This window comes from Massilia hydrophila, from assembly GCF_020208145.1.
GTDB lineage: Bacteria > Pseudomonadota > Gammaproteobacteria > Burkholderiales > Burkholderiaceae_D > Telluria > Telluria hydrophila.
The window spans coordinates 114,167-342,090 of the sequence record NZ_JAHYBX010000001.1; the positions used below are offsets into that span (position 1 = coordinate 114,167).

200 protein-coding genes, 4 tRNA genes and 1 other RNA gene (2 of these 205 running past the window's edge) are annotated in these 227,924 nt (G+C 66.4%); 95 read left to right on the forward strand and 110 right to left on the reverse strand.

The features are described from left to right. Nucleotides 1-241: the end of an energy-coupling factor ABC transporter ATP-binding protein gene (locus LE190_RS00460; protein ID WP_225238021.1), read on the forward strand. Its footprint begins 386 nt before the window's first position; only the last 241 of its 627 coding nucleotides appear in the window; its start codon lies beyond the left edge, outside the window; the stop codon is at nt 239-241. A 108-nt stretch (nt 242-349) separates the two neighbouring features. Continuing rightward, a complete protein-coding gene (locus LE190_RS00465; protein WP_225236878.1) occupies nt 350-2,452 on the forward strand; it encodes a putative bifunctional diguanylate cyclase/phosphodiesterase in 2,103 nt (700 codons plus the stop codon). 21 nt (nt 2,453-2,473) lie between these two features. Here the strand turns inward: LE190_RS00465 and LE190_RS00470 are convergent, their stop codons facing one another. The 14 genes from LE190_RS00470 to ccmA form a co-directional block, all read right to left on the reverse strand. Continuing rightward, entirely contained in the window at nt 2,474-3,055 is a 582-nt protein-coding gene (locus LE190_RS00470; RefSeq protein ID WP_225236879.1) for a NapC/NirT family cytochrome c, read from the reverse strand. Between the two features lie 8 nt (nt 3,056-3,063). Then, nucleotides 3,064-3,540, reverse strand: coding sequence for a nitrate reductase cytochrome c-type subunit (locus LE190_RS00475; protein ID WP_225236880.1), 477 nt, complete (start codon nt 3,538-3,540; stop codon nt 3,064-3,066). Between the two features lie 10 nt (nt 3,541-3,550). After that, nucleotides 3,551-6,046 carry a nitrate reductase catalytic subunit NapA gene (gene napA, locus LE190_RS00480; RefSeq protein ID WP_225236881.1) on the reverse strand — a complete coding sequence of 832 codons (2,496 nt, stop codon included), beginning with the start codon at nt 6,044-6,046 and terminating at the stop codon, nt 3,551-3,553. Next, nucleotides 6,043-6,312, reverse strand: coding sequence for a chaperone NapD (locus LE190_RS00485; protein ID WP_225236882.1), 270 nt, complete (start codon nt 6,310-6,312; stop codon nt 6,043-6,045). Before LE190_RS00485 ends, napA begins: the two co-directional genes overlap by 4 nt. 21 nt (nt 6,313-6,333) lie before the next feature. Further along, the gene (locus LE190_RS00490) at nt 6,334-6,510 is read right to left on the reverse strand and encodes a periplasmic nitrate reductase, NapE protein (protein ID WP_225236883.1); all 177 of its coding nucleotides are present in this window, start codon (nt 6,508-6,510) and stop codon (nt 6,334-6,336) included. Between the two features lie 89 nt (nt 6,511-6,599). Further along, entirely contained in the window at nt 6,600-7,820 is a 1,221-nt protein-coding gene (gene ccmI, locus LE190_RS00495) for a c-type cytochrome biogenesis protein CcmI (RefSeq protein WP_225238022.1), read from the reverse strand. A gap of 2 nt (nt 7,821-7,822) precedes the next feature. Further along, on the reverse strand, nt 7,823-8,272 hold the full coding sequence (locus LE190_RS00500) for a cytochrome c-type biogenesis protein (protein ID WP_225236884.1): 450 nt from the start codon (nt 8,270-8,272) through the stop codon (nt 7,823-7,825). Next, complete coding sequence (locus tag LE190_RS00505; protein WP_225236885.1) at nt 8,262-8,795, reverse strand: DsbE family thiol:disulfide interchange protein; 534 nt, start codon at nt 8,793-8,795, stop codon at nt 8,262-8,264. Before LE190_RS00505 ends, LE190_RS00500 begins: the two co-directional genes overlap by 11 nt. Continuing rightward, nucleotides 8,792-10,777 carry a heme lyase CcmF/NrfE family subunit gene (locus LE190_RS00510; RefSeq protein WP_225236886.1) on the reverse strand — a complete coding sequence of 662 codons (1,986 nt, stop codon included), beginning with the start codon at nt 10,775-10,777 and terminating at the stop codon, nt 8,792-8,794. The genes LE190_RS00505 and LE190_RS00510 overlap by 4 nt, the downstream gene beginning before the upstream one ends. Beyond that, the gene (gene ccmE, locus LE190_RS00515; RefSeq protein ID WP_225236887.1) at nt 10,758-11,213 is read right to left on the reverse strand and encodes a cytochrome c maturation protein CcmE; all 456 of its coding nucleotides are present in this window, start codon (nt 11,211-11,213) and stop codon (nt 10,758-10,760) included. The genes LE190_RS00510 and ccmE overlap by 20 nt, the downstream gene beginning before the upstream one ends. Then, nucleotides 11,210-11,440, reverse strand: a complete 231-nt coding sequence (gene ccmD / locus LE190_RS21990; protein WP_369598411.1) for a heme exporter protein CcmD — start codon at nt 11,438-11,440, stop codon at nt 11,210-11,212. Before ccmD ends, ccmE begins: the two co-directional genes overlap by 4 nt. Continuing rightward, nucleotides 11,374-12,147, reverse strand: a complete 774-nt coding sequence (locus tag LE190_RS00525) for a heme ABC transporter permease (protein WP_225236889.1) — start codon at nt 12,145-12,147, stop codon at nt 11,374-11,376. Before LE190_RS00525 ends, ccmD begins: the two co-directional genes overlap by 67 nt. A gap of 22 nt (nt 12,148-12,169) precedes the next feature. Continuing rightward, nucleotides 12,170-12,838, reverse strand: coding sequence for a heme exporter protein CcmB (ccmB, locus tag LE190_RS00530; RefSeq protein ID WP_225236890.1), 669 nt, complete (start codon nt 12,836-12,838; stop codon nt 12,170-12,172). Then, nucleotides 12,838-13,506, reverse strand: coding sequence for a cytochrome c biogenesis heme-transporting ATPase CcmA (gene ccmA, locus LE190_RS00535; protein ID WP_225238023.1), 669 nt, complete (start codon nt 13,504-13,506; stop codon nt 12,838-12,840). Before ccmA ends, ccmB begins: the two co-directional genes overlap by 1 nt. A gap of 59 nt (nt 13,507-13,565) precedes the next feature. Between ccmA and LE190_RS00540 the strand changes: the two genes are divergently transcribed. Further along, the gene (locus LE190_RS00540) at nt 13,566-14,132 is read left to right on the forward strand and encodes a nitroreductase family protein (protein ID WP_225236891.1); all 567 of its coding nucleotides are present in this window, start codon (nt 13,566-13,568) and stop codon (nt 14,130-14,132) included. A 149-nt stretch (nt 14,133-14,281) separates the two neighbouring features. Here the strand turns inward: LE190_RS00540 and rng are convergent, their stop codons facing one another. From rng to LE190_RS00580, 8 genes are all read right to left on the reverse strand, one after another. Further along, on the reverse strand, nt 14,282-15,754 hold the full coding sequence (gene rng, locus LE190_RS00545) for a ribonuclease G (RefSeq protein WP_225236892.1): 1,473 nt from the start codon (nt 15,752-15,754) through the stop codon (nt 14,282-14,284). 170 nt (nt 15,755-15,924) lie between these two features. After that, complete coding sequence (locus tag LE190_RS00550) at nt 15,925-16,542, reverse strand: Maf family protein (protein WP_225236893.1); 618 nt, start codon at nt 16,540-16,542, stop codon at nt 15,925-15,927. A 10-nt stretch (nt 16,543-16,552) separates the two neighbouring features. Beyond that, complete coding sequence (rlmH, locus tag LE190_RS00555) at nt 16,553-17,023, reverse strand: 23S rRNA (pseudouridine(1915)-N(3))-methyltransferase RlmH (protein WP_225236894.1); 471 nt, start codon at nt 17,021-17,023, stop codon at nt 16,553-16,555. Between the two features lie 16 nt (nt 17,024-17,039). Further along, nucleotides 17,040-17,726 (reverse strand): ribosome silencing factor, encoded by a 687-nt coding sequence (gene rsfS, locus LE190_RS00560; RefSeq protein ID WP_225236895.1) that lies wholly within the window; start codon nt 17,724-17,726, stop codon nt 17,040-17,042. Continuing rightward, nucleotides 17,726-18,397, reverse strand: a complete 672-nt coding sequence (locus LE190_RS00565) for a nicotinate-nucleotide adenylyltransferase (protein WP_225236896.1) — start codon at nt 18,395-18,397, stop codon at nt 17,726-17,728. The genes rsfS and LE190_RS00565 overlap by 1 nt, the downstream gene beginning before the upstream one ends. Continuing rightward, nucleotides 18,394-19,305, reverse strand: a complete 912-nt coding sequence (hemF, locus tag LE190_RS00570) for an oxygen-dependent coproporphyrinogen oxidase (protein WP_225236897.1) — start codon at nt 19,303-19,305, stop codon at nt 18,394-18,396. The genes LE190_RS00565 and hemF overlap by 4 nt, the downstream gene beginning before the upstream one ends. A 90-nt stretch (nt 19,306-19,395) precedes the next feature. Beyond that, entirely contained in the window at nt 19,396-20,661 is a 1,266-nt protein-coding gene (gene purD, locus LE190_RS00575; protein ID WP_225236898.1) for a phosphoribosylamine--glycine ligase, read from the reverse strand. A 13-nt stretch (nt 20,662-20,674) separates the two neighbouring features. Next, nucleotides 20,675-21,400 carry a YebC/PmpR family DNA-binding transcriptional regulator gene (locus LE190_RS00580; protein ID WP_225236899.1) on the reverse strand — a complete coding sequence of 242 codons (726 nt, stop codon included), beginning with the start codon at nt 21,398-21,400 and terminating at the stop codon, nt 20,675-20,677. Between the two features lie 160 nt (nt 21,401-21,560). Between LE190_RS00580 and LE190_RS00585 the strand changes: the two genes are divergently transcribed. Genes LE190_RS00585 through LE190_RS21805 form a run of 4 tightly spaced genes read left to right on the forward strand, consistent with a single transcriptional unit; the run spans nt 21,561 to nt 23,984 of the window. After that, nucleotides 21,561-22,481, forward strand: a complete 921-nt coding sequence (locus LE190_RS00585) for a DMT family transporter (RefSeq protein ID WP_225236900.1) — start codon at nt 21,561-21,563, stop codon at nt 22,479-22,481. Continuing rightward, nucleotides 22,478-22,876 (forward strand): methylglyoxal synthase, encoded by a 399-nt coding sequence (locus LE190_RS00590; RefSeq protein ID WP_225236901.1) that lies wholly within the window; start codon nt 22,478-22,480, stop codon nt 22,874-22,876. Before LE190_RS00585 ends, LE190_RS00590 begins: the two co-directional genes overlap by 4 nt. Before the next feature lie 11 nt (nt 22,877-22,887). Beyond that, nucleotides 22,888-23,862 (forward strand): quinone oxidoreductase family protein, encoded by a 975-nt coding sequence (locus LE190_RS00595; RefSeq protein ID WP_225236902.1) that lies wholly within the window; start codon nt 22,888-22,890, stop codon nt 23,860-23,862. Further along, a complete protein-coding gene (locus LE190_RS21805; RefSeq protein WP_267875290.1) occupies nt 23,859-23,984 on the forward strand; it encodes a hypothetical protein in 126 nt (41 codons plus the stop codon). Before LE190_RS00595 ends, LE190_RS21805 begins: the two co-directional genes overlap by 4 nt. A 205-nt stretch (nt 23,985-24,189) precedes the next feature. Here the strand turns inward: LE190_RS21805 and LE190_RS00600 are convergent, their stop codons facing one another. Continuing rightward, on the reverse strand, nt 24,190-24,831 hold the full coding sequence (locus tag LE190_RS00600; RefSeq protein WP_225236903.1) for a DUF4136 domain-containing protein: 642 nt from the start codon (nt 24,829-24,831) through the stop codon (nt 24,190-24,192). A 193-nt stretch (nt 24,832-25,024) separates the two neighbouring features. Here LE190_RS00600 and pepN point away from each other — a divergent pair, with 193 nt between their 5' ends. The 3 genes from pepN (at nt 25,025) to LE190_RS00615 (ending at nt 29,024) form a co-directional block, all read left to right on the forward strand. Then, nucleotides 25,025-27,670 carry an aminopeptidase N gene (pepN, locus tag LE190_RS00605; protein WP_225236904.1) on the forward strand — a complete coding sequence of 882 codons (2,646 nt, stop codon included), beginning with the start codon at nt 25,025-25,027 and terminating at the stop codon, nt 27,668-27,670. A gap of 155 nt (nt 27,671-27,825) precedes the next feature. Continuing rightward, nucleotides 27,826-28,827, forward strand: coding sequence for a class 1 fructose-bisphosphatase (locus LE190_RS00610; RefSeq protein ID WP_225236905.1), 1,002 nt, complete (start codon nt 27,826-27,828; stop codon nt 28,825-28,827). Between the two features lie 121 nt (nt 28,828-28,948). Then, nucleotides 28,949-29,024, forward strand: a tRNA-Thr gene (locus LE190_RS00615). 1,024 nt (nt 29,025-30,048) lie between these two features. On the opposite strand, the gene cadR is transcribed toward LE190_RS00615, so the two are convergent. Continuing rightward, nucleotides 30,049-30,474: a Cd(II)/Pb(II)-responsive transcriptional regulator gene (gene cadR, locus LE190_RS00620; RefSeq protein WP_225236906.1), complete on the reverse strand. Its 426-nt coding sequence runs from the start codon at nt 30,472-30,474 to the stop codon at nt 30,049-30,051. Between the two features lie 92 nt (nt 30,475-30,566). On the opposite strand from cadR, the gene LE190_RS00625 reads away from it, so the two are divergent. The 5 genes from LE190_RS00625 (at nt 30,567) to LE190_RS00645 (ending at nt 39,111) form a co-directional block, all read left to right on the forward strand. Next, nucleotides 30,567-32,990, forward strand: a complete 2,424-nt coding sequence (locus LE190_RS00625) for a heavy metal translocating P-type ATPase (protein ID WP_225236907.1) — start codon at nt 30,567-30,569, stop codon at nt 32,988-32,990. After that, a complete protein-coding gene (czcI, locus tag LE190_RS00630) occupies nt 32,990-33,334 on the forward strand; it encodes a cation efflux protein, CzcI family (RefSeq protein ID WP_225236908.1) in 345 nt (114 codons plus the stop codon). The genes LE190_RS00625 and czcI overlap by 1 nt, the downstream gene beginning before the upstream one ends. A gap of 90 nt (nt 33,335-33,424) precedes the next feature. Then, nucleotides 33,425-34,708, forward strand: a complete 1,284-nt coding sequence (locus LE190_RS00635; protein ID WP_225236909.1) for a TolC family protein — start codon at nt 33,425-33,427, stop codon at nt 34,706-34,708. Then, nucleotides 34,708-35,952 carry an efflux RND transporter periplasmic adaptor subunit gene (locus LE190_RS00640; protein WP_225236910.1) on the forward strand — a complete coding sequence of 415 codons (1,245 nt, stop codon included), beginning with the start codon at nt 34,708-34,710 and terminating at the stop codon, nt 35,950-35,952. Before LE190_RS00635 ends, LE190_RS00640 begins: the two co-directional genes overlap by 1 nt. Nucleotides 35,953-35,967: 15 nt before the next feature. Continuing rightward, nucleotides 35,968-39,111, forward strand: coding sequence for an efflux RND transporter permease subunit (locus tag LE190_RS00645; RefSeq protein WP_225236911.1), 3,144 nt, complete (start codon nt 35,968-35,970; stop codon nt 39,109-39,111). Between the two features lie 169 nt (nt 39,112-39,280). On the opposite strand, the gene LE190_RS00650 is transcribed toward LE190_RS00645, so the two are convergent. Continuing rightward, complete coding sequence (locus LE190_RS00650; protein WP_225236912.1) at nt 39,281-40,159, reverse strand: PD-(D/E)XK nuclease domain-containing protein; 879 nt, start codon at nt 40,157-40,159, stop codon at nt 39,281-39,283. Between the two features lie 247 nt (nt 40,160-40,406). On the opposite strand from LE190_RS00650, the gene LE190_RS00655 reads away from it, so the two are divergent. Beyond that, nucleotides 40,407-40,631 (forward strand): hypothetical protein, encoded by a 225-nt coding sequence (locus LE190_RS00655; protein ID WP_439847452.1) that lies wholly within the window; start codon nt 40,407-40,409, stop codon nt 40,629-40,631. Beyond that, complete coding sequence (locus LE190_RS00660) at nt 40,631-42,940, forward strand: DUF3987 domain-containing protein (protein WP_225236913.1); 2,310 nt, start codon at nt 40,631-40,633, stop codon at nt 42,938-42,940. Before LE190_RS00655 ends, LE190_RS00660 begins: the two co-directional genes overlap by 1 nt. Nucleotides 42,941-42,981: 41 nt before the next feature. Here LE190_RS00660 and LE190_RS00665 read toward each other — a convergent pair whose 3' ends face one another. After that, nucleotides 42,982-44,277, reverse strand: coding sequence for a tyrosine-type recombinase/integrase (locus LE190_RS00665; protein ID WP_225236914.1), 1,296 nt, complete (start codon nt 44,275-44,277; stop codon nt 42,982-42,984). 371 nt (nt 44,278-44,648) lie between these two features. On the opposite strand from LE190_RS00665, the gene LE190_RS00670 reads away from it, so the two are divergent. Further along, entirely contained in the window at nt 44,649-45,248 is a 600-nt protein-coding gene (locus LE190_RS00670; RefSeq protein WP_225236915.1) for a DUF4124 domain-containing protein, read from the forward strand. 443 nt (nt 45,249-45,691) lie between these two features. Beyond that, on the forward strand, nt 45,692-46,597 hold the full coding sequence (locus LE190_RS00675) for an ElaB/YgaM/YqjD family protein (protein ID WP_225236916.1): 906 nt from the start codon (nt 45,692-45,694) through the stop codon (nt 46,595-46,597). A 177-nt stretch (nt 46,598-46,774) separates the two neighbouring features. Here the strand turns inward: LE190_RS00675 and LE190_RS00680 are convergent, their stop codons facing one another. From LE190_RS00680 to LE190_RS00720, 9 genes are all read right to left on the reverse strand, one after another. Beyond that, nucleotides 46,775-49,897, reverse strand: a complete 3,123-nt coding sequence (locus tag LE190_RS00680; protein WP_225236917.1) for an efflux RND transporter permease subunit — start codon at nt 49,895-49,897, stop codon at nt 46,775-46,777. Nucleotides 49,898-49,910: 13 nt separating this feature from the next. After that, entirely contained in the window at nt 49,911-51,083 is a 1,173-nt protein-coding gene (locus tag LE190_RS00685; RefSeq protein WP_225236918.1) for an efflux RND transporter periplasmic adaptor subunit, read from the reverse strand. 399 nt (nt 51,084-51,482) lie between these two features. Next, nucleotides 51,483-52,250: a 2OG-Fe dioxygenase family protein gene (locus tag LE190_RS00690; protein WP_225236919.1), complete on the reverse strand. Its 768-nt coding sequence runs from the start codon at nt 52,248-52,250 to the stop codon at nt 51,483-51,485. Nucleotides 52,251-52,290: 40 nt separating this feature from the next. Beyond that, entirely contained in the window at nt 52,291-54,351 is a 2,061-nt protein-coding gene (locus LE190_RS00695) for a TonB-dependent receptor (protein ID WP_225236920.1), read from the reverse strand. After that, nucleotides 54,351-54,851: a DUF6702 family protein gene (locus LE190_RS00700; RefSeq protein WP_225236921.1), complete on the reverse strand. Its 501-nt coding sequence runs from the start codon at nt 54,849-54,851 to the stop codon at nt 54,351-54,353. Before LE190_RS00700 ends, LE190_RS00695 begins: the two co-directional genes overlap by 1 nt. 5 nt (nt 54,852-54,856) lie before the next feature. After that, nucleotides 54,857-57,241 (reverse strand): M1 family metallopeptidase, encoded by a 2,385-nt coding sequence (locus LE190_RS00705; protein WP_225236922.1) that lies wholly within the window; start codon nt 57,239-57,241, stop codon nt 54,857-54,859. Between the two features lie 87 nt (nt 57,242-57,328). Next, a complete protein-coding gene (locus LE190_RS00710) occupies nt 57,329-59,704 on the reverse strand; it encodes a M1 family metallopeptidase (protein ID WP_225236923.1) in 2,376 nt (791 codons plus the stop codon). 130 nt (nt 59,705-59,834) lie between these two features. Then, nucleotides 59,835-60,683, reverse strand: a complete 849-nt coding sequence (locus LE190_RS00715) for a phytanoyl-CoA dioxygenase family protein (RefSeq protein WP_225236924.1) — start codon at nt 60,681-60,683, stop codon at nt 59,835-59,837. A gap of 145 nt (nt 60,684-60,828) precedes the next feature. Next, the gene (locus LE190_RS00720) at nt 60,829-61,893 is read right to left on the reverse strand and encodes a hypothetical protein (RefSeq protein ID WP_225236925.1); all 1,065 of its coding nucleotides are present in this window, start codon (nt 61,891-61,893) and stop codon (nt 60,829-60,831) included. Between the two features lie 250 nt (nt 61,894-62,143). Here LE190_RS00720 and LE190_RS00725 point away from each other — a divergent pair, with 250 nt between their 5' ends. The 6 genes from LE190_RS00725 to LE190_RS00750 all read left to right on the forward strand — a co-directional run bounded on the left by LE190_RS00725 (nt 62,144) and on the right by LE190_RS00750 (nt 70,580). Further along, nucleotides 62,144-63,637 (forward strand): hypothetical protein, encoded by a 1,494-nt coding sequence (locus LE190_RS00725; protein WP_225236926.1) that lies wholly within the window; start codon nt 62,144-62,146, stop codon nt 63,635-63,637. A gap of 8 nt (nt 63,638-63,645) precedes the next feature. Further along, the gene (locus LE190_RS00730; RefSeq protein WP_225236927.1) at nt 63,646-65,148 is read left to right on the forward strand and encodes a hypothetical protein; all 1,503 of its coding nucleotides are present in this window, start codon (nt 63,646-63,648) and stop codon (nt 65,146-65,148) included. A 23-nt stretch (nt 65,149-65,171) separates the two neighbouring features. Continuing rightward, complete coding sequence (locus tag LE190_RS00735) at nt 65,172-65,633, forward strand: hypothetical protein (RefSeq protein ID WP_225236928.1); 462 nt, start codon at nt 65,172-65,174, stop codon at nt 65,631-65,633. Between the two features lie 31 nt (nt 65,634-65,664). Next, nucleotides 65,665-69,321 carry a tubulin-like doman-containing protein gene (locus tag LE190_RS00740; protein WP_225236929.1) on the forward strand — a complete coding sequence of 1,219 codons (3,657 nt, stop codon included), beginning with the start codon at nt 65,665-65,667 and terminating at the stop codon, nt 69,319-69,321. Nucleotides 69,322-69,329: 8 nt separating this feature from the next. Further along, a complete protein-coding gene (locus LE190_RS00745) occupies nt 69,330-70,193 on the forward strand; it encodes a zinc ribbon domain-containing protein (protein WP_225236930.1) in 864 nt (287 codons plus the stop codon). Between the two features lie 102 nt (nt 70,194-70,295). Further along, on the forward strand, nt 70,296-70,580 hold the full coding sequence (locus tag LE190_RS00750; RefSeq protein WP_225236931.1) for a hypothetical protein: 285 nt from the start codon (nt 70,296-70,298) through the stop codon (nt 70,578-70,580). Nucleotides 70,581-70,598: 18 nt separating this feature from the next. Here the strand turns inward: LE190_RS00750 and LE190_RS00755 are convergent, their stop codons facing one another. Next, on the reverse strand, nt 70,599-72,614 hold the full coding sequence (locus LE190_RS00755) for a tetratricopeptide repeat-containing diguanylate cyclase (RefSeq protein ID WP_225236932.1): 2,016 nt from the start codon (nt 72,612-72,614) through the stop codon (nt 70,599-70,601). A 286-nt stretch (nt 72,615-72,900) separates the two neighbouring features. On the opposite strand from LE190_RS00755, the gene LE190_RS00760 reads away from it, so the two are divergent. The 3 genes from LE190_RS00760 (at nt 72,901) to LE190_RS00770 (ending at nt 76,159) form a co-directional block, all read left to right on the forward strand. Further along, a complete protein-coding gene (locus LE190_RS00760) occupies nt 72,901-73,770 on the forward strand; it encodes an ABC transporter ATP-binding protein (protein ID WP_225236933.1) in 870 nt (289 codons plus the stop codon). Continuing rightward, entirely contained in the window at nt 73,767-75,326 is a 1,560-nt protein-coding gene (locus LE190_RS00765; protein WP_225236934.1) for a hypothetical protein, read from the forward strand. Before LE190_RS00760 ends, LE190_RS00765 begins: the two co-directional genes overlap by 4 nt. An 80-nt stretch (nt 75,327-75,406) precedes the next feature. Further along, the gene (locus LE190_RS00770) at nt 75,407-76,159 is read left to right on the forward strand and encodes a DUF2243 domain-containing protein (protein WP_225236935.1); all 753 of its coding nucleotides are present in this window, start codon (nt 75,407-75,409) and stop codon (nt 76,157-76,159) included. 4 nt (nt 76,160-76,163) lie between these two features. Here LE190_RS00770 and LE190_RS00775 read toward each other — a convergent pair whose 3' ends face one another. The 3 genes from LE190_RS00775 to LE190_RS00785 all read right to left on the reverse strand — a co-directional run bounded on the left by LE190_RS00775 (nt 76,164) and on the right by LE190_RS00785 (nt 80,414). Further along, complete coding sequence (locus tag LE190_RS00775) at nt 76,164-77,921, reverse strand: ABC transporter ATP-binding protein (RefSeq protein ID WP_225238025.1); 1,758 nt, start codon at nt 77,919-77,921, stop codon at nt 76,164-76,166. Between the two features lie 22 nt (nt 77,922-77,943). Beyond that, nucleotides 77,944-79,695, reverse strand: a complete 1,752-nt coding sequence (locus tag LE190_RS00780; protein WP_225236936.1) for an ABC transporter ATP-binding protein — start codon at nt 79,693-79,695, stop codon at nt 77,944-77,946. A 158-nt stretch (nt 79,696-79,853) separates the two neighbouring features. Further along, on the reverse strand, nt 79,854-80,414 hold the full coding sequence (locus tag LE190_RS00785) for a hypothetical protein (RefSeq protein WP_225236937.1): 561 nt from the start codon (nt 80,412-80,414) through the stop codon (nt 79,854-79,856). Between the two features lie 192 nt (nt 80,415-80,606). On the opposite strand from LE190_RS00785, the gene LE190_RS00790 reads away from it, so the two are divergent. The 6 genes from LE190_RS00790 (at nt 80,607) to LE190_RS00815 (ending at nt 89,297) form a co-directional block, all read left to right on the forward strand. Further along, the gene (locus LE190_RS00790; protein WP_225236938.1) at nt 80,607-81,881 is read left to right on the forward strand and encodes an amidohydrolase family protein; all 1,275 of its coding nucleotides are present in this window, start codon (nt 80,607-80,609) and stop codon (nt 81,879-81,881) included. A 124-nt stretch (nt 81,882-82,005) separates the two neighbouring features. Further along, nucleotides 82,006-82,533, forward strand: coding sequence for a GNAT family N-acetyltransferase (locus LE190_RS00795; protein WP_225236939.1), 528 nt, complete (start codon nt 82,006-82,008; stop codon nt 82,531-82,533). Then, a complete protein-coding gene (locus LE190_RS00800; RefSeq protein ID WP_225236940.1) occupies nt 82,530-83,099 on the forward strand; it encodes a GNAT family N-acetyltransferase in 570 nt (189 codons plus the stop codon). The genes LE190_RS00795 and LE190_RS00800 overlap by 4 nt, the downstream gene beginning before the upstream one ends. Nucleotides 83,100-83,166: 67 nt before the next feature. Continuing rightward, nucleotides 83,167-84,159, forward strand: a complete 993-nt coding sequence (locus tag LE190_RS00805) for a diacylglycerol/lipid kinase family protein (RefSeq protein ID WP_225236941.1) — start codon at nt 83,167-83,169, stop codon at nt 84,157-84,159. Nucleotides 84,160-84,685: 526 nt separating this feature from the next. Further along, the gene (locus tag LE190_RS00810; RefSeq protein WP_225236942.1) at nt 84,686-87,358 is read left to right on the forward strand and encodes a TonB-dependent receptor; all 2,673 of its coding nucleotides are present in this window, start codon (nt 84,686-84,688) and stop codon (nt 87,356-87,358) included. Between the two features lie 166 nt (nt 87,359-87,524). Beyond that, entirely contained in the window at nt 87,525-89,297 is a 1,773-nt protein-coding gene (locus LE190_RS00815) for a DEAD/DEAH box helicase (protein WP_225236943.1), read from the forward strand. Between the two features lie 67 nt (nt 89,298-89,364). On the opposite strand, the gene LE190_RS00820 is transcribed toward LE190_RS00815, so the two are convergent. After that, nucleotides 89,365-90,234, reverse strand: coding sequence for an alpha/beta hydrolase (locus LE190_RS00820; protein ID WP_225236944.1), 870 nt, complete (start codon nt 90,232-90,234; stop codon nt 89,365-89,367). Between the two features lie 204 nt (nt 90,235-90,438). Here LE190_RS00820 and LE190_RS00825 point away from each other — a divergent pair, with 204 nt between their 5' ends. From LE190_RS00825 to LE190_RS00850, 6 genes are all read left to right on the forward strand, one after another. Further along, nucleotides 90,439-91,773 (forward strand): MFS transporter, encoded by a 1,335-nt coding sequence (locus LE190_RS00825; protein WP_225236945.1) that lies wholly within the window; start codon nt 90,439-90,441, stop codon nt 91,771-91,773. Nucleotides 91,774-91,875: 102 nt separating this feature from the next. Continuing rightward, the gene (locus LE190_RS00830; protein WP_225236946.1) at nt 91,876-93,507 is read left to right on the forward strand and encodes an alpha-D-glucose phosphate-specific phosphoglucomutase; all 1,632 of its coding nucleotides are present in this window, start codon (nt 91,876-91,878) and stop codon (nt 93,505-93,507) included. Nucleotides 93,508-93,535: 28 nt separating this feature from the next. Beyond that, nucleotides 93,536-95,245 (forward strand): alpha-amylase family glycosyl hydrolase, encoded by a 1,710-nt coding sequence (locus LE190_RS00835; protein WP_225236947.1) that lies wholly within the window; start codon nt 93,536-93,538, stop codon nt 95,243-95,245. Nucleotides 95,246-95,377: 132 nt separating this feature from the next. Next, on the forward strand, nt 95,378-97,243 hold the full coding sequence (locus LE190_RS00840; protein ID WP_225236948.1) for a glucokinase: 1,866 nt from the start codon (nt 95,378-95,380) through the stop codon (nt 97,241-97,243). A 93-nt stretch (nt 97,244-97,336) separates the two neighbouring features. Next, nucleotides 97,337-99,160 carry a TonB C-terminal domain-containing protein gene (locus LE190_RS00845; protein ID WP_225236949.1) on the forward strand — a complete coding sequence of 608 codons (1,824 nt, stop codon included), beginning with the start codon at nt 97,337-97,339 and terminating at the stop codon, nt 99,158-99,160. Nucleotides 99,161-99,231: 71 nt separating this feature from the next. Then, nucleotides 99,232-99,546, forward strand: a complete 315-nt coding sequence (locus LE190_RS00850; protein ID WP_225236950.1) for a YciI family protein — start codon at nt 99,232-99,234, stop codon at nt 99,544-99,546. Between the two features lie 15 nt (nt 99,547-99,561). On the opposite strand, the gene LE190_RS00855 is transcribed toward LE190_RS00850, so the two are convergent. Next, a complete protein-coding gene (locus LE190_RS00855) occupies nt 99,562-102,282 on the reverse strand; it encodes an alpha-1,6-glucosidase domain-containing protein (RefSeq protein WP_225236951.1) in 2,721 nt (906 codons plus the stop codon). A gap of 69 nt (nt 102,283-102,351) precedes the next feature. Further along, a complete protein-coding gene (locus tag LE190_RS00860; RefSeq protein ID WP_225236952.1) occupies nt 102,352-103,941 on the reverse strand; it encodes a POT-type proton-dependent oligopeptide transporter in 1,590 nt (529 codons plus the stop codon). A gap of 260 nt (nt 103,942-104,201) precedes the next feature. Here LE190_RS00860 and LE190_RS00865 point away from each other — a divergent pair, with 260 nt between their 5' ends. Continuing rightward, the gene (locus LE190_RS00865) at nt 104,202-105,863 is read left to right on the forward strand and encodes an alpha-glucosidase (RefSeq protein ID WP_225236953.1); all 1,662 of its coding nucleotides are present in this window, start codon (nt 104,202-104,204) and stop codon (nt 105,861-105,863) included. A gap of 12 nt (nt 105,864-105,875) precedes the next feature. Here LE190_RS00865 and LE190_RS00870 read toward each other — a convergent pair whose 3' ends face one another. Further along, nucleotides 105,876-106,415, reverse strand: coding sequence for a PEP-CTERM sorting domain-containing protein (locus tag LE190_RS00870; RefSeq protein WP_225236954.1), 540 nt, complete (start codon nt 106,413-106,415; stop codon nt 105,876-105,878). 222 nt (nt 106,416-106,637) lie between these two features. Here LE190_RS00870 and udk point away from each other — a divergent pair, with 222 nt between their 5' ends. Together udk and LE190_RS00880 are read left to right on the forward strand one after the other, a co-directional pair. Further along, nucleotides 106,638-107,279, forward strand: a complete 642-nt coding sequence (gene udk, locus LE190_RS00875) for a uridine kinase (RefSeq protein WP_224947242.1) — start codon at nt 106,638-106,640, stop codon at nt 107,277-107,279. Nucleotides 107,280-107,382: 103 nt separating this feature from the next. Further along, the gene (locus LE190_RS00880) at nt 107,383-107,547 is read left to right on the forward strand and encodes a hypothetical protein (RefSeq protein ID WP_225236955.1); all 165 of its coding nucleotides are present in this window, start codon (nt 107,383-107,385) and stop codon (nt 107,545-107,547) included. A 57-nt stretch (nt 107,548-107,604) separates the two neighbouring features. Here the strand turns inward: LE190_RS00880 and LE190_RS00885 are convergent, their stop codons facing one another. From LE190_RS00885 to LE190_RS00895, 3 genes are all read right to left on the reverse strand, one after another. Beyond that, nucleotides 107,605-108,468, reverse strand: coding sequence for an alpha/beta fold hydrolase (locus LE190_RS00885; protein WP_225236956.1), 864 nt, complete (start codon nt 108,466-108,468; stop codon nt 107,605-107,607). 91 nt (nt 108,469-108,559) lie between these two features. Continuing rightward, complete coding sequence (locus tag LE190_RS00890) at nt 108,560-109,024, reverse strand: hypothetical protein (RefSeq protein ID WP_225236957.1); 465 nt, start codon at nt 109,022-109,024, stop codon at nt 108,560-108,562. A 56-nt stretch (nt 109,025-109,080) separates the two neighbouring features. After that, nucleotides 109,081-109,587: an alpha/beta hydrolase family protein gene (locus tag LE190_RS00895; RefSeq protein ID WP_225238026.1), complete on the reverse strand. Its 507-nt coding sequence runs from the start codon at nt 109,585-109,587 to the stop codon at nt 109,081-109,083. Nucleotides 109,588-109,628: 41 nt separating this feature from the next. Here LE190_RS00895 and LE190_RS22135 point away from each other — a divergent pair, with 41 nt between their 5' ends. Then, nucleotides 109,629-110,129 carry a glycosyltransferase gene (locus LE190_RS22135; protein WP_439847453.1) on the forward strand — a complete coding sequence of 167 codons (501 nt, stop codon included), beginning with the start codon at nt 109,629-109,631 and terminating at the stop codon, nt 110,127-110,129. Nucleotides 110,130-110,168: 39 nt separating this feature from the next. On the opposite strand, the gene LE190_RS00905 is transcribed toward LE190_RS22135, so the two are convergent. Beyond that, nucleotides 110,169-111,065 (reverse strand): LysR family transcriptional regulator, encoded by an 897-nt coding sequence (locus tag LE190_RS00905; RefSeq protein ID WP_225236958.1) that lies wholly within the window; start codon nt 111,063-111,065, stop codon nt 110,169-110,171. Between the two features lie 88 nt (nt 111,066-111,153). On the opposite strand from LE190_RS00905, the gene gstA reads away from it, so the two are divergent. Next, nucleotides 111,154-111,765, forward strand: coding sequence for a glutathione transferase GstA (gstA, locus tag LE190_RS00910; RefSeq protein WP_225236959.1), 612 nt, complete (start codon nt 111,154-111,156; stop codon nt 111,763-111,765). Between the two features lie 16 nt (nt 111,766-111,781). Here the strand turns inward: gstA and LE190_RS00915 are convergent, their stop codons facing one another. The 3 genes from LE190_RS00915 to groES form a co-directional block, all read right to left on the reverse strand. Further along, nucleotides 111,782-112,198 (reverse strand): hypothetical protein, encoded by a 417-nt coding sequence (locus LE190_RS00915; RefSeq protein WP_225236960.1) that lies wholly within the window; start codon nt 112,196-112,198, stop codon nt 111,782-111,784. Between the two features lie 96 nt (nt 112,199-112,294). After that, nucleotides 112,295-113,941, reverse strand: a complete 1,647-nt coding sequence (groL, locus tag LE190_RS00920) for a chaperonin GroEL (protein ID WP_225236961.1) — start codon at nt 113,939-113,941, stop codon at nt 112,295-112,297. A 60-nt stretch (nt 113,942-114,001) separates the two neighbouring features. Next, on the reverse strand, nt 114,002-114,292 hold the full coding sequence (gene groES, locus LE190_RS00925; protein WP_225236962.1) for a co-chaperone GroES: 291 nt from the start codon (nt 114,290-114,292) through the stop codon (nt 114,002-114,004). A gap of 407 nt (nt 114,293-114,699) precedes the next feature. Between groES and LE190_RS00930 the strand changes: the two genes are divergently transcribed. From LE190_RS00930 to LE190_RS00955, 6 genes are all read left to right on the forward strand, one after another. Next, a complete protein-coding gene (locus LE190_RS00930; RefSeq protein WP_225236963.1) occupies nt 114,700-114,945 on the forward strand; it encodes a hypothetical protein in 246 nt (81 codons plus the stop codon). After that, nucleotides 114,942-115,253 (forward strand): cell division protein ZapA, encoded by a 312-nt coding sequence (locus tag LE190_RS00935; protein WP_224947233.1) that lies wholly within the window; start codon nt 114,942-114,944, stop codon nt 115,251-115,253. Before LE190_RS00930 ends, LE190_RS00935 begins: the two co-directional genes overlap by 4 nt. 45 nt (nt 115,254-115,298) lie before the next feature. Continuing rightward, a non-coding RNA gene (gene ssrS / locus LE190_RS00940) (6S RNA) lies at nt 115,299-115,479 on the forward strand. A 68-nt stretch (nt 115,480-115,547) separates the two neighbouring features. After that, the gene (locus LE190_RS00945; protein WP_225236964.1) at nt 115,548-116,018 is read left to right on the forward strand and encodes an EVE domain-containing protein; all 471 of its coding nucleotides are present in this window, start codon (nt 115,548-115,550) and stop codon (nt 116,016-116,018) included. Next, nucleotides 116,018-116,827 (forward strand): sulfite exporter TauE/SafE family protein, encoded by an 810-nt coding sequence (locus LE190_RS00950; RefSeq protein WP_225236965.1) that lies wholly within the window; start codon nt 116,018-116,020, stop codon nt 116,825-116,827. Before LE190_RS00945 ends, LE190_RS00950 begins: the two co-directional genes overlap by 1 nt. Before the next feature lie 114 nt (nt 116,828-116,941). After that, on the forward strand, nt 116,942-118,108 hold the full coding sequence (locus LE190_RS00955) for a hypothetical protein (RefSeq protein ID WP_225236966.1): 1,167 nt from the start codon (nt 116,942-116,944) through the stop codon (nt 118,106-118,108). 18 nt (nt 118,109-118,126) lie between these two features. On the opposite strand, the gene LE190_RS00960 is transcribed toward LE190_RS00955, so the two are convergent. The 3 genes from LE190_RS00960 to LE190_RS00970 are packed head-to-tail and all read right to left on the reverse strand — an operon-like array spanning nt 118,127 to nt 122,135. Beyond that, nucleotides 118,127-120,337 carry a molybdopterin cofactor-binding domain-containing protein gene (locus LE190_RS00960; protein WP_225236967.1) on the reverse strand — a complete coding sequence of 737 codons (2,211 nt, stop codon included), beginning with the start codon at nt 120,335-120,337 and terminating at the stop codon, nt 118,127-118,129. Next, entirely contained in the window at nt 120,337-120,825 is a 489-nt protein-coding gene (locus LE190_RS00965) for a (2Fe-2S)-binding protein (RefSeq protein WP_225236968.1), read from the reverse strand. The genes LE190_RS00960 and LE190_RS00965 overlap by 1 nt, the downstream gene beginning before the upstream one ends. Next, complete coding sequence (locus LE190_RS00970; RefSeq protein WP_225236969.1) at nt 120,822-122,135, reverse strand: c-type cytochrome; 1,314 nt, start codon at nt 122,133-122,135, stop codon at nt 120,822-120,824. The genes LE190_RS00965 and LE190_RS00970 overlap by 4 nt, the downstream gene beginning before the upstream one ends. Nucleotides 122,136-122,215: 80 nt before the next feature. On the opposite strand from LE190_RS00970, the gene LE190_RS00975 reads away from it, so the two are divergent. After that, nucleotides 122,216-122,560 carry a hypothetical protein gene (locus LE190_RS00975; protein ID WP_225236970.1) on the forward strand — a complete coding sequence of 115 codons (345 nt, stop codon included), beginning with the start codon at nt 122,216-122,218 and terminating at the stop codon, nt 122,558-122,560. 13 nt (nt 122,561-122,573) lie between these two features. Here the strand turns inward: LE190_RS00975 and lgt are convergent, their stop codons facing one another. The 3 genes from lgt to LE190_RS00990 all read right to left on the reverse strand — a co-directional run bounded on the left by lgt (nt 122,574) and on the right by LE190_RS00990 (nt 124,611). Further along, complete coding sequence (gene lgt / locus LE190_RS00980) at nt 122,574-123,383, reverse strand: prolipoprotein diacylglyceryl transferase (RefSeq protein WP_225236971.1); 810 nt, start codon at nt 123,381-123,383, stop codon at nt 122,574-122,576. A gap of 19 nt (nt 123,384-123,402) precedes the next feature. After that, the gene (locus tag LE190_RS00985; protein ID WP_225236972.1) at nt 123,403-124,293 is read right to left on the reverse strand and encodes a LysR family transcriptional regulator; all 891 of its coding nucleotides are present in this window, start codon (nt 124,291-124,293) and stop codon (nt 123,403-123,405) included. A gap of 87 nt (nt 124,294-124,380) precedes the next feature. After that, nucleotides 124,381-124,611 carry a hypothetical protein gene (locus tag LE190_RS00990; protein WP_225236973.1) on the reverse strand — a complete coding sequence of 77 codons (231 nt, stop codon included), beginning with the start codon at nt 124,609-124,611 and terminating at the stop codon, nt 124,381-124,383. A gap of 187 nt (nt 124,612-124,798) precedes the next feature. On the opposite strand from LE190_RS00990, the gene LE190_RS00995 reads away from it, so the two are divergent. Next, the gene (locus tag LE190_RS00995; RefSeq protein WP_225236974.1) at nt 124,799-125,107 is read left to right on the forward strand and encodes a c-type cytochrome; all 309 of its coding nucleotides are present in this window, start codon (nt 124,799-124,801) and stop codon (nt 125,105-125,107) included. Between the two features lie 92 nt (nt 125,108-125,199). Here the strand turns inward: LE190_RS00995 and LE190_RS01000 are convergent, their stop codons facing one another. From LE190_RS01000 to folD, 6 genes are all read right to left on the reverse strand, one after another. Further along, nucleotides 125,200-125,925 (reverse strand): SIMPL domain-containing protein, encoded by a 726-nt coding sequence (locus LE190_RS01000; protein ID WP_225236975.1) that lies wholly within the window; start codon nt 125,923-125,925, stop codon nt 125,200-125,202. 156 nt (nt 125,926-126,081) lie between these two features. Further along, the gene (locus tag LE190_RS01005) at nt 126,082-128,256 is read right to left on the reverse strand and encodes an NHL repeat-containing protein (RefSeq protein WP_225236976.1); all 2,175 of its coding nucleotides are present in this window, start codon (nt 128,254-128,256) and stop codon (nt 126,082-126,084) included. Nucleotides 128,257-128,342: 86 nt separating this feature from the next. Further along, nucleotides 128,343-128,726, reverse strand: a complete 384-nt coding sequence (locus tag LE190_RS01010; RefSeq protein WP_225236977.1) for a DUF2486 family protein — start codon at nt 128,724-128,726, stop codon at nt 128,343-128,345. Further along, the gene (locus tag LE190_RS01015) at nt 128,723-129,148 is read right to left on the reverse strand and encodes a DNA polymerase III subunit chi (protein WP_225236978.1); all 426 of its coding nucleotides are present in this window, start codon (nt 129,146-129,148) and stop codon (nt 128,723-128,725) included. Before LE190_RS01015 ends, LE190_RS01010 begins: the two co-directional genes overlap by 4 nt. After that, nucleotides 129,145-131,247 (reverse strand): M3 family metallopeptidase, encoded by a 2,103-nt coding sequence (locus tag LE190_RS01020; protein WP_225236979.1) that lies wholly within the window; start codon nt 131,245-131,247, stop codon nt 129,145-129,147. The genes LE190_RS01015 and LE190_RS01020 overlap by 4 nt, the downstream gene beginning before the upstream one ends. A 16-nt stretch (nt 131,248-131,263) precedes the next feature. After that, nucleotides 131,264-132,172 carry a bifunctional methylenetetrahydrofolate dehydrogenase/methenyltetrahydrofolate cyclohydrolase FolD gene (gene folD / locus LE190_RS01025; RefSeq protein ID WP_225236980.1) on the reverse strand — a complete coding sequence of 303 codons (909 nt, stop codon included), beginning with the start codon at nt 132,170-132,172 and terminating at the stop codon, nt 131,264-131,266. A 338-nt stretch (nt 132,173-132,510) separates the two neighbouring features. On the opposite strand from folD, the gene aceE reads away from it, so the two are divergent. The 4 genes from aceE (at nt 132,511) to LE190_RS01045 (ending at nt 139,427) form a co-directional block, all read left to right on the forward strand. Continuing rightward, the gene (gene aceE, locus LE190_RS01030; RefSeq protein WP_225236981.1) at nt 132,511-135,207 is read left to right on the forward strand and encodes a pyruvate dehydrogenase (acetyl-transferring), homodimeric type; all 2,697 of its coding nucleotides are present in this window, start codon (nt 132,511-132,513) and stop codon (nt 135,205-135,207) included. A 78-nt stretch (nt 135,208-135,285) separates the two neighbouring features. After that, entirely contained in the window at nt 135,286-136,959 is a 1,674-nt protein-coding gene (gene aceF, locus LE190_RS01035; protein ID WP_225236982.1) for a dihydrolipoyllysine-residue acetyltransferase, read from the forward strand. Nucleotides 136,960-136,971: 12 nt separating this feature from the next. Further along, complete coding sequence (gene lpdA / locus LE190_RS01040; protein ID WP_225236983.1) at nt 136,972-138,816, forward strand: dihydrolipoyl dehydrogenase; 1,845 nt, start codon at nt 136,972-136,974, stop codon at nt 138,814-138,816. 65 nt (nt 138,817-138,881) lie between these two features. Further along, complete coding sequence (locus LE190_RS01045; RefSeq protein ID WP_225236984.1) at nt 138,882-139,427, forward strand: hypothetical protein; 546 nt, start codon at nt 138,882-138,884, stop codon at nt 139,425-139,427. Nucleotides 139,428-139,547: 120 nt separating this feature from the next. On the opposite strand, the gene LE190_RS01050 is transcribed toward LE190_RS01045, so the two are convergent. The 4 genes from LE190_RS01050 to LE190_RS01065 are packed head-to-tail and all read right to left on the reverse strand — an operon-like array spanning nt 139,548 to nt 143,394. Beyond that, complete coding sequence (locus LE190_RS01050) at nt 139,548-140,264, reverse strand: LytR/AlgR family response regulator transcription factor (protein WP_229516837.1); 717 nt, start codon at nt 140,262-140,264, stop codon at nt 139,548-139,550. A 32-nt stretch (nt 140,265-140,296) separates the two neighbouring features. After that, nucleotides 140,297-141,481: a sensor histidine kinase gene (locus LE190_RS01055; protein ID WP_225236985.1), complete on the reverse strand. Its 1,185-nt coding sequence runs from the start codon at nt 141,479-141,481 to the stop codon at nt 140,297-140,299. Further along, a complete protein-coding gene (locus LE190_RS01060; RefSeq protein WP_225236986.1) occupies nt 141,478-142,962 on the reverse strand; it encodes a carotenoid oxygenase family protein in 1,485 nt (494 codons plus the stop codon). Before LE190_RS01060 ends, LE190_RS01055 begins: the two co-directional genes overlap by 4 nt. Nucleotides 142,963-142,971: 9 nt before the next feature. Continuing rightward, nucleotides 142,972-143,394 carry a DUF2141 domain-containing protein gene (locus LE190_RS01065; protein WP_225236987.1) on the reverse strand — a complete coding sequence of 141 codons (423 nt, stop codon included), beginning with the start codon at nt 143,392-143,394 and terminating at the stop codon, nt 142,972-142,974. A gap of 222 nt (nt 143,395-143,616) precedes the next feature. Here LE190_RS01065 and LE190_RS01070 point away from each other — a divergent pair, with 222 nt between their 5' ends. Further along, nucleotides 143,617-143,937 (forward strand): hypothetical protein, encoded by a 321-nt coding sequence (locus tag LE190_RS01070; RefSeq protein WP_225236988.1) that lies wholly within the window; start codon nt 143,617-143,619, stop codon nt 143,935-143,937. A 99-nt stretch (nt 143,938-144,036) separates the two neighbouring features. On the opposite strand, the gene LE190_RS01075 is transcribed toward LE190_RS01070, so the two are convergent. Together LE190_RS01075 and LE190_RS01080 are read right to left on the reverse strand one after the other, a co-directional pair. Continuing rightward, entirely contained in the window at nt 144,037-144,222 is a 186-nt protein-coding gene (locus tag LE190_RS01075; protein ID WP_224947208.1) for a hypothetical protein, read from the reverse strand. A gap of 134 nt (nt 144,223-144,356) precedes the next feature. Then, nucleotides 144,357-145,007 (reverse strand): TetR/AcrR family transcriptional regulator, encoded by a 651-nt coding sequence (locus LE190_RS01080; protein WP_225236989.1) that lies wholly within the window; start codon nt 145,005-145,007, stop codon nt 144,357-144,359. A 114-nt stretch (nt 145,008-145,121) separates the two neighbouring features. On the opposite strand from LE190_RS01080, the gene LE190_RS01085 reads away from it, so the two are divergent. From LE190_RS01085 to LE190_RS01125, 9 genes are all read left to right on the forward strand, one after another. Continuing rightward, the gene (locus tag LE190_RS01085) at nt 145,122-146,285 is read left to right on the forward strand and encodes an HlyD family secretion protein (protein ID WP_225236990.1); all 1,164 of its coding nucleotides are present in this window, start codon (nt 145,122-145,124) and stop codon (nt 146,283-146,285) included. 9 nt (nt 146,286-146,294) lie between these two features. Continuing rightward, on the forward strand, nt 146,295-147,899 hold the full coding sequence (locus tag LE190_RS01090; RefSeq protein WP_225236991.1) for a DHA2 family efflux MFS transporter permease subunit: 1,605 nt from the start codon (nt 146,295-146,297) through the stop codon (nt 147,897-147,899). A gap of 17 nt (nt 147,900-147,916) precedes the next feature. Then, nucleotides 147,917-149,392 (forward strand): efflux transporter outer membrane subunit, encoded by a 1,476-nt coding sequence (locus LE190_RS01095; RefSeq protein ID WP_225236992.1) that lies wholly within the window; start codon nt 147,917-147,919, stop codon nt 149,390-149,392. Between the two features lie 74 nt (nt 149,393-149,466). After that, nucleotides 149,467-150,522: a WD40/YVTN/BNR-like repeat-containing protein gene (locus LE190_RS01100; RefSeq protein WP_225236993.1), complete on the forward strand. Its 1,056-nt coding sequence runs from the start codon at nt 149,467-149,469 to the stop codon at nt 150,520-150,522. Between the two features lie 59 nt (nt 150,523-150,581). Next, nucleotides 150,582-152,315 carry a DUF8614 domain-containing protein gene (locus LE190_RS01105; protein ID WP_225236994.1) on the forward strand — a complete coding sequence of 578 codons (1,734 nt, stop codon included), beginning with the start codon at nt 150,582-150,584 and terminating at the stop codon, nt 152,313-152,315. Between the two features lie 210 nt (nt 152,316-152,525). Continuing rightward, nucleotides 152,526-153,716 (forward strand): methyl-accepting chemotaxis protein, encoded by a 1,191-nt coding sequence (locus LE190_RS01110; RefSeq protein WP_225236995.1) that lies wholly within the window; start codon nt 152,526-152,528, stop codon nt 153,714-153,716. Between the two features lie 113 nt (nt 153,717-153,829). Then, nucleotides 153,830-154,522: a hypothetical protein gene (locus LE190_RS01115; RefSeq protein WP_225236996.1), complete on the forward strand. Its 693-nt coding sequence runs from the start codon at nt 153,830-153,832 to the stop codon at nt 154,520-154,522. A gap of 105 nt (nt 154,523-154,627) precedes the next feature. After that, nucleotides 154,628-155,590 carry a BON domain-containing protein gene (locus LE190_RS01120; RefSeq protein WP_225236997.1) on the forward strand — a complete coding sequence of 321 codons (963 nt, stop codon included), beginning with the start codon at nt 154,628-154,630 and terminating at the stop codon, nt 155,588-155,590. A gap of 119 nt (nt 155,591-155,709) precedes the next feature. Further along, on the forward strand, nt 155,710-156,534 hold the full coding sequence (locus LE190_RS01125; protein ID WP_225236998.1) for an HDOD domain-containing protein: 825 nt from the start codon (nt 155,710-155,712) through the stop codon (nt 156,532-156,534). Here LE190_RS01125 and LE190_RS01130 read toward each other — a convergent pair whose 3' ends face one another. Beyond that, nucleotides 156,535-157,455 carry a LysR family transcriptional regulator gene (locus tag LE190_RS01130; protein ID WP_225236999.1) on the reverse strand — a complete coding sequence of 307 codons (921 nt, stop codon included), beginning with the start codon at nt 157,453-157,455 and terminating at the stop codon, nt 156,535-156,537. 107 nt (nt 157,456-157,562) lie between these two features. Here LE190_RS01130 and LE190_RS01135 point away from each other — a divergent pair, with 107 nt between their 5' ends. Further along, nucleotides 157,563-158,147 (forward strand): cysteine hydrolase family protein, encoded by a 585-nt coding sequence (locus LE190_RS01135; protein ID WP_225237000.1) that lies wholly within the window; start codon nt 157,563-157,565, stop codon nt 158,145-158,147. Here the strand turns inward: LE190_RS01135 and LE190_RS01140 are convergent. The 3 genes from LE190_RS01140 to LE190_RS01150 form a co-directional block, all read right to left on the reverse strand. Continuing rightward, entirely contained in the window at nt 158,126-159,292 is a 1,167-nt protein-coding gene (locus LE190_RS01140; protein WP_225237001.1) for an MFS transporter, read from the reverse strand. The two genes, LE190_RS01135 and LE190_RS01140, sit on opposite strands and share 22 nt — an antisense overlap. A 92-nt stretch (nt 159,293-159,384) precedes the next feature. Further along, nucleotides 159,385-159,987, reverse strand: a complete 603-nt coding sequence (locus LE190_RS01145) for an IMPACT family protein (RefSeq protein ID WP_225238028.1) — start codon at nt 159,985-159,987, stop codon at nt 159,385-159,387. A 67-nt stretch (nt 159,988-160,054) separates the two neighbouring features. Further along, nucleotides 160,055-160,130, reverse strand: a tRNA-Lys gene (locus tag LE190_RS01150). Between the two features lie 202 nt (nt 160,131-160,332). Here LE190_RS01150 and LE190_RS01155 point away from each other — a divergent pair. Beyond that, a complete protein-coding gene (locus LE190_RS01155; protein WP_225237002.1) occupies nt 160,333-161,616 on the forward strand; it encodes a hypothetical protein in 1,284 nt (427 codons plus the stop codon). 39 nt (nt 161,617-161,655) lie between these two features. Here the strand turns inward: LE190_RS01155 and LE190_RS01160 are convergent, their stop codons facing one another. The 5 genes from LE190_RS01160 to LE190_RS01180 form a co-directional block, all read right to left on the reverse strand. Next, nucleotides 161,656-162,171: a hypothetical protein gene (locus LE190_RS01160; protein WP_225237003.1), complete on the reverse strand. Its 516-nt coding sequence runs from the start codon at nt 162,169-162,171 to the stop codon at nt 161,656-161,658. Between the two features lie 380 nt (nt 162,172-162,551). After that, a tRNA-Lys gene (locus LE190_RS01165) sits at nt 162,552-162,627 on the reverse strand. A gap of 64 nt (nt 162,628-162,691) precedes the next feature. Beyond that, nucleotides 162,692-164,521, reverse strand: a complete 1,830-nt coding sequence (gene tfpB / locus LE190_RS01170; protein WP_225237004.1) for a type IV pilus assembly ATPase TfpB — start codon at nt 164,519-164,521, stop codon at nt 162,692-162,694. Between the two features lie 22 nt (nt 164,522-164,543). Beyond that, entirely contained in the window at nt 164,544-165,326 is a 783-nt protein-coding gene (locus LE190_RS01175) for a spermine/spermidine synthase domain-containing protein (protein WP_225237005.1), read from the reverse strand. Between the two features lie 96 nt (nt 165,327-165,422). Then, nucleotides 165,423-165,932 (reverse strand): glycine zipper 2TM domain-containing protein, encoded by a 510-nt coding sequence (locus LE190_RS01180; protein ID WP_225237006.1) that lies wholly within the window; start codon nt 165,930-165,932, stop codon nt 165,423-165,425. Nucleotides 165,933-166,325: 393 nt separating this feature from the next. On the opposite strand from LE190_RS01180, the gene LE190_RS01185 reads away from it, so the two are divergent. The 5 genes from LE190_RS01185 to LE190_RS01205 all read left to right on the forward strand — a co-directional run bounded on the left by LE190_RS01185 (nt 166,326) and on the right by LE190_RS01205 (nt 171,480). After that, entirely contained in the window at nt 166,326-166,733 is a 408-nt protein-coding gene (locus LE190_RS01185; RefSeq protein ID WP_439847464.1) for a barstar family protein, read from the forward strand. Between the two features lie 122 nt (nt 166,734-166,855). Further along, entirely contained in the window at nt 166,856-167,485 is a 630-nt protein-coding gene (purN, locus tag LE190_RS01190; RefSeq protein WP_225237008.1) for a phosphoribosylglycinamide formyltransferase, read from the forward strand. Between the two features lie 13 nt (nt 167,486-167,498). After that, the gene (locus tag LE190_RS01195) at nt 167,499-168,827 is read left to right on the forward strand and encodes an RsmB/NOP family class I SAM-dependent RNA methyltransferase (protein ID WP_225237009.1); all 1,329 of its coding nucleotides are present in this window, start codon (nt 167,499-167,501) and stop codon (nt 168,825-168,827) included. 6 nt (nt 168,828-168,833) lie between these two features. Then, nucleotides 168,834-170,153: a mechanosensitive ion channel family protein gene (locus tag LE190_RS01200; RefSeq protein WP_225237010.1), complete on the forward strand. Its 1,320-nt coding sequence runs from the start codon at nt 168,834-168,836 to the stop codon at nt 170,151-170,153. A gap of 112 nt (nt 170,154-170,265) precedes the next feature. Next, entirely contained in the window at nt 170,266-171,480 is a 1,215-nt protein-coding gene (locus LE190_RS01205; RefSeq protein WP_225237011.1) for a DesA family fatty acid desaturase, read from the forward strand. 64 nt (nt 171,481-171,544) lie between these two features. Here LE190_RS01205 and LE190_RS01210 read toward each other — a convergent pair whose 3' ends face one another. The 4 genes from LE190_RS01210 to radC all read right to left on the reverse strand — a co-directional run bounded on the left by LE190_RS01210 (nt 171,545) and on the right by radC (nt 173,687). Beyond that, nucleotides 171,545-172,285 (reverse strand): hypothetical protein, encoded by a 741-nt coding sequence (locus LE190_RS01210; protein WP_225237012.1) that lies wholly within the window; start codon nt 172,283-172,285, stop codon nt 171,545-171,547. Nucleotides 172,286-172,446: 161 nt separating this feature from the next. Further along, nucleotides 172,447-172,614, reverse strand: a complete 168-nt coding sequence (gene rpmG / locus LE190_RS01215) for a 50S ribosomal protein L33 (protein ID WP_005665735.1) — start codon at nt 172,612-172,614, stop codon at nt 172,447-172,449. 13 nt (nt 172,615-172,627) lie between these two features. Continuing rightward, nucleotides 172,628-172,864, reverse strand: a complete 237-nt coding sequence (gene rpmB / locus LE190_RS01220; protein WP_026354825.1) for a 50S ribosomal protein L28 — start codon at nt 172,862-172,864, stop codon at nt 172,628-172,630. 151 nt (nt 172,865-173,015) lie between these two features. Beyond that, entirely contained in the window at nt 173,016-173,687 is a 672-nt protein-coding gene (radC, locus tag LE190_RS01225; RefSeq protein WP_225237013.1) for a RadC family protein, read from the reverse strand. Between the two features lie 117 nt (nt 173,688-173,804). On the opposite strand from radC, the gene LE190_RS01230 reads away from it, so the two are divergent. The 6 genes from LE190_RS01230 (at nt 173,805) to LE190_RS01255 (ending at nt 179,030) form a co-directional block, all read left to right on the forward strand. Continuing rightward, nucleotides 173,805-174,248, forward strand: a complete 444-nt coding sequence (locus LE190_RS01230; protein WP_225237014.1) for an FKBP-type peptidyl-prolyl cis-trans isomerase — start codon at nt 173,805-173,807, stop codon at nt 174,246-174,248. Between the two features lie 13 nt (nt 174,249-174,261). Continuing rightward, nucleotides 174,262-175,203, forward strand: coding sequence for a 4-hydroxy-3-methylbut-2-enyl diphosphate reductase (gene ispH / locus LE190_RS01235; protein ID WP_225237015.1), 942 nt, complete (start codon nt 174,262-174,264; stop codon nt 175,201-175,203). Between the two features lie 171 nt (nt 175,204-175,374). Next, a complete protein-coding gene (locus tag LE190_RS01240) occupies nt 175,375-176,304 on the forward strand; it encodes a branched-chain amino acid ABC transporter permease (protein ID WP_225237016.1) in 930 nt (309 codons plus the stop codon). 16 nt (nt 176,305-176,320) lie between these two features. Beyond that, nucleotides 176,321-177,532 carry an ABC transporter permease subunit gene (locus LE190_RS01245; protein WP_225237017.1) on the forward strand — a complete coding sequence of 404 codons (1,212 nt, stop codon included), beginning with the start codon at nt 176,321-176,323 and terminating at the stop codon, nt 177,530-177,532. Next, on the forward strand, nt 177,529-178,299 hold the full coding sequence (locus LE190_RS01250; protein WP_225237018.1) for an ABC transporter ATP-binding protein: 771 nt from the start codon (nt 177,529-177,531) through the stop codon (nt 178,297-178,299). Before LE190_RS01245 ends, LE190_RS01250 begins: the two co-directional genes overlap by 4 nt. 8 nt (nt 178,300-178,307) lie before the next feature. Then, nucleotides 178,308-179,030 (forward strand): ABC transporter ATP-binding protein, encoded by a 723-nt coding sequence (locus tag LE190_RS01255; RefSeq protein WP_225237019.1) that lies wholly within the window; start codon nt 178,308-178,310, stop codon nt 179,028-179,030. A gap of 81 nt (nt 179,031-179,111) precedes the next feature. On the opposite strand, the gene phaP is transcribed toward LE190_RS01255, so the two are convergent. Continuing rightward, nucleotides 179,112-179,681: a TIGR01841 family phasin gene (gene phaP, locus LE190_RS01260; RefSeq protein ID WP_225237020.1), complete on the reverse strand. Its 570-nt coding sequence runs from the start codon at nt 179,679-179,681 to the stop codon at nt 179,112-179,114. Between the two features lie 307 nt (nt 179,682-179,988). Between phaP and LE190_RS01265 the strand changes: the two genes are divergently transcribed. Together LE190_RS01265 and LE190_RS01270 are read left to right on the forward strand one after the other, a co-directional pair. Continuing rightward, nucleotides 179,989-180,684 carry a nitroreductase gene (locus LE190_RS01265; protein ID WP_225237021.1) on the forward strand — a complete coding sequence of 232 codons (696 nt, stop codon included), beginning with the start codon at nt 179,989-179,991 and terminating at the stop codon, nt 180,682-180,684. A 140-nt stretch (nt 180,685-180,824) separates the two neighbouring features. Next, on the forward strand, nt 180,825-182,048 hold the full coding sequence (locus LE190_RS01270; protein WP_225237022.1) for a serine hydrolase: 1,224 nt from the start codon (nt 180,825-180,827) through the stop codon (nt 182,046-182,048). 15 nt (nt 182,049-182,063) lie between these two features. On the opposite strand, the gene LE190_RS01275 is transcribed toward LE190_RS01270, so the two are convergent. Continuing rightward, nucleotides 182,064-182,864, reverse strand: a complete 801-nt coding sequence (locus LE190_RS01275; RefSeq protein ID WP_225237023.1) for an IclR family transcriptional regulator — start codon at nt 182,862-182,864, stop codon at nt 182,064-182,066. Between the two features lie 132 nt (nt 182,865-182,996). Between LE190_RS01275 and LE190_RS01280 the strand changes: the two genes are divergently transcribed. The 7 genes from LE190_RS01280 to LE190_RS01310 all read left to right on the forward strand — a co-directional run bounded on the left by LE190_RS01280 (nt 182,997) and on the right by LE190_RS01310 (nt 188,927). Then, entirely contained in the window at nt 182,997-183,383 is a 387-nt protein-coding gene (locus LE190_RS01280; RefSeq protein WP_224947177.1) for a diacylglycerol kinase, read from the forward strand. A 111-nt stretch (nt 183,384-183,494) separates the two neighbouring features. Then, nucleotides 183,495-184,133 carry a peroxiredoxin gene (locus LE190_RS01285; RefSeq protein ID WP_225237024.1) on the forward strand — a complete coding sequence of 213 codons (639 nt, stop codon included), beginning with the start codon at nt 183,495-183,497 and terminating at the stop codon, nt 184,131-184,133. A 140-nt stretch (nt 184,134-184,273) separates the two neighbouring features. Further along, nucleotides 184,274-185,047, forward strand: coding sequence for a sulfite exporter TauE/SafE family protein (locus LE190_RS01290; protein ID WP_225237025.1), 774 nt, complete (start codon nt 184,274-184,276; stop codon nt 185,045-185,047). Nucleotides 185,048-185,162: 115 nt separating this feature from the next. Further along, nucleotides 185,163-186,005 carry a sulfate ABC transporter permease subunit CysT gene (gene cysT / locus LE190_RS01295; RefSeq protein WP_224947174.1) on the forward strand — a complete coding sequence of 281 codons (843 nt, stop codon included), beginning with the start codon at nt 185,163-185,165 and terminating at the stop codon, nt 186,003-186,005. Next, nucleotides 186,002-186,916, forward strand: coding sequence for a sulfate ABC transporter permease subunit CysW (gene cysW, locus LE190_RS01300; RefSeq protein ID WP_225237026.1), 915 nt, complete (start codon nt 186,002-186,004; stop codon nt 186,914-186,916). The genes cysT and cysW overlap by 4 nt, the downstream gene beginning before the upstream one ends. Before the next feature lie 2 nt (nt 186,917-186,918). Further along, the gene (locus tag LE190_RS01305; protein ID WP_225237027.1) at nt 186,919-188,001 is read left to right on the forward strand and encodes a sulfate/molybdate ABC transporter ATP-binding protein; all 1,083 of its coding nucleotides are present in this window, start codon (nt 186,919-186,921) and stop codon (nt 187,999-188,001) included. Further along, a complete protein-coding gene (locus tag LE190_RS01310) occupies nt 187,998-188,927 on the forward strand; it encodes a CysB family HTH-type transcriptional regulator (protein ID WP_225237028.1) in 930 nt (309 codons plus the stop codon). Before LE190_RS01305 ends, LE190_RS01310 begins: the two co-directional genes overlap by 4 nt. Before the next feature lie 7 nt (nt 188,928-188,934). Here the strand turns inward: LE190_RS01310 and LE190_RS01315 are convergent, their stop codons facing one another. The 5 genes from LE190_RS01315 to LE190_RS01335 all read right to left on the reverse strand — a co-directional run bounded on the left by LE190_RS01315 (nt 188,935) and on the right by LE190_RS01335 (nt 193,243). After that, nucleotides 188,935-189,981 (reverse strand): aldo/keto reductase, encoded by a 1,047-nt coding sequence (locus LE190_RS01315; protein WP_225237029.1) that lies wholly within the window; start codon nt 189,979-189,981, stop codon nt 188,935-188,937. 26 nt (nt 189,982-190,007) lie between these two features. Then, nucleotides 190,008-191,045, reverse strand: coding sequence for a quinone-dependent dihydroorotate dehydrogenase (locus LE190_RS01320; protein WP_225237030.1), 1,038 nt, complete (start codon nt 191,043-191,045; stop codon nt 190,008-190,010). Between the two features lie 77 nt (nt 191,046-191,122). Next, the gene (locus LE190_RS01325) at nt 191,123-191,851 is read right to left on the reverse strand and encodes an arginyltransferase (protein WP_224947168.1); all 729 of its coding nucleotides are present in this window, start codon (nt 191,849-191,851) and stop codon (nt 191,123-191,125) included. Nucleotides 191,852-191,928: 77 nt separating this feature from the next. Then, on the reverse strand, nt 191,929-192,648 hold the full coding sequence (gene aat / locus LE190_RS01330; RefSeq protein WP_224947167.1) for a leucyl/phenylalanyl-tRNA--protein transferase: 720 nt from the start codon (nt 192,646-192,648) through the stop codon (nt 191,929-191,931). A 13-nt stretch (nt 192,649-192,661) separates the two neighbouring features. After that, nucleotides 192,662-193,243, reverse strand: coding sequence for an NUDIX hydrolase (locus tag LE190_RS01335; RefSeq protein ID WP_225237031.1), 582 nt, complete (start codon nt 193,241-193,243; stop codon nt 192,662-192,664). Between the two features lie 174 nt (nt 193,244-193,417). On the opposite strand from LE190_RS01335, the gene LE190_RS01340 reads away from it, so the two are divergent. Both LE190_RS01340 and LE190_RS01345 read left to right on the forward strand, forming a co-directional pair. Beyond that, nucleotides 193,418-193,494, forward strand: a tRNA-Met gene (locus LE190_RS01340). A gap of 176 nt (nt 193,495-193,670) precedes the next feature. Next, nucleotides 193,671-194,084 carry a T6SS immunity protein Tdi1 domain-containing protein gene (locus LE190_RS01345; protein WP_225237032.1) on the forward strand — a complete coding sequence of 138 codons (414 nt, stop codon included), beginning with the start codon at nt 193,671-193,673 and terminating at the stop codon, nt 194,082-194,084. Between the two features lie 4 nt (nt 194,085-194,088). Here LE190_RS01345 and LE190_RS01350 read toward each other — a convergent pair whose 3' ends face one another. The 17 genes from LE190_RS01350 to LE190_RS01430 all read right to left on the reverse strand — a co-directional run bounded on the left by LE190_RS01350 (nt 194,089) and on the right by LE190_RS01430 (nt 214,521). Beyond that, complete coding sequence (locus LE190_RS01350) at nt 194,089-194,970, reverse strand: DNA-3-methyladenine glycosylase family protein (protein ID WP_225237033.1); 882 nt, start codon at nt 194,968-194,970, stop codon at nt 194,089-194,091. Further along, on the reverse strand, nt 194,971-195,885 hold the full coding sequence (locus LE190_RS01355; protein WP_225237034.1) for a DMT family transporter: 915 nt from the start codon (nt 195,883-195,885) through the stop codon (nt 194,971-194,973). Nucleotides 195,886-195,960: 75 nt separating this feature from the next. Further along, a complete protein-coding gene (locus LE190_RS01360) occupies nt 195,961-197,007 on the reverse strand; it encodes an XdhC family protein (protein WP_225237035.1) in 1,047 nt (348 codons plus the stop codon). A gap of 136 nt (nt 197,008-197,143) precedes the next feature. Further along, the gene (locus LE190_RS01365; RefSeq protein WP_225237036.1) at nt 197,144-198,241 is read right to left on the reverse strand and encodes a M48 family metallopeptidase; all 1,098 of its coding nucleotides are present in this window, start codon (nt 198,239-198,241) and stop codon (nt 197,144-197,146) included. A 15-nt stretch (nt 198,242-198,256) separates the two neighbouring features. After that, complete coding sequence (dut, locus tag LE190_RS01370) at nt 198,257-198,706, reverse strand: dUTP diphosphatase (protein ID WP_224947896.1); 450 nt, start codon at nt 198,704-198,706, stop codon at nt 198,257-198,259. Between the two features lie 34 nt (nt 198,707-198,740). After that, complete coding sequence (coaBC, locus tag LE190_RS01375) at nt 198,741-199,961, reverse strand: bifunctional phosphopantothenoylcysteine decarboxylase/phosphopantothenate--cysteine ligase CoaBC (protein ID WP_225238029.1); 1,221 nt, start codon at nt 199,959-199,961, stop codon at nt 198,741-198,743. A gap of 21 nt (nt 199,962-199,982) precedes the next feature. Next, entirely contained in the window at nt 199,983-200,510 is a 528-nt protein-coding gene (gene lspA / locus LE190_RS01380; RefSeq protein ID WP_225237037.1) for a signal peptidase II, read from the reverse strand. Nucleotides 200,511-200,580: 70 nt separating this feature from the next. Continuing rightward, on the reverse strand, nt 200,581-203,487 hold the full coding sequence (ileS, locus tag LE190_RS01385; protein ID WP_225237038.1) for an isoleucine--tRNA ligase: 2,907 nt from the start codon (nt 203,485-203,487) through the stop codon (nt 200,581-200,583). An 81-nt stretch (nt 203,488-203,568) separates the two neighbouring features. Beyond that, nucleotides 203,569-204,540, reverse strand: a complete 972-nt coding sequence (locus LE190_RS01390; RefSeq protein WP_224947893.1) for a bifunctional riboflavin kinase/FAD synthetase — start codon at nt 204,538-204,540, stop codon at nt 203,569-203,571. A gap of 272 nt (nt 204,541-204,812) precedes the next feature. Beyond that, nucleotides 204,813-206,042, reverse strand: a complete 1,230-nt coding sequence (locus tag LE190_RS01395) for a tetratricopeptide repeat protein (protein ID WP_225237039.1) — start codon at nt 206,040-206,042, stop codon at nt 204,813-204,815. Between the two features lie 68 nt (nt 206,043-206,110). Next, nucleotides 206,111-206,542, reverse strand: a complete 432-nt coding sequence (locus tag LE190_RS01400; protein ID WP_225237040.1) for an ExbD/TolR family protein — start codon at nt 206,540-206,542, stop codon at nt 206,111-206,113. An 81-nt stretch (nt 206,543-206,623) separates the two neighbouring features. Continuing rightward, complete coding sequence (locus tag LE190_RS01405) at nt 206,624-207,052, reverse strand: ExbD/TolR family protein (RefSeq protein ID WP_224947890.1); 429 nt, start codon at nt 207,050-207,052, stop codon at nt 206,624-206,626. 2 nt (nt 207,053-207,054) lie between these two features. Then, the gene (locus LE190_RS01410; protein WP_224947889.1) at nt 207,055-207,987 is read right to left on the reverse strand and encodes a MotA/TolQ/ExbB proton channel family protein; all 933 of its coding nucleotides are present in this window, start codon (nt 207,985-207,987) and stop codon (nt 207,055-207,057) included. An 86-nt stretch (nt 207,988-208,073) separates the two neighbouring features. After that, nucleotides 208,074-208,733 (reverse strand): energy transducer TonB, encoded by a 660-nt coding sequence (locus tag LE190_RS01415; protein ID WP_225237041.1) that lies wholly within the window; start codon nt 208,731-208,733, stop codon nt 208,074-208,076. Between the two features lie 869 nt (nt 208,734-209,602). Further along, on the reverse strand, nt 209,603-211,126 hold the full coding sequence (locus LE190_RS01420) for a SpoVR family protein (RefSeq protein WP_225237042.1): 1,524 nt from the start codon (nt 211,124-211,126) through the stop codon (nt 209,603-209,605). Nucleotides 211,127-211,144: 18 nt separating this feature from the next. Continuing rightward, nucleotides 211,145-212,416, reverse strand: a complete 1,272-nt coding sequence (locus tag LE190_RS01425; protein ID WP_225237043.1) for a YeaH/YhbH family protein — start codon at nt 212,414-212,416, stop codon at nt 211,145-211,147. A gap of 182 nt (nt 212,417-212,598) precedes the next feature. Continuing rightward, nucleotides 212,599-214,521 carry a PrkA family serine protein kinase gene (locus LE190_RS01430; RefSeq protein ID WP_225237044.1) on the reverse strand — a complete coding sequence of 641 codons (1,923 nt, stop codon included), beginning with the start codon at nt 214,519-214,521 and terminating at the stop codon, nt 212,599-212,601. 703 nt (nt 214,522-215,224) lie between these two features. Here LE190_RS01430 and LE190_RS01435 point away from each other — a divergent pair. The 4 genes from LE190_RS01435 to LE190_RS01450 all read left to right on the forward strand — a co-directional run bounded on the left by LE190_RS01435 (nt 215,225) and on the right by LE190_RS01450 (nt 220,584). Beyond that, complete coding sequence (locus LE190_RS01435; RefSeq protein ID WP_225237045.1) at nt 215,225-216,241, forward strand: adenosine deaminase; 1,017 nt, start codon at nt 215,225-215,227, stop codon at nt 216,239-216,241. Between the two features lie 9 nt (nt 216,242-216,250). Further along, nucleotides 216,251-218,794, forward strand: a complete 2,544-nt coding sequence (locus LE190_RS01440; protein WP_225237046.1) for an ABC transporter permease — start codon at nt 216,251-216,253, stop codon at nt 218,792-218,794. A 65-nt stretch (nt 218,795-218,859) separates the two neighbouring features. Then, nucleotides 218,860-219,264 carry a group II truncated hemoglobin gene (locus LE190_RS01445; RefSeq protein WP_225237047.1) on the forward strand — a complete coding sequence of 135 codons (405 nt, stop codon included), beginning with the start codon at nt 218,860-218,862 and terminating at the stop codon, nt 219,262-219,264. A gap of 3 nt (nt 219,265-219,267) precedes the next feature. Then, entirely contained in the window at nt 219,268-220,584 is a 1,317-nt protein-coding gene (locus LE190_RS01450; protein ID WP_439847454.1) for a DNA recombination protein RmuC, read from the forward strand. A 53-nt stretch (nt 220,585-220,637) separates the two neighbouring features. Here LE190_RS01450 and LE190_RS01455 read toward each other — a convergent pair whose 3' ends face one another. The 5 genes from LE190_RS01455 to LE190_RS01475 all read right to left on the reverse strand — a co-directional run. After that, nucleotides 220,638-221,171 carry an REP-associated tyrosine transposase gene (locus tag LE190_RS01455; RefSeq protein ID WP_225237049.1) on the reverse strand — a complete coding sequence of 178 codons (534 nt, stop codon included), beginning with the start codon at nt 221,169-221,171 and terminating at the stop codon, nt 220,638-220,640. 84 nt (nt 221,172-221,255) lie between these two features. Next, a complete protein-coding gene (moeA, locus tag LE190_RS01460; RefSeq protein WP_225237050.1) occupies nt 221,256-223,127 on the reverse strand; it encodes a molybdopterin molybdotransferase MoeA in 1,872 nt (623 codons plus the stop codon). Nucleotides 223,128-223,133: 6 nt separating this feature from the next. Beyond that, nucleotides 223,134-224,243, reverse strand: coding sequence for a GTP 3',8-cyclase MoaA (gene moaA / locus LE190_RS01465; protein WP_307734643.1), 1,110 nt, complete (start codon nt 224,241-224,243; stop codon nt 223,134-223,136). Further along, nucleotides 224,236-225,555 carry a chromate efflux transporter gene (chrA, locus tag LE190_RS01470; protein ID WP_225237051.1) on the reverse strand — a complete coding sequence of 440 codons (1,320 nt, stop codon included), beginning with the start codon at nt 225,553-225,555 and terminating at the stop codon, nt 224,236-224,238. The genes moaA and chrA overlap by 8 nt, the downstream gene beginning before the upstream one ends. Nucleotides 225,556-225,685: 130 nt before the next feature. Then, nucleotides 225,686-227,924: the 3' portion of an Rne/Rng family ribonuclease gene (locus LE190_RS01475; RefSeq protein ID WP_225237052.1), read on the reverse strand. Its footprint extends 803 nt past the window's final position; the window shows 2,239 of its 3,042 coding nt (coding positions 804-3,042); the start codon falls outside the window, past its right edge; it ends in the stop codon at nt 225,686-225,688.

Here is a 227,924-nt window from a genome sequence, read left to right on the forward strand (position 1 = left end):
CGGCGGCGAGAAGCAGCGCGTGGCGCTGGCACGCGCCCGCGTACTGCAGCCGCGCCTGCTCCTGCTGGACGAGCCCACGGCCAACCTGGACGGCCCGGCGCGCGAGCAGGTGATCGCCCTGATTCCCACCTTGCTCGAGCGCGGCGGCAGCGTGGTGATGGCCTGCCACGACCGCGACCTGATCGGCCTGCCCGGCATCCAGCGCCTGAAGCTGCGCGAGGGCCGGCTGGAAGTGCGCTGAAAGCGCGCCGAGGCTGTGCCGGCGCGCATGCCTGCGCCGCGCGTTCCGCTGGCTTGCTAGAGTGATCCCGTGACGTATTGACGACCCTATGATAGGCTGAAGCTTGCTATGGGATTTCACCTCGATAAAAATCTGATCGACAAGGTACCGGCGGGCATCGTCATCCACGACTCCCAGTCGGCGGTGATCGCCGCCAATGCCATGGCCCAGCGCCTGCTCGGCGAGGACCTGCCCGACATCCGGGGGCGCCTGGCGGACCATCCCGGCTGGTCCTTTGTCTCGCCGGATGGCGGCGCGATCGACGTCGACGACCTGCCGGCCAGCCGGGTATTGCTCGAGAAGCTTCCGGTCACCGACGTGGTGGTGGGGGTGCGGCGTCCGGGCGCGCACGTCATCTGGTTGATCTGCAACGCCTATCCGGTCTTCGACAGCGGCGGTCAGATCGCATCGGCGGTGGTCTGCTTCACCGATTGCAGCGAACTGGTGGCCACCCAGCAGGCGCTGGAGCACTCGCAGCAGCGCCTGCAGCTTGTCCTGCGCGCGCTGAACGAGGGTTACTGGGACTGGGACCTGGACCAGCAGACGCTGTTCTATTCCGAGCGCTGGTGGGACATGCTCGGTTATGCGCCCGGGACCCATCCGACCGACATCGAGGCCTGGCAGCGGCTGCTGCATCCGGAAGACCGCGAGCGCGTCAACCGCTTCCTGGCCGAGCTGCTGGCCGGACCGGAGGTGAGCTATGCGATCGAATTCCGGCTCTGGCACCGCGATGGCCATGCGGTCCCGGTGCTCAGCCGCGGCTTCGTGCTGCGCGAGGCCACCGGACGCGCGGTGCGCATCTCCGGCGCCAACACCGACCTCACCGAGCGCAAGCAGCTGGAACGCCAGCTGCAGCTGAGCGCCGACCATGACTACCTCACCGGCCTGCCGAACCGGCGCTACCTGCTGCGCGAACTCGAGCGCCGGCGCATGTGCGCCGCGGCGGACGGCCAGGCCAGCACGGTCCTGCTGATCGACCTCGACAACTTCAAGCTGCTCAACGACACCGAGGGACACCCCTTCGGCGACCGCCTGCTGCAGGAAGTTGGCCGGCGCCTGCTGGGAGCACTGGAGCAGGGTGATTTCGTGGGCAGGCTCGGTGGCGACGAATTCGTCGTGCTGCTCGACTGTGGAGTGCACACCGAGGTCTCATGCGCCGTGCTGGCGCAGCAGCGCGCCCGCGACCTGTGCCATCTGCTGGGCCGTCCGTTTCCGATCGGCGAGCGTCACTTCTCGATCACTCCCAGCATCGGCGCCGTGCTGGTCGAGCGCGGCGAGGGCAGCGCCGACCTGCTGCTGCAGCAGGCCGACATCGCCCTGTATGCGGCCAAGTCGGCCGGGCGCAACGCCATCCGCTTCTTCGATCCCGCCATGCAGCGCATGATCGACGAGCGCGCCCGGCTCCAGGACGAGCTGTCGCACGCGGTGGAGCGCGGCGAATTCGTTCTGTACTACCAGCCCCAGTTCGATGTCGAACAGAAGATCGTGGGCGCCGAAGCGCTGCTGCGCTGGCAGCATCCGCTGCGCGGCCTCCTGGCGCCGGGAAGTTTCATCCCGCTGGCGGAAACCTCGGACCTGATCGTCAGGCTGGGCGACATCGTGCTGCGCCAGGCGAGCGAGCGCCTCGCGGCCTGGTCCAGGATGCCGGCGCTGGCCAGGCTCGGCATCGCGGTCAACGTCAGCGCGCGCCAGATGCACGACGAGGATTTCGTCGCGCGCTCACTGGGGATCATTCGCGCCGCAGGTGCCGATCCGTCCCGGCTGTCGATGGAACTGACCGAATCCCTGCTGGCCACCGACATCGAGGCTACCATCGAGAAGATGCACAGCCTGCGGCGGGAAGGGGTGTGCTTCTCGGTCGACGATTTCGGCACCGGGTTTTCCTCGCTCAGCTACATCCAGCGCTTCCCCCTGAGCAGCCTGAAGATCGACCAGTCCTTTGTCGCGACCTGCGTGGACAACCCGCGCTCGGCTGGCATCGTCGAGATCGTCATCGGCCTGGCGGACAGGCTGGGGCTCGGGCACATCGCGGAAGGGGTGGAGACGGCCGTGCAGCTGGAACAGCTGAAGGCGCTCGGCTGCCGCGCCTTCCAGGGCTACCTGCTCGGCTGGCCGATGCCGGTGGAAGAGTTCGAGGCCATGGCGCTGGCGCGGGTGGCTACTTCAGGCTAGCTGGCTGTCCGCTGAACACGATCAGTGTCCTGCCATATCCGGGAGGGTATGAGCAATCCCTTTATGGCAATCGATACAGGTTTTTTCGCCTCTGGCAAGCTGCGTGGAATGTGCTTGCACAGCTCGGGGGCTTTGACGGGTAAAGTCCATCGACTCGAACTGGTGGCAGTTCCTGCACTCGAGGGAGTTATTTGCCTTCAGACGATCCCATTCGTGCTGAGCCAGGGTCAGGCGCATGGCCTCGAACTTTTCGCGCGTGTTGATTGTGCCGAAAATCTTGCCCCACACTTCTTTTGACGCCTGCATCTTGCGTGCCATCTTGTCTGTCCAGTTATGTGGTACATGACAGTCCGAGCACTTCGCGCGCACCCCGCTGCGATTCGTAAAGTGAATGGTCCGCTGCAGCTCAACGTACACGTTGTCGTTCATTTCATGGCAACCGGTGCAAAACTGTTCGGTGTTCGTTGCTTCCATGGCAGTATTGAATCCACCCCAGAACAGGATTCCGGCAATAAAGGAAGCAATGATCAGGAACCCAAGGCTGAGGTGAACGCTTGGACGGGTCAAAAAGCGCCAATAGCGCAGGAAAATATTCTTGATCATCACTCCCCCTATTTTTTCTTCGATTGGCCGGCTGTCGGCGCCTGATTCAACAGGGTGTCGACGTCCTTGAAGTTATTGGGGACCAGGGGTGGAAGTTCTGCCTGCGGGACATGGCACTGGAGACAGAAATAGCGCCGTGGCGACAGCTCTGCCAGGAAGTTTCCATCGCGATTCTGGAAGTGCGTCACACTGATCATGGGCGCCTGGCTTTCCTGGGTACGCGTCCGTGCATGACACATCATGCAACGGTTCGCGTTCTTGTCGACCTGGTACGACTCGATCTTGTGGGGAATCACCGGTGGCTGCATGGCGTAGTTGCGAACCCGTCGCACGTCGCTGTTATCCGGATTGACCATGGGGGCCGGCTTGACGGTTTCCGCCAAGGGCGTGGGGCCACGCATCCTGTCGAGGGCCTGCTGCGCCGTGACGTAAGGAGAAGCGGCGAACAAGAACAGGGCGATCAGGCCCGAGCGCAAGTTTTTCATGTCCTCCTCCCTAGATTTTTCGAATGGCAACCGCACACTTCTTATAGTCGGTCTGGAAAGAAATGGGGTCGGTGGCGTCCAGCGTGACTTTGTTGACCAGCTGGCTGGCATCAAAGAACGGAATGAATACCAGTCCGCGTGGCGGCCGGTTGCGTCCACGCGTCTCGACGCGCGAATGGATCAGGCCACGCCGCGACTTGACTTCGATCAAGTCGCCGCGCCGGGCGCCGAGCGCCTTGGCGTCGTCCGGATGCATGAAGCAGACCGCGTTCGGCACGGCGCGATACAGTTCCGGCACCCTTCTCGTCATCGTGCCGGTATGCCAGTGTTCGAGAACACGACCGGTCGACAGCCAGAACGGATACTGCTTGTCCGGCTCCTCTGCCGCTTTCTCGTAGGGCAGGGCGAAGATCACGGCTTTGCCGTCGGACATGCCATAAAAACGAACGCCTTCGCCCTTCTTGACGTAGGGATCGAATCCTTCGCGATAGCGCCAGCGCGTTTCCTTGCCGTTCACCACCGGCCAACGCAGTCCACGGACCTTGTGATAGGTATCGAAAGGCGCCAGGTCGTGGCCATGGCCGCGGCCAAACTGCGCGTACTCCTCGAACAGGCCCTTCTGCGCGTAGAAGCCGAAGGCCGCCGCCTCGTCGTTCATGTAGCCCGCTTCCATTTGCGTCGTCGGGAACTGGTTGACCTGCCCGTTACGGAACAGGACGTCGTACAGCGTCTTGCCGCGGTACTGGGGCGCGGCCGCCAGCAGCGGCGCCGGCCACACCTCTTCGATCTTGAAGCGCTTGGAAAACTCCATCAATTGCCACAGGTCCGAGCGGGCCTGGCCTGGCGCTTTCACCAGCTGATGCCAGAACTGCGTGCGCCGTTCCGCGTTTCCGTAGGCGCCTTCTTTCTCGACCCACATCGCGGTCGGCAGGATGAGATCCGCGGCTGTCGTGCTGGCGGTAGGGTAGACATCGGAGACAACGACAAAGGCATTGGGGTTGCGGAAGCCTGGCAGGATTTCGCCCATGATGTTCGGGCCGGCCTGCATGTTGTTGTTACACATCGACCAGTACACGTTGAGCTTGCCGTCCTTCAGTGCGCGGCTCTGCTCGACAGCGTGGAATCCCGGCTTGTCGGGTACTGTGCCAGGCGGCAGCTTCCAGATTTTTTCCGCGATTTCGCGGTGCTTCGGATTGGTCACCAACATGTCCGCGGGCAGCCGGTGCGAGAAGGTGCCGACTTCGCGCGCGGTGCCGCAGGCCGAGGGCTGCCCGGTGAGCGAAAAAGGCCCATTGCCTGGCGAAGATATCTTCCCGGTCAGGAGGTGCAGGTTGTACAGCAGGTTGCTGCACCAGGTGCCGCGCGTATGCTGGTTGAAGCCCATCGTGAAGAAGGACATGACCTTGATCTTGGGATCGGCATAGAGTTCCGCCAGGCGCTCGAGCCGTTCGCGCGGCACGCCGGTCAACTTGGATACGGTCTCGACGTCGTAGGCACTGACGAACTTCGCGTACTCCTCGAAGCTCATGGGCTTGCTGCCGCCGGCATTGGCCGCGTTGGCGGCGGCCAGCTGGAGCGCGTGCTCCTTGCGCAGGCCATAGCCAATATTGGCGTTGCCCAGCACGAAACGGGTGTGCCGGTTGATGAAATTTCGGTTGACCCGATTCGTCTTGATGATGTGATGCGCGATGTAGTTGAGGATTGCCAGGTCGGTCTGCGGCCGGAAGATGATGGACAGGTCCGACAGCTCGAAGCTGCGATGTTCGTACACGGAGAGCACCGCGACCTTGGTGCTCGGCTTCGACAGGCGGCGGTCGGTCACGCGGGTCCAGAGAATCGGGTGCATTTCTGCCATGTTCGAGCCCCACAGGACGAAGGCGTCGGCATTCTCGATGTCGTCATAGCAGCCCATCGGCTCATCCATGCCGAAGGTCCGCATGAAGCCGGCCACCGCCGACGCCATGCAGTGCCGCGCGTTCGGATCCAGGTTGTTGCTGCGGAATCCGGCCTTCATCAGTTTGGCGGCCGCGTAACCCTCCCAGATGGTCCACTGGCCCGAGCCGAACATGCCGACTGCCGTCGGCCCTTTCTGCTGGATCGCCTTCTTGAACTGCGCCGCCATCAGGTCGAAGGCGGCATCCCAGGACACAGGCGTGAATTCGCCATTCTTGTCGTAGCGTCCGTTCTTCATCCGCAACAGGGGCTGTGTCAGGCGGTCCGATCCGTACATGATCTTGGACAGGAAGTAGCCCTTGACGCAGTTGACCCCGCGGTTGACTTCCGCATTGATGTCTCCGTGGGTGGCGACCACGCGCCCATCCTTCACGCCGACGTTGACGCCGCAGCCCACGCCGCAGAACCGGCAGGGAGCCTTGTTCCAGGTCAGCTGGGTTTTGGACGCGTCGGTCACGACGTTGGTAGCGGATGCCTCGAACGGAATGCCGGCAGTGGCCGCCGCGGTCATTGCCGCGGTCTGCGTGATGAATTCTCGTCGCGTATGGGTCATGGGATCATCTCCTCCATTGCTGTCGCCGGTTCGGCATGTTGATACACGAGCGCCACATTCAGGACGCCGGGAAGCGCGCGTATCGCGTCCATGCGGTCAAGCGTGGCCTGGGTCGACGTTGTCTCGAGCGTGACGACCATGCGGCCGTCTTCCGCTGCCACATGTATGATTGTCTTGGGTAACAGCGCGAGGTTCGCGCGTACCTTGGCGGCGTGGACGCGTGTTGCGGCAACGATGATGCCAGCGATATGGATTTCTTCAGACATGAACGCTCCGATATGCGGCGCTCAGGCGCCAGGCAGGCGGCCAGTGACCAGCTGGTACATCCAGACCAGGAAACCGTAACCGATGACGCCGGTGAAAGTCAGGAAGGGCGCGAGTACGCACGTAATGAAGAAAAACGCTTTCAATTCCTGGGCCCTTGTTGGCGGGACGCGGCGATCAGGTGATGGCTCTGCTTCCATGATCAACTCCTATAACGCTAACCGTGAGTGCATTATCGGAAAGTTTCACAAAGGGCCGCGCACGCTTGCCACACTTTTGACCCGCATGCTCAGATACGGCTGTCGATGCGGACCGTGAGCGACTGCGCATCGGGCCGCACAGCAGCGCTACGACCTTCGAGATCGCCTTTGACGGGCGTGGCACTGCCGGAGCGGGAGACGCGCGCCGTGACCACTACCTCGCTCGCAGAAGAAAGTGTCAGTGAGGGCGCCATGGCCTGCGAATCGTCCAGTGCGAACGTGTATGGCAGCTGCGCCACGGTGATGCGCTTGACCGCCAGCGGCGCGCGCGGCCCCTTGGCTGCCCGCGCGAAAATGAAAACGGTGTCGCCCGGCGCGGCTTCCGACGCCAGTTCCGGAGCGAGCGTCACGGTTCCCGTCAGCGCGCGCGTGGCATCGCGGGGGGCGGGTGCGTCGTTCACGGCTGCCTTGCCGGCCGGGGACGCCCTGCCTTTCAGACTCGCCAGGCTGGCAAGCGTCCCCTGGTGGATGGCCGAGTCGCCCGGGGTCAGGTGCAGCAGCTGCTCCCAGTGCCGGCGCGCGTTGGCGGCGTCGCCCTTTTGATAGGCCGCGTTGCCGGCCAGCGCCAGCGCCTTGACATCCTTGGGGTTGAGCGCCAGTGCCTGCAGCACCAGCTGTTCCGGCTTGCCTTCGAGGCTGCCGCCCTTGAGGGTGGCCAGGACGTCGGCATAGTCGGCCAGCACCGCGGAGTCGTCTGGCACCAGTACCAGCAGGCGCTCGTAGGCGAGCACCGCGTCCTGGTAGCGGCCGATCGCGGTGTACGAACGCGCCAGCATATACCAGCCATCGGCGTTGGCAGGCTCGCGCCGCATGCGATCGGAAAGTCCCTGCACCAGGGTGCTGACGTCGGCTGCCGAGATCTGGTGCTGGGGTCCACCGAAGTCCCGCTCCTGGCTCGCTACGGCCAGCGCGGCAGGACTGCCGAGGTGGTAATACAGGCCCGCGGCCACGACCGGAATGAACAGCGCCAGGATGCCGGCCAGCAGCCGCTGCTGCCGGTCCGGATGCGCCTTCGGCGGGGCCGCGAGTTCTTCGCTGACACGGCGCCGCAATTCGTCGCGTGCTTCCGCATGGACCGGCGCCGTCAGGCTTCCCTCCTTGAGCGCCAGGTCCAGCTCGCGTGCCTGCTCGCGCAGCACCTGCAGGCTGTCGGTCGTGGCCGAACCCGACGCCAGGGAGGAGCGCAGCAGGGGATACAGCAGGCATCCGAGCGCCAGCGCGGTCATCGCGACCGCCACGAACAGGAACATTGTCACTGCGTGTCCTCCTTGCCAGGCCTGAGCAGCCGTTCGGCGCGCTCGTATTCGGCCTGCTGCAGCGGAGCGGCCGGACGCATGCGCCGGATACGCCACGCCAGGCCGAGGGCGCCCCCCACAAGCAGTAGTGCCGGACCGAACCATAGCAGCATGGTGCTGCTCCTGAGCGGCGGCCGATAGACCACGAAGTCGCCATAGCGCTCTGTCATGAAGGCAAGGATCTGTTCCTCGCTCTTGCCTTCGGCGAGGAGTTCACGTACCTGCCGGCGCAGGTCGACGGCCAGCTCGGCGTTCGACTCCGCGATCGTCTGGTTCTGGCACACGAGGCAGCGCAGTTGATGCGACACAGCTTCGGCACGCTCGTCGGTGGTCGGTGCGGACGCGCGCGCAGTGTGAGCCGCCGTGGCCAGCAACAGGCACAGGGCGAACAGGAGTTCACGTGGCATTCAGGCTCCTTATCAACGGGATGATGCGGGACTCCAGGAGTTCCTGGGTGAGCGGGCCGGTGTGGCGGTAGCGGACGATGCCGCGGGCGTCGATGACAAAGGTTTCCGGCACGCCATAAACCCCGTAATCGATGCCGATCCTGCCCTCCGGATCGGCGATCGACAGGACATAGGGATTCCCATGCAACTGGAGCCAGCGCAAGCCGGCATCCTCCTGGTCCTTGTGGTTCAGGCCCACGACCGGCGCCAGGCCCTGCTGCGCGAAACGGGTCAGCACGGGGTGCTCATGGCGGCAGGAGACGCACCAGGAGGCCCAGACGTTCAGCAACCATACCTTGCCCGCCATGTGGCGCGGCGAGAAGGTGTCACCGGCTGTTCCGAGCCGGCGGGCTTCGAAGGCCGGCGCCGGCTTGCCGACCAGGGGCGAGGGCAGTTCACGCGGGTTGCGCTTCAATCCGATCGCCAGGAAGGCGGCAATCGTCAGGAATACCAGCAGCGGCAGCAGGAAATGGATCTTCTTCATGTGTGCAACGCCGCGTTGCTTGCGCTGCTGCGTGCCGCAGCCGTCGGCGCCAGGGTGGCGCGGTAGCGCTTGTCGGCCGCGGCGGCGAGTCCGCCCGCCGCCATCAGGAGGGCGCCCGCCCAGATCCATCCGATGAAGGGCTTGTGCTGCACGCGCACCAGCCAGCGTCCTGGTTCGGTCTCCTCGCCGAGCGAGACGTAGAGGTCGCGCAGCGGGCTGCGATCAATGGCGGCTTCCGTCATGGCCATGCCCTGCACCGTATACATTCTTTTTTCCGGCCTGAGCGTGGCAAGATGGCGACCGCCGCTGCTCACGGCGAACAGGCCTTGCACGCCACGGTAGTTGGGGCCCTCGACCCGGCGCAGGGCGGTCAGCCTGAATGTATGCTCGCCAAGCGTGACGGTGTCCCCGGCGCGCATGCTCGCATCGCGCGCGCTGTCGAATCCATTGGCTACCGTGACCCCCGCAACGAAGATGCCGAGGCCGGCGTGCGCGACCAGCATGGCCCACCAGCTGAGCGGTTCGCGCGCCAGGCGCGTGCTCAAGGGCATGGCGGGTGGCGCGCGCCGCACCCGGTAGACAAGCTGCCATACGGTGCCGAGCACGATCCACAGGGCCATGATCAGCCCCAGGGCGACCAGCGGCGTTGCCCTGGCTGCCAGCGCCGCGGCGCCGGCGAACAGTAGCGACGCTGCGGCGACGCCACCGAGCTGGCGCAGCACCGCCCGCGGCTGGGACGACTTCCAGGCCACGAAGGGCCCGACCGCCACCAGCAGCAGGGCCGGCACCATCAATGCCACGAAGACGGTCTCGAAGTAGGGCGGGCCCACCGAGATCTTGCCCAGGCCGAGTGCGTCCAGGAACAGCGGATAGAGGGTGCCGAGCAGGACCGCCGCAGCCGCTGCCAGCAGGACTACATTGTTTGCAAGCAGGAGCGCTTCGCGCGAAAACAGGGCGAAGCGGCCGCCATGGCCGACCCGGCCCATGCGCCAGCCATACAGGAGCAGCGAGCCGCCCACGACCAGCGTCAGGAACACCAGGATGAACGTACCGCGCGTCGGGTCGGTCGCGAAGGCGTGCACCGAGGTCAGCACACCCGAGCGCACCAGGAAGGTGCCGAGCAGGGAGAGCGAGAATGCCAGGATCGCCAGTAGCACGGTCCAGCTGCGGAAGCTGCCGCGCTTTTCGCTGACGATCAGCGAATGGATCAGGGCGGTTCCGACCAGCCAGGGCATGAAGGAAGCATTCTCCACCGGGTCCCAGAACCACCAGCCGCCCCAGCCGAGTTCATAGTAGGCCCAGAAGCTCCCCATGAAGATGCCGAGCGTCAGGAAACCCCAGGCGAGCAGTGTCCAGGGCCGCGACCAGCGCGCCCAGGCCGCGTCGAGCCGGCCCGCGAGCAGCGCCGCGATGGCAAACGCGAACGCCACTGAAAAGCCGACATAGCCCATGTAGAGCAGCGGTGGGTGGATGATCATTCCCGCATCCTGGAGCAGCGGGTTCAGGTCCTGTCCATCGAGCGCGGACGGCACCAGCCGGGCGAACGGGTTGGAGGTCAGCAGCATGAACAGCAGGAAGCCGGTGCTGATCATGCCCAGCACGGCCAGCACCCGCGCAACCATGTCCTGCGGCAGGCGCTTGCTGAAGACGGCGACCGCGAGCGACCAGCATCCCAGCAGCCAGGTCCAGAGCAGGAGCGAGCCTTCGTGGCTTCCCCACGTGGCCGTCACCCGGTAGAACCATGGCAGCAGTGAATTCGAGTTCTGGGCCACGTAGAGGACCGAGAAGTCGTTTTGCAGGAACGCAGCAACCAGGCAGGCCAGTGCGACCGTGGTCAGGGCGACCTGGCCCGAGGTGGCGGGGCGCGCCACCGCCATCCAGCGCCCGTTGGCGCGGTGTGCGCCGGCAAGAGGAACAAGGGACTGGACCACGGCCAGGGCCAGGGCCAGCATCAGGGCATAATTACCGATTTCCGGCAGCATTCGATTCCTTTGCTTTGGCTTCCTGTTGCGCCAGTGCGTATGCGGCTTCCGGCGGCATGTAGTTTTCGTCGTGCTTGGCCAGGACTTCTTGCGCGGTGAAGCGCCCGTCCTGCAGGCGCCCCTGCGCGACCACCCCCTTGCCCTCCTTGAACAGGTCGGGCAGGGCGCCCTGGTAGACCACGGGGACGGTCCGGTGCATGTCGGTGACGGCAAAGGACACGGTCAGGCCGTCCGGATGGCGCCGCACGCTGCCCTCCTCGACCATCCCGCCCATGCGGAACAGTCCGGCAGAGGGCGCCTCGCCTTTGGCAATCTGGGTGGGCGTGTAGAAAAACACGAGGTTTTCCCTGAAGGCGGACAGGACGAGCCATGCTGCCAGTCCGAGCAGGAGAACGGCACCCAATACAAGGGCCAGCCGCTGTTGGCGTGCTTTCATTGGTCCTCCCCGCGTCGGTCGATTGCCAGGGCGGCCCGGCGCATCCGCCTATGGACCAGCCAGGTCTCGCAGGCAAGCGCAGCGAAGCTCACCAGGCATGCTCCCCAGACGAAGGCGCCATGGCCTCCCATCGATACGAATTCCTGCAAGCTATTCCAGTTCATGAGATGTGTTTCTCCCAACTGCGCGTCCAGTCGGCGGCGTACTCGCGTTCGAGCACGATGCATCTGGCACGTTTCAAGGTGATCGCGGCCGCATAGGCCCAGAATGACACGGTCATCAACAACAGGCCGGCCAGCATCGGCGTGGCCATCGAAGGCGCTTCGGTCAGCCGGATCGAAGCGCCCTGATGCAGCGTGTTCCACCATTTCACGGAAAAGTAAATGATCGGAACGTTGACGATGCCGACGATGGCGAGGATAGCCGCAGCGCGGTCGGCCCGGCGCACATCATCGAAGGACGCATGCAGTGCCATGAAGCCGACATACAGGAACAGCAGAATGAGCTCCGAGGTAAGACGGGCATCCCATACCCACCAGGTACCCCAGGTCGGCTTGCCCCATAGCGCACCCGTCCACAGCGCGAGGAAAGTGAACAGGGCGCCGGTGGGGGCCAGTGCGCACGCCATGATCGAGGATACGCGGGTGTTGTAGATGAAGCCGATTGCCGCCCACAAGGCCATGGCGACGTAGATCAGCATGGAGAGCCATGCAGCGGGCACGTGCACATAGATGATGCGGTAGGCCTCGCCCTGCTGCGCATCGGTGGGTGCGATGAGAAATCCCACCGCCAGGCCCGCCACGCCGGTGACCGCCGCCAGGACGGCAAGCCATGGCGCGAGCCGCGCTGCGAGCACGACGAAGTTCGGCGGCGCCGCAAACCGGAACAGCCGGGTGCGCGGCCGGGTACGGACGGGGGGCTGGGCGATGCTCATGGACTCTCCTGAATCTGTTCGACTATTCCTGTGACAGGCGCAATGCCGCGGCCGTAGCCCAGGGGGCCAGCGCGAGTGCGACGCAGGCCAGCGCACCCAACAACATCAGGTAGGGGGCCGGCGTCATGCCCGTCAAACTTGCTGTCAGCGCCCCCGAGCCAAGGATCACGACCGGTATCTGAAGCGGCATCACCAGCAGTGCAATGAGCAGGCTGCCGCCGCGGCTTCCGAGTCCGAGCGCGGCGCCGATCGAGCCGATGGTGCTGAAGACCAGCGTTCCGAGCAGTGCGCTGAGCAGGAGGGTGCCGAGTGCCGGGCCGTCCAGTCCATACTGCAGTGCGACCACGGGCGCCACGATGGCCAGGGGAACGCCGGATGTCATCCAGTGGGCAGTGATCTTCCCGGCAGCCAGCACGACGAGGGGCTCGGGCGACAACAGCATCTGTTCGAGTGTACCGTCTGCCAGGTCCGGCTCGAACAGGCGTTGCAAGGCCAGCAGCGAGGCCAGCAGCGCCCCTGCCCAGATGATTCCTGGCGCAATACGCAGCAGGAGTGCCTTTTCGGGTCCTATGCCCAGTGGGAAGAGACTGGTCACCATCACGAAGAAAACCAGCGGTGACGATACATCGACAGGCTGGCGCAGTGAGCAAAGCAGACCGCAACGGACCGCATGTAGGTACGCCGGCAGCATCAGTTGGCGCCGGGCAGCCGGAGCGAACGGACATCTGGTGGGCCGGCATCCTGGTGCGAGGTGTAGACGATGATGCCGCCATTGCTGCGATGGGCTTGCATGGCAATGCACAGCGCATCGACCGCAGCGCCGTCAAGGCCAACGAAAGGCTCGTCGAGAATCCACAGTGTACGAACGCGCGGCAAGTGGAGGCGGGCCAGCGCAACACGCCTGCGCTGGCCCTGCGACAATGCTTTGCCAAAGGTGCAGGCATGCGCACCGAGGCCGGCCTTGGCAAGTGCGTCGAGCGCAAGCGTCTTGCCGGCTTGCCCGATGAGGAGCTCTGTGAACACGAGATTTTCCCACGCCATCAAGTTATCCTTTACAGCCGCCGCATGGCCGATATAGAGAAGATCCTGGCGCACATGCCCGTCCGGATTACGCACGCCGGTTCCTTGCCACGATACGTGGCCGGTATCTGCCTGGCGCAGGCCTGCGAGAATCCGCAGCAGGCTTGTCTTGCCGCTGCCATTCTCCCCATCGATCCGCAAGACGTCTCCTGCACCAAGCGCGAATTCAAGGCAGGTGAAGAGGATACGGTTGCCTCGCCGGCACCCTAGCTTATGGCAGACTAAAGACAAATAGCGCCTTTCATGCTCATGAATTGTTCGAATATTACCTCTTTGCATGAATGAGGAGTGTACGATTGCGAGCGGCACGGAGCCATACGAGAAGGAGGAGTGCACTGATGATCAATGAAGCTTCGGCGATTCTGGCAGCGCGTCGCCACGTCTCACTGCGGCGTCTGGTAGCTCCGGGACCGGATGCTGCTGCGCTCGAGCAGATCTTTCGAGCGGCTGCGCAGGCGCCGGACCATGGACTCTTGCTGCCTTGGCGCTTCATTCTGATCCAAGAGGAACGGCGCCGGGAGTTGGCCGATGTCTTCGTCGAGGCGCTGGTAGAGCGCGATCCGCTTGCCGGGAAAGAAGCCTGCGAGGCGGCAGCGAAAAAGGCTTTTCATGCGCCTTGCGTGATAGCTGCAGTCCTCGTCGACGAGACCGGTAACCGGATTCCAGTGGCCGAGAAACTGGTATCGCTCGGTTGCGCGATTCAGAATATGCTCATCCTTGCGCAAGCGCTGGGTTTCGGTAGCGGACTGGCCAGCGGAGCAGCAATGAACGTGGCCGGCATGCGGCGCCTGCTGCGCCTGGCGCCATACGAACAGGCGGTTTGCTTTATCGGTTTTGGCACCGGGAGCCCGGCCCGTGCGCCACGCGAACGGCCAGCCGCTGAGCGTTTTGTTTCATACCTTTGACTACTGGCGGGTAGGAAGCGGCTTGACCTTATGTAGTTACTCGTGTCGCTGTAGTACACCCTGTGGCCAGCGCAAGCTGTCAGCCATCAGCCATCAGCCATCAGCCATCAGCCATCAGCCATCAGCCATCCATTGTGACAGCACTATTCCTACATCAAAATCACGTCGTACTGTTCCTGGTGGTAGCCCTTTTCCACCTGCAGCGAAATGCGCTTGCCGATGAAGTCGCCCAGCATCGCCAGGTGCTGCGATTCCTCCTCCAGGAACAGGTCGATCACCTCTTGCGAGGCGACGATGCGGAACTCGCGCGGATTGAACTGCTTGGCTTCGCGCAGCAGTTCGCGCAGGATCTCGTAGCAGATCGTGCGCGAGGTTTTCACCTGCCCCTTGCCGGAGCAGGCGGGGCAGGGCTCGCACAGGATGTGGGCCAGCGATTCGCGCGTGCGCTTGCGGGTCATCTCGACCAGGCCGAGCGCCGAGAAGCCGCTCACCGAGACCTTGGTGCGGTCGCGCGCCAGGGTCTTTTTCAGTTCCGCGAGCACGGCGTTGCGGTGCTCGTTGTTCTCCATGTCGATGAAGTCGAGGATGATGATGCCGCCCAGGTTGCGCAGGCGCAGCTGGCGCGCGATGGCATGCGCCGCTTCCAGGTTGGTCTTGAAGATGGTATCGGCGAAGTTGCGCCCGCCGACATAGCCGCCGGTGTTGACGTCGATGGTGGTCATCGCCTCGGTCTGGTCGACGATCAGGTAGCCGCCGCTTTTCAGGTCCACGCGCCGGCCCAGCGCGCGCAGGATCTCTTCCTCGACGCCGTACAGGTCGAACAGCGGCCGCTCGCCGGTGTAGTGGGTCAGGCGCGCCAGCACGCTCGGGGTATAGACCTGCGCGAACTCGACCAGCATGTTGTAGTTCTCGCGCGAGTCGACCTGGATGGTTGCGGTCTCCTCGTGCACGAAGTCGCGCAGCACGCGCTGGGCCAGGTTCAGGTCTTGGTAGAGCAGGGTGGTGGGCGGCTTGGTGCGCGCGCCCTGGACGATGGTGTTCCAGGTCTTGCGCAGGTAGTCGACGTCGGCGGCGAGGTCGGAATCAAGGGCTTCCTCGGCCTGGGTGCGCACGATGTAGCCGCCTTTTTCTTCCTTCGGCAGCAGGTTTTGCAGGCGCGCGCGCAGGTGCTCGCGGTCGGCCTCCTTTTCGATTTTTTGCGAAATGCCGATGTGCTGGTCCTGCGGCAGGTAGACCAGCATGCGGCCGGCGATCGAGATCTGGGTCGACAGGCGCGCACCCTTGGTGCCGATCGGGTCCTTGATGACCTGCACGGTCAGTACCTGGCCGTCGAACAGCAGCTTTTCGATGGGCGTGGGCGCCGCCAGCGCGCCGTTGGCGCCCTCGTGGTTGCGCGCTTCCCAGATGTCGGCCACGTGCAGGAACGCGGCGCGCTCCAGGCCGATGTCGATGAAGGCCGACTGCATGCCCGGCAGCACGCGCACGACCTTGCCGAGATAGATGTTCCCCGCCAACCCGCGCGTGAGGGTGCGCTCGATGTGCAGCTCCTGCACAGCGCCCTGCAGGATCAGCGCCACGCGCGTTTCCTGCGGGGTGATGTTGATGAGGATGTCTTCGTTCATGGCCGGCCGTGCAGTATTGTTCAGAGCGACATGATACACGGTGCTCGCATGGCGAGGCTGGCGTAGGGTGGGCGAGTTCCTCGCCCACGCGGTGATTGCTACCCGCTCCGCGTTCTTGCCGGATGATCTTGCCGCAAACGATCACCGCGTGGGCGGGATACCCGCCCACCCTACACAGGGTAACCGGCCTTGCGCAGGAGCCGGGCCGTCTCGAACAGCGGCAGGCCCATGATGCCCGAATGGCTGCCTTCGATATGCTCGACGAACAGGGCGGCCAGGCCCTGGATGCCGTAGCCGCCCGCCTTGTCGTAGGGTTCGGTGGTGGCGCAATAGGCCTGGATCTGGGCCGGGCTCAGGGCCGCGAAGCGCACGTCCGACACCTGGGTCACCTGCTCGGCCACCCGTTCGGCATGCACGGCCACCGAGGTCAGCACCTGGTGGGTGCGGCCGGACAGGCGCCCGAGCATGGCGAGCGCCTCCTCGCGGTCGGCTGGCTTGCCGAGGATCTCGCCGTCGATGGTGACGGTGGTGTCGGCGGTCAGCACCGGGCGCAGCGGCTGGCGCCGCATCTGCAGCACCTTCCACGCGAACGCGCCCTTTTCGCGCGCCACCCGCGCCACGTAGGCCTGCGGGTCTTCGCCCGGCAGCACCGCTTCGCTGACGTCGATCCCGCGTGCCGGGTCGCTGCGTAGCATCAGCAACTCGAATTCCACACCCACCTGGCGCAGCAGTTCGCGCCTGCGCGGGCTCTTCGAGGCGAGGTAGATCTTCTTGTCAGTGTATTTCATGGGGCAGGCGTCAGACGCGGTGGTACGGATGGTTCTGGGTGATCGACCAGGCACGGTACAGCTGTTCCGCCAGCATCACGCGCACGATTCCGTGCGGCAGGGTCATGCTGGAGATGCGGATCAAACCTTCGGCGCGCCCCTTGAGTTCAGGGTCGAGCCCGTCGGCGCCGCCGATCAGGAAGGCGGTGTCGCGCCCGTCCTGCTGCCATTGTTCCAGCATGCGCGACAATCCGACGCTGGTCAGGTCCTTGCCGCGCTCGTCGAGCGCGATGATGCGCACGCCTTTCGGCAGCACGGCTTCGATGCGCTCGCGTTCGAGCGCCATCGCGGTGGCGGCGGTCTTGCTGCCGGAGCGCTCGACCGGCTTGATTTCCTTGAGCACGATGCGCAGCTCGGGCGGCATGCGCTTCGTGTATTCGCCGAACCCGGATTCGATCCAGGCCGGCATCTTGTGCCCGACTGCGGCAATGATCAGCTGCATACAATCAGGACGACGCTTACTCGGCGGCCTTCTTCACGCGGCGGATGACTTTTTTCACCGGCTCGGCATCGGCCGCTGCCGCCTTCGGCGTGCGCTTCGGCGGCTTGGCCTTGGTCGCTTCGACGGCGGCGATCTCGGTCTTGCTCGGGCCGACCTTCACGGTCTTGCCGGTCGGGACCTTCTTGGCGGCCGGCTTCTTCGCGGCAGCGGTGCCGGTGGCGGTCTTGGCGGCGGGCTTGCGCGCGGCCGGCTTGCGTTCCTTGACCGGCTGGGCTTCCGGCTCGTCCTTGTTGGCGGCCAGGTGCTTCGACTTGACCTTCGACTCGGCAGCCTCCGCCGCTTCCGGCGTCGACTTGCGCTTGGCCGCGCCCAGCTTCACCGGCTTCTCGCCCCAGATCTCTTCCAGGCGGTAGTACTGGCGGATGGCCGGCTGCATGATGTGCACGATCATGTCGCCCAGGTCGACCAGCACCCATTCGCCGGTATCCTCGCCTTCCATGCCGACCACGTCGCCGCCGGCGGCCTTGACCTTGTCGCGCACCGAGGCGGCCAGCGCCTTGGTCTGGCGGTTCGAGGTGCCCGAGACGACGGCGATGCGGTCGAACAGGCTGGTCAGGTGCGTCGTGTCGAACAGGACGATTTCCTGGCCCTTGACGTCTTCGAGGGCGTCCACGACGAGGGTCTGCAGTTTCTTGATATCCATTAGTTTTTGTATAAGTTGTGTTGTTGAATATAGTCTAGCACTTGCTGCGGAACGAGCGCGCCTAGGTCAAGCCCGGTATCGGCAGCGCTGCCGGCACTTGCATGCAAGGCATTTCTAATTTGAGTGGCGGAAATATCCACCGCCAGTGTATGCGCCAGGCATACTTTGCCAGACGGCGTGGCACGCACCTGCGCGGGCGTCGCCAGCCGTCCCGCGAGTGCCTGCGCCACGGCCGGCGGCAGTCCGTCCTCGGACAGCGTGTAGCCCGGGCGCGCCGCCACGCCCAGGTTGGCGAGCGCGAACAGGTCCTGCCAGTCGCGCCAGCTGTCGAGCTTCATGAGCTGGTCGGCGCCCATCAGGAACACGATCGAGGCGGCCTCGCCCAGCTCGGCGCGCAGCCCGCGCAGGGTCTCGACGGTATAGGTCGGGCTGGCCCGTTCGATTTCGCGCGGGTCGATCGCCACCGGGAAGGTCTGCTCGGCGAAGGCCAGTTCCAGCATCGCGATGCGCTGCGCGTCGCTGGCCTGCAGGGCGCTCTTCTGCCACGGCCGGGCCGGCAAGATACGCAGCTGGTCGGGCTGGAGCAGGTCGGCAAACAGGGCGGCCAGCGCGACGTGGCCGTGGTGCACCGGGTCGAAGCTGCCACCCAGCAGGGCAACGCAGGCTGTCACGGGGCCAGCCAGTCCCGGTGCGGGAGGAAATCGGTGTACAGCGCCGCTTCAGGCGAACCCGGTTCCGGGTGCCAGTCGTAGCGCCATGTCACGATCGGCGGCATCGACATCAGGATCGCCTCGGTGCGTCCGCCCGACTGCAGGCCGAACAGGGTGCCGCGGTCCCACACCAGGTTGAATTCGACATAGCGTCCGCGCCGGTAGGCCTGGAAGCCGCGTTCGCGCTCGCCGTAGGGCGTGTCCATGCGCGCCTTCACGATCGGCAGGTAGGCATCGAGGAAGCCGTCGCCCACCTCGCGCACCATGGCGAAGGCGGCGTCGAAGCCGGTCTCGTTGAAGTCGTCGAAGAAGATGCCGCCCACGCCGCGCGCTTCCTTGCGGTGCTTCAGGTAGAAGTAGTCGTCGCACCACTTCTTGAAGCGCGGGTGCAGGTCGTCTCCATATGGCGCCAGCGCGTCGTGGCAGACCTGGTGGAAGTGGCGCGCATCCTCGGCATTGCCATAGTAGGGCGTCAGGTCCATGCCGCCACCGAACCACCACACCGGATCTTTTCCTTCGGCTGTCGCTTCGAAGAAGCGCACGTTCATGTGCACCGTCGGCACGTAGGGGTTACGGGGGTGCAGCACCAGCGACACGCCCATCGCTTCCCACGCGCGGCCCGCCAGTTCCGGACGCGCGGCCATGGCCGAAGGCGGCAGGCTCGAACCGGTCACGTGCGAGAAGTTCACGCCGCCGCGCTCGAACACATTGCCTTCCTCGATCAGGCGCGAGATGCCGCCGCCGCCTTCCGGACGCTCCCAGCTGTCGGCCAGGAAGGGCTTGCCGTCGATGTCTTCCAGGGCCGCGACGATGCGCGACTGCAGGGCGAGCAGCCAGGTTTTGATGGCGGATGGGTCGGGGCTGGACATGTAGGCTGGACGTACTGGGCGGGATGGCTGAAAGTGGGCAGATTGTACACCTGCCCAGGTGGCGGTCTGGTACTCGTATGCTTGCGCGGTTTACTTCAGGCCGCGCCAGCCGATGTCGCGGCGGTACTGGGCGCCGTTGAAGTGGATGCGCTCCACCGTCTCGTAGGCCTGCTTCTGGGCCATCTTGACGCTGTCGCCCAGGCCGACCACGCACAGCACGCGTCCGCCGCTGGTCTGCAGGCTGCCGCCCACCAGCTGGGTGCCGGCATGGAAGGTGACGCATTCGGGCGTCTCGGCGGGGATGCCGTCGATGACATCGCCCTTGCGCGGGCTGTCCGGGTAGCCGGCGGCCGCCATCACGACGCCGACCGCGGTGCGGCGGTCCCATTCCAGCTCGACCGCGTCCAGCGTGCCGTTGCAGGCGTGGTCCAGCACGTTCAGGAAGTCGCTCTTCAGGCGCGCCATGATCGGCTGGGTTTCCGGGTCGCCCATGCGGCAGTTGAATTCCAGCGTGCGCGGATTGCCTTCGCTATCGATCATCAGGCCGGCGTACAGGAAGCCGGTGAACACGATGCCGTCCCTGGCCATGCCCTGGATGGTCGGGTTGATGATCTCGCGCATCACGCGCGCATGCATCGACGGGGTCACGATCGGGGCCGGGGAGTAGGCGCCCATGCCGCCGGTGTTCGGGCCTTCGTCCTTGTCCTTCAGGCGCTTGTGGTCCTGGCTGGTGGCCAGCGGCAGCACGTTCCTGCCGTCGCACATGACGATGAAGCTGGCTTCCTCCCCTAGCAGGAATTCCTCGACCACGATGCGGGCGCCGGCGTCGCCGAAGGCGTTATCGGACAGCATGTGGTCGACCGCGGTGTGCGCCTCGTCCAGTGTCATGGCGACCACCACGCCCTTGCCGGCCGCCAGGCCGTCGGCCTTGATGACGATCGGGGCGCCGTTGGCGTCCACGTAGGCGTGGGCCGAGGCCGCATCCGAGAAGCTCTGGTACTTCGCGGTCGGGATGCCGTGGCGCTGCATGAAGGCCTTGGCGAAGTCCTTCGAGCTCTCCAGCTGCGCCGCTTCCTTCGTGGGGCCGAAGATCTTCAGGCCGCGCGCGCGGAACAGGTTGACGATGCCGGCGGCCAGCGGGGCCTCCGGGCCCACCAGGGTCAGGGCGATGTTTTCGGCCACCACGAAGTCGGCCAGCGCCGCCGGATCGGTGATCTCGACGTTCACCAGGCGCGCGTCGCGCGCGGTGCCGCCGTTGCCCGGGGCAACGAAGACAGCCTGGACGCGCTCGGACTGCGCCAGTTTCCAGGACAGGGCATGTTCACGGCCACCGGAGCCGACGACGAGGATTTTCATACGATGTCTTTCGTTACTCTTCGATGACCGCGTTGGTGTAGACATCCTGGACGTCGTCCAGGTTCTCCAGCGCGTCGAGGATCTTCTGCATCCTGGCGGCGTCGTCGCCAGTCAGCACGGTCTCGTTGTCCGGCTTCATGATTACTTCCGACACCTCGGCCTTGAAGCCGGCCTTTTCCAGCGCTTCCTTCACGCCGGCGTAGGAGAACGGGGCGCACAGCACTTCGAAGCCGCCTTCCTCGTCCTGCACCACGTCGTCGGCGCCGGCTTCGAGCGCGGCTTCCATCAGCCTGTCTTCATCGACGCCCGGCGCGAACTGGAACTGGCCGACGTGCTTGAACATGAAGGCCACCGAACCCTCGGTGCCCATGTTGCCGCCGTACTTGTTGAAGGCGTGGCGCACTTCGGCCACGGTCCGCACGCGGTTGTCGGTCAGGCAGTCGACGATGATCGCCGCGCCGCCGATACCGTAGCCTTCGTAGCGGATCTCTTCGTAGTTCACGCCTTCGAGTTCGCCGGCGCCGCGCTGGATCGCGCGCGTGACGTTATCCTTCGGCATGTTCGCGTCGGCCGCCTTCTCGACCGCCAGGCGCAGGCGCGGATTCGAATTGATGTCGCTACCGCCCATGCGCGCGGCCACGGTGATCTCCTTGATCAGGCGCGTCCAGATCTTGCCGCGCTTGGCGTCGGTGGCGGCTTTCTTATGCTTGATGTTGGCCCATTTGCTGTGTCCAGCCATGTCGAGAATTCCTTAGACGGTATGCAAGAGTGGGCGACATTCTAGCATAGGCCCTACCCGCCAAATCGGCGCCAGCAGTCGCGGAAACAACAGCAGGGCGGCCGGATGCGAAGCCGGCCCGGTGCCAGCGAAGCCGGCCGATCGCCCGTACAATCCGTGGATGAAGCGAAGCACTCCCGTCAATACCGGCGCGCCCCTGCCGCGCGCTGCCCTGGTGTCCGGCCTGGCGATCGCCGTCGCCGGCGCCGTCCTGTTTTCCACCAAGGCCATCGTGGCCAAGCTGCTGTACCGCTACCAGATCGATGCGGTGACCCTGATCGCGTTCCGGATGCTGTTTTCGCTGCCGGTGTTTGCCGCCGTGGCGCTGTGGAAGATGCGCACTCAGCCGCCGCTGGCCGTGCGCGACCGCTGGCGCATCGTCGGGCTGGGCCTGCTCGGCTACTACCTGTCGAGCTACCTGGACTTCCTCGGCCTGCAGCACATCTCGGTCGGGCTGGAGCGCCTGATCCTGTTCCTGACCCCGACCTTCGTCCTGCTGGCCAACATGCTGGTCTTCAAGCGCCGCATTGGCGCGGCCGCCTGGGCGGCGCTGGGCCTGGCCTATGCCGGCATCGTGCTGGTGTTCGTGCACGACCTGGCGGGTGGCGCCGGCAATACGGCGCTGGGCGCGCTGCTGGTGCTGGGCTCGGCCCTGGCCTATGCCGTCTACCTGATCGGCACCGGCGAGATGGTGCGCCGCATCGGCTCGCTGCGCCTGGTGGCGTATGCCATGTGCGTCTCGAGCGTGGCCTGCATCGGCCAGTTCTTCCTTCTGCGTCCGGCGGGCATGCTGGTGCAGCCGGCCGGCGTTTACTGGCTGTCGCTGGTGAATGGGGTATTCTGTACGATCTTCCCCGTGTTCATGACCATGGCCGCGGTACAGCGCATCGGCGCCGCCACCGCCTCGCAGGCCGGGATGATCGGGCCGGTGTCCACGCTCTTCCTCGGCGCGCTGATCCTGGGCGAACCGGTCACCGGCGTGCAGCTGGCCGGCACCGGCCTGGTCCTGCTGGGTATTTATACGCTCTCGATAAAACAATGACCATGACTGCCAGACCAAGGATCGCGCTGATCGCGCACGACAAGAAAAAAGACGAGATGATCGCCCTGGCCCGCGAATACCTCGGCTTCCTGCAGGAGTGCAGCCTGTGCGCCACCGGCACCACCGGCGGGCGCCTGGCGAAGGAATTGGGGCTGGCGGTCGAACGCATGCATTCCGGCCCGGTGGGCGGCGACCTGCAGATCGGCGCCCGCCTGGTCAGTGGCGGGATCGATTGCGTGGTGTTCCTGCGCGACCCGATGACCCCGCAGCCCCATGAACCCGACATCAACGCGCTGGTGCGCGCCTGCGACGTGCACGACATCGCCTGCGCCACCAACGTCTCGACCGCGCGCCTGGTACTGTCGCAGCTGATGCGCAGTGGCGCCCAAGCCTGAAGGAGGACCGCATGGTCAAAGCCATCCGCATCGCCGCCACCGGCGGCCCCGAGGTACTCGACTACGTGGACACCGAGCCCGGCACGCCCGGGCCCGGCGAGGCGCGCGTGCGCCACCACGCGATCGGCGTCAACTACATCGACACCTATTTCCGCAGCGGCCTGTACAAGCTGGACCTGCCCTCCGGTTTGGGCCAGGAAGGCGCGGGCGTGGTGGAAGCGGTGGGCGAGGGCGTGACCCACGTCGCACCGGGCGACCGCGTCGCCTATGCCGGCGGCCCGTCCGGCGCCTACAGCGAGGCGCGCGTGATGCCGGCCCATTTCCTGGTGCGCCTGCCGGAATCGGTTTCCTTCGAAACCGGGGCCGCGATGATGCTGCAGGGCCTGACGGTGCAGTATCTGTTCCGCCAGACCTATGCCCTGCAACCCGGCCAGACCATCCTGTTCCATGCGGCCGCGGGCGGCGTCGGGCTGATCGCCTGCCAATGGGCCAGGGCGCTGGGTGTGAACCTGATCGGCACGGTCGGCTCGGAAGAAAAGGCGGCACTGGCGCGGGCGCACGGCGCGGCCCACGTCATCAACTACAACACCGAAGACGTGGTCCAGCGCGTGCTGGAGATCACGGGTGGCGCCAAGGTGCCGGTGGTCTACGACTCGGTCGGCAAGGACACCTTCATCCGCTCGCTCGACTGCCTGCAGCCACGCGGGCTGATGGTCAGCTTCGGCAATGCCTCCGGCGCGGTGCCGCCGTTCGCGCTGAGCGAGCTGGCATCGCGCGGCTCGCTCTACATCACGCGGCCGACCCTGTTCTCGTACGCGGCCACGCGCCCGGCGCTCGAAGCGATGGCGGCCGAGCTGTTCGAGATGGTCGAAAGCGGCAAGGTGAAGATCGAGGTCAAGCAACGCTTCGCCCTGCGCGACGCCGCCGAAGCGCACCGCGCACTCGAAGGCCGCCGCACCACCGGTTCGACGGTGCTGCTGCCATGAGCGAGCCGCCGAAAAAAGACGATGGCGCGCCGAAGTTCGGGCGCCTGCTGGTGGTGCTGGCCTTCGCGCTGGTGCTGATCGTGGCGATCACCTTGGGGTCGGAGGCGTATTTCACGCCGTGACCTGATACCTTTCAGTAAAGATGATCGTAGGGTGGGCAAGTCTCTTGCCCACGCGGTGATAGCCAGGATTTGAGCAGCGGCACGGGCTGCATCACCGTGATGTGAACGCGTGGGCAAGGAACTTGCCCACCCTACAACTGCCAAGATCCCCGCTTGACTGAACAGTATCAAGCCTTGCGGCCCCATTCTGCTTGCTGGCGGGCGCTCAGCCCTGGGTTTGCTTCAGCTCCACCCGGCGCGCCACGCCGGAGGGGCCGGGGAAGCCTTCGAAGGCGCTCCGCACCAGGGCCGGCATCACGGCCGGGGTGGACAGCTGGCGGCTGGTGTTGTGCACCGTGACGTCGAACAGGCGCTTGCCGTCGGCGGCCGACTTGATCCCGACCTGCAGCTCGCGCCGGTACTGGTGCTCCACCGAGACCTGGTAGGCCGGGCTCCAGAACGGATCGTAGAACGGGCTCGCATACCAGCCGCCCCAGTAGCGGCGCGGGAAGCCGCGGTAGCCGAAGCGCGGCACCGGATGCCATAGCGGCTGGTAGAAGGGCGAGACCGGTTCGATGACGCGCACCGGTACGTCGGTGGTGGTGAAGCGCATCGACACCGTCAGCGCCGGCTTGCCGGCGCCGGCATCGCGAAAGCCCAGCCGCGCCAGCTGGGTGCGCACCAGGTCCTGGTAGGCACGGTACTCGAGCGTATCGTCCTGCGCGGGCGGCGCCTCGAACGCATAGCTCTTGTCCTCGACCTGCGCCGGCCACTGGTGGAAGGTGGTGACATCGCTGCGGATCGTGGTGGCGCACCCCGTCAGCAGCATGGTAAGCGCCGCTCCGGCGGCGACCATGAGGCGTTTCATTCTGTTCTCCCTTGTCGAGACGGATTTTTCCTAGGCTGTAGATTAGCTTCTGTTCAGAAACTATTGAAACACATTTACACCCGGTTACCGCCAGCACATTCCGATACATGCACAAACGTGGCGGACGCGCGAAATCTTGTTGGTAAAATAAGCACCTCATCACGCATCCCAACTGCCTTTTTGCGGACTTCCTATGCGCACCGACACGCCCCAGACGATTTACCGGAGTGACTACACCCCGCCGACCTACCTGGTGGATACCGTGGAGCTCGGCTTCGACCTCGACCCCGCCCGCACCGTGGTTGCCAACCGCATGACGCTGCGCCGCAATGGCGGCAGCGCGCGCAACGAGATCACGCTGCATGGCGAAGACATCGAGCTGGTGGCGCTGCGCCTGAATGGCCGCGTGCTGGGCGCGGGCGAATACGCGCTGCGCGACAACCTGCTGCGCATCCCGGACGCGCCGGACGAAGCCACCCTCGAGATCGAGACCGTGTGCGTGCCGGAACAGAACACGACCCTGAGCGGCCTGTACACATCGAACGGCAATTTCTTCACCCAGTGCGAGGCCGAAGGCTTCCGCCGCATCACCTATTTCCCGGACCGTCCGGACGTGATGGCGGTGTATACGGTGATGCTGCGTGCCGACAAGGAGCGCTATCCGGTCCTGCTCTCGAACGGCAACCTGGTGGAGGAGGGCGAGCTGGGCGATGGGCGCCACTATGCCAAATGGGAAGACCCGTTCAGGAAGCCTTCCTACCTGTTCGCCCTGGTCGCCGCACGCCTGGTATGCCAGGAGGAAACCTTCCGCCTGGCGGATGGCCGCGACGCCCTGCTGCAGGTGTGGGTCGAAGAGGGCAACCTCGACAAGACCGACTACGCCATGCAGTCGCTCAAGCACAGCATCCGCTGGGACGAGGAGCGCTACGGGCTGGAACTCGACCTGGACCGCTTCATGATCGTCGCCACCGGCGACTTCAACATGGGCGCGATGGAGAACAAGGGCCTGAACATCTTCAACACCAAGTACGTGCTGGCCAATCCGCGGGTGGCGACCGACATCGACTTCCAGGGCATCGAGGCGGTGGTGGCGCACGAATACTTCCACAACTGGACCGGCAACCGCGTCACCTGCCGCGACTGGTTCCAGCTGTCGCTGAAGGAAGGCCTGACGGTGTTCCGCGACCAGGAATTCACGGCCGACATGATCGGCACCGCGACCGGCCGCGCCGTGACCCGCATCGACCAGGTGCGCACCCTGCGCCAGGCCCAGTTCCCGGAAGACGCCGGCCCGATGGCGCACCCGGTGCGCCCCGACTCCTTCGTGGAGATCAACAACTTCTACACCGTGACCGTGTACGAGAAGGGCGCCGAAGTGGTGCGCATGTACCAGACCCTGCTGGGACGCGAGGGCTTCCGCAAGGGCATGGACCTGTATTTCGAGCGCCACGACGGCCAGGCCGTCACCTGCGACGACTTCCGCCGGGCGATGGCCGACGCGAATGGCCGCGACCTCGCGCAGTTCGAGCGCTGGTACGACCAGGCTGGCACCCCGGTGCTGCGCTTCGAGACCCGCTACGACGAAGGCGCGCAGACCTATGGCATCACCCTGTACCAGTCCTGCCCGCCGACGCCGGGCCAGCCCGACAAGCGCCCCTTCCACATCCCGGTGGCCATCGGCCTGCTCGACCGCGAGGGCAATGACATGCCCCTGGTCCTGGACGGCAAGGAACTGGGCAGCACCACCGTGCTCGAACTGACCCAGGCCGAGCAGACCTTCGTGTTCAGCAATGTGAAGGAACAGCCGGTGCCGTCGGTGCTGCGCGATTTCTCGGCCCCGGTGATCCTGCAGCACGGCTATGGCGACAGCGAGCTGCTGCACCTGTTCCGCTTCGATACCGACCCGGTCAACCGCTGGGAAGCGGGGCAGCGCCTGGCCATGGGCCGCCTGCTCAAGCTCACCGGCGAGGCGCCGGTGTCGTCGCGCCTGAGCCTGGACGACACCTTCATCGAGGCGATGCGCAAGATGCTGACCGACGAGGCGCTCGACCCGGCCTTCCGCGAGCAGGCGCTGCTGCTGCCGACCGAGACCATGGTCGCCGAACAGCTCGAGGTGGTCGATCCGCTGGCGGTGCACATGGCGCGCCAGTTCATGCGCGCCAACATCGGAGCGCGCTTGCGCGCCGAGTTGCTGGCCCAGTACGACGCCAACCAGACCCCCGGCCCCTACAGCCCGGATGCGGCATCCGCTGGCCGTCGCGCGCTGAAGAACCTGGCGCTGTCCTACCTGAACGCGGCGCCGGACGAAGAAACGGTGGCGCTGGCGCTGCGCCAGTGCCAGGACGCGGACAACATGACCGACCGCGCCGCCGCCCTGAACGCCCTGATCCACGCTAGAGCCCCGCAAGCCGAAGCTGAGCTGGCGCGCTTCTACGAGGAGTTCCAGCACGAGGCGCTGGTGGTCGACAAGTGGTTCGCGATGCAGGCTTCGGCGCCGACCACCGACATCGCCAGGGTGCGCGAACTGATGCGCCATCCGGCCTTCAACCTGCGCAACCCGAACCGCGCGCGCAGCCTGGTCGCCACCTACTGCATGAACAACCCGGTCGAGTTCCACGCGCCCAATGGCAGCGGCTACCTGTTCTGGGCCGAGCACGTGGTGCTGCTCGACGCCCTCAACCCGCAGGTCGCCGCGCGCCTGGCGCGCGCCATGGACCGCTGGCGCCGCTACACGCCGGCCCTGCAGCAGCACATGAAGACGGCGCTGCAGCAGGTGGCGGGGCAGCAGCGCCTGTCGAACGACGTGCGCGAGATCGTGACGAAAGCACTTGCCAATTGACTTTCGTAGGGTGGGCGGGTCCCCGCCCACGCGTTCAAATTACCGTCGCGGACCGTGAGCATGTATCACTGCGCATACGCTTGATGAACGCGTGGCAGGAACCAGCCCGCCCTACAAATACAAGAACCGATTCGAAACCAAACCAAAGGAAGTCCATGAAACGCGTCAGTCTTACGCAATACCTGGTCGAGGAACAGCGCCTCCACCAGACCATCAACGCCGAGCTGCGCCTCCTGATCGAGGTCGTGGCGCGCGCCTGCAAGCGCATCAGCTATTCGGTCAGCAAGGGCGCGCTCGGCGAAGTGCTGGGCAGTGCCGAAACCGAGAACATCCAGGGCGAAGTGCAGAAGAAGCTGGACGTGATCTCCAACGAGATCCTGCTGGAAGCGAACGAGTGGGGCGGCCACCTGGCCGCGATGGCATCGGAAGAGATGGAAACCATCCGCCTGATCCCGAGCCGCTATCCGAAGGGCGAGTTCCTGCTGCTGTTCGACCCGCTCGACGGCTCTTCGAACATCGACGTCAACGTGTCGATCGGTACCATCTTCTCGGTGCTGAAGGCGCCGGAAGGCATGGTCGAACCGAGCGAGCAGGACTTCCTGCAGCCGGGCGCCCAGCAGGTGGCTGCCGGTTATGCGGTGTACGGCCCGCAGACCATGCTGGTGCTCACGACCGGCAACGGCGTGCACTGCTTCACGCTCGACCGCGAGATGGGTTCCTGGGTGCAGACCCAGAGCGACATGAAGATCCCGGAAACCACGAAGGAATTCGCGATCAACATGTCCAATAAACGCCACTGGCACCCGCCGGTGCAGCGCTACGTGGACGAGATGCTGGCTGGCAGTACCGGCCCGCGCGGCAAGGACTTCAACATGCGCTGGATCGCTTCGATGGTGGCCGACGTGCACCGCATCCTGAACCGCGGCGGCATCTTCATGTATCCGGCCGACCTGCGCGATCCGTCCTCGCCGGGCAAGCTGCGCCTGATGTACGAGGCCAATCCGATGGCCATGATCGTCGAGCAGGCCGGCGGCATGGCCACCGACGGCCGCAACCGCATCATGGACATCCAGCCGACCAAGCTGCACCAGCGCGTGCCGGTGTTCCTGGGATCGAAGAGCGAAGTGCAACTGGTGACCGGCTACCACCAGCAATAGGTCCAGACCTAGGCAGCGCGCGGCGTTGCACGATACACACTAGCTAAGTTGTCGAGTTGTTTGCTAGAATACGGTGCTTCGCCGGTCGGCCTTCAGCCTTTCCGCGCGTGGTACAGGTTTCGCCGCTGTAGCTCAGTCGGTAGAGCAGCGCATTCGTAATGCGAAGGTCACCAGTTCGATTCCGGTCAGCGGCACCAAAATTCAGTAATAATATCAAGGGGTTACAAGCGATCAGCGTGTAACCCCTTTTTATTTTTCCGGCTCATAGTACACCGTGTAACCGCTGTGTAACCCGGCTCTACGGTTCCTACATGCCCCCGACCCTATATACAGGCATCCTGGTGTAAGAATTATCCTACAAGTTAATTTGCGATCTAAATGCATCCCTGAAGATGGAATGCATAGGAAGGTCGTGAGGGCGTCGCGACGCGTGCTATTCAGCGCGTATGAAGAACTACTCCGGTTGTTGGGCCGTTTCGATGAAGCTGTCGTAAAGCTGCGAGCTGTACCGGCAGACGGGCACAGCGAAGTGAGAGCCGCCAAAATCGAAAAGCTCGCGAAGTGTGGCGACACTGCGGTGCGAATGTTGACTCCCCCAACTTGGTAAGAGTTGGGTAACCGAGAAGACCTGTTGATAGATCGACCACAGCACCTTACCCACCCTGCCAGCAGACCTACTAACACACCTAGTCAGTGATTTTTTCGCCAAGCTACATCTCGGGCCGTCGCGCGCGTGCATGTGATCAAGGCTAGGAACGAAGGGTTGAGACAGGGTCATTTTGTAAGTAAGTACTAACTTGTAAAGCCGGCTTTTTTTTCAGCTTTCTCCATGCCTTCTCTTAAAAGAGGAGAAGGCTGAAACCCGCATGGATACTAGGTTCTAAGAGATTTATATATATATCTTCTACCTTTCTCCACCCCCCACCTTTCTTTCGGCTATTCCGGAGCTATGACCGTTCAGATGCCTGTTGTTGGATTGATGTGGATATTCATCCCCGAAACTCCTAAGAGTCACTATGCATGCGGGTTCCAGCAGTTTCGCGTATGTGGATGTTGCGTGGATATTTGTGGATGTTGTCGACGGCAACGTGGCGGTCAGGTCCGCAGATAGGCGATGCTCTAGGAGATCACCTGCCACGAGCGGCCAAAGGTTTTTCCGGCTACGTGCCGGCTAAGTTGAAGTAGCTTGAGGCGTCAGTCTCTTAGCCCAAGTTTGGCAGTTCAACGGTGAACCCGACGCACTACAACCTCACACGCTTCAGTCCCAAGCGCATGCAAGATTGCGCATGAGCTTGCTGTATCAGCCACTACACAGCGGCCTCTTAGCTCACGTAGCTGCACCTCCAAAGCTGTCAGCGATTGAATCCGCTCGACGACGTGGCCGATATGTTTATCGAGAAGCTCGTTCACTCCTGCACATTCACCCTGTGGATCGTCCCGGAAGTCCAGCAAGGTCCGAATTTCGTCCAGGGTCATGTCCAGTGCCCGGCAATGACGTATGAATAACAGGCGTTCGCTGTGCCGCTCGTTGTACGTCCGGTAGTTATTCATCGCGCGCTCAGGCGGCATGAGTAGACCAACCCGCTCGTAATACCTAATGGTCTCCACTTGGCACCCGGATCGCTCCGCGAGTTCGCCGATTTTCATAAGGATTGCCCTGTTTCGTTCATCAACGCTTGACCCTACACCAGCTACAGGGTTTCAAATGGAGACTATACACAGTTTGCAGAGGAAACGTCATGTCGGAATGCCAGAGCAAGGCCTGTTGCGCGAAGTCGCCGGCGAGCACGCCCGCAGCTGCGAAGCCAGGTGTCGACGCAAGCGCACTCGAACTGAGTATTGCGCAGATGGACTGTCCGACCGAAGAAGGACTGCTGCGCCAGGCGCTGGGCCGGGTGGCGGGCGTCACCCAGCTGGACTTCAATCTCGTCCAGCGGAAATTGCGGGTGTCGCACAGTCTTCCCGACCCAGCTCCGATCATTACCGCCATTCGGTCCGTCGGCATGGAGCCGGTCGTCGAAGGGGGCAGTGACGCCGGGGAAGATGCGGCACATATCGTGTTCAGCATCGAGAACATGTGCTGCCCAACCGAAGAGGCACTCATTCGCAGCAAGCTCGCGAGCGTATCCCAGGTCGACAAGCTGGAGTTCAATTTGATGCAGCGGCGCCTGGCCGTCTGGCACAGCGGTCCTGTCTCCCAGATCGAAGAAGCACTAAGGTCGATCGGCATGGAGGGGACGGCAGTCGCAAACGTGCCGGGCCAGCACGCCGCGCAGGTGTCGGCGCCGACCCAGAAAAAGCAGTACATCGGCCTTCTGCTCGGTTTGGCCGCGGCGGTCGCCGCCGAGGTCATCGCATGGAGCACCGGGGTGGAGAATTCGGTGCCAGTCATTCTCCTGGCAGTGGCCGCCATCGCCGTTTCGGGCCTGGGGGTCTATAAAAAGGGCTGGATAGCCATTAAGAACCGCAACCTCAACATCAATGCCTTGATGTCGATTGCGGTGACCGGCGCGGTGCTGATCGGCCAATGGCCGGAAGCCGCGATGGTCATGGTCCTGTTCGCGCTCGCCGAGCTGATCGAGGCGCGCTCGCTCGACAGGGCACGAAATGCGATCCAGGGCCTGGTTGCCCTGACACCGGATACCGTGGAGGTACGCCTAGAAGGCGGCTCGTGGGCGGAACGTGAAGCGGCAAGCGTTGCGATCGGCGCTATCGCACGCGTCGGACCTGGTGAAAGGATCGCCTTGGACGGTGCGCTGACGGCCGGGCAGTCTGCCGTGAACCAGGCCTCGATCACAGGTGAAAGCATCCCGGTGTCGAAATCGGTAGGGGACATGGTGTTCGCCGGCACGGTCAACGAAACCGGGTCCTTTGAATACCGTGTCACAGCCGTCCACAGCAATTCGACGCTCTCGCGCATCATCCGCGCCGTCGAAGAGGCCCAAGGTAGCCGCGCACCTACCCAGCGTTTCGTCGACAAGTTCTCCAAGGTCTATACGCCGATCGTGTTCGCATTGGCACTTGCGGTCGCCATCTTTCCGCCGCTAGTGTTGGGAGCGCAGTGGATGCCATGGATTTACAAGGCGCTTGTACTGCTCGTGATTGCCTGTCCCTGCGCGCTCGTGATCTCCACGCCGGTGACGGTTGTCAGTGGCCTCGCCGCCGCAGCCAGGATGGGAATCCTGATCAAGGGAGGCGTCTATCTTGAGCAGGGTGGCAAAGTGCGCTCGCTGGCTCTGGACAAGACCGGCACCATCACCCAGGGCAAGCCGGTTGTGACCGATGTATCACCGTTGCGAGGAGATGCAGGCAGCCTGCTGCAACTGGCCGCATCGCTTGCAGACCGCTCGGACCATCCAGTATCGACCGCGGTGAGCCGCCATTGGTCGGGCCAGGCAGGCGCCACATCGGTGTCGGCGGTGACGGACTTTGAGGCGCTGACCGGCCGGGGCACGAAAGGAAAAATCGACGGGAAGTGGTACTACCTGGGTAACCATCGGCTAGTGGAGGAGCTAGGCATCTGCAATGACGCAACCGAGGCGGTGCTCGCGAAACTCGAAGGCGAAGGCAAGACCGCAGTGGTGTTATGTGACGAGACAGCGCCGCTGTTGATCATTGGTGTGGCCGATACCATTCGTGAAACAAGCCGCGAGGCGATCACCCAGCTTCACAGGCTTGGCGTTCGCACCGTCATGCTCACGGGCGACAACGCAGTGACCGCGTCGGCCATTGCACGCCAGGTTGGCATCGACGACGCGCGCGGCAACATGCTACCGGAGGACAAGCTCGCAGCGGTCGACGAAGAGATCGCCCGGCATGGGGTCGTCGGCATGGTCGGGGACGGGATCAACGATGCCCCTGCACTGGCCAAGGCGAATATCGGCTTCGCGATGGGCGCGGCAGGTACCGGTACCGCCATCGAGACGGCCGACGTCGCACTGATGGATGACGACTTGCGCAAGATCCCTCAATTCATCCGCCTCAGCAAGCAGGTGAGCAGCATCCTCAAGCAGAACATTTTTGCTGCGCTGGCGATCAAGGTGGTGTTCCTCCTGCTGGCTATTGCGGGATCGGCTACACTGTGGATGGCTGTGTTTGCCGACATGGGCGCGAGCCTGCTTGTCGTCTTCAATGGCCTGCGGCTGCTGCGTCAAAAAAACTAATGAAACGCTTATTCCTGATTTTCCTGCTCGTGCTCCTGCCGCTCCAGTTTTCCTGGGCGATTGCGGGAGCCTACTGCGCGCATGAGGAAGCGGCTGCCCCTCACTTCGGCCATCACGTGCACAAGCACGACGAAACCAAGGACGACGGCAAACATAAGGCAAAGAAAATCCAGGTCGACACCGACTGCGACTATTGCCATCACGTCCCGACCAGCGCGATTTTCGCCGCCAATTCCACGTTAGCGCAGCCCGGCTTGACCGTCCATCCCCGGTATGACGGTCCCCGCTATGCCTCTTATATCCCCGACTTGATTCCCCGGCCCGACTGGCAGGTACTCGCCTGAGACGGCGGATTCGCCCACACCCGTAACGACCGACATCAAGGGCGGTACGGGGGCGTGGCCGCCGAATAGAGACCTTGTTCGGAGAGCCAAATGAAGAGAGCAATTCTATCGCTTGCGATAGCGGGGGCGGTCTGCACGCCGATCCTCGCGCAAGCCCAGCTGCGACCTGCTGTTACGGCTGAATCGCAGCAAAACACGACAATAGCACTGACTGTAGATGCAGCCGTGGAGCGTGCGATGCGGGTGCATCCCGAGATCCGTGCCGCACTTAACGAAGTGGCCGCCCAGGCCGGAGCAGTGAAGCAGGCAGGCTCGTTTCCCAATCCGGAACTTGAACTGCTGCGCGAGGGTTTTGATGAGCCGGGTCGTACATCAACGGTGCAGCTGAACATTCCACTCGAACTCGGCGGCAAACGTGCCGCACGCATACGTGCGGCTGAGCGCGAGCAGCATGTAGCCTCCCAGGACGTCAGCGCCATACGCGCGCGCGTGCGAGGCGAAACTATCGCAGCCTTCTACGAAGTGGTCGCAGCCATGGAGCGCAGCCGCCTGGCCGGCGAGATCGCGTCCATCGCCGCGAAGGCAACCGACGTGGCGGGTAAGCGTGTCCTCGCAGGCAAGGTGTCGCCGGTCGAGGAGACGCGGGCCAGGGTGGCGCAGGCAAGCGTGCGCATTGAGGCAGTGCAGGCCAAGCGAGAACTGGTACGCGCCAAGGGCAAGCTCGCAGCAATGGTGGGTGCAGATCCGCGCAACATCGACATTGCCAACCCGGACCCCATCGCGCTGCCGCGTCTGACGGCGTTGCCTGAATTGCTCGCTCAGCTGGAGCGAGCGCCAGGCCTATCGCGTGCGCGTGCACTGGTCGAGCAACGCCAGGCCGCGGTCGACGTCGAGCGTTCCCGACGCATGCCGGATGTAACAGTCGCCCTGGGCACCAAACGGGAGGATGGCCGCAGGCAGACTGTGGTCGGGTTGTCGGTCCCCTTGCCATTGTTCAACCGTAACCAGGGAAGCCTGCTCGAATCCTTGCGCCGGACCGACAAGGCCCGCAACGAGCTGGACGCCGAATCACTGCGCCTTCGCGCCGAGCTGTATGACGCCCATGCCCGTATGTCCGCAGCTCTCGAGGAAGTGGCCTTGATCGCAACGGACGTGCTGCCCGGGGCCGAGAGTACCTATCAGGCCGCCAGCCGCGGATTCGAGCTTGGCAAATTCAGCTTCCTTGAAGTGCTTGACGCGCAGCGCACCCTGTTCCAATCGAAAAACCAATATCTGCTGGCGGTGGCGGAGAGCTACCGGGCATCCGCCGAGATCGATCGACTCGTCGGCGCGACAGGCCCGCTCACCGGAACCACCCAGGCACAGGAGCAATAATGAAGAAGAATCAGTTGCAGGTCATCGCGATCATGGTGGCCCTGGCCATTGTGTTCGGCGGGTTCGTCCTGTTCAAGAGCCGCAGTGGCGGCGCGGAACAGGCCGGGCAGAGCGAAGCCGCCGAGCATGGCGAAAAGGACGATCACAACGAAACCAAAGGCGCTGCCGAAGAGGGCAAGGGCGACGAACATGCCGCCGAAAAGCACGAAGCCGAAGGCGTCATCCGTTTCACCGACGACCAGATCAAGCTCGCCGGCATCACGATGCAGACCGCGGCCGCGGCGCATCTCGACACCTTCATCCGGATGCCCGGCCAGATTGCGCTGAACGAGGATCGCACCGCCCACGTCACCGCGCGTGCACCTGGCGCGGTGGAGCAAGTTGCCGCGACGCTGGGCCAGAACGTCAGGAAAGGCGATGTCCTTGTTGTCATCGCCAGTGCCGAGATCGCCGACCAGCGTGCGGACCTGGCTACGGCCGAAAAGCGCGTCGCCTACGCGCGTAGCGTGTACGCATCGGAAAAGTCGCTTTGGGAGGAGAAGATTTCCGCTCGCCAGGACTACCTTAAGGCGGAAAGCGACCTGCGCGAAGCCGAGATCGCCCTGCAGGGCGCTCGCCAGAAGCTGGCCGCACTCGGCAGCCAAGGCGGTAGCTCGGGGACAAGCAACCGCCTGCAGGTACGCGCACCGTTCAGCGGGACGATCGTGGAAAAGCACGTAGCCTTAGGCGAAGTTGCTGGCGCCGACACGCGCATCTTCACCATTTCGGACCTGTCGACCGTATGGGCTGATGTCGTCGTGCCGGCCAAGGACCTGGAAATCGTTCGTGTAGGTACCGAAGCGGTCATCCGCTCGGTAGCCTCGGACACCACGGCGCCAGGCAAGGTGAGTTTCGTCAGCAGCCTGATCGGCCAAGAGTCGCGTTCGGCCAAGGCCCGGGTCATTCTGGACAATCCGAAAACCGCCTGGCGGCCGGGACTCTTCGTGAACGTGGATATCGTCACGGGTTCAGCGGAGGTACCCGTGGCCGTTACCAGAGAGGCGCTTCAGACGGTCGAGGGTCGCCAGGTCGTGTTCAAACGCGTGGGGGAGGGTTTCATGGCCCAGCCCGTGTCGGTCGGACGCTCGGACGGGCGCCTGGTCGAGATCGTCAGCGGCATGAAACCCGGCGAGCAGTACGCCGGCGCCGGCAGCTTCGCCATCAAGGCCGAGCAAGCCAAGGGCGACGCCGAGCACGAGCATTAACAGGGAGACACGACCATGTTTGACCGAATTATTCGTGCTTCCATCGCCCACCGCTGGCTTGTGATGTTCCTCGTCCTGGCCATGGCGGTGGCCGGTATCTACAACTACCAGCGGCTACCCATCGATGCCGTGCCGGACGTGACCAACGTCCAGGTACAGATCAATACGGCCGCGCCGGGGTTTTCTCCGCTCGAGACGGAGCAGCGCATCACCTTCCCGATCGAGTCGCTAATGTCCGGATTGCCGCAACTCGAGTCGTTCCGCTCGCTGTCGCGCTATGGCCTGTCGCAGGTGACCGTCGTCTTCAAGGACGGCACCGACATCCATTTCGCCCGCCAGCTGGTCAGCCAGCGGCTGCAGGACGCGCGCGAAGACCTTCCAAGCGGCGCCGTGCCGGAAATGGGGCCGATTGCCACGGGCTTGAGCGAAATCTATTCCTGGACTGTCGAGACGGTCCCAGGAGCGAAGAAGCCGGATGGCTCGCCCTATACGCCGACCGACCTGCGCGAAGTCCAGGACTGGATCATCAAACCGCAGCTGCGCAATGTGCCCGGTGTCACGGAGATCAATTCCATCGGGGGCTTCAACAAGGAGTTTCTGGTCGCGCCCAATCCTAACATCCTGTCGTCGTACGGCTTGAGCCTTGCGAATGTCGTCACTGCGCTGGAACGCAACAACAGCAACGTCGGCGCCGGCTATATCGAGCGGGCAGGGGAACAGTACCTGATCCGCGCGCCTGGTCAGGTGGGATCGATTGCCGACATCGGAAACATCGTCGTGTCGAATATCAAAGGCACACCGGTACGGGTGCGCGACGTGGCAGAGGTGTCGATTGGCCGCGAGCTGCGCACGGGTGCAGCCACCGAGAACGGGCAGGAAGTCGTACTCGGGACAGTCTTCATGCTGATTGGCGAGAACAGCCGGGCGGTTTCTACCGCGGTCGACAAGAAGATGGCCGAGATCAATCGGACGCTGCCGCCCGGGGTCAAGGCGGTTACGGTGTACGACCGTACCGTGCTGGTCGAAAAGGCGATCAACACGGTCAAGAAGAACCTGCTTGAAGGGGCCGTGCTGGTGATTGCGGTGCTGTTCCTGTTCCTAGGGAATATACGTGCGGCGCTCCTGACCGCGATGGTCATTCCGCTCTCGATGCTGTTCACGTTTTCCGGCATGGTAAGCAACAACGTCAGCGCAAACCTGCTCAGCCTGGGTGCGCTCGACTTTGGCATCATCGTAGACGGCGCGGTCGTCATCGTCGAGAACTGCGTCCGGCGCCTCGCCCACGCGCAGGCGCACCACGGCCGCACCCTGACCCTGCAGGAACGTCTCGAGGAGGTCTTCCTCGCCGCGCAGGAAGCCAAGCGTCCGCTGCTGTTTGGCCAGCTGATCATCATGATCGTCTATCTCCCGATCTTTGTTCTCACCGGGGTAGAGGGGAAGATGTTCCATCCAATGGCGTTCACGGTGGTCATCGCCCTGCTGGGCGCAATGATCATGTCAGTCACCTTCGTTCCGGCAGCCGTCGCCCTGTTCATGAACAAACACGTCGAGGAGAAGGAAAGCCGCCTGATGCACACGGCCCGGCGCTATTACGAGCCAGCCCTTCGCTACGTCATGGCGAACAAGCCGGTTGCCCTGGCCTTTGCAGGCATCATGCTCGCCCTTTCGGCACTGCTTGCGACCAGGCTGGGAACGGAATTCGTGCCCAACATGAACGAGGGCGACTTCGCAGTCCTGACGGTGCGGGTGCCCGGGACGAGCCTGACGCAGTCTGTCAAGATGCAGCAGCAGATCGAGACTACCTTGATCAAGAAGTTCCCGGAAATCGCGCGAGTATTCGCTAGGATCGGTACGGCGGAGGTCGCGTCCGATCCCATGCCGCCGAACGTCGCGGACGGCTACATCATGCTCAAGCCCGAAAGCGAATGGCCAAAGCCGAAAAGAACACGCGACGAGCTGCTTGCTGCAATTCAGGAGACCGTCGAAACCTTGCCGGGCAACAGCTACGAGTTCAGCCAGCCGATCCAGCTCAGGGTCAACGAACTCATCTCCGGCGTGCGCAGTGACGTTGCAGTGAAGGTGTTTGGGGATGATCTCGCTACACTCAACGAAACCGCTGCCCGCATTGGCGAGGTGCTCGAAAAGGTGCCGGGTGCCAGCGAAGTCGCGGTCGAGCAGACCACCGGTCTGCCGATGCTCCAGATCCAGGTTGACCGGGAACGGGCAGCGCGGATGGGCCTGAACATTGCCGACGTCCAGGAAACGATTGCGACGGCAACGGCCGGCCGTGAGGCAGGCACGCTGTTCGAGGGAGATCGGCGTTTTGACATTGTGGTCCGACTGCCCGAGGCAGTGCGCAGCGATATCGACGCCCTGAAGCGGCTACCCGTTCCACTGCCGGCCCCGGCGGGGGAGGGGGCGCAGCACTTCATCACGCTCGGTGAAATCGCGTCATTCGAGATGGCGCCTGGTCCTAACCAGATGAGCCGCGAGCAGGGCAAGCGTCGCGTTGTCGTCACGGCCAACGTCCGTGGCCGTGACATCGGTTCGTTCGTAGCCGAAGCGCAGCAGCGTATCCAGGCCGATGTGAAAGTGCCGACCGGTTACTGGACGACCTGGGGCGGGCAGTTCGAGAATTTGCAGGCGGCGGCCAAGCGGCTGCAGGTTGTTATACCGGCGTCGCTGATCCTGGTCTTTGCCCTGCTGTTCGTCATGTTTAACAATGTGAAGGACGGTCTGCTGGTCTTCACGGGCATACCGTTTGCGCTTACTGGCGGCATCTTCGCCCTTTGGCTGCGCGACATACCGATGTCGATTTCTGCAGCCGTCGGCTTTATTGCGCTATCAGGCGTTGCGGTGTTGAATGGCCTGGTGATGATTGCCTTCATTCGCAATCTGCGGGATGAAGGACGTACGCTGATCGAGGCGGTGTTTGAAGGGGCAGTAACTAGGCTGCGCCCGGTCTTGATGACGGCACTCGTTGCATCTCTTGGATTCGTACCGATGGCCATCGCGACTGGAACTGGCGCTGAGGTACAGCGGCCCTTGGCAACTGTAGTTATTGGCGGCGTGCTGTCCTCGACGGTCTTGACCCTGCTCTTGTTGCCGTTGATGTACTCGTGGGCGCACCGTGGTGCTGCGAAAGTTGAGGCCACTTAGCTGCTTCACTGAGGAGGTTCTATGCAGCCGTAGAACCTCTTTCGCAACTGCCAGCTCTCCTGTACAACGTGGGCGGAAGAGAATAAATGCCCGACCATCTGAGGAAGACTTGTCTGGACGCTTAGTCATGTTGCACGGCTCAGGAAGCGATAGCTAACATACTACGTCTTTACTTATGAACGACGAAGACGCGCACGTCGATACCCCGATTGCCCTTTTTGTGTTTCCCTTCTAGGTCCTTCAGACTCTCGGGATTCATAAAAAGGTGTTCCGGGTCATAGACTACACACCACAGCTTTTTACAGGTGGGATGCGCCGCGTAGTGGGCGATGTCGAGTATAAGCTCATCGCCAACACCTTTTGCATGCTGCCTGTCGCGCACGCATTTTGTCTCAATCACCAGCTCATGGGCGGGCAAAAGGAAGTCCATTCGGGTGCTCTTGCCGGCGTAGCTTGGAGTGTATTCTTCAGGTCTAACGTCTTGAACCCAAGGTCGCAGCAAGGCATGCAGCAAATCTTGTACGTCATATTCGTTGGCAAAGCGAAGTTGTTCTGCGCCTTTCCGCCGGTAGGTCAATGGATGCATGGCGCGACGCAGCCCCTGAATAACCACCAAAATAACTTCATCTACGCTGTCAGGCTTGGCAGGAACAAGTCGAGCAGCGATCTGACCATCGTCTTGGGTACTGGTGGCCTGGCCTACCGGGAGCACCCTGCCAAGCCGAAAGTAGCGCAGCCCATCCTCCGCCAACGCAGCTTCAATTCGTAGCTTATTCTCGTTCCACTGCGCTTGGTCGGCTGCATCGGTAGGCCGGGTGTCCATATATTCTTCAAGCACATTACCGAGGACTTGCAGGCTATCGACTGCCGGGTCTTGACCGGTCCTGAAAAGCCATTCCTTCCATTTTGAATGATGGGCCAATGCAGGCGGTTCACCAGGTGCGCCTGAAGATGCGAAAAGAGCATCCAAAGCTGGATGACCCCCAGTGGTCTGGATCACGTCGCCAACGATCTTGCAGAGCGCCCGAGATAGTCTTGTGTTTTTCATGTTGCAAATACTATACATGAGTGTCGGTACATGAACAGCAGACTACAAATTGTTAAATTTTTGAAATATCGGCGCAAAAAAATTTAGGGATCGACCTATTAGAGAGTGCGACAGGGGGGGGCGGCCTTGGCCTCCCCCCCCACCCCCCCCACCCCCCCGTGGTCGACGGCAAACAACGAAAATAAACGAAGTCGAATTATTTTTGGCAGACAAATAATTGGTTTCCTTGAACAACACGGACCTAAACATGTCTGCAATGACCAAACCGGCAGCGCACTACCCCGCGCTTGTCAGCGAAACCCGCACCCACGTCCCGACCGCGTGCGCAGCGTTCTGGCTGAACCGCGCCCCGCAAACGCTCCGCTCGTGGGCGTGCTTCGAGAACGGGCCGATTCGCCCTATCCGCGTCCAGGGCCGCCTGGCCTGGCCGGTCGACGGCATCCTGCGCCTGCTGAAAATGGAGTGCGCCTAATGAGCCTGCTGATCGCCTACAGCCCGCTGGCCGAACCGCAAGGTAGCGAGGTGGCAGAAAACGGCGTGATGATTGATCACGGCACGATGACCAACACTTCGGAAGGTGACCCCGCAGCCTCGACCGTCAGCAACTTGGCGCGCACCGCGGCGGAGGCAACGGCCCGAATTAACCGCACCCGGCAATTTGCAAAGCAGTACATGGAGGAGTGCGGCTTCAGTCTGTGCCCCATTGCCAAGGGGAGCAAAGGCCCGAAGTCAAAAGGGTGGCAGAACAAGCCCCTGACACAGAACATGATCGGTGACCACGGACTTGGGCTGATCCACACCCTCTCGGGTACGTGCGCAATCGACCTCGACGACCTCCAGGCGGCGGAGGCTTGGTTCGGTGCACGCGGTATCGAGTTGCGCGACTTGCTCGCCGATGATGACGCGGTACAGATCATTTCGGGGCGCCCGAATCGCACCAAATTGTTGTACCGCCTGCCGGAAGGTGTGAAGCCGCTCGTCACCAAGCAAATCAAAAGCAATGGCGCCATGATCATCGAGTTCCGTTGCGCCCCCAGCGACGGTGACGGATGCCAGGATGTGCTGCCGCCCACGATCCATCCGAAGACGGGCGCGGAATATAAGTGGGGCGGCGCAGGCGACTTCACCAAGTTGCCGGTCTTGCCGGATGCGCTGCTCAACGCCTGGGTGAACGATGCCGCGCCGGTCGCCATCTTGAATTCCTCGACGAGCGAATCCTCCCTCGTGATCGTCGAAGGCGGGCGCAACCTGACCTTGTTCAAGCTCGCTGGCGATCTGGTCGCCGCCGGGATGGCAGAAGAGAGCATCCGCGCGGCTCTGATCAAGGAAAACGAAATCAAATGCGTTGACCCGTTGCCGCTGAGCGAAGTGGAGACGATCGTGCGTAGCGCACTGAAGTCCAGCCAAGGTGCCCTGCGACTGGCACAACAGGAGGCTCTCGAAAAAGCGCGGCTTGCGGCAGTCGACGCCCGGCTCAAGGTCCAGGCCAAACAGAACCGGGTGACTGACTTCCTCGCGAGGCTCCCATCCGTCATGCAGCAGATCGGAGCTTGGTATCAGAATCGTGCCTTCTACTACCAGGAGACGTTCGTGCTGCCGATTGCCCTGGCGGCATGCGGCGCGGTCCTGGCCCGCGATTTCACGAGCCAGGGCCAGGCTTCCACGAATATGTACTGGGTGCTGATTGCGCCGACCGCCACTGGTAAGGAAGCTGCGCTGCGCTGCGTTAATGACATTGTCACTGTCTATGGCGATCAGCGACGTGCTGGTGCCCCGACTAGCCAAGGGGGCGTGCTGGCTGCATTGGAACGTAATCCGGCAAGCTGCCTCGTCATCGATGAACTGGGCGAGTACCTCAAGGGTGTGTTCGACCTCAAGGCTGCGGGCTTCAAAGCGGCGATCGGACCCATCCTCATGGATCTGTACACCAAAGGCGGAACTGAATTCTTGGGACAGGAATACGCCAAGCAGACAGGCCCCGACGCCCGCAAACGAGCCGACATCAAAAGCCCGTGCCCTTCGATCTTCGGCGCGACGACTCCGTCGACCTTCTATGCCGCACTGAGTGCTGCCACGGTCGACAACGGCTTCTTGCCACGTCTGTTGCCATTCCGTGCGCCCGACAGGGTGCCGACTCCGAACTTCGTGCAGAAAGAGGAGCCGGTGCCGGCTGTAGTCATTGAATGGCTGGAGACCATCAAATCGCGCGTGGCACTGCGCCAGAAGGAGCTGGGTGTCGGCGGGGATCTGCGCGGTGTCCAGTCATATTGCCCGGTGCACGTGCCGTTCTCGGCTGAGGCACTTGAGCTGCGCAATGCGCACATGCTGGCTATCTGCGAACGGAGGAATTCAGGCGTTGATGGCCTGGCAAGCAACATGATGTCGCGCACCGTCGAGAATGCGGGGCGCGTCGCGTTGACCTTGGCCTTGGCTGACAATCCGCATGCAACCGAAGTCGGCGTTGAGCACTTGCAGCTCGCCCTGGACATCGTCAGCTACGCTGCCGACGTGTTCTTGAATGACATGCGCAAGAATGTCTTCGACAGCAAATTCGCCGAGCTGGAGACGAAGGTGCTGGAGTACATCAAGAAATACTACATCGACGAGAAATGCGGCGTGGCGGAGGGGACCTTGAGTGATCGCTGCCGTTCGTACAAGAATGCGACCCAGAGCCAGCGCAAAGCCGTCATCGAGGCGTTGGAGGGGCAGGGCAGGATCACGCGAGACAAAACACAAAAAGATTCCTGGCGCTTCACCCCCACCCTCGAAGCCCTGCAATAAGACGAGAAAGTACCGCCGGGGCCGGCGGGAATCTCTTCCAATCAGGCACTCAGCCGAGCATTAATCACCGGCACTTCAACCCCCGCCTGAGCAAGCATCCACACTTCAATCTTCGTGTGCCACATCCGCAGCAGGTCGATCGGGCGGCGGATGTAATGCTTCTCCGCGATGGCGCTAGGCTTGTGGCCCATGATCTGTGCCACCACACCCGCGGGGCACTCCACCCATTCGCTCAACGTGCCAAACGAGCGGCGCAGGCCGTGGATTGACACATGCGGCAGCTCGGCCGCTTCCAGTGCATTGTTATGGGCCTTGCGCGGCTCCTGGATGCGTCCGCTGGCAGCGGAGCGGCTGCTGAATACCCACTCATTGGTGCGCGGCAGTGCATCCAACAGCGCGGACACGTAGGGCGTCAACGGAATCGTCCGGTTGGCCTCCACCTTGTCCTGCAAGACCATCGTGCCCCACTTGAAGTCCACGTCCGTCCAGCGCAGTCCAGCCATTTCCTCACGACGCGCGCCCGTCAGCAGGAGGGCTTGCAGGTAGGCGCTGGCGACAGGGTTCTGAATTTCCCGGACTTGTTTGAACCAGGGGGCCAATTGTTCGCGCTGGAGGCAATCCGACTTCGCCGCGGGCTTGGGGAGTTCGTCCTTGGCCACGCATGAAGCGCACGCGTTGGCGCTGACTTCGGTTTTGTACTCGGCCCGCATGGCGCACCAGTTCAGGAACCCGCGCAAGCGCACGAAAGCGTTCATCGCCACGGTAGACCTGTGCGTCTCACCATTCAGCCATTTCCGCACATATTCGGCGTCGATGTCACGCAGAGGGCGGGCGAGCACGGAGACCAGCACGCCGGGCAGGGTGGTCTCTCCCTCCCCCTTTTTGCGCCCACGCGTCTTTTGACGGCCACCCGGATCGACCAGCCTCTGGTGGTCCAGCAGGGTGCGGGCGCTCCACCGGGTCTTCCGGGCCGTCATATAGGCGTCCCACGCTTCGCGCGCGGGCGTCTCAGCACGGCGGCTGGCGTCGCGCTTCGCTGCCTGCTCAGCGACAAGCTCGGCTTTCTGCACCCTAGGGTCGTGTCCGCTGTCGACCAGCACCTTGAGGCGGCGCGCCTCTGCTTGCGCACTGGCGATGTCCCATGTCGACGGGGAGCCGATCGTGGTGCGGATGGTTTGATTGTTGAGCTTGGCTTGGAAGACGTAAGCCTTGGCCCCGCTGGATACCACGCGGAGGCCAAGGCATGGCGCGGTGGCGTCCCACATGAATGCTTGTTTGCTGTTGGGCGGGCAAGTGAAGCCGTCGACGCGCGCAGCAGTGAATTTGATTTTGGCCATATAGCTGAGTGTAATCCCTGTGTAACCGCTGTGTAACCCAGCTATGAGTATATTTGCCAACCGTCATCAACACAAGGGCGGACGAAAAATACTGTAAGCTACTGAAAAATAAAGAGTTTCATGGCCATGATGGATACTGTTGAATAGGTCGATATACATGGAACTTCTCATTCGTAATGCGAAGGTCACCAGTTCGATTCCGGTCAGCGGCACCAGACAAAAGGGTCACATGTCTTGCATGTGGCCCTTTTTCTTTGGCTGGGCCGGGCGCGATCCGTGGTGCATAAAATGGCGCATCCAGTTTTCATTTGGCAATTTTTTTCTTGAAGCGTGGTGTAATGCGAAGACGCATTCCCCTTTTCTGAAGAACCATGGCCCATCGGACTCTCGGCTTTGCAGCGCTCTTCCTGGCGGGCCTGTGCCAGGCCCAGACCGTCTACAAGGTCGTCGGACCAGACGGGAAAATCGGCTACACCGACCGGCCGCCGCCGCCGTCGGCCCATACGGTCGTCACGACGCTCGGCCGCGCGGCGCCCCAGGAGGACGGACCCGCCAGGGCCGCCACCCAGTGGGCGGTAGACGCATCGCTGCGTGTCTATTACAAGCAGATCATCGTGCACTCGGCCAAGCGCTTGTGCGGCATGCTGGCAAGCGACAACTTCACTGGCGCGAAGGATGCCGCGGCCGCCGCCACGCGCGCGGCATCGACCTGGGAAGAACGCCACGCCGCACTGACCCGGAAGAAGATCGTCGTGGTCCAGGATGCGCTCTCGGACGCGAAGCTCAACGCCATCGCCGACGACGCCAAGCGCCAGAACGAACCGTATGTGATGAGGCTGAGCGTTGCACCGATCGCGGAGCGGGTGGCATGGTGCAAGGCGATGCCGACCACGCTGACGATGCCGGAGTTCGACCTGGCCGGCGACGCGCGAGTGGTGCGCGCCATCATGGACTACGTGCCCAGGAAATAAGGCCCGCGCCAGGCGGCTGCCTCCATCCGGTCGGCCTCCACAGCCGCCTTCCGCACGCACAGCGGCAGGGGCGGCATCCTCGATTCGTCCTGTGCCGGAGACGGATGCCCCGGCTCTGTTAGTCAGCGCACGGTCCAGCGGGCAGGGCTATTGTATTTTTTGTATCGCGACGCAGTGTCTGCTACTGCGCGTATTTTCCGGACCGCCACAGGCGACCGCTCACGCAGCGACGACACAAGGCCCCGCGCTACGTTGAACTTTTTGTGCTGGCTATAGGTCACATCCTAGAGAAGGTGATCCTGGCAGGAAACAAAATTCAATCTTGAGATAGCGCAGGCAACTCTCGTCTCCTCGCGCCGTGCACAGCGGATTCGAGGAAGAATGTGGTGATAGTCGGGTAACGGTCTAATCGCGTTGGTCTACATTTTTACGAGGGATACATCATGGATAATCAGAAATCTACCGAGGGAAAAGGCAGCGACGCAAGCCGCGAGGGCGCGGGTTCGAGCATCGGCAAGAGCCAGAATTCCGGCATGAGCCAGGGTAGCGGTGTCTCGGGCAATAGCCAGAGCAGCTCGTCGAGCAGCAGCCTCGGCAGCGCCAACGCCTCGCCAAGCAGCGCCAAGCCGGCCACCGCCAGCAGCACCGGCGCGACCGGCGGCACCAGCAACTCCAGCAACTCCGGCAGCATGCAGAGCGGCGCACAAAGCTCGGGCAACCTGGGCAGCAGCACGAACAAGCAGAGCGGCTCGTCGGCATCGAGCGGCGCCGGCAGCAGCGGCAGCCTGAGCGGCTCGTCCGGCAGCAGCGGCAACAGCGCCCTCGGTTCGAGCGGCAGCGGCAGCAGCGGCATGGGCAGCAGCGGCATGAGCGGCAGCAGCACCGGCGGCAGCTCCGGCACCACCGCCAGCAGCAGCGGCAGCATGGGCGGCGCCAGCGCGCAGTCGGACTCGTCCTCGTCCTCTTCCTCGTCCAGCGGCGACCACTCGATGTCCTCGGGCGGCGGCATGAAGGGCGCCATGGCCAACATGTCCCCGGACAAGGCACACGAGAAAATCGACCAGCTTGCGCAGGGTGCGCAGCCGCTGGTGGACCGCCTCGTCAGCACCGCGCACGCCGGTGTCGACCGCCTCAGCGGCATGCTGAGCGGCGCATCGGAAAGCCTGGGCCAGCGCAAGGGCCAGCTGGGCGAAACCTACCAGAACTACTCGGCCAAGAGCACCGAGTACGTCAAGACCAACCCGGGCACCGCCCTGCTGGTCGCGGCGGGCGTCGGCTTCCTGCTGGCCAAGCTGATGGGTGGTTCGAGCAGCTCGGAGCGCCGCGAGTATCGCTACTACCGCGACTGATCCAGCTGCGGCAGCAAATTAAAAAACCCGGCGGGCTTCGGCCCGGCCGGGTTTTTTCATGCCCAGGGCGGCGTGTGCGCAGGCGCGCCAGTCGTTCAAACGCGATCGGCCGCCCTTCTGCCCACGCAGCAGCGCAACGCGCGGCCGGCGCAGCGTGGTCCAGTCACCGGGCCACGCCTATTTGACAGGGTCGGAGGCTGGCGCCTTGGCCGCTGCCTGCGGGCCCTTGCGGCGCAGGCGCCCCGCCTGGCGCTTCATGAAGTGCTCGAAGTCGTCCACGTAGGTGAACACGGCCGGCACTACCAGCAGGCTCAGCAGCGTCGAGGTGATCAGGCCGCCGATCACGGCGATCGCCATCGGCGAGCGGAAGGCCGGATCGCCCGACAGGCCAAGCGCCAGCGGCAGCATGCCGGCACCCATGGCGATGGTCGTCATCACGATCGGGCGCGAACGCTTGTGGCAGGCGTCGACCAGGGCGTCGAAGCGGTTCATGCCGGCCTGGCGTGCCAGGATCGCGTAGTCCACCAGCAGGATCGAGTTCTTGGTCACGATCCCCATCAGCATGATCAGGCCGATCATGGTCGGCATCGACAGCGAGCTTTTTGTCAGCAGCAGGGCCACGAAGGCGCCGCCGATCGACAGCGGCAGCGCGGCCAGGATCGTGGCCGGCTGCATGAAGTCGTTGAACAGCAGCACCAGCACGCCATAGATGCACAGCACGCCGATGGTCATGGCGATGCCGAAGCTGGCGAACAGGGTCTGCATCTCCTGGGCGTCGCCCAGTTCCGCGATCTGCACTGTCGGCGGCAGGTTCTTGAAGACCGGCAGGGCGCGCGCCTCGTCGTTGACTTCGCCCAGCGAGCGGCCCTGCAGCTCGACGTCGAGCGTCACCTGGCGGCTGCGGTTGAGGCGGTCGATCTGGGCCGGGCCGCTTTCCATCGTGATGGTCGCCACATTGGCCAGCATGACCGGGCCGCGCGCGCCCGGCACGGTGAGCCGGCCGATGGCGTCGAGGTCGGAGCGCACGGCGTCCGGCAGCTTGACGCGGATCGGCACCTGGCGTTCGGCCAGGTTCATCTTGGCCAGCGAGATATCGTAGTCGCCGGCGGTGGCCACCCGCACCGTCTCGCCGATCGCGGCGGCGGTCACGCCCAGGTCGGCCGCGCGCGCGAAGTCTGGGCGCACGATGATTTCCGGGCGCACCAGCGAGGCGCTGGAGCTGACGTTGCCGATGTTTTTCAGCGTGCGCAGCTCGCGCTCGGCCTGGCGCGCGGTGGCGCTCAGGGCCTGCGGGTCTTCGCTGCGCAGCACCAGCTGCATCTTGGTGCCGGTGTCGTTGGCGCCGACGTTGAAGCGCGCACCGGGGATCTGCGCCATTTTGGCGCGCAGCTCGCGCTCGATGCTCGACAAACCGAAGTCTCGCTCGCTACGCTCGATCGTGGTCACGGTCAGGACGGCGCGCCGCGCCTCGGCAGCGGCGCCCGGGGCGAAGGCGTCGCCGCTGGAGCCGCCGCCGATCGAACTGAACACGTGCTCGACGCCGGCCACGCGCATGGCCGCGATCCTGGCCTGTTCCGCCACCGCATGCGTTTCGGCCAGCGTGGAGCCCGGCGGCAGCTCGACCGTGACCTGGGTCTGCGAACGGTCGCCCGGCGGCACGAAGCCGGTCGGCAGCAAGGGCACCAGCGCGATCGAGCCCACGAAGAACAGCGCCGAGGCGATGGCCGTGACCATGCGGTGGCGCAGGCACCACTGCATCGCGCGCATGTAGCGGCGCATCAGCGGGCCGTCCTTTTCCTCGCCGAGGTGCTTGGCCGGCTTGAGCAGGTAGGCCGCCATCATCGGTGTCAGCAGGCGTGCCACCACCAGCGAGGCCAGGATGGCCAGCACCGCGGTCCAGCCGAACTGCTTGAAGAACTTGCCGGCAATGCCGCTCATGAAGGCGGTCGGCAGGAACACGGCCACCAGCGAGAAGGTGGTGGCGATCACCGCCATCCCGATCTCGTCGGCCGCCTCCAGCGCCGCCTGCATTGGGGTCTTGCCCATGCGCAGGTGGCGCGAGATGTTCTCGATCTCGACGATGGCATCGTCCACCAGCACCCCGATCACCAGCGCCAGCGACAGCAGGGTCACCATGTTCAGGGTGTAGCCGAAGAAGTACATGCCGAGGAAGGCGGGGATCACCGACAGCGGCAGCGCGGCGGCGGCGACCAGCGTGGCGCGCCAGTCGCGCAGGAACCACCACACCACCAGCACCGCCAGTACCGCGCCTTCGTACAGCATCTCCATCGAGGCGTCGAAGTTTTCCTCGACCGGCGCCGAATTGTCGACCACCTGGCGCAGCACCACGTTCGGGTGTTCCTTCTGCAGTTCGGCGACGGCCGCGCGCGCGCCCTCGGCCACGTCCACCTCACCTGCGCCGCGGGTGCGGAACACCTCGAAGCCGACCACCTTGCGGCCATCGTACTCGGCCAGCGCGCGCGGTTCGGACACGGTATCGGTGACGGTGGCCACCTGTGCCAGCTTCACGTGGCGGCCGTCGGGCAAGGGGATGTCCATCTGCGCCAGTTCCTGGGCCGACTGCACGGTGGCGATGGTGCGCACCGACTGCTCCGCGCCGCCGACGTCGCCACGGCCGCCGGCCGCTTCGCGCTGCACCTGGCGCAGCTGGCGCGACACGTCCAGCGCCGATACCTGCAGCGCGGCCATGCGCTGGTCGTCCAGTTCGACCCGCACTTCGCGGGTCACGCCGCCCACCCGCTTGACCGCGCCCAGGCCCGGTACGCTCAGCAGGCGCTTGGAAACGTCGTCGTCGATGAACCAGCTCAGCGCCTGCTCGTCCATGGCGCTGCCGGCGCCAGGCGCCGGGCTGGCGATGAAGGTCGCCACCACGCGGCCGGCGGTGGCGGCCTTGGTCACGCTCGGGTCGCGCAGCTCGGCCGGCAGGTCGGCGCGCACCCGCGCCACGGCGTCGCGCACGTCGTTCACCGCTTCGGCCAGGTCCTTCTCGAGGATGAACTCGACGGTAATGGTGGCCACCCCGTCCAGCACATTGGTGTAGATGTTCTTGACCCCTTGCAGGGTCGCGACCGAATCCTCGATCTTGCGCGCCACCTCGGTTTCGAGCTGGGCGGGTGCCGCGCCTTCCAGCGTGGCCGTGACGGTAACAATAGGCAGTTCGATGTCCGGGAAATCCTGGACCTTGTTGGCATTGAAGGCCAGCAGCCCTGCAAAGGTCAGCAGGACGAACAGCATGATCGCAGGGATCGGGTTGCGGATCGACAGGGCGGAAAAGTTCATGAAGGCTCTCCGCTCAGCGCGCCGCCTGGCGCGGCGCCGCCGGTGCCGCAGGCGCTGCCGGCGGCGGAACATTGCGCACCAGATCCCCGTCGTTCAGGAAGCCCGCGCCGCTGACCACGATCGGGGTGCCGGCCGCCAGCCCGGCGGTGATCTCGACCCGGTCGCCGAGGCGGCGGCCGGTCGTGACCTTCAGCTGGCTCACGCGGCTGTCGCGGTTGAGGCGGAATACGTAGCTGAAGCCGTCGCGCACGGCGATCGCTCCCTGCGGCACGGTGAGGGCGTTGGTCGCGCCCAGGTCGAAGCGGCCGCTGGCGAACATGCCGGCCTTGAGCGGCGCGTTGGCCGACAGGGAAGGCGGCAGGTCGACGTAGACCAGGGCCAGGCGGGTCTGCGGGTCGACGGTCGGCGCCACCGTGCGCACCTTGCCGGCGATCTCGCCTCCGCTGGCGGCGCGCACGGTCGCGCGCATGCCCGGCTTGATGCGTCCCAGGTCGTTCGAGGTGACTTCGGCGCGCCACTCCAGGCGGCCCTGGCGGATCATGCGGAACAGCTCGGTGCCCGGTCCGGTGACCGCGCCGACGGTGGCGCTGCGCGCCGAAATGATGCCGCTGTCCGGCGCCACCACGGTGGCCTGGCGCAGCCGCAGCTGCTGCTGGGACAGGGTGGCCTGGGCCGCGCTGACGCGTGCCTGGGCGGTGCGCTCGGCGGTCAGGAGCTGGGTGACCTGCTGCTCGCTCAGCGCGCCGGAACTGCGCAGCGCACGCGCGCGGCCGGCGTCGGCACGGGCCGCGCCCAGGTTGGCCTGCGCCTCGGCCAGTGCCGCCTTGGCCTGTTCGACATCGGCGCGCACGGTCTCGCTGGCGAATACGGCCAGGGTTTGTCCCTTCTTGACGACGTCGCCCACGTTCACCCGCACCTCGCTCAGGCGCAGGCCATTCGATTCGCTGCCGATGACGGCTTCCTGCCAGGCGGCCACGCTGCCGTTGGCGCCCAGGCCGAGCGGCAGGGTGGTGGTCGAAGGCTGGCCGGTGGAGACGGTCAGCGCCGGGGTCGGCGCGGCCGCCTTCTCGTCCTTCGCGGTGGCGCGCGTGGGCAGGGCCAGGGCGATGGCGAAGCAGAGCGTTGCGCCGGCGGCGGCGGCCAGTGGAAGGGGAATCGTCAGGGGGAGGCGGCGCAGGGTAGGCATGGTCGTCGTTAAGCTCCGGATCAAGCTGTTAAGTGTAGCAAAGATGCAATGCATGCACGATTCATGTGTTTGCCTGGCCGCTGTCTCGTTCGCTTGGATAATGCGATGGTGATTGCGCGGTGCAACAATCCCTGCCGAAGCAGCGCCTGATCGCTATTCGTAGGGTGGGCGGGTCTCCCGCCCACGCGGCGATCTTTGGAAGATGAATGGCCGAGCGGGCTGCAGTACCGTGGTTTGTTCGCGTGGGCGGGGAACCCGCCCACCCTACATGCGGTGTTGCAGCGCACAAAAAATCGCGCTATATTGGAGGCGTCTCCTCCAGTTTTCTCCGAAAATTGGATTATCGCCCGCCAGCCGCAAGCTGCGCGGGCGCTTTTTTGGGGAAACGCGCCTGCGCGTTCAGGGAGGCAGGGTCCAGGCGACGTCGGCGCCCTGGAAGGCGCCCGCGCGCCAGGTCAGCACCAGCGTGTCGCGGTAGCCGTGTTCGCCGAGCGGCTGGATCGGCGTCGATTCGTGGATGACGGCGGCATCGTCGAGCAGCAGCAGGGTCCACGGCTCCTCCATCGTGAAGCGCTTGCCGGCCGGGCCGCCGGCCTCGAACACGCGGGTCTCGCCGCCCTTGATGTCGTGGCGCCCGACCAGGATCACGGCGACGAAATCGACGCCGTCGCGGTGCGCGCCTTCCGGCGTCGGGCGGCCGATACCGTCTGCGGTGTCGATGCGGAACTGGTGCGCTTCCACGTACCAGGTATGGCGCCCGCGCACGTGCGAGCAGACGTCGCCCAGCGCGCGCAGCAGGCGTGCCCAGGCCGGGTTGGCAGCCGTCTGCGGCTCGACCGGCGCGAACAGGCGCTGCATGCCGCCGTGCAGGGCGTTGTACTCGACCGGCTGCCAGTGCGGCCGGTGCGGCACCTGCACCAGGGCATCGCCGCCCTCGTCGCTTTCGTGGATGAAGCAGGAATGGCGGCGCCGCCGGTAGCGGCCGCCGTCCTTCAGGTAATTGTCGAGCTCGAGCCGGTCCCAGCTCGGCGCCAGCGACTGCAGCTCGTCGAGCGTGCAGCCGGCCAGGCGCGCCAGGTCGGCGGGACGCAGCAGGGCATAGCCCTCGCTGCATATGGCCTGCGCCAGCTGCGAGGGATCGGTGTAGGGAAGTTCAGGTGTCGTCATCCGGCTAGCGTAGCATTTTTCCACGCCGCCGGCCCGGGCCCTACCAGTTCTTGCTGAAGCTGAGGCGGAAGGAGCGTGGCTCGATCGGGTGGAAATGGATGTCTTCGACGGCCTGCGCCTCGTTCGCCAGGCGCGATTCGTAATAGTAGTCGATCGCCGAATCGCGCCGGTTGGTCAGGTTGAAGCCTTCCAGTTCGATGCGCATGTCCTTGCCGATCCGGTAGCCGATGCGGCCGTTGAGCGTCAGGCTGGCGCGCGAGCGCACGCTATTGTCCTCGACGAGCGGTCGCGGACCGAAATAGCGCAGGCGCAGTGCGCCCGACCACGGGCCCATGCGCTCCACCGTCAGCCCGGCCTGGGCCACACCCTCGACCGCGCCGGGGATGCGCTGGCCACCGGCTTCGCCGCCGCGCGAACGGGCGCGCGCGTAGGCCGCGTCGAAGTTCAGCGTCAGCCATTTGTTGGCGCGCACGCTGTTCGACAGCTCGACGCCGTAGCGCCGGCTCGGATCGCCCGCTTCCGTGTTGCCGGCGTCGCCGATATAGGTCAGCTCCGAATCGAAGTCGAGGCGGTAGACCGATACCGTGGTTTCCGTCTTCGGGATCGCCACCGTGCGCAGGCCCAGCTCCAGGCCACGCGAGCGCACCAGGCCCGGGGTGCGCTCGACCGCATCGCCGGACTTTGGATCGATGCCCGCCACGGTGCCGCGCGCATCGTTGCTGTGGAAGCCGTGGCCATAGTTGAAGTACAGCTCGGTGTGCTGCCATGGGCCATAGGCCACGCTCAGCGAAGGCGTCAGCAGGGAATCGCGCGCGCGGCCGGTATTTTCCGCGCGGTCGCTGTCGACATCGAAGCGGTAGCCATTGGCGCGCACGCCCACCACCGTGCGCAGGGCCGGGCTCCACATGGTGGCGTTTTCCAGGTAAACGGCGGCGCTGCCTTCGACGATGTGGTCTTCGCGCGTGGTCGCCAGGCGCCGGCGCGCGCGCGTGTCGTGCAAAGCGTTGAAGATGTTGTCGTTCTGGAGCTGGAAGCCGACCGTCATGTCCGAGGCCATGGCGCCGTCCGCGCTCTTGTAGGCGTGCCAGGTATGGCTGCCGTCCAGTCCCGCCGTCACGCGCCGGTCCGGCTGGGCGAACTGGTCGCCGTTGACCGGGTCGTTCAGGAAGTAGGTGAAGTTCGAGTACAGGTCGAGCTGGTTGCGGATCAGGTAGGCGCTCAAGCTGCTCGCCGTGTCCTCGGTGGTGCGGCGCCAGCTGCCCGACAGGCTGCTGCGCTCGGCCTCGCCGCCGTCGCTGGTGTCGAGGGCGTCGAAGCGTCCCAGCTGGCCGCTTGCCACCGCGCGCAGCGGGATCTGGTCGGTGGCGTTCCAGTGGCCGCGGTAGTGCATGGCGGTCACGGTCCAGCCATTGTTGGCGTAGCCGCGGCTGTAGCGCAGCACGGCGTTGATCTTGCGGTAGCCATCGGGGCGGGTCCAGGGCCCGTCGTTCTTCATCAGTTCCAGCGCGTACAGCAGGTGGCCACCGGCCAGTTCCGGCGAACCGGCCAGCACGCTGCGCGCATACCGGTCCTGGCCCAGCGTGACGGCAGCGAGCGGCGCCACCAGCCGGTTGGCGTAGGCGAGCGAGGCCTTGCCGGCCGAAGAGAAATCGCCGTCCGTGGCCGAGTAAGGTCCTTTGCGGTAGTCGAGGCGGGTGACGATTTCCGGGATCAGGAAGTTCAGGTCGGTCCAGCCCTGGCCGTGCGCATGGCTGCGCTGGTTGACCGGCATGCCGTCGACCCAGGTGGCGAGGTCGGTGCCGTGGTCCAGGTTGAAGCCGCGCAGGTAGAACTGGTTGGCCTTGCCTTCGCCGCTATGCTGGCTGGCGATCAGGCCGGGTGTCGCTTCCAGCAGTTCGCCGGGGCGGTAGACGGTGCGGTTGGCCAGGTCCTTGCTGCCGACGCTGCCGGAGCTGGCCGAATCGGTCATGCCGATCTGGCTGCTGCGCGAGCCTTCGACCAGCACGCGTTGCAAGACGAAATCGTCGGCCAGCGCCGGCAGGTGGACGAACAGTGCGCAAACCGCGCAGGCGATGGGGGTACGGGTGGAGCGAAGCGGCATCAGGGTGTGTCTTGTTGCGCCGGCTGTTCGACAGCGGCCTGGGTGAAAGTCAGCGAGCGGATCGCGCCCGCGTTGTTGAGGTTGACGGTGTTGACCTGGTCCGGCAGGAAGTCGACCAGCACGCCCTGGTGGATCGCGGCTGTCTTCGACAGCGGCGTGTTCTCCAGCTCCTGGTAGATCACGACGCTTTGCGAATCGGCCGTCATGCCGACCCAGCGCACCGGCAGGCGCGCCCCGTCCGGGCCCTTGAGCCAGAAGCGTCCCTCGACGTACTTGCGCAGCACGGCCTGGTCTTCCGGATCGGTCAGGTCGAACTGGCGCCCGTAGGTGTTCATCAGGAGCGCTTCGATGTCGTGCGCCATGTAGGTGTGGACGATCTCCGTGCTGCGGGTGCGTTCGTTGAACGCGAGCTCGGTGATCCCCATGTGGAAGCGGTGCGCGCCCGCCGCCGCGCTCACGCACAGCAGCGCGGCGGCGAACAGGGTTTTCAGACGCAGCATGAACATCATTCGGCCTTCGTGGCGGTGGCCGGCGCTTTCGGCGGCGCCAGCTTGGTGTTGAAGTCGCGCATCAGGTTCTCGCCCGCGTCACGGTTGGTCTTGAACAGCTCCAGGCGCGACGGGGTCGGCTTGGCCGGCCAGGAGTTGTTGCTGACGTCGATGTCGGCGGTTTCCCAGTACGGGTCCTGGGTCAGGCCGACGACCGGCTCGTCGGTGATGAAGAGCTTGGTGATCTTCTTCGGCGAATAGCGCCACACTTCGGCCGGAATGCGCTCGATGACTTTCTTGCCGCTCTTCAGTTCGAGTTCGACGATCAAGGGAGTGACCAGGCCACCCTTGTTGCTGAAGTCGACCAGGTAGAAGTGCTTGCCTTCCTTGAGCAGGTTCTTTTCCCAGTCTTCCAGGCCGGCCACGGTTTCATTGAACTTGTTGCGGTCCTTGTTGGTGACCGTGAAGTCGTCGTGCTCGTTATAGAAATCCTTCAGCTCCGGATAACGGTCGACGCGGCGCTGCATGCCCTTGTTGCGCTGGTCGATGATCGACATCGCTTCTTCCTGCTTGCGGGCACGCTGCCAGGCCTTTTCGACTTCCGGGTCCTTGCTGCTCATCGTGTATTCGGTGATGCCGTCCACGCTCACGTCCACCGCGTCGGTGGTATAGAACCAGCCGCGCCAGAACCAGTCGAGGTCCGTGCCGGAAGCGTCTTCCATCGTGCGGAAGAAGTCGGCCGGGGTCGGGCGCTTGAACTTCCAGCGCTCGGCGTATTCCTTGAAGGCGAAGTCGAACAGCTCGCGGCCGAGGATGGTCTCGCGCAGGATGTTCAGGGCGGTAGCCGGCTTGGCGTAGGCGTTGTTGCCGCGCTGGAGGGTGGACTCGGCATTGGTCATCACCGGCACCTGGTTGGTGCTGCGCATGTAGTCGACGATGTTGCGCGCCTCGCCGCGGCGCGACGGGTAGTTGTCTTCCCAGGCTTCCTCGGCCAGGAACTGCAGGAAGCTGTTCAGGCCCTCGTCCATCCAGGTCCACTGGCGCTCGTCCGAGTTGACGATCATCGGGAAGTAGTTGTGGCCGACCTCGTGGATGATCACGCTGATCAGGCCATACTTGGTGCCCTTCGAATAGGTGATCTCGCCGGTCTTCTTGTCCTTCACCGGGCGCCCGGCGTTGAACGAGATCATCGGGTATTCCATGCCGCCGATCGAGCCGTTCACCGAGATCGCGGTCGGGTAGGGGTAGTCGAAGGAATACTTGTTGTACTGCTCGATGGTGTGGATCACGGCCGCCGTCGAGTAGCGCTCCCACAGCGGGTTGCCCTCTTTCGGGTAATAGGACATGGCCAGCACGTCCTTGTCGCCGCTCTTGATGGCCTGGGCATCCCAGATGAACTTGCGGCTCGATGCAAAAGCGAAGTCGCGCACGTCCCTGGCCTTGAAGTGCCAGGTCTTGGTTGCCTTGTTTTTGGCAGCTGAGCGATTCTTCTCGGCGGCTTCCGCCTCTGCCTGGGTGACGATGATCACCGGCTTCCTGGCGGTCCTGGCCTGCTGCAGGCGCTCGCGCTGGGCCGCGCTCAGGACCGCACTCGCATTCTGCAGCTCGCCGGTGGAGGCGACGATATGGTCGGCCGGGACGGTCAGCTGCACGTCGTAGTCGCCGAACTCCAGCGTGAATTCGCCGTCGCCCATGTACTGCTTGTGCTGCCAGCCCTTGACGTCGTAGTAGGCCGCCATGCGCGGGAACCACTGGGCCGACAGGTAGATGTCGTTGCCATCGTCGAATTTTTCGAATCCGGTGCGGCGGCCAACCACGTTCGCCTCGGGGACCTTGAAGGTCCAGGCCAGGTTGAAGGTGGTGCGCGCGCCCGGCTTCAGCGGCTGCGGCAGGTCGATCCGCATCATGGTCTTGTTGACCGTGTGGCGCAGCGCGCGGCCGTCGCTGCCCGTCACGCTGCTGACCTGGATGCCGCCTTCGAAGCGCTGCTGGCTGAGGGTGGCCTTCAGGCTGTCGAACTTGACGCCGTCGCCGCCGCGCGCCTGCCAGGCGTCGCGCGAGGGCAAGGTCGAAATGCGGCGGTTGTCCGAATCGGCGCGGAACATGTTCTGGTCCAGCTGCACCCACAGGTAGTTCAGGGCGTCCGGGGAATTGTTGGTGTAGGTGACGCTGCCCGATCCCGTGATGACGCGCTTGTCCTCATCGAGGCTGGCACGCAGCCGGTAGTCGGCGCGCTGCTGCCAGTAGCGGTGGCCCGGCGCGCCGGAAGCGGTGCGGGTCTCGTTCGGGGTCGGCAGCAGCTCGTCGAGCTGGCGGAACTTGTCGTCGAAGGCGGGCGCGGCGTGCGCGCTGCCGGCCAGGAAAAGGACAGCCAGGGCGGCCTGCAGTGGTTTGAGTGTCATGCTGATCGGTCGTCGTCGATAAAGAAACGGCAGGGCACGTGGCCCTGCCGGTGATGGGCGGTGGTCCGCCCGGGTGTCGAAGATGGCTTACTCGGCCTTCGGCGCCTCGTCCTTCTGGCCGGCCGCTTTCGGCGGCGCCAGCTTGGTGTTGAAGTCGCGCATCAGGTTGCCGCCCGCGTCACGGTTGGTCTTGAACAGCTCCAGGCGCGACGGGGTCGGCTTGGCCGGCCAGGCGTTGTTGCTGACGTCGATGTCGGCGGTTTCCCAGTACGGGTCCTGGGTCAGGCCGACGACCGGCTCGTCGGTGATGAAGAGCTTGGTGACCTTCTTCGGCGAATAGCGCCACACTTCGGCCGGGATGCGCTCGATGACCTTCTTGCCGCTCTTGAGTTCGAGTTCGACGATCAGCGGCGTGACCAGGCCACCCTTGTTGCTGAAGTCGACCAGGTAGAAGTGCTTGCCTTCCTTGAGCAGGTTCTTTTCCCAGTCTTCCAGGCCGGCGACGGTTTCGTTGAACTTGTTGCGGTCCTTGTTGGTGACCGTGAAGTCGTCATGCTCGTTGTAGAAGTCCTTCAGTTCCGGGAAGCGGTCGACGCGGCGTTCCATGCCCTTGTTGCGCTGGTCGGTGACCGAGATCGGCTCTTCCTGCTTGCGCGCGCGCTGCCAGGCCTTCTCGACTTCCGGGTCCTTGCTGCTCATCGTGTACTCGGTGATGCCGTCCACGCTCACGTCCACCGCGTCGGTGGTGTAGAACCAGCCGCGCCAGAACCAGTCGAGGTCCGTGCCGGAGGCGTCTTCCATCGTGCGGAAGAAGTCGGCCGGGGTCGGGCGCTTGAACTTCCAGCGCTCGGCGTATTCCTTGAAGGCGAAGTCGAACAGTTCGCGGCCGAGGATGGTTTCGCGCAGCACGTTCAGCGCGGCGGCCGGCTTGGCGTAGGCGTTGTTACCGAACTGCAGCAGCGACTCGGAGTTGGTCATGATCGGCACCTGGTTCTGGGTGCGCATGTAGGGCACGATCGAACGCGGGTGGCCGCGCATCTCGTCCCAGTCTTCTTCCCAGGCTTCCTGGGCCAGCGACTGCACGAAGGAGTTGATGCCCTCGTCCATCCAGGTCCACTGGCGCTCGTCGGAGTTGACGATCATCGGGAAGTAGTTGTGGCCCACTTCGTGGATGATCACGCCGATCAGGCCGTACTTGGTACGCTTCGAGTAGGTCAGTTCGCCGGTTTTCTTGTCCTTCACGGGACGCGGGCCGTTGAACGAGATCATGGGGTATTCCATGCCGCCCACCGGGCCGTTCACCGAAATCGCGGTGGGGTACGGATAGTCGAAGGAGTACTTGCTGTACTGTTCGATGGTGTGGATGATCGCGTGGGTCGAGTAGCGTTCCCACAGCGGGTTACCCTCTTTCGGGTAGTAGGACATGGCCATCACTTCGTTCGGGCCCGACTTGATCCCCTGGGCGTCCCAGATGAACTTGCGGCTCGAGGCGAAAGCGAAGTCACGCACGTTCCTGGCCTTGAAGTGCCAGGTCTTGGTGCTGGTGGCGCGGCCTTTCTCGGCGGCTTCGGCCTCGGCCTGGGTCACGATCAGGACCGGCTTCTTGGCCGTGCGCGCCTGGCGCAGGCGTTCGCGCTGGGTGGCGGTGAGCACCTGGCCCGGATTCTGCAGTTCGCCGGTGGAAGCCACGATGTGGTCCGAGGGCACGGTGATCTGGACGTCGTAGTCGCCGAATTCCAGCGTGAATTCGCCAGCGCCCAGGAACTGCTTGTGCTGCCAGCCATACACGTCGTAGTAGGCCGCCATGCGCGGGAACCACAGGGCGATCTCGAACAGGTCGTTCTTGTCGTCGAACTTCTCGTAGCCCGAGCGGCCGCCGAGGATCTTCTGCTCGTTGATGTTGTAGTGCCAGTCGAGGCTGAACGAGACCTTCGCGCCCGATTTCAGCGGCTGCGGCAGGTCGATGCGCATCATGGTGCCATTGATGGTGTACTTCAGCGGACGGCCGCCACTGTCGCGCACGTTGCGGATGTTGAAGCCGCCTTCGAAGTTGTTCCCCTCGAACAGGTTGCGCATGGCGTCGAACTTCACGCCATCGCCGCCGCGCGCCTGCCAGGCATCGCGCGAAGGCAGGGTGGCGGTCTTGCGGGCCGCCGAATCCGGCTTGTAGATGTTCTCGTCCAGTTGCAGCCAGAGGTACTTCAGCGTGTCGGGGGAATTGTTGTGGTACGTGATGCTGCCCGACCCGGTGAGCGAACGCTTGTTCTCGTCCAGCGTGGCGCGCATCTGGTAGTCGGCGCGCTGCTGCCAGTAGGCGTGGCCCGGGGCACCCGAGGCGGTGCGCACGGCACCCGGCGTCGGCAGCAGCTCATCGAGCTGACGGAATTTGTCATCGAAAGGCGGAGCGGCCAAAACGGAGGCGCTGAGGCACAGCGCGGCCAGCCCGATGGGCAGACGTATCATATTTCCCCTGGAATTTTAATTGGAATAGGAAAAAGTATTCTAGCTTTACCCATTCGGCAATTGTTTGCTGGAATTGTAAAAAAGCTGATACATGATGCATATGTATCCGCGTCCAGCAGCGCAGCCGGGCTCAGGCATCTGGATCGAAACCGCGCACCGGGAAGCCGGCGTCGCGCTGGATCCAGTTGCGCGGCGAGTAGGCTGCACGTGCATCGGTGGCGTGCAGCGTGAACGCATGGCGCGAGACCGTTGACCGGTTCGGCGCGCTGTAGTGGGGCAGCAGGCCGTGAAAACAGACCAGGGTGCCGGCCGCGGCTTCGAGCGGCACTGCCGTACTGTCGTCGGGCCAGGGCGTGCTGTCCAGCTTTTCCATGCTGATGGTGTCGCCGTCGCGCAGGAAGCATTCACGCAAGGGGCCGCGGTGGCCGCCCGGCTCGGCCCACAGGCAGCCATTGTCCCTGGTCGCGTCTTCCAGCGCGAACCAGAAGGTGGTGACGGTAATCGGGTCGCTGTCGAAGAAGGTGGCGTCCTGGTGCCAGCGTACTTCGCCGCCGATGCCGGGCTGCTTGAAGATGTACATCGATTGCCAGACCTGCGGCTGCTCCAGGCCGAGATCGCGCGCCACTGCGGCCAGTGTCGGATCACGCGTGAACGCCTCGAACACGGGATCGAGGTCGTGCATCGCATGCCCGATCTTGTTGATCGACAGGGCCTTGGGCTGGCGCAGCTGGCCGTCAGGGCCGAAGGCTTCTTCCTCGAAGAAGCAGCGCACCGTGTTGTCCGAGCCGAGGAACCAGGCGTCGCTGGCGCGTTCCTGGTCGCGGGTAGTAAAGATGGCGCGCGATTCTTCCGGGTCGAAGGCCTCAACGATTTCCTCGGCGCGCCGGCGCAATGCCGCGATCTCATCGGGTCCCTTGAAGCCGGGGAGGACAAGGAAGCCGTCACGCCGGTACTGTTCGCGTTGTTCGGTGGTCAGCATGGATGCAGGTCCGGGCAAAAAATGCCATTGTAGCGCCGCGTTCAGGCATGGGCCGGCGTCGTGAAGGTGAGGCGGTGGCGCCAGCGTGTGAGTCGATCGCGATCGCGTCGCCATCGCCGCGCGCGTCTTGTGACATGCCGGGTGATCAGCGATTACAAATCCACGCACCCTCGGCGTAAACCCGTTCCTTGCCCAGGTACACGGCGTCGGTCACCGCGAACACGTCGATGTGGTAGCGCGCATCCTTGCGCTTGAAGCCGGGCTTCGGATACACGCCGTGCTTGGCGCCGAGCGACAGGTGAATGCCGCACATGCGCTCGTAGGTACCGATGTCGTCCACGCGCCGCTCGCGCGTAAAGGCGCGGTTCAGGCCGAAGCCCAGTTCGCGCACCCAGACTTCGCCTTCGTCGGCGCTGATCCTGTCCAGCACTTCCTGGAAGGCCGGGGTCGCGTTCTCGGTGCCGACCACGCGTCCGCGCTCGACGACCAGGGTCACCGGCAGGTCGGGGTGGTTGGAGCGGTAGCTGGTATCGCCGAACACGTGCACCTGCACCCGTCCGTGCACCGCTTCCAGGTCGAGCGCTTCGGTAAACACTTCGCCGATCGGGAACTGGCCACCGACGTTGTGCATGTCGCTGTAGTCGCCCACGTTCAACCTGGCCGGCTCGAAGGGCGAACTGAAATACAGGGTCTCGCCGCCGCCCACCACGCGCGCATGCGGCGCCGCGTCGATGCGGGCCTTGAGCGCGCGTCCGGTGCCGCGGAAGTAGGCGGGATCGTAGGCCAGGGCTTCGATGTAGTGCTCGGACTGCGCACCGGGCATGCGTGACAGGTGCACGTGCTCGATCACCTTCAATCCCAGCTTGAACAGCTCGACCCGGATGCGAAAGCCATCGAGGCGGAAGTTGGTGGACTGCACCAGCACCACCAGGTCGCGCGGCGCCATGCCGTGAAAGGCGGCCAGCACCGCCTCGGGCGTAGAGGCGTCGAAGTCGAGGAAGCGCGCCTGCGGCAGCTTGCGGCGGTAGCCTGCCAGCAGCGCGCGCGCCAGGGCGGTGCGTTCGTCGTAGACCACCAGTGCCTCCTGCGCCGGACCGTGCTCGAGCGCGATCGCAAGGATGTCGCCCAGATGGCTGGCGGCGGCATCGACGGCGTGGGCAGGAAGCTCGGCCTGGGCCGGCAGGACGGTGGGGGCGGGCGTGTCAGGCATATGCATGTTCGGCGGAATTGAGCGGAAATCGGCGCCATTATACGTACGTTGGCCAGAAGTTCCCGGGCCAGGGCCGATTTCGGCTCTGCTATTGAGCCTGGCGGGGTCAGGACGCGCTACCTTGTGTACGGCGCGCCGCGCTGCAGTGGCCGGCGCTATGATTTGAGCAACAACAATAGCCATCCAGGCTGCATCCGCAGGCTGCATTCACATCACATTCCGACGAACGGCGCACGGTGCAAGGCGACGCATGACATATCGATGGGAAACCCCTGCCAGTGTCTGGCAGGAAGACGAGCGCAGCGGGGAGTTCGCGCTGCTGGCCAGCGAAGGCCTGGGCCAGGTCGACTGGCAGGCCGGGGCCCGTGGCCGCCTGCCCGACGTGGCGCGCCTGCTCGGCGCCTCGCTGCCCACCGCCTGTGGCTGCGCGCCCATCTATCCGGAAGGCTTCGCGTTCTGCCCGAACTGCGGCAAGCCGCTGCGGCGCCTGCCGGGCACGCCCGCGCGCCAGCCGGGCTGGTGGGGGCCGGGCGGGGAATCGCTGTTGCCGCGCCACGTCCCGCACGGCCTGCCGGTGACGTCGCTGCCGCTCGGCGACAGCCTGGAAGAACGCCCGGCCGCGCCGCATCCCGGCCGCCCCGACCTGGCCATGCCGGCGCCGCCGAATGCGCTGTGCGTGTTCGCCGCCGCCCATTACGGCTTTCCCGAACAGCGCCTGCTGGCACTGGCCCATACCCGCGGCGTGCTGCAGTACTGGGACCCGGCGGCCGCCCTGTGGCACGTGCTGGCGCCCGACGAAGGCGCGGCCAGCCTGGCCTTCACCGCATCCTGCTATGCCTGGCTGCCGGTGGCGGAGCCGCGCCGCGGCGAGGTCGCGATCGTGCCGACCAGCGCCGGCCTGCAACGCCTCTGGATCAATCCGGTGAGCGAAAGCTACCGCACCGAAACGGTGCTGGACGCGCCGCTGGTGGCCGCACCCGGCACCATGCGTCGCCATATCGCCTGCCTGGCGCTGTTCGAGGGCAGGGTGCGCCTGTGGAGCGCGCGTCCGGATACCGGGGCGGTCGAGGAATTCGCCTGTCCCGACGTGCCGGAGGGAGGCTGGTCGCGCCCGATCGGCTACGACGGCCGCCTGTTCTGGCTGCACGAAGGCGGCGAGCTGGCCTGGCGCCCGGGTGCGGCGCCGCTGTTCACGCCCTGGCCGCCCGGCTGGCAGCCGCGCCTGGACTTCGGTGGCCCGACCCAGAGCAGGGACGGGCGCCTGTGGCACATCGGGCACGACGGCCAGGGCTATTCCTTCCTTGAACTGGGCAGCGAGGCGCCGCAGCGCATGCCGATCGACGGCGCGCGCCTGGGCTTCGCGAATTTCCTGTTCCGGCGCGGCCATCCGGTGCTCGACGAGCCCTGGTCCGGCGAGCACGTTGAAGACCAGAACCAGGACGATACCCTGGTGCTGCCGCTGCTGCGCGCCTTCAACAACAACCGCAGCCAGCCGAGCGGCCTGGTGCTCCGGCTGCACAAGTACACCGGCCGCGCCGAGGAGGCGCTGGAAGCGCGCGGCCAGGGCCGCGTCATCGCGCGCGGCACGGTCGAATGGATCGGCCGCCGCAACGTGATCCTCGACGAAGTGATCCGCCTCTCGCATCCCCTGGCTTGCCAGCCTGTCGTGTATGACGGCTGCCTGTGGCTGCACCATCCGGACTGGAACCTGATGCGCGGCTGGCGCCTGGAAGAAGCGCAATGAAGGGCGCCATGATGCCGATCCTGCGCCCCGTCCTGGTCCGCGTTCTCGCCGCCCTGGCGCTGCTGTGCGCGGCCGCCGGCGCGCACGCCACGCCGCATGTGATCCTGGTGCAGAACTCGGGCTGGATGGAACCCTTCTACAGCGATCCGCAGTCGCCGTTCAAGCCGCTGGTGGGCGCCCTGGCGGGCGCCGTGGTGCAGCCGGGCGAGGCCCTGGTACTGGCTTCCTTCAACCAGTCGCTGCCCGGCGCGCCCTCGCCCAAGGCACTGCTCTCGCTCAAGGCCGAGGGCGACACGGTGCGCCGCCGCGTGAACGCGGCCCTGGCCGGGCTCGACATGGCGCGCAAGCCGAACAGCACGGCGCTGGCCGATACCGACCTGGGCGAAGCGGTGCAGGCGGCGATGAACGTCGCGCTGGCCGGCAAGCCGGGCATCGTCTGGCTTGTTACCAACAACCGCAACAGCCCGAACAACGACCAGGCCACCGCGGCGCGCAACCGCGAATTCTATGCACTGATCCACCGCGGCGCCGCGATCGACCGGGTGGTCGCGTTCCCGCTGCGCATGCCGGTGCAGGGCCGGCACTACCGGGCCAACGGCCTGATGGTGTATGCCTTCGCGGTCGGCGCCGAAGGAGGCAGGGCGCTCGACGCCCTGCTGGCCTCGGGCCGCATCGCGCGCGTGATCACCGAGCGCCCGGCGCGCCTGAAGCCGCTCGACCGCGACACCGTGCGCCTGGCGCCGGTGCAGGTGGAAGCCGCGCCCGGCGTGGCCTTCTCCCAGGCGCCGGGCGGCGCGCTGCGCGCGGACGTCGATCCGGATGCGCGCACCCCGCGCGCCAGCGTGCGCTGGAACCTGGAAAACACGATCTACCCCTACACCATCGCCTCGGCCACGCTGGGTGCGCGCTCGGTGCTGGCGGGCGAGACGCGCGCCATCGCTCTGGCCAGCAGCCGCGTGAACGGCCTGGCGCCGGGCCAGCCGCTGCCGCTCGGCTCGACGATGCAGTTGCCGGTGGCGCAGCTGCCCGACAAATGGTCGCTGGCGGCGCTCAAGTCGGCCGGATCGGCCTATGTGCTGCCGGGACGCATCGAGCTTCACCTGGCGCAGCAGCGGCTGGTGCTGTCGCAGGCCTTCCGCGAACGCATGGCGGCCCTGTTCCCGGGCGATCCGCTGCCCGAGATCTTCACGCCGCCCGCCACGATCCAGGCCTCGAACGCGGTGCTGCCGCTCGAAGTGCGGGTGCACTACGGCATGGGTCCGCTGGCGGCCCTGGGCGGCCTCGCGGCGGCCCTGCTGGCGGCGGCCGCCGCGGGCGCCTGGGCCTATGGCCGTCCGCGCGTGGCCCAGGTCACGGTCGAGGATGAGCTGCGCACCATGCGCGGCCGGCCCGGCACCGTGCAGCCGGTCTACGACAAGGCCGGCACCCAGGTGGCGCTGCTGAAGACGACCCTGTTCGGCCACCAGTTGCTCGACCTGCGCGAAGGCGCGCAAGTGCGGCTCGGCCGCTGACAATAAAAAAGAAAGGAAACCCCATGCAAGCAGACCAGACCGCCACCGCGCCCGCACCTGCACCCGCCGACCCCGGCTTCAAGCTGCCCGAGGAATCGCCCTCGCCCCAGGAGTCGCTGCCGAAGAACCAGTCCGACACGGCCACCCGCCCGGTCGAGGTGGTGCCAGGGGCAGACGCGCCGGTACCGGCCACCGACACCTCGAGCCGCGACCTGGCGATCGGCGCCGCCGTGTTCGTGGTGCTGCTGGTAGTGTATTTCTTCGTGCGGAACGCCTACGTGCACCACCTGGTGGTGCGGCGCGTGGCGCCCTCGTCGGCGGGTAGCGCCGGCTGGCTGCTGTTCCTGGGCCTGGCTTTTCTCTCGGCCGCCGCGGTGCTGGCGATCATCAACGCCAGCAAGTTCCTCACCTTCGCCGTGACCGGACCGCTGGTGGCGGTGGGCCTGGTGGCACTGGGCGCGGCCCTGTTCGTCGGCCGCCGCTGACCCTGACAACGAGAACACAAAAGAGAACACCATGGCAGATTTCCCCAACCCTGCAGCCGTCAACGCCAAGTCGGAGCTGAAGGTCGACCTGCGCCCGACCCTGTTCATCGGCGCCGGCGGCACCGGCATGGAAGTGATGATGCGCATCCGCCGGCGCATCCTGTCGGCGGTCTGGAACCGCCACCAGCCGACCCGCGTGGAATCGATCGGCGACTTCCCGGTGGCGCGCTTCCTGCACTTCGACCTCGATAACAATGCCGTGATCGACGAGGGCAAGTCGCAGCGCACCGACCCCTGGTACGAACTGGTCAAGCTGAGCGACGAGGAGCGCCTGGTCGAACCGCTCGACCTGCCGCAATACCACGAGTCCGACGACAGCCTGGCGCGCTTTCCGCTGATCGAAAGCTGGATGCCGCTGCGCCCCAAGAAGCTGCGCTCGCTCGGCATCGACCCGTCGAAGGGGGCAGGGCAGATCCGCGCGCTGGCCCGGCTCTACCTGTACGACAAATACCCCAAGCTGCGCGGGCGCATCAAGGGTGCGCTCAACGGCCTGGCCAGCAATGCCGGCATCGAGCGCAAGGAAAACTACCAGCGCCTGGGCCTGCAGGTCGATACCTCGAAGTTCCGCATCGTCGTGATCGCCTCCTGCGCCGGCGGGACCGGCGCCGGCAGCGTGCTGGACCTGGGCTGGCTATCCAAGGCCATCGCGCGCCAGGAAGTCTCGGACAGCCAGGTCGACCTGGTGCTCCTGATGCCGGGCGGCTTCGCCAAGGCCAACAAGGAGCGCACCGAGGCCAATGCCTACGCCACCCTGATGGAGCTGGAAACGGCGATGCGCGACATGAACGCGCAAGTCCACTGGATGGACCCGGACAGCATCCAGGGCCGTGGCGCGCCCTACGACGACGTGTACTTCGTCGACACCGCGAACCTCGCCAACAAGGCCACGGCCGACATCAAGGACGTGTACCAGATGGTGGCCGATACCCTGTTCGAGGATTTCGCCTCGGCCGATTTCGCCAACCGCAAGCGCTCGGTGGCGGTCAACCAGCAGCAGCACAAACTCGGGCCTTACAATCCGCGGGTGCCGGAGCAGCGCTTCGGCGACATGCGGCTGTCCTATTCCAAGGCGTATTCCGCCTTTGGCCAGGCGGTGCTGGATACCCAGCAGAGCCTGCGCGACGACATCCGCGCCTACGAGCTGGCCGGATTGATGGTCAAGGCCTTCTTTGGCCTCGTCAGTACCGACGGGCGGGGGGAGGGCGGCCTGGCACGCCGCGCCGCCGACGCCGAGCGCGACAGCTTCATGCGCGAGCAGATGGAAATGGCCGAACGCCCCTTCGACGCCTTTCCGGACTTCCGCAAGGGCACCGTGGACGTGACCCCGTTCACCGAGTATGCGCTGACCAATACGCTGCTGCTGGACAAGGACGGCCGCTCGCTGCTCGAGCGCGTCGAGAGCAAGGTGCAGCTCGAGGTCGACCGCATCATGGCCTCCTATGACATCAAGCTGTGGCGCGAAAAAGTGGCCGAGCTGCTGCCGCAGCTGGAGCGCGACGCGATCCGCGAGGCCGGCGCCACCGCCGAGACCAGCGAGGACCGCATCAAGCGCCACACGGGCGAACTCACCGGGCAGCTGAAGACCCGCGTGCGCGATCGCCTGTACGCGCTGCTGGACGACCGCAAGCAGGGCGGCCTGGAATTCGTGCTGTCGCTGCTGGAACAGGTCAAGGCGCGCCTGTCGCAGCGCGACCTCGGCAATGCCGAGCGCAACAGCCGCCGCTACCGCGACATCCGCGACGCCCTGCGCACGCGCCAGGTCGAGGAATCGCTGAACAACCTGTCGCAGGCCGCCGGCCGCCTGTTCGGCAAGGAGCCGCAGGCGCGCGAAGTCATGAACCACCTCAAGCGCGATATCGCCGACTACCTGCGCTTCCACCTGCTGGCGGTGGCGGCCGGCCAGTCGATCGAGGTGATGCGCAACATGTCGTCCTGGCTGGGCGAGCCGCAGTCCACCGACGAATACGGCAATGCCCAGTGGAGCGGCATCGCCGGCGAATTCCAGGAAGGACGGCGGATGGTGGCGGCCATGCTGGCCGCCGCCGACCAGCGCATCAGCCAGCTGCGCGCGGACGCGCGCCAGGAGCATGCCACCTACATCAAGCTGGCCGGCGACACGCTGCCGCCGCCCGTGCGCCTGACTGGCGACGTCGGCGCCTGGAGCGAGGAAGTGCTGCTGGAGTTCGGCGGTTCGGCGCGCCTGTTCCCGCAGCTTGGCGACGAGCGCCTGCGCGCCGACCTGCTGCTGAAACTGTTCCGGCGCGCCCAGCTGCAGCTGTCCAGCCAGGAGCTGGAGCAGCCGGAGCCAGTCGATCCGCTGCTCGAACGCTTGTCAGGCATGACGCCCCAGGAGCGCCAGCGCGTATTCGCCGAATGGATCCGCAGCGCCATGCCCTGGGTGAATGCGCGCTTCTCGGCCGAGTTCACGCCGAACGCCGACCAGTTCAAGTGCTTCATCGGCGTCGGCGACGTCGGCGCCTGGCGCCGGATGGAGCTGGAACTGCGGGCCGCGGTGCCCACCGGGTACTTCCATGGCGACCTGGTCTCCATTGTCAACACCGGCATCCCGGGCAAGGCGGTGTGCTACATCGAGCTGTCGGGCTTCCCGATGACGGTGCTGCGCGGCCTGCCGACCTGGCGCGCCTCGTACCAGATCGAGAACCCGAAGATCCCGACCCACCTGCACTTCGACGCCACGCGTTTCCGTCACCCGCTGTCGCCCTCGATGGACGAACTGAACCGGCTGGCGGACGACTACGAGTGGTTCCTGCAGGCGATCGCGCTGGGCGTCATCCGCCGCAAGCCCGACCTGGGCGACCGCGAGGCCAGCTTCCAGCCGCGCGGCCAGTACCTGTTCGAGGTCGAGCCGGGTTCGGGTGAATGGCTCCAGATCGGCAACGAATACGCGATCCGCTCGAACGGCCTGCCGCCGTACTACCGCGACGGCGTGGTCCAGGCCGTGCGCCACCGCCTGGCCAATGCGGGCCCGCACCAGCTGCTGTTGCTGGCGGCCCTGATGCGCCACTACCAGCTGCGCGTGTACGAGCCGCGCCTGGAAGTGGACGAGACCGGGGCCCAGCTGCCGTCTCCTTCGCTGCCGAACATCACCGCGCGGCGCCTGTACGACGCCTGGATCCGGCGCGCCGCCGCGCTCGACCCGGGCCTGTCGCCGGCCCAGATCGAGACCGCGCTGGCCGGCATCGCCACCTGGACCGAGACGGTGCCGGATTCCGCCAGCGACGCCTACAGCTGGGAAGTCGAGCGGCCGGTGGACAAGCGCGTGATCCTGCCCGAGTACCTGGCCAGCGACGAGCAAGCGGCGGTGCTGCTGCAGCGGCGCGCGGCGCCCGCGCAGCGGCTTGACGCGCCGCTGGACCTGGCGAAGGTCCCGGCGCGCTACAAGCTGTTCGTGCAGGGTGCCCAGCGCGGTCCGTTCACGCTCGAGGACATCGCACGCCAGGCCGCGCGCGGCGAGATCGACGCTGGCACGCGCGCCTGGAACATGGCCTGGAACCCGCGGCTGGACAAGTGGAGCACGGTCGGCGCACTGCCGGAACTGGCCGCGCTGCTCGATGACCCGGTACCCGATCCCGAGGATGCCGGCGACGGCGTTCCCGATCCGGAATGAAGGACGGCATGGCGCACCAGGACACGCTCTACCGCTGCATCGCCCCGCACTGCGGGCGCCTGATGCCGAGACGGGTGAACTTCTGCCCGTGGTGCGGCACGGCCCAGCAGGCCGCGCTGCCTGCCGCGGACGCGCCGGTGCTGGCCAAGGCAGCGGCACAGGCACAGGCGCAGGCGCAGGCGCCGGCCCAGCCCGTCCCGGCCCAGGCGCCACCGGCCGCGGCAGGGGCGGCAGCGGCGCAGGCACCCGTGCCCACTCCTGCAGCCGGCCCGGCAGCGGCGGCCGGCGCCACGCCTTCCCCGGCGCCGGCACCGGCGGCCTCCACGCAGTCGCCGCCGGCGTCGCGCCATGCGCCAGGCATACCGCCGCCGCCCGGCGTCGGCCGCCAGGCGCGCGCGGAGCCCACCGCCGCGCCGCCGCCGAGGCGCGCCCCAATCCGCCTGCGCTGGTGGATCCTGGCGCTCGCCGCGCTCTGGATCATCTGGCTCAGCGTGCGTCCGGAAGGCACGCGCATCGAGCGGCGCATGGAGCGGGCAGTGGCGCTGGCGGTGGAATGCAAGGCGCGCGACGCCCAGGACGAGCTGATCACGCTGCGCCGTACACGCGCCACGCCCGAGCAGCTGCGCCAAGTGCAGCAGTCGCTGAACAAGGCCGCCGCCGACTGCACCCGCGCCGAACAGCGCGCCCGGGCCTGGAGCGATACCAGCGCCGCGGTCGACAAGCTGCGGCGCGCGCGTTCCTACGACAAGGCGCTGGCGCGGCTGGCAACATTCACGAAGCGCTGGGGCGAGGATGCGCAGAGCCGCGCGCTGCGGCAGGACATCGTCGATGCGCGCGACCACCCGCTGGCCGATCCCGCGCGCGGGGAGTGAAGCGGCTGGCCCGAAACGTCAGCCGCGTTTGCGGCGGGCGGTGTATCCTTTCTGGCAAGCAGACAGGCGGGGTTCCATATGAAAACACGCACGAAGACAGGCATGTTGGGCACGCTCCTAATAGTGGCGTCTCTAGCAGGCTGCAGCCGCGAGGAAGAAGCGGTCGGTCCGGCCCAGCGCGCCGGCAAGGCGCTCGACGACGCGGGCGCGAAGGTCACGCGCCAGCTGGACAATGAACTGGCCAGGGCCGACCGCGCCACGCGCGAGGCGCGCGAAAAGATCAAGGATGCCACCCAGGACGCCAAGGGCGGCTTGAAACGGGCCACCGAGGAAGTCGGCAGGAAGGTCGAGGACGTCGGCGAAAAAATCCAGGATGCGGCCGACTAGCGGCCGCCCGCGTACCGCTCAGGCGGCCTGCACGGCGCTCGCCTGGTTGCCCAGCACCACCGACATCTTGACCTTGCCGGCGCGCCAGGCGCCTTCGAGGTTCTGCTCGATGTCTTCCATGCATACCTGGCCCGCGTCGGCGAAACCCTGCACGCCGTAGGCGCGGTTGCGGCCGTGTGACTTGGCCATGTACAGGGCCATGTCCACCATGTTGACCGCGCGTTCCCATGGCAGCACCAGGCCGCCGCAGGACAGGGGGAAGGGCGCGAAGCCGATCGACACGTTCACCGCCAGCCGGTGTTCGCCATGCACCACCGCGACCGCCGAGATGCCGCTCAGGATGCGCTGCGCCACCTCGTCCAGGCCGGAGCGCGGAATGCTCGGCAGGAAGGCCAGGAATTCCTCGCCGCCCCAGCGCACGATCATGTCGGTCTCGCGCAGGATCTCGCCCAGGCTGTTGGAGATCGCGGTCAGCACGGCGTCGCCCGCGGCATGGCCAAAGGTATCGTTGATGTGCTTGAAGTGGTCGACGTCGAGCAGGAACAGCGCGCCGCACTGGTCGGGGCCGGCCTGGACCGGCGCCTGGGGCGTGGTGCGCATGTAGTCGAGGAAGTGGCGACGGTTGTACAGCCCGGTCAGGGGGTCGCGCACGCTCTGCTGCTTGAGTTCCTTGTTCTTTTCGTGCAGCTGGGCGTTGGTATGGCGCACCTTGCGGTACAGCAGGCCGACCACCACCGAGGCCAGCGCGAACACGGCCACCAGCAACCACCAGATGCGCTGCTGCAGGCTGTTGACTTCGTTCTCGCTGCGCAGCAGCTCGATCTGGCGCTGCTTCTTCTCGGTCTCGTATTTTTCCTGCAGGTCGAGCACGGCGCGCTGGCGGCGCCGCTCGAACAGCTCGTTCGAGATCTTGCGTTCGCGGTGGTAGGCGCGCAGGGCGCCCGGCAGGTCGCCGGCGCGCTCGAGCGCCTGGCCGTACTCGACCAGCACCGACTGCAGCTCGGGCTGGTCGCCCAGGTTCTCGTAGGCCGACATGCCGGCCTCGATGTGGCGCTTGCCGTCGACCAGGCGGCCGGTGGCCAGGTAGGCCTGGCCCAGGTTCAGGCGCCCGGTCGCTTCCAGCCCGGCGTCGTTGAGGGCGCGCGCCGCCACGATCGACTGTTCCGCGTAGGCGGCCGCGTTGACGTAGTCGCGCAGTTTCAGGTAGCAGTCCGACAGGTTTACCAGCGTGTAGGCCACCATCGAGTCGGCCCCGATCGAGCGTTCGATCGCCAGGCTGTCCAGCAACGCCTTCAGGCCGCGCTGGTATTGGCCGGTGGCCGCCGCCAGCGAGTATTCGGCGTGCTTGAGGGTCGACATGCGGCCGGGGGAATGGGCTTTCTCCGCCGCCGCCACCGCCTCGGCCAGGGTCTCGAAGCCCTTGTCGTATTCGCGCATCTGGCCGTACAGCTCGATCAGCGCATTGAGCGACATGACGATCTGGGTCGGGTCGCCATGCTTGCGCGCCAGCGCCGCGGCCGACTGCAGGCGCTCCAGCGCTTTCGGAAAATTGCCTTGCTCGGTGAAGGCGTCGCCGGCCGCGATCGTGGCGCGCACCTTCAGCTCGACGTCGTCGGTGAGGTTGGCCAGGCGCTCGGCTTCCCAGGTCAGCTGGTGCGAATCGAGCAGTTCGGCATGGCGGTAGGCCATGTAGGCCTTGCGCAGCAGGCCCTTGGCCATCGCGCCGTTGTGGCCGTGCCTGCGTCCCAGGGCCACCAGTTCCTCGGCCACCGCCAGCGCCTCGTCCAGCTTGCCGAGGCCGTCGTAGCCACCCGACAGCTGGTTCAGGAATTCGATCCGCAGCTCGAGCGGCGCGGCGCGGCCTTCCTGCTCGATGGCGAGCAGCATCGGCATGGCGCGTTCCGGCACGAAGCGGTTGACCTCGCGGATCTGCTCCAGCCGCTGGGCCAGCGGCCGCGTGTCTGCGCCTGCGGCCGCGGAGGACGCAATGGACAGCGCCAGCGCGAGCGCAAGGCACCGCTGGCGTGACGACATGCGGGATGGAAGGCGAAGCATGAACTGGTCTCGGAACGCAGGCTGATAGACATCCGGGTTTGTATCGAAAACCATTATATGCCTGTTGCAGTAAAGAAATACGATTTCGAACTGCTTGTCACAAAAATGATACATATGAGTCTGGCAAGGGATGGCCAACCCGTCCGGCGCGAGCTTCGCCCCCTGTTTTCGACTCCCTGTCGCAAATCCCTTGAGCGGCCCGCGACCGGTTTCCTATAGTCGCTTCAGCAACACACCATCATCGATACGGAGACGGGAGAACGGCATGCTGGAACTGCGGGCGGTGACGAAACGCTATGGCAAGGACCTGAAGGCGGTGGACGGGGTGACGCTTTCCCTTGGCCGGGGCGTGGTCGGCCTGATCGGCCACAACGGCGCCGGCAAGTCGACCCTGATGGCCATGATCGCCACCCTGGCCCGGCCCAGCAGCGGCCAGATCCTGTTCGAGGGCGCCGACATCGTGCGCCGGCCGGAGGCGATCCGGGGCCGCCTCGGCTACCTGCCGCAGGACTTCGGCGTCTATCCGAACCTGAGCGCGCTCGAATTCATGCAGTACTTCGCGGCCCTCAAGGGCGTGCGCGACGGCGCCCGCATCCGCCGCCTGCTGGAACTGGTCAACCTGCACGAACAGGCGCAGCGCCCGGCCGCCTCGTTCTCGGGCGGCATGCGGCGCCGCCTCGGCATCGCCCAGGCGCTGCTGAACGACCCCGACATCCTGGTGGTCGACGAACCCACCGCCGGGCTCGACCCGGAAGAGCGGCTGCGCTTTCGCAACCTGCTGGGCGAACTGGGGCTGGGCAAGCTGGTGATCCTGTCCACCCACATCGTGTCGGACGTCGAGAGCATCGCGACCGAGCTGGCCGTCATGCGTTCCGGGCGCCTGGTGGCGCACGAGACGCCGGACGCGATCCTGGCGCGCGCACGCGGCCAGGTGTGGAGCGCCAGCGTGGCAGAGGCCGACTATGGCGCGCTGCGCGAGCGGGTGCGGGTGCTGCAGGCACAGCGCCAGGACGGACGCATGCTGCTGCGCATCGCGCATCCGGAACTGCCCTGCCTGGGTGCGCGCGCCGCCGAGCCGAGCCTGGAAGAAGCGCTGATGGCGCAGCGCTATGCGCTGCAGGCGGAGGCGGCATGAGCGCGGGCCAGGTGTACGTGCTGGCGGCGAACGAAGTCAGGCTGCGCCTGCGCCGCCTGTCCACCCTGGCCGCGCTGCTGGCGGTGGTGGCGGTGAGCTGGGCGATGATCACCGATACCGGCAGCGGCCGCGCCCTGATGGTGCTGAAGGATGCGCGCGTGCTGTACACCAGTTCCGCGCTGGCGATGGGCAGCGCCACCATGGCCAGCCTGCTGTTCAGCCTGGCGGGCTTCTACCTGGCGCGCGGGCGCACCGGCGAAGACCTGCGCAGCGGGATCGGCGGCGTGATCGGCGCCAGCGCGGCCGGCAACAGCCTGCTGGTGGCCAGCCGCTGGCTCGGCGCCCTCGCTTTCCTGGTGCTGCTGCTGGGCGGCTTCATGCTGACCACCTTCGCCTGCCACCTGCTGCGTGGCGACGGCCCGCTGCAGCCGCTGGTCTACCTGCAGACCTATGTCCTGATGCTGCTGCCGATGGCCATGTTCGCCGCCAGCTGCGCCGTGCTCTGCGACAGCTGGAGTCCGCTCATGGGCAAGGCCGGCGACCTGCTGTATTTCGTGCTGTGGATGGCCCAGCTCTCGATCGGCGCCGCGGTGGAGAAGGGCGGCGCCGACCCGCTGCTGGCGCTGGGCGATTTCACCGGCATGTCGGCGGCCCTGGCCAGCTTGCGCGGCCACGCGGACACCGCCGCCCTCGGCATCGGCATGATGCCTTTCCAGGCCGCGCTGGCGCCGGTGGAGCTGCCGCAATGGATGTGGAGTGCAGGCGCGGTGCGCGAGCGGCTGCTGTCCGGCCTGCTGGCCCTGCTGCCGCTGCTGCCGGCGGTGCTGCTGTTCCACCGTTTTTCGCCGGACCGGGTCAAGGCCGGCAAGGCGCGCCGGCGGCGCTCGCCGCTGGCCGTGCTGGACGGCTGGCTGCGCCCGCTGGCGCGCGCCGTGCAGCCCCTGCTGCGCCTGGCCGCGCGCCTGCCCGGCCTGCCCGGCCAGGTGCTGGCCGAAGCCTGCCTGGTGCTGGCCAGCGCGCCCAGCGCCATCGCCATGCTCGGTGCCTGCCTGGCCGGCGGCCTGCTGTTGCCGGCATCCGTGCTGCCGGGCTTGCTGGCGGGCGCCGTCGCCTACTGGGGCATCCTGTGCAGCGACTGCAGTACGCGCGACGCCACCTGCGGCTGCGCGGCCCTGGGCGCTGCCGTGCCGGGCGGGGAAGGGCGCCGCTTCCTGCGCCAGTGGGGCGCCGCGCTGCTGCTGGGCACGCTGTTCGTCGCGCCGGTGCTGCTGCGCTGGAGCGTGGCCGAACCGGTGCGCGCCGGCGCCGCCCTGGCCGGCCTGGTGGCGCTGGCCGGCTGCGCCGCGCTGTTCGGCCAGCTGAGCCGCACGCCGCGCCTGTTCCTCGGCCTGTTCCTGTTCGGCCTGTACGTCATGGTGAATGCCAAGGGCATGCCGATGCTCGACGTCGTCGGCTTCCACGGCGACGCCACCGCGCGTTCGGCGCTCGCCTTTTTCGCGGCCGGGCTGGCGGCGCTGGCGGCCGGGATCGGCTGGAGCCGGCGCGCCCGGGGGTGACCCCCAGCCCGTGGCGTGCAGGGCGCCCCGGCGCAGCGGGCTATACTCTCCGGGTCCTGGGTCGATCCGAGGGGATGACGATGTGGAAAACACCGTGGTTTCGCTGGGCCGCCGTGCTCGGCTTCGCGCTGGGCGGCTTCTTCGACGGCATCCTGCTGCACCAGATCCTGCAATGGCACCATTTGCTCAGTTTGGTTCCCGGCGTCGATGACTTGCGCCTGCAGGTGCTGTGGGATGGCTGGTTCCATGCGCTGATGTACCTGGTCGCGCTGGCCGGCCTGGCCGGACTGTGGCGCCAGCACGGGGCCGGCGCCGCCAGCCACGGCTGGCCGCTGCTCGGGGCGCTGCTGGTGGGCTTCGGGCTGTGGCACGTGGCCGATACGCTGCTCTCGCACTGGCTGCTGCAGATCCACCGGATCCGGGTCGACAGCGACGATCCGCTGCCGTGGGACCTGCTGTGGCTGGCCCTGTTCGGCATCGCGCCGCTGCTGCTCGGCTGGCGCCTGCGCCATCGCGCTGGCGGGCCAGGCCTGCCCGGTGCGAGCGCGCTGCTGGCGCTGGCGGCCGTGAGCGCGGGTGCCGGGGCCTGGGCCTTGCTGCCGCCGGCGCAGACCGGTTTCGCCACGGTCGCTTTTGCCCCCGGCACCACGCCGCGTGCGGTGTACGCGGCGCTCGACGCGCTCGACGCGCGCCTGGTCTGGAGCGACCGTGCGCTGGGCGTGGTCGTGGTGGCGGTGGCGCCGGAGCGGCGCTGGGACTTCTACCGGCACGGCGCCTGGCTGGTGAGCGGGGCCGGCGTGCCGGCCGGCTGCTTCAACTGGAGCCGCGCCTAGGAGGCTAGAGCGCGATCTGCTGCAGCAGGTAGAGGCGCTGGTACAGGCCGCCCTCGATGCGCATCAGCTCCTCGTGCGAGCCCGCCTCGGTCAGGCGGCCGTGGTTCAGCACCACGATGCGGTCGGCCGCGCGGATGGTCGACAGGCGGTGCGCGATCGCGATGATGGTGACCTTGCCGCGCAGTTCTTCCAGCGCTTCCTGCACGATCTGCTCGGTGGCGCTGTCGATGCGCGAGGTGGCTTCGTCCAGCAGCAGGATGCGCGGCTGGCCGGCCAGCGCGCGCGCGATCGCCAGCAGCTGCTTCTGGCCGGCGGACAGGCGCGAGCCGCCTTCGCCCAGCTGGGTGTCGTAGCCCTGTTCGAGCGCCGCGATGAAGCCGTGCGCGTGCGCCGCGCGCGCCGCCGCCTCGATCGCCGCCTGTGGCAGGCCGCGTCCCATGTCGATGTTCTCGCGCGCCGTCGCGGCCAGGATGAACGGGTCCTGCGGCACCAGGCCCACTTCGTTGCGGAAGCGCTCGTTGCCGATCGCGGCCAGCGGCATGCCGGCGATCTCGATGAAGCCTTCGTCCGGTGTGTAGTAGCGCAGCAGCAGCGACAGCAGGGTCGACTTGCCGCTGCCGGTATGGCCGACGATGCCGAAGAAGGCGCCCTGCGCAATCTCGAGCGAGAGATCGTGCAGCACGCGCTGGCCCGGCACGTAGGCGAAGTTCAGGCCGCGCACCTGCACCGCCGGCGCGCGCGGGTCGAACTCGGCATCGTCCTGGATGCGGCCGGCGGCGTGCTCCGCGGCGCCGCTTTCGTCGAGCAGGCTGGCCACGCGCGCGGTCGCCACCACCGCTTGCTGCAGGCCGCTGAACTGCATGGTGATCTGGATCAGCGGCTCGACCACGCGTGCGATGTAGCTGATGAAGGCGTACAGCACCCCGACTTCCACCGCGCCCAGTTCGCGCTGGCCGAAGCCGAAGATCACGATGGTGAGCAGCACCACGTTGAGCAGGTCGAGCGCGGGCCGCAGCAGCAGGGCGTTGGCGCGCAGCTCGGCCAGGCGCGCCGTATAGTGGGCGCGGTTGGTGGCCAGGAAGCGCTCGCCGAAACGCAGCTGCGCATTGCTGGCCTGCAGCACGCTCATGCCGCCGATCGACTCGGCGATCTGGCCATTGATGTCACTGCGCAGGGCGCGCGCGCGGGTCACGGCCGGCGCCGACAGGCGCTGGTAGAGCCAGACGATGCCGACCACCGCCGGCACCAGGGCCAGCACCACCAGCATCAGGCGCCAGTCGAGCCAGGCCATCGCGGCCAGGGTCCCGACCAGCACGATGCTGGAGTCGAGCATCACGAACAGCACCTGGATGTAGAGGGTCTTGACGGCCTCGGTGTCGTTGGTCACCCGGCTTACCAGCTGGCCGGTGATGGCGCGGTCGAAGAAGGCCATCGGCAGGCGCAGCACGTGGCCGTACACCCATTCGCGCAGGCGGCGCACCGAGCGCATCGCCAGGCCCGACAGCCGGATCAGCTGCAGATAGCGGATCCAGGACGAGGCCCAGCCGGTGACGACCAAGCCGCCGAGCAGCAGCGCCATGCGCGGCCAGTCCATCTGGCGGGTCAGGAAGTGGTCGTCGATCAGGGCCTTGCCCAGCAGCGGGCCGAGCACCTCCAGTGCGGCGGCGATCGCCAGCCAGAAGGTGGCCCAGCCCAGGTGGCGCCGGTCGGGCGCGGCGGCGCGGCGCAGCAGGCCGGCCGCCTGCCCGGCCTGGGCCCGCATCTGCTGCGTTTCGGTGTGTGCGTCAGTCGGCGTCAATGCTGGCCTCCAGTTGTTGGTAGCGCCACTGGCTGGCATACCAGCCGTCCAGCGCCAGCAGTTCCTCGTGGGTGCCGGTCTCAAGGATGCGGCCCTCGCGCAGCACCACGATGCGGTCGGCCCCGGCCACCGCCGACAGGCGGTGGCTGGCGATCACGGCCGCGCGTTCCGGCCGCGCCAGGCGCAGCTCCTCGAGGTGTTCCAGGATGCGGGTCTCGGTGCCGGTGTCCACCGCCGACAGCGCGTCGTCCAGCAGCAGCAGGGCGCTGTCGGCCAGCAGCGCGCGCGCGATCGCCACGCGCTGGCGCTGGCCGCCCGACAGGGTGATGCCCTTTTCGCCCACCGGGGTGTCGTAGCCCTGGGGGAAGCGCAGGATGTCGTCGTGGATCGAGGCCATCCTGGCCGCTTCTTCTACCTGCGCGCGCGAGGCGCCCGGGCGCGCCAGCGCGATGTTCTCCGCGATGGTGGCCGAGAACAGGAAGGATTCCTGCGGCACCCAGCTCATGGCGGCGCGCAGTGCGGCCAGGCGGTAGGCATGCAACGGCTGGCCGGCCCAGGATACCGTGCCGGACTGCGGTGTGGCCTGGCGCAGCAGCACCCGCAGCAGGGTCGACTTGCCGGCGCCGGTGGGGCCGACCAGGCCCAGCGTCTGTCCCGGCTCGATGCGCAGCGAGACATCGTCCAGCGCCGGCAGCTGCGCGTCGTGGTAGGCGAAGCGGACCCGGTCCAGCGCCAGCGGGCCGTATCCCACCTGTTCCAGCGTGCCGTGGTCCTCGACGGTGAGCGGCATGTCGAGCAGCGGCTGCAGGCGCGCCAGGCCGGCGCGGCCGCGCTCGATCAGCGAGAGCACCCAGCCGGCCGCGAACATCGGCCAGATCAGCTGGCCCAGGTACATCGAGAAGCTGGTGAGCGCGCCCACCGTCAGCTCGTTGTGCCATACCAGGTAGCCGCCCAGGCCCAGGGTCAGGCCGGTGGCGGCGGTGAGGGTCAGGCCCACGGCCGGCTCGTAGGCCGCTTCCCAGCGCTGGGCAGCCAGGCTGGCGTCGGCCGCCTGGCCCGCCAGTTCGCCGAACTGCGCGCTGCTGCGCGCTTCCAGGCCGATCGCGCGCAGGGTGCGCACGCCGGTGAGCGATTCCTGCACATGGTCGTTCAGGGCCGAGAAGCGCTTGAGCGCGTCGGCTTCGGCGGTATGGACCTGGCGCGAGATGCGCCAGAAGGCATACGCCATCAGGGGGAAGGGCAGCAGGGCCACGGCGGCCAGGCGCGGGTCGACCCCGAGCGTCATGATCCCCAGCACCATCACCAGGGTCAGGCTACCGTCGAAGCCGGCCAGCATGGCTTCGCCGGCCGCCATCTCGATGGCGTCGATGTCGTTGGTGGCCAGGGCCATCAGGTCGCCCGTGCGCTGGCGCTGGTAGAAGCCCGGGCCCTGGCTGGCCAGGCGCGCATACAGGCGCGTGCGCAGCTCGACGCCGAGGTTGTAGGCGGCGGAATACAGGCGGATGCGCCAGCCGACCCGCAGCACGTAGATGGCCAGGCCCAGCCCGAGCAGCTGGGCCAGTCCGAGCAGCAGCGCGTCCTGGTCGAGGCGATGCGCGGCCAGGCCGTCGATCAGGGCGCCGACCTTGCGTGGGATGAGGACCGTGCACACGGCCACGCCGGCCAACATGAAGGCCGACGAGACGTAGGCGGGCCAGTGGCGGCGGACGAAACCGCTGATCAGGCGTGCGAGGCTCATGGAGCCGCACCTGGGCGAGGGCACATGGCGTTTCCTTGAAAAGTGTGGGCCCGGCTTGCCACGTCCGGAAACGCCAAGCGGGCCGAAGCCCGCTAGTGTAGTCGCTTTGCCAATCCCGCGCAGGCGCCGCCTGGCGTGACGTGCCCGCCAGGCGGCGCTTATTTCTTGCGCTTGGGTGCGGCCGGCGCGAGCGTGGCTTTCGGCGCCGCGCCAGGCGCCGGCGCGAGCGGGGCGGCGGCCGGGTGCGCGGCCATGGCGGCATGCGCCTCTCCCTTGCCGGCGGCCGTGGCGATGGCTTTCGGCTCGGCCACCGGAACCGGCGCGGGGATGGCGGCCAGGACTTCAGGCGCCGCAGCCGGTTCGGCCACGACCAGGGGTTCGGTCACCTGGGCGTCCACCTGTGCGGTCTCGGCCTTGGCTGGCAACGCGGAAGTGGCGGCCGCATCGGCCACCGGTTCGGGCCGCGGGGCCAGGGCGGCTGCTGGGGCGACCGCGGTGTCGGCAGGCTGCACGCCGGCGCCGGACAGCGCGCGGCCCTGGGCGAGGGCGAAACCGGCGCCGAGCGCACGCGTGGCCGCTTCGCGCGATGCGGCCAGTTGCAGGGCGGCGAGCCGGCTGGCGCTCTCCAGTGCCTGGGTGCTGAAAAATTGGAAGAAATCGAGCTGCGCTTCGAACTGGGCCTTGCCTACTGCGGAAAACTGGTCGCGGATCTGGGTCATGGAGGTTTCCTTGTCGGTCATTTATGGCGCACTGCAATATCGGCTAGTGTATCCATGATTCGGCAAGCTTGCAAAGTCTTGTTGGCCGGAATGGCAATTAATTATTGCATTGCAGCATGGTGCTTGCCCGCCCGCCTCGGCGTCCAGCCCGCCCGGATGGGCTTACAATCGGGACAACAAGGAGGAGCACGCATGGATCTCGTGATTCGCAATGCCACCCTGCCGGATGGCAGCCGGGACATCGACATCGGCATCAACGGCGAGCGCATCGCCGCCGTGGAAAAGCGCCTGGCGGCCCAGGGCGCGCGCGAGATCGACGCCGACGGCGGCCTGGTCAGCCCGCCCTTCGTGGACGCGCATTTCCACATGGACTCGACCCTGAGCTACGGCCTGCCGCGGGTGAACCGCAGTGGCACCCTGCTGGAAGGGATCCGCCTGTGGGGGGAGCTCAAGCCCCAGCTGGCCCAGGAGGCGATCGTCGAGCGCGCGCTGCGCTATTGCGACTGGGCGGTGGCGCGCGGCCTGCTGGCGATCCGCACCCATGTCGATATCTGCGATGACCGCCTGCTGGCGGTGGAAGCGCTGCTGGAAGTGCGCAAGCAGGTCGCGCCCTACCTCGACCTGCAGCTGGTGGCCTTTCCGCAGGACGGCCTGCTGCGCAGTCCCGGCGCCTTCGGCAACCTGAAGCGCGCGATTGCCATGGGCGTCGACGTGGTTGGCGGCATCCCGCACTTCGAACGCACCATGGCGGACGGCGCCGAATCGATCCGCCTGCTGTGCGAGTACGCGGCCCAGCACGACCGGCGCGTGGACATGCATTGCGACGAGACCGACGACCCGATGTCGCGCCATATCGAGACCCTGGCCTACCACACGCAGCGCCTCGGCATGCACGGCCTGGTGGCCGGCTCGCACCTGACCTCGATGCACTCGATGGACAACTATTACGTCAGCAAGCTGCTGCCCCTGATCGCGGAAAGCGGCGTCGCCGCCATCGCCAACCCACTGATCAACATCACCCTGCAGGGCCGCCACGACACCTACCCGAAGCGGCGCGGCATGACGCGCGTGCCGGAACTGCTGGAGGCGGGCGTGGACGTGGCCTTCGGTCACGACTGCGTGCTCGATCCCTGGTACGGCATGGGTTCCGGTGACATGCTGGAAGTGGCCCACATGGGCCTGCACGTGGCCCAGATGACGGGGGTGGAGGCGATGCACCAGTGCTTCCTGGCGGTGACCGAAACCCCGGCACGCATCCTCGGCCTGGAAGGCTACGGCCTGGCGCCCGGATGCCAGGCCGACCTGGTGCTGCTGGACGCCGGCTCCACGGTGGAGGCGATTCGCCTGCGCGCGCCACGCCGGCTGGTGCTGCGGCGCGGCGCCGTGGTGGCCGAGGCGCCGCCGGCCCAGGCCACCCTGCACCTGCCGGGACGCCCCGCCAGCACGGATTTCCGGATGCCGCAATAGGACCGAAGTGGTGGCTGGACGGATCGCAACAGAGGCCGCACGATACGACCAGCGCGCCGTGAAGCAGGCCCGGTTTGGTCTAGAATAGAACGCTTTCCAGTTCAGTAACGCGTTTCGACAGCCCGTGAAAGACATCCAGATCCGTCCCGCCGGCGAGCACGATTTCGATGCGATGTGGAGCATCTTCTGCGCCCACGTCGCCGCCGGCGAAACCTATCCCTTCACCAGCGCGACCTCGCGCGAGACCGGCCATGCCTACTGGCTCGGACCCGACGTGGCGAGCTTCGTCGCGACCAGCGGCGGCGAGCGCCTGCTCGGCATGTACCGACTGGTGCCGAACCAGGTGGGGCGCGGCCACCACGTGGCGAACGCTTCCTACATGGTCAGTCCCTCGGCCCAGGGCGCGGGAGTCGGGCGCCTGCTCGGCGCGCATAGCCTGGAGGAGGCGCGCAGGCGCGGCTACCTGGCGATGCAATTCAACTATGTGGTGAGCACCAACGGCAGCGCCATCCGGCTCTGGAAGAAACTCGGCTTCTCGATCGTGGGCACGCTGCCCAAGGCCTACCGCCACAAGCGCCTCGGCTACGTCGATGCCTACGTGATGTACCAACTGCTGCGCGACCCTGACCACTGGCCGACGGCGGACGCATGAGCGGCCAGCCCGGCGCCGAGATCCTGCTCACCGAACGCCTGCGCCTGCGCCTGCTGACGCCGGGCGACGCGGCGCACTACCTGGAAGTATTGAACGATCCTGCCTTCATCGCGCATATCGGCGACCGCGGCGTGCGCACGCTGGAAGCGGCCGTGAAGTCGATCGAGGACGGTCCGGTGGCGATGCAGCGCGCGCTCGGCCATTCGATGTATATGGTGGAACTGCGGGTGGAACTGCGGGTGGAACTGCGTGGGAACGGCAGGGAGGGCGGGGTGCCGGTCGGGATGTCGGGCCTGATCAAGCGCGACGGGCTCGAGGACGTCGACATCGGCTACGCCTTCCTGCCGCGCTACCGCGGACGCGGGTATGCCTTCGAGGCGGCGCAGGGCGTGGTGGCGCATGCGCGCGCGCTCGGCATCCCGCGGCTGGCCGCCATTACCACCCCGGGGAATGCGGCCTCGATCGCGCTGCTGCTCAGGCTTGGCATGCGCTTCGAGGGCACGCGCACGCTGGCCGAGGGCGCGCCGGCGCTGAACCTGTACCGCATGGCGCTGTCGGAGCGCTAGCGCACCGTGGCGTGTGGGCGCCGGGTGTAGGATGCCTGCAGGTCCACTCACCGAAACACGAACCACGATGCCCAGCACCGCGCCGCGTCCCGACGCCACGTATTTCATCGTCATGAATGCGGGATCGGGCCATTCCGAGACCGAACTGCGCCGCTCCACCATCCAGCAGGTGTTCGATGGGGCCGGACGGCGCTGCCACCTGGAGCTGGTCGAGGATCCGGCCGGGCTGGAAGAGCAGGCGCGCGCGCTGGCGGCGCGCGCCATGGCCGAGGAGGGCATCCTGGTGGCGGCCGGCGGCGACGGCACCATCAACACGGTGGCGCACCAGGCGGTGCTGGCCGGCTGTCCCTTCGGCGTCCTGCCGCAGGGCACCTTCAATTACTTCGGCCGTACCCACGGCATTCCCGAAGACCTGGCCGAGGCCGTGTATGCGCTGCTGCGCGCCAAGCTACGGACGGTACAGGTCGGCTTGCTCAACAACAAGATATTCCTGGTCAACGCCAGCGTCGGCCTGTATCCGAAGCTGCTCGAAGAGCGCGAGCTGGACAAGCGCCACTATGGACGCAGCCGGCTGGTTGCCTTCTTTTCGGCAATCAAGATCGCGCTGCGGCCGCACCGGCACTTGCGCATCACCCTCGAACTCGACGGCAAGGAGCGCCGCCTGCGCACGACAACCTTGTTTGTCGGTAACAACCGCCTGCAACTGGAGCAGGTCGGCATGCGCGACGGCCTGATCGAAGCCGTGGAGGACGGCCAGCTGGTCGGCATCGCGCCGCGCCCGATGGGCAAGCTCGGCCTGTTGCGCCTGCTCATCCAGGGGCTGCGCGGGCGGCTCGGGCAGGACGAGGAAGTCGAGGCCTTCGCCTTCAAGCGCCTTACCGTGCGCACGCCAGCCGTGTACGGGCGCAAGCGCATGAAGGTCGCGGCCGACGGCGAGGTGAGCAGGATGACGATGCCGCTCGAATTCCGGGTGCTGGAAGGACGCCTGCACCTGCTGGCCCAGGGCCCCTCGCGCAAGGAGGCGCGGCCGGTATCGGGCGAAGCCGAGGCCTTGTCCTGAGCGTGAATTTCGTGGATTGGTCCCCCCGTGTGTGTCCGTAGTCGCACTACAGCAACGCCCCCAACGCATCCCTGATTCGTCCTCCCGGCCCGGCGTGGCCACGCGTTCGGCAAGCGCATCCGGCTGCTGATCGACATCATAGCTTTCTAGTCAAAGTACACTTTTCCAAGCACAGTTCTTCTGGCCAGGCCAGCCATCCCGCAACGATCAATCCTGCTGCGACAGCTCGCACCAACTTGGTGCAATTACCAAGGATTAAGTGGCAAATTTCCCCATTTGTAGTGCGACTACAGAAACAGATGCACTGTTTTGTAGCTCAAATACAACGAGAAACCGGTCTCCGTCTGCCGTTTTCGGGAAAAACATGCCATTATCGTAGTAACAAGCAACTCTCGTTGACAGTGCATCTAGTTTTAGTACATCATCCGTGATGGAACGTACAAAACCGTTTGCTTGAGGCTGCCGTGCCGCTGCCTGTCGCGCTGTAGTTTCGGGAAAAAACTATTCGTCTTTATTGAGGGGACAAATGAATATCTTCGCAACCAAGCGCGCCGCCCAGCCGGTTCGCCACGTATTTCAGCTGAGCCCGGTTGCTACCGGCTGCGCCATCTTCGTTGCGGCCATGGCCGGCAACGTCCATGCGCAAACCACGGACGCCAGCGCCACGCCGGCCGTCGACGGTGCGGTCCAGACCGTGACCGTGACCGGCATCCGCCGCGCCATCGAAGACGCGATCGCCGTCAAGCGCGAGTCGACCGGTATCGTGGAAGCCATTTCCGCCGAAGACATCGGCAAGCTGCCGGACATGTCGATCGCCGAATCGCTGGCGCGCCTGCCGGGCCTGTCGGCCCAGCGCACCAACGGCCAGGCCCAGACCATCAGCATCCGCGGCACCTCGGGCGACCTGTCGACCGCGCTGCTCAACGGCCGCGAGCAGGTCACGACCAGCTCGGACCGTACCGTCGAATACGACCAGTACCCGTCGGAACTGATCAATGCCGTCACCGTCTACAAGACCTCGGACGCCGGCGTGATCGGCCAGGGCCTGTCGGGCACGGTCGACCTGCAGACCATCAAGCCGCTGTCGCTGCGCGAGCGCACCATCAGCGTCAACGTGCGCGGTGAAAAGAACTCCAAGGGTTCGGTCAGCGCCGGCTCGCCGGACACCGGAAGCCGCGTCAGCGCATCCTACATCGACCAGTTCGCCAACCGCACGGTCGGTATCGCCATCGGCTATGCACGCCAGGACAAGCCGAACGTGCACGAGCAGTTCGAGACCTGGGACTGGGTCGATTCGGGCGGCACGCCGAACGTCAAGGTGCCGAAGGGCATCAAGGCCCTGGCCGTCACCGGCGACCAGGTGCGCGACGGCCTGATGGGCGTGCTCGAGTTCCGTCCGAACCGCAATTTCAGCTCGACCTTCGACGTGTACCACTCGCGCTTCGACCAGGAAGAGATCCGCCGCGGCATGGAAATCCCGCTCAAGGACGACGGCAGCGTCACCTTCACCAACGGCCGCACCGTCAACGGCGTGATGGTCGAGGGCGTCGCCAACAACGTCAACCCGGTGGTGCGCAACAACCGCATGAAGCGCGACGACAAGCTGACCGCCTTCGGCTGGAACAACCGCTTCACCTCGGGCGACTGGGTCGGCGTGCTCGACATCAGCCGTTCCAAGGCCGACCACCGTGAAGAGCTGGTCGAGATCAACGCCGGCCGCCAGGCCCGCCAGAGCCTGAACTTCGCCTACAACGGCGCCCGCGTGCCGACCCTGAGCCTGAGCGGCGTCTATGACGATCCGGCCCAGCTGCGCATCGGCGGCCAGTTCGGCGAAGGCTACGTCAACGCGCCCTACATGACCGACGAGATGACCTCGGCGCGCGCCAGCATCGAGCGCAAGTTCGACCACAACGTGTTCAGCAGCCTGGAACTGGGCTTCAACGTGTCCAAGCGCGAAAAGGAAAAGCAGCACCTGGAAACCGGCTTCTCGAAGATCGGCGACGGCAGCTTCGCGGCCAACGTCATCAACGGCTCGCAAGACCTGTACGGCCTGCCGAATACCCTGAGCTGGGACATCCAGGGCGTGCTGAACCAGAACTTCGGTCCATTCACCCCGGCCATCCTGGTGCCATGGGGCGCGACCAAGAACTGGTTCATCGAAGAGAAGGTCAAGACCGGCTACGCCAAGCTGAACATCGATACCGACCTGATGGCGATGCCGCTGCGCGGCAACATCGGCATCCAGGTGGTCGAGACCGACCAGAGCTCGACCGCGAACACCCTGCGCGCCTGGCCGTTCGCCGACCTGGTGCCGCTGACCGACGGCAAGAAGTACACCGACTACCTGCCGAGCATCAACCTGGCCTGGAGCCTGCCTGACCAGCAGTTCATCCGCTTTGGCGCCGGCAAGACCCTGGCACGCGCCAAGCTGAACCAGCTGAACGCGGCGCTGGAAGTCGGCCTGACCGCCCAGAGCACCGGTACTCCATGGGGCAACGGCGGCAACGCCCAGCTCGACCCGTGGCGCGCCAAGCAGGTCGACCTGTCATGGGAAAAATACTTCGGCAACAAGGGCTACGTGTCGGCAGCAGGCTTCTACAAGGACCTGACTTCCTACATCTACACCGTGACCACGCCGCGTGATTTCTCGGAATACCGCCTGGTCGGCGCAACCACCAACATCGGTACCATGACCCAGCCGCGCAACGGCAAGGGTGGTTCGATCGAGGGCCTGGAGTTCGCCGCCTCGGTGCCGCTGGAAATGGTCAGCCCGATGCTGAACGGCTTCGGCATCACCGCCAACGCCTCGTTCACCAACAGCGAGATCACGATCCTGGACCAGCGCTTCGCCGGTATGAACATTCCGCTGCCTGGCCTGTCCAAGCGCGTGTTCAACGTCACCGCCTACTATGAGAACGATGGCTTCTCGGCCCGTGTGAGCCAGCGCTACCGCAGCGACTTCGTCGGCGAGATCGGCGGCATCGGCGGCGCCACCGAGCTGACCTACGTGAAGGCCGACAAGGTCGTCGACCTGCAGCTGGGCTACGACATCAAGCAAGTGCCGGGCCTGTCGCTGCTGTTCCAGGTGAACAACCTGACCGACACCGCCTTCCGCAGCTACGCCGGCAGCGAAGACCGTCCGCGCGGCTACAGCAAGTACGGCCGCCAGATGCTGTTCGGCCTGAACTACAAGCTGTAAGCAGTGCCAGCCGCCCCTTCCGGGGCGCAGCGCAACCCTTGCAGGCAGCGATGCCTGCAAGGGCTTTTTCTTTTTTACCGCATGACAATGTCCGGCAGTTTGCGCCGGGCTTCCGGGCGACAGTGTAAACTGGCGCCTTCGCACCTACTTTATGAGCATCTCCCCCATGTCTGACACCCCTATCCCGTCGTTCGCCGACCTCGACATTTCCGCGCCCGTCCTCAAGGCGCTGAAGGAAGTCGGTTATGAAACGCCGTCGCCGATCCAGGCCGCGACCATTCCGCTGCTGCTGGCCAACCGCGACGTGCTCGGGCAGGCCCAGACCGGCACCGGCAAGACCGCCGCTTTTGCCTTGCCGATCCTGTCGCGCATCGACATCAAGCAGGCCACGCCGCAGGCGCTGGTGCTGGCGCCGACGCGCGAACTGGCGATCCAGGTGGCGGAAGCCTTCCAGAGCTACGCGGCCCACATCAAGGGCTTCCACGTGCTGCCGATCTACGGCGGCCAGAGCTACGGACCGCAGCTGTCGGCGCTGCGCCGCGGCGTGCACGTGGTGGTGGCGACCCCGGGCCGCGTGATCGACCACATTGAAAAAGGCTCGCTCGACCTCTCGATGCTCAAGACGCTCGTTCTGGACGAAGCGGACGAGATGCTGCGCATGGGCTTCATCGAGGACGTCGAGCACATCCTGCAGCAGACCCCGCCGGAGCGCCAGACCACGCTGTTCTCGGCCACCATGCCGCCGGCCATCAAGCGCATCGCCAAGACCTACCTGCGCGACCCGCAGGAAATCACGGTCGCCGCGAAGACCGGCACCGCTGCCAACATCACCCAGCGCTACTGGCTGGTGGCGGGCATGCAGAAGCTCGACGCGCTGACCCGCATCCTGGAAGCCGAGCCCTTCGACGGCATGATCATCTTCGCGCGCACCAAGCTGGGGACAGAGGAACTGGCGACCAAGCTGCAGGCGCGCGGCTTCGCGGCCGTCGCCATCAACGGCGACATGGCCCAGCAGGCACGCGAGCGCACCATCGAGCAGCTCAAGAGCGGCAAGATCGACATCCTGGTGGCGACCGATGTCGCCGCCCGCGGCCTGGACGTGGACCGCATCAGCCATGTGATCAACTACGACGTGCCGTCCGACCCGGAAAGCTATACCCACCGTATCGGCCGCACCGGCCGCGCCGGCCGCAGCGGCGAAGCGATCCTGTTCATCACCCCGCGCGAACGCGGTTTGCTGAAGGCGATCGAGCGTGCCACGCGCCAGCCGGTGGCGCCGCTGCAGCTGCCGACCGTGAAGGCGGTGAACGAAGTGCGCATCGCCCGCTTCAAGGAACAGATCGCGGCCACCCTGGCCGAAGGCGGCCTGGAGATGTTCCGTTCGCTGGTGGAAGAGTACGAGCGCGAGCAGAACGTGCCGGCGGTGGACATCGCCGCCGCCCTGGCCAAGCTGGCGCGCGGCGACCAGCCGCTGCTGCTGGAAAAGCCGGACCGCGAGGCCAGGCCCGAGCGTGCCGACTTCGTGCCGCGCGTGCAGGACGCCTGGGAAGAGCGGGCGCCGCGGGCACCCCGTGAGCCACGTGAACCGGCCTTCAAGAAGGAGCGCGTGGTGCGCGAAGCGGAACCGGGCATGGCCACGTTCCGCATCGAGGTCGGCCACCAGCATGGCGTCAAGCCGGGCAACATCGTCGGTGCGATCGCCAACGAAGCCGACATGCCGGCCAAGTACATGGGCCGCATCGAGATCTACGACGACTACAGCACCATCGACCTGCCGGACGACATGACGCCGGAACTGATCGACCACCTGCGCACGGTGTGGGTCGCGGGCCAGCAGCTGAACATGACGCGCGACGGCGTGGAAGCGCCGATCGTCACGGCGCCGAAGAAGAAGAGCTTCACGAAGGCGGGCACCAAGAAGCCGCACCGTAAAGGCTGAGGCAATTCGTCGCGCGGGCGGGTCTTCCCGCCCACGCGTTCAGCTCCCGGATGGGCGGACGCTCCGCCTACCTGGCCCTGTCGGGCGCGAACATCCACAGCAGGGCTTCCCGCAATTCGCCCGCCCAGAACGCCTCGTTGTGCTCCGCCCCCGGCACGGTCTTGAGCACTGTATTCCCGGCCGGATGTCCGGTCTGCTTGAGCACCTGCGCCATGCGCTGGACGTCCGCATTCATCTGCGCGCCTTCCTTCCCGCCCATCAAGAGGTACAGGCGCGCGTCCTTCGGTACCGGCTTGCCGCTCACGAAGCCGAACACCGGCTGCGCCGTCCAGTAGGCCGGAGAAAACACGCCCGCCTTGCCGAATACTTCCGGGTACTGCGCCAGCGCGTAATGCGAGGCCAGCCCGCCCATCGAGCTGCCCATGATCGCCGTATGCGCGCGGCCGGGCAGGGTACGGTACTGGCGGTCGATCATCGGCTTGACGGTGTTGACGATGAAGTCGGTATAGGCCGGGCCTTCGCCCTTGCCGAACTTTTCGTGGTCCCAGGCGTTCAGCTCCGTCAGGCGCTTGTCGCCGCCATTGTCGATGCCGACCACGATCAGTTCCAGCCTGCCTTCGCGCGCCAGCGCGTCGATTGTCTCGTCCACCCGCCATTCGCCGGAGAAGGCGCTCGCCACGTCGAACAGGTTCTGGCCGTCGTGCATGTACAGTACGGGGTAGCGCTTGCCGGAAGTCGCGTAGCCGGGCGGCAGGTAGAGGCGCAGCTGGCGCTTGCGTTCCAGCCCCGGCATCGGCACCGGCTCGCCCAGCAGGCTGACGCCGGGCAGGGCGGTCGAGGCTTTGGCGGCGATGGCCGGCGCGTCGGCGGCAAGGGCGGGCGCGCACAGCATCGTGCCCAGCAGGATGGAAAGGGCGGCGCGGCGAAGGGCAGGCATCGGTGTCTCCTGGAGTTTCCTGTGTTGTTTAACTACAGCGCCCCATGGTGGGACGGGTTTGTTGTGGGGATTCTACTATGGCAGTGCTGTGATTGACACCCAGAAATCGCCATGTTATTTTGCTACAGCTACGGTGGGCTAGCCGCAGTCGCGCTGCCCGCATCACACGAGAGCCCGCCAGGTCCGGGCCATTTTGGGGACATCATGGATATGCAAACTGGCGTGCTCAAGCCGCGCCTGTCGTTCTGGCAGCTCTGGAACATGAGCTTTGGCTTCTTCGGCATCCAGTTCGGCTTCGCACTGCAGAACGCCAACACCAGCCGGATCTTCTCGACGCTGGGCGCCGATCCCGACAACCTGGCCCTGTTCTGGCTCGCCGCGCCCGTCACGGGCCTGCTGGTGCAGCCGGTGATTGGCTACCTGAGCGACAATACCTGGCACCCGAAATGGGGCCGCCGGCGTCCGTTCTTCTTCATCGGCGCCGTGCTGGCGGCGATCGCCCTGTTCCTGATGCCGAACTCCGCCGCCCTGTGGATGGCGGTGGCCGTGCTGTGGCTGATGGACGCCGCCATCAACGTATCGATGGAGCCGTTCCGCGCCTTCGTGGGCGACAAGCTGGACGCCTCGCAGCAGACCGCGGGCTATGCGATGCAGACCTTCTTCATCGGCTGCGGCGCCGTGATCGCTTCGCTGCTGCCGACCTTCTTCGAAGCGATGGGCGTGTCCAACGAAGCGGTGGGCGGGATGGTGCCGGACACCGTGCGCTATTCCTTCTACGCCGGCGGCGCGATCTTCTTCCTGGCCGTGCTCTGGACCGTCATCAGCGCCGACGAACTGCCGCCGCCCGACATGGAAGCCTTCAAGGCCGAGCGCCAGCACGCGCGCAGCCTGGGCGTGGCCCTGCGTGAGATCCTCGGCGGCTTCGGCAAGATGCCCAAGACCATGGTGCAGCTGGCCTTCGTCCAGTTCTTCACCTGGATCGCGCTGTTCGCGATGTGGATCTATACCGGGTCGGCGATCGCCGACAATGTCTACGGCACGGTCGACGCCCAGTCGTCGGAGTTCCAGGCCGCCGGCAGCTTCGTCGGCATCATGTTCGCCGTGTACAGCGGCGTATCGGCGCTGGCCGCCTTCATCCTGCCGGTATTCGCCCGTGCGACTTCCCGCAAGACCGTGCATGCGACCTGCCTCGCGATCGGCGGCCTGAGCCTGGCCAGCATCTACTTCATCACCGAGCGCAACATGCTGATGCTGCCGATGATCGGCGTCGGCCTGGCCTGGGCCTCGATCCTGACCATGCCCTACGCGATCCTGGCCGGTTCGCTGCCGGCCAAGCGCATGGGCTACTTCATGGGCCTGTTCAACTTCTTCGTCGTGATTCCGCAGATCTGCAGCGGCCTGCTGCTGGGCGGCGTGACCCGCCACTTCTTCGGCGGCCACACCGTGCTCACCCTGGTGCTGGGCGGAGCCTCGATGCTGCTGGCGGCGGCGCTGACCCTGTTCGTCAGCGACCGCGCCGCGCCGGTGAAGTCGGCCTGATTTCCTGGCCAGAGCGCGCGCGCCAGTGATTACGCGCCTGTCGTATCGTGACGTTTTACCAACATCGCACGGTGTTGCAACACGTCACGACAGGAGCGAAGCATGAGTATCCAGACCGTCCCCACCACGCCGTTCGCCGGACAGCGGCCCGGCACCTCGGGCCTGCGCAAGAAAGTCACCGAATTCCAGCGGCCCGGCTACCTCGAGAATTTTGTCGAAGCGATTTTCCTGATCGTCGGTAGCGGGGGCGGCTGCGGCCTGGTGGTCGGCGGCGACGGCCGCTATTTCAACCGTGAAGCGATCCAGACCATCCTGCGCATGGCCGCCGCCCACGGCGTGGCCAGGTGCCTGGTGGGGCGCGGCGGCATCCTGTCGACGCCGGCGGTCAGCTGCGTGATCCGCAAGCGCGCCGCCTTCGGCGGCATCGTGCTGTCGGCCAGCCACAACCCGGGCGGTCCGGACGGCGACTTCGGCATCAAGTACAACATCGAGAACGGCGGCCCGGCGCCGGAGAAGATCACCGAGGCGATCCATGCCGCTACCCGGACGCTGAACTGCTACCACATCAGCGATTGCCCTCCGGTGGATCTCGACCGGCCCGGCAGCACGCGCATCGAAGGCATGACGGTGGAGGTGATCGACCCGGTCGCCGACTATGCCGAACTGATGGCGCGCCTGTTCGACTTCGACGCCATCCGCGCCCTGTTCGCGCGCGGTTTCCGGATGCGCTTCGACGCCATGCACGCGGTCTCGGGACCGTACGCGCAGGCCATCATCGAAGGCATGCTGGGCGCTCCGGGCGGCACCGTGGTCAACTGCACACCGCTGGAAGACTTCGGCGGCGGCCACCCGGACCCGAATCCGGTCAACGCGGCCGAGCTGGTGGCCCACATGAACGGGCCCGATGCGCCCGACCTGGGCGCCGCCTCGGACGGCGACGGCGACCGCAACATGATCGTCGGCCGCGGCCTGGCGGTCACGCCTTCGGACAGCCTGGCCATCATCGCCGCCAACGCCGCCGTGGCGCCCGGCTACGCGAAGGGCATCACCGGCATCGCGCGCTCGATGCCGACGTCCCGGGCGGCCGACCGCGTCGCGGACAGCCTGGGCATCACCTGCTTCGAGACCCCGACCGGCTGGAAATACTTCGGCAACCTGATGGACGCCAACCTCGCCACCCTGTGCGGTGAAGAGAGCTACGGCACCGGCTCGCACCACATCCGCGAGAAGGACGGCCTGTGGGCCGTGCTGTTCTGGCTGAACCTGCTGGCCGTGCGCGGCCAGTCGGTGGAAGAGATCGTGCGCGGGCACTGGGCCCGCTTCGGCCGCAATTACTATTCGCGCCACGACTACGAGGCGGTCGATGCCGGCGCCGCCGACGCCCTGATGGAAGCGCTGCGCGCGCGCCTGCCGGAGCTGGCCGGCCGCACGCTGGGGAGCTTCCGCGTGGCCGAGGCCGACGATTTCGTCTACCACGACCCGGTCGACGGTTCGGTGGCCACCCACCAGGGCATCCGCATCATCATGGCGGACGGCTCGCGCATCGTGTTCCGGCTGTCCGGCACCGGCACCGAAGGCGCCACCATCCGCCTCTACCTCGAACGCTACGAAGCCGATCCGGCGCGCCACGGGCTCGATACGCAGGCGGCGCTGGCCGACCTGGCTGCCATCGCCGACGACATCGCCGGGCTGCGCCAGCGCACCGGCCGCGCGCAGCCTTCCGTGATCACCTAGACCCCCCAACGCCACCACAGGAACCCGCATGAAACCATCCGTCCTTGCCGCCTCCCTGCTGCTTGCCCTCGGCGCCACTGCCGGCGCTGCCGCGCAGACCCCCAGCCAGCCCGCATCCAGCGCGGCCGGCCAGGCCAGCCGGCAAGCCGCCAAGCCCTTCCTGTGGGAGAACGCCGTCGTGTATTTCCTGCTCACGGACCGCTTCCACAACGGCGACCGCGGCAACGACCTGGCCTACGGGCGCAAGGCGGATGCGGCCACGCTGCGCGGCTTCATGGGCGGCGACCTGAAAGGCGTCACCGCGAAGATCCGCGAGGGCTACTTCAAGGAACTCGGCGTCGACGCGATCTGGCTCACGCCGCCGGTCGAGCAGATCCATGGCTCGACCGACGAGGGCACCGGCAAGTCGTATGGCTTCCATGGCTACTGGGCGCGCGACTTCACGGCGGTGGACGCCAACCTGGGCAGCGAACAGGACTACCGCGAGCTGGTCTACACCGCCCACGCACACGGCATCCGCGTGATCCTCGACGTGGTGATGAACCACACCGGACCGGTCACCGGGCAGGACCCGGTGTGGCCGTCGGACTGGGTGCGTACCGGCCCGACCTGCAACTACAAGGATGCCCCGACCACGGTCGACTGCACCCTGGTGGACAACCTGCCGGACTTCCTCACCGCCAGCCGCGCCAACGTGGCGCTGCCGCCGCAACTGGTGGCGAAGTGGAAGCGCGAAGGGCGCTACGAGCGCGAGGTGAAGGAGCTGGACGCGTTCTTCACGCGCACCGGTTACCCGCGCGCGCCGCGCTACTACCTGATCAAGTGGCATACCGACTGGATCCGCAAGTACGGCGTGGACGGCTTCCGTGCCGACACCGTCAAGCACACCGAGCCTGGCCTGTGGAAGGAACTCAAGCAGGAGGCCAGCCTGGCCTACGAGGAGTGGAAGCGCGCCAATCCGGACAAGCGCCTCGGCGACCTGCCTTTCTACATGGTGTCGGAAGTCTATAACTATTCGATCCGGCACGGCCACCGCTTCGACATGGGCGGCGGCGTCGAGGTGGACTGGCTGGCGCAGGGCTTCGACAGCATGATCAACTTCAGCATGAAGTCGGATGCGGCCCAGGGCTACGAGGCGCTGTTCTCGAGCTATGCGGCAGCGCTGCACGGCCCGCTGAAGGGCTATTCGGTACTCAACTACATCAGCTCGCACGACGACGGCGGCCCCTACGACCCGTTGCGCCAGCGTCCGTTCGAGTCGGCCAACAAGCTGATGCTGGCGCCGGGTGCGGCCCAGATCTACTACGGCGACGAGACCGCGCGCCTGCTCAACGTAAAAGGCGCGCAAGGCGACGCCACGCTGCGCTCCTACATGAACTGGGACGAACTGGCGGCCAATGCGTCGCGCGGCAGCTACCGGGTGGGCGAGGTGCGCGAGCACTGGGCCAGGCTGGGCCGTTTTCGCGCCGCCCATCCGGCGGTAGGGGCGGGCACGCACCAGATGCTGGCGGCGAACCCCTACACCTTCAAGCGCAGCTGGCACAAGGATGGCGCCAGCGACCGCGTGGTGGTCGCGCTCGACCTGCCGCGCGAGCGGGCGGTGCCGGTGACGGTGGCCGGCGTGTTCCACGACGGCCAGACCGTGCGCGACTGGTACACGGGCGGCACGGCGGTGGTCAAGGACGGCAAGGTGCAGTTCCCCGAGGCCGCGCCGGTGGCCCTGATCGCCCAGGATTGAACCCGACTGGAACACGACTGACCCTCGACTGAAAGACGCGCCGGAAGACCGGGTCGCAGGCATTTTTTTGCCATTCGTTCAATGGTATGCTTGTGCGATCCGGGACGGCAGTCCCACCCGAATTGGACCGCGATGACCGTTGAACCCGATACCGACCTGAAACCCACCCGCGCCGCCTTTGCCGACGGCCCGCGCCTGCTTGCCGACATCGGCGCCACCCATGCGCGCTTCGGCCTGGAAACCGCGCCCGGCGTGCTGCGCCAGGTGGCGGTGCTGCTGTGCGACGACTACACCGGCATCGTGCCGCTGCTGCACGCCTACCTGGCCCAGGTCGGCAACGTACGGATCAACCACGCGGCCTTCGCGCTGGCCAATCCGATCAGCGGCGACACCATCCGCATGACCAACCGCGACTGGACCTTCTCCACCGACGAGCTGCGCCGCACGCTCGGCCTGTCCACGCTGCTGATGGTGAACGACTTCACGGCGCTGGCGATGGCGCTGCCGGGCTTCGCGCCGAAGGACCTGTTGCAGGTGGGCGGCGGCGCCCCGCAGAGCCATGCGGTGGCCGGCGTGCTCGGCCCGGGCACGGGTCTGGGCGTGTCGGGCGTGATCCCGACCATCGACGGCTTCGTCACGCTGGGCAGCGAAGGCGGCCACGTGAACTTCGCGCCGGCCGACGAGCGCGAGTTCGCGATCCTGCAGTACGCCTGGAAGGAATGGCCGCACGTGTCGAACGAGCGCCTGATCTCCGGCCCCGGCATCGAACTGATGTACCGCGCGCTGGCGCACGGCAAAGGGGTGCAGGTGGCGCCGCGCAGCGCGGCCGACATCGTGAGCGGCGCGCTGGACGAGCACGACGCGCTCTGCCTCGAGACCCTGGAAACCTTCGCCGGCATGCTGGGCGGCGCGGCCGCCAACCTGGCGGTGACGCTGGGCGCCTTTGGGGGCATCTTCATCGGCGGCGGCATCGTGCCGCGCATCGCCGAATGGTTCGCCACCTCGCCGTTCCGCGCGCGCTTCGAAGCCAAGGGCCGCTTTACCGAATACATCGCGCAGATTCCCACCTACGTGATCATGACGCCGAATCCGGCCCTGTACGGCGTCGCCCGCATCCTGTCCGAGCACCTGCGCGGGCGCAGCGGCGCGAATACCCTGATGGACCGGGTGCAGCAGCTGCGCCACGAACTGTCGCCGGCCGAGCAGCGCGTGGCCGCCCTGGTGCTGGAGCATCCGCGCAAGGTGCTGTCCGAGCCGATCGCGGAAATCGCGCGCCTGGCCGACGTCAGCCAGCCGACCGTGATCCGCTTCTGCCGCTCGCTCGGCTTCCAGGGCCTGGCCGAATTCAAGCTGAAGTTCGCCGGCAGCCTGACCGGCGCGATTCCGGTGCGCCACAGCCAGGTGCGCATGAGCGACAGCACCCACGACCTGTCGGCCAAGGTGATCGACAACACGGTGTCAGCGATCCTGAAGTTCCGCGACCAGCTCGACGTGCATGCGATCGACCGCGCCATCGAACTGCTGCGGCGCGCGCGCCGCGTCGAGTTCTACGCGATGGGCAATGCGCGCGCGGTGGCGCTGGACGGGCAGCACAAGTTCTTCCGCTTCCGCATCCCGGCCGCCCTGTACGGCGACTCGCACCTGTTCACGCTGGCCGCCGGCCTGCTGGGACCGGGCGACGTGGTGATCGCGATCTCCACCGCCGGCCAGCTGCCGGACCTGCTGGCCGCGGTGGACACCGCGCGCGCGGCCGGCGCCGACGTCATCGCCATCACCACCAGCAAGTCGCAGCTGGCGAGGAAGGCGACGGTCTGCCTGGCGGTCGATCATAGCGAAGACAGCACCACCTTCCTGTCGATGATTTCGCGCATCCTGCAGCTGCTGCTGATCGACATCATGTCGGTCGGGATCTCGCTCGGCACCCAGGTCCAGGATGGGGCACAGGAGCAGGCGGGCGATGCCCAGGGCCGGCTCCTGATCTCGCACCTGGACAGCTAGGCCGGGAGCGTTCCGCAGGCGCGGCCGCTCCTGCGGGTGTTGTGTTAGCATCGGTAAATTCCTTGCCTTAAGGATAATTTTCGTCGCCGCCACATGCCCGATCCGATCCTGTCTTCTTCCGCAGCCAGCAGCGCGGCGTGGTCCGCGCCGGGCCTGCGCGCGGGTGGCGATGGCGCATGGGCGGCGTCTGCCGTGGCGCGCGTGCCGTGGCGCATGCGCATTGCGCTGCTGGTGTCGCTGCTGCTGCATGCCCTGCTGCTCAGCCTCAGCATCGGGGGCGATGCGCTCGGCTTGCCCGGCCTGCGCCTTCCCTGGGAAGAACGGCGGCTGGCGGCGCATGAACTGCGGGTCGTGATCGCGGGCGAGCCGGTGGCCGTGCCGGCACGGGCCGTGCCGCCGCCTCCGCCGTCAGTATCCCCGTCGTCGCCCGCTCCCGCGGTCCCGTTGGCGCCACCCTTGCCGGCACCGCTTTCCCTTCCGCCACCTCCTGCGCCGGTTCCAGCTCCGGCTGCGGCGCCGCCAGACAGCCAGGCCGGCCCGGTGGCCAGCGTGACCGAACCAGTATCCCGTGCCGACTCCGGGCCGCAGCGCGCCGTCGAACGCCCCGTGGAGAAAAAGGCCGAAGCGCCGCCAGCCCCGGTCGTGGCGGAGGTGAACGCGGGCACGCAGGCCGAAGCGAAACGCGCGAGCGAGGCGGAACAGGCGGAACAGGCGGCACGGGAAGCGCAACAGGTGGCGGCGCGCGAGCAGCGGATCCTGGACAGCTTGCGTGCCGAACAGGCCGCGCGCACCGAGGCCGCACGTGTGGACGCCCAGCGCCAGGAACAGGCAAGACAGGAAACGCTGCGCCAGGAGGCCATGCGGCAGGAGCAGGCAAAGCTGGCCGAGGCAACGGCGCAGGAGCAGGCCCGGCAGGAGCAGATGCGGCAGGAACTGGCACGGCAAGAGCAGGGACGCCAGGAGCAAGCCCGCCAGGAAGCGCTACGAGAGGAACAAGCGCGCCAGGAGCAGGCGAGGCAGGAACAGGCGCGCCAGGAGCACGCTAGGCAAGAGCAAGTCCGCCAGGAACATGCACGCCAAGAGCAGGCTCGGCAGGACCAGGCACGACAAGAGCGGGCACGACAAGAGCAAGCCCGACAGGAACAGGCTCGGCAGGAGCAAGCACGACAAGAGCAAGCCCGACAGGAACAGGCACGACAGGAGCAGGCACGCCAAGAGCAGGCTCGGCAGGAGCAAGCGAGGGCGGAGCAGGCAAGGGCGGAGCAGGCAAGGGCGGAGCAGGCTCGGCAGGAGCAAGCTCGGCAGGAGCAAGCAAGGGCAGAGCAGGCAAGGGCAGAGCAGGCAAGGGCAGAGCAGGCAAGGGCGGAGCAGGCAAGGGCGGAGCAGGCAAGGGCGGAGCAGGCAAGGGCGGAGCAGGCACGGCAGGAGCAGGCGCGCCTGGAGCAGGCCGGCCGCGAGCGCGCCGAGCAGGAGGCCCGGCGCGAGGAGCGCCTGCGCGCGATCGGCCAGCAGCTCGACCGCGAAGCCGCCCAGCGGGCGCAGGCGAACCAGCCCACGGTCAGCGGCCTGCGCCGCGGCTGGCTGTTCGGCCGCGCCGACGCCAACGCCGAACTGGTCCAGTACGCGCAGGCGATGGGCCGCAAGATCGAGCTGAACATGGCCTTCGACCTCGTGCGTGACGTGGTGAAGCAGCCGCACGTCGCGCCGGTGGTGACGGTGGCGGTGCGCGCCGACGGCAGCGTCGAGAAGGTCACCTTCGTGACCTCCAGCGGCGTGCCGGCAATCGACGAGGCGGTGCGCAAGGTGATCGCCAGCCAGGCACCCTACGGTCCCTTCCCGCCGGCCCTGGCGCGCCAGTACGACGTGGTCGAGATCCGCCGTACCTGGAAATTCGACGTCGCCATCCGCCTCGAGTGAGGCCGAGCGGTGCGTCGCCGCCGCCGCGCTTCTGCTAAGGTTCGATCGACCATTACTGCAGAGGAGCCGGCATGGAGCGATACCTGATCGTTTACCGCGGATCGACCATCGACGAGTCGGAAGGTCCGCAACACGACCCGCAGCGCTGGAGCGCGTGGTTCGACGCCCTCGGCGGCGCGCTGGTGGACCGCGGCGCGCTGACGCACAGCGGCGTCGAGGTGCCGAGCCGGCTGCGCGGCCCGAAACTCAGCAGCAGCGCCTTGTCGGGCTACTCCGTGATCCATGCGGCCGACTTCAACGAGGCGGTGCGCCTGGCCGAAGACTGTCCCATCTTCGACGAGAAGGGCTCGCTGGAGATCGCCCGCCTGGCCGGGCCGGATGCCTGAAGGGCGGCGAGAACCTCAGTCGGCGACGAACACCACCGCCGTGCGCGGTGGCAGCGTAAAGCTGCCGCTGGCGCTGTCGAAGCGCGCCTCCTGCGCGCGCGCGTCCGCGGCGCCCGGTGCGGCGTGCACCGGATGCAGGCGCAGGCGCTTGCCGCGCAATGCCGCGTCGCCCACGGTGCGCGCCACCTTGTCCACGTTCACCAGGTAGGCCAGGCCGGCAAAGTTGGCGCCGGCGTAGCCCTTGCCGTCGATCCAGCCCGCCAGCACGGTTGCCTGCTGCTGCGGTCCGGTATTGAAGAAGCGCAGGCGCCGCACGATGTCGTCGGTCGTGCGCAGGCGCAGCAGGGTCGAGCTGGCGCGGATCTTCAGCAGGTCGCGGAAGGCGTCGCGCGCGAACGCGATGTCGGCCGGCGCGGGCTTCAGCGCGGCATTGGCCAGGTAGGGTTTCAGCAGCGGCCAGTCCTTGCCGTTGTCGTCCTGCTGCGGCAGGCCGGTGCCGAAATAGTTGTCCTGGTAGGTCCAGTCGATGCGGTTGAACCAGTCGCCGGAGTTGAAGCTGTTCTTGTCCAGCGACTTCGAGCGCAGCGTGTCGATCCCCGCATGGAAGTAGGCCACACCCTGGCTGAAGGCATTGATCGCCATGCCCAGCACCTGCACCCGGGCCCGCTCGGCGCTGCTGGTGGCGACCGGCAGTTTGAGCACGTTGATGTCGTACAGGGTCTGGTTGTCGTGGTTCTCCACGTAGTTCACCACCTCGCCCGGCTGGCTCGCGAAGCCGGCCGGCTGGTCGCCATAGGCGATGTCTTCCAGCCTGCGCTTCCTGCCGTCGAAGGTCGGGAAGGCATACGGGCGCACCGAGCCGGCCAGGCCGACGCGCACCATGTCGGCCGCGCGCAGCAGGTCGACCTCCTGGTGCCCGCCGCCGAGCGCGTTCGGGTCGTACACCAGGCCGTTGATGTAGCCCTGGCGCCGGACCATCGCTTCGCCCGCGTCGCCCGCTCCGCCGCCGCGCACGGCATCACGCGCGCGGTCGCTGAAGCTGCCGATGCCGGAGCCGTTCAGCGACAGCTGCGAGGCCTGCACGAAGCGGGCGCCATTGGCCACCTCGCCGAAGTTCCAGCCTTCGCCGATCAGCTGCACATGGCGGCCCGCGGCGGCGTTCACGCGCTGCTGCAGGCGCTCCATTGCCGCGCGCGGCTGGTGGCCCATCAGGTCGAAGCGGAAGGAATCGATCTTGTAATGGCGCGTCCACAGCACGCTCGAATCGATCATGAGCCTGGCCATCATGCGGTTCTCGGTGGCCGTGTTGTCGCAGCAGGTCGAGCGCTCGATGGCGCCCGCCGCATCCAGGCGGTGGTAGTAGCCGGGCACTACCCGGTCCAGCACCGATTTCTCGTTCTGGCCGGCGATGAAGGTGTGGTTGTAGACCACATCGAGACCGACGCGCAGGCCGGCGCGGTGCAGGTCCATCACCATCTGGCGGAACTCCAGGATGCGGCGTGCGCCGTCGGAGGGGTCGCTCGCGTAGCTGCCTTCCGGCGCATTGTAGTGGTAGGGGTCGTAGCCCCAGTTGAAGCAGTCCTCGTGCGCGGTCTTGCGGATGAGGGCTTGCTGGTTCTCGCTGTCCGGCGCGCCGGCGGGCTGGGGCACGGCGCAATCCTTTTCCGGCACGCTGCCCAGGTCGTACACCGGCAGCAGGTGGATGTCGGTCATGCCCGCCTTCGCCAGCGCCTTCAGGTGGCGCATGCCGTTCGAATGCATCTCGCCGAAGGCCGTGTACTTGCCGCGCTTCTCCAGTGGCACGCTCGGGTCGTTGATCGAGAAGTCGCGCACGTGCAGCTCGTAGATGACCATGTCGGTCTGGGCCTTGACGGTGTCCGGCGCCCGGGTCGCGTCCCAGCCCTTCGGCTTGAGGTGTGCGGCGCCAAGGTCGGCGATGTAGCTGCGCTTCGAATCGGTATTCAGGCTGACGGAATACGGATCGGTGACGAGGTTGCGCACCAGGCCCATGCCGTCGACCGCGACATCCACCGCGTAGCGGTAATACCCGCCGGACAGGTCGCGCGGCACGGCCGCTTCCCAGGCACCGGTGCGCCCATCGAAGGTCATCGCATGCACGGCCCTGGCCTTGCCGCTTGCGCTGTCGTAGGTGCACACGGCCGCCGTGCGCGCGGTCGGCGCCCACAGGCGAAACGCTGTCCGGCCTTTCTTCGGCGTGGCCCCGAGGTCCGGGATGCTGCCTGCGGCCGCATACAAGTCGTCGAGCGCACCGGCCACCTGGACGCGGGTGGCGGCGCGCACCGTGCCGTCGGGTCCTTCCTGCACCAGCACCAGCTGGCCGCGGTGCAGCGCCGGCATGCGCGGCAAGTCGGACGCGCGCACCGACAGCAGCGGCCCGGCAGCGACGTATTTGAAGCGTACCGGCAGCTCGGCTTCCGTTGCCTCGAGCAGCAGGCTGCCGTCGGCGCCTTCGATCTTCATGCCGGGCTTGGCCACGATCGATGCCTTGCCTGAATGGTAGAGGCGGAAGCTGCCGTCGGCCTCGGCGCCCGGCCAGGTGAGCAGGCGGCGGTCGAGCCAGACGGCGCGCGCGTCGAGGGTGGTGCTCGAAGCGTGCAGGACCTGCTGGAAGCCAGGATCGTTGCAGGTTTCCAGGGGAACCGCGGCGTGGGCGGACGAGGCGAGGGCGGCGGCCGCCAGTGCGGCCGCTGCTGGTGCATTCTGAAGTCGGGTCATCGTGGCGAGGAAGTGGAGGAAGCAGGGCGGGCGCAGATAAACCGCGCCCGCCGTGGGAACGCGCCCGTATCAGGCGCGGTAGTGGTCGACCATCTTGTAGCGCTTGGCGTACAGGCCGAAGGCCAGCGCGGCCAGCATGGCGAAACCGGCGAAGAAATACATCTGGAAGGCGATGACGCCCACCCCCGAGTTCTCGATGCGCGCGATCACGGTCTCGTTCTTCACGCCCTGGTTCACGATCAGCACCCACAGGTTGCCGACGGTGACGGCCAGGTACCAGAGCGCCATGATCACGCCTTTCATCGAGCTTGGGGCCTGGCTGTAGGCGAATTCGAGGCCGGTCGCCGAGACCAGCACCTCGCCCAGGGTCAGCAGCGCGTAGGGCAGGATCTGCCAGGCAATCGACACCGCGTCGCCGCCATCGAGCTGCACCTGCAGGTGGCCCACCACGATCCAGGCCAGTGCCGAGAAGGCAATGCCGGCCGTCATGCGGCGCAGGGCGGTCGGCACCAAACCGATTTTGTTCAGCAGCGGGAACAGCACCAGGTTGTTGAACGGGATGAGCAGCATCACCAGCAGCGGATTCAGCGCCTGCATCTGGGCCGGAAGAACCTCGAACGTCCAGCCGAACAGGTCGACTTCGGTAGACATGGTATTGGCCTGCACGATCCAGGTCGAGGCCTTCTGGTCGAACAGCGACCAGAACGGCGTCACCAGGCCGAACACGATCAGGAGGCGCAGAACGGAACGTACGCCGTCGACGGCGACATCCGGGTGCACGCCGCGGGCGCGTTCGAGTTGCATCGAGGCGCCGATGCCGACGCAGGCCAGCAGCAGTACCAGGCCGGTACAGATGGCAATGAGGTAGCCCCATTCGGGGGCCTTGACCACCGACGCAAGCACGCCAAGCACGCCCGCAGCGGCGATGAACAGGCCGGGACGGCCTGCGCCCGGCTGTTTCGCGAACAGGGCGGTGCGTACCACGCGCAGGAAGGAGTGCGGATCGGCGGGGGCGGGTGGGACGTGCACGTATTTCTTCTTGCCGCTCCACAGGATGATGGTGGCGATGAACATCAGGATGCCCGGCACGCCGAAGGCGACCGAAGGACCGTAGTCGCGCAGCAGGATCGGCATGGAGACCGAGGCAAAGAAGGAGCCGAAGTTGATGATCCAGTAGAAGGCATCGAACACCACCTTGGCCTTGCTCTTGTTGGTCTTGTCGAACTGGTCGCCGACAAACGAAGCCACCAGCGGCTTGATGCCGCCCGACCCGAAAGCGATCAGGAACAGGCCGAAGTAGAAGCCCTGGACGCTGTGCTCGAAGATCGCCAGGCAGGCATGCCCGGCGCAGTAGATCAGGCTGAACCAGAAGATGGTGTTGTATTTGCCGAAGTAGCGGTCGGCCAGCCAGCCGCCCAGCAGCGGGAAAAAGTACACGCCCATCATGAAGGCGTGGAACACGTGCTTCGCTTCGCTTGCGCGCTGGTCCTGGGCAACGAATACCAGCAGGGACGAGATCAGGAAGGGCGTGAGGATGTTGCGCATCCCGTAGAAGCTGAACCGCTCGCAGCCCTCGTTGGCGATGATGTAGGGGATCTGGCGCGGCATGCGGCCGCCGCTCGTTGGTTCGCTCTTTGCTTCGGTGGCTGTGGAGGTCATGGCTTCCTCGAAAAATCGCAACAGACGCGATCCTATGACGAGGCCGAGTTACTTTGCAATAAAAATATCGCTGCGAAACAAAGCAGATACATATCCGGCGTAGTTTTGCTACTTATCGCCGGGAGGCTGAAGCGAGAGATTTTTATAAGCCTTTGAAATCAAAGAAATAAGTGTTCTTTCGTGCAAAGATTGGCCGATTGTAAAGTCTCAAATGATCCTGTATATTGCCTAGAATTCCGATCATCTTCCACGGACCAGCCATGACCCAGACTCCCAGGACCGACAAGCCCGACTGGTGGAAAGAAGCCATCATCTACCAGGTCTATCCGCGCAGCTACCTCGACACGAATGGCGACGGCGTGGGCGACCTGCCTGGCATCACGGCAAAGCTCGACTACATCGCGAGCCTGGGCGTGGACATCGTCTGGCTGTCGCCCTTCTTCACTTCGCCGATGAAGGACTTCGGCTATGACATCGCCGACTACTGCGACGTCGATCCGCTGTTCGGGACCCTGGCCGACTTCGACCGTCTGATCGACAAGGCGCACAGCCTGGGCTTGAAGATCATGATCGACCAGGTGATGTCGCACACCGCCGACACCCATCCCTGGTTCGTCGAGAGCCGCAAGAGCCGCGACAATCCGAAGTCGGACTGGTACGTGTGGGCCGACCCGCTGCCGGACGGCTGCCCGCCCAACAACTGGCTGTCGGTGTTCGGCGGCTCGGCCTGGCAGTGGGATACCCGGCGCAAGCAGTACTACATGCATAACTTCCTCGTCAGCCAGCCGCAGCTGAACTTCCACAACCCGGAGGTGCAGCAGGCCCACCTGGACGCGCAGCGCTTCTGGCTCGCGCGCGGCGTGGACGGGGTGCGCATGGATGCCTGCGTGTTCCACTTCCACGACCGCCAGCTGCGCAGCAACCCGCCGGCCCTGGTGCGCGACACCGCGACCGTGACGGATGTAAACCCGTACGGCATGCAGGCCCACCTCTACGACAAGACCCAGCCCGAGAACATCGCGTTCCTGCGCAGGGTACGCGCCCAGCTGGACGAATTCGGCGCGGTCTCGATCGGCGAAGTCAGTTCGGACGACGCGCTGGCGCAGATGGCCGAGTACACCGAAGGCGGCGACAAGCTGCACATGGCCTACAGCTTCAACCTGCTCACGCCGCAGTTCACGGCAAGCCACGTCCGCCAGCAGGTCGAGGACTTCCGGGAGCGCGTGAAGGATGGCTGGGCTTCCTGGTCGGTGGGCAACCACGATGCGATCCGGGTCGTGACCCGCTGGGGCAATGCGCCCGGCCAGCGTCCCACGCCGGCGCTGGCCAAGCTGGTGCTGGCGATGCAGCTGTCGCTGCGGGGCACGCCCTGCCTGTACCAGGGCGACGAGCTGGCCCTGCCTGAGGCCGACGTGCCGTTCGAGCTGCTGCAGGACCCGTACGGGATCACCTTCTGGCCCGAGTTCAAGGGCCGCGACGGCTGCCGCACGCCGATGCCCTGGACGGCCGAGGCGCCGCATGCCGGCTTCACCACGGGCAGTCCGTGGCTGCCGGTGGCCGGACCGCACCTGGCCGCCAGCGTCGCGTCGCAGGACGCCGACCCGGATTCGATGCTGAACTTCCAGCGCCGCTTCATCGCCTGGCGCAAGACCATGCCGCAGCTGACCCGCGGCGACATCGGCTTCTTCGATGCGCCGGAACCGGTGCTGGCGCTGCGCCGCTCGGTGGAGGGGATGGACGAGGTACTGGCCGCGTTCAACCTGTCGGATAGCGAGGTGAGCTTCGAGTGGCCGGAGACCGCCGGCGCGCAGGCGCTCAACGTGCACGGCCTGCCGGGACGGGCGGATGGCGGCAGGCTGACCCTGCCGCCCTACGGCGCCTGGTTCGGCAGCGTTGCGGCCGGCGCCACGCGCCCGGCCTGAACGCGCAGCAGCCTAGCGCGACTGCTTGCGTCGCGCGGCGGCGATGCCGGCCATGCCAAGGCCCAGCAGGGCCAGGCTGGCCGGTTCCGGCACGTCTCCCGGAGGCGGGGTTTGCGTGACGCGCACCAGGAAGGTTTCGGAGGCGGCATCATTGCGATGAGACTCGGAAGGCGCCAGCGGCGAATGCCAGACGTAGCCCGCCGTCATGTCGCCAAGGTCGCAATGGTCATACACAGTATTGAAGTAGGTGGACGCGCACAGCGTCTGTCCATTGGAAGTGAATGCCGTACGCAAGGCTTCCAGGCTGGTAAAGCTGGCATTCCACTGTTCTTCGCTTGCGAAGGCAAAATCATGGTGCAAGACCACGGCGCCGCAGGTGTTTCCCGTGCCGGCACAGGGGCCTGCGTAGACCCATTCGAAGCCGCCGGCCTTGACGATCAGCGACGGGTCCGGCGCCTGGCCGAGCATGGTCTTGGCGCTGGCGGTTCCGGCCATGGTGGTGGCAACGGCGAACAGCGAGGCGCCGAGCAGTTTAAAGAGTGTTTTATTCATGGAAATCCCCTTGTGATTAGTGTAAGTACGACTGCTACTTGCTATAAGCAAACACCATGCCAAAGAATATTTCCTATTGAATACAATAACTTGAATATCGAGAACGACTTACTACAGTCATTGCTGTAAAAAAAATCGTCTCTTACCAAAGAAAGAGGAATGCCGCCTTCCGATGCGCATCGGCCCCTGTCGGTTCGTGCGCCGCTCCGGTATCATGACGGGATGAGTGAGATTTCCTACCTTCCGTTTGTCATTGGTGTTGCCGGCGGCAGCGGCAGCGGCAAGTCAACGGTAACCCAGCAGGTGCTGGCTTCGTTCGGCGCCGACATGGTGTCGGTGGTAATGCAGGACGATTACTACCGCGACCAGTCCGACCTGAGCCCCGAAGTACGCCGCAAGCAGAACTACGACCATCCGCAAGCCTTCGACTGGCCCCTGCTGGTGCAGCACGTGCGCGCGCTGCGCAACGGCGAAACGATCCAGATGCCGGAGTACGACTTCACGATCGACAACCGTTCCAACAAGACCATTCCCGTCAAGCCGGCGCCGGTGATCGTGATCGAGGGCCTGTTCGCCCTGTACGACGCCGACCTGCGCAAGATGATGTCGCTGAAGATCTTCGTCGACACGGCGCCCGACGTGCGCTTCATCCGCCGCATGCAGCGCGACATTGCCGAGCGTGGCCGCACGATGGAAAGCATCGTCAGCCAGTACCTGGAAACCGTGCGTCCGATGCACAAGCAGTTCATCGAGCCGACCAAGCGCCACGCCGACGTCATCCTGCCGCACGGCGCGAACGGTCCGGCGGTCGACGTCATCACCACCAAGGTGGCGAGCGTCATCGGCCAGCTCAAGCGTCCCTGATCCGCAGCCGCCCTGCCGGAACAGGCCTGAAAAACGGCCGTGCTATGCTTGGCCCGGACCGGCGCAAGGTGCCGGCGGGATCAACCATGCATCAGGACAGACGATGAAAGACGTAAAAGTGGATGTGCGCGTCAATGTCACGGTAGACCCGGCAAGCGTGTTCCTCGTGCTTGCCACCGCGGCGATGGGCGTGTTCCTGTATCGGCAGAACAAGCAGCCTGACCTGGTCTCTGGCGCAATGCAGGAGAGCGCGCAAGGCGCGCAGTAAGCCTGCGCACGGCGGACAGTCCCGCTGAGCGGGGCGCCTTTCGTCACAACGCTTGCGTCAATCCTGGCCGGCGCGCCTGTCGGCCGCCGCAATCACCCGCCCGATGGCGGCCACCACCAGTTCCGGTTCCTCGAGCTGGATATTGTGGCCGCTCTTCGTCGTCAGCACCTGCTGGCCGTCGCCGAACTGGCGCAAGAAGTCCGCATGCAGGTCCTTCTTGATCGCCACCGCGGCCTCGGTCTCCAGGAAGAACATTGGCTTGTCCGCCTGCTGCACCGAGCTCAGTACCACCACCGGCACGTCGGGCAGCTTGCCGTCCAGCGGCAGGCTGCCGCTGTCGAGCACTGGCTGCAGCAGCTGGAGCTCGGGCTGGAATTTGGCCGGCACGAAGCCGGCGAACTTGCGGTCGTCCTCCGCCGCGCGCGCCGCGTCGAGCTTGCGCAGGGCCGGGTTGAAGCGTTCGTCGCTGGGGTCGACCAGCACCATCCCGGCCACCTGTCGCGGATGGCGCGCTGCGAACGAGCGCACCAGCAGGCCGCCATACGAGTGGCCGACCAGGATGAAGGGCGGCGCCAGCTTCGCCGCTGCGATCAGCTGTTCCAGTTCCAGCGTGTTCTGGGCGATGGTGCGCGGCTCGGGACGCGGATCGGAGCCGCCATGGCCGGCGCGCGAATAGGCAAGCACGCGGGCGCTCTTCGCCACCTCGGGTGCGACCTTGCGCCAGGCGCGCAGGTCGGTGCCGAAACCGGATTCGAAGATCACGGTATAGCGGCCGGCGCCGGCGGTGGCGTACTGCACCTGATAGGGCGCTGCGCCGACAGCGATACGGGTGGGAGCAAGTTCGGCCGGAACCGGTTGCGCATGGGTGCCGGCGCAGGCAAGTACGAGGACGAGGGAAAGGCTGTGGACGAGGGGTCTCATGGCGCTAGGGTCGGGTGGGCAATCGACACAGCATAGCCGACCACCGGCGCCGAAAATGCGCGCATCGTCACCAAGGCGCCGGATGCGCGATTCAGTCCGCGCTCTTGAGCTCGACGCGCCGGATGTTGCGCCGCCATTCCTGCAGCGTGAGCAGGGTATCGGTCGCCGTGTCTTCCACCAGGATCTCGTCGCCCTGCTGGGCCACCAGGAAGCTCTCGCGGCGGTGCACGCTGTCGGCGCGGTTCTCGACAAAACTCAGCTGGTAATACTTGCGCCCGTTGACCTCGCGCGGAACCGGATCATCCTCGATCACGGCCCCATGCGCCTTGCCCTGCGAGCGCCGCTCGATCTGTTCCGAGCGCGCCTTCAGTTCCGGCACGGCGAGCAGGACTTCCATCGCCTGTTCCCTGGTGCGCAGCGGTGCTTCCTTGACGACGGCGGGCGCCGGCTTGGGCGCTTCGCGCTCGGCGCGCTGGCAGCCGGCGGCCACGAGCGCGAGCGCGAAAGCGGCAGCCAGCAGGGGCAAGGTGGGACGGGCAGCGGCGCGGATCGACATGGGAGCCTCACAAGGTGAGGGCGCAGTCTATACCTTGGGTGTTTCGGCAGCAACAATCACCGTCCCAGGGCGCCGTTGGCGCGCAAGTTGCGGGCCAGGTAGTGCGCCAGCTCGGCGTCTGGTGGTGGAGCAGGCGGGCCGCCGAGGTGGCGGTGCAGCATCTGCAGCAGCAGCTGCAGCTGTGCCTTGCGGGCCAGCGGATTGCGCGCATTGTGACCCTCGTCCGGATCAACCAGCAGGCTCACCGGCTTGCCCATCGCCTGCAGGCGCGCGACGTAGTCGGTGACCCCTTCGACGTCGACTTTGTCGTCCTTGCCGCCGGCGACCAGCAGCAGCGGCGCCTGCACGCGCCCGGCGAGTCCGTGGGGCGCATCGCGGGCGATGGCGGACAGTTGCGCTGCCTGGGACGGATCGATGCCCACCTCGGCCAGCACCTGGCGGATGGAAGGTTCGCCCGGCCGCGCCGGCTCGGCCGCCGACAAGCGCAGCGTGCGTGCAAAGTCGGTGGGCGGCTGGGTCGCCATCCCGAAGCGGAACATGGTGGGCGTATGGGTCAGCGCCAGCGCCCGCGCTGCAGCGCTTCCTCGACGAGGGCGAGGCGCCGGTGTATGTCGGCTTCGGCAGCATGGCCGGCTTCGACCGCGCCGCCCTGCTGCGTGCGGTGAAAGAGGCGGTCGGACCGAGGCGGGCGCTGTTCTATCCCGGCTGGAGCGGGATCGACGCCGCCAGCCTGCCATCGAACTTTTTCGTGCTGGGCGACACCCCGCACGACTGGCTGTTCCCGCGCTGTGCGCTCATCGTCCACCACGGCGGGGCCGGGACCGCCCATGCGGCGGCGCGCTCGGGCACACCTTCGGTGGTGATTCCCTTCGCGGGCGACCAGTTCTTCTGGGCGCGGCGCATGGAAGCGCTGGGCATCGGCGCCGCTTGCACGGACGCGGCGCGGCTCAATGGCGCGCGGCTGGGTGCCCTCTTCGAGCGTGCAGCGGCGCCTGCGGTGCGCGGCCATGTGCTGGCAGTGGCCGCGCACATGCGCAGCGAGGATGGCGTGGCCGCCGCCTGCACCCGCCTGGCGGGCGGGGTGGCGGCACGCCTCCGGTCCTGACTGCCCGGGAGCGAGAAGGCCATCCGGCGGACGGCAGCCTCACATGAACGGGCCGAGCGAGGTGCGCAGGAATTCGAACATCACCCGCATGCGCTGCAGGTGGCGGGTGTCCGGATGCGCCAGCGCCCACAGCTCCGTTTCCAGTTCGGCGATCGGCCCGTCGACGATCTGGACCAGCGGATTGTCCTTGAACACCGCCAGCGGCACCACGCCCACGCCCATGCCGTGGACCACCGCGCCGGCCACCGACAGCACGCTGTTCATCCGGTAGCGCGGCACGACCTTCGGCAGGTGCTGGCGGCGCCAGCGCTGCGACGGGTGGTCCGGCAGGGTGGCGTCGAGCGCGATCCAGTCCATGTCGCGGTAGTCCGGGACGTGCCGGTGCGCTTCAAGGTAGGCGCGGCTGGCGTACACCGCCGCCTGCAGCGTGCCGAGGCGCACGCCGACCAGGTGTTCGGGCGGCTGCCTGGTGGCGCGGATGGCGATGTCGGCATCGCGCTGGCTCAGGCTGGCCAGGGTGTTGGAAGCCACCAGTTCCAGTTCGATCTCCGGATAGAGCAGGGCGAACTTCGCCATGGCAGGCAGCAGAACGCTCTGCATGACCGAGTCGGTGGTGGTGATGCGCAGGGTGCCGGAAGGACTGCTCCCCGTATGCAGGACCGCTTCCCTGGCCTGCTCGAGCTGGGACTCGATGCGCTCGGCGTAGCCGGCCAGCTCCAGCCCCAGTTCGGTCGCGGCATAGCCCTGGCGGCTGCGCTCGAACAGCAGTTCTCCCAGCTCTTTTTCAATGCGCTTGATCGAGCGGAACACCGTCGAGGTATCGACGCCTAGCCGCTCCGCGGCGCCGGCCAGGTTGCGGCCACGGTGCAGGGCCAGCACCAGTTCGAGGTCGGGCAGGTCGAGCTTCGATTGCGTTCTTGCATACGGAGGTTTCATGACTGCCTATTTTAATTGCGTTTGCGCATAGATAGAGTAGCACCCATCCCAGCCGGGACGCTCAACCATCACCCATACGAGGCTCTCCATGAAACTGTACTACTCCCCTGGCGCATGCTCGCTGGCTCCCCACATCGTCCTGCGCGAAGCAGGCCTGGCCTTCACGCTCGACAAAGTCGACATCGCCACCAGGCGTACGGCAGGCGGCGCGGACTTCCTGGCCGTCAGCCCGAACGGCTACGTGCCGGCGCTGGAAATCGAAGCCGGCTTGGTGCTGACCGAAGGCCCGGCCATCATGCAGCTATTGGCCGACAAGGCGCCAGGCGCGCACCTGGCGCCCGCCAACGGCACGCTTGAACGCTACCAGCTGCAGTCATGGCTGAACTTCATCACCTCCGAGATCCACAAGGGCTTCTCGCCGCTGTTCAAGCCCGTCATGCCGCAGGAGGCGAAGACGCTGTTCGTCGAGCAGCTGGGCCAGCGCTTCGACGTGGTCGAGCGCCGGCTGGCGCAGGGCGACTACCTGATGGGCGAGCGTTTCACGATCGCCGACGCCTACCTGTTCGTGACCACCAACTGGGCGGGCTACCTCGGCATCTCGCTGGAACGCTGGCCGGCCATCAATGCCTTCCGCGACCGCGTGGCCGCCCGCCCGGCAGTGCAGGCGGCGATGGCGGCGGAAGGGCTGAAGGCGGCATGACGCCCTCGGCAAGCAGTCACGCGCGCAGCACCAGGCCGTTTTCCTCGCACCAGGCGCGCAATGCGGCCGCCGTGCGCTCCTGACGGAAGGCATGCCAGCTTGCCAGCAGGCCGCGTGCCTGCGCCAGTTTCGCAAAACGTTCGAAGCCGCCCGGCCCGCGCAGCAGGGCGCGCACCTCCGCTTCGTCGCCGGGCATGTGCCGGCGCACGAAGTCGAACACCAGGGCCCGGCCCAGGCCGAGGCGGGCGGCGCCCGGCACCGGGATGTACCTGCCCGCTTCGTGGATGTCGTCCGGCAGCGCCTCATGGCTGCCGACCATGTCGGCGCGCAGGTGGATGGCGCCGGTGGCGGGGCAGACCCAGGCCCTGCCGGCGTGCGGCGGGTCGGCCAGGATCATCGCGTTCTCGAGTGCGTCCGCGTCCACGCTTGCCATGCTCGCCTCCAAAAGAAAAAGCCTGCAAGGCGTTAACCTTACAGGCTTTTCGGCAGGACGGCGCCGGAACCAACCGGCGCCAGGGGCCTTGGACGATTACATCATGCCGTCCATGCCGCCCATGCCACCCATGCCGCCCATGCCGCCCATGCCGCCGGCCGGCTTGTCCTCGACGACTTCCGAGACCATGCAGTCGGTGGTCAGCATCAGGCCGGCGATCGACGCTGCGTTCTGCAGGGCCGAACGGGTGACCTTGGCCGGATCCAGCACGCCCATTTCGACCATGTCGCCATAGGTGCCGTTGGCGGCGTTGTAGCCGTAGTTGCCCGAACCTGCGATCACGGCAGCGACCACGACCGACGGCTCGTCGCCGGCGTTCTGGACGATCATGCGCAGCGGCTCTTCCATGGCGCGCAGGACAATCTTGATGCCTGCGTCCTGGTCAGGGTTGTCGCCCTTGATGTCCAGGTTCGAACGTGCGCGCAGCAGGGCCACGCCGCCGCCCGGGACGATGCCTTCTTCGACGGCAGCGCGGGTAGCGTGCAGCGCGTCTTCCACGCGTGCCTTCTTCTCTTTCATCTCGACTTCGGTGGCTGCACCGACGCGGATCACGGCAACGCCGCCGGCCAGCTTGGCCACGCGTTCCTGCAGCTTTTCGCGGTCGTAGTCCGAGGTCGCTTCTTCGATCTGGACGCGGACCATCTTGACGCGCGCCTCGATCGATTCAGCCGAACCGGCGCCGTCGATGATGATGGTGTTTTCCTTGCCGACTTCGACGCGCTTGGCCTGGCCCAGTTCGTTCAGCGTGACCTTTTCCAGGGTCATGCCGACTTCCTCGGCGATCACCTGGCCGCCGGTCAGGATGGCGATGTCTTCCAGCATGGCCTTGCGGCGGTCGCCGAAGCCCGGGGCCTTGACGGCGACGGTCTTCAGGATGCCACGGATGTTGTTGACCACCAGGGTCGCCAGCGCTTCGCCTTCGATGTCTTCGGCGATGATCACCAGCGGACGGCCGGCCTTGGCGACTTGCTCGAGCACCGGCAGCAAGTCACGGATGTTCGAGATCTTCTTGTCGCACAGCAGGATGAACGGGTTCTCGTGAACGGCGACCTGCTTGTCCGGGTTGTTGATGAAGTACGGCGACAGGTAGCCGCGGTCGAACTGCATGCCTTCCACGATGTCCAGCTCGTCGTTCAGCGACTTGCCGTCTTCGACGGTGATGACGCCTTCCTTGCCGACTTTTTCCATCGCTTCAGCGATACGCTCGCCGATCGAGGTTTCCGAGTTGGCCGAGATGGCGCCGACTTGCGCGATCTCTTTCGAGGTGGTGGTCGGCTTGGCGATCTTCTTCAGTTCTTCGACGGTGGCGGCAACAGCCTTGTCGATGCCGCGCTTCAGGTCCATCGGGTTCATGCCGGCGGCAACGAACTTCATGCCTTCGCGGACGATGGCTTGCGCCAGCACGGTCGCGGTGGTGGTGCCGTCACCGGCGTTGTCGCTGGTCTTCGAGGCGACTTCCTTCACCATCTGCGCGCCCATGTTCATGAGCTTGTCCTTCAGTTCGATCTCTTTCGCGACCGAGACGCCGTCCTTGGTGACGGTCGGGGCGCCGAACGAGCGCTCCAGCACGACGTTGCGGCCTTTCGGGCCCAGGGTGACTTTGACTGCGTTGGCGAGGATGTTGACGCCTTCAACCATCTTGGCGCGCGCTGCGTCGCCGAAAATTACTTCTTTAGCTGCCATTTCTAGTTTCTCCGAAAGAATTCGTGAATGTGCGGTACGGGGAGGCTTGGTGCGCGCCGATTACAGGGCCACGACGGCCATGATGTCTTCTTCGCGCATGACCAGCAGTTCCTGGCCATCGACCTTGACGGCCTGGCCCGAGTATTTGCCGAACAGGACGCGGTCGCCGACCTTCACTTCCAGCGGACGAACCTGGCCATTGTCCTGCACCTTGCCGTTGCCGATGGCCAGGACTTCACCCTGGTCCGGCTTCTCGGCGGCCGCATCGGGGATGATCAGGCCGGATGCAGTCTTGGTCTCCTGGTCGAGACGCTTCACGATGACGCGATCGTGGAGAGGACGAAGGTTCATGCAAAACTCCTTATTTATAGTGGTTGACTAGCTATTCAGGGCCGCCGCCAACAAGGCGCCGGCTTGGAATGTGGTGGATACCGGTTGTTAGCACTCTCAACTAACGAGTGCTAACGCATCGTGATTATAGGGACGATAACACCCCTTTTCAAGCGGGAATGTGTGGGAGCTAACCGACATTTTTGCGCGAGCACAAGCGATTGGACGGGTTGTACACTATCGCTTGTGGCATCCACGACAATAGCCGGGCAGGGTACACCGGAACCGGCAGGGACGGCCACACGGCAGGCCGCTGCCCGTGCCCGCCTTGCGCTTGCCCTGTTTCAGCCGCGGTCCGCGCCGCATCCCACGCCTTCGGGGGATGCGATTCGGTTGACGAAAAAACCATCTCAGTCCTATAGTGTCGAATGATTTCTGAATTTCAAGACCTCTCCGACAAAATCGACCGGCTTGCCCAGTTGGCCCAGTCGCTGCGCGCCGAGAACTACCTGCTGCGCCAGGCCAATACCCTGCTGAGCGCCGAGAATCTCGCGTTCAAGGAACGCCTGATCCAGGCCCAGCACCGGGTCGAGGCGCTGCTCGAACAGTTCCCCGCGCCGGAAGCCCCGCCAACCGAAGACGGTACCGACGAAGCCAGCGAGGCCACCCAATGATCTACCTGGATTGCAGCATCATGGGCCAGTCCTACCGCCTGGCCTGCCGCGAAGGCGAGGAGCGCACCCTGCGCGAAGCGGTCAGCTACCTCGATGGCAAGATGTGCGCGCTGCGCGACTCGGGCAAGGTGAAGGGCACCGACCGCATCGCGGTGATGGCGGCACTGAGCGTGGCGGCCGAATTCCTGTCGGTGAAATCGCCCCAGGGCCCGCTGTCGGACATGTCGATCCTGGAGGTCAAGCAGAAGCTGGAAGCGATGCACACCGTCCTCGACAAGGCGCTCTCGCCCCAGGAAAATCTGTCTTGAAGGTCAAATTCGTTTGACATGACGGGCCAAGCGAGTAAACTGCGCACTACCCTGCGGTGTTCGAGATTTGCCATATATTCCTTGAACCATTTTCGTGCATAGGTTGCGGGACATGTTCGGTGGGCGTGAGCGTCGCTAGTCCGACGAACCCGAAATTGAACTGACTGCGACCACCTGGAACCGTTTGGTTCGGGATGCCGGCAAAAACGGCACAGGCGGGGCTACACACACGAGCGGTTGCGCACTCCGGTACGCAGCCGCTTTTTTTTATGGATCGCTGGTGATGGAGAGGGAATGGCGTACTGGTTGATGAAGTCCGAGCCGGATGAAACGAGTTTCGACGACGTGCTGGCCGCGCCAGGCCGGACGGTGTCGTGGTTCGGCGTGCGCAACTACCAGGCGCGCAATTTCATGCGCGACGCCATGTCCGTCGGCGACGGCGTCCTGTTCTACCACTCCAGCTGCGCGGTGCCCGGCGTGGCCGGCATCGCCGAAGTGGCAAGCGGCCCCTATCCGGATGCGACCCAGTTCGACCCTTCTTCTCCTTATCACGACCCCAAGGCCACCTCGGCGCACCCGCGCTGGATCTCGGTCGACGTGCGCGCCGTGGAAGGAGGGCGCTACCTGACCCTGGCCGAGATGCGCAGCGTCCCGGCGCTTGGCGACATGGTGCTGCTGCAGAAGGGCAGCCGGCTGTCGGTGTCGCCTGTGACGGCGGGGCAGTGGAACGCCATCGTGGCCCTGCTGCGCGAAGGGCAGCGCTGATGGACTTCACCCTGATCCTGGCGCTGCTGGCGATGGGCACCTTCGGCGGCTTCGCGGCCGGCCTGCTCGGCATCGGCGGCGGCATGGTGCTGGTGCCCTTCATCACGATGATCTTCACCGCGCGCGGCTTCCCGCCCGAACTCACCATCCACATGGCGATCGCCACCTCGCTCGCCACCATCCTGTTTACCTCGCTGTCCTCGGTGCGCGCGCACCACAAGCACGGTGCCGTGCTGTGGCCGGTGGTGAAGCTGCTCGCGCCCGGCATCCTGCTCGGCTCCTGGATCGGGCCCTGGATCGGCAAGCAGATGAACGCCACCGTGCTGGCGGCCTTCTTCGGCGTGTTCGTTGCCTTCTCGGCCACCCAAATGCTGGTCGGGAAGAAGCCGGCCGCCGCGCGCACGCTGCCGGCGGCGCCGGGCATGTTCGCGGCCGGCGGCTTCATCGGCACCCTGTCGGGCATCGTCGGCGCCGGCGGCGGCTTCGTTTCGGTGCCTTTCATGACCTGGTGCGGGGTACGCATCCACAACGCGGTGGCCACCAGCGCGGCGCTGGGTTTTCCGATCGCGCTCGCCGGTACGCTCTCGAACATCTGGTTCGGCTGGGGCGAGCCGGGACTGCCATCGTATTCGCTCGGCTTCATCTACGTGCCGGCGCTGGCCATCATCGCGCTGGCCAGCGTCAGCATGGCCCCGCTCGGCGCGCGCACCGCGCACCGCATGCCGGTGCGCCAGCTGCAGAAGGTGTTCTCCGTGATCCTGTATGCGCTGGCTGCCTACATGTTCTGGAAGGCTGCCCATCCGGCATGAAACGGGCGGGCGGCTGCGCCGGCAGGTGACGAAATGGCGCGGGGCGGCTACAATCCGCCGCCAGTTGCGCTGCGGCAGTTGACGCCATGGCGAGGCTTGAATAAGGTCCACAGCATGCCAGCCGACACCGTCCATCTCTCGCCATCGAACACCGCCACCACCGGGCGCGGCATGTCGCGCGCCGCCAGCGCCTTCCTGCTGTTCGCCTTCTTCTGGATCGTGGCCGCCGCCGCGTTTTCCGGCTTTGCCGGCAAATGGGGCCTGCGCGATGGCGACCCGCGCTTCGGCGTGGCGGCCATGCTGGAGAACGCCGCGCACAAACCCTTTGTCTACCGCCAGCTGGTGCCCGACCTGGCGCGCCGCCTCGATGCCGCGGCCTCCGAGCGCCTCAAGGAGCGCGTCGCCAAGCGCTTCCGGCCCGACGAAGTGTTCGCGAAAAGCCAGCCGGGCGACACGCCGGGCGAGCGCTTCCGCTACGCGATCGTGTACTACCTGAGCTTCCTGTCGCTGCTGGGGAGCCTGTTCGTGCTGCGCCGGATCCTGTTGCACTTCAACGTCTCGCCGCTGGCGGCGATACTGGCGCCAACCGCGTTCGCCCTCAGCTTCCCCTACCTGCAGACGGTGGGCGGCTACTTCTACGATACGGTGGAACTGCTGTTCGCCAGCCTGGCCTTCCTGCTGGCGCTGCGCGGGCGCCTGCTGGTGCTGGCCGCGCTGGTGCTGGTGGCGACCCTGAACAAGGAGACCTTCTTCTTCGTGCTGCCGGCCCTGTATCCGCTGCTGCGCCAGCGCTTCACGCGCCGCATGGCCTGGTGCGCGGTGGGACTGCTGGTGGCGCTGGCGGGCCTGATGAACGTGGCGCTCAAGTTCGCCTACCTGGACGCGGTCGGCGGCGCGCTCGAATTCCACCTCATGACCAATATCGAGGCCTACTTCTCGGGCAACCCGTACTTCCGGGTCGAGACCACGTATGGCCTGGTCGGTCCGTCGCGCGCCTTTGTCGGCACCCTGGTGCTGCTCGGGATCGTGCTGTGGCGCGCCTGGCCGCTGGCGCCGCGCCTGGTGCGCCGCCACCTGGCGATCTGCGCGATCGTCAACCTGCCGCTGTTCCTGGCCTTCTGCGCCACCGGCGAACTGCGCAACCTGAGCACCACGTTTACCGGCCTGGTGCTGCTGGTGGCCTTCCTGATCGACCGCGAAGCCAGCTTGCGCACCGGCCTGCGCGCGCCTGTGCCGGAGACACAGGCCAGCCCGGTACTGAAGGAAACCAGGCAGGCGTAGCGGGGGCGCGCCGCTCGCCTAGGTAGCGAGGCGGCGCATGCGCGCCCGGTCGAGCGGCAGGTCGCGCACCCGCAGCCCGCAGGCGTCGGCTACCGCGTTCGCCAGCGCCGCCGCCGCCGGCCCCTGGGCCGCTTCGCCGGTGCCGAGGAAGGGCTGGCCGGGCTGGTCCACCAGGTGCACGCTGACGCGTTCCGGCACCCCGTCGAAGCGCAGGATCGGATAGCCGCCCCAGTCCAGGCTGGCCACCCGGCCGGCCTCGAAACGCACGCTTTCCAGCAGGGTCCAGCTGGCCGATTGCAGGATGCCGCCCTCGATCTGGTTGTGCACCCCGTCCGGGCTGACGACCTCGCCGCAGTCGACGGCGGCGTCGGCGCGCAGGATGCGCACGAAGCCGGTTTCCAGCGCCACCTCGACTTCCAGCGCCACGGCGCAGTAGGCGGCCGAATTCTTGTAGCGGGCAAAGGCGAAGCCGCGCCCGCGGCGCGGGTTGCGCCCGGTGCCGCGCCGGTAGCCGTTCCAGCCGAATTTGGCCGCCGCCAGCCGCACCACGGCGGCGGCGCGCGGGTCGTCCAGGTGGCGCAGGCGGAAGGCGACCGGATCGGCGTTCGCCGCGCGCGCCAGCTCGTCCATGAAGCTCTCGATCGCGAACACGTTGCAATAGGCGCCCAGCGAACGCAGCGCCGAGGTGCGCAGCGGGCCAGCCGGCTGGAAGCGGTGCGTCACGCGCGCGTTCGGCAGCGCGTAATACGGAATCGCGTTGCGGTCGCCGCCGCCGTCGGGCTGCGGGATCGGTTTCGGCAGGGGCGGGGCGAAGGGGCGCGCCAGCAGGGTGGCGGGGAGCAGGTTGCCGGCGCGGCCGGGGCGGGTGGCATGGGCCTGGCTCCAGACCTCGTACTGCCAGTCGGCGATCCTGCCGTCCGCCCCCAGCGTGGCGGCGACATCGGCCACCATCGCCGGGCCGCAGGGTTCCCAGCCATGTTCGTCCTCGCGCATCCACTGCACCCGCACCGGCACGTCCGGGAAGACGCGCGCCAGCAGGGCCGCGTCGGCCGCGGCGTCGTCGGCGCCGTTGTGGCCATAGCAGCCGGCACCCTCGGCATGGATGCAGCGGATCGACGCCTCGGCGGTGTCGAGCAGCTCGGCCAGGGCGCGCCGCAGCGGAAACACGCCCTGGGCATGGGTCCAGACCGTATAGCGGCCGCCCTCGCGCAGGGCGATCGCGCACGAGGGGCCGAGCGAGGCGTGCAGCTGGTAGGGACGGGTGTAGGTGGCGCGCAGGGTGCGGCCGGGCGCGCCCGCGGCGCCACGCGCCAGCACCTGCCGTGGCTGGGCGGGCAGGCTGCGTACCAGCGCCGCGATGTCGCCGGGCTGCGCGGCCGGCGCCGGCAGTTCCCAGCGCGCCGCCTGCGCCAGCGCTTTCGCCGCCTTCACCGCGCGGTATTCCTCGTCGGCGATCACGGCCAGGAAGCGGCCGTCGCGCACCACCTCTAGCACACCCGTCATGCGCGCCACCGCACCGGTGTCGACGCCGAGCAGGCGTGCGCCGGGCGCGGGCGGCCGCACCACGCGGCCATGCACCATGGCCGGCATGCGGATGTCCTGGATATACGCCAGCTGGCCTTTCAGCTTGCCCGGCAGGTCGACCCGCGGCAGCGTGGCGCCGATCCAGCGCCGTGCGTTCGCCATGCGCGGCGGCAGGGCGGCGCTGGCGCGCAGGTGCTGGTCGCCCCCCGCCACCAGTTCGCCGAAACTCACGCGCCGGCCATCGGGTGCGCGGAACACGCTGTTGTCCTGCGCCAGCGCGGCGGCGCCCACCTGCAGGCGCGCCGCCGCCCGCTCGTGCAGCAGGGCGCGCAGCTGGGCGCAGGCGTGGCGCAGCGCGGTGGCGCTGTCCTGCATCGAGTGGCTGCCGGCGGTATAGCCTTCGTCCGGCGTGCGTTCGGTGTCGGCCGTGATCAGGACCAGGCGCCCGGGATCGATCTGCAGCTCGTGCGCCGCCACCTGCAGCAGCGCGGTCTTGATGCCCTGGCCAAGTTCCGCTTTTCCAGTGAAGACGGTGACGCGGTTGTCGGCGCCCACCCGCACCCAGGCGTCGAGCAAGGGGGTGTCGGCCAGGCTGCCCGGCGCGCCCGGCGCGGCCTGCAGGGGAATGACGAAGGACAGGGTCAGCCCGCCGCCGGCGGCCAGGAAGCGGCGCCGTCCCGGATGCGCAGTAGAGGACGCGCGCATCAGTAGTTCCGGATCGGCTGGGCCGCCAGCACGTCTGCGGCGCGGCGCACGGCGCGCAGGATGCGCAGGTGGCTGCCGCAGCGGCACAGGTTCGGCTGCATCCAGCTGCGGATCTGGGCATCGGTGGGCGAAGCGACCTGCTCGAACAGGGCGGTGGCGCGCATGACCATGCCGGCGATGCAGTAGCCGCACTGGCCCGCCTGCTCGTCGAGGAAGGCCTGCTGCAGCACCGAACTCGGTACCCAGCGCGTGCCGCCCGATTCCACCGTGCGCACGGCGCGGCTGCCCACCAGCGCCACCGGCACCAGGCAGGACATGACCGCCTCCTTGTCGAGCATGACGGTGCAGGCGCCGCACTGGCCCAGGCCGCAGCCGAACTTGGCGCCATTGAGTTTCAGGTCGTTGCGCAGCACGTACAGCAGGGGTGTGTCGGGATCGACCTCGACGCTGTGCGGCTTGCCGTTGACCTGCAGCTGGAACCTGCTCATGGCGTTCTCCTGTTCTTGACCGCATCCTCGAGCCCGGGCCAGGGTTCGGCGCCGGCACCGTAGCGCCGCAGGTAGGCGGCCAGCGCGGTCAGCTGGGCGTCGCCGAGCACCGTGGCGAAGCCCGGCATGACGCGTCCCGCTTCGCCGGCCGGCGGCGCGATGCCGCCGTGGACGATGTGCAGCAGGCTGCGCGGGTCCGGGTCGTACAGCGCCACCGCCTGCTGCAGCCGGAGCGCCGCGCCCGAGCTGGCGCCGCGGCTCCCGTCGTGTGTCGCTTCGTGGCAGCTGGCGCAGGCCATGGTGTAGGTAGTGTAGCCGAGCCGCATACGCGCCAGGTCGGGGTCGTCGTCCCTGGGCGGGGGCAGGCTGGCGGCCTGCCGCGCCGGGGTGGCGCGCGCCGGCGCCTGCGCCAGGTAGCCGTGGATGTAGGTGGCGATGGCGGCGACGTCCTGCGGCGGCGCCTCGGCCAGTTCGCGTACCACGGCCTGCATCGGGCCGCCCGCGATGGCGTGCCCCGTTGCGCTGCCGCTGCGCAGGTAATCCAGCAGCTGGGCGCGGGTCCAGGGCATGGGCGAAGGCGAGCGCGCATTCAGCGCCGGCGCATACCAGTCGCCGCTCTCGCCGCCATCGAGGTGGCGGCCGAGGTCGAGGGCGCCGAGCGCGCCGCGCGGCGTGTGGCAGGCGCCGCAATGGGAGAGGGCATTGGCAAGGTAGGCGCCGCGCTGCCAGTCGGCCGGCTTGCTCGTGTCGGCCGCCCAGGGCGAGGTGTCGAGGTAGAGCAGATTCCAGAATGTGAGCAGCGGGCGGTAGCCGAAGGGAAAGCGCAGCCGGTTCTCGCGCGCGGGCGCCGCCACGGCCGGACGGGTCATCAGGTAGGCGTACAGGGCCTGCATGTCGTCCTGGGCCAGGCGGGTGTAGTGCGGATAGGGAAAGGCCGGATACAGCAGGTGGCCGTCGCGCGCCACGCCCTCGCGCATCGCGCGTTCGAAGGCGGCGTAGCTCCAGGTGCCGATGCCGGTGCCTGCATCGGGCGTGATGTTGGCGCCGTGGATGGTGCCGAAGGGCGTCTGCAGGGCCACGCCGCCGGCCAGCGGGCGGGCCGGATCGCGCGTGTGGCACGAGGCGCACATGCCGAGCCGCGCCAGCGCGGCGCCGCGCGCGACCAGCGCGGTGTCGAAACGGGCAGGCGCGACCGGAACCGGTTGCAGCGCCGGGCGCCACATGAGGAAACCGGCCGCCAGCGCCAGCAGCAGCGGAACCAGCGCCGCCAGCCACCATCGGTACCGCCGCCTGCGTGCCGGCTGCTTCATGTGTTCCGCTTTCCTCGCTTGCTGACGACGCCCGGAGCATACCATGCGCTGCCCCCGTGGCGCGGTGGTATGCTGGCGCCATGACTACCGATTCCGACATCATGCTGTCCGGCCCGTTCCAGGCCACCGATGGCAAGGGCCGTACGCTCGACGTGAAGGCGATCCGCATCTTCGACGAGGGCTACGGGATCATCGACGTGTACGCCGATTTCAAGGACCGGCTGGAGCCAGGCGCCTACAAGGACACGGCCCTGCTGCGCCAGCTGGTCGAGCGCCTGCGCGCCCTCGGCTACAAGGGCCCGGACTTCGGCCACGGCGACCCCGGCCTGCAGGAAAGCCGCACCATCGTGCTCGAGGCGCCGGAGGAATTCACCGCGTTTGCCAAGAGCCGCGGCTGGAAGAACCTGGCCGAGGATTTCGACTAGGCTCGGCCAGGAGTCAGGCGTGGGCCGGGCGTCCGTCCGGCTGGCGGTAAGACCAGGCCAGCATGACGAGGGCGCCGACGATCATCGGCAGCGACAGCATCTGGCCCGACGTGATGGGCAGGCCGAGCACGCACACTTCCCAGTCCGGCACCCGGAAGTACTCGGTGATGAAGCGCGCGCAGCCGTACAGCAGGGTGAACATGGCGCCCACCGCCAGCCGCGGGCGTTGCTTGCGCGCGTACGGCCACAGGATCAGGAAGACGACGATCCCGTCCAGCAGCATCTGGTACAGGGGCGAGGGATGGCGCGGTCCTTCCACGCCCGGCCACAGCATGGCCCAGGGCAGGCCGGGGTCGGCCAGGCGGCCCGGCAGTTCGGCATTGATGAAGTTGCCCAGGCGCCCGGCGGCATAGCCGAGCGGCACCATGGGGGCGATGAAGTCGTACACGTCGAGCAGGTTGCGCTTCGACTTGCGCGCCCATAGCGCCATCGCCACCAGCACGCCCAGGAAGCCGCCGTGGAAGGACATGCCGCCGCGCCAGACCATGAAGATCTCGAGCGGATGCTGGAGGAAGTAGAGCGGCTGGTAGAACAGCACTTCGCCCAGGCGGCCGCCCAGGATCACGCCCAGCATGCCGTAGAACAGCATGTCGTCCAGGTCTTCGGCCTTCCAGCCCTGGGCCGCGATGTGCGGCTGGCGCAGGCGCACGCGGCCCAGGATCAGGAACAGGGCGAAGGCCACCACGTACATCAGGCCATACCAGTGGATCTGCACCGGCCCGATGGCGAAGGCGATGGGGTCCGGTTGCGGATGAATCAGCATAGGAATCGGTCTTTCGAGTTCAGTCTGTCGTCAGGAGGTCGAGGAAACCCTGGAGCACGGGCGAGGCGTTGTCGCGGCGCCAGGCCAGGCCGGTCTCGGCCAGCGGCGTGGGGTCGGACAGGGCGCGGTATTCCACGCCGGCGCGCATCAGGTTCGACACGGATTGTGGCACAAGTGCCAATCCCATGCCGCCGGAGACCAGGCTGACGATGGTCTGCATCTGCAGCGCTTCCTGGCCGATGACCGGGGTGATGCCGGCGGCGCGGAAGCAGCCGAGGATGGCGTCGTGCAGTGCCGGCGCGGCGGCGCGCGGGAAAATCACCAGCGGCAGCGGCGGCAGGTCGCGCAGCGCCACCGGGCCGGCGCGGCGCAGGGCAGGCAGGCCGGCCGGGGCGCACAGGATCAGCGGCTCTTCGAGCAGCTTGCGGTAGGCCAGCGCGCCGTCCAGCCCCGCCAGCGGCGGGATCACGAAACCGGCGTCGATGCGGCCCTGCAGCAGGTCGGCGGCCTGCACGTCGGAAGTCGCTTCGCGCAGCACCAGCTGCACCGCCGGACAAGCGCCGCGGTAGCGCTGCAGGATCGCGGGCAGCACGCTGTAGTCGGCGGTGGAGACGAAGGACAGGGTCAGGCGGCCCGCCCTGCCGTCGGCGGCGCGGCGCACCAGGTCGGGCAGGGCGCCGGCGTCGTCCAGGATGCGGCGCGCTTCCGGCAGCAGCGCGTTGCCGGCCGCGGTGAGCGCCACCTGGCGCCGGCTGCGCAGGAACAGCGGCGCGCCCAGCAGCTCTTCCAGGCCGGCGATGCTTTGCGAAAGCGGCGGCTGGGTCATGTGCAGGCGCTCGGCGGCGCGGCCGAAATGCAGTTCCTCGGCCACCGTGACGAAATGGCGCAGCTGGCGAAGTTCGAGTTTCATCGATACGCCTGGCGTATTAAATAACATGGAATGATATGCGAAACATATCACATTCGGCATTGAACATGCCGACGGGGCGCGCTTGCCTCAGCCGCGGCGGCGCTTGACGAAGGCCTGCTTGACCCGGGCCGCGCGGTGGCGCTGGAGCACTTCATGGGCCTTCTTCTTGTCCAGCCCGAGCAACTTCTCGATGAACTCGAACCAGACGAAGGCGAACACCATGAGCCCGCCGATCACCCACCAGGACAGGTCGGCAAAGCGCCATACCTCGAACAGGCGCAGGCCGCACAGGGCGGCAATCAACAGGATCAGCGGCATGAAAGGAGTCCTCCAGACGCCATCTTACAAAGAAAACGGTTTCCATGTGGAAAAATCCGTTATGCTGTGTGGATTCGTCAACATCTTGAAACCTGCATGAAGCTGTTAGCGGCGTTACAGAGTGTATCCCCGCTGGAACCTGCGGAAATTCGCGGTAGAATGAATTCGTTATAAATTGGAGAAACAAATGAAACGGTCTTTGTTGTTGTGTGTGGTGATGTCGGCCTTTGCGTCCACCAGCGCGTTTGCACAAGCCGACCTGGCGAAAGCCAAGAACTGCATGGCTTGCCATACGGTAGCCACCAAGCTCGTCGGTCCTTCCTATAAGGACGTCGCTGCCAAGTATGCCGGCCAGAAAGGCGCCGAAGACAAACTGGTGCAGAAGGTCATGAAGGGCGGCGCAGGCGCCTGGGGCCCAGTGCCGATGCCGGCCAACCCGCAGGTGAGCGAGGCCGAAGCCCGCAGCCTGGTGAAATGGGTACTGGTGCAGAAATAATTTCGCGTTCGCTGAACAAGGCGCGCCTGCGTGAGCATGCGCGCTTTTTTTTGGCCGGACGCAGCGCACCACGGCACCAGGCAGGGGCGGTATTACTTGCCTGCGCCGATCCGGTAGATCACGTCGACGTTTTGCGCCAGCCGCATCGCCTGGACCAGCGCCATCTCCCCGTGCGGCTTGTTGCGCCGGCCGGCGGGAATGCGCGCATTGGCATCGTTTGCCAGCCCCATCGCCTGGGTCAGGTTCTTCAGCGGCGCCAGCGACACGCCGGTCGCCGGTCCCAGCTTTGCCCCGACCCCGCGCGCGATGTCCTGCGCCTTGAGCCTGGCCTTGGCCAGCGCCTGTGCCAGCAGCTCCGCTTCGATCTTGTCGCGGTCGCTACGGTTGAAGGCGACCGCCAGCGATTCGACGTCCTTCAAGACGAGCAGGCCGCGCAGCAGGGGCGTCCACTGGCCCAGGTCGCGCACGGTGAGGTGCAGCGAGACCCTGGTTTCCATCGGCTGCCCCTGGCCGTCCGGCGCAGCGTCGAGCTTGCGCGGGCGGCGCACGACGTCCTGCACGAAGACATCTTCCGGCGCGACCCCATGCTGGGCGAACAGGGCGCGGCTGGCCTCGAGCCGCTCGTTGATGAACCTGAGGGCGAGCTCGGCATCGGGTTCGAGCGAGACCAGGTCGATGTCGATCTCGCCGACGTCGGGCATCAGGTACTGGTCGGCGCTGGCGCTGACGTGGATGAAGGGGTGGTTGGGCAGGTCGGCCGCCATGCCGGGCAGGGCGGCAGCGGCCAGCAGCAGGGCTGCGGCGAATCGTTCGAGCATGGGCGCTCCAGGTGGTGGGGGATGCCCCGACAATAAATTATCTAGACATGCATGTCTAGAAAATCCCGCGCCCGCCACTGCATTTATGCCAGCGTCATGAAAGCCCCGGCCCGGGCACCGCGGCAGCGGCCGGCCGCGCCGTGTTCCGGTCCCGGCTCACTCGATGACGAGGGCCAGGTCGCGGCCTTCGAGCGCCACCTGGCCGGCGTAGTCGGCGGCGTGGATGCGCAGGATATACTCGCCCGGCGCGATGCCGCCCAGCTGCCAGCTGCCGGTCTGGACCTCGCCATCGCGCAGGCGGCTGTGCAGCGCGTAGGCGAACTGGGTCGCCTTGCTGCCATAGACCGTGATGCCGCTGTTGGGCGCATAGACGGCCTTCACCGCCTCCGGATTGCGCGGCAGGCGGTCATATACCTGGGTGATCACGGGCCGCTCGTAGCCGGGCAGGGGAGTGCCATCGGCGCGCAGCAGCTGGTAGCCGAGCTGGTACAGGCCAAGGCGGCGCCGCGCCAGGTTGCCATCCACCTGGTCGTAGGCATCGACCACGATGTTCACCTCGCCCAGCGCGCGCGGCACGCGCAGGCGCTTGTCCGGTACCGGGTGCTTGCGCGTGCCCGCGGGCGGGCGCAGGCGCTTGCCGGTGGCGTCGAACAGCGCGATGCTGTTGATGCGCGGCGCGACCGTGTCGGTGAAGCCCACGAAAGGAAGGCTGAGCGGATTGACCACCGCGCCGCCCTGGTAGTAATCGAGATGGACGTGGGCCATCGCATTGATGGTGCCGAGCGGGTCGCCGACGGCGAAGCGGGTACCGCGCGGCACCCGCACGCGCTCGGCCCTGGCGCGCGCCGTGTCGCCCTGCGCCGTCAGGACCCGGAAGCGCGGGTCGAGCGGCCGGCCGCGGGAATCGCGCCCGACGCGCATGTGGATGTACGAGAGCGGCCCGATGCTGATCCCTTCGCTGAGCGAATCGAAGCCCCAGTTGGCATACGGGTCCGACACCTTGGCCGGCAGCACGGCGAGCACCTGCGCGCCGACGTCGGCGCGCACATCCAGCCCTGCGTGGAAGTGGTCGCGGCTGTCGCCGTTGTAGCTGCCGCGCACCTCGCCCATCACGCCGACCACTTCATGCGCCATGTCCTGCGGCCCCACCGGCCAGGGCATCGGCGCCGTACGCTCGATGGCGACCGGCCGCGGCCTGGCGGGGACCGCTTCGCCCGGGCGCGGGCGCGACAGGCGGTGCAGGCGGTGGGCCTGGGCATCGGCCACCACCAGGCTGCCGTCGCGTGCGACCGCAATGCCGCGCGGGCCGTACAGCTGCACGGTGCCGTCAGGGCCGAAGCCGTCGCCGGAGGCGGGCAGGTCGGCGTCCGGCAGCGGACGCAAGTCGCCTTCGGGCGTGCGCTGCAGGATGCGCCCGCCGGAATTGGCGGCGATGTACAGGTAGCCGTCGCGGGTGAGGGCCAGCCCGACCGGGCGCCGCAGCGCCGGGCGGCGCTCGCCCTCGGCGGGAGCGGCGATGGTCGTCACCGTGCCGTCGGCGGCGATGCGGCGGATCGCGTTGTTGCCGGTGTCGGCCACGTAGAGCGTGCCATCGGCCGCCACCGCGATGGCGCTCGGGGTGTCGAAGCTGGCGGCCGCGCCAATGCCGTCGGCGTAGCCCGGCCTGCCGCTGCCGGCGACCGTGGCCACGCTGCCGTCGCGGCCGATGCGGCGGATGCGGTCGTTGTAGGTGTCGGCCACGTAGACGATGCCGGCGTCGTCCACCGCCAGCCCGACCGGACCGTTGAAGCCGGCCGCGCGGCCAATGCCATCCTGGTCTCCCGGTGCGCCGCTGCCGGCCAGCGTGGTGACCGTGCCGTCTTGCGTGATCTTGCGGATCGCGTGGTTGCCGGTGTCGGCCACGTACAGGTTGCCTTCGTGGTCGAAGGCCAGCGCGGATGGGGTGTGGAAGGCGGCTGCGCCGCCCTTGCCGTCGGCGAAGCCTTCCGCGCCGCCGGCGAAGGTGGCCACCGTCCCGTCCCGCGCGATGCTGCGGATGCGGTTGCTGTCGCCGGCGTCGGCCACGTAGACCTTGCCGTGGCGGTCGAGGGCCACGCCGAAGGGATCGTCGAAGCGGCTCCCCGCGGCCGGGCCATCGACGGCGCCGGGAATGCCGTCGCCGGCCAGCGTCGTGATGCGGGCCGGCCAGAACGGCACGGTCTTCGCCGCTTTCGGCGTCAGCACGGCGAGCGCGCCAGGCTGGCGCTCGATGCTGCCGGTGAAGTAGAGGACGGCGCCGACAATGGCGACGCCCGCGCCGGCAAGCGCGGCGATCAGGGTCTTTCGGTTCACAACGGCCTGGATGGTGGATTGCAGAGCTTGCAATCTTAACGGATACCCGTGAACCCCGTCGTACGCCGGTTGACGGGGGGCGGAGTCTATTTGCCCAGTGCTTTCACATGTTCGAGCTCCTGGCTCACCGCCTGGCTGACGATCTCGCCCAGGGCGTGATGCAAGCCGTCGCGCAGATCGGCGGTGAAGACTTCCAGGGTGCGCTGCATGGCGTCGGCCATGGCGTCGCGCACGCGCTGCTCGAGCACGAAGTCGACCCGGCCCTGCAGCTGCTGCAGCACGCGCTCGGTGACGCGGCGTTCCAGCACGCTCCACTCCTCGCCGGTCCAGCGCTCGGTCGCGCGGCGTTCAAGCTGCTCGGCGGCCGGCGGTGGCGCGGCGGCGGCCGGGGCGGATGCCGGAGCCACCGGTTCGACGACGACTTCGGTCAGTACCGGGATGCTGGTGTCGAACGCGGCGTTCTGGCTCATGGCTGTCCTGCGACGAAGTGGGTCAGGGGATAGTTCTGCTTCTTGTAGGCGACGTAGCGCTGGCGTCCGGCCGCGGCGTCCTCCTCGTCGGACGAGATGATCTCGAATACCCGCGCGTAGCGGTCCAGCGTGGCCGGCGTGCGGCGCGTGAGGTTGACCAGCATCTCGTGGTGCGGCAGCGTGGCGCCTTCGTCGGCGGTGACGATCACCGGCGTCTCGCCGGCCAGCGGGTCGCCGGCCAGCACGTGCGGGATGAAGTCGGTGTCCGACAGCGTCCACAGCGCCGCGTCCAGCGCCTCGGCCTGGGCGGCGTCCTCGGCCAGCAGTACCAGCCTGGCCTTCGACCCGTAGGCCTTGCGTGCCAGGCGGCAGGCGTAGGCCAGCTTGTCCGGCACGTTGGTGTGGAAGTCGATGCGCGTCATGGGGCGGCGTGGTCCTGGTGCATGCCGCTATGGCGCAGCAGCGCATCGATCGAGGGCTCGCGGCCACGGAAGGCGCGGAACGATTCCAGCGCCGGACGCGAGCCGCCCACCGCCAGGATCTCGCGCTGGAAGCGCTTGCCCGTTTCCTGCAGCTGGCCGGAGTCGAGCGCCTCTTCAAAAGCCGCGTAGGCGTCGGCGGACAGCACCTCGGCCCACTTGTAGCTGTAGTAGCCGGCCGCATAGCCGCCCGAGAAGATGTGGCCGAACGAGTGCTGGAAGCGGTTGAAGGACGGCGGGATCATCACCGAGAACTGCTTGCGGATGCCGTCGATCAGCTCCTGCACCGTGCGCTCGGCCTGCGGATCGAAGTCGTAGTGCAGGTGCATGTCGATCAGCGAGAACTCCACCTGGCGCAGGGTCATCATCCCGGACTGGAAGTTCTTCGCCGCGATCATCTTGTCGTAGAGCTGGCGCGGCAGCGGCTCGCCGGTCTTCACGTGCGCCGTCATTCTCTGCAGCTTGTCCCACTCCCAGCAGAAGTTCTCCATGAACTGCGAAGGCAGCTCCACCGCATCCCATTCCACGCCCGAGATGCCCGATACCGACAGCTCCTCGACTTCGGTCAGCATGTGGTGCAGACCGTGGCCGAATTCGTGGAACAGGGTGATGACTTCGTCGTGCGTGAACAGCGAGGGCTGCCGCTTGCCGTCCACCACCGCCGGCGGCGTGAAGTTGCAGGTGAGGTAGGCGATCGGGGTCTGCACGATGCCGCCGATCGTCACCCGGCGGCCGCGCGCGTCGTCCATCCAGGCGCCCTGGTTCTTGCCTTCGCGCGCGTACAGGTCGAGGTAGAACTGGCCGACCAGCTGCCGCCCTTGTTCACCCTCGCGCTCGATGCGGAAGAAGCGCGCGTCCGGATGCCATACCGGCGCCTCGTCCGCCTTGATCTCCACGTTGAACAGCTCCTGGATGACGGTGAACAGGCCCTGCACCACCTTCGGCTCCGGGAAGTATTCCTTCACTTCCTTCTCGGAGAAGGCATAGCGCTGCTCGCGCAGCTTTTCCGAGGCGTAGGCCACGTCCCAGGACTGCAGCTCATCGATGCCGAGTTCGTCGCGGGCAAAGGCACGCAGCTCGTCCAGGTCCTTCTCGGCGAAGGGGCGGGCGCGGCGCGCCAGGTCTTCCAGGAACTCGACCACATGCTGCGGGCTTTCCGCCATCTTCGGCACCAGCGAAACCTCGGCGAAGTTGGCGTAGTCGAGCAGCCGGGCTTCTTCATGGCGCAGCTGCAGGAGCTTGACGATGTTGGCGGTGTTGTCCCACTCGGCGGCCTTGCTGAACATGGCGCCGGCGTCGGAAGCCTTGGTGGCGCTGGCGCGGTAGATCGTTTCGCGCAAGGCGCGGTTGTCGCAGAACTGCAGCACCGGGTAGTAGGACGGGAAGTGCAGGCTGAACTGCCATCCGGCCTTGCCATCCTTCTCGGCCGAAGCGCGGGCAGCAAGCCGGACGTCCTCCGGGATGCCCGACAGTTCTTCTTCGCTCTCGACCAGCAGCTTGTAGTCGTTGGTGGCGTCCAGCACGTTCTGCGAGAAGCGGGTGGAGGTTGCGGACTGCTGTTCCTGGATCTCGGCGAAGCGCTGCTTCTTGTCCTCGGGCAGTTCGGCGCCCCCCAGGCGGAAGTCGCGCAGCGCGTTCTCGACGATGCGCTTGCGCGCCGGGCTCAGGCTGTCGTACTCGCTGCTGGCGCGCAGCTGCCTGTACTTGGCGAACAGCGCCTCGTTCTGGCCGATCGAGGTCCAGAACTCGATGACCTTCGGCTGGTTCTCGTTGTACGCGGCGCGCAGCTCGGGCGTGTCGGCCACGTGGTTCAGGTGGTTGACCACGCCCCAGGCGCGGCCCAGGCGCTCGGTGGCTTCCTCGAGCGGCACCACGAAGCTGTCCCAGCTGACTTTGTCGCCGGGCGCTTCCAGTTTGGCCACGACCTCGGCCGCATCCTTGATGAGTTGCTCGATGGCCGGGGTGACGTGCTCCGGCTTGACCAGGTCGAACCGGGTCAGGCCCGAGAAGTCGAGGAGGGGATTGCTGGTATCGATGGTCATGGCTTTCCTTATGGGTTCAGGCCACGCCGGGCTTCGGTTCCATGCCCGTCGCCTGGCTGGGGCAGTGTTGGCTACTGGAGTGCACACGTTCTGCGGACTCCACGGTGTTCATCAACAACATGGTGATCGTCATCGGACCGACGCCGCCCGGCACCGGGGTGATGTGCGACGCGACTTCTGCTACGGCGGCGTAATCCACGTCGCCGCACAGCTTGCCGGCGTCGTCGCGGTTCATGCCGACGTCGATCACGACCGCGCCCGGCTTGACCATGTCTGCCGTGAGGGTATTGCGGCGGCCGACGGCGGCGACCACCACGTCGGCCTGGCGGGTGTGGTAGGCCAGGTCTGGCGTCGCGCTATGGCAGATGGTGACGGTGGCGTTGGCTTGCAAGAGCAGCAGGGCCATCGGCTTGCCGACCGTGTTCGAACGCCCGATCACGACGGCGTGCTTGCCGCGCAGGTCGATGCCGGTGGTTTCGATCAGCTTCATGCAGCCATACGGCGTGCAGGGGCGAAAGCCCGGCAGGTTGGCGACCAGTTCGCCGGCCGACAGCACCGAATAGCCGTCCACGTCCTTGCTGGTGGCAATGGCTTCGATGACCTTGCTCGGATCGATGTGCTTCGGCAGCGGCATCTGCACCAGGATGCCATGGATGGCCGGGTCGGCATTCAGGGCGGCGATCCGGTCGAGCAGGGCGGCTTCGGACAGGTCGGCGTCATACTTTTCCAGCTTTGACAAGAAGCCCACGTCGCCGCAGGCCTTGACCTTGTTGCGCACGTAGACGTGGCTCGCCGGGTCCTCGCCGACCAGGATCACGGCCAGGCCGGGCTGGCGGCCTTCGGCGCTCAGCCTGGCGGCGCGCTGGGCGATCTCGCCACGCAGTTGTTGGGAAAGGAGGACTCCGTCGATATTCTGGGCTGGCATGGTTTGACTCACGGCTAGGCAAAAATGAAATTATAAGGCGCCTGCCCCATATCGCGCGCCGCGAGCGCCGAAGCATTGTCATATTTGACCGGCCGTCGGGTGTGCGGCCTTGCCATGCGCGCGTCCGGCAAGCCCATGCATGAGCGCGGCGCCTACCTTCTGCAATGTGCACTTGCAGCACGAGATTTTGCATTATGAAACGACATATCGCAATTTGAAAAAGCCAAAGCCCGCTGGTAGAATCGAACGGTTTATTTTCAGACATGTGAAATTTCACCAAAATCGCCACCAGCCAGGCTAGGGACAGGGTGGGGCGCCAATTCTTAGGAGACGCATTAATGTCAGCTCAACTCGACCAGTTGACGGCACAAGCTGCCAACGACCCCGACACCATCGAAACCCAGGAATGGCTGGATGCGCTGGAAGCGGTGATCGAACACGAAGGCACCGAGCGCGCCCACTACCTGATGGAGCGCATGGTGGACCTGGCGCGCCGCCGCGGCGCCCATGTGCCCTTCTCCAGCAACACCGCCTACGTAAACACCATCCCGGCCCACCTGAACGTGAACAGCCCGGGCAACCTCGAATACGAAGAGCGCCTGCGCTCCTGGATGCGCTGGAACGCGATGGCGATGGTGGTCAAGGCCAACCGCGCCGACGGCGACCTGGGCGGCCACATCTCTTCCTTCGCCTCGCTGGCCAACATGCTGGGCACCGGCTTCAACCACTTCTGGCACGCACCCACCGAAGACCATGGCGGCGACCTGCTGTACATCCAGGGCCACTCCTCGCCCGGCATCTACGCGCGCGCCTTCCTCGAAGGCCGCATCACCGAAGAGCAGCTGCTGAACTTCCGCCGCGAAGTCGACGGCAAGGGCCTGTCCTCGTATCCGCACCCGAAACTGATGCCGGACTTCTGGCAGTTCCCGACCGTGTCGATGGGCCTGGGCCCCTTGATGGCGATCTACCAGGCGCGCTTCCTGAAGTACCTGCATGCGCGCGGCATCGCCAAGACCGACAACCGCAAGGTCTGGGTATTCTGCGGCGACGGCGAGATGGACGAGCCGGAATCGATGGGCGCGATCGGCATGGCCGCGCGCGAACGCCTCGACAACCTGGTCATGGTCGTCAACTGCAACCTGCAGCGCCTGGACGGCCCGGTGCGCGGCAACGGCAAGATCATCCAGGAACTGGAAGCGGACTTCCGCGGCGCCGGCTGGAACGTGGTCAAGGTCATCTGGGGCTCGCAGTGGGATGCCCTGCTGTCGAAGGACAAGGACGGCATCCTGCAGCGCGTGATGATGGAAACCGTCGACGGCGAATACCAGAACTACAAGGCCAAGGATGGCGCCTACGTGCGCAAGCACTTCTTCGGCAAGCACCCGGAGCTGCTCAAGATGGTCGCCAACATGAGCGACGACGACATCTGGCGCCTGACCCGCGGCGGCCACGACCCGCACAAGATCTACGCCGCCTTCAAGAACGCGCAGGAGAACAAGGGCACGCCGACCGTGCTGCTGGTGAAGACCGTCAAGGGCTTCGGCATGGGCAAGTCGGGCGAGGCGCGCAACACCGCGCACCAGACCAAGAAGCTGGACGACGCCGCCATCCGCGAGATGCGCGACCGCTTCAATATCCCTATTCCCGACGACAAGCTGGCCGAGATCCCGTTCTTCAAGCCGGCCGACGATGCGCCGGAAATGCAGTACCTGCACGAGCGCCGCAAGGCCCTGGGCGGCTACCTGCCGCAGCGCCGCGCCAAGGCCGATGAAGCCTTGAGCGTGCCGCCGCTGGAGACCTTCAAGGCCGTGCTCGAGCCGACCGCGGAAGGCCGCGAGATCTCGACCACGCAATCGTATGTGCGCGTGCTCACCAGCCTGCTGAAGGACCCGAGCATCGGCCAGCGCATCGTGCCGATCCTGGTCGACGAATCGCGGACCTTCGGCATGGAAGGCCTGTTCCGCCAGATCGGCATCTTCAACCAGCAGGGCCAGCTGTACGAGCCGGTCGACCGCGACCAGGTCATGTACTACCGCGAAGACAAGGCCGGCCAGATCCTGCAGGAAGGCATCAACGAAGCGGGCGGCATGAGCTCGTGGATCGCCGCGGCGACCTCGTACTCGTCGAACAACCGCACCATGATCCCGTTCTACACCTTCTACTCGATGTTCGGCATGCAGCGTGTGGGCGACCTGGTCTGGCTGGCGGGCGACATCCGTGCGCGCGGCTTCCTGATGGGCGGCACCGCCGGCCGCACCACGCTCAACGGCGAAGGCCTGCAGCACGAGGACGGCCACAGCCACATCATCGCCGCCACGGTCCCGAACTGCATCCCTTACGACCCGACTTTCGGGCACGAGGTGGCGGTGATCATCCAGGATGGCCTGCGCCGCATGGTGCAGGAGCAGGAGGATGTGTTCTACTACATCACCATCATGAACGAGAACTATGCCCACCCGGGCCTTAAAGCCGGCCAGGAAGAGGGCATCCTCAAGGGCATGTACCTGCTGCAGGAAGGCCAGAAGGAAGCGGCCAACCGCGTCCAGCTGATCGGCTGCGGCACCATCCTGCGCGAGTCGATCGCGGCAAGCGAGCTCCTGCAGAACGACTGGGGCGTGGCCGCCGACGTGTGGTCGGCCCCGTCGCTCACGCTGCTGGCGCGCGACGGCCAGGATTGCGAGCGCTGGAACATGGTCAACCCGGACGCCGAGCAGCGCGTGCCCTACGTGACCTCGCTGATGCAGGCTACCAGCGGCCCGATCGTCGCGACCACCGACTACATGCGCCTGTTCGCCGAGCAGATCCGCGCCTTCATGCCGAAGGACCGTAGCTATAAAGTGCTGGGCACCGACGGCTTCGGCCGCTCGGATTCGCGCGTCAAGCTGCGCGAGTTCTTCGAAGTGAACCGCTACTACATCACGGTGGCCTCGCTGCGCGCGCTGGCCGACGAGGGCAAGATCGACCGTGCTATCGTCTCGCAGGCGATCCAGAAGTACGGCATCGACCAGAACAAGCCGAATCCTGTGACCGTGTAAATGCTCAGGTCCGCCGTTCCCGCAGCGCGGGGACGGCGACTTAAGCGCTAACTCAAAAGAACAAACGGAGCTAACACTATGAGCATTGTGGAAGTCAAAGTCCCCGACATCGGCGACTTCAAGGAAGTCGAAGTCATCGAGCTGCTGGTCAAGCCGGGCGACACGATCAAGGTCGACCAGTCGCTCGTGACCGTCGAGTCGGACAAGGCGAGCATGGAAATCCCGTCGAGCCACGCCGGTGTCGTGAAAGAAATCAAGGTAAAGGTCGGCGACAAGGTGGCCGAAGGTTCGCTCGTGCTGCTGCTGGAAGCGGCGGGCGATGCGGCCGCACCGGCTGCACCGGATGCCGCCACTGCGCCGGCCGCCGCCGCGCCTGCCGCCGAAGCCGCGCCCGCCCCTACAGCAGCCCCTGCCGCCGCCCCTGCAGCCGCACCGGCTGGCGCCGCCGCCATCGTCGAAGTCACCGTGCCCGACATCGGCGACTTCAAGGAAGTCGAAGTCATCGAACTCCTGGTCAAGCCGGGCGACCAGGTCAAGGTCGACCAGTCGCTGATCACGGTCGAGTCGGACAAGGCGAGCATGGAGATTCCATCCAGCCACGCCGGTACCGTCAAGGAAGTCAAGGTGAAGGTCGGCGACAAGGTCGCCAAGGGTTCGCTGGTGCTGCTGGTCGAGTCGACTGGCGGCGCGGCCGCTCCCGCAGCTCCCGCCGCAGCCGCTGCCGCGCCAGCCGCTGCTGCGCCGGCCGCATCGTCGGCACCGGCTCCTGCTCCGGCTGCCCCGGCCGCAGCGCCGGCGCCAGCCCAGGGCGCCACCGGTTCGAAGGCCCACGCTTCGCCGTCGATCCGCAAGTTCGCGCGCGAACTGGGCGTGGACCTCGGCCGCGTGCCGGGCACCGGTCCGAAAGGGCGCATCACCCAGCTGGACGTCCAGAACTTCGTCAAGGGCGTGATGGCCGCCGGTCCGGCAGCGAGCGCGCCTGCGCCAGCCGGCGGTGCGGGAGGCGGCATGCAAGTGCTGGCCTGGCCGTCGCTGGACTTCTCGAAGTTCGGCCCCACCGAAACCGTGGCCCTGCCGCGCATCAAGAAGATCTCCGGCCCGAACCTGCACCGCAACTGGGTCATGATCCCGCACGTCACCCACTTCGAGGATGCCGACGTCACCGACCTGGAACAGTTCCGCGTCGATTCGAACGCCGCGCTGGCCAAGCAGAAGTCGACCGTCAAGCTCACCATGCTGGCCTTCGTCATCAAGGCATCCGTTGCCGCGCTGAAGAAGTTCCCGCAATTTAATTCGTCGCTGTCGGAAGACGGCGCCAGCCTGATCGTCAAGCAGTACTACAACATCGGTTTCGCGGCCGACACCCCGAACGGCCTGGTGGTACCGGTCGTGAAGGATGCGGACAAGAAGACGATCTCGCAGATCGCCGTCGAAATGGGCGAACTCTCGGCGCAGGCGCGCGACGGCAAGCTGTCGCCGAGCGCGATGCAGGGCGCGACGTTTACCATCTCGTCGCTGGGCGGCATCGGTGGCACGGCCTTCACGCCGATCATCAATGCGCCGGAAGTGGCGATCCTGGGCCTGTCGAAGTCGGCGATGAAGCCGGTGTGGGACGGCTCCGCCTTCCAGCCGCGCCTGATGCTGCCGCTGTCGCTGTCCTACGACCACCGCGTGATCGATGGCGCCGGCGCCGCGCGCTTCGCCGCCTACCTGGCCGACGTCCTGGCCGACCTGCGCAAGACCCTTCTGTAAGGAGCCACCGGTATGAGCACTGTTGAAGTGAAGGTTCCGAACATCGGCGACTTCAAGGACGTCGAAGTCATCGAGCTGCTGGTAAAGCCGGGCGACACCATCAAGGTCGACCAGTCGCTGGTCACCGTCGAATCGGACAAGGCCAGCATGGAGATCCCGTCGACGCACGCCGGCGTGGTCAAGGAAATCCAGGTGAAGGTCGGCGACAAGGTGAACGAAGGTTCGCTGCTGCTGATGGTCGAGGAAGCGGGCGCCGCTGCGGCACCGGCGGTACCGAGCGCCGACGCCAAGCCTGCAGCCCAGATCGGCGCGCAGGCCGTGGCGCCGACCGCTGCCGCGGCTCCGACCGACTCGTATGCACCAGCGCACCCGGCGCCGGCCGCCACGCCAGGCGCCGCCCCGGCCCCGGGCGCGGCCAGCTACAGCGGCCCGGTCGACATCGAATGCGACATGATGGTGCTGGGCGCCGGCCCTGGCGGCTACTCGGCCGCCTTCCGCGCGGCGGACCTGGGCATGAACACCGTGCTGGTCGAGAAGTACGCGACCCTGGGCGGCGTGTGCCTGAACGTGGGCTGCATCCCGTCCAAGGCGTTGCTGCACGTGGCGCACATCATGGACGAGACCGCGCACATGGCCGACCTGGGCGTGAGCTTCGCCGCACCTAGCGTCGACATCGACAAGCTGCGCGCCTACAAGGATGGCGTGATCAAGAAGATGACCGGCGGCCTGAACTTCATGGCCAAGGCGCGCAAGGTCAATGTGGTGCAGGGCGTGGGCAGTTTTCTTTCCCCGAACCACATCGAGGTCACTGGAGCCGACGGTGCGAAGAAGGTCATCAAGTTCGCCAAGGCGATCATCGCCGCCGGTTCCTCCGTGGTGAAGCTGCCCTTCGTGCCGGAAGATCCGCGCATCGTCGACTCCACCGGCGCGCTGGAACTGCGCCAGGTGCCCAAGCGCATGCTGGTCATCGGCGGCGGCATCATCGGCCTGGAAATGGCGACCGTGTACTCGACCCTGGGTGCGCGCATCGACGTGGTCGAGATGATGGACGGCCTGATGCAGGGCGCCGACCGCGAGGCCGTCAAGGTCTGGCAGAAGTACAACGCGCACCGCTTCGACAACATCATGTTGAAGACCAAGACCGTCGGCGTGGAAGCGCTGCCGGAAGGGATCAAGGTCTCGTTCGAAGCGGCGGAAGCCGGCGCTACCGCGCCTGAGCCGCAGCTGTACGACCTGGTGCTGGTGGCCGTGGGCCGCAGCCCGAACGGCAAGAAGATCGCCGCCGAGAAGGCCGGCGTGGCAGTGACCGACCGCGGCTTCATCGGCGTGGACGGCCAGATGCGCACCAACGTGCCGCACATCTTCGCCATCGGCGACCTGGTGGGCCAGCCGATGCTGGCGCACAAGGCGGTGCACGAAGCACACGTGGCGGCCGAGGCGGCGCACGGCGAGAAGGCATATTTCGATGCCAAGGTGATCCCGTCGGTGGCCTATACCGATCCGGAAGTGGCGTGGGTCGGCCTGACCGAGGACGAAGCCAAGCAGAAAGGCATCGCGGTCGAGAAGGGCCACTTCCCGTGGAACGCCAGCGGCCGCGCGGTCGCCAACGGCCGCGACGAGGGCTTCACCAAGCTGCTGTTCGACGCCGAGACCAAGCGCATCATCGTCGGCACCATCGTCGGCACCAATGCCGGCGACATGATCGGCGAAGTTGCGCTGGCGATCGAGATGGGCGCGGACGGCGTGGACATCGGCAAGACCATCCACCCGCACCCGACCCTGGGCGAGTCGATCGGCATGGCGGCGGAAGCCTACAAGGGCGTCTGCACCGACCTGCCGCCGGCGCGCAAGAAGTGAGCGCCGGCTGAACACAGCAAAACGGGACCATCGTCATGGTCCCGTTTTTTTTGAATGGACGCAGCATGAACAAGCACTACTCCCCAGCCCTGGCGCAGAAGATGGCCGGACTCCTTGCAGAGCAAGGCCATTTCGGCGCATCCGGCGACATCCTGTCCTGGGAGGATCAGAGCGACCGCCGCCAGTACACGGTCGTCTATCCTTGCGAGTTCGACGACATGGCCCGTTTGATCTTCACGCTGCCGACGATCACCAGGAACATCTATGTCACGGTGAGCGATGGCGATGCGGTGCTGGTGAGGCGGGTGCTCGGCACAGCCGAGAGCCAGGAGCTGGAGGCCGGTATCGTGCCTGGAAACGTGCTGCTGCTGGACGATCCCCGGCTGGCGGCGCACGGCATCCGCGGCGTGATCTTCCTGCTCTCGAACCTGTTCAACTGCCTGGACAACCTGCCGGCCGCGATCGCGTGTGATGGCGAGACATACCCTGTCCTCAGCGTCGCTTTCCTGACCGGGGAAGAGCACCGGATCTGGAAGGAAGCAGGACACGACGCCCTGATGGACCACTGGGCGGCTGCCGGCAAGGACCTGATCGCGTTCGGACGCGCCTAGCCTGCACGGCCATGCCGTCTCGCCTGTAGCGGCTTGTTCCCGCTGCTGGTCAAGGAATGGAGCTGCTTGCCCCTCAGTGGAAGTGCGCAAGCCCGGACAAGGGCCGGCCTCGCGCCGGGCTTACATCTGCCTGAACAGATCCACGTAGTTCCGGCTCACCACCAGCTGCTCGTCGCGTCCCTTGAGCCGCACGTGCAGGCGTCCCCGGAAGTCGGTGCGGGTGCCGGCCACGTGCCGGGCCGCCACGATCACGCCGCGGTGGATCTGCCAGAACTGCTGTGCATCGAGCTGTTCCTTCAGCCTGCTCAGCGGCGTGCGGATCAGGCATTCGCCGTCCGCCAGGAAAACGCTGGTGTACTTGTCGTTGCTCTGGAAGTAGATCACTTCGTCGATCGCCACCAGCCGCGTCTCCTGTCCCCTGGCAGCCCGGATCCACTGCAGGGGAGCGGGCGCTGGCGTGGCCACGCCGAGCTGGCGGAGCAGGGCCGCCAAAGCATCGGACGTCGCCGCCGGGACAGGCGCGGCCAAGGCCTCCTTCAGTCGCGCGACGGTGCGCCCGAGCCGTTCCAGGCCGATCGGCTTGAGCAGGTAGTCGAAGGCCGCGTGCTCGAAGGCCTGCAGCGTGTAGTGTTCGTAGGCGGTGGTAAACACCACCCGCGGCGGACGCGCACCCTGGCACAGGCGCGCCGCCAGCTCGATGCCGTTCAGGCCCGGCATCTGGATGTCGAGGAAGACCACCTGCGGCGCCAGTTCGTCGATCAGCGCCAGCGCCTGGATGCCGTTGGCGGCGCGGGTGACGCGCAATGCGGGCCAGGCGGCGGCGAGCTGGGTTTGCAAGTAGTCGAGCAGGTGCGGCTCGTCGTCTGCGATCAGGGCGTGGGGACGGTCGATGATGGCACCTGGAGAGGAAGCAGCAGGCGCGAGGTGACCCCGCCCGCCGGGTTTTCGATGAGCTGCATGCGGGCCGCGCCGCCGTACAGCTGGCGCAGGCGCTCGCGCAGGTTGGACAGGCCGACGCCGCCGCCCGGACGCGCCGCCGCGTCCGCGCCGGTGCGCAGGCCGAGGCCGGTATCGGCCACTTCGATGCACAGCATGCCGTCGTCGACCCGCGCACGCACCACGATCTCGCCGCCGTCCAGCTTCGGCTCGATGCCGTGCATGATCGCGTTCTCGACCAGCGGCTGCAGCAGCATCGGCGGCAGCGGCAGCGCGCTGAGCGCGGGCGCCAGTTCGAAGCGCCAGCGCAGGCGGCCTTCCAGGCGCACGCCGAGCACGTCGAGGTAGGCGCTGGCCAGGTCCAGTTCGCCGCCGACGCTTGCGTGCTCGGCGCGGCTGGCGGCCAGGCTGGCGCGCAGGTAGTCGATGAAGCGTTCCAGCATGCGGCGCGCCTTGGCCGGCTGGCTGTCGATCAGGCTGACCACGTTGGCCAGCGTGTTGTACAGGAAGTGCGGCTCGATCTGGGCCTGCAGCGCGCGCAGGCGCGCTTCCGCCACCAGCCTGCCGGCGGCGGCGACCTGCTCCTGCTGGCGCGCGCTGTCCGCCTGGCGCCGCATGCGGCGTTCGCCGGCCGCCAGCACCATCACCATCAGCCCCGCGGTCATCAGGCCGAACAGGAGCAGGAACACGAGGGTGCCACTGTACTGGTAGAAGCGCAACGGCATGCGCCCGACCACCAGCGCATTGCCGAACGGGATGCCGATCACGCTGGCGGCGGTGATCGCCAGCACCTGGGCCGCGCGGAACAGGCGGATGTTCTCGCGTGGCAGGGTGCGCTCGATCAGGTGCAGCGCCCCATGGACCATGAAGCCGATCAGGTTGCTGACGACCAGGGTAGCCCACAGCAGGCGCAGGAAGGGAAGCTTGCGCCCGAAGAGAATCTGCAGCACCGCCAGCGCCAGCGCCAGCAGGCTGCTCCAGATCGCCGTGTAGAACAGGTCGCGCGCCAGCGAGGGCGGCCAGCGCCGGAACAGCGGGATCAGTTCCAGCGGGTGGTTGCGCTCGTGCTGCGGCTTGCCGGATGGGGCGGACGGGGCGGACGAGGGTGTGATAGTCATGCTGGTAAGAAATTACCATGAAAGCAGTGCGGTGTGCGATAAGGCAGTCTTGCCAGCACCACCGGACCGTCCGCGACACACGCCGCATCGAACACCGTCATCACGCCCACGCCCTTGCGCAAATCCTGGGCGACGCCGACCAGGTAGCCGTCGGTTTCCGAGCGCGCATGGCGGCGCGGTACCAGGATGTGCTCCTCCACCTGCCAGCCCTCGCCGAAGTCATGGCCGTCGACCTTGCCGCTGTCGGTGTCCACCAGGTTGACGCTCGAGAGCTCGGCGCCGCGGCCGGCGCCGAGCAGCGCCAGGCGGCGGTGGCGGCTGGACACGACCTGGGGCATCACGCGCGGGAATTCGCCAGCGCCGAACAGGCGGGCCGTGCTGGCCCTGCCGCTGGCGTAGTCGAGGCAGACCTGCACCGTTTCGCTACGCCCCTGCAAGGTGGACGGGCGGCGGCCGGCCATCAGGCCGCCCAGCTCGGCCAGCACGTCGCCATGGTGCAGCACGACGTCGAAGCGGGTGCAGTCGCCGTCTTCCCAGGCATTCCCGAAGTGAAACACCATGTCCGGCGGCAGTTCGAATTCCTGGCGCACCGCCAGCGTGTCCTTGGCCACGACCACGATGCGCAGCGGCCGCGCGTCCGGCCCGCTGCCGGCCCAGGCATGGCGCTCGAGGAAGCTCTTGCCCTCGCCGGCGACCAGGTCGTAGGGCGGGATCATGAAGATCAGGTGCTTCGCGCTGACCGCGAAGTCGTGCACCATGGCCAGGCGCGCGATCGGGACCAGGGCCGTGCGCAGCACCTGGCCCGCCGCGCCGATCTGGTACAGCGCCATCCGGCTGGCGCCGGGCAGGGCGCCGAAATTCCACATCCCGCCCTGCGGGTCGGCTTTCGGGTGGGCCGAGAAGGGCATGGCGCGCAGGTCGTCGCGCCAGGTCTTGACGCCCAGCGTGGCGAGGGTTTCCGGATCGAGTTCGTGCGCCGAACCGCCTTCCCATAGCGCATACAGGCGGCCATTGAAAGGCAGCAGGTTGGTGTTGGCGGCGTTGAGGGTGTCGTTGTCCCGGAAGCCCCGGCGCGCCACATGGGTGCCGAAAGAGGGGTAGAGGAACTGGCCGGCCTGCGACTCGTCGGTATGGCGGCGCGTCGCGACGAAGCGGCCCTGGTGCCGCACCTCGCCACCGGCGATGGTCCAGCGCTGGGCGAAACCGTCGCCGTCGAACCAGTGGTGATAGCGCTCGCCGCCCAGCTCGAAGCGGCCCGGGCCGTTGCGGTAGAAGCTGCCTTGCAGGTCGGGCGGCAGGCGGCCGCTGAGGATGGCCGCGCCGGCCTGGCTGCCGGTGGTATCGGCGTACACGCCGAGCGCCCGATCGCGCACCATAGCGGCGTGGAAGCGCTCGCGGGTGGCCTGGTCGGCACGTGCGGCGCCGGCCAGCGTGAGCGCACCGGCCCCCAGGCCGGCCCCGAGGAAGCGGCGGCGGTCCATGGCCGCTCCTCAGCGCAGGCTGATGGTGGTGCTGGCGCCGGCGGCCGGCAGGACGAACTTCACCTGCTCGAAGCTGGGCGGCCCCATGTTGCCGAGCGCATTGTTGCTGAACGCATGGTCCTCGGCGGGAATGCCCATCGCATTCATGTCCATCTTGCCGTTGCCGTTGCTGTCGTGGAACAGGGCAACGCCGTATTCGCCGGGCGGCAAGTCCTTGATGACGACGTCCAGGCTGCCGGCAGCGGCCGGGACCTGGACCGCCCTGGCCGGGCGTTTCAGGAAGCTGCCGGCGGAATCGTAGACGGCGACCAGGATCCGGCCCTGGGCCGACGGAACGTCCTGCACACGCAGGTTCAGGTCGGCGGCGCTGGCACCGGTGCAGGCGAAGCCGGCGAGGCCGGCGAGGAGGATGGCGTGGCGGAACAAGGGCATGGCGGTCTCCAGTGGGTAGTCGATGGAGCGCATTCTGGCAAACCCGGGGAGCCCGCGGCCGCGCTTGCGACGAAACCGCGCGCAGGCGGCGCCAGTGGCAGCGGCGCGGCGCGAAGCGTCGCTTCAATCGTGCCGGCGCGGCGTCGTGCGTCGGCTTGCTATGATGGGGGCGTGGCGGCAAGCCCCCTTGCCGCCGGTCGCAGGAACGACAGGGAGGATGTCATGTACGAATATGGCAATGAATACGTCGGCACGGTGTTCGTGCTGCCCGAAACCCGCTGTTTCGAACTGAAGACCACGGTCCAGGGCGAGCCGGCCATCGTGCATGGCACGATTTCACAGCAGCTGGCGGCCCGCTTCGCCGAGGGCGCGGCGCAGGCCATCGATGCGCGCCAGGTCGCCCTGCAGCCGCGCCGGGTCGAAGTGATGACCCGCGAGATCCACGAGCGCCACCGGGCGCCGCGCAAGGTCTATTGCCTGACCAGGCTGTTCGATTTCGAGCGCGAGCCCCAGGGCGATCCGGCCGCGGCCGTCGCCGGCTGAAACGTCGCCGCGCTGCGCGAGGCCGCAACAACAAAACGCCGCCCGGCTTGCGCGGAGCGGCGTGCTGGTCCGGACCGCCGGGGCGGTTCTCCCATGGTCTCAGGTGAAGGCGATGAAGCGCTCCGGAATATCGATCGTGCCGGCCTTGGCCGCCGCCGCGTAGGCGCGCATCTCCGCAACGACAGCCTCGAGCTGTTCATTGTCGGGATTCTTCAGGAAACCCTTCATGCGCTCCTGCAGCGCGGCCTGCTGGTCGCGCCATTCGTATCGGGAAGACTTGCTCATGCCGCCTCCTCGCGGCGAACAGCCGCTGTCGTTTTTTTGTCCATGACATCCTCCTTTGTGAAGGGTGTCAGGCTCTCATGCCTGCCCGCTCCAGGTCGGTGCGATGACGCACAGACCCTGTTTTGACCATATGGTCAAAATATGCTGCGGTAAAAGAGTTCTAGCCTTTCGGCAAGCAAACGGCGTGCTTCTTCCGGCGCCGGTTCACTGCCCGGAAACAGGAAGCGCAGCACCGGGTCGCCATGGATGCACGCGATCAGGCAGGACGGCAGCTGGGCCAGCGGCAGGCCGGGGCGCAACTGGGCGCGTACCTCGGGCCGGGCAAAATAGCGTTCCAGCATCTCGCGCGTCAGGCGCGGTCCGGCATCGTAGAAGGCTTGCGCCAGTTCCGGATTACTGCCCGCTTCCGCCGTCACCACCCGCTGCAGGGTCATCGCGTCCGGCTCGCACAGCATGGCGTAGAAGTAGCCGGCGAACTCGTCGATGACTTCGCGCACCGGGCGCTGGTCGCTGTCCATGGTGGTCACCGGCAGCAGGCGCTCGCGCCTGGCCGCGAGCACCGCCTTCAGCAGTCCGGCCTTGCCGCCAAACTTCACGTAGATGGTGCGCACCGCCACCCGCGCTTCGCGGGCGATGGTTTCCAGGCTCACGCCCGTATAGCCGTGGCGCAAGAACAGGCAGCCGGCCACCTCGATCAGCTCCCGCATGCGCGCCTCGACTTCGGACGCTTTCGGGCGGCCTGCGGATTTCACCGGGGAAGAAGACACGGGAATGGCTTTGCTCATGCCGGTACTGTAGCCCAGCAAGAAATGAAATGCAACCGTTTCATTTCTTGACTTCGCCGTGTTCATGGCGAATAATGCGCACGAATCATTTCATTTTCATCGGAGTTTGACCCCATGGCAGAATCGCATTCCCCGGCCGCCGTTCCCCCCTCCGCAGCCCAGGCGCCGGCGGCGCCCGGCAAGGCGCCGCCCAACCGGCGCGTGCTGGTCGTGGTGGCGCTGATCGCCCTGGCCGCCCTCGGGGCCGGCGGACGCATGTGGTACCGCAGCAGCCACTTCGTGGAGACCGAGAACGCCTACGTCACCGGGCGCGTGCACCCGGTCTCGAGCCGGGTGGCGGGCGTGGTCACGCGTGTGCTGGTGGACGACAACCAGGTGGTCAGGGCCGGCGACGTGCTCGCCGAGCTGGATCCGGCCGACCACCGCGTGCGCGTCGAGCAGATCGAGGCCCAGATCGCGAGTGTTGAACAGCAGATCGCCCAGGCCGGCGCCCAGGTGGCGCAGGTGAAGGCGCAGGCCGCCGCGGCCGGCGCCCAGGTGCGCCAGGCCGAAGCCCAGCTGGTGCGCGCGCGCCAGGACGCCGAACGCTACGGCCAGCTGTATAGCGACACCATGAAGGCGGTCTCGAAGGCCGAAGTGGATGCGGCGAGCGCCGCGCGCGCCGCCGCCACCGCCGACGTGGCGGCGCGCCGCGACAGCGCCGCCGCCGCCCAGGCCCAGGTCGCCGCCGCCGATGCCGGACGCGAGGTGCTCCAGGCCCAGGTCAAGGTGCTGCAGGCGCAACTGAAGGATGCGCGCCAGCAGCTGGCCTACAACCAGATCGTGGCGCCGGTGCCGGGCCGCGTCGGCCGGCGCGGCGTCGAAGTCGGCGCCCGCGTGCAGCCGGGCCAGCTGCTGCTGGCCGTGGTCGAGGAGGAGGTCTGGGTCACCGCCAATTTCAAGGAAACCCAGCTGGCCGGCCTGGCCCCGGGGCAGCAGGTGAAGCTGGAAGTCGATGCGCTGCCGGGCAAGCACCTGGTGGGCCGGGTGCACAGCTTCGCGCCGGCCTCGGGCAACCAGTTCGCGCTGCTGCCGGCCGATAACGCGACCGGTAACTTCACCAAGATCGTCCAGCGCGTGCCGGTCAAGATCGTGCTCGATCCGCGCGACGTGAAGCAGTATGCCGGCCGCCTGGTGCCGGGCATGTCGGTGGTGGCCGAGGTGGAGCTCGGCCAGGAAGCGGCAGGCAAGCCTGCCGCGACCCGCACCGCCGCCCTGGTCCAGGGCACGGCCCGCTAAGGACCCGCCATGACCAGTCTCACCAAGGCTGGCGTTCCCGGCGCCGTGCCGGGCGCGCCGGTCAACGGCGCCCGCATCGACGCGCGTACCTGGATCGCGGTGGCCGCCGGCATGCTGGGCGCCTTCATGGCGGTGCTCGACATCCAGATCACCAATTCCTCGCTGCGCGACATCCTCGGCACGCTCTCGGCCACCCAGGAAGAGGGATCGTGGATCTCGACCGCCTACCTGTGCGCCGAGATCGTCGTGATCCCGTTGACCGCGCTGTTCGCCCGCGGGTTCGGGGTGCGCTGGTACATGATCGGCACCACCTCGCTGTTCCTGGTGTTCTCGACCCTGTGCGGCGCCGCCTGGAACCTGGAAAGCATGATCGTGTTCCGCATGCTGCAGGGCTTTACCGGCGGGGCCCTGATCCCGATGGCCATGACACTGGTCATGACGCGTCTGCCCGCGTCCAAGCGCGCGGTCGGCATGGCGATCTTCGGCCTGACGGCCACGCTGGCGCCGGCCATGGGCCCGACCCTGGGCGGCTACCTGTCCGAGCTGTACGGCTGGCCCTCGATCTTCTACATCAACTGGGTGCCGGGCGTGCTCCTGATCGCCGGCATGCTGTACGGACTGGACCCGGAGAAGCCCAAGGTCAAGACCCTGCTCAACGCCGACTGGCTCGGCATCGGCCTGATGGCCCTGGGCCTGGCCTGCCTGACCATCTTCCTGGAAGAGGGCAATTCGAAGGACTGGTTCGAGTCCTCCTTCATCGTTACCTTCGCCTCGCTGTCCCTGGTCGGCATCCTGGGCTGGGTGGCGCTGAGCTTTTCGCGCCCGGACCCTTTCGTGAATCTGCGTCTCTACGGCCAACGCAACTTCCTGGTCGCGACCGTGCTGTCGGCGGTGACCGGCATGGGCCTGTACGGCTCGTCCTTCCTGCTGCCGCTCTACCTCGGGCAGATCGCCAACTACACGCCGATGCAGATCGGCGAAGTGATCGCCTGGGTCGGCCTGCCGCAGCTGCTGGTGATGCCCTTCGCGGCGGCGCTGTCGTCCCGGGTGGACAACCGCATCCTGTGCTCCTTCGGCCTGCTGATGTTCGGCGGCTCTTGCCTGATGAACGCCTTCATGGACGCCAGCACCGGCTACGACCAGCTGATGGTGACCCAGGTGGTGCGCGCGATCGGCCAGCCCTTCGTGATGCTGACCCTGTCGAACTTCGCGATGCAGGGACTGCCGCCGAAGGACATGCCGTCGGCCTCGAGCCTGTTCAACATGACCCGCAACCTGGGCGGCTCGATCGGCATCGCGCTGCTGGCCACCAGCCTCACCAACCGCGAGCACTTCCATTCGGCGCGCCTGGGCGAGGCGGTCTCGCAGTACGCCCCGGCGACCCAGGAGCGCCTGGACCAGCTGACCCAGGGCTTGATCGCCGGCGGCATGGACCCGGCCACGGCCGGCAGCCAGGCGCTGGCCGTGATCGATCGCGTGCTGCGGCGCGAGTCCTATGTGATGGCCTATAACGACGGCTTCTGGATCATCGGCCTGGTGCTGATCGCCTGCATCGGCGCGATCTGGCTGGCCGACAAGGTGAAGTCGCCGGGCGGCGCATCGGCCGCCCATTGAGAATGAAGAGAATGACCATGCTGAAGAAACTCGTCCTGGCCAGTGCACTGGCCAGCGCCCTGGCGGCCTGCTCGACCGTCGGCCCCGACTTCGCCGCACCCGCCGGCCCATCCGGCGCAGGCTACCGCCACGCGGCCGCCACGGCCGCTACGGCCGCCACCGCTGCCGCGGACCCGGCGCGCCTGCCGGCCCGGTGGTGGACCGTGTTCGGCGATGCCACCCTCGATGCGCTGGAGGCGCGCGCCCTGCGCGACAATCCGGGCGTGCTGGTGGCCGCGCAGCGCCTGCTGCAGGCCCAGGCCCAGCTGGGCGTGGTGCGCGCCGGACAGGCGCCCAACCTCGCCGTTGGCGCGGGCGTGTCGAATGCGCGCACCTCGAGCGAGACCTCGCAGGGCATCGCCCTGGGCGGGCGCTCGATCGAGGGCAACAACTTCAGCCTCGGCGCTTCGCTGTCGTATGAACTCGACCTGTGGGGCCGGGTACGGCGGGTGGTAGAGGCGGCCGACGCGCAGGCGCTGGCGGCGCAGATCGACCGCGACGGCGTGCTGCTGATGCTGTCCGGCCAGGTGGCCGCCGGCTACTGGCAGCTGCGCGGGCTGGATGCCGAACTGGCGATCCTGGAGGCGGCGCTGGCGGCGCGCGGCGAGGCCCGGCAGCTGGTGGAAGCGCGCTTCAAGGCCGGCCTGTCGAACGAACTGGACGTCTCGCGCGCGCGCATCGAGCACGCCAACGCCGAGACCGACCTGCACGAGCTGCGGCGCCAGCGCAACACGGTGGAGCATGCGCTGGCCACGCTGGTGGGGGCATCGCCCAGCCAGCCGCTGCTGCCGGCCGCGCAGGGCGCCGCCGCGGCCGCGCTGCCGCTGCCGCCGGCCATCCCGGTCGGCCTGCCGGCCAGCCTGCTCGGCCAGCGTCCCGACCTGGCGGCCAGCGTCGCCCAGCTGCGCGCAGCGAATGCCCAGGTCGGCGTGGCCGAAGGCGCCTTCTATCCTTCGCTGACGCTGACCTCGAACTTCGGCTTTGCCTCCGAACACCTGCGCGACTTGGCCAGCGGCGGCGCGCGCCAGTTCTCCCTCGGGCCGCTGGCGCTGTCGCTGCCGGTGTTCGACGGCGGCCGCAACCGCGCCAACCTGGCGCTGTCGAAGGCGCGCTACGAGGAAGCGGTGGCGAACCACCAGGCGCGCCTGCTGGGCGCGCTGCGCGAAGTGGAAGACGCGTTGTCCGACGTGGAAGGGCGCCAGCGCCAGGGCGAGGCCCAGGCCGGGTCGCAGCAGGCCGCGGCGCGCGCGCTGCTGGTGGCGCAGGCGCGCTACGAGCGCGGCCTGTCCACTTACCTGGACGTGACCGAGGCCCAGCGCAGCTCGCTCGCGGCCGACCGCACGGCCAGCCAGATCCGCACCCAGCGCCTGCTGGCCAGCGTGGCGGTCGCGCGCGCACTGGGCGGCGGCTGGACCCAGGGCGCAGCGCTGGCCACGGTCGCCAAGGCACCGTAGGGCGGCCTGCCCGCCGGGCGGGCCGGCCGTCCATGCGGCTACAATGCGTGATCATCCAACCGTCGAGGATCACCATGCTCTTGCGCGCACCCGCCCTGTTCATCGCCGCCCTGTTCACGTCCAGCGGGGCCATGGCCCAGTCCTGGCAGACGGTTCCCAGCCCCACCGGGGCCGAGCTGCGCGGCCTGTCCGTGGTCAGCGACAGCGTGGCCTGGGCCAGCGGCACCAAGGGCACCGTGCTGCGCACCGTGGACGGCCAGGCCTGGCAAGCCATGCGCATTCCCGACGCCGAAGCGATCGACCTGCGCGACATCCAGGCCTTCGATGCCGACACCGCCGTGGCGATGGGCGCCGGCCCGGGCGCGGCCTCGCGCGTGTACCGTACCGAGGACGGCGGCGCCAGCTGGCGCCTGGTCGCCACCAATGCCGTGGCCGAAGGCTTCTGGGACGCGATGGCGTTCTGGGACAAGGACCACGGCATCCTGTTCGGCGACCCGGTCAAGGGCAGCTTCCAGGTGTACACGACGGGGGACGGCGGCCGCTCGTGGCAGCAGGCCGACGCCAAGGGCATCGAGGCGATGCCGGGCGAGGGCGCCTTCGCCGCCAGCGGCACTTGCCTTACCGTGGCCGGCACCCACGACGCCTGGATCGCCACCGGCGGCAGCGCCAGCGCGCGCGTGTTCCACTCGCGCGACCGCGGCCAGACCTGGCGCGCATCAGCGACCCCGGTTCCGGCCGGCGCCGCCGCGCGCGGCGTGTTCTCGGTCGCCTTCCTGAATCCGAAGGAAGGCTTCGCCGCTGGCGGCGACTACAAGGAGACCCGCCTGGCCGGTACCAACGGCGCTTATACCATCGACGGCGGCGCCAGCTGGACGCCGGTGCAGGTGGCGCCCGCCGGCTACCTGTCGGTAGTGGTGCCGGTGCCGGGCGCGCCGCGCGCCCTGGTGGCCGCCGGCCTGGCCGGATCGGGCTACTCGCTCGACGCCGGCCGCAGCTGGACCGAATTCGACCGTACGCCGCTGAACACGGTCGGCTTTTCCGGCCCGGCCCACGGCTGGGCGGTCGGTCCGAAGGGCCTCTTGATGAAGTATGCCGGACCGGCGCTCGACCGCCCGGCAGCCCGGCAGTGACGAAGGGTGGATGACGGATCGATCGGAATCGCCCCAACAATAACCTGACAGGAGACACCATGAACAAGCTGTTCGCCCCCCTCGTACTGGCCGCCGCACTCGGCGCCGTCCTTGCCCCTGCCCATGGCGCCGATGCCGCCGACGGTGCCGGTTCGCCCAGCGCAGCCCAGCTGCAAGCCATGGGCAAGCGCTTCGCACCGGTCGAGCTGAAGGCCGACCTGTCGGCGCTGTCGAAAGGCGACCGCGCCGCCATGGCCAAGCTCATCGAAGCGGCGAAGATCATCGACACCCTGCAGCTGCGCCAGCGCTGGTCCGGCAACGAAGCCCTGTGGGCCGCGCTGCGCAAGGACGGCTCGGCGCTCGGCCGCGCGCGCCAGGACGCGTTCTGGCTGAACAAGGGCCCGTGGTCGGGCCTGGACGACAACCGCTCCTTCATGCCGGCCGAGTATGCCGGCATCCGGATCCCGGCCAAGAAGCCGCTGGGCGCCAATTTCTATCCCGAGAACGCGAGCAAGGAAGCGCTGGAAAGCTGGATGAACGGCCTGCCGCCCGCGCAGAAGGCCGATGCGCAATGGTTCTTCACGGTGATCCGCAGCGGCCCGGACGGCAAGTTCCGCACCGTGAAGTATTCGGACGAATACCGGGCGGACCTGGAACGCCTGGCGGGCCTGCTGCGCGAAGCCGCGGCCACCACCGACAATGCCTCGCTCAAAAAATTCCTGGGCCTGCGCGCCGACGCCTTCCTGTCGAACGACTACCTGGCCTCGGACTTCGCCTGGATGGACCTCGATTCGCCGGTCGACGTCACCATCGGACCCTACGAGACCTATAACGACGAGCTGTTCGGCTACAAGGCCGCGTTCGAAGCCTATGTCAGCATCCGCGACCAGAAGGAGACGCAGAAGCTGGCCTTCTTCGGCAAGCACCTGCAGGAGCTGGAAGACAACCTGCCGCTGGACAAGCAGTACCGCAACCCGAAGGTCGGCGCGATCGCGCCGATGGTGGTGGTGAACCAGGTATATGGCGCCGGCGACGGCAACATGGGCGTGCAGACCGCCGCCTACAACCTGCCGAACGACGAGCGCGTGATCCGCGAGCGCGGCTCCAAGCGGGTGATGCTGAAGAACGTACAGGAAGCCAAGTTCGCCTCGACCCTGATGCCGATCTCGAAGCTGGTATTGCGCGCGCAGGACCAGAAGGACCTCGACTTCGATGCCTTCTTCACCCACATCCTGGCGCACGAGATCATGCACGGCCTGGGTCCGCACCACACGAAGAAGGACGGCAAGGATTCCACGCCGCGCCAGGACCTGAAGGACGCCTACTCGACCATCGAGGAAGCCAAGGCCGACATCACCGGCCTGTGGGCGCTCGGCTACATGATGGACAAGGGCCTGCTGAAGGACACCCTGGGGCAGGGCGCGCAGGCCGAGCGCAAGCTGTACAACACCTTCCTGGCCTCGGCCTTCCGCACCCTGCACTTCGGCCTGACTTCCTCGCATGCGCGCGGCATGGCGATCCAGATGAACTACCTGCTCGACAAGGGCGCCTTCGTGGCCAATGACGACGGCAGCTTTTCGGTGGACTTCAGGAAGATCAAGGCGGCGGTGGCCGACCTGGACCGCGAATTCCTGACCATCGAGGCCACCGGCGACTATGCGCGCGCGAAGGCGATGATGGCCAGGTACGTGGTGATCCGTCCGGAAGTGCAGAAGGCGCTCGACCGGCTGAGCTCGCGCGTGCCGAACGATATCCGTCCGCGCTTCGTGACGGCGGAAGCGCTGGCCAGATAAGCGATAAGGCAAGGCCGGGAGCGCGGGGAGGGCGGCCCCGCCCCGCCGCCAGGCCGATTGGTATGGACGCAACAGTGTTCCCGCGTTTTGCCCGACTTGGGCGGAAAGCGCTCTCGGTCCATTCGGCACGCATGTTATAGTCAATGCATTGCTTAGGGGAAATTATCGAGAGCCGTCCCGGTGCGGTCCCCGGCCTCCAACGACGAGAACATGACGACGAAGCCCCTTTCCACTGGCGCGCGGCTGGCCATCGGCTACGGCGCCGTGCTCCTCCTGATGACTGCCCTGGCGGTACTGGCCGCGGGGCGCGCGGGGCAGATCGAGCAACTGCTGTTTCGTATCGACGAGATCAGCGGCATCAAGCAGCGCTACGCGGCCGAGATGCGCAGCAGCGTGCGCGACCGCGCGATCGCGGTGCGCGACATCGTGCTCGCTGCGGATCCCGCGGCGGCGGCCGCCCCGATCTCGCGCAGCAAGACCCTGGACGACGCCTATGCGCGCGCGGCGTCGCCGCTGGACGCGCTGTTCCACGAACTGCCCGGCATCCTGCCCGCCGAGCGCGACGCGCTGGCCGCCATCAAGGAGCAGGAAAGGCGCACCCGCCCGCTGGTCGAACGCGTGATCGCGCTGCACGCGGCCGGCCAGCTGCCCGAGGCCGCCGCCCTGCTGGCGCAGCAGGTGGCGCCAGCCTATGTCGACTGGCTGGCCAGCACGACGCGCTTCATCGAACTCGAAAAGAAACTGGCGGACGACGACATGGCAGCGGCGCGCACGCTGGCCTCCGGCTTCGCCCAATGGATCGTGCTGCTGTGCGCGGGCGCGGTCGCGGCGGCCGTGATGGGCACCTGGTACGTGGTGCGCCGGCTGCCCCTGCCATCCGCGGCCGCGCACGCGGGCGCCGCGCCGGCCGCCGCAGCGGCCGCTGCGGCGGCTCCGCCCAAGCGCGTCGACGACATCGTCGGCGCGATCGACGGCCTGGCCTTCCGCGCCAACATCCTGGCGCTCGACGCCGCCGTGCAGGCGCTGCGCATCGGCGAACCCGACGAAGGCCGCAAGGCCGTGGTACAGGAACTGCAGGCGCTGGCGCTGCGCTCGAACGCGGTGGTGAAGGACATCCGCGACCTGGTCGGCAGCCCGGTGGCGCACATGGAAGACGCGGGCGCGCTGCAGGCCATCGCGAACGCCGTGGCGCGCGTGACGGCAGTCACTTCCTCGATTGGACAGGACGCGGGCCAGCCGGATCCGCCCACCGAGTCCGCATTGCGCACCACGGCCCTGCTGCAGGCGTCCACCGCGGCCGCCGCCATGGAAGCCGAGGCGCAGCGCCTGGTGGCCATGGTCGCCCCGGCGCTGCAGGGCACCGGCGCGAGCGTCCCCCCACGCGCGGCGGGGCAGAACTGACAAGATTGCCGTTCTAAAAACGGAAAAATATTTTCCCCAAGGGCGAGGGCGATTTCGCTTCAGCGCGGGCTAGAATTGCCGATAGGCATTTCACTGTCCTTGGAGAAACTCTCATGTTCAAGCCCCTGCTGCTCGCCCTCGGCCTGGCGCTGTCCGTTCCCGCGCTCCATGCCGCCGAGCTCACCGCGCTCGAGCAGCGCTGGCTGGCCGCCGCCGGGCCGGTGCTGGCCTATTCCCAGCAGCTCAAGCTGCCGCTCGACATTACCGTGCAGCCCCGGCCGCGTCCGGGCGACGTGCCGCTGGCCATGGGTTTCGACCAGGGACGCTGCAAGCTCGTGATGTCCCTGCGCAACAATCCCGATGCCGAAACCGTGCTGGCCGGGATTCCCGAAGCCGAGCAGGCCGTGCTGATCGAAGCCATGGCGGCGCACGAGATCGCGCATTGCTGGCGCTATGCCCGCGGGGCCTGGCATGCGCTGCCGGCCGGTTTCGTCGAAGTGGGCGACGAGCGTGCGGCCGACGCCGCGCTGCTGGCCGCGTCGCGCGCGATGCGCGAAACGCGGCGCGAGGAGGGTTTTGCCGACCTGGCCGCCCTGGCCTGGACCCGGCGCAGCAATCCGGACGACTATGCGCGCGTCTACCACTGGCTGTCCGGCGTGCGCGAGCGGGTGGCGGTGCCGCGCAGTGGCCACGATACCCGTGCCTGGGTGCGCCTGGCGGGCGATGGCGCCGCCTTCGGCGCGGCCGCCGCTCCCTTCGACGATGCGGTCGGCCTGTGGCGGGAAGGACTGTTGCGCGCCGACTAGGGCTTGTTAACAACATGTCCATACATTGTTCGGTGTCGCACAGATGCTGGCGGCGGTGAAGCGTCTAATGGACGCCATCACTACAACTGAACAAAGGGACCAATCATGAACAAGCTCCTCGCCACCCTGCTGGCCAGTGCCGTCGGCGCCACCATCGCCGCAGCCCCCGCCGCGGCCCAGAACGATGCTGCCGGCTACCGCAAGGCCATGCAGAAGATCGAGGCCGACCACAAGGCCGCCAAACAGAAATGCGACGCGCTCAAGGATGAAGACATCTGCGAAGAGCAGGCCGACGTGGCCCGTGCCCGTGCCGAACTCGATGCGGTCACCAAGCACGACAACACCGCGGCCCGGCGCGACGCCGCGCGCCGCAAGCTGGCCGAGGCAGAATACGAGCTGGCCGAAGAGAAGTGCGACGTCATGAAGGGCGACGCCAAGGACAGCTGCATGAACAATGCCAAGTCGGTGCGCACCGCGGCGCTGGCCGAGCTCCGCGGCGGCGCCGACAGCCGTGCCGACAGCCGTGCCGGCGGCAGCGGTGGCACCGCGGCCACGGCTGCCGGCAGCGCCGGCCTGGTCGCGAGCACCGACACCAAGGATCCGGTGAAGGCCGCCGCGGTCGAGAAGTGCGAAGAGAAGGGCAGCAAGACCGCCTGCCTGGTCGAGAACAAGGACGCGCCGGATACCGCGCTGGAGCGCGCCGGCGAGAAGACCCGCAACGCCGCCGCGGCCGTCGTGGACAAGACGAAGAATGCGGCGCACAGCGTGGCCGACAAGACCCGTGAGATGACCGCCGGCGGCGCCGCCGCGACCGCTGTCGACAAGACCGAGCGTGCCGGCAGCCGCACCGCGGGCGCGATGTCGGATACCGCGATCACCGCCAAGGTCAAGGCCGGACTGGCCGCGCAGCCGGATACCAGCGCGCTGGCGATCAAGGTCGAGACCGAGAAGGGCGTCGTGATGCTGAGCGGCTTCGTCGAGTCGAAGGCGGAGGCCGAACGCGCCGAGAAAGTGGCCAAGGGCGTCGAGGGCGTGAGCAAGGTGAAGAACACGCTGAAGGTCAAGTAAGGCCTGCCTGCAGCGCAGGCAGCGCTGGCAGCCCGCGCCCTGGCGCGGGCTTTTTGCGCTTTTCGCGCCGCCCGGCCGCAGCGGGCAGGACCGCCCGCCTGCGCAGGTATAATTCCCGGGTGAACAAACTCGAAGCCTTCGGCTACATTGCCGCCCAGGCCGCGCGGGGAGAGATCAGTTTCCCCACCAGCGTGAACGCCGTGCTGCGCCTGCAGCTGGCCCTGGACGATCCGGATTGCCACGTGGATGAGGCGATCCGGCTGGTGTTGTCCGAACCGCAGCTGGCCGCGCGCACGGTGGCGCTGGCCAACACGGCCGCCTTCGGCCAGGGCGACATGCAGGTCACGAATGTGCGCGCCGCGGTGCTGCGCATCGGCTACCGCCGCCTGCGCGGGCTGGTGGCGGCGCTCATGGTGCGCCAGTTCGGCCATCGCATCGCCGACCGGGTGCTGCGTGTCAAGGCCGGACAGCTGTGGACCCACAGCGCCGAAGTGGCGGCGCTGGCGCAGGCGCTGGCGCGCCACGTCACGGGAACCGATCCCGACACCGCCCTGTTCGCCGGCATCGTGCACGAGGTCGGCGGCTTCTACCTGCTGTCGCGCGCCGACGAGTTTCCCGGCCTGCTCGAGGACGATACCGAGAACTGGAGCATGCTGGTGGAGGACGTGGCCAGCCTGGAGATCATGCGCAAGCTGGCGATCCCGGAAGCGGTGGCGCAGGCCATTGGCGCCCTGCGCGACGGCGTCCTGAACCCGGAGCCGCACACCTTGCTCGACACCCTGCTGCTGGCCAACCGCTACGCGCTGGTCGACTCGCCGCTGGGCGGCCCGGGTGCCAGGCGGGACGACACCGCACCCGGCCTGCTCGACGCAGCCACGCTGCAGATCCTGCGCAGCGAGGCTGCCGAGACCGCCCAGGCGCTGGGCGACGCGGCGCTCGTTTGACTACTGCGACTCCCAGCCGACGATGCCGGCGCGGCCGGCCTGCGTGAGGGCGGCCAGCTTCCGGTCGCGCAGCGCGCGCACGACGGCCCGCACCCGGGGCGTGCGCATCAGGTCCGGCAGCGCCGCGATCGCGAACTGGCGCCGCGCCGGAATCGGCAAGGGCAGGATCTTCACATCGGGCGGCTCGGGGAAGGTGGCCAGGCGCGGCAGGATCGAATAGCCCATGCCGCGGCCGACCATGGCGGCAATGCTGGTGTCGTTGGCCAGCAGGCGGCCCGGTTCGGCAGCAAAGCCCGCCGCGCGGCAGCGCGCCAGGATGTCCGCGGCGCCGCTGCAGCTCAGGCCGATGAAGGGCAGGGCACCGAAAGCGGGCCAGCCGGAGTTGCTCTCGGGCGGCAGCTGCAGGCTGCCGGGAACCACCAGCACGTAATCGTCGTGCAGGTAAGGGTGCGAGGCCAGCGCCCCCGCCAGCGGCAGCTGGGCAATACCGATCTCGGCCAGCCCGTCCTGCAGGGCGCCGGTGACGTCGGCGCGCTGCTCGCAGCTGTCGTCGATGTCCACGCGCAGCCCCGGATGGGTCTGCGCCAGCGCTTCCACCACGTGGGGCAGCAGATGGGTGCCGACGCTGCGGAAACACGCGATGCGCACGACGCCATCGACGCCGCCGCCGGGCATGGCCGCCTCGCGCAGCGCGGCTTCCAGGCGCAGCATCTGGCGCGCCTTGGCCAGCACCCGTTGTCCAGCCTCGGTCGGCCTCGCGCCGTCGCGGCCGCGTGCCAGCAGGCTGACGCCCAGTTCGCCTTCGAGTTCGGCGATCGCATGGCTGATGCGCGACTGCGTACAGCCCAGCTCCGCGGCGGCGGCGCTGAAACTGCCGTGCTCGGCCACGGCAACCAGCATCGTCAGTTGGTTCAGTTTCATGCCATCGAAATCCTTCATGTCAAGCCGGCCATTATCCGCCATTTCGGTTGTGCCTTCCTGATGAGGAGCGCAGGATGGCGCTTCGACTCACTCGGTGAAACCAATCAATGAAGCCATTACCCGCGAACGCAGCCCTGATCAGCATCGACGTGCAGCAGGCCTTCAACGAACCCAGCTGGGGCCGGCGCAACAACCCCGATGCCGAGCAAACGATCGCCGCGCTGCTGGCAGCCTGGCGCGCAACCAGCCGGCCGATCTTCCACATCCAGCACCGCTCGGCGTCACCAAGCGGACTGTTCCGTCCAGGGACTCCGGGCTACGAGCACAAGCCCGAGGCCCGGCCGCTGGCGGGCGAGCCGGTGGTGGTCAAGGGCGTCAACAGTGCCTTCATCGGCACCGACCTGGAGGCGCGCCTGCGCGCGGCCGGCATCGGGACCCTGGTGATCGTCGGCCTGAGCACCGACCACTGCGTGTCGACGACGGCGCGGATGGCCGGCAACCTCGGCTTCGACACGCATGTCGTGGCGGATGCCACCGCGACCTTCGAACGTACCGGTCCGGACGGCCGGCACTACACGGCCGAGCAGATGCACGGCACGGCCCTGGCCAGCCTGCATGGGGAATTCGCCACCGTGCTGGGCTCGCAGGAGGTGCTGGCAGGCATGGGGTGTCACACGGCGGCGCGCGCCTGAACGCGGCCCTGCGCCAGCATCGTCGCAGCCAGTATCACGCCCGCCAGCGCGAGTCCGGCCGCGACCCACTGCGGCGCCGCGGACGAATAGCCAAGGCTCAGCGGGATCCCGCCGAGGAAGGCCCCCAGGGCGTTGCCGATATTGAAGCCCGACTGCCCCAGCGAGGAACCCAGCATTTCGGCGTCGCGCGAATGCTCGATCAACAGCATCTGGATCGGCGGACCCAGTGCCAGCGCGTTGGCCCCGGTGGCAAAAGCCAGCAGCAGCATGGCCGGCTGCGATGCGGCGAACAGGCCGTTGCACAGCAGCAGCGTGCTCATGCCGGCCAGCAGGAGCAGGATCGCCTGCAGCGGCGGTACCCGGTCCGCCAGCCTGCCGCCCAGCAGCACGCCCACCGTCATGCCGACGCCAACCACCGTCATCACCATCGGGAGGCGCGCGGGCTGAAGGCGCGTGACCTCGGTCAGCAAGGGCGCGATATAGCTGAAGAAGGCGAAGAAGCCGCCGGTGCCGATCGAGGTGATCGCCAGGGCCAGCCACAGCGCGCGGTTGCGGAAGATGCGCAGGTCCTGGCGCAGGCTGGTGCGCGCGTTCGCCGCGATCGGCGGCACCAGCCGGCGCAGGGCGAACACGGTGAACAGGCCGATCGCGGCCACCACCAGGAACACCGCGCGCCAGCTCAGGTTGTGGCCGAGCCAGGTGCCGGCCGGTACCCCGAACACGTTGGCCAGGGTCAGGCCGGTGAACATGGTGGCCAGCGCGGCCGCCACCTTGCCCTCGTCGGCCAGCTGGCGCGCCACCACCGCGCCGACGCCGAAGAAGGCGCCATGCGGCAGCCCGGCCATGAAGCGCGACAGCAGCATGACTTCGTAGTTCGGCGCAAAGGCCGACATCGCGTTAAACAGCGTAAACAGCGCCATGAACCACATCAGTACGCTGCGTGGCGGACGGTGGGCGAGCAGGCTGACTAGGGTCGGCGCGCCGATCACGACGCCCAGCGCATAGGCGGTGATCAGGTGGCCCGCCTGCGGGATCGTGATGCCCAGGCCGGCGGCGACGTCGGGCAGGATGCCCATGATGACGAATTCGGTCATGCCAATGCCGAAGCCGCCCAGGGCGAGGGGGAGGAGACTCTTCTTGATCAAGGTGGGACGCGAAGTGGCGGGTGGAGCGGCACTATAGCGCCTGGCCGGCGCGCAGTCCGCTTTCCTCTGGTGATGACAGGTATGGCCTTGCGCTATGGCGCGCCGGACTCCGTGCGCGGCCAGGCGATGCGCCCGTGGCCGGCATCGTCGAGGCGGACGCGCAGCGCGCCCGCGTCCTGGACCGGCAGGCTGAAATCGAAGCGGACATCGTCGCCGTGCGCGACCGCGAGCAGGCGCGCGCCGGCCGCGTCGAGTTCGCGCCGCACCAGGCCTTCGAGCGCGTACGGGGCGGTGCAGCACAGTTCCTGGCGCTTGATGATCGGCACCTTGCTTGCCTGGAGCAGGGCCTGGGCCACGCTGTCGGTATACGCGCGCACCAGGCCGCCCGCCCCCAGCTTGACCCCGCCGAAGTAGCGCACCACCGTGGCCAGCACGCCTTCCAGGTCCTGGTGGCGCAACACGTCGAGCATCGGACGCCCCGCGGTGCCGCTCGGTTCGCCGTCGTCGACCGCCGCCGACTGGCCGCCGGCCAGCAGCGCCCAGCACACGTGGGCGGCGCCGGGATGGGCGGCGCGCAGGCTGGCCACGACCTGCTGGGCGCCGGCGCGGTCCGGCATCGGCTGGACGCAGGCGAGGAAGCGGCTCTTCTTGATGACGAGTTCGAAGTGGACGGGAGCAGCGAGGGTGTAGGGCATGGCGCCGAGCGAAAGGAAAACAAAAAAGGCGTCACGATCGCTCATGACGCCTTCCTTGCTGAATCTTTGGTAGGCCGTGCTGGGCTCGAACCAGCGACCAACGGATTAAAAGTCCGCTGCTCTACCAACTGAGCTAACGACCCGAAGAAGCCGACATTATAGCGGCGTTTGCGTGAATATCCAAGTGCTTCATGTCAATTTGTTTCCGATACGGTCGGTCCGCCGCCTGTGCGCCAAGTCCCCCCTTCGAAGGGGATGGGATGGCCGGCGCCAGGACCGCACAATGGGCGCTCGACGTACAGCCAGTCCGTACCGCATCCACTTACCATACCGATAGGGGGTTCCATGTCCTCGCCAAGCCGTCTCGCCCTTGCCGTGTCGGGCCTGTTCATCCTGCCTTCCGCCCTGGCCGCGCCGCCGGCGCAAAAGGTCAAGCCGCCTGTCAGCCAGGCCTATATCGATCTCGCGACCTTCTCCGGCGGGATGCCGATGCCGCCCGGCGCCGCCGGCATGATGGGGAGCCTGCTGGGCGCCAGGAACAACGAGAACAGCTTCGGCATGACCCAGTCCCAGAGCCCGGGGCGCTGGATGGATGTGACGCTCCTGACCCGCAACAACGGCAAGCTCAGGACCGCGACCCAGAGCGTGCCGGCCGGCGCCAGGATGGGCCCGGTGCTGAACCTGCTGGCGCCCGAGCAGGGACCGGTCGAGCCCATTCCCGACGACACGCCGCAACCGGCGAAGTTCGAGATGCCGAAAGGGAAAATGTACCTGTACTGGGGCTGCGGCGCCGAGGTGCGCAAGGGCCAGCCGCTGGTGATCGACCTGGCGAAAATGGATGCCTCGCAGTTCGGCAAGTTCTTCCAGAACCGCAGCGCCACCACCCGCGTGCCCGGACCGGCGCCCGGCCGCCCCGCCTGGCCGAACAAGACCGATGCGCGGCGCCTGCCGGACGGCGCCTCGCTGGTCGGCGAGCATGCGTTTGCCGGTGACGGCGTGGTGGACGGCTTCAGGTTCAGTGTCGACGCCAGGCACGACCTGATGCCTGCCGTCGAGGCCAGCCGCGGCGAGGCCGGCGGCGGCGTGCTGTTCAGGTGGAAGCCGATGCAGCAGGCCAGCGCCTGGTTCGTGCAGGCAATGGGCATGCGCGACACCAGCAAGGGCGGCGAGATGGAAATGGTGTACTGGAGCTCGAGCGAACTGCCGGACATGGGCATGGGCCTGGTGAACTACCAGCCCAACGGCTCGATCGCCAAGTGGCAGAAGGAAAAAGTGCTGCTGCCGGCCTCGGCCACCGAATGCGTGGCGCCGAAGGAGGCGGTGAGCGCGATGTCGATGTCGCGCGTCATCGCGTATGGCGAGGAACTGAACATGGCCTATCCACCGCGGCCGCAGGACCCGAAGGTCGCCTGGGAACCGCAATGGGACGTGAAGCTGCGCCTGAAGTCGGTCGCCTCGCTGATGCCGGGCATGGACGGGGCGATGCAGGCGGCGATGGCGGGCCAGGACGGCGAGCCTGAGCAGCGCCAGGCGCCTGGCTCGGTAGCGGGGGCGGCGAAGGAAGCCGCGAAGGAATCGGTGACCAGGGGCGTGGTCGATTCGGTGGTGCGTGGCCTGTTCGGACGCTGAGTCGCGGCAGGCCCGCAGCGGCCGGGCAGGGAGCGAGGCTCAGCCCTCGACTTCCTTGTCCTCGGCCACGACTTCGTTCATGGCGTGTGGCTCGAGTTTTTCCGCCTCGACGTTCATGCGCACGAACACGCCCCAGGTCGCCAGGATGGCGGCCGCGGCCACGCCGATGGCGGCCGAGTGCAGCAGGTATTCCGGACGGCCGTGCATGAACTGGAAGACGCCGATCAGGCATTCGATCGAGAGCGAGACCACCACCACGATCAGGAAGCGCGACAGGAAGCGCCGCACCCGGGTCGGCGAGCTGATGTTGACCGAGCGCTGCACCTCTTCTTCCAGCACGGTCTGGCCCAGTTCCAGCGACGCCACCGCGATCGTCAGCAGGCCCACGCATTCCAGGATCAGTTCGAAGCGCTTGCGCACTTCCAGCTCAGTGCCGGGATTGAGCGCATCCCAGGTCTCCACCCCGGCGAGCACGATCAGGCCCACGCCGCAAATGAAGAACAGGCCGACGATCAGCATGTAGCCGAGGAGGAAGACGTTCTGGATGAGTTTCACGGTATCGGCCAAAAAAATGGATTGCATTAATTTTAATGAAATTGCCGATTGGGCCGCGTTCGCATGCTTGGCCGGGCCGCGCCGGTCCTGTGGCATGGATGGATCTGGCTTGTACACTGGCTAGTACATCGGCCAGTCCGATGGCCAAGCTGGCCAGGAAACAGGTGCGGGCGCATGGTCCGCAGCAGTTGCTGGCGATGGTGGACGTGACCTGGGTATTCGTGCTGGTCGACAAGGTGCAGCCGGCGCATCCTGGGCGCCACTGCATATCCAGACCGCGTGTCCGAGAGACTTCCGGTAGCGCTGCAGTGGAAGGCGCGGGTTCATGCCGATACAAAGCAAAAAGCCCACGACCGTGGCCGTGGGCTTTCTGTGCATTCTGGTAGGCCGTGCTGGGCTCGAACCAGCGACCAACGGATTAAAAGTCCGCTGCTCTACCAACTGAGCTAACGACCCGAAAGAGGCCGCATTATAGCCGGGCCTTGCGGTTTGCGCTAGTGGCAACCGTGCACGGTCCGCGTCAGGCCAGCGCCGCGCTCACCTTCAATACCTCGTCCGCCGTGGTCACGCCTTCGACGACCTTCATCGCGCCGGCGATGCGCAGCGGCTTCATGCCGTCGGCCGCGCTCTGCTGGCGCAGCTGCTGGATGTCGCCTGAGCTGCGCACGATGCGGGCGAAGCCTTCGCTCACCGTCAGCAGCTCGTAGATGCCGGTACGCCCGCGAAAGCCCGTCTGGCGGCATTCCGGGCAGCCGATCGGACGGTAGACCGTGGCCGGCTTCGGGATGTTCCAGGCGCCGCCGATGCCTTGCCAGACTTCGTCGCTCAACTCGCCCCCTGCGGCCTTGCAGTCGGGGCAGAGCGTGCGCACCAGGCGCTGCGCCATCACACCGATCAGGGTCGCTTCCAGCAGGTAGTCCGGCACGCCCAGTTCCAGCAGGCGCACCACGGCGGCAGGGGCGTCGTTGGTATGCAGGGTCGAGAACACCAGGTGGCCCGTGAGCGCCGCCTGGATCGCCATCTCGGCCGTCTGCAGGTCGCGGATCTCGCCGACCATGATGATGTCCGGGTCCTGGCGCATCAGCGCGCGCACGCCGTCGGCGAAGGACAGGTCGATCCCCGGCTGCACCTGCATCTGGTTGAAGGAAGCTTCGACCATCTCGATCGGATCTTCCACCGTGCACACGTTCACCTCGCTGGTGGCGAGCGCCTTCAGGGTCGTGTACAGGGTGGTGGTCTTGCCCGAACCAGTGGGGCCGGTGACGAGGATGATGCCGTGCGGGCGCCGGGTCAGCGCATCCCAGCGCGCCGCCTCGTCCGGCGGGAAGCCCAGTTCCGGTAGCGTCTTGACCACCACCTCCGGGTCGAAGATGCGCATCACCAGCTTTTCGCCGAAGGCGGTGGGCAGGGTCGACAGGCGCAGCTCGACTTCCTGGCCGCCGGCGGTGCGGGTCTTGATGCGGCCATCCTGCGGGCGGCGCTTTTCGATGACGTCCATCCGCCCCAGCAGCTTGATGCGCGCCGTCATCGCGATCATTACCGCCGCCGGCACCTGGTAGACCTGGTGCAGCACGCCGTCGATGCGCAAGCGAATGGTGGCGAACTCGCGCTTCGGCTCCAGGTGGATGTCGGAGGCGCGCTGCTCGAACGCATAGCTCCACAGCCAGTCGACGATGTTGACAATATGCTGGTCGTTGGCGTCGAACTGCTTGTTCGACTTGCCCAGTTCGACCAGCTGCTCGAAGTTGCTGCGCATCGCCAGGTCCTGCCCCGTATGGCGGTTGGCATCGCGGATCGACTTGGCCAGGCTGAAGAACTGCGAGATGTACTGGGCGATGTCGAGCGGGTTGGCCAGCACCAGTTCGATCCTGCGGCGCGCCACCTTCGCGATCTCCGCTTCCCACTCGACGTTGGCCGGGTCGGCCGTCGCCACCACCAGGGTCGAGGCGTTCATGTCCACCGGCAGGATGTTGAAGCGGGCCGCATAGCTGGCCGACATCACGTCCGCCACCTTGGTGAAGTCGATCTTCAGCGGGTCGATGCGGATGAAGGGCAGGCCGACCTTGGTGGCGCACCATTCGGTCAGCACGTCGAGGGTCAAGAGGCGTTGCGGCGGCTGTTCCGAGACCAGCTTGCACTGGGCCACCGCACTCAAGGGATGCATCGACCCGGCCGCGTTCTTCAGGATGGCCTGGGCCTGGGCGAACTGCGCCTTGACGTTTTCCTTGCGCACGATGCCGTCGGCCAGCAGCCAGGAAAAGATCGACTGCAGGTCGAGCGCGCGCAGGCGCGGCGCCCTGGGAGCCGGTGAGGGGACGTTCTGGACGTTCTGGACGGCGGGCGTAGTCATGCGGCTCCCTGTGGTAGGTGTGTCAGCTGGCGGCGAGCAGGCCCTTGACCCAGGCCTTGGCCGGCAGCCTGGTGGCGGCCACGATCTGCGTGGCGCGTGCCTGCAAGCTGTCCTTGTCCAGCTGCGGACGGTCGCGGAAGCACAGCGCGACCACGTTGCCTTCATGGACCTCCGGCAGGCAGATCACGTGCGCGAACGCGAACTTCATGGCCTTCAGGTTCTTGGCGAAGCTCGGGTGGTCGCCGAACAGGTTGACCGTCATGATGCCGTTTTCGGCCAGGCAGTCATTGCAGGCCTGGTAGAACTCCGGGGTGTCGAGCACCGGGCCACGCGCGGTGGCGTCGTACAGGTCGCACTGCAGCACGTCGAAGGCGCCGTGGTTGGCGGGATCATCCACGAAGTCGAGCGCGTCCATCTGCAGTACCCGCAGGCGCGCATCCTCGGGCGGCAGCTTGAACATCGAGGCACAGATGCCGATCACCGCTTCGTTCAGTTCGACGGCGCTGACCTGCGCTTGCGGAAACTGGCGGTAGCAGAACTTGGTGAGGGTGCCGGCGCCCAGGCCCAGCTGGGCGATGGCGCGCGGTGCGTCGATGAACAGCATCCAGGCCATCATCTGCTGCGCGTATTCCAGCTCCGGCCAGTCCGGCTTGCGGATGCGCATGGCGCCCTGGACCCATTCGGTGCCGAAATGGAGGTAACGCACGCCGTCCTGTTCGGACAGGGTAACGGGAGCGAACTTCGGCTTGCGCGCGGGACGGCGCGAAGACTCGGCCTGTTCGATGGATTTGCGTTTGATGAGCATAGGGCAACCTGGTTGAATCGCCCTATTATCGGGGGAGGGGTTCCCGCAGCGCAAGCAGATGCGCGTGCCCGCGCTGCGGAAATGCTGCGGAAAAGATCAGTAACCGTCGACCGGCTGCACCGACACCCGCAGGCGGACGCGGTTGCCCGGATCGCGGTTCATCAGGGTGTTGTAGGTCTGGCCGCGGTATTCATAGGTCACGTCGTAGCCGTTGGTGCGCGTCTCGTAGGCCTCCACGGTGCGGCACTGGCGCACCGCCTGTTCCTGCACGCCCTGCGGACGGTTATTGTTTTCCGCGCGGTCGCCGACCATGGCGCCGGCGATCGCACCGGCCGCGGTGGCCGCCACGCGGCCGCTGCCGCTACCGACCTGGTTGCCGAGCAGGCCGCCGACGACACCGCCGATGATGCCGCCGCCCACGCCGCGCTGCTGCTGAACCGGCGCCTGCACATAATCGGTGCGGCATTCCTGGCGCGGCATGCGGATCTGTTCCACGCGCGGCTGGACGCGCAGCACGCGGCCGAAATCCTCGAAATCCTGGGCCTGGGCCAGCGGCAGTGCGGCAAGACCCATTGCTGCAACGATCAGTTTGGCTTGAGTATTCATGTTCTACCTCGTAGTGAGCATTCGACGGGTCTGGTGGGGGGAGCCGACCGGACTTCCATGGCTCCTATGGTAAATCCGATCCACCGGGCCGGTCCGATCCCCATGGCAACAAAATGTAACAGCGTTGCAAGCCCGCACGGCGTCCCTCCAGAATGGCAGGGAGCAGAAATGGCTGGCGGGGTGTGCATATATGAATAAACAATGCTTACAAATGCGATTCCCTGAATCACATTTGGGTTGCTTCCAATACCACAAAACGTTACCCTTACACAAATGAGGGTCTTATTGGCGCATGGAAATGATGGGGGAGAGCAGAACGTGGCGGACGCCAACCGTCGCGACCCGTGGCGCTCCGGTGTCACATTACACCGACCTGGTCAATCTGAGGAAAAAATGAGTTTGTTGATGAGAGTGCCGCCCAATCTTGTGCAGTCGATCCGCGCCTTCCGCGTCGCCGAACTGCAGCAGGAGGCCGCGCGCCTGGGTCAGCATTTCCTGTATGCGCATTGTGCGAATACCCTGACCAAGCAGCAGGTCTGCGCCCGCATCGGCGAAAACTTTTATTTTCCTAAAGCTTGCAGCAAGAACTTCGATGCCTTGCGCAAGTGCCTCACCGAAACCATTGCCGAGGCCGGTCCCCAGCCCGGCTTCCTGGTCGTCCTCGAACAATTGCCGAGTGCGCAAAAGTTCGACAAGGAAGCGCGCGAGAACCTGCTGGACGTGTTCCGCGACGCGGCCGAGTTCTGGGCCGAGAAGAAGGTGCCGTTCCGGGTATTCTATTCGTTCGCGATCGTTGCCTGAGGTTTGCCTGGGGCTGGCCTGACTTCGGGCCCGCTCCGGTCCGATCCGCCTGCACTGTTGCTGATGCGCCCAAGCCCCGTCCGGCGGCGGTTGCCGGGCGGCGATACGGTACAATGCCGGCTATGAAAAACATCGTGATCCTGATTTCTGGCCGTGGCAGCAACATGGAAGCGGTCGTGCGCGCCCTGGAAGCGGAGCGCTGGCCGGCCCGCGTCGCGGCCGTGATCAGCAACAAGCCGGAAGCGAAGGGCCTGGACTTTGCCCGCAGCCACGGCATCCCGACCGCCGTGGTCGCGAACAAGGACTACGCCACCCGCGCCGAGTTCGACGCGGCGCTGCAGGAAACGATCGACCGCTACGCCCCCGACCTGGTGGTGCTGGCCGGCTTCATGCGCATCCTGACCGCGCCCTTCGTCGAGCACTACGCCGGCCGCATGCTGAACATCCACCCTTCGCTGCTGCCACTGTTCCCGGGGCTGGGCACGCACCAGCAGGCGCTCGACGCCGGCGAACGCGAGCATGGCGCCACCGTCCATTTCGTGACCGCCGAGCTCGATCATGGCCCGGTCGTGGCTCAGGCCCGGGTACCGGTACTGGCGGACGACACCGAAGACAGCCTGGCCGCGCGCGTGCTGGTCGAGGAACACAGACTCTACCCGTATGCGGTGCGCCTGTTCGTCCAGGACCGCCTCAGGATCGACAAGGGCGAAGTGCGCATCCTCGATGCCGCCGCCGCACCCACAAGCATTTAAACCAAGGAACACCATGAGATTGCCACCAGCGATCCTCGGCAATACGGAAGAAGTATTGCGCGAGGTACTGCGCTTTACGTCGCCGGCCGACGTCACCCTGTCGCGCTACTTCAAGGACCACCCGCGTTTCGGCGGCCGCGAGCGCGGCGTCATCGCCGAGGCGGTGTATGCCGTCCTGCGCAACAAGTCCTTCTTCACCGATTACGCCGGCGCCGGCAACATGCCCTCGATGCGCAAGCTGGCCCTGCTGGGCCTGTCCGAGACCGTGGGCATCGACGCCCTCGGCGGCCTGAGCGAGGACGAAACCCAGTTCCTCACCCGCATCCAGGAAGTCGACCGCAAGCTGCTGCCGCCCCAGATGCGTGCCAACCTGCCGACCTGGCTGTACGAGAAGCTGGTGGCCCAGTTTGGCGAAGCCGAGGCGCTGGAACTGGCCGAAGTGCTGAACACCCCTGCGCCGCTGGACCTGCGCGTCAACTCCATCAAGGCCAACCGCGACGAGGTCATCGCCGAGCTGGCCAAGGCGCCGATCGCCGCCGAGCCGATGCCCTACGCCCCGCTGGGCCTGCGCGTGCTGAAGAAACCCGCGCTGCAGAACCTGCCGTTGTTCAAGGAAGGTGCGATCGAGGTGCAGGACGAGGGCAGCCAGGTGCTGGCCCAGCTGCTCGGCGCGCGCCGCGGCGAGATGGTGGTCGACTTCTGCGCCGGCGCCGGCGGCAAGACCCTGGCCCTGGGCGCGACCATGCGCAATACCGGCCGCCTGTACGCCTTCGACGTGTCGGAAAAGCGCCTGTCCAAGCTCAAGCCGCGCCTGGCGCGCAGCGGGCTGTCGAACGTGCATCCGGTGCTGATCGCGCACGAGCGCGATGCCAAGATCAAGCGCCTGGCCGGCAAGATCGACCGCGTGCTGGTCGACGCTCCCTGCTCGGGCCTGGGCACCCTGCGCCGCAACCCCGACGTCAAGTGGCGCCAGCGCCCGGAAGCGGTCGGCGAGATGCAGGAAAAGCAGGCCGCGATCCTGGACGGCGCGGCGCGCCTGGTCAAGAACGGCGGGCGCCTGGTGTACGCCACCTGCAGCCTGCTGAACGAAGAGAACGACTTCATCGTCGAGCAGTTCCTGGCCTCGCACCCGGACTTCGAACTGGTGCCGGCCAGCGCCGTGCTGGCCGAGCAGAAGATCCCGCTCGAGATGGACAAGTACCTGAAAATGCTGCCACACAAGCACCAGACCGACGGCTTCTTCGCCGCCGTGCTGGAGCGCAAGGCCAAGGCCAAGCCCGCCCCGGCTACCTCGGCCGCCTCGGCCGATGCGGCGGAGGACGACGCCGGCGAAGAGGCATAAGGCCGCATGCCGCTCCAGGAAGCCCTGGCCGACCTGCTCGGCGCCTTCAACCAGCCTGCCATCCTGTGGCAGCTGCTGGCGATCGTCCTGTGCATCGTGGGTGGCTGGGGCCTGGCGCGGCTCATGCACCGTTCCTGGCTGGCCAGCCACCAGGACCAGCATGCCGGCCTGATCGGCCTGGGAATGGCCAGCTTCAGCCGCGTGCTGCCGCCGCTCCTGATCCTCGGGCTACTGGCGGTGACGCGCACGGTCCTGCAGCACTACCAGAGCGTGCACCTGTTCGCGCTGGCGGTGCCGCTGGCATCCTCGTTCGCCGTGATCCGTACCGTGTTCTACCTGCTGCGGCGGGTGTTCGCGCGCCGCGGCCCGCTGGGCGACGCGCTGCAGACCTTCGAGAAAGTGTTCGCGCTGCTGGTCTGGCTCGGTGTCGCCCTGCACATCCTGGGCGTGCTGCCGGACGTGATCCACTACTTCGAGAAGACCGAGCTGCCGATCGGCAAGCACAGGCTGTCCCTGGCTGACCTGGTCGAAGGCACCGTGTCGATCGTGGTCCTGATGATGCTGGCGCTGTGGGCCGGCGCGGCGCTGGAAGAGCGCCTGATGCATGTCGAGCGCATGCACACCTCGATCCGCGTCGTGCTGGCGCGCATGAGCCGGGCGGTGCTGATCCTGGTGGCAGTGCTGTTCAGCCTGTCGCTGGCGGGGCTGGACCTGACCGTGCTGTCCGTGTTCGGCGGCGCGCTCGGCGTCGGCCTCGGCCTGGGCATGCAGCGCATTGCCAGTAACTATGTGTCCGGCTTCATCATCCTGCTCGAGCGCAGCCTGACCATCGGCGACCCGATCACGCTCGACAAGTATTCCGGCAAGGTAGCGCGCATCAATACCCGCTACACCGTGCTGCGCGGCACCGACGGCACCCAGACCCTGCTGCCGAATGAAATGCTGATTACCGGGGTAGTGCTGAACCAGTCGTCCACCAACCGCAACCAGCGCGCCGTCACCAGGCTCACGGTGGCCTACGACAGCGACCTGTCGCGCGTCATGCCGCTGCTGGAAGCCCAGCCGCTCGGGGTGCCGCGGGTGCTCGACACGCCGGCCCCGAACGTGCTGCTGAATGCCTTCGGCCCCGAAGGCTACGAGCTGGAAGTCGGCTTCTGGCTGGGCGACCCGGAGAACGGGCAGGGCGGCCCGATCTCCGATGTCAACCGCAAGATCTATGCGCTGGTCCAGTCCGGCGACATCAAGCTTGCCAATCCGGCCATGGAGCGGCGCCTGCTCAATGCACACCTGACATCGCTTGTCGCGCGCCCTTCAAGCGCATCCTGAAATAAGCTGTGTCCCACGGCTTTTAATCGTGCCGTGCATCAGTGGAACCGCGTAAAATATCGGGTTGCGGACGCGCCGGCTGGCGCGTCAAGGCAATATCCATGGAGACTGAATGAATTTCTTTAGCAGCGAACCCGCGCAAGCCGTGCTGACTTTCCTGTCCACTGGCCTGCTCGACCTCGGCGCCTGGCAGATCGTGATCGCGACGCTGGTGCTGACGCACATCACGATCGCCGCCGTGACGATCTACCTGCACCGCCACCAGGCGCACCGCGCCCTGGAACTGCACGCCATCCCGAGCCATTTCTTCCGCTTCTGGCTGTGGCTGACCACCGGCCAGGTGACCAAGGAATGGGCCTCGATCCACCGCAAGCACCACGCCAAGTGCGATACCGAGGAAGACCCGCACAGCCCGCAGACGCGCGGCATCCGCAAGGTGCTGTTCGAAGGCGCCGAACTGTACCGCGCCGAGAGCAAGGTCAAGGAAACCATGGAGAAGTATGGCCACGGTACGCCGGACGACTGGATCGAACGCAACCTGTACACGAAGCACAGCGCCATGGGCGTGGTGCTGATGCTCCTGATCGACTTCGCGCTGTTCGGCATCGTCGGCATTTCCGTGTGGGCGGTGCAGATGATGTGGATCCCGATCACCGCGGCCGGCATCATCAACGGCATCGGCCACTACTGGGGTTACCGCAACTACGACTGCAGCGACGCGGCTACCAACATCATTCCTTTCGGCATCCTGATCGGTGGCGAGGAACTGCATAACAACCACCATACCTTTGCCACCTCGGCCAAGCTGTCGAGCAAGTGGTACGAGGTCGACCTGGGCTGGGGCTATATCCGCATCCTGGAAACCCTGGGCCTGGCGAAAGTGAAGAAGGTGGCGCCGAAGCCGGAATTCGCCAAGGACAAGCTGGTGGCCGACCTGGACACCCTGCAGTCGGTGATCGCCAACCGCTACGACGTGATGGCCAAGTATGCGAAGTCGGTGCGCCACGCCTTCCATGAGGAATTCGCGCACCTGAAGCACAAGGCCGAGCTGGAAACCCGTTTCCTGAAGAGCTCGCGCAAGCTGATGCAGCGCGAACCGGCCAAGCTGGAAGCCTCGCACAAGCAGCAGCTGGTCGAGCTGTTCCAGCACAGCAAGGCGCTGGAAACCATGCACCAGATGCGGGTGGAGCTGGGCGCGATCTGGGAGCGTTCGCACGCGACCCGCGACCAGTTGCTGCAACAGTTGCAGGACTGGTGCGCGCGCGCCGAAGCCTCGGGCATCAAGGCCCTGCAGGACTTCTCGCTGCGCCTGCGCAGCTACGCCTGAGCTTCCGGTGATGAAAAAACGGCTTCTTCGGAAGCCGTTTTTTTTCGCCCATGCGCTGTGCGTGCTAGATCAGCAGCACCTGCGCATCGTCCGGCAGGACCAGGCGCGCATCCGGATCGAAGCCCTCGTTGCCGGTGAAGCGGTGGCAGTAGACCGGGGCATTCGCATGGTTGCGCACGGGTTCGCTGGTCGGGTAGCGCGCGAGGATGCGCTGGCCATCGGCGATGGCGACTTCGGCGCCGGGCGACAGGCTGCACACGGCGACGCCCAGCCGGCGCATCGACGTGCGCATCAGGAGCCGGTGGTGCCACGGCATTACCGGGTCGATGGTCGCGTGCACGTCGCGCAGCAGGCGCCGCAATTCGCCCATGGTCCAGGCATCCGACGCCAGGGTCGGCACCAGGACCAGGTTGACGCGCAGGTCGGACGGATTCTTGTTGATCGCGAGGCTGCCGTCGTGCTCGGCAATGCGGTCGGCCACCGGGACGATGTACAGGCCGTGCTCGCCAGGCGGCACCGGCAGCGACTCGCCGCCGCCCTCGAGCCACAGCGCCAGGTCGTCGGTACGTACGCCGGCCCGCACTGGCCGCAGTTGCACGGCCACGGCGGCCCGGCCCGCCAGGCTGGCCTGCACGGCCTTGGCCATCGGGTAGAACAGTTCGCGGTAGGACAGCAGGCGCCTGGGGCTGGCCTTGACCTGCACCGTCGCGATTGCGTCTGGCGCGGACTGTGCACGTGCGGGGGTGGCGCACAGCAGGCAGGCCGCGAGGACGGACAGGACGGGAAGCGTGGGCAGCGTAGGCATGCTGTGTGCGTTGCGTGTGAAAGTCGGCGACAGGAGATGCTTGCACGCCCTGGCAAGGATTGCAAGCCGGCGCAAAACAGGGCGCTGTGCCGACGCAAGTGCACCGCGCATAAAAAAGGCCGCCAGTCGTAACGGGCGGCCTTTTGCTGGAACAAGATCGATTACTTGATCTTGGTTTCCTTGTAGATCACGTGCTTGCGTGCCTTCGGGTCGAATTTGGTGATTTCCATCTTCGCCGGCATGGTGCGCTTGTTCTTGGTGGTGGTGTAGAAGTGACCAGTACCTGCGGTCGATTCCAGCTTGATTTTGTCGCGGCCAGTTTTTGCCATGATAGCTCCCTAATTAAACTTTTTCGCCACGGGCACGCATGTCGGCCAGCACGGCATCGATGCCGAGCTTGTCGATCACGCGCAGACCGGCGTTGGACAGACGCAGGGAGACCCAGCGGTTTTCCGATTCGACGAAGATGCGGCGGTTCTGCAGGTTCGGCAGGAAACGACGCTTGGTTTTGTTGTTAGCGTGGGAGACGTTGTTGCCAACCATCACTCCCTTGCCGGTAACTTGGCAGACACGTGCCATAGTGCACTCCTTAAGAATATCCAGAATTGGAAAAACGAGAGTATAGCGTGAAAAGCGAAGGCAAATCAATCACTTGCGAAAAACAATTGTGTCTTTTGCTCCTACTTATATTTAACATTTAACGGTAAGCTTGCAGGCAGTGCCAGGCGCTTCAAAGTTGACCGTGTTCCGCGAAGGAATGCACCTGTGTCCCGGCCACCACGAAATGGTCGAGCACACGGATATCGACCAGGGCCAGGGCCTGTACCAGGGCCGCCGTCAGGCGCAGGTCGGCCTCGCTCGGTTCGGCCACGCCGGACGGATGGTTATGGGCCAGGATCAGTGCCGCGGCATTCGATTGCAGGGCGGCCTTGACGATTTCGCGCGGATACACGCTGGTGTGGGTTAGCGTGCCCCTGAACATTTCGCGGGAGGTGATCAGGCGATTCTTGACGTCGAGGAAGAGCACCACGAAGGATTCATGCGCCTGTAGCGCGAACTGGTGGCGCAGGTAGGCGCGCACCGCGTCCGGCGAGCACAGGGCGGCACGTTCGAACTCCTCGACCACGGCGCGGCGCGTCAGTTCCACCGCCGCCTGCAGCTGGGCATACTTGGCCGGGCCGAGGCCGTGCAGGGCGCCGAACTCGCGCGGGCTGGCGTGCAGCAGCCGGTGCAGCGAGCCGAAATGGTCGAGCAGGTCGCGCGCCAGCGCCACCGCGCTCTTGCCCGCCACGCCCACGCGCAGGAAGATCGCCAGCAGCTCCGTGTCCGACAGCACCGCGGGTCCGCCGCGCAGCAGGCGCTCGCGCGGACGTTGTTCCTCCGGCCATTCCGTGATTCTCATTGTCTGATCCTTGCGATGAAAAGGGCGTATGAAAAACTGCGCGGCCAGGCGCGCGGGCCTGCCGTGGCTTACAATAGCGGTTTGCCTGCAACGGGCCTGCCTGTCACCACAACGAACATGTCGAACGTCGTCAACCCATCTTCCTACCTGACCCTGCATTATCGGCTTGCCACGGCGGACGGTACTGATCTCATCACTACCTTCAATGGCACGCCCGCGACCTTGATGCTGGGCCAGGGCCAGCTGGCGCCCTTCCTCGAGCAGCGCCTGCTGGGCCTGCCCGAAGGCGCGCACCAGACCTTCCAGCTGAGCGCGCTCGAAGCCTTCGGCGAACGCAATCCCGACCTGATCCAGCCCGTGTCGAAGGCAACGCTGGAAGAGAACTCGGTGCCGGACGCCGACTACAAGGTGGGCGAACTGATCGAGTTCAACGCACCGAAGGGCGGCCGTTTCGCCGGCGTGCTGCTGGAAATGCGCGAGACCACCGCGCTGTTCGATTTCAACCACCCGCTGGCCGGCCAGGCCCTGCAGTTCGAAGTGAAACTGATTTCGGTTCTGTAAACAGGAAACCTTCATGGAAAACGAGATTCTGCTTGCCCAGCCGCGCGGCTTCTGCGCCGGCGTGGACCGCGCCATCGAGATCGTCGAACGCGCCCTGCGCCAGTTCGGCGCGCCGATCTACGTGCGCCACGAGATCGTGCACAACGCCTACGTGGTGGAAGACCTGCGCAACAAGGGCGCGATCTTCATCGAGGAACTCGAGGACGTCCCGCCGGGTAATACCCTGGTGTTCTCGGCCCATGGCGTGTCGAAGGCTGTCCGCGCCGACGCCGAGGCGCGCGGCCTGACCATCTTCGATGCCACCTGCCCGCTGGTAACCAAGGTGCACGTGGAAGTGGCCAAGATGCGCAAGCAGGGCTGCGAGATCATCATGATCGGCCACCAGGGACACCCCGAGGTCGAAGGCACGATGGGCCAGGCCGAGGAAGGCATGCACCTGGTCGAGACGGTGGAAGACGTGGCGACCCTGCAGGTCAACAACCCGGACTTGCTGGCCTATGTGTCGCAGACCACGCTGTCGGTGGACGACACCGCCGACATCATCGCCGCCCTGAAGGCGCGCTTCCCGAACATCATCGAGCCGAAGAAGGGCGACATCTGCTATGCCACCACCAACCGCCAGGAAGCCGTCAAGTTCCTGGCGCCGCAGGTGGAGGTGGTGATCGTGGTCGGCAGCCCGAACAGCTCGAACTCGAACCGCCTGCGCGAAGTGGCGGACAAGATGGGGACCCCGGCCTACATGGTCGACGATGCCGGCAAGATCGATCCGCAGTGGATCGAGGGCAAGAAACGGATCGGCGTGACCGCCGGCGCCTCGGCGCCGGAAGTGCTGGTGCAGGCCGTGATCGACCGCCTCAAGGAACTCGGCGCGGCCAGCGTGCGCGCGCTCGAAGGCGTGGAAGAGAACGTCGTGTTTCCGCTGCCGAAAGGCTTGGACGGCGCGAAAGCGGCCTGAAGCGACTAAAGCGGCTTAAAGCGACAACCCGCAGGTATAGGGTACAAAATCCTGTGCATCTTTTCCATTTGCCAAGTTATGATGACGGCAATCGGAACATGAACGCCAGGCCGGAACGGCACTGCGGGGCGACCCGGAGTGCCGTTTTGCTTGGAAACATACAAGCGCACGATGGAAACCTTCCTCCAACAACTCCTCAACGGCCTGGTGCTGGGCAGCATGTACGCACTGGTCGCGCTCGGCTACACGATGGTGTACGGGGTGCTCAACCTGATCAACTTCGCGCATGGCGACGTCCTGATGATCGGGGCGATGGCCGGCCTCACCATCGTCAAGCTGCTCGAAGCCTATGCTCCCGGCCTGCCGGGGTACCTAGCGCTGGCGCTGGCCATCCTCGGGGCGATTCCCGTCACGGTGCTGGTCAACATCCTGATCGAGCGGGTGGCCTACCGCCGCCTGCGCAACGCGCCGCGCCTGGCGCCCCTGATCACGGCGATCGGCGTCTCGATCCTGCTGCAGACCTTCGCCATGATGATCTGGGGCCGTAGCCCGCTGCCTTTCCCGCAGCTGCTCTCGCCCGAGCCGGTGGAGTTCATGGGCGCGCTGATCTCGCACACCCAGATCCTGCTGCTGGTGCTGGCGGCGCTCGCGATGGGCGCGCTGGTGCTGCTGGTCGAGCGCACCCGCATGGGCCGCGCGATGCGGGCCGTGGCCGAGAACCCGCGCGTGGCCGGCCTGATGGGCGTGGACGCGAACCGCGTGATCGTCGCCACCTTCGCCATCGGCGCCGCGCTCGCGGCCGTGGCCGGCGTGATGTGGGGCGCGAACTACGCCTCCATCACCTTCACCATGGGCGTGCTGCCGGGCCTGAAGGCTTTCTGCGCCGCCGTGCTGGGCGGAATCGGCAACATCTACGGCGCCATGATCGGTGGCCTGCTGCTGGGGATCATCGAGGCGCTCGGCGCCGGCTACATCGGCGACCTCACCGGCGGCTTCCTCGGCAGCCATTACCAGGACATCTTCGCCTTCGTGGTGCTGATCCTGGTGCTCACCCTGCGCCCGTCCGGCATCATGGGCGAGCGCGTGGCCGACCGCGCCTGAGGGGGAGGATACGCACATGGCCCTCCTGACATTCGACGTCCAGCACAAACCGCGCCAGGCCTACGCCAGCATGGCGGCCGTGCTGGTCGTGATGGTGGTCTTCCCTTTTGTGGCCTCCCAGTTCGGCAACTCCTGGGTGCGCATCATCGACATCGCGCTGCTCTACATCATGCTGGCGCTGGGCCTGAACATCGTGGTCGGCTTCGCCGGCCTGCTCGACCTGGGCTATATCGCCTTCTTCGCGGTGGGCGCCTACCTGGTCGGCCTGTTCTCTTCGCCCCAGTTCGCGGCGCTGCTGGAATCGGTCATCTACTATTCGCCGGCCCTGGGCGAGGCCCTGGTCGCCTTCTTCGGTCCCGAGATCCAGCAGAACGGCATCCACCTGTCGGTCTGGGCGATCGTGCCGCTGGCGGCGCTGGCCGCGGCCCTGTGCGGTGCGCTGCTGGGCGCGCCGACCCTCAAGCTGCGCGGCGACTACCTCGCCATCGTCACGCTCGGCTTCGGCGAGATCATCCGCATCTTCATGAACAACCTGAACGATCCGATCAACTTCACCAACGGGCCGCAGGGGATCAACATGATCGACCCGATCCGCGTGTTCGGTGTGTCGCTGGCGGGGGAGACCGGGTCGCAGGCCACGGTGCAGGTGGCGGGTTTCAGCATGCCTTCGGTGAACGCCTATTATTTCCTGTTCCTGCTGCTGACCATCGCCACCATCTTTATCACCAGCCGCCTGCAGCACTCGCGCCTGGGCCGCGCCTGGGTCGCGATCCGCGAGGACGAGATCGCGGCCAAGGCCATGGGCATCAACACCCGCAACGTCAAGCTGCTGGCCTTCGCGATCGGCGCGTCGTTCGGTGGCGTGGCCGGCGCCATGTTCGGCGCCTTCCAGGGCTTCGTGTCGCCGGAATCGTTCTCGCTCACCGAATCGATCGCGGTGCTGGCGATGGTGGTGCTGGGCGGGATCGGCCACATCCCCGGCGTGGTGCTCGGCGGCGTGCTGCTGGCGGCGCTGCCGGAAGTGCTGCGCCATGTAGTGGAGCCGGCCCAGCAGGCGCTGTTCGGCACGGTGCTGGTCGAGGCCGAGGTGCTGCGCCAGCTGCTGTACGGCCTGGCCCTGGTCCTGATCATGCTGCTCAACCCGGCCGGCCTGTGGCCGTCGCCGAACCGGGAAGAGCGCCCGAACGCGGCCATCGCGCGCGAGGAAGAACAGGAGGCGGGCGCATGAGCGAGACGCTGCTGAACATCGCCGGCGTGAACAAGCGTTTCGGCGGCCTGCAGGCGCTGACCGATGTCGGCATCTGCATCGAGCGCGGCCAGATCTATGGGCTGATCGGCCCGAACGGCGCCGGCAAGACCACTTTCTTCAACGTGATCACGGGCCTGTACCAGCCGGACAGCGGCAGCTTCGCGCTGGCCGGCAAGCCGTATTCGCCCTCGGCGCCGCACGAGGTGGCCAGGGCCGGCATCGCGCGCACGTTCCAGAACATCCGCCTGTTCGGCGAAATGAGCGCGCTGGAGAACGTGATGGTCGGGCGCCACGTGCGCACCCGCCAGGGCCTGCTCGGCGCCGTGCTGCGCCACCGCGCGGCGCGCGAGGAGGAAGCGGCGATCCGCCGCCGTGCCCAGGAGCTGCTGGACTTCGTCGGCATCGGCGCCCATGCCCAGCGCACGGCGAAGTTCCTGTCGTATGGCGACCAGCGCCGCCTGGAGATCGCGCGCGCGCTGGCCACCGACCCGCTGCTGCTGGCGCTGGACGAGCCGGCGGCCGGCATGAACGCCACCGAGAAGCTGGCCCTGCGCGAGCTGCTCGTGAAAATCAAGGCCGAGGGCAAGACCGTGCTGCTGATCGAGCACGACGTCAAGCTGATGATGGGCCTGTGCGACCGCATCACGGTGCTCGAATATGGCAAGCAGATCGCCGAGGGCACACCCGGCGAGATCCAGAAGAACCCGGCCGTGATCAAAGCCTACCTCGGGGGAGCACACGCATGAGTGGGGCCATGAGCGAGAACATCCTGAGCATCGCCGGGCTGAAGGTGGCCTACGGCGGCATCAAGGCCGTCAAGGGACTCGACCTGGAAGTGAACCGGGGCGAGCTGGTGACCCTGATCGGCGCCAACGGCGCCGGCAAGACCACCACGCTGAAGGCCATCACCGGCACCCTGCCACCCTGCAAGGTGGAAGGCGAGATCCGCTACCTGGGCCAGCCATTACGGGGCACGGCCTCGTTCCGCATGGTGCAGCGCAAGCTGGCCATGGTGCCGGAAGGGCGCGGCGTGTTCACCCGCATGACGATCCACGAGAACCTCATGATGGGCGCCTACACGCGCACCGACAAGGCGGGCATTGCGCAAGACATCGAGCAGTGGTTCACGGTGTTCCCGCGCCTGAAGGAAAGGGCAGGCCAGCTGGCCGGCACGCTCTCGGGCGGCGAGCAGCAGATGCTGGCGATGGCGCGCGCACTGATGTGCCATCCGACCCTGCTGCTGCTGGACGAGCCCTCGATGGGCCTGTCGCCGATCATGGTCGAGAAGATCTTCGAGGTGATCCGCGACGTGTCGCGGCAGGGCATCACGATCCTGCTGGTGGAGCAGAACGCCAAGCTGGCGCTGCAGGCGGCGCACCGCGCCTACGTGATGGAATCGGGAAGTCTTACCATGACCGGCGATGCGGCCGGGATGCTGGACGATCCCCGGGTGCGGGCCGCCTACCTGGGTGAATGAGCGGCCGGGTTGACCACGGGCGCGCCAAATAAAAAGCCGGGACGTCGCCGTCCCGGCTTTGTTCATTTCACCAGACGCAGCTTAGGCGGCAGCCGTCTGCGGCGCGGCAGCCTTGCGAGCAGTCGCCGAAAACTGGCTCACCGCTGCGTTGACGTTGTTTTCAATCGCTTCGGCAGCCTGCTTGCTGGTCTTGCTGAACTGCTCGTAACCGGCGTTGGCATTGCTGATCACGGTCTTGACGGCGGCAACGAAGGTTTCCGAACCGGCCGGGGCATTCTTGCTCACTTCGTCGACCAGGGCGATGACCTTGCGGTTGGTTTCGACGATCTGGGTTTCGGCGGCCTTCGAGAACTCGGCGCCGGTGCCGGTGGCGATGGTGGCCAGCTGGCGGCTATACGACAGGGCCTTTTCGGCGCTTGGCTGGGCCTGCGACGCGGTCACCGAGAAGAATTCCTGCGGATCCTTGGCGCTCAGTAGCTGGCGGGCGACGTTCGACGACTCTTCCAGGGTGCTGCGCGCAGTGCTGATGTTCAGCTCGACGAGCTTTTCCATGCTTTCGAAGGTCTTCGCGGTCAGCGAGGACATCAGGGCGAACTGGGATTCGAGGTTGGCTTTGGTGGCGTTCGAGAACTGCTCAGGAATTGCAAACATGTGGATCTCCAAAATGCAAAACGTTCTGTGGATGAATGTTGCTTGGACCGGTGAGGCAGATTTCTAGCGTCGGAATCGACGAAACTCTTTTTTGTGCACCGCAACAGGGCGAATTTTCAACCAAGTTCCAGGGTGAGTCAAGCGAATTTGATGCGATGCACCATCAACTGTGCATAAATTTCTTGAATGCATTGATTGCAAGAAATTTAGCTCTTCCATTGGGATGAGAATTTGAAATAGGCCGTGCTAGACTAGCCGCTTGCCTTTTCGCCAAGCCAGATCAAACATCACGCCTCAAGGAGAATCCATGATCACCAGCCCCCAGCAGGAAGCCGTCGATGCGGCCATCATGTCGCGCCGCTCGGTCCGCGCTTTCCTGCCGCAGCCGGTCGCGCGCGAGGACATCGAGCGCATCCTCGAGGTGGCCGCGCGCGCGCCGTCCGGCACCAATACCCAGCCGTGGAAAGTCCATGTGCTGACGGGACAGGCGCGCGAAGACCTGAGCGCGGCGATCCTGGCGGTGAATGCCGACCCGGAACAGGCGCGCCAGCATACCGAGGAATACGCGTACTACCCGCGCGAGTGGGTATCTCCCTTCATCGACCGGCGCCGCAAGGTAGGCTGGGACCTGTACGCGCTACTGGGCCTGACGCGCGAGAACAAGGCCGGCATGGCGGCCCAGCACGCGCGCAACTACCGCTTCTTCGATGCGCCGGTCGGCCTGATCTTCACCATCGACCGCATCCTGGAGCAGGGCTCCTGGCTCGACTATGGCATGTTCCTGCAGAACATCATGGTGGCCGCGCGTGCGCGCGGGCTCGACACCTGTCCGCAGGCCGCCTTCACACAATACCATCGCGTGATTGCACGCCAGCTTGCCTTGCCGGACAATGAGATGGTGGTATGCGGCATGGCGCTCGGCTGGGCCGATCCTGGCAAGGTCGAGAATACGCTGCTAACCGAGCGCGAACCGGTCGGCAATTTTGCGTATTTCAGGGAATAAATCGGCGAGTAAATACCTGATTGGCAAGGATTTGTTCCCCGCACGGCGATGCCGCACGGAATCGAACTTTTGCTTGCCATCAGACGTCGTTCCGCTAAACTGCATCTGTACCTCATCAGTTTGCGTCGAAGGGTTTACAGATGTTCAAACTTGTATTGGCTGCGATCGTTGCGCTGTCGCTTGCGCTCCCGCCGGCCCAGGCGGCCGGCGCAGGTACGGGCACTGGCGCCGGTACGGGCACGGGCGCCGGCGCCGAAGCCAAGACCGGCAAGAAGAAAGCCGTCAAGAAGGTGCAGCGCCGGGCCACGCCGGGCAAGGCGCGCAAGGCGGCGCGCGCCAAGCGCCAGGACCAGGCCAGCGCCAGGGACCAGCGCCAGCGCATCGTGCGCCGGGTTGAAGTCGTGCGCGGCAAGCGCAAGGTCACCTACCAGGTGGTGCGCCGCGCGGCCCCTGCCGCCGCTGGCGCCGCCGCGGCCGCGCTCGCCGATCCGCGCAGCCTGGGCGATGTGGCCGGCCTGCGGCGCACCCCCGATCCGCTGTCGCTGCGCTCGAACGTGGCCTTCGTGCTCGACCAGAACAGCTCTGAAGTACTGTTTGAAAAGAATTCCAGCATCCCGCTGCCGATCGCGTCGATCACCAAGCTCATGACCGGCCTCGTGGTCGTGCAGGCGGGGCAGGACCTGGATGAAGTCCTGCGCATCACCGATGCCGATGTCGACCGCCACAAGTATTCCAGTTCGCGCCTGCCGGTAGGCACCCGCATGACGCGGCGCGAACTGCTGCATATCGCCCTGATGAGTTCGGAAAACCGCGCGGCATCCGCCCTCGGGCGCAACTACCCGGGCGGAATCGGCGCCTTTGTCGCCGCGATGAACGCCAAGGCCCAGGAACTGGGCATGCGCGATACCCGCTACGTCGATTCGAGCGGCCTGTCGAGCCGCAACGTGTCGAGCGCGCGCGACCTGGCGCGCCTGGTCGCCGTGGCCTACCGCGAACCGCTGCTGCGCGAATATTCCACTACCCCGAATTCGGTCGTGAAGGCGAGCGGCCGGCCGATGCGCTATGCGAACACCAACTACCTGGTGGCGCTGCCAGACTGGAACATCGGCCTGCAGAAGACCGGCTTCATCAACGAAGCGGGGCGCTGCCTCGTGATGCAGGCGGCCATCCACGGCCGCAACGTGATCATGGTGTTCCTGGATTCAAAAGGGAAGATGTCGCGTACTGCCGACGCCGGCCGGGTGCGCCGTTTCCTCGAAGCGCTCGCGCCGGGCAGGTTCGACGTGCTGGCGCCGGGTTCCGTCGGTGCCCGCGAACTGCCGACCCTGAACAGCGCCAGCGCCACGGTGCCTGCGCTGCATTGACCGTGGCGGAGCGGCTCAGGCCGCCGGGGAAGGGCGATAGCCCAGCGTCGCCGAGATGCTGGCGGCAGTCTGCACCAGGTCTTCCAGCCATTCTTCCTGCAGGCGGTCGGCCGGGGCCGAGATCGACAGGCCGGCCACCAGTTTGCCGCTGTCGTCGAAGATGCCGGCGGCCATGCAGCGCACGCCCAGTTCCAGTTCTTCGTTGTCGCGCGCATAGCCGCGCGCGCGCACCAGGCTCAGCTCGCGCTCGAAGCGCGCCAGGTCGGTGATCGAATTCTTGTTGTGGCCTGCCAGGCCGGTACGGGTGGCGTAGGCGCGGATCGCCTTGCTGTCGTCGATCGACAGGAACAGCTTGCCGGTCGAGGTCAGGTGCAGCGGCGCCCGGCCCCCGATCGCGCGCACCACCTGCATCCCCGAGCGTTCGGAATAGGCGCGGTCGATGTACACGATCTCGTCGCCCTGGCGCACCGACAGGTTCACCGTCTGCTGGGTCTTGCGGTGCAACGCGCGCATGAAGTCGAGCGCCGCTTCGCGTACCGACAGCCGGCTCTTCACCACATTGCCCAGTTCCAGCAGGCGCATGCCAAGGCGGTAGGTGCCCGGTTCCACCCGGTCGACGAAGCGCGTGGCCACCATGTCGTTCAGGATGCGGTGGGCGGTGGATGGATGCAGGCCCGATACCCTGGACAATTCCTTCAGGCTGACCGGATCGGCATAATTGGCCAGGGCATCGAGCAGCGCCATCATGCGTTCGATCACCTGGATCGACGTCTTGGCGGGCGCCGGTACTGCCAATGCTGGGGTTTCCATTTTCATGATGTGTTTGGTGCGGTGCAGTATGCCTATCTTTATACCATGATGTGAAACGCCCATGCAATCCGAAGGTTTTATGGTGTGCAAGGTCTTGTCAGACAGGCATAATTAGCTATCTCAATTTCGCCCAATGCCATGCAAGACCCGATCAGCGAGTTCAAGACCAAGCGCGGCATCGCCCGCCTCCTGGCGGCCTGCCGCAATACCCGTGATGGCCTGGCCTGGGCCTGGCGCAGCGAAGCCGCGTTCCGGCAGGAAGTCGTCGGCATTGCCATCGCCACGGTGGTGGCGCTGCTGTTGCCGGTGTCGAGCTTCCAGAAACTGGTCCTGGTCGGCGTGCTGGTGCTGGTGCTGATCGTGGAGATCGTCAATTCCGCGATCGAAGCCGTGGTCGACCGTATTTCACTGGAGCGCCATCCGCTGTCCAAGGTAGCCAAGGACATGGGCAGCGCGGCCGTCGCCCTGAGCCTGCTGCTGGCTCTGGCGACCTGGGCCGTGGTGCTGTACAACCGCTTCTTTTGACGGCCACGCTTCATCGCCATTGCTGTAGAAGCAAATAACAAAGCTGTCCTTGGTGTGGCCGCCGCTCTCTCGTAGACTATGTCTTCTTTCGATCACCATGGAGAAATGACAATGAGCTTACGCCTCGGCGATACCGCCCCCGACTTCGAGCAGGACTCCAGCATCGGCAAGATCCGCTTCCACGAGTGGGCGGGCGATGCGTGGGTGGTGCTGTTCTCGCACCCGGCCGACTTCACCCCGGTCTGCACGACCGAGCTGGGGCTGACCGCCAAGCTCAAGCCCGAATTCGACAAGCGCAATGTCAAGGCGATCGCACTGTCGGTCGACCCGGCCGACCAGCACCGTGAATGGATCAAGGACATCGAGGAAACCCAGCAGACCGTGGTCGGCTTCCCGATCATTGCCGATGCCGACAAATCGGTCTCCACGCTGTACGACATGATCCACCCGGAAGCCTCGGCCACCGCCACCGTGCGCTCGCTGTTCGTGATCGACCCGGCCAAGAAGGTGCGCCTGATGATCACCTACCCGATGAGCACCGGCCGCAACTTCGACGAAGTGCTGCGCGTGATCGACGCCCTGCAGCTGACCGACGGCTATACCGTGGCCACGCCCGGCAACTGGAAGGACGGCGACGACGTCATCATCCCGCTCACGGTGCAGGACCCGGCCGTGATCGCGCAGAAGTACCCGAAGGGCTACCAGGCCCCGCGACCCTACCTGCGCCTGACCCCGCAGCCGAACAAGTAAGCCTGGCTTGCGTCCCGCGGCTGGACGCTTGCGCCGTCCAGCCGCGCTCTGTTCCGGCACCCGCATAAGCAAATAAGAAACGGGTTGTTTGCCTGGCTGCCGAGCCACCTTACCCTGTGCCATCAACCAGGGGGGAGGGCATGTCCACAACGTATATCTTCGCGGGTTTCGCAGTCGGCCTGCTGGTCGGCATGACCGGGGTCGGCGGCGGCTCGCTGATGACGCCGCTGCTGACCTTGCTGTTCGGCGTCTCCCCCGCGGTGGCGGTCGGCACCGACCTGGCCTTCGCTTCCATCACCAAGGGCGTCGGTACCATCACCCACCGCTTCAACCGCACCGTGCAATGGCCGATCGTCGGCCGACTTTGCCTGGGCGCCTTGCCGGCCGCGCTGGCGGCAACGTTGGCCTTGAAGTATTTCGGCGGCCTGGACGAGGAGATCGGGGGGCTGATCCGTTATTCGATCGCCGTGTCCGTCATGCTGACCGTGCTCGCGCTGCTGTTCCGGGGCCGCCTGCTGGCCTGGATCGGCGCGCATCCGGCGCGCCAGCTGCGGGGCAGCACGCTTGCCGCCGCCACCGTCGCCGCGGGAGCCGTGCTTGGCCTGCTCGTCACCGTGTCCTCGATCGGGGCCGGCGCGATCGGCGCCACGCTGCTGGTGCTGCTGTATCCCCACCTGAGCACGGCCGAGGTGGCGGGCACCGACATCGCCTATGCCGTGCCGCTCACGGCAATCGCCGCGCTTGGCCACTGGTGGCTGGGCTCGATCGACCCGGCATTGCTGCTGACCCTGCTCATCGGTTCGGTGCCCGGCATCACGCTCGGCGCAATGGCGGCGCGCAAGGTGCCGGAGCGCTTGCTGCGGGCCTTGCTGGCCACCACGCTGACCGGGGTGGCGGCCAAGCTGGTGCTCTGATTGCGTTCGCTTAATAGCGGTTCGTGTCTATGCAAATGAGGAATGCTTCGTTTGTAATATACGAAGTGCGTGAGAACATGGCAGCCCGTTAGAAGAATTTGTAATAAGGGCGCCCATGCAGACCTCTCCCGGCCGCGTCATCCCAGGTTTCGGGATTTCGCTCGGTTTCACGATTTTCTACCTTGCGCTGATCGTGCTGATCCCGCTCTCGGCGGTCTTCCTGAAGACCTTCACGATGAGCTGGGACGCGTTCTGGACCGCCGTCACGTCCGAGCGCGTGGTCGCATCCTACAAGCTCAGCTTTGGCGCCTCGCTGCTGGCCGCCTTCGTCAACGTGATCTTTGGCGGCATCGTGGCCTGGGTGCTGGTGCGCTACAACTTCCCCGGCAAGCGCATCGTCGACGCCCTGGTCGACCTGCCATTCGCCCTGCCCACGGCGGTGGCCGGCATCACGCTCACCGCCCTGTATTCGCACAACGGCCTGATCGGCGAGCAGCTGGCCAAGCTTGGCATCAAGGTGGCCTTCACCCCGCTGGGGGTGCTGGTGGCGCTGACCTTCATCGGCCTGCCGTTTGTCGTGCGCACGGTGCAGCCGGTGCTGGAGGAAGCCGAGCGCGAGCTGGAAGAAGCCGCCGCCAGCCTGGGCGCCTCCCCGCTGCAGACCTTCTGGCGGGTGGTGCTGCCGGCCATCGTGCCGGCCCTCCTGACCGGCTTCGCGCTGGCCTTCGCGCGCGCCACCGGCGAATACGGTTCCGTCATCTTCATCGCCGGCAACCTGCCGATGGTGTCCGAGATCACGCCGCTGTTCATCATCACCAAGCTGGAACAGTACGACTATGCGGGCGCCACGGCGATCGCGGTGGTGATGCTGATCATCTCCTTCATCCTGCTGCTGACCATCAACCTGCTGCAGGCCTGGACCCGCAAGCGCGCCGGCAAGGGAGGACGCAAGGCATGAGCGCCGTCCTCGACCACATCAAGCCCGCGCCGCGCGCCGCCGCGCCCGCCCGCCGCCCGCGCACCAATGTGCTCGAGCCGGACTGGGTGCGCTACCTGTTGATCGCGGTCGCACTCGGCTTCCTGGCCCTGTTCCTGTTCGTGCCGCTGGCGGCCGTGTTCGCCGAGGCGCTGAAGAAGGGCTGGGACACCTACCTGGAATCGATCCGCGACCCGGATGCGCTGGCCGCCATCAAGCTGACCCTGATCGCGGCCGGCATCTCGGTGCCGCTCAACCTCGTGTTCGGCGTCGCCGCCGCCTGGGCCATCGCCAAGTTCGAGTTCCGCGGCAAGAGCTTCCTGCTGACCCTGATCGACCTGCCGTTCTCGGTCTCGCCCGTGATCGCCGGCCTGATCTACGTGCTGCTGTTCGGCGCCCAGGGCTGGTTCGGCGCCTGGCTCGCCGAGCACGACATCAAGATCCTGTTCGCCGTGCCGGGCATCGTGCTGGCCACCGTGTTCATCACCTTCCCGTTCGTGGCGCGCGAGCTGATTCCGCTGATGCAGCAGCAGGGCACCGAGGAGGAAGAGGCGGCGCTGGTGCTGGGCGCCTCCGGCTGGTCGACCTTCTTCCGGGTGACGCTTCCGAACATCAAATGGGGCCTGCTGTACGGCGTCATCCTTTGCAATGCGCGTGCGATGGGCGAGTTCGGCGCGGTGTCGGTGGTCTCGGGCCATATTCGTGGCGAAACCAATACCATGCCGCTGCAGGTCGAGATCCTCTATAACGAATACAACTTCACGGCCGCGTTCGCGATCGCATCGCTGCTGGCGCTGCTCGCGCTGGTGACGCTGGTGGTGAAGAGCCTGATCGAATGGCGCCTGCACCAGGTACGCAGGGCGGCCGCCGAAGAACGACAGAAGGAAGCCTGAACATGACGATCGAAGTCCAACACATCCGCAAGCAGTTCGGCCAGTTCACCGCGCTCGACGACGTCTCGCTGCAGTTCCCCGACGGCCAGCTGACCGCGCTGCTGGGTCCTTCCGGCTGCGGCAAGACCACCCTGCTGCGGGTGATCGCCGGCCTGGAACACCCCGATTCGGGCGCCGTCCTGCTCGACGGCGAGGACGCGTCGCACCGCCACGTGCGCGAGCGCCAGGTCGGCTTCGTGTTCCAGCACTACGCCCTGTTCAAGCACATGACCGTGTTCGAGAACGTGGCCTTCGGCCTGCGCGTGAAGCCGCGCCGCGAACGCCCGTCCGAACAGCAGATCCGCGACAAGGTGCGGCAATTGCTCGAACTGGTGCAGCTCGACTGGATCGCCGACCGCTATCCGCCGCAACTGTCGGGCGGCCAGCGCCAGCGCATCGCCCTGGCGCGCGCGCTGGCCGTCGAGCCGCGTGTGCTGCTGCTCGACGAACCCTTCGGCGCGCTCGACGCCAAGGTGCGCAAGGAACTGCGGCGCTGGCTGCGCCGCCTGCACGACGAGCTGCACGTGACCTCGATCTTCGTCACCCACGACCAGGAAGAGGCGCTGGAAGTGGCCGACCAGGTGGTCCTGATGAACAAGGGTCGCGTCGAGCAGCTCGGCGCGCCAGGCGAGGTGTACAACAAGCCGGCGTCGCCTTTTGTCTACGGCTTCCTGGGCAACGTCAACCTGTTCCACGGCCGCGTGCACGAAGGCGTGCTGGCCAGCGGCGACGTGCGCTTCCAGGCGCCCCAGCACAGCGGCGTGCGCAATGGCGAAGGCATCGGCTACGTGCGTCCGCACGAGCTCGACGTCGAGCGCTACGTGCCGGGTACCGGCGAGCAGGACGGCGTGGTGGCCAGGCTGCGCCGCGCCCATGCGATCGGCCCGCTGGCCCAGCTCGACCTGGAACGGGCCGACAACCAGCAGCTGGTCGAGGCGGTGATGCCGAACGAGCTGTTCGCGCGCCATGGCTTTCGCGAAGGCGACACGCTGGTGCTCAAGCCACGCCGCATCGAAGTGTTCGTCGACGCGGGCGAGGGCATATGAACTTCCAGCAGCTGCGCTCGGTGCGCGAGACGGCGCGCCGCGACTTCAACCTGACCGAGGTGGCCAACGCCCTGTTCACCTCGCAGCCGGGGGTGTCGCGCCAGATCCGCGAACTCGAGGACGAGCTCGGGGTCGTGATCTTCGAGCGCAACGGCAAGCGCCTGACCGGCCTGACGCCGCCCGGCAAGGACATCCTCAGGATCGTCGAGAAGCTGCTGGTGGAAGCCGAGAACCTGCAGCAGGCCAGCGCCGAATTCGCGGCCCAGGATAGCGGCACGCTGACGGTGGCCGTGACCCATACCCAGGCGCGTTACGCGCTGCCGCAGGTGGTGCAGTCCTTCCGCAACGCCTTTCCCGGCGTGCGCATCGCCCTGCAGCAAAGCGCGCCGGAACACATCGCGGAGTGGGTCTTGTCGGGCAGGGCCGACATCGGCATCGCGACCGAGGGCCTGACGGCCTTTCCCGACCTGGTGTCCTTTCCCTGCTACCGCTGGAGCCACCTGGTGGTGGCGCCGGAAGGGCATCCGATCTTTTCGTCGCGCCAGCCGCTGCGCCTGGAAGACCTGGCCGAGCATCCCCTGATCACCTACGACGTCGGCTTCACGGGGCGCAGCCACATCGATGCGGCCTTCGTGGAAGCAGGGCTGGCACCTGACATCGTGCTCACGGCGATGGACTCGGACGTGATCAAGCAGTACGTCGCGCTCGGGATGGGGGTGGGCATCGTGGCCTCGATGGCGTTTGATCACGGCCGCGACAAGGGCATGCGGGCGATCGAAGCCTCGCACCTGTTCGCGCCCAACGTGACGCGCCTGGCGGTGCGGCGCGGCGCCTACCTGCGCGCCTACGCCTATCACTTCATCGAGCGCTTCGCCCAGGGTTGCACGCGGGCGGACATCGAACGGGCACTGCAGGCCGAGGAGTAAAAGCCGTTCACTGCCCGACGTTGGTGTAGCGGGCGTGGATCTCGTCGATCCCGGCCAGGACGGCAGGCGGCAGCACCAGCTCGCCCGCGTCGATGTTTTCCTCCAGCTGCGCCAGGCTGGTCGCGCCGATGATGGTCGAGGCCACGAAGCGGCGCGAGTAGCACCAGGCCAGCGCCATCTGCGCCGGTGTCAATCCATGCGCGCGCGCCAGGGCCGCGTACTCGGCGGTGGCGGCCAGCACGCTTGGGCGCACATAGCGCGGACTCCAGTTCTTCGGAAAGACCGTCAGCCGTCCGCGCGCCTGCGGGTCGTCCAGGTACTTGGCGCTGAGCTGGCCGAAGGCCAGCGGGCTGTAGGCCAGCAGGCTGATGCCTTCGCGGTAGCAGGCCTCGTCCATCAGGCTGGTCTCGAACAGGCGCGCCGTCAGGTTGTACAGGTTCTGCACGGTGGCGATGCGCGGCAGTCCGTGCTGCTCGGAACGCTTGATGTACTGGCACAGTCCCCACGTGCTTTCGTTCGACACGCCAATGTGGCGGATCGTCCCGGCGCGCACCAGCTCGTCCAGCGCGCCCAGGGTTTCCGCGATCGGCACCGCCGGCCGCTCGGCATCCGGATCGAAGCTGTTGGCCCCGAAAATGGGCAGGTTGCGGCTCGGCCAGTGGATCTGGTACAGGTCGATGTAATCGGTGTGCAGGCGGCGCAGGCTGTCCTCGACGGCGGCGCGGATGTTCACCGCGTCGAGGTTGTGGTTGGCCCCGCGGATCCACGGCATCATCTTGTTCGGTCCCGCGATCTTGGTTGCCAGCACGATGTCGCGGCGCCGTCCGGTCTTCCTGAGCCAGCTGCCGATGTAGCGCTCGGTCAGTCCCTGGGTGTCGGGACGCGCCATCACCGGATACATCTCGGCGGTATCGATGAAGTTGATGCCGCGCTCGAGTGCGTAGTCGAGCTGGCTATGGGCCTGCGCTTCGGTGTTCTGCTCGCCGAAGGTCATGGTGCCGAGGCAGATCGGCGACACCATCAGATCGGTTTGTCCCAGCTGCCTGCGTTCCATGCCGTCCTCCCGTTATTCCGTTTCCGTCAGGCTTGCCGCAGCGCGGCCGCGCAGTCGCGCACCAGCGCCGGGCCGGCGTAGATGAAGCCGGTGTAGAGTTGCACCAGCTGCGCCCCGGCCGCGATCTTGGCACGCGCATCCTCGCCGCGCAGGATGCCGCCCACGCCGATGATCGGCAGCGCGTCGCCCAGCTCGCTTTTCAATAAACGGATCACCGTGTTCGACAGTTCGAACACCGGCGCGCCCGACAGGCCCCCGGCTTCCTCGCCATGGCGCATGCCCTGTACCGCTGTGCGGCTGAGCGTGGTATTGGTGGCGATCACGCCGTCGATCTTGTGGCGCAGCAGGGCGCCGGCGATGTTGCGCACCTGCTCGGCGTCGATGTCGGGGGCGATCTTCAGCGCCACCGGCACATAGCGCTTGTGCTGGTCCGCCAGCCGCAGCTGCGCGTCCTTCAGCTGCGACAGCAGGGCATCGAGTTCGGATTCGCCCTGCAACTGGCGCAGGTTCTTGGTGTTGGGCGAGGAGATGTTGACCGTCACGTAGCTGGCGTATGGGTAGACCTTGCGCAGGCAGTGCAGGTAGTCGTCGGCGGCGCGCTCGATCGGGGTGTCGGCGTTCTTGCCGATGTTCAGGCCGAGCACGCCCGCTTTCTCCTGGTAGAAACGGGAAGCCTGCACGTTGCCCACGAACGCGTCCACGCCGCCATTGTTGAAACCCATGCGGTTGATGATGCCCTGCGCCTGCGGCAGGCGGAAGATGCGCGGCTTCGGATTGCCGCCCTGAGGGCGCGGGGTCACGGTGCCGATCTCGATCGAGCCGAAGCCCAGCGAAGCCAGGCCGTCGATATAGGCGCCGTCCTTGTCGAGGCCGGCAGCCAGGCCGACCGGGTTGGGGAAGCGGATGCCCATGACCGTACGCGGGTCCGGCGCCGGCTTGCCGCCGAGTCTGGTCAGGCCGAGTGCCGCGGCGCGGCGCAGCAGCGGCAGGGTCAGGTTGTGCGCCTGCTCGGCATCGAGCGAGAACAGCAGCGGACGGGCAAGGGAATACAGGATGTCGGACATGGGGGACTCATGGTGGTGATTCCCGCCATTCTACAGGGTCGGGCAACAGAGTCGAAGACGGGCCCCTGGCCTGGCCTTCACGCCTCCAGCACGCTCCAGACGCCCTTGATGCGCGCTTCCAGCGGACGGAAGTTGATCTTGTAGGCCATCTTCGGGCTCTGCGCGATCCAGTAGCCGAGGTAGACGTACTGCAGGCCGAGCTCGCGCGCCTGGCCCACCTGCCACATCACGTTGTAGGTGCCGAACGAGGCGCCGGGCAGGTCCGGGTCGAAGAAGGTGTAGACCGAGGACAGGCCGTCGGACAGCACGTCGATGATCGACACCATGCGCAGGGTGCCGTCGGGTTCGCGGAACTCGACCAGGCGGGTGTTCACCCGGCTCTGCAGCAGGAACTGGGCATACTGGTCGCGGCTGTCCTGGTCCATGCCGCCGCCCACGTGGCGGGTGGTCTGGTAGCGCAGGTAGAGCGCGTAGTGCTCGTCCGAGAAGGCCAGGTTGGCCACCATCGCCACCAGGCTGCCATGGCGCTTCCAGGCGCGGCGCTGGGTACGGTTGGGCGCGAAATCCTCGCATTTCACCCGCACCGGGATGCAGGCCTGGCAGCCGTCGCAATACGGGCGGTAGGTGAAGATGCCGCTACGGCGAAAGCCGCTGCGCACCAGTTCGGAATACACGTCGGCATTGATCAGGTGCGAAGGCGTGGCGACCTGCGACCTGGCCTGGCGCGCATCGAGGTAGCTGCAAGGGTAGGGCGCCGTCGTGTAGAACTGCAGCGTTGCGAAGGGCAGGTCATTTAAGTGCGTCATGCAAGGACTCTCGAGACGACGTGGTGAACCTATTTTAGCGAATTCGGATGCGCGCCACCGTTAGCCAGCCAACCGTGTCAGGCCAGCGGCGCCACCGGTTCCCAGCGGGTGATGGCCGGCTCGCGGATGGCCTGGCGCAGGTGCGCCAGGAAGGCGCTGCGCGGGATCGGGGCGGCGCCCAGCGATGCCAGGTGTCCGGTCTCCTGCTGGCAGTCGATCATGCGTACCCCATGGCTGCGCAGGAAGGCCACCAGGTAGGCCAGCGCCACCTTGGACGCGTCCGCCACCCGCGCGAACATCGATTCGCCGTAGAACATGCGGCCGATGCACACGCCATAGGCGCCACCCACCAGTTCGCCGTCGTGCCACAGTTCGGACGAATGGGCATAACCCATCGCGTGCAGGCCGGTGTAGCCGGCGATGATGTCTTCCGAGATCCAGGTGCCCGGCCCATCGCGGCGCGGCGCCGCGCAGGCCCGCATCACGTCCTCGAAGGCGCTGTCGAAGCGCACTTCCCACGGGCCGCCCTCGTGCCGGCTGCGCTCGACGCGGCGCAGCGTCTTGCGCAGGCTGTTGCTGAGCTTGAAGTGCGCGGTCTCGAGCACCATGCGCGGGTCGGTGCTCCACCACAGGATGGGCTGGCCTTCGGAAAACCAGGGAAAGATACCGTTCTGGTAGGCGAGCAGCAGGCGCTGCGGCGACAGGTCGGCGCCGGCCGCGAGCAGGCCGGGCGCGTCGGCCGTCAGCGCCTCGGACACGTCGGGAAAGGGCGAAGTCGGCTCGAGCCAGGGAATCATGGCGGTGTCTGGGTCAGTCCGGTTCGCGCGGCGCCAGCATCGGGCGCACGATGTCGCGGCTATGGAAGCCATAGCTGCCGCCCTCGCGCACCCTGGCGCGGTCGGCGAAGAACAGTTCCAGCGTGGTGCGCACGGTGGGGAAGGCCAGGTCGTCCCAGGGAATGCTGTCCTGGGTAAACAGCTGCACGTCGAGGCTTTCCTCGCCCGGGGCGAAGTCGAGGCTGCGCAGGCGGGCCAGGTAGAACAGATGGACCTGGTGCACGTGGGCCACGTTCAGCAGGGTGAACAGCTTGCCCAGTTCGACGTCGGCGCCAGCTTCTTCTTCCGTTTCGCGCACCGCGGCCTGATCGGTGGTTTCCTCGTTTTCCATGAAGCCGGCGGGCAGTGTCCAGTAGCCATGGCGCGGCTCGATCGCGCGCTTGCACAGCAGCACCTGCAGCTTGCCGTCATGCTCCCAGACGGGAATCGAGCCGATCACCAGTTTCGGATTCTGGTAGTGGATGGTGTGGCAGTGCGGGCAGACGTAACGCGGCCGGTTGTCGCCTTCGGGAATCGCCAGGGCGACCGGATGGGCGCACTCGGAACAGAATTTCATAGGTCAGCAGCAGATTGAGATTGTGCTTACTTTACACTGATTTTCCCGCCCTATGCCGTCCGCCGCGCATGCCGCATGCGATCGTCGATGAGCCCCGCCTTTCTGCAATCGCCCGTTCAGGAAGGATTGGATTTGCCTAATGAGGCGTTTGCGCGTATAATTCATTCCATCAGACGCGGGGTGGAGCAGTCTGGCAGCTCGTCGGGCTCATAACCCGAAGGTCACAGGTTCAAATCCTGTCCCCGCAACCAGAATACGAAGCCGTTGATCCAGCAGGATCAGCGGCTTTTTCGTTTGCGCCGCAGTAATGAGCCAGCGCGAGCCAGCGCAAGCCCGCTGCATCCGCACGGAATCCTGCCGCGCCATGCCGGTCCCAGGGATGATGGCCGGCGCAGCCGCAGCCGCAGCCACGGTATGGGGCTGATCCATGATCGACATCGACGACATTAACGAAGCATGGGGCTGGGCCGGCCTGTACGCGGTCGAGGTCCTGGGTGCGAACGCCTTCGGCAACCTGATCCTGCGCGACGACGGAGGGTCCTACTGGCGCCTGCGTCCGCAGGACCTGTGCTGCGAACCGGTGGCCGCCAGCCGCGCCGCCTTCGATGCCCTGGCCTATGACCAGGCGTTCCTGAACGACTGGTACATGCCGGAAGTCGTGCGCCTGGCCGAAACCGTTCTCGGTCCGCTGCCGCAAGGGCGCAGCTATTGCCTCAGGATTCCCAGCGCGCTCGGCGGGCGCTACCGGCGCGACAACCTGGCCATCGCGCCGCTACCGGCACTGATCCGCTTCGCCGGTGACGGCGCGCGCCAGTTCGGGATCGCGCCGCGCCGGCACTGATGCCTCAGGCGTCGGCCAGGCTGGCCCACAGGTAGGCCGCCGCCATCGTGCGCTGCGGCGCATAGGTCGCCAGCAGGCGCTGCGCGGTCGGGATGTCCGGCCGGGCCGGGCCGCCGAGCAGCCTGTGCAGGGCCGTGCGCACCGCCACATCCCCTTCCAGCGAACAATCCGGATAGGCATAGCCACGCAGCAGCGTGTAATTGACTGTCCATGGCCCGATGCCCTTGATGGCGAGCAGTTCGCGCACCAGTTCCTCCACCGGCCGCTCGGGTGCGAGGACCAGGCTGCCGTCGGCAACCAGGCGTGCCAGGCGCAGCAAGGTGTCCGCCTTGGCGCGAGAAAATTTTCTGCTCGTCAGATCTTCCAGTGTAAGCCGGGCCACGTCGGCCGCTTCCGGGTAGCACCACAGGCCGCCTGGATGCCGGCGTCCGGCCAGGACGATGAAGCTGCGGCGCAGCGAGATGGCGAAGGGCAGGTTGATCTGCTGGCCGATGATGGCCCAGGTCAGCGCTTCGAAGATGGTGGCCGACTGCACGATGCGCAGGCCGGGGTGGCGCGCCGCCACCGGGCCGAGCACGGGATCGTCGCGTACCAGGGCGAGGAAGTCGGCCGGGTCGATGCGCAGGCCGAGGATGTTCAGCAGCGCTTCGCGTGCCTGGGCCAGCAATGCCGGACCCGCGTCGCCATCCGCATCCACGCTGCAGTGGGCCACTTGGTCGCCGAAGCGCGCTTCCAGCACGACCGGTGTGCCGTCCAGCAGCACGCCCTTGCGCAAGCCCTCCGGGCTCGCCTGTTCCGCGATGCCTTCCCCATCCCGTCCGTGGAAGGCGAGCACGTCCTCGGTGCGGTAGCCCTGCGGCAGCGCGAGGACCAGGTCGGACCGCATCTACTTGGCGCGCGCCGCCGGCGCGCGCAGGAAGGAAGGCACGAAGCCGGTCACCAGCGCGGTCCCGACCAGCACGATGCCGGATCCGAGCAGCGTGTGCCAGCCGACCACCTCATGCAGGAAGATGGCGCCCCACAGGATGCCGAACATCGGGTTCAGGAAGGTCACCGTGAGCGCCGACGTCGTGCCGACTTCCTCGATCAGCTTGAAATAGAGGATGTAGGCGATGCCGCTGCAGAGCACGCCCAGCGCCAGCACGGCGGCCCAGATCCCGGCCGTCGGCTCGCCCGGCGCCGGAAAGAAGGGCAGGGCCGGGAGCACGAACAGCGTTGCCGCCCACATCGAGCCGTGCGCGTTGGCGAAGGGCGGCACCGCCCTGGCCGACTTGGCGTACTGGCTGGCGATGCTGTAGCAAAAGGCCGCCACCAGCGCCGCGCCGATCGCGAGGGCCGCGCCGGGGCGTTCCGACACATGGTCGAAGCCGACCAGCAGGGCCACGCCGGCCGTGCCCAGCACCAGGCCGAGGCCGGTGCGCGCCGACACCCCCTGGCGCGCCCACACCGCGCCGACCAGCGCGCCAAACATCGGGGCGGTGGCGTTCAGCACCGACAGCACCGAGGCCGACAGGGTGCGCGCGGCAAACGCGAACAGCAGGAAGGGCAGCGCGGAATTGAAGAAGCCCAGCATCAGGTAGTGCTTCCAGTGCTGGCGCAGGTCGAGCGGCGCGGCGCCGGCACCGCCTTTGCGGCGGCGCATGAGCCAGGCGACGGCGGCCAGGAACAGGGCCGCGAACAGCACCCGGTACTCGATCAGCACGGCCGGGCCGAGCACGGGCGCGGCGATGCGCATGAACAGGAAGGAGCCGCCCCAGATGGCGGCCAGCGCCACCAGGCGCAGCATGTTAATGGTGTTCATCGTGGACTGCCAGGGATAAAGTCAGCATGCTGGGGCCGCGGCGCGCGGCGCGCCATCCGTTTTTTGCGTTGGCACTCAGGTAGCGCATGCAGCCGTACCCGGGACCGGGAGCAGGCAGGACGCGGTACTGGCGGCTTGCGGGGCGGCGGCATGGGGCACCAGCAGGCGCGCCGGCACCCCGTTTTTCACGGCCGTCATCTCGGCCATGATGGAAATCGCGATCTCGGCCGGCGTGCGGCTGCCGATGTAGATGCCGATCGGCGCATGCAGGCGCGCCAGTTGGGCCTCGCCGAGGTCGAACAGCCTGAGGCGCTCGCGGCGCCGTTCGTTATTCAGGCGCGAGCCGATCGCGCCGACATAGAAGGCGTCGGACTTGAGCGCCTCCATCAGCGCCAGGTCGTCCAGCTTGGGATCGTGGGTGAGGGCGACGACCGCGCTGCGCGGGTCGAGGCGCGCCTCGATCACCAGGTCGTCCGGCATGGCGTGTACCAGTTCCACGCCTGCCAGGTTCCAGCCGCTGCGGTATTCCTCGCGCGGATCGCACACGGTGACGCGGTAGTCCATGCCGCCCGCCACCTGCGCCAGGAAGCGCGACAGCGGCCCGGCGCCGATGATGAACAGGCGCCAGCGCGGGCCGTGGATGGTCGCCAGCACGCCGCCGTGTTCCGGTTCGATGCGTTGCACGGCGCCGGCGGCGGCGCGCGCCAGGCTGACCGCGCCGCTGGCTAGTGCCAGGCGCCGCTCCACCAGTTCGCCCGCCTGCAGGCGCGCCAGGAGCTCGCCGATGCGGCTGTCCGGGGTCAGGGTCTCGAGCACCAGCTCGATGGTGCCGCCGCAGGGCAGGCCGAAGCGGTGCGCCTCGTCGGCGCTGATGCCGTAGCTGAGGATCTCGGGCAGGCGCGCCGCGATGCCGTGCCCGCGCACGCGCGCGATCAGGTCGTCCTCGATGCAGCCGCCGGAGACCGAGCCGGCCACGCTGCCGTCCTCGCAGATGGCGAGCGTGGCGCCGACCGGACGCGGACTCGAGCCCCAGGTCTTGGTCACGGTGACCAGCTGGCAGCGGCGGCCGGCGGCAAGCCAGGCCTCGCAGGATTTCAGTACGTCGAGGTCGATGCTGTCCATGGGCGCGCGCAGTGGGTAAGAGATGGCAATGATACAAAAAACGCGCGCAGCGTGCCGGATGGTCCCGAGCGAAGGGACGCGGCCAAAGAAAAGCGGACGCACGCAGCGTCCGCGATGCCAGGCGCCAGGTGCGCCTTCAGGGCGTGAGCGGCTTCTTGTCCGCTTTCTTCGCCTTGACCTCGGCTACCGCCTTGTCGATGGCGCCCAGGCGCTGCGCCAGCGCCGGGTGGTTGGCGGTATGTCCGTTCAGCACCGTGGCTGGATAGGCCGCCGCGAAGCGCTTCCAGAACGCGGCCAGGCCGTCGAGGCGGTAGTCGGCGCGCGCCAGCAGGTACACCGCGAGCCGCTCGGCGCCGGCGTCGAGCCCGGCCGGCATTGCCTTGATGCCGCCGCTGCCGATCAGCATCGAGGTATCCGGCACGATGCTGTTCAGGTTGTCGATGATGCTGCCAATGGTGCCGGCATTGCGCTGGCTGGCCGCGTGGCCGAGCATGTTGTGCGCCATTGTGTGCGCCAGCACGTAGGCCAGTTCGGTGTCGTTCTCGGTCACGCCCATCATGCCGCGCGTGACCAGGATGCGCTGGCCGTCGGCATAGGCGTTGACATTGTCGGCGTTGCCCAGTTCGATGCTGTAGCCGCAGGCACGGGTGACCGGGACGTTCAGGCTGCGCTGCTGGCCGTCGCGCTCGACCGTCAGCGGCAGCGCCGCCTGTTTCGCGACGATCGGCGAGAAGATGGCGCCGGCCTGCTTCAGCGCATCGGGACCAGGCGGCAGCGGCTTGGCGCCCGCCGCCAGCAGCAGGTCGCCCTGGCGCAGCCCGGCCTTGGCGGCACCGCTGCCGACCAGCACATTGGTCACCTGCAGCACTTCGCCCATGCCCAGCACGCGGTAGGCGGCCTCGTTGTACTGGCCCGAATACGAATACCGGTTCTTGGCGGTGAAGCCGAGCAGGTTGCGCGCGTGGCGCGTGCACAGTTCCGCGTTATCGATCAGGAGCGGCGCCGCGACCTTGTACAGGCGGTCGTGCAGGGCCGCCATCTGGGTCAGGGTCTCGGCCGCCGCCGTCATCTCCGGCGTCACCGGCGGCGTCTGCGGCGCGGTCTGTCCTGGCGGGAGCTGCTGGCCCGGCTGGACGGGGCCCTGGCTGGCGCAGGCCGACAGCAGCGCCGCGGCGGCGATGCACAGCGCGGCGGAGCGGAAATACGGACGCAGATGGATGCGGATGCGGGACATGGTCCTCCTTGTTCGTTATTGTTTGCCGGTGCTGCCGAAGCCTCCGGCGCCGCGTTCGCTCGACGCGAACTCTTCCACGATGTTGAAGCCGACCTGCAGCACCGGCACGATCACGAGCTGGGCCAGGCGGTCCATCGCTTGCAGGGTGAAGGTGGCGTGGCCACGGTTCCAGGTCGATACCATCAGCTGGCCCTGGTAGTCGGAGTCGATCAAGCCTACCAGATTGCCGAGAACGATGCCGCTCTTATGGCCGAGCCCGCTACGCGGCAGGATCATGGCGGCATAGCCGGGGTCGCCGATATGGATCGCCAGGCCGGTCGGCACCAGCACCGTCTGGCCAGGCTCGATGACCAGCGGCGCATCGATGCAGGCGCGCAGGTCGAGGCCGGCGCTGCCGGGCGTGCCGTAGGCCGGCAGCAGGTCGCGCATGCGCGGGTCGAGGATCTTGAGGTCGATGTTCTTCATGCTGTTCTTGTATCGATGCGATGATGCGATGAGGCTAGGTGAGCAGCGAGCGCTGTTCGAGGCGCTTCGCGATTTCGGAAACCAGCTGACGCGCCAGGCTCAGCTTGTCGGCGCGCGGCAGCACCGTGTGGCCGCTCTCGTCGAACAGGATGATCGTGTTGTCATCCTGGCCGAAAGTCTGGGGCCCGATATTGCCCACCAACAAGGGAATGCCTTTTTTCTCGCGCTTGGCGGCGCCGTAGGCCATCAGGTTTTCCGATTCGGCCGCGAAGCCCACGCAATACGGCCAGCCGGACAGCGAGGTGGTGGCCGCCACCGACGCCAGGATGTCGGCGTTCTGCACGAACTCCAGCTGCGGGGCGCCGCCGTCTTCGGCCTTCTTGATCTTCTGGCCGCTGGCATTCGCCACCCGCCAGTCGGCCACGGCGGCCACGCCGATGAACACGTGCTGGCCCCCTACGCCCGCCATCACGGCGTCGTGCATCTGCTGGGCGGTGAGCACGTCGATGCGGCGCACGCCGTGCGGGGTCGGCAGGGCGGTAGGGCCGCTCACCAGCGTCACCTCGGCGCCGGCCTCGCGCGCCGCGCGTGCCACCGCATAGCCCATCTTGCCGGACGAGAGGTTGGTGATGCCGCGCACCGGGTCGATCGGTTCGAAGGTGGGCCCGGCCGTGATCAGGACACGCCGGCCTTCCAGCACCTTGTGCTGGAAGGCCGCGACCAGCTCTTCCAGCAGTTCTTCAGGCTCCAGCATGCGGCCCAGTCCCGTCTCGCCGCAGGCCTGGGCGCCGGCCGCGGGGCCGAACAGGCACGCGCCGTCGGCGCGGATCTGGGCCACGTTGCGCGCCGTGGCCGGGTTTTCCCACATCTCGACGTTCATGGCCGGCGCCACCAGCAGCGGCACCCGGCGCGGGCGCGCCACGCACAGGGTGGACAGCAGGTCGTCGCAGGCGCCGTGCGCCAGCTTGCGGATGAAATCGGCCGAGCAGGGCGCGACCAGGATCGCGTCGGCATCGCGCGTCAGGTCGATGTGGGCCATGTTGTTGGCCATGCGCGGGTCCCACTGGTCGGTGTAGACAGGGCGGCCCGAGAGGGCCTGCATGGTGACCGTGCCGATGAAGTGCGTGGCCGCCTCGCTCATCACCACCTGCACGCTCGCACCCTGCTTCACCAGCGCGCGGCACAGCTCCGCCGCCTTGTAGCAGGCCACGCCCCCGGTCAGGCCGAGGACGATCTTCTTGTCCTTCAGGTCCATGCTCATCATCGCTTTCGTCAGTCAGGATTTGTTCACGCGACGCAGTTCGTCGACGATGAACAGGAAGGCGCCCACTGAAATACCGATGTCGGCGATGTTAAAGGCCGGGAAGTGGCCCAGTCCCTTCCAGTAGAAATCGAGGAAGTCGATCACGTGGCCATAGGCCAGGCGGTCGATCACGTTGCCGATCGCGCCGCCCATGATCAGGGCCAGCGCGAAGCAGAACAGGCGCTGGTTGGCGTGCTTCTTCATCAGGTACAGGATGAAGGCAACCGCGGCGATCGCGATGCCGGTGAAGAAGTAGCGCTGCCAGCCGCCGGCGTCGCCCAGGAAGCTGAAGGCGGCGCCCGGGTTGTACACCTTGATCAGGTTGAAAAATCCGGTCAGCGGCAGCGTCTCGCCGTAGGCGAAGCTGCGCTCGACGGTGAGCTTGGTCACCTGGTCGAACAGCACGACCAGCACGGCGATGCCGAACCACGGCAGCAGGCTGGCGGAGGGCTTGGAGACGGGCTTGAAGCCCGGGGTTGCTTTTTTGGTTTTGGTGGCCATGGTCAGTCAGATGATGACCGGCCTGCCGCGCATGCACGCTGCGCGACAGGCCGGTGGTACCGGGAATGGATCAAGCGAAACGGCGTGGTTCGCCGCTGCCGAACAGGTTGCTGGTGCAGCGGCCGCACAGGCCCGGATGCGCTGAATCGTGGCCGACATCGCGGCGGTAGTGCCAGCAGCGCTCGCACTTTTCCGCCTCGGACGGCGTCACGGCCACCGCCTCGCTGGCGGCGTCGTCGACGCGCTCGACCTTGGCCTGCGAGGTGATGAACACGAACTTCAGCTCATCGTCCAGGCTGGCCAGCAGGGCGTACTTGTCGCCGGCCGCCTTGATGGCCAGTTCCGCCTGCAGCGAGGAGCCGATGGCGCCCGAGGCGCGCACTTCTTCCAGCTGCTTGGTGACGTCGGCGCGCACTTCGCGCAGCGCCGCGTACTTGGCCAGCAGCGCCGCACCGTCCGCGATGTCCGGGAAGGTCCACAGGGTCTGCGTGAAGATGGTCTCGTCAGAGTCCTGGAAGGCCTGCTGGCCCGCGAACACGGCCCAGGCTTCCTCGGCGGTGAAGGACAGGATCGGCGCCATCACGCGCAGCAGGGAATGAGCGATGTGCCACAGCGCGGTCTGGGCCGAGCGGCGTGCAGGCGAATCGACGCCGGTGGTGTACAGGCGGTCCTTCAGGATGTCGAGGTAGAACCCGCCCAGGTCTTCCGAACAGTAGTTCTGCAGGCGGGCCACCACCGGGTGGAACTCGTAGCGCTCGAAGTGGCCGGCGATGTCCTTTTGCAGCTGGTCCATCGCGGCGATCGCGTAGCGGTCGATCTCGAGCAGCTCTTCCACCTTCACGGCGTCCCTGGCCGGATCGAAGTCCGAGGTGTTGGCCAGCAGGAAGCGCAGGGTGTTGCGGATACGGCGGTAGGACTCGGTCACGCGCTTGAGGATCTCCTCGCCGATCGACAGCTCGCCGGTATAGTCGGTCGAGGCCACCCACAGGCGCAGGATGTCGGCGCCGAGGGTGTCGGAGATCTTCTGCGGCGCCAGCGTATTGCCGAGCGACTTCGACATCTTCTTGCCGTTCTCGTCCACCGTGAAGCCGTGGGTCAGCAGCGCTTTATAGGGCGGGCGGCCGTTGAGCATCGAGGACGTCAAGAGCGACGAATGGAACCAGCCGCGGTGCTGGTCCGAGCCTTCCAGGTAGAGGTCGGCCGGGAAGGCGGATTGTTCCTTGTGCGAGCTGCGCAGCACGGTCTGGTGAGTCGAGCCCGAGTCGAACCACACGTCCAGCGTGTCCTTGTTCTTCTCGTAGTGGGCCGCATCTTCGCCCAGCAGGGTGGCCGGGTCGAGGGTCTGCCAGGCGTCGATGCCGTTCTGCTCGATGAGCTGGGCGATTTTCTCCAGCAGCTCCGGAGTGCGCGGGTGCAGTTCTCCGGTCTCCTTGTGGATGAAGAAGGCCATCGGCACGCCCCACTGGCGCTGGCGCGACAGGGTCCAGTCGGGACGGTTGGCGATCATGCCATGCAGGCGGGCCTGGCCCCAGTCGGGGAAGAACCGGGTCTCGGCGATGCCGGCAAGCGCGGTCTCGCGCAGGGTCGGGCCGCCGTCCTTCGGGGTGAGGTCCATGCCGGCGAACCACTGGCTGGTTGCGCGGTAGACGATCGGGGTCTTGTGGCGCCAGCAGTGCATGTAGCTGTGGTCGAACATCTTCAGCTCGAACAGGGCGCCCGCCGCGGTCAGCGCCGCGCAGATCGGCTTCGATGCTTCCCAGATGGTCATGCCGCCGAACAGCGGCAGGGTGGACGCGAAGCGGCCATCGCCCATCACCGGTTTCAGGATCTCGTCGTCCTTCATGCCGTGCGCCTTGCACGACTGGAAGTCTTCCAGGCCGTAGGCCGGCGCCGAGTGCACCACGCCGGTGCCGCTGTCGGTCGTGACGTAGTCTGCCAGGTAGACCGGCGAGCTGCGGTCATAGAACGGGTCCTGCGCGTGCAGCGGGTGCTTGAAGCGCAGGCCGCCGAGCTTCTCGCCCAGCGTGGTGGCGACCACCCGGCCCTCGAGCTTGTAGCGCTGCAGGGTAGCGTCGACCAGGTCCTGGGCCAGGATCAGGAGCAGGGGCTCACCCTCGCGTTCGGCCTGCACCAGCGCGTAAGTCACCTCCGGATTGACGTTCAGCGCCTGGTTCGACGGGATGGTCCACGGCGTGGTGGTCCAGATCACGATGAAGCCATGCGTCGTCGGCAGCGCGGCCAGGCCGAAGGCGTCCGCCACTTTTTCAGGCTCGGCAAACGGGAAGCCGACGTCGATCGCCGGGTCGCGCTTGTCCTGGTATTCCACTTCCGCCTCGGCCAGGGCCGAACCGCAGTCGAAGCACCAGTTGACCGGCTTCAGGCCGCGGTACACATAGCCCTTTTCGAGCAGCTTGCCGAGGGCGCGCAGCTCATCGGCCTCGTTACCGTAGGCCATGGTCATGTAGGGGTTTTCCCATTCGCCCAGCACGCCCAGGCGGATGAAGCCGGCGCGCTGGCGGTCGATCTGATCGAGCGCGTAGCTGCGTGCTTTCTGCAGCACCTCGGCGGTCGGCAGGTTCTTGCCGAACTGCTTTTCGATCTGGATCTCGATCGGCATGCCGTGGCAGTCCCAGCCCGGCACGTAGGGCGCGTCGAAGCCGGCCATGGTGCGCGACTTCACGACCATGTCTTTGAGGATCTTGTTGACGGCGTGGCCGAGGTGGATGTCACCGTTCGCATATGGCGGACCGTCGTGCAGGATGAACTTCGGGCGCCCGGCGGCCGCCTTGCGGATGCGCTGGTAGATCTTCTTGTCCTGCCACTGCTTCACCCAGCCCGGTTCGCGCTTGGCGAGGTCGCCGCGCATCGGGAAAGGGGTATCGGTCATGTTGACCGGGTATTTGCTCTCTGGTTTCTTCTGGCCCTTCTGGGCCTTGTTCTGGGCAGCGTCGGTGTTAGCGGGTTTGGTATCGGACATGTGCTTTTTCTCTAGGGGATTCTGTTCAGGTGCCGCGCCGGGGCGGCGGTGGCGCGGTGGCGCCGCGCGATGCCGGGAGCGTCAAATTCGGTCGGTCGCGGTGAGCGCGCCATTGCGGTGCGCGAAGAAGGTGCGCGCCTGCCGGGCGTCGCGCTCGATCGCGGCGGTGAGGGTGGGGAGGTCGGCGTATTTTTCCTCGTCGCGCAGCTTGGCGAGGAACTCGACCCGCACCAGCTTGCCGTAGGCCGGCTGGTCGTAGCCGAACAGGTGGACTTCGAGCAGCATGCGGCCAGCGTCTTCCACGGTCGGGCGCACGCCCAGGCTGGCCACGGCGGGCAGGGGTGCATCCGCCAGGCCATGCACCTGTACCACGAAGATGCCGCACAGGGCGGGGCGGTGCATCACGCGCAGGTTCAGGGTCGGAAAGCCAAGCGTGCGGCCCAGCTTCTGGCCGTGGATCACGTGGCCCGAGATCGCATACGGATGGCCGAGCAGCTGCTGGGTGGCGCCGAAGTCGCCCGCGGCCAGCGCTTCGCGCACCGCCGAGGATGAGATGCGGCGTTCGCCCAGCATCACGGCGTCCAGGGTCTCGACCTGGAAACCGTGCCTGCGGCCGGCCTCCTGCAGCATCGCGATGTCGCCCATGCGCCTGGCGCCGAAACGGAAGTCGTCGCCCACCATCAGCCACTTCACGTGCAGGCCGTCGACCAGCACGCGCTCGATGAAGTCCTGCGGCGACTGGGCGGCGAAATGTTCGTTGAAATGTTCGACGATCACGCGGTCGATGCCGGCCGCGGACAGGTCTTCCAGCTTGTCGCGCAGGTTGGCGATGCGGGCCGGCGCTTTCGACAGGTCGCCCATCCTGCGGGCGAAGTATTCGCGCGGATGCGGTTCGAAGGTCATCACGGCGGCCTCGATCCCGAGCGCCGATGCGGCGCCGCGCACGTGCGCCAACAATGCCTGGTGGCCACGGTGGACACCGTCAAAGTTGCCGATCGTGAGAGCGCAGGGTGCGCGTGCCCTGTCGTTGGGGAGTCCGCGAAATACCTTCATCAATGCTTCCAGTGGCGCAGCCGGCCGGTCCGGCGCGAAATACCTGATTATACGGTAACTCGCATGTTGCACAGCAACGTAGGTCGATGCTGCCAGCCAAGGCCGTTCTGCGGGGATGGGCGAGGCGCTGGCGGTCGCCGCGTGGGCGGCGGGGCTGTCGGCGGCTGTGCATGCGGCCGGGTGGAGCCGCCCACCCTGCGAACCGCATGTGTAGGCGAAAAAAAACGCCACCTGCGAACAGGCGGCGTTTCTGGTCGCTTGAGCGAACCGTCTTATCCGGAGATCGGACGGTTGATCGCCATGATCCAGTAACGTGCGAGGTCGGCGGTGCCTTCCTTGCCCGATACGGTCTTGAGCGTGCTGATGGCCTGCTGCTTGCGGCCGGCCGCGGCATAGGCTTCGCCCAGGCGCAGCTTGGCTTCTTCGCCGTACTTCAGACCGCCAGCCTTGATGGCGTTTTCCATCATCTTCAGGCCCTTGTCGGCCTGGCCAGCCTGGACCAGCGCATAGCCGAGACCCACCAGCGCGTCGTTGTCCTTGGCGGCGGTGTATTCGGCTTCCAGGGCGGCGACGCCCTTGTTCTGCTCGGCCATGTTCTTGTCGGCCAGGTCCTTCAGGCGCTTGTGGCGCTCGGCATCGGTGCCGGTGCCCAGGGCGCCCGCCTTGTAGCCCTTGTCGATGACCTTCAGCGCTTCGGCCGGGGCTTTCGCCTGCAGCACCAGCTGGGCCATTTCCATGAACTCGCTCGGCTTCTTCATCAGGTTGTTGGCCAGCTTGAGGCGGTACACGTCCACCATCAGGCGGCCGGAGAAACCAGGCTTGCCCTGCACGCGGTTGAGCAGGTCGTTCCAGTACTGGGCCTTCGGATAGCTGGCGGCCAGCTTCTCGATGGTGTTGACGTAGCCGGCCTTGTCGTTCTTCTTGAGCTGGATGTTGGCCAGCATGCCGAGTTCGTCTTCGCTCAGGCGGCCGCTCTTCTCGGCATTGCGCAGTTCCTGCTCGAGCGCGGCGACATTGCCCTGCTTGTAGTAGTTCTGCAGCAGGTAGGCGCGCAGCTTCGGATCGTTACCTTTCTGCAGCAGCTTCTGGATGGTGGCATTCGCCTTGTTCAGGTCGCCGGCGCGCATGTAGATGCCGACCAGGCCTTCCGAGAACTGCGAACGCTCGCCTGCGCTCAGCTTGCCGGAGTCGAGCAGTTTTTCGAACGAGCTGGCGGCAAGGTTCCAGTCACCAGCCGACGAGGCCGCCGATGCGCGCACGCGCTCGATCAGGAAGCGTTCGTCATCGGTCTTTGCTGCCTTATCCGCATCGCGCAGGGCAGCCAGGGCGCCCTTGGCGTTGCCCTGTTTCAGCAGGGTCTGCGCCTGCTGCAGCGGCTTGCCGACTTCCGGACGCAGGGAGACAGCGGCGTGCACAGGTGCCAGGCCGACGACCGGCAGGGCAGCGGTGAACCCGAGGGCGGCCATTGCCAAGCCAAGGTGTGCGAGACGGAATTTAATCATCTGAAAACATCCTTCTTCAAAATGGACACGGCAGGGAAACCCTGCCGTGTTGGTCAAACATGGATCGATTACTGGAACTGCTCGTTACCGACCATGCCGATCTTGGTGACGCCGAGACGCTGTGCGGTTGCCATGACGCCGGCAACGACTTTGTACTCGACCAGCTTGTTCGGACGCAGGTGCACTTCCGGCTGGTCAGGCATCGCGGCGACCGCGTTCATCTTGGCTTCCAGTTCCGAACGACTACCCACGACCTGGCCATCCCAGAGGATGGTGCCATCGAAGTCCACGTCGATCGTCACGACCACCGGCTGGGTGGTTTGCGGTGGCGGAGTGCCAACCGGCATGTTCAGATTGACAGAGTGGTTTTGCTTCGGAATCGTGATAATCATCATGATGATGAGAACGAGCAGGACGTCGATCAGCGGCGTCATGTTCATTTCCATCATCGGTTCCGGATCAGCTCCTTTAGCGGAGCCCGAACCTACGTTCATGCCCATGGTGTTTCCTTTTCAAATGTTGGGGTCTCGGACGCGATATCAAGACCTTCCGTGGAAAATCCCGATATCGCGGACAGGGTCTTAGCCCTTGTCAGGCGGTTCGATGACGAAACCGACCTTCTGAATCCCAGCACGCTGAGCCGTGTAGATCACCCGACCGACCGATTCGTAGCGGGACTCCTGGTCGCCACGAACTTTCACAGCAGGCTGCGGCTGCTTCACCGACTGCTCCGCGAGGAACTTGAACAGCTCGTCCGTGTTCGCGATGCGCGTCTGGTTGTAGTACATCTCGCCATCTTTGTTGATGGTGATGTTGACGTCTTCCGGCTTGGTCTTGGTGACCTGGTTCGTCTCGGCAGGCAGATTCACTTTCTGCAGATTCAACACCACCGGGCTGGTGATCAGGAAGATGATCAGGAGAACCAACATGATGTCCACGAGGGGCGTCGTGTTGATCTCCGACATCACGGTATCTTCATCTCCGGAATCGGAGCCGACACTCATCGACATGATTAACCAGCCTTCTTGGCACCAGCGGCAGCGTTCGAGGTCGACATGGCGCCCGAGATCAGGACCGAGTGCACGTCAGCCGAGAACGAACGGACGTCTTCCATGACCGACTTGTTACGACGAACCAGCCAGTTGTAACCCAGAACCGCCGGGACTGCAACGAACAGACCGAATGCGGTCATGATCAGTGCTTCACCCACCGGGCCTGCCACTTTGTCGATCGACGCGTTACCCGACATACCGATGGCGGTCAGCGCGTTGTAGATGCCCCAGACGGTACCGAACAGACCGATGAACGGCGAGGTCGAACCGACAGTTGCCAGGAACGACAGGCCATCCTGCAGGCGCGACTGGACGCGGTCCACGGCGCGCTGGATCTGCATGGTCACCCAGGTCGACAGGTCGATCTGCTCGAGCAGGGCGCCGTCGTGGTGCTGGGTTGCCTTGGTGCCGGTTTCAGCGATGAAGCGGAACGGCGAGCCTTCTTTCAGCTGTGCCGAGCCAGCGGCGATCGACGGCGCTTTCCAGAACTTGGCCGAAGCTTCCTTCGACTGGCGCATGATCTTCTGCTGGTCGATCAGCTTGGTGATGATGATGTACCACGAACCGATCGACATCAGCGACAGGATGATGATGGTGCCCTTGTTGACGAAGTCGCCTTCTTCCCACATGGCTTCGATGCCGTACGGGTTGTGGACTTCTTCAGTCGTTTCGCCGCCAGCGGCCGGTGCGGCTGCATCGCCAGCGGGAGCGGCTGCAGCGTCGGCTGCCGGTGCAGCTGCGTCGGCAGCGGGGGCAGCAGCGTCAGCCGCCGGAGCGGTAGCGCCTGCGGCAGGAGCGTCAGCGAAGGCCGGTGCGGAGACCAGGGCCGATGCCGCCGTTACCGAGAACAGGACAGCCGCCAGCATAGCGGACAAACGGGTATTCTTAAACATGCTTCCTCCAAAAATATTAAATAGACAGTTCGCTGAACTTAGTAACAACGAAAATCATAGAGTTGAGACGATGGTCTGTCTCGGTTTTATTCCAGCGTCCAGACGTACTGCACCGCTGTCCACGACTGTTGCGGCTGGCCATCAACAGTTCCCGGCTTGAACCGGCATTTGCTCAGGGCCGATTGCGCAGCCCGGTCCAGATCGCGGAAGCCAGACGACTTCTGCAGTTTGGATTCGATTACTCGACCATCGACACCGATCAGGAACTGCAGGGTCGTGGTACCAGTTTCTTCGTTACGCTGCGACGAACGCGGATATTCCGGACGCGCGCAAGTGTTGAAGTCCACACCTGCCTCGGTACGGCTCGGACCACGCGGTGCTGCTGGCGGGGCCGGCGGTGCCGGAGGTGCCGGCGGCGCCAGCTGGGTGGTCGGCGGCGGCGTATTGGTGGCCGTCGTGATCGCATTCTGCGGCGGCGGCGGCTGCTGCACCTGGACTTCGACCGGCGGAATGAACGGCGGTGGCGGAGCCTTCATTTCCGGCGGCGGCGGCGGTGGCGGCGTTTCCGGCGGTGGAGGCGGTTTCACCTCTTCGATCAGTTTTGTTTCAACAGCCTCGGTTACCTTGGTGACGATACGGGTGCCCAGGCCATTGATAAATGCCCAAGCGACCACCACGTGCAACAGGATAACAATGGCGAGACCGGTGTAATTCTTCCCCGGGTTCTTCTCATGCGTAAAATTCATGCCATCTTTCTCCAATACCAACTCTTTTTGTTGCCACTAAACCCACTAAACACGACAAAAACCTAGGGCCGCATCCGGGACATCAAAGAATTATACCTACGAATTCTTTTTTGAGGAGACATTTTTACACCCCTGAAAGAGGGCATAACTGCCTCTAAAAACGCCCAAACAAGCTCATCTATACAGCTGCGGTCACGGGGTGCATGTGGTCCAGAAAGCAGGGGTGTTTTGTAATTTTGTGTAGTGATTCTCCTTCATGTGTGGATCGTCAGGCATGGATGCCGGTTTTGCCAAATTTTTCATGCCAAAAAAGCTCAACGGCAAATTTCATATATTGAATTACTGCTATTTTTGCAAACTATAGCCAGTTTGGCGATATGCACGCCTTCCCCAAAGCGGGCCAGGTCCAGCGGTCTTCCTTCCTGCCAGCCATAGCTCAAAGTCATGGGTGAACCCTGTTTTGGCATACTTTGATTGTGCGTCTGACAAGCTTCTCAAGCATATCTGCTTGCCGTACATGGCAAAACTACATGGAATTCATCGTTTTGAACAGTGTGTTCACGCACCGATGCGCAAAAAAATTACCTCAGCATGGTCGAAAGAAGGGGGAAGAGGTAGTAAAAGCTGCGGTCAGGCATGGAAAGGGAGGCTGGGGGAGATAGGTAGGGCAGGGAAGCGGGGCTGGCAAGCCGGGCTGCCGTGTGCAATGGGCGGCGCTGCGGGGCCGGCGCGCCCGCGCGGGCCAGGCAGGATGCTGGCGCACCGGATGACCGAGGCAAAGGAAGAGACAGGCGGGCAGCCTGCACGCCGCGATCCGCCATGTGGGCGGATCGCTTCCGGGCGCATTCGGCTTCGAGCCTGTAGCGCGCTCAGCGGCCGCGCTTTTCGCGCCGGCACTCGAGGAAACTGACCACGTGGCCGCTCGGGTCCACCGTTTCGAGGCGCACGTCGAAACCCCACAGCCGCGCCACGTGCTTCAGCACTTCCTGCGCCTGCTGGTTCAGCGGCCGACGGTTGAACTGGGTATGGCGCAGGGTCAGGGCGCGGTCGTCCCGCGTATTCACCTGCCACACCTGGATGTTCGGCTCGCGGCTGCCCAGGTTGTACTGCTCGGCCAGCTTCTGGCGCACGTAACGGTAGCCCTGCTCGTCGTGGATGGCCGAGATGGTCAGTTTGTCGCTGCGGTCATCGTCGAGTACGGCGAAGAAGTGAAATTCACGGATCAGTTTTGGCGAAAGGTATTGGGCAATGAAACTTTCGTCCTTGAAATTGCGCATCGCAAAGTCCAGGGTCTTGTTCCAGTCGCTGCCCGCCAGGTCCGGGAACCAGGCACGGTCTTCGTCGGTCGGCTCTTCGCAAATGCGGCGAATATCGGACATCATCGCGAAACCGAGCGCATACGGATTGATGCCGCTGTAATAGGGACTGGTGGCTGGCGGCTGGTAGACGACGTTCGTATGGCTCTGCAGGAACTCGAGCATGAAGCCGTCGCCGACGATGCCTTCCTTGTACAGGTCTTGCAGGATCGTGTAGTGCCAGAAGGTGGCCCAGCCTTCGTTCATCACCTGGGTCTGGCGCTGCGGATAGAAATACTGGGAGATCTTGCGCGTGATCCGCACCAGCTCGCGCTGCCAGGGTTCGAGCAGGGGGGCGTACTTTTCGATGAAATACAGCAGGTTCTCTTCCGGCTCGGGCGGGAAACGGTCTGGCGCCGCAGCGCTGACCTGTTCCTCGCGCAAGGGCAGGGTACGCCAGATCTCGTTCACCTGGGACTGCGCATATTCTTCGCGCTCCTTCTGGCGCGCGGTTTCCTGCGCCACCGAGAGCTTGGCCGGCCGCTTGTAGCGGTCGACGCCATAGTTCTGGAGGGCGTGGCAGGAATCGAGCAAGTCCTCGACCGCATCGATGCCATAGCGCTGTTCGCACTCGGCAATATAGTTCTTGGCAAAGACCATATAGTCGACGATGGCGTCGGCATCGGTCCAGGTGCGAAACAGGTAATTGCCTTTGAAGAAGGAGTTGTGCCCGTACGCAGCGTGGGCGATCACCAGGGCCTGCATCGTCAGGCTGTTTTCTTCCATCAGGTAGGCGATGCAAGGATTCGAATTGATGACGATCTCGTAGGCCAGGCCCATCTGGCCGCGCTTGTAGCTCTTCTCCGTCGTCAGGAAGTGCTTACCGAAGGACCAGTGGTTGTACGACACCGGCATGCCCACCGAGGTATAGGCGTCCATCATCTGCTCGGCGGTGATGATCTCGAGCTGGGTCGGATAGGTATCCAGGCCGTAGCGCCTGGCCACCCGCCTGATCTCTTCGTGCGCCTGTTCGATCAGCTCAAACGTCCATTCCGACTGCTCGGGCAGGGCGCGCGGGTTGTTCGGGTCTCGTGGCATGGCAGGCCTCCGTGTTGATTACTTTGGCTGTTTCTTGAACAGCTCGCGGAAGACCGGATAGATATCGGCCGGGGTGACGATCTTCTGCATGGCGAAGTTGCGGTGCTGCTCGGCCACTTCGCAATATTGTTCCCACAGGTTCTGGGGCGGGCCGTCGGTGATCTCGACATAGGTGTAGTACTGGACCCGCGGCATGATGGACTGGCCCAGGATCTGCTTGCACAGCACCGAATCGTTGTCCCAGTTGTCGCCGTCCGAGGCCTGGGCGACATAGGCATTCCAGTCGGCGCTGCCATAGCGTTCGGACAGCACTTTCTGCAGCAGGTGCAGGGCCGAGGACACCACGGTCCCGCCCGACTCGCGCGAGTGGAAGAACTCGTTTTCGTCGACCTCGGCCGCGGCCGTGTGGTGGCGGATGAAGACCACCTCGATTTTTTCGTACACCCGTTTCAGGAACAGGTAGAGCAGGATGAAGAAGCGCTTGGCGGTGTCCTTGCGCGTCTCGTCCATCGATCCGGACACGTCCATGATGCAGAACATCACCGCCGAGGTGCTCGGCTTGGGCACCTTGATCCGGTTCGAGTAGCGCAAATCGAAAGGATCGATGAAGGGAATCGCGTTGAGCCGGATGTGCAAGTGGTGGATCTTGTCTTTCAGCGCCAGCACCCCTTCGTCGTCGGCCGGCGCGCCTTCGTCGAGCAGGGCCTGGAGCGTCGCCTCGGCCTCCTTCAGCTGGCGCTTGGCCGGGCCGCCCACCGCGATGCGGCGTCCAAGCGCCCCGCGCAGCGAGCGCAGGACGTGGATGTTGGACGGCGTGCCGGACACGTTGTAGCCGGCACGCTGGCTCTTGAACTCGACCGTCTGCGACAGCTGCGTCTTGATCATGTTCGGCAGCTCGAGGTCTTCGAAGAAGTAATTCATGAACTCTTCGCGCGAAAGCTCGAAGATGAAGTCGTCCTCGGTGGTCTGGTCGCTGTTGCCGGCGCGCCCGCGCCCGCTGCCGCCGCCACCGCTGCGCGGACGGTTGAACTGGTCGCCTTTCTGGTATTCCGTGTTGCCGGGGTTGACGGTTTCCCAGACCCCGCCATGGGCATGGCCGAAATGGGGCTCGTTCACGTCCTTCACGGGGATCGTGACTTTCTCGCCGTTCTCGATGTCGGTGATCGAGCGGCCCTTGATCGCGCGGCCGACCGCATCCTTGATTTGCGCCTTGTAACGGCGCAGGAAACGTTCGCGGTTGACCGCTGACTTGTTCTTGCCCTGCAAGCGACGGTCGATGAGGTAAGTCAAAACTGGCCTCCTGCTCTCAGCACCGGCAAGCTTCCCGGTACCCTTATCTTAATACGCCGCGCAATCGCGCGTAGCGGCGCACGCGCGCCGGTGCGCGGGGCCGGCCGGCCAGGGGGGCGGACCGGCGCATCGGCGGCGGCGCGCCGCTTTCGCACGCGCCTGCGCCCTGTGTGGAGCGGTCCTCAGGAGGACTTCCGCACGCGCAGATACCATTCGCACAGCAGCCGTACCTGCTTTGGCGTATAGCCTTTCTCGACCATGCGGGCGACAAAGTCTGCGTGCTTGTTGGCATCCTCGGCACTCGCCTTCGCATTGAAGGAAATGACGGGCAGGAGTTCTTCGGTGTTCGAGAACATCTTCTTCTCGATCACGCTACGGAATTTCTCGTAGCTGGTCCAGGCCGGGTTCTTGCCGGCATTGGTGGCCCGCGCACGCAGGCTGAAGTTGACGATCTCGTTGCGGAAATCCTTCGGATTCGAAATGCCGGCCGGCTTCTCGATCTTTTCCAGCTCGGCATTCAGCGATTCGCGGTCGAAGCTCTCGCCGGTGTCCGGGTCGCGGAACTCCTGGTCCTGGATCCAGAAGTCGGCAAAGGTCACGTAACGGTCGAAGATGTTCTGGCCATACTCGGAATAGCTTTCCAGGTAGGCGGTCTGGATTTCCTTGCCGATGAAATCGACGTAGCGCTGCGCCAGGTGCTCCTTGATATAGGACATATAGCGCTGCTCGGTCTCGGGCGGGAACTGCTCGCGTTCGATCTGCTGCTCGAGCACGTACAGCAGGTGTACCGGATTGGCCGCCACTTCGGTATTGTCGAAGTTGAAGACCTTCGACAGGATCTTGAAAGCGAAGCGGGTCGACAGGCCATTCATGCCTTCGTCCACGCCGGCGTAATCGACATATTCGTGCATCGATTTCGCCTTGGGATCGGTGTCCTTCAGGTTCTCGCCGTCGTACACCAGCATCTTCGAATAAATGCTGGAGTTTTCCGGATCCTTCAGGCGCGACAGGATCGCGAACTGCGCCATCATGCGCAGCGTACCCGGGGCGCAGGGCGCCTTGTCGAGCGAGGAATTGTGCAGCAGCTTGTCGTAGATCTTGATTTCGTCCGACACGCGCAGGCAGTAGGGGACCTTCACGATGTAGATCCGGTCGAGGAAGGCCTCGTTGTTGCGGTTGTTGCGGAAGGTCTTCCATTCCGATTCGTTCGAGTGCGCCAGGATGATGCCCTCGAACGGAATCGCGCCGAAGCCCTCGGTGCCCTTGTAGTTGCCTTCCTGCGTGGCCGTGAGCAGCGGGTGCAGCACCTTGATCGGCGCCTTGAACATTTCGACGAATTCCATCAGGCCCTGGTTGGCCAGGCACAGGCCGCCCGAGTAGCTGTAGGCGTCCGGATCGTCCTGCGCATAGTCTTCGAGCTTGCGGATGTCGACCTTGCCGACCAGCGAGGAAATGTCCTGGTTGTTTTCGTCGCCCGGCTCGGTCTTGGCGATCGCGATCTGCTTCAGGATCGACGGGTAGCGCTTGACCACGCGGAACTTGTTGATGTCACCGCCGAACTCGTGCAGGCGCTTGACCGCCCACGGGCTCGGGATGGTGCGCAGGTAGCGGCGCGGGATCCCGTAGTCCTCTTCGAGGATGGTGCCGTCTTCCTCCTCGCTGAACAGGCCCAGGGGCGATTCGTTCACGGGCGAACCCTTGATCGCGTAGAAGGGCACCTGTTCCATCAGCTGCTTCAGCTTTTCGGCGATCGAGGACTTGCCACCGCCGACCGGACCGAGCAGGTAGAGGATCTGCTTGCGCTCTTCCAGGCCCTGGGCCGCGTGGCGGAAATAGGAGACGACCTGCTCGATCACCTCTTCCATGCCGTAGAACTCGCGGAAAGCCGGGTAGATCTTGATGACCTTGTTGGCGAAGATGCGCGACAGACGCGGGTCAAGACGGGTGTCGACCAGGGTCGGCTCGCCAATGGCGGCCAGCATGCGCTCCGGCGCGCTGGCGTAGGTGAGGGGATCCTTCTTGCACAGCTGGAGGAACTCCGTCATGGAGTATTCCTCTTCCCGGGTACGCTCATAGCGGGCTGCGTAGTTGTCAAAGATGCTCATTTCGAATGTCCTTTATGTGCAACTGCGTATTGCGAACAACGGTCACTGTCATGGCAGCCGGCTGTGCAAGGACTGCCTCCTTCCCCGGTCTTTGTCTGGCGTACTCCTCGTGGTCGCCACGCGTGCGGAGCCGGGATGTCCGGCGCCGGAAATGCTGGCGGTCTTCTTGTTGTCACCCTGGGTCGTGCCCGGGTCTCCCGTAGCTGGAGAACGTCATTTTTGCGTTTGTGAAATTTATTATGTGCCTATTGGGTAATGAAGTAAAGCGCTGCCGTGCGCGTGTTGGGTGATTATTCAAGTGATTGAAAACATTGAAGAAAGTACGATTCGACGTCCTTCCGGAACGGATCCGTCGAGGTCGTGCCGGGTACCCCATCAAGCGTCCATTAAGCGTGCATTAAGCGCCCATTAAGTTACCGTCAAGCCCCCGCCAAGTAGACGTCAGGCACCGCCTTTCCCGCAGCGACTGAACGGCCTTTCATGCATCACGTGGAGGTTCGACTCCGCATGCTCCAGGCTGTTTAAATATCAACTATGGTGAACCGATATTGCACTATATGCCCAAGCGGTGGCGCACGCGTATCGTCAAGACGCGGCATCCGGATGGCGCTTTCCCGACCCCTTTTTTGCCTATGGCGCGAGGGGTAGCACGCATCGGTTACACTCTCGTCCACGTCCATCGAATCCGGCGCCGGAGACCATCATGCTGAATGACGAACTGCGCAGCATCGTGCAGAACATGCCCAAGGCAGAATTACACATCCATATCGAAGGTTCTCTGGAGCCAGAACTGATTTTTGCGCTAGCGCAAAGAAACGGTATTTCCTTGCCTTATGCCTCGGTCGAGGACTTGCGTGCGGCTTACGCATTCACCGACCTGCAATCCTTCCTCGACATCTATTACGCTGGCGCCAGCGTGCTGTTGACCGAGCAGGATTTCTACGACATGACCGCCGCCTATCTCGCACGGGCGCATGCCGACCATGTCCGTCACGCCGAGATCTTCTTCGATCCGCAGACCCATACCGCGCGCGGCGTGCCTTTCGAAACCGTCATCAACGGCATCTGGCGCGCCTGCCAGGAGGGCCCGATCAGTGCCAGCCTGATTATGTGCTTCCTGCGCCACCTGTCCGAAGAAGAAGCGCTGGCCACGCTCGACGAGGCCCTGCCTTACCGCGACAAGCTCCTTGGAGTCGGCCTGGATTCGTCCGAGGTCGGCCACCCGCCCGAGAAATTCGCGCGCGTGTTCGAGCGCGCGCGCCAGCTCGGCCTGCGCCTGGTCGCGCATGCGGGCGAAGAGGGCCCCCCAAGCTATATCGAGAGCGCGCTCGACGTGCTCAAGGTCGAACGCATCGACCATGGTGTGCGCACCCTCGACAGCCCGGAACTGACCGAGCGCCTGGCACGCGAAGGCATGGCGCTGACCGTCTGCCCGCTTTCCAACATCAAGCTGCGCGTGTTCGACGTGATGGGCAGCCACAACCTGCGCCAGCTGCTCGACGCCGGCCTGGCCGCTACCGTCAACTCGGACGACCCGGCCTATTTCGGCGGCTACCTGAACGACAACTTCATCGCGGCCTTCGAGGCACTGCCGCTCGACGCTGGCCACGCGCGCCAGCTGGCCCGCAACAGCTTTAGCGCCTCGTTCCTCGACCCGGAGCGCAAGCGCGCCTTCCTCGCCGAGGTCGACGCCTTCTTCGCCGACGCCACCGCACACTAAGGGAAGCCCATGTTCCTCCAGTCCCTCCGCATGACCGCGCGCGACTGGCGCGCCGGCGAACTGCGCTTCCTGCTCGTCGCACTGATCGTGGCCGTGTCGGCGCTGTCCTCGGTCGGTTTCTTCATCGACCGCATGCGCGCCGGCCTGAATCGCGACGCGCACCAGCTGCTGGGTGCCGACCTCCTGGTGAATGCCGACGACCCGGTGCAGCAGGGCTGGAAAGACGAGGCGAAGCGGCGCGGCCTCCTGGTCGCCGAAACGGCGGCCTTCCAGAGCATGGCCCAGGCGGGCGAGGGCGACGCCTCGATGGCCCAGCTATCCGCGGTCAAGGCGGTATCAAGCCGCTATCCGCTGCGCGGCCAGCTCAGCATCACCACGAACCCCGACGAGGCCAGTCGCGCGATCGGACAGAAAACCTCCGGCATTCCGGCGCCTGGCACCGTCTGGGTCGATGCCAACCTGCTGCCGGCGCTGCGCACCGGGGTGGGCGGCACGATCCAGCTGGGCGATAAAAGCTTCCGCATCGCGCAGCTGATCGCCACCGAGCCGGACAAGGGCGCGGGCTTTTCCAACTTCGCACCGCGCGTGATGCTGTCGCTGCAGGACCTGCCCGCGACGGGCCTGGTGGATGCCTTTTCGCGCGTCACCTACCGGCTGCAGGTGGCCTCGCCCTCCAAGAACGACATGTCCGCCGTGGCCGCGTATGAGAAATGGCTGCGCGCCGACATCGCCGCGCGCAACGTGCGCGGCGTGCGCATCGAGACCCTCGAGAGCGGCCGCCCCGAGATGCGTGCCACGCTCGACCGCGCCGACAGCTTCCTGTCGCTGGTCGGCCTGCTGTCGGCCATGCTGGCGGCGGTCGCGGTGGCGATGGCGGCGCGCCGCTTCATGCAGCGCCACCTCGACGCCTGCGCCATGCTGCGCTGCCTCGGCATGACCCAGAACCAGGTCGGCACCCTGTACCTGACCGAATTCGCCATCGTCGGCCTGGCGGGCAGCCTGCTGGGCGTGGCGGTCGGCTTCGGCGCGCACTACCTCCTGGTGCAGATGATCGGCGAGCTGCTGCCGCCCGACCTGCCGCCGGTGTCGCCGCTGCCGGCGCTGCAGGGCATTGCGACCGGCATGCTGCTGCTGGTCGGCTTCGCGCTGCCGCCGGTGCTTCAGCTGCGTAATGTGCCGCATAACCGCGTGATCCGGCGCGAAGCGGCCGCCCCGCAGCCGCTGGCGCTGGCCACCTACGGCCTCGGGATCGGCGTGTTCCTGGCGCTGCTGCTGTGGCAGGCCGGCGACACCAGACTGGCCTTGATGACGGCCGGCGGCTTCCTGGGTGGCCTGGCCCTGTTCGCCTTCGTCGCCTGGCTCGGCCTGCGCCTGCTGCGGCGCCTGCGCGGTGCATCGAACAACCAGAGCTGGCGCTTCGCCATCACTTCGCTGCAGCGCCGCCCCGGTGCCACGGTGGTGCAGGTGGTGTCGCTGTCGCTCGGCCTGATGGCGCTGCTGCTGCTCACCGTGGTGCGCGGCGACCTGATGGGGGCCTGGCGCAGCGCCACGCCGCCGGACGCGCCGAACCGCTTCATCATCAACATCCAGCCGGAGCAGGCGCCCGGCGTCGAACGGCAGCTGGCCGGGGCCGGGGTGAAGAACGTGTTCCTCTACCCGATGATCCGTGGCCGCCTTACCCACATCAACGGTACCCAGCTCACCCGCAACACCTTCCAGGACGGCGACGCGCGCCGCATGGCCGAACGCGAATTCAACCTCTCCACCGTGGCCGACCTGCCCGACACCAACGAGATCGTCGCGGGCAGCTGGTACAAGGATGCGCCGGGCGTGGCCGAGGCGTCGGTGGAGCAGGGCCTGGCCAAGACCCTGGGCTTGAAGCTGGGCGACGTGATGCGCTTCGACATGGCCGGCATGCCGGTGCAGGCCAAGGTGACCAGCCTGCGCAAGCTCGAATGGGGCTCGATGCGGGCCAACTTCTTCGTCATCATCAACCCGCAGGCGATGGCGAATGCGCCGAAGAGCTATATGACTGCCTTCCACCTCCCCGGAGGTGAGGGGACTGCGGCAGGGAACCTCACCAACGCGCTGACGCGCGCTTATCCGAACCTGACCGTGATCGACGTCTCCGGCATCATCCGCCAGTTGCAGGAAGTGCTGGACCAGGTGGTGGTGGCGGTCGAGTTCCTGTTCATGTTCACGCTCGCTTCCGGCGTGCTGGTGCTGTATGCGGCGCTGATGGGGTCGCAGTCGGAGCGCACCCGCGAAGCCGGCCTGCTGCGCGCGCTCGGCGCCACCCGCGGACAGCTGGCGACCGCGCAGCGCATCGAGTTCGTGCTGGTTGGCGGCCTGTCCGGCCTGCTGGCCGCGAGCGGGGCGGCGGCCATGGGCTGGGTGCTGGCCGAATACGTGTTCAAGTTCCCGTGGAAGTTCGCGCCACAGGTATGGCTGGCCGGTATCGCGGTAGGCGCCGCCTGTGCGCTGGTTGGCGGCTGGCTGGGACTGCGCAGCGTACTGCGCCAGCCACCGCTGCAGACGCTGCGCGAAGCCTGAAGCGGATAGCAACAAGTGGGCAAGGGACAGCCCCAGGGCTGTCCCGGCTGCGCTATCATGGCGGCATGTCCGAACCGAACACCCCCGAAGCACGCACCCTCTACGACATCATGGGCGGCGCCGAGCGCCTGCGCGAACTGGTCGACCGCTTCTACGACCTGATGCAGCTGGAGCCCGAATTCGCCGGCATCCACGCCATGCATCCCGTCCCCAACGACAGCTCGCGCGAGAAGCTGTTCATGTTCCTGTCCGGCTGGACGGGCGGCCCCGACCTCTTCGTCGAACGCCACGGCCACCCGCGCCTGCGCGCGCGGCACCTAGGGTTCGCCATCGGCACGGCTGAACGCGACCAGTGGCTGCGCGCCATGGCCTGGGCGATGGAAGACCTGGGCTATGACGATGACCTGCGCATGCGCCTGATGCAGTCCTTCTACAATACCGCCGACTGGATGGGGAACAAGGCCGACTGACGCATGGGCATGACCGAACTCCTGATCCTTCTTGCCGCGGCCGTGATGATCGGCCTGCAGGTGCTGCTGCTGGCGCGTGCCCGCAAGGCCGGCTCCGATGCGGGCGACGGCCGCCATATCGAACGCCTGGAGCGCGAGCTGCGCGGCGAGATGCAGTCCACCGCCCAGGCCACGCGCCAGGAAGTGGCGGGGCACATGGGCCAGTACCACGCCGCCACCGTGCAGCAGCTGGACGGCATGCGCCAGCAGATGCAGCTGCATTCCGCCAGCGGTCGCGAAGAGCAAGCGCGGGCGCTGAAGCGCTTCGCCGACACCCTGCAGCTGACCCTGTCGAACCTGACCGAATCGAACGCCCAGCGCATGCTGGAAGTACGCGGCACGCTGGAAAGCAAGATCCGCGACCTGCAGAACGACAACGCCAAGCGCCTCGAAGAGATGCGCCAGACGGTCGACGAAAAGCTGCATGCGACCCTGGAGACGCGCCTGACGGAAAGCTTCAAACAGGTCAGCGAGCGCCTGGAAAAGGTGCACCAGGGCCTGGGCGAGATGCAGCAGCTGGCGATCGGCGTGGGCGACCTGAAGCGCGTACTCACCAACGTCAAGACCCGCGGCACCTGGGGCGAGGTCCAGCTAGAGATGCTGCTCGAGCAGGTGCTGACGGTAGACCAGTACGCGAAGAACGTCGAGACCATCCACGGCAGCGGCGCCCGGGTCGAATTCGCGATCAAGCTGCCCGGCGTGGTCGATGGCGGCCCGCCACTGTGGCTGCCGATCGACGCCAAGTTCCCGAAGGAGCAGTACGAACGCCTGCTGGAGGCGGCCGAGCTGGCCGATGCCGATGGCGTGGCCCGTGCCGGTGCCGAGCTCGAACGCGCGGTGCGGGGCGAGGCGAAGACGATCTGCGAGAAATACGTGTCGCCGCCGCAGACCACCGACTTCGCGATCCTGTTCCTGCCGACCGAAGGCCTGTACGCGGAAGTGATGCGCCGCCCCGGCCTGGCCGACGATTTGCAGCGCGCCTTGCGGGTGACGATCGCCGGACCGTCCACCCTGAGCGCGCTGCTCAACAGCCTGCAGATGGGCTTCCGCACGCTGGCGCTGGAAAAGCGCTCGTCCGAGGTGTGGCAGGTGCTGGGCGCGGTGAAGACCGAGTTCACCAAGTTCGGCGACGTGCTGGCCACCACCAAGGCGACGCTGGAAAAGGCCGCCAAGAACATCGAAAGCGCCGAGGTTCGCAGCCGCCAGATGGCGCGCAAGCTGAAATCAGTGGAAGCGCTGCCGAGCGAGGCGGCTCAGCTCATGCTGGGTCCCGACGAGTAGGGTGGGCGGGTTCTCCGCCCACGCGTTCAACGCTCGGGTGCGCAGTGTTGGCGTTATTCGAACTCCATCCCATCACACGCCGGGTTTCCACCCCAATGTACGGCATACATTCCATTACGTACGAAGCGATTGAATGTCGAATATGGCCAGGCAAATGCAGCCTGAACAAAGCCGTGCTTCACGGGGTTGTAATGGATGTAGTCAACGTGCCGTTCCCAATCGCGCTCGTCCCGAATCTGGTGCTCCCAGAAACGGCGCTGCCAGATTGCGGCGGTACGATGACGCTGACAGGATGCTGAAACCGTTGCAGGATACAAGCGCCGGCACGTGTACGACACATGGTGCTTGATCTGCGACCAGCGTAGTGAATAGTTGGTATCGCCGTCCGGTAGCGTCCAGATGCAATGGAGATGATCCGGCATCAAGACCATGGCATCGATATCGAATGGCAGCCGGTCGCGAACCTTGCCGATCGCCAAACGCAGGGCGATTCGCATGGGTTCATCACACAGGATCGGGCGGCGCCGGTGCGTTACGACGGTGAAGAAGTAGGTAGAGCCTGCAAGGGCGCGGCGGTAGTGGGACATCGGCGCATCGTACTGCAGGCCCCGATGTAAAGTGTGCGGTTAGTCAAACGTGCGTTGAACGCGTGGGCGGGAAATCCGCCCACCCTACATCAAACCTTCGAAGACCAGCACATCGACCATGTCGCCGGGCGCGACATTGCCCTGCCCGTCATGCAGCACCACCATGCAGTTCGCTTCCGACATCGAGCGCAGGATGCCCGAGCCCTGCGAACCGGTGATGCGTACTTCGGGCTGGCCGTCCGCGCCGGACGCCAGGATCCCGCGCTGGTATTCGGTGCGGCCTGGCTTCTTGCGGATCGCGCCAAGCGAACGCGCACGCAGCAAAGGCAGGGGAGCCTGCGCGCCCATCATTTGCAGCAGGGCCTCGCGCGCAAAGAAGTAGAAGGACACCATCACCGCCACCGGATTGCCCGGCAGCCCGAACAGGAAGGCGCTGCGGCCGTTCGAATGGATGCGGCCGAAGGCCAGCGGCCGGCCGGGACGCATGCCGATCTTCCAGAAGGTCACGTCGCCCAGCCTGGCCATGATCTGCTTGGTGTAGTCGGCCGCGCCGACCGACACCCCGCCCGAGGTGATGATGGCGTCGGCGTTCTCGCAGGCGCTGCGCAGCGCCTCTTCCAGCACCGAGGGGTCGTCGCGCACGACGCCCATGTCGATGACATCAACGCCGAGGCGCTGCAGCATGCCGTAGATGGTGTAGCGGTTGCTGTCGTAGACGCAGCCTTCGTCGAGCGGCTCGCCGACCGAGCGCAGTTCGTCGCCGGTCGAGAAGAAGGCCACGCGCAGGCGCCGCTGCACCGCGACTTCGGCGATGCCGAGCGAGGCCAGCATGCCGAGGTCGGGCGGGCGCACCACGCGGCCGGCCGTCAAGGCCGGGCTGCCGGCCTTCAGGTCTTCGCCCTTGAAGCGGCGGTTGTCGCCCGCGCGGATCACCCCGGCGGGAAGCAGGATGGTGTCGCCTTCCTGGGTGACGAATTCCTGCGGCACCACGCTGTCGCAGCCTTGCGGCATGACGCCGCCCGTCATGATGCGCACGCACTCGCCCGCGGCCGGGACCGCGTCCGAGGCATTGCCGGCATACGTCGTGCCGATCACGCGCAGGGCGACCGGACTGTCGGGGCGCAGGTCCGAGCCGCGCAGGGCGAAGCCGTCCATGGCCGAATTGTCGTGCGCCGGCACGTCGATCGGCGAGATCACATCCAGCGCCAGCACGCGGCCGAGCGCGGCGCGCAGCGCCACCTTTTCGACGGCGCGCACCGGCTGCACGAACTCGCGGATGATGCGCTGGGCATCGCGCACCGGCAGGGCGTCGGGATCGTAGCCGGACAGGCAGCTCGTCACCTTCGCCAGGCTCAAGGGCAGCGTGTCGTCGTAGCCCTGCAGCTCCTCGATCGTGTTGATGTTGCGAAAAGCGCCCGCATCCTCGAACGGCACCTCGACCGCTTTCAGATCCTTGTACCAGCCATCCATGCGGCGACCGCCCTCCGCCAGGTATTGCGACAGTACCGGCAGCCTGCTCGCTTTCACCAGGCAGAACACCGGATGCGGCTGCGGGCGCATGCCCGGCTCCTGGGTGACGGCAAAGGCCAGGTCGGCATCGTGTTCCTCGACGGCGGCGGCGAGCCGCCCGGCCAGGTCGGGCGGCAGGAAGGGCGAATCGCAGGGCACGGCCAGCAGCCAGGGCGTGGCGCAGTGGATCAAGCCGGCCTCCAGGCCCGCCAACGGCCCCGCGAAGCCCGGCGTCTCGTCCGGCCATACCGGCGCGGCCAGCTCCAGCCAGCGTTCGATGTTGCGGTTGGCATTGACCATGACCGAGCCGACCTGCGGCAGCAGCCGCTCGATCGCATGCTGGGCCATCGGCTTGCCGCGCAAGGGCTGCAGGCCCTTGTCCACATTGCCCATGCGCGAGCCACGCCCGCCCGCCAGGATCAATCCCGTGATGAGTTGCTTGTCCATGTTGTCTTACCCGCCGATGTACGACATTTCAACCTTCCTGCCGCCGCGCGCCAGGCCCGTGGTGTCCACGCTGCGTGTCTCGGAATAGCGGTCGGCGCGCCCGCGCCACAGCTGGGCGATGGCGCCGGAGAGCGCGGCATCCGGCTGTCCGCTGCGCAGCAGGGCGCGCAGGTCGTGGCCGCGGCTGGCGAACAGGCAGGTGTAGAGTTTGCCCTCGGTGGACAGGCGCAGGCGCGTGCAGTCGTGGCAGAAGGCCTGCGTGACGCTGGAGATGAACCCGACTTCGCCGCTCCCGTCGAGGTAGCGCCAGCGCGCGGCGGTCTCGCCGCTGTAGTTGGCGGCCACCGGCGCCAGTGGCAATTCAAGGCCGATGCGGCGCACCAGCTCGGCCGAGGGAATCACCTCATCCATGTTCCAGCCGTTCGATGCGCCCACGTCCATGTATTCGATGAAGCGCAGGATGAAAGGCGAACCCTTGAAGTGGCGCGCCATCGGCAGGACCTGGTCTTCGTTCGAGCCGCGCTTGACCACCATGTTGACCTTGATCGGCCCCAGTCCGGCGGCCTGCGCCGCGTCCAGCCCGTGCAGCACGTCGGCCACTGCGAAGTCGACATCGTTCATGCGCCGGAACACGCTGTCGTCGAGGGCGTCGAGCGAGACCGTCACCCGGTCCAGGCCGGCGTCCTTCAGGGCTCGGGCCTTGCGCGCCAGCAGCGAACCGTTGGTGGTGAGGGTCAGGTCGAGCGGGCGTCCGCTCGGCGTGGCCAGGGCACGCAGCATGCCGACCAGGCGCTCGAGATCCTTGCGCAGCAGCGGTTCGCCGCCGGTCAGGCGGATCTTCTCGACGCCGTGGGCGACGAACAGGCGCGCCACCCGCGAGATCTCCTCGAACGAGAGCAGCTCGCGGTGGGGCAGGTAGGCGTAGTCCTTGTCGAAGACTTCCTTCGGCATGCAGTAGACGCAGCGGAAGTTGCAGCGGTCGGTCACCGAGATGCGCAGGTCATGCAGCGGCCGGCCGAGGGCATCCAGCAGCAGCCCGGCAGGCGCCTCGGGCGCGTCCGGGACCGGCATCGCGGGCGAGCGCAAATCGTTCAGCGGGATGGTTTTTTCAGGCATGCCAGTACGATAGCACGATGCCCGCCAGCGCACAGGCGGCGATCAGCGTGATCGGACCCACCCGGTAGCGCAGCAGGGCCAGGCTGGCGATAGTGGCGATGGCGACGGCTTGCCAGCGGACCTGGCCGCCGGCGAGGAACACGTGCTGGCCGAAGAACACCGCCAGGCTGGCCACCACCCCGACCACGGCGGCGGAGATCGCGCTCAGGGGCGCCGTCAGCCGCACATTGCCGCGTCCCGACTCGACCAGCGGTCCGCCGGCCAGGATGAACACGAAGGAGGGCAGGAAGGTGAACAGGCTGGCGACGCATGCGCCGGCAATGCCGCCCAGGACCGATGCTTCCGGGCCGAAGGGCGCATGCGTCCAGCCGCCGACGAAGCCGACATAGGCCACGATCATGATCAAGGGGCCGGGCGTGGTCTCGCCCAGCGCCAGCCCGTCGATCATCTGGGCAGCAGTAAGCCAGCCGTATTGCTCGACCGCGCCCTGCACCACGTAGGGCAGTACGGCATAGGCGCCCCCGAAGCTCATCAGGGCCGCCTTGGTGAAGAACCATCCCATGCGCGCCAGCGTCCCGTTCACGCCATATACGGCGGCCAGCAGCAGCCAGGCGCCCAGCGCCAGGCCGATGCCGGTGAAACAGACCCTGAGCAGGCCGCCCAGCGAAAAGCGGGCATGGGCCGGGGTCGGCGTATCGTCGTCGATCACGGCCGGGCCGGCGCGCGCGCGTCCGGCCGGATGTCCGCCGCCGGGCTGGAAACGCTGCGGCCAGATGCGACCGCCGGCCAGGCCGGCGAGGGCGGCGCCCAGCACGATCAGCGGGAAGGGGATGTCGAGCACGGCGATCGCCAGGAACGCCAGTATGGCGATGGCGACCAGGACGCCGTTGCGTAGCGTGCGCGTGCCGATGCGCCAGGCGGCGGCGATGACGATCGCGACCACGGCCGGCTTGATGCCGGCCATGATGCCGGCGATGAGGGGAAGATGCCCCCAGGCCAGGTAGACCCAGGACAGGCCGGTCAAGAGCACCAGCGAGGGCAGGATGAACAGCAGTCCGGCCAGGATGCCGCCCCAAGTGCGGTGCAGGAGCCAGCCGATGTAGACGGCCAGCTGGGTCGCCTCGGGGCCGGGCAACAGCATGCAATAGTTCAGTGCGTGCAGGAAGCGCTGCTCGGAAATCCAGCGCCGCCGCTCGACCAGTTCGGCATGCATCAGCGCGATCTGGCCGGCAGGACCGCCGAAGCTGATGAAGCCGAGCTTGAACCAGTAGAGCAGGGCGGTGCGGAACGGGACGGTGGCGGGCGCTTGCATCCTGGTATCGTAACCCGCGAACATGACAAGCCGGATCGCGGGCCAAAAAAAGGGAAGCCGAAGCTTCCCTTTTTCGCTACCACAGCAAACAAGCGCGCCTGGATGAGCGCCCGCTTGCGCTGATTGCACCTTACTGGCGCGTATCCACCTGGACCAGCGGCTCGCTTACCGGCGGCGGCGCCGGCTTGCGGGCGCGGCCGACGCGCGCAGGCGTGCTGGCCTGCGCCGCCGCTTCCTGGGCGGCACGCAGCTTTTCCGGATCGGTCGATGCGAGCTGCAGGCCAGCCTTGGACAGCACCTCATTCAGGTCCGCGGGAGCGGCCGCGGGTGCAGGAGCGCTGGCCACCGGGGCCGGCGCAGCCTGGACAGGCACCGCAGCGGCTGGCGCTGCCGGAGCGGGGGTAGCGACGGGCGCAGCCTCGGCGACCGGCGCCGCGGGGACGGGTGCCGCCGGTGCCGCCGGCGCAGCGACCGGTGCCGCCTCGGCGGCCGGCTTCCTGGCGGCAGCCATCGAGGCCGCGGTCGGGAATGGCCACGGACCCGGATCGGCCGCTACTGCCGGCGCCACTGCCGCCGCAGGAGCGGTCACCGCGGTCGCGGCAGGAGCAGCAGCTTCCACGGTGCGCGGCGCCGCAGCGGCGGCTTGCGCCCTGGCCTTGGCCGCCACCGAGGCTGCGGTCGGGAACGGCCATGGGCCCGGTTCCGACTGGGTTGCCTGCTTCTTCGGCGCGCGGGCCTGGGCTGCGACCTTGGCCGCTTCCTCGTCGGCGACCGGCGTGAACGCCGGGGCGCCGTCGACGCCTTCGCCCGCTTCCATGCCTTCGACCTGGTCACGGTCGCGGCGGCTGCGGTTGCGGCCACCGCGGCGGCGGCGGCGGCGCGGCTCGTCGCCGCCTTCCGCATCCGCTTCCTCGCCGTTCGGGCCATGCGCCGCCACTTTCACCGCGTGTTCCAGCACATCGCCGTGCGGGGTGGTGGTGGCCAGTGCGTTTTCTTCCTGCGGGGCCGGGACGGCCTGCAGCTTCAGTTCTTCCGCCTTGGCCTCGACCGGCTGGGCGGTGCGTTCGCCGCGCTCGCGCGGCTGGCGCGGTGCGCGTTCCTTGCGCTCGCCAGGTTCGCGTTCGGCACGCTCGCCACGTTCGGCGCGCGGTGCGGCTTGGGCGGTGTCGAGCTGCTCGCGTGGCTGGCGCGGCTCACGTGGCGGACGCGGTGCGCGCGCCGGCTTGCCTTCGGCTTCCAGCGTTTTGACGGTGTCTTCCGCCTTGGCGCCCGGTTCACGCTCGTCGCGCTCGCGGCCGCCCTTCGGACCACGGGCATTGCGGGTGCGCTGGCCGTTACGGCCGCCACGCTCGCCACGCTCGGCCGCTGCCGGCGCCGCGGATTTCTCGGCCACCACCGGAGCCGGTGCCGGGGCCGGTGCGACCGGCGCGCCCATGAAGAAGTTCTTGATGCGGGCGAAGAAGCCCAGTTCGCTCGGCGCCGGCGCGGCTGGCGCCACCGGTGCCGGGGCGGGCGCCGCGCTCTTCTGCGGCTTGGCCGCTTCGCTGCGGTCCACCATCGGGGCCGGCTGGGCCGGGGTGATGGTCTTGACCACGGCTTCCTGGCGCGGCTTGGCTTCTTCTTTCTGGCGCTTGGCGAAGCCCATGTCGGTCTCGGCCGATTCCGCCATGGTGTAGCTGGCGGCGGCGTCTTCCAGGCGCGGGTCGTCGTGCTTGATGCGCTCGAGCTTGTAGTGCGGCGTGTCCAGATGCTTGTTCGGGATCAGGATCACGGTGATGCGGTGGCGGTTCTCGATCTTGAGCACTTCGCCGCGCTTTTCATTCAGCAGGAAGGCGGCGACGTCGACCGGTACCTGCACGTGGATCGCGGCCGAGTTCTCCTTCATGGCCTCTTCCTGGATGATGCGCAGGACTTGCAGGGCCGAGGATTCGGTATCGCGGATGTGGCCGGTGCCGGAGCAGCGCGGGCAGGTCACGTGCGAGCCTTCCGACAGCGACGGACGCAGGCGCTGGCGCGACAGTTCCATCAGGCCGAAGCGCGAGATCTTGCCCATCTGGACGCGGGCGCGGTCATGGTGCAGGGCGTCCTTCAGGCGCTGTTCCACTTCGCGCTGGTTCTTGGCCACTTCCATGTCGATGAAGTCGATCACGATCAGGCCGCCCAGGTCGCGCAGGCGCAACTGGCGGGCCACTTCGTCGGCTGCTTCGCAGTTGGTGTTGAAGGCGGTGGTCTCGATGTCCGAGCCGCGCGTGGCGCGTGCCGAGTTGACGTCGATGGAGACCAGGGCTTCGGTGTGGTCGATGACGATCGCGCCGCCCGATGGCAGCGGCACGGTGCGCGCGTAGGCGGTTTCGATCTGGTGTTCGATC

Bases quoted from the DNA above. Each gene is read 5' to 3' on its own strand.
- LE190_RS00750 (WP_225236931.1), top strand. From the start codon at position 70,296: ATGTTGGGCACGCTCCTAATAGTGGCGTCTCTAGCAGGCTGCAGCCGC.
- LE190_RS00525 (WP_225236889.1), bottom strand. From the start codon at position 12,147: ATGAGCATCGCCCAGCCCCCCGTCCGTACCCGGCCGCGCACCCGGCTG.
- LE190_RS01325 (WP_224947168.1), bottom strand. From the start codon at position 191,851: ATGACGCACTTAAATGACCTGCCCTTCGCAACGCTGCAGTTCTACACG.
- LE190_RS00665 (WP_225236914.1), bottom strand. From the start codon at position 44,277: ATGGCCAAAATCAAATTCACTGCTGCGCGCGTCGACGGCTTCACTTGC.
- LE190_RS00695 (WP_225236920.1), bottom strand. From the start codon at position 54,351: ATGCCGCTTCGCTCCACCCGTACCCCCATCGCCTGCGCGGTTTGCGCA.
- ileS (WP_225237038.1), bottom strand. From the start codon at position 203,487: ATGTCCGATACCAAACCCGCTAACACCGACGCTGCCCAGAACAAGGCC.
- LE190_RS00870 (WP_225236954.1), bottom strand. From the start codon at position 106,415: ATGAATAAAACACTCTTTAAACTGCTCGGCGCCTCGCTGTTCGCCGTT.
- LE190_RS00710 (WP_225236923.1), bottom strand. From the start codon at position 59,704: ATGATACGTCTGCCCATCGGGCTGGCCGCGCTGTGCCTCAGCGCCTCC.
- LE190_RS00770 (WP_225236935.1), top strand. From the start codon at position 75,407: ATGTGGAAAACACCGTGGTTTCGCTGGGCCGCCGTGCTCGGCTTCGCG.
- LE190_RS00600 (WP_225236903.1), bottom strand. From the start codon at position 24,831: ATGAAACGCCTCATGGTCGCCGCCGGAGCGGCGCTTACCATGCTGCTG.
- LE190_RS00500 (WP_225236884.1), bottom strand. From the start codon at position 8,272: ATGCCACGTGAACTCCTGTTCGCCCTGTGCCTGTTGCTGGCCACGGCG.
- LE190_RS00485 (WP_225236882.1), bottom strand. From the start codon at position 6,312: ATGTCTGAAGAAATCCATATCGCTGGCATCATCGTTGCCGCAACACGC.
- LE190_RS00725 (WP_225236926.1), top strand. From the start codon at position 62,144: ATGACATATCGATGGGAAACCCCTGCCAGTGTCTGGCAGGAAGACGAG.
- LE190_RS00815 (WP_225236943.1), top strand. From the start codon at position 87,525: ATGTCTGACACCCCTATCCCGTCGTTCGCCGACCTCGACATTTCCGCG.
- czcI (WP_225236908.1), top strand. From the start codon at position 32,990: ATGAAACGCTTATTCCTGATTTTCCTGCTCGTGCTCCTGCCGCTCCAG.
- lgt (WP_225236971.1), bottom strand. From the start codon at position 123,383: ATGCTGATTCATCCGCAACCGGACCCCATCGCCTTCGCCATCGGGCCG.
- LE190_RS01310 (WP_225237028.1), top strand. From the start codon at position 187,998: ATGAACTTCCAGCAGCTGCGCTCGGTGCGCGAGACGGCGCGCCGCGAC.
- LE190_RS00610 (WP_225236905.1), top strand. From the start codon at position 27,826: ATGAAACGCGTCAGTCTTACGCAATACCTGGTCGAGGAACAGCGCCTC.
- LE190_RS01285 (WP_225237024.1), top strand. From the start codon at position 183,495: ATGAGCTTACGCCTCGGCGATACCGCCCCCGACTTCGAGCAGGACTCC.
- LE190_RS00760 (WP_225236933.1), top strand. From the start codon at position 72,901: ATGCTGGAACTGCGGGCGGTGACGAAACGCTATGGCAAGGACCTGAAG.
- LE190_RS01290 (WP_225237025.1), top strand. From the start codon at position 184,274: ATGTCCACAACGTATATCTTCGCGGGTTTCGCAGTCGGCCTGCTGGTC.
- ccmB (WP_225236890.1), bottom strand. From the start codon at position 12,838: ATGCTGCCGGCGTACCTACATGCGGTCCGTTGCGGTCTGCTTTGCTCA.
- LE190_RS00540 (WP_225236891.1), top strand. From the start codon at position 13,566: ATGATCAATGAAGCTTCGGCGATTCTGGCAGCGCGTCGCCACGTCTCA.
- LE190_RS01420 (WP_225237042.1), bottom strand. From the start codon at position 211,126: ATGCCACGAGACCCGAACAACCCGCGCGCCCTGCCCGAGCAGTCGGAA.
- phaP (WP_225237020.1), bottom strand. From the start codon at position 179,681: ATGTTTGCAATTCCTGAGCAGTTCTCGAACGCCACCAAAGCCAACCTC.
- LE190_RS01210 (WP_225237012.1), bottom strand. From the start codon at position 172,285: ATGCCTACGCTGCCCACGCTTCCCGTCCTGTCCGTCCTCGCGGCCTGC.
- dut (WP_224947896.1), bottom strand. From the start codon at position 198,706: ATGAAGAACATCGACCTCAAGATCCTCGACCCGCGCATGCGCGACCTG.
- LE190_RS01020 (WP_225236979.1), bottom strand. From the start codon at position 131,247: ATGACCATCGATACCAGCAATCCCCTCCTCGACTTCTCGGGCCTGACC.
- LE190_RS01435 (WP_225237045.1), top strand. From the start codon at position 215,225: ATGCTGAATGACGAACTGCGCAGCATCGTGCAGAACATGCCCAAGGCA.
- LE190_RS01270 (WP_225237022.1), top strand. From the start codon at position 180,825: ATGTTCAAACTTGTATTGGCTGCGATCGTTGCGCTGTCGCTTGCGCTC.
- LE190_RS00785 (WP_225236937.1), bottom strand. From the start codon at position 80,414: ATGACCCAGATCCGCGACCAGTTTTCCGCAGTAGGCAAGGCCCAGTTC.
- LE190_RS00595 (WP_225236902.1), top strand. From the start codon at position 22,888: ATGGTCAAAGCCATCCGCATCGCCGCCACCGGCGGCCCCGAGGTACTC.
- LE190_RS01455 (WP_225237049.1), bottom strand. From the start codon at position 221,171: ATGTCCCACTACCGCCGCGCCCTTGCAGGCTCTACCTACTTCTTCACC.
- LE190_RS01130 (WP_225236999.1), bottom strand. From the start codon at position 157,455: ATGAAACTGAACCAACTGACGATGCTGGTTGCCGTGGCCGAGCACGGC.
- LE190_RS00960 (WP_225236967.1), bottom strand. From the start codon at position 120,337: ATGCGCGCGTCCTCTACTGCGCATCCGGGACGGCGCCGCTTCCTGGCC.
- LE190_RS01060 (WP_225236986.1), bottom strand. From the start codon at position 142,962: ATGGACCGCCGCCGCTTCCTCGGGGCCGGCCTGGGGGCCGGTGCGCTC.
- LE190_RS01185 (WP_439847464.1), top strand. From the start codon at position 166,326: ATGAGTTTGTTGATGAGAGTGCCGCCCAATCTTGTGCAGTCGATCCGC.
- folD (WP_225236980.1), bottom strand. From the start codon at position 132,172: ATGCCAGCCCAGAATATCGACGGAGTCCTCCTTTCCCAACAACTGCGT.
- LE190_RS01195 (WP_225237009.1), top strand. From the start codon at position 167,499: ATGAGATTGCCACCAGCGATCCTCGGCAATACGGAAGAAGTATTGCGC.
- LE190_RS00945 (WP_225236964.1), top strand. From the start codon at position 115,548: ATGGCGTACTGGTTGATGAAGTCCGAGCCGGATGAAACGAGTTTCGAC.
- LE190_RS01250 (WP_225237018.1), top strand. From the start codon at position 177,529: ATGAGCGAGACGCTGCTGAACATCGCCGGCGTGAACAAGCGTTTCGGC.
- rpmB (WP_026354825.1), bottom strand. From the start codon at position 172,864: ATGGCACGTGTCTGCCAAGTTACCGGCAAGGGAGTGATGGTTGGCAAC.
- LE190_RS01245 (WP_225237017.1), top strand. From the start codon at position 176,321: ATGGCCCTCCTGACATTCGACGTCCAGCACAAACCGCGCCAGGCCTAC.
- LE190_RS00780 (WP_225236936.1), bottom strand. From the start codon at position 79,695: ATGAGCCTCGCACGCCTGATCAGCGGTTTCGTCCGCCGCCACTGGCCC.
- LE190_RS00700 (WP_225236921.1), bottom strand. From the start codon at position 54,851: ATGCTGCGTCTGAAAACCCTGTTCGCCGCCGCGCTGCTGTGCGTGAGC.
- LE190_RS00650 (WP_225236912.1), bottom strand. From the start codon at position 40,159: ATGAAAAACACAAGACTATCTCGGGCGCTCTGCAAGATCGTTGGCGAC.
- ccmI (WP_225238022.1), bottom strand. From the start codon at position 7,820: ATGTTCCTGTTCGTGGCGGTCGCGATGACCGCGCTGGCGCTCGGATGC.
- LE190_RS00885 (WP_225236956.1), bottom strand. From the start codon at position 108,468: ATGAGACCCCTCGTCCACAGCCTTTCCCTCGTCCTCGTACTTGCCTGC.
- rsfS (WP_225236895.1), bottom strand. From the start codon at position 17,726: ATGGATATCAAGAAACTGCAGACCCTCGTCGTGGACGCCCTCGAAGAC.
- LE190_RS01450 (WP_439847454.1), top strand. From the start codon at position 219,268: ATGGGCATGACCGAACTCCTGATCCTTCTTGCCGCGGCCGTGATGATC.
- LE190_RS01015 (WP_225236978.1), bottom strand. From the start codon at position 129,148: ATGACGCGCATCGACTTCCACACCAACGTGCCGGACAAGCTGGCCTAC.
- LE190_RS01180 (WP_225237006.1), bottom strand. From the start codon at position 165,932: ATGAATACTCAAGCCAAACTGATCGTTGCAGCAATGGGTCTTGCCGCA.
- ispH (WP_225237015.1), top strand. From the start codon at position 174,262: ATGGAAAACGAGATTCTGCTTGCCCAGCCGCGCGGCTTCTGCGCCGGC.
- LE190_RS01120 (WP_225236997.1), top strand. From the start codon at position 154,628: ATGAACAAGCTCCTCGCCACCCTGCTGGCCAGTGCCGTCGGCGCCACC.
- LE190_RS00720 (WP_225236925.1), bottom strand. From the start codon at position 61,893: ATGCCTGACACGCCCGCCCCCACCGTCCTGCCGGCCCAGGCCGAGCTT.
- gstA (WP_225236959.1), top strand. From the start codon at position 111,154: ATGAAACTGTACTACTCCCCTGGCGCATGCTCGCTGGCTCCCCACATC.
- LE190_RS00975 (WP_225236970.1), top strand. From the start codon at position 122,216: ATGACTACCGATTCCGACATCATGCTGTCCGGCCCGTTCCAGGCCACC.
- cadR (WP_225236906.1), bottom strand. From the start codon at position 30,474: ATGAAAATCGGCGAACTCGCGGAGCGATCCGGGTGCCAAGTGGAGACC.
- LE190_RS00510 (WP_225236886.1), bottom strand. From the start codon at position 10,777: ATGCTGCCGGAAATCGGTAATTATGCCCTGATGCTGGCCCTGGCCCTG.
- LE190_RS01055 (WP_225236985.1), bottom strand. From the start codon at position 141,481: ATGACTATCACACCCTCGTCCGCCCCGTCCGCCCCATCCGGCAAGCCG.
- LE190_RS01065 (WP_225236987.1), bottom strand. From the start codon at position 143,394: ATGCCCTTGTTCCGCCACGCCATCCTCCTCGCCGGCCTCGCCGGCTTC.
- LE190_RS00585 (WP_225236900.1), top strand. From the start codon at position 21,561: ATGAAGCGAAGCACTCCCGTCAATACCGGCGCGCCCCTGCCGCGCGCT.
- LE190_RS01110 (WP_225236995.1), top strand. From the start codon at position 152,526: ATGACGACGAAGCCCCTTTCCACTGGCGCGCGGCTGGCCATCGGCTAC.
- LE190_RS00675 (WP_225236916.1), top strand. From the start codon at position 45,692: ATGGATAATCAGAAATCTACCGAGGGAAAAGGCAGCGACGCAAGCCGC.
- LE190_RS00470 (WP_225236879.1), bottom strand. From the start codon at position 3,055: ATGATCAAGAATATTTTCCTGCGCTATTGGCGCTTTTTGACCCGTCCA.
- LE190_RS01070 (WP_225236988.1), top strand. From the start codon at position 143,617: ATGTACGAATATGGCAATGAATACGTCGGCACGGTGTTCGTGCTGCCC.
- LE190_RS00670 (WP_225236915.1), top strand. From the start codon at position 44,649: ATGGCCCATCGGACTCTCGGCTTTGCAGCGCTCTTCCTGGCGGGCCTG.
- purN (WP_225237008.1), top strand. From the start codon at position 166,856: ATGAAAAACATCGTGATCCTGATTTCTGGCCGTGGCAGCAACATGGAA.
- LE190_RS00850 (WP_225236950.1), top strand. From the start codon at position 99,232: ATGGAGCGATACCTGATCGTTTACCGCGGATCGACCATCGACGAGTCG.
- aceF (WP_225236982.1), top strand. From the start codon at position 135,286: ATGAGCATTGTGGAAGTCAAAGTCCCCGACATCGGCGACTTCAAGGAA.
- LE190_RS00930 (WP_225236963.1), top strand. From the start codon at position 114,700: ATGATTTCTGAATTTCAAGACCTCTCCGACAAAATCGACCGGCTTGCC.
- LE190_RS01395 (WP_225237039.1), bottom strand. From the start codon at position 206,042: ATGATTAAATTCCGTCTCGCACACCTTGGCTTGGCAATGGCCGCCCTC.
- LE190_RS00845 (WP_225236949.1), top strand. From the start codon at position 97,337: ATGCCCGATCCGATCCTGTCTTCTTCCGCAGCCAGCAGCGCGGCGTGG.
- LE190_RS00755 (WP_225236932.1), bottom strand. From the start codon at position 72,614: ATGTCGTCACGCCAGCGGTGCCTTGCGCTCGCGCTGGCGCTGTCCATT.
- rlmH (WP_225236894.1), bottom strand. From the start codon at position 17,023: ATGCAGCTGATCATTGCCGCAGTCGGGCACAAGATGCCGGCCTGGATC.
- LE190_RS01320 (WP_225237030.1), bottom strand. From the start codon at position 191,045: ATGTCCGACATCCTGTATTCCCTTGCCCGTCCGCTGCTGTTCTCGCTC.
- napA (WP_225236881.1), bottom strand. From the start codon at position 6,046: ATGACCCATACGCGACGAGAATTCATCACGCAGACCGCGGCAATGACC.
- LE190_RS00995 (WP_225236974.1), top strand. From the start codon at position 124,799: ATGAAACGGTCTTTGTTGTTGTGTGTGGTGATGTCGGCCTTTGCGTCC.
- LE190_RS00860 (WP_225236952.1), bottom strand. From the start codon at position 103,941: ATGACCTCCACAGCCACCGAAGCAAAGAGCGAACCAACGAGCGGCGGC.
- LE190_RS00935 (WP_224947233.1), top strand. From the start codon at position 114,942: ATGATCTACCTGGATTGCAGCATCATGGGCCAGTCCTACCGCCTGGCC.
- ccmE (WP_225236887.1), bottom strand. From the start codon at position 11,213: ATGAAAGCACGCCAACAGCGGCTGGCCCTTGTATTGGGTGCCGTTCTC.
- LE190_RS00680 (WP_225236917.1), bottom strand. From the start codon at position 49,897: ATGAACTTTTCCGCCCTGTCGATCCGCAACCCGATCCCTGCGATCATG.
- LE190_RS00880 (WP_225236955.1), top strand. From the start codon at position 107,383: ATGAAAGACGTAAAAGTGGATGTGCGCGTCAATGTCACGGTAGACCCG.
- LE190_RS00830 (WP_225236946.1), top strand. From the start codon at position 91,876: ATGAGTATCCAGACCGTCCCCACCACGCCGTTCGCCGGACAGCGGCCC.
- LE190_RS21805 (WP_267875290.1), top strand. From the start codon at position 23,859: ATGAGCGAGCCGCCGAAAAAAGACGATGGCGCGCCGAAGTTCGGGCGC.
- LE190_RS00640 (WP_225236910.1), top strand. From the start codon at position 34,708: ATGAAGAAGAATCAGTTGCAGGTCATCGCGATCATGGTGGCCCTGGCC.
- LE190_RS01145 (WP_225238028.1), bottom strand. From the start codon at position 159,987: ATGCCCTACACCCTCGCTGCTCCCGTCCACTTCGAACTCGTCATCAAG.
- LE190_RS00715 (WP_225236924.1), bottom strand. From the start codon at position 60,683: ATGCTGACCACCGAACAACGCGAACAGTACCGGCGTGACGGCTTCCTT.
- LE190_RS00685 (WP_225236918.1), bottom strand. From the start codon at position 51,083: ATGCCTACCCTGCGCCGCCTCCCCCTGACGATTCCCCTTCCACTGGCC.
- LE190_RS00820 (WP_225236944.1), bottom strand. From the start codon at position 90,234: ATGCCTGCCCTTCGCCGCGCCGCCCTTTCCATCCTGCTGGGCACGATG.
- LE190_RS00765 (WP_225236934.1), top strand. From the start codon at position 73,767: ATGAGCGCGGGCCAGGTGTACGTGCTGGCGGCGAACGAAGTCAGGCTG.
- LE190_RS00905 (WP_225236958.1), bottom strand. From the start codon at position 111,065: ATGAAACCTCCGTATGCAAGAACGCAATCGAAGCTCGACCTGCCCGAC.
- groES (WP_225236962.1), bottom strand. From the start codon at position 114,292: ATGAACCTTCGTCCTCTCCACGATCGCGTCATCGTGAAGCGTCTCGAC.
- LE190_RS00705 (WP_225236922.1), bottom strand. From the start codon at position 57,241: ATGACACTCAAACCACTGCAGGCCGCCCTGGCTGTCCTTTTCCTGGCC.
- lpdA (WP_225236983.1), top strand. From the start codon at position 136,972: ATGAGCACTGTTGAAGTGAAGGTTCCGAACATCGGCGACTTCAAGGAC.
- LE190_RS00745 (WP_225236930.1), top strand. From the start codon at position 69,330: ATGGCGCACCAGGACACGCTCTACCGCTGCATCGCCCCGCACTGCGGG.
- groL (WP_225236961.1), bottom strand. From the start codon at position 113,941: ATGGCAGCTAAAGAAGTAATTTTCGGCGACGCAGCGCGCGCCAAGATG.
- LE190_RS00810 (WP_225236942.1), top strand. From the start codon at position 84,686: ATGAATATCTTCGCAACCAAGCGCGCCGCCCAGCCGGTTCGCCACGTA.
- cysW (WP_225237026.1), top strand. From the start codon at position 186,002: ATGAGCGCCGTCCTCGACCACATCAAGCCCGCGCCGCGCGCCGCCGCG.
- LE190_RS01305 (WP_225237027.1), top strand. From the start codon at position 186,919: ATGACGATCGAAGTCCAACACATCCGCAAGCAGTTCGGCCAGTTCACC.
- LE190_RS00635 (WP_225236909.1), top strand. From the start codon at position 33,425: ATGAAGAGAGCAATTCTATCGCTTGCGATAGCGGGGGCGGTCTGCACG.
- cysT (WP_224947174.1), top strand. From the start codon at position 185,163: ATGCAGACCTCTCCCGGCCGCGTCATCCCAGGTTTCGGGATTTCGCTC.
- LE190_RS01155 (WP_225237002.1), top strand. From the start codon at position 160,333: ATGTCCTCGCCAAGCCGTCTCGCCCTTGCCGTGTCGGGCCTGTTCATC.
- LE190_RS00735 (WP_225236928.1), top strand. From the start codon at position 65,172: ATGCAAGCAGACCAGACCGCCACCGCGCCCGCACCTGCACCCGCCGAC.
- LE190_RS00970 (WP_225236969.1), bottom strand. From the start codon at position 122,135: ATGAAGCAGCCGGCACGCAGGCGGCGGTACCGATGGTGGCTGGCGGCG.
- LE190_RS00505 (WP_225236885.1), bottom strand. From the start codon at position 8,795: ATGAAGAAGATCCATTTCCTGCTGCCGCTGCTGGTATTCCTGACGATT.
- LE190_RS01135 (WP_225237000.1), top strand. From the start codon at position 157,563: ATGAAGCCATTACCCGCGAACGCAGCCCTGATCAGCATCGACGTGCAG.
- LE190_RS00730 (WP_225236927.1), top strand. From the start codon at position 63,646: ATGATGCCGATCCTGCGCCCCGTCCTGGTCCGCGTTCTCGCCGCCCTG.
- LE190_RS01090 (WP_225236991.1), top strand. From the start codon at position 146,295: ATGACCAGTCTCACCAAGGCTGGCGTTCCCGGCGCCGTGCCGGGCGCG.
- LE190_RS01280 (WP_224947177.1), top strand. From the start codon at position 182,997: ATGCAAGACCCGATCAGCGAGTTCAAGACCAAGCGCGGCATCGCCCGC.
- LE190_RS01085 (WP_225236990.1), top strand. From the start codon at position 145,122: ATGGCAGAATCGCATTCCCCGGCCGCCGTTCCCCCCTCCGCAGCCCAG.
- LE190_RS00890 (WP_225236957.1), bottom strand. From the start codon at position 109,024: ATGTCGATCCGCGCCGCTGCCCGTCCCACCTTGCCCCTGCTGGCTGCC.
- LE190_RS00835 (WP_225236947.1), top strand. From the start codon at position 93,536: ATGAAACCATCCGTCCTTGCCGCCTCCCTGCTGCTTGCCCTCGGCGCC.
- LE190_RS00985 (WP_225236972.1), bottom strand. From the start codon at position 124,293: ATGAAACTCGAACTTCGCCAGCTGCGCCATTTCGTCACGGTGGCCGAG.
- LE190_RS00645 (WP_225236911.1), top strand. From the start codon at position 35,968: ATGTTTGACCGAATTATTCGTGCTTCCATCGCCCACCGCTGGCTTGTG.
- LE190_RS01400 (WP_225237040.1), bottom strand. From the start codon at position 206,542: ATGGGCATGAACGTAGGTTCGGGCTCCGCTAAAGGAGCTGATCCGGAA.
- chrA (WP_225237051.1), bottom strand. From the start codon at position 225,555: ATGCAAGCGCCCGCCACCGTCCCGTTCCGCACCGCCCTGCTCTACTGG.
- LE190_RS01430 (WP_225237044.1), bottom strand. From the start codon at position 214,521: ATGAGCATCTTTGACAACTACGCAGCCCGCTATGAGCGTACCCGGGAA.
- LE190_RS01415 (WP_225237041.1), bottom strand. From the start codon at position 208,733: ATGAATTTTACGCATGAGAAGAACCCGGGGAAGAATTACACCGGTCTC.
- tfpB (WP_225237004.1), bottom strand. From the start codon at position 164,521: ATGACTACGCCCGCCGTCCAGAACGTCCAGAACGTCCCCTCACCGGCT.
- LE190_RS01345 (WP_225237032.1), top strand. From the start codon at position 193,671: ATGATCGACATCGACGACATTAACGAAGCATGGGGCTGGGCCGGCCTG.
- LE190_RS00865 (WP_225236953.1), top strand. From the start codon at position 104,202: ATGACCCAGACTCCCAGGACCGACAAGCCCGACTGGTGGAAAGAAGCC.
- ccmD (WP_369598411.1), bottom strand. From the start codon at position 11,440: ATGCATCGTGCTCGAACGCGAGTACGCCGCCGACTGGACGCGCAGTTG.
- purD (WP_225236898.1), bottom strand. From the start codon at position 20,661: ATGAAAATCCTCGTCGTCGGCTCCGGTGGCCGTGAACATGCCCTGTCC.
- LE190_RS01205 (WP_225237011.1), top strand. From the start codon at position 170,266: ATGAATTTCTTTAGCAGCGAACCCGCGCAAGCCGTGCTGACTTTCCTG.
- LE190_RS00965 (WP_225236968.1), bottom strand. From the start codon at position 120,825: ATGAGCAGGTTCCAGCTGCAGGTCAACGGCAAGCCGCACAGCGTCGAG.
- LE190_RS00855 (WP_225236951.1), bottom strand. From the start codon at position 102,282: ATGACCCGACTTCAGAATGCACCAGCAGCGGCCGCACTGGCGGCCGCC.
- LE190_RS00465 (WP_225236878.1), top strand. From the start codon at position 350: ATGGGATTTCACCTCGATAAAAATCTGATCGACAAGGTACCGGCGGGC.
- ccmA (WP_225238023.1), bottom strand. From the start codon at position 13,506: ATGCAAAGAGGTAATATTCGAACAATTCATGAGCATGAAAGGCGCTAT.
- LE190_RS01315 (WP_225237029.1), bottom strand. From the start codon at position 189,981: ATGGAACGCAGGCAGCTGGGACAAACCGATCTGATGGTGTCGCCGATC.
- LE190_RS00990 (WP_225236973.1), bottom strand. From the start codon at position 124,611: ATGCCGCTGATCCTGTTGATTGCCGCCCTGTGCGGCCTGCGCCTGTTC.
- LE190_RS00690 (WP_225236919.1), bottom strand. From the start codon at position 52,250: ATGACGACACCTGAACTTCCCTACACCGATCCCTCGCAGCTGGCGCAG.
- LE190_RS01255 (WP_225237019.1), top strand. From the start codon at position 178,308: ATGAGCGAGAACATCCTGAGCATCGCCGGGCTGAAGGTGGCCTACGGC.
- LE190_RS01265 (WP_225237021.1), top strand. From the start codon at position 179,989: ATGATCACCAGCCCCCAGCAGGAAGCCGTCGATGCGGCCATCATGTCG.
- LE190_RS01355 (WP_225237034.1), bottom strand. From the start codon at position 195,885: ATGAACACCATTAACATGCTGCGCCTGGTGGCGCTGGCCGCCATCTGG.
- LE190_RS01365 (WP_225237036.1), bottom strand. From the start codon at position 198,241: ATGTCCCGCATCCGCATCCATCTGCGTCCGTATTTCCGCTCCGCCGCG.
- LE190_RS01350 (WP_225237033.1), bottom strand. From the start codon at position 194,970: ATGCGGTCCGACCTGGTCCTCGCGCTGCCGCAGGGCTACCGCACCGAG.
- LE190_RS01390 (WP_224947893.1), bottom strand. From the start codon at position 204,540: ATGAAGGTATTTCGCGGACTCCCCAACGACAGGGCACGCGCACCCTGC.
- LE190_RS00740 (WP_225236929.1), top strand. From the start codon at position 65,665: ATGGCAGATTTCCCCAACCCTGCAGCCGTCAACGCCAAGTCGGAGCTG.
- LE190_RS01045 (WP_225236984.1), top strand. From the start codon at position 138,882: ATGAACAAGCACTACTCCCCAGCCCTGGCGCAGAAGATGGCCGGACTC.
- aceE (WP_225236981.1), top strand. From the start codon at position 132,511: ATGTCAGCTCAACTCGACCAGTTGACGGCACAAGCTGCCAACGACCCC.
- LE190_RS01175 (WP_225237005.1), bottom strand. From the start codon at position 165,326: ATGCTCATCAAACGCAAATCCATCGAACAGGCCGAGTCTTCGCGCCGT.
- LE190_RS00955 (WP_225236966.1), top strand. From the start codon at position 116,942: ATGCCAGCCGACACCGTCCATCTCTCGCCATCGAACACCGCCACCACC.
- LE190_RS01440 (WP_225237046.1), top strand. From the start codon at position 216,251: ATGTTCCTCCAGTCCCTCCGCATGACCGCGCGCGACTGGCGCGCCGGC.
- LE190_RS00805 (WP_225236941.1), top strand. From the start codon at position 83,167: ATGCCCAGCACCGCGCCGCGTCCCGACGCCACGTATTTCATCGTCATG.
- LE190_RS00775 (WP_225238025.1), bottom strand. From the start codon at position 77,921: ATGCGGGCCCAGGCCGGGCAGGCGGCCGGCCTGCTGCGCCGCGCCGCC.
- LE190_RS00950 (WP_225236965.1), top strand. From the start codon at position 116,018: ATGGACTTCACCCTGATCCTGGCGCTGCTGGCGATGGGCACCTTCGGC.
- LE190_RS01275 (WP_225237023.1), bottom strand. From the start codon at position 182,864: ATGAAAATGGAAACCCCAGCATTGGCAGTACCGGCGCCCGCCAAGACG.
- LE190_RS01080 (WP_225236989.1), bottom strand. From the start codon at position 145,007: ATGAGCAAAGCCATTCCCGTGTCTTCTTCCCCGGTGAAATCCGCAGGC.
- LE190_RS00590 (WP_225236901.1), top strand. From the start codon at position 22,478: ATGACCATGACTGCCAGACCAAGGATCGCGCTGATCGCGCACGACAAG.
- LE190_RS01095 (WP_225236992.1), top strand. From the start codon at position 147,917: ATGCTGAAGAAACTCGTCCTGGCCAGTGCACTGGCCAGCGCCCTGGCG.
- aat (WP_224947167.1), bottom strand. From the start codon at position 192,648: ATGATTCCCTGGCTCGAGCCGACTTCGCCCTTTCCCGACGTGTCCGAG.
- LE190_RS01100 (WP_225236993.1), top strand. From the start codon at position 149,467: ATGCTCTTGCGCGCACCCGCCCTGTTCATCGCCGCCCTGTTCACGTCC.
- moeA (WP_225237050.1), bottom strand. From the start codon at position 223,127: ATGGACAAGCAACTCATCACGGGATTGATCCTGGCGGGCGGGCGTGGC.
- LE190_RS01230 (WP_225237014.1), top strand. From the start codon at position 173,805: ATGTCGAACGTCGTCAACCCATCTTCCTACCTGACCCTGCATTATCGG.
- udk (WP_224947242.1), top strand. From the start codon at position 106,638: ATGAGTGAGATTTCCTACCTTCCGTTTGTCATTGGTGTTGCCGGCGGC.
- LE190_RS00475 (WP_225236880.1), bottom strand. From the start codon at position 3,540: ATGAAAAACTTGCGCTCGGGCCTGATCGCCCTGTTCTTGTTCGCCGCT.
- LE190_RS00550 (WP_225236893.1), bottom strand. From the start codon at position 16,542: ATGAAATACACTGACAAGAAGATCTACCTCGCCTCGAAGAGCCCGCGC.
- LE190_RS00625 (WP_225236907.1), top strand. From the start codon at position 30,567: ATGTCGGAATGCCAGAGCAAGGCCTGTTGCGCGAAGTCGCCGGCGAGC.
- pepN (WP_225236904.1), top strand. From the start codon at position 25,025: ATGCGCACCGACACGCCCCAGACGATTTACCGGAGTGACTACACCCCG.
- LE190_RS01240 (WP_225237016.1), top strand. From the start codon at position 175,375: ATGGAAACCTTCCTCCAACAACTCCTCAACGGCCTGGTGCTGGGCAGC.
- LE190_RS00840 (WP_225236948.1), top strand. From the start codon at position 95,378: ATGACCGTTGAACCCGATACCGACCTGAAACCCACCCGCGCCGCCTTT.
- LE190_RS00580 (WP_225236899.1), bottom strand. From the start codon at position 21,400: ATGGCTGGACACAGCAAATGGGCCAACATCAAGCATAAGAAAGCCGCC.
- LE190_RS00655 (WP_439847452.1), top strand. From the start codon at position 40,407: ATGTCTGCAATGACCAAACCGGCAGCGCACTACCCCGCGCTTGTCAGC.
- radC (WP_225237013.1), bottom strand. From the start codon at position 173,687: ATGAGAATCACGGAATGGCCGGAGGAACAACGTCCGCGCGAGCGCCTG.
- LE190_RS01445 (WP_225237047.1), top strand. From the start codon at position 218,860: ATGTCCGAACCGAACACCCCCGAAGCACGCACCCTCTACGACATCATG.
- LE190_RS01410 (WP_224947889.1), bottom strand. From the start codon at position 207,987: ATGTTTAAGAATACCCGTTTGTCCGCTATGCTGGCGGCTGTCCTGTTC.
- LE190_RS01360 (WP_225237035.1), bottom strand. From the start codon at position 197,007: ATGGACAGCATCGACCTCGACGTACTGAAATCCTGCGAGGCCTGGCTT.
- rpmG (WP_005665735.1), bottom strand. From the start codon at position 172,614: ATGGCAAAAACTGGCCGCGACAAAATCAAGCTGGAATCGACCGCAGGT.
- LE190_RS01010 (WP_225236977.1), bottom strand. From the start codon at position 128,726: ATGAGCCAGAACGCCGCGTTCGACACCAGCATCCCGGTACTGACCGAA.
- LE190_RS01075 (WP_224947208.1), bottom strand. From the start codon at position 144,222: ATGAGCAAGTCTTCCCGATACGAATGGCGCGACCAGCAGGCCGCGCTG.
- LE190_RS00800 (WP_225236940.1), top strand. From the start codon at position 82,530: ATGAGCGGCCAGCCCGGCGCCGAGATCCTGCTCACCGAACGCCTGCGC.
- LE190_RS00915 (WP_225236960.1), bottom strand. From the start codon at position 112,198: ATGGCAAGCGTGGACGCGGACGCACTCGAGAACGCGATGATCCTGGCC.
- moaA (WP_307734643.1), bottom strand. From the start codon at position 224,243: ATGCCTGAAAAAACCATCCCGCTGAACGATTTGCGCTCGCCCGCGATG.
- LE190_RS00490 (WP_225236883.1), bottom strand. From the start codon at position 6,510: ATGGAAGCAGAGCCATCACCTGATCGCCGCGTCCCGCCAACAAGGGCC.
- hemF (WP_225236897.1), bottom strand. From the start codon at position 19,305: ATGTCCAGCCCCGACCCATCCGCCATCAAAACCTGGCTGCTCGCCCTG.
- LE190_RS01105 (WP_225236994.1), top strand. From the start codon at position 150,582: ATGAACAAGCTGTTCGCCCCCCTCGTACTGGCCGCCGCACTCGGCGCC.
- coaBC (WP_225238029.1), bottom strand. From the start codon at position 199,961: ATGGACCTGAAGGACAAGAAGATCGTCCTCGGCCTGACCGGGGGCGTG.
- LE190_RS01335 (WP_225237031.1), bottom strand. From the start codon at position 193,243: ATGAAATTCTGTTCCGAGTGCGCCCATCCGGTCGCCCTGGCGATTCCC.
- LE190_RS01115 (WP_225236996.1), top strand. From the start codon at position 153,830: ATGTTCAAGCCCCTGCTGCTCGCCCTCGGCCTGGCGCTGTCCGTTCCC.
- lspA (WP_225237037.1), bottom strand. From the start codon at position 200,510: ATGGCCACCAAAACCAAAAAAGCAACCCCGGGCTTCAAGCCCGTCTCC.
- rng (WP_225236892.1), bottom strand. From the start codon at position 15,754: ATGAACGAAGACATCCTCATCAACATCACCCCGCAGGAAACGCGCGTG.
- LE190_RS01200 (WP_225237010.1), top strand. From the start codon at position 168,834: ATGCCGCTCCAGGAAGCCCTGGCCGACCTGCTCGGCGCCTTCAACCAG.
- LE190_RS01405 (WP_224947890.1), bottom strand. From the start codon at position 207,052: ATGTCGATGAGTGTCGGCTCCGATTCCGGAGATGAAGATACCGTGATG.
- LE190_RS00660 (WP_225236913.1), top strand. From the start codon at position 40,631: ATGAGCCTGCTGATCGCCTACAGCCCGCTGGCCGAACCGCAAGGTAGC.
- LE190_RS00790 (WP_225236938.1), top strand. From the start codon at position 80,607: ATGGATCTCGTGATTCGCAATGCCACCCTGCCGGATGGCAGCCGGGAC.
- LE190_RS01000 (WP_225236975.1), bottom strand. From the start codon at position 125,925: ATGCTCGAACGATTCGCCGCAGCCCTGCTGCTGGCCGCTGCCGCCCTG.
- LE190_RS00825 (WP_225236945.1), top strand. From the start codon at position 90,439: ATGGATATGCAAACTGGCGTGCTCAAGCCGCGCCTGTCGTTCTGGCAG.